The sequence below is a fragment of the Acinetobacter pengchengensis genome (assembly GCF_982235305.1).
The window spans coordinates 461374-692059 of record NZ_CEVATJ010000001.1; the positions used below are offsets into that span (position 1 = coordinate 461374).

The 230686-nt window shown below is 42.2% G+C and carries 211 protein-coding genes, 11 tRNA genes, 6 rRNA genes and 7 pseudogenes (2 of these 235 running past the window's edge); 127 read left to right on the plus strand and 108 right to left on the minus strand.

Features of this window, described 5'->3' with window-relative positions:
- On the minus strand, positions 1 to 36 hold the 5' portion of the coding sequence (locus AC0T5Z_RS02195) for a hypothetical protein (RefSeq protein ID WP_291335091.1). It extends 123 nt beyond the left edge of the window; 36 of the gene's 159 nt are visible here — the first part of the coding sequence; the start codon lies at positions 34 to 36; its stop codon lies off the left edge, out of view.
- 241 nt (positions 37 to 277) lie between these two features.
- A complete protein-coding gene (locus AC0T5Z_RS02200; RefSeq protein WP_291335089.1) occupies positions 278 to 451 on the minus strand; it encodes a DNA gyrase inhibitor YacG in 174 nt (57 codons plus the stop codon).
- A gap of 85 nt (positions 452 to 536) precedes the next feature.
- Between AC0T5Z_RS02200 and AC0T5Z_RS02205 the strand changes: the two genes are divergently transcribed.
- Positions 537 to 1226, plus strand: a complete 690-nt coding sequence (locus tag AC0T5Z_RS02205) for a class I SAM-dependent methyltransferase (RefSeq protein WP_291335165.1) — start codon at positions 537 to 539, stop codon at positions 1224 to 1226.
- Positions 1227 to 1232: 6 nt separating this feature from the next.
- A complete protein-coding gene (locus tag AC0T5Z_RS02210) occupies positions 1233 to 2435 on the plus strand; it encodes a TIGR03862 family flavoprotein (RefSeq protein WP_435336704.1) in 1203 nt (400 codons plus the stop codon).
- A 7-nt stretch (positions 2436 to 2442) separates the two neighbouring features.
- Here the strand turns inward: AC0T5Z_RS02210 and AC0T5Z_RS02215 are convergent, their stop codons facing one another.
- Positions 2443 to 2997: a hypothetical protein gene (locus AC0T5Z_RS02215; protein ID WP_291335085.1), complete on the minus strand. Its 555-nt coding sequence runs from the start codon at positions 2995 to 2997 to the stop codon at positions 2443 to 2445.
- A 19-nt stretch (positions 2998 to 3016) separates the two neighbouring features.
- Positions 3017 to 3790, minus strand: coding sequence for a class I SAM-dependent methyltransferase (locus tag AC0T5Z_RS02220; RefSeq protein ID WP_291335083.1), 774 nt, complete (start codon positions 3788 to 3790; stop codon positions 3017 to 3019).
- A gap of 124 nt (positions 3791 to 3914) precedes the next feature.
- Here AC0T5Z_RS02220 and AC0T5Z_RS02225 point away from each other — a divergent pair, with 124 nt between their 5' ends.
- Entirely contained in the window at positions 3915 to 5183 is a 1269-nt protein-coding gene (locus tag AC0T5Z_RS02225) for a hypothetical protein (RefSeq protein WP_291335081.1), read from the plus strand.
- A 118-nt stretch (positions 5184 to 5301) separates the two neighbouring features.
- Positions 5302 to 5502, plus strand: a complete 201-nt coding sequence (locus AC0T5Z_RS02230) for a hypothetical protein (RefSeq protein WP_291335079.1) — start codon at positions 5302 to 5304, stop codon at positions 5500 to 5502.
- 66 nt (positions 5503 to 5568) lie between these two features.
- On the opposite strand, the gene AC0T5Z_RS02235 is transcribed toward AC0T5Z_RS02230, so the two are convergent.
- From AC0T5Z_RS02235 to glyQ, 5 genes are all read right to left on the minus strand, one after another.
- Positions 5569 to 6084, minus strand: coding sequence for a hypothetical protein (locus AC0T5Z_RS02235; protein ID WP_435336703.1), 516 nt, complete (start codon positions 6082 to 6084; stop codon positions 5569 to 5571).
- A 342-nt stretch (positions 6085 to 6426) separates the two neighbouring features.
- Entirely contained in the window at positions 6427 to 6816 is a 390-nt protein-coding gene (locus AC0T5Z_RS02240; RefSeq protein ID WP_291335075.1) for a hypothetical protein, read from the minus strand.
- Positions 6817 to 6889: 73 nt separating this feature from the next.
- The gene (locus AC0T5Z_RS02245; RefSeq protein WP_291335073.1) at positions 6890 to 7831 is read right to left on the minus strand and encodes a COG2958 family protein; all 942 of its coding nucleotides are present in this window, start codon (positions 7829 to 7831) and stop codon (positions 6890 to 6892) included.
- A gap of 70 nt (positions 7832 to 7901) precedes the next feature.
- On the minus strand, positions 7902 to 9971 hold the full coding sequence (gene glyS, locus AC0T5Z_RS02250; RefSeq protein WP_291335071.1) for a glycine--tRNA ligase subunit beta: 2070 nt from the start codon (positions 9969 to 9971) through the stop codon (positions 7902 to 7904).
- Entirely contained in the window at positions 9971 to 10954 is a 984-nt protein-coding gene (gene glyQ / locus AC0T5Z_RS02255) for a glycine--tRNA ligase subunit alpha (protein WP_291335069.1), read from the minus strand. The genes glyS and glyQ overlap by 1 nt, the downstream gene beginning before the upstream one ends.
- Positions 10955 to 11155: 201 nt before the next feature.
- Between glyQ and AC0T5Z_RS02260 the strand changes: the two genes are divergently transcribed.
- Positions 11156 to 12259 carry an HPP family protein gene (locus AC0T5Z_RS02260; protein ID WP_291335067.1) on the plus strand — a complete coding sequence of 368 codons (1104 nt, stop codon included), beginning with the start codon at positions 11156 to 11158 and terminating at the stop codon, positions 12257 to 12259.
- A gap of 200 nt (positions 12260 to 12459) precedes the next feature.
- On the opposite strand, the gene AC0T5Z_RS02265 is transcribed toward AC0T5Z_RS02260, so the two are convergent.
- Entirely contained in the window at positions 12460 to 12726 is a 267-nt protein-coding gene (locus tag AC0T5Z_RS02265; RefSeq protein ID WP_291335065.1) for a PspC domain-containing protein, read from the minus strand.
- A 312-nt stretch (positions 12727 to 13038) separates the two neighbouring features.
- Here AC0T5Z_RS02265 and AC0T5Z_RS02270 point away from each other — a divergent pair, with 312 nt between their 5' ends.
- Positions 13039 to 13608, plus strand: coding sequence for a hypothetical protein (locus tag AC0T5Z_RS02270; protein WP_435336702.1), 570 nt, complete (start codon positions 13039 to 13041; stop codon positions 13606 to 13608).
- 259 nt (positions 13609 to 13867) lie between these two features.
- On the opposite strand, the gene AC0T5Z_RS02275 is transcribed toward AC0T5Z_RS02270, so the two are convergent.
- The 5 genes from AC0T5Z_RS02275 to AC0T5Z_RS02295 all read right to left on the minus strand — a co-directional run bounded on the left by AC0T5Z_RS02275 (position 13868) and on the right by AC0T5Z_RS02295 (position 19875).
- Positions 13868 to 13943, minus strand: a tRNA-Lys gene (locus AC0T5Z_RS02275).
- Between the two features lie 75 nt (positions 13944 to 14018).
- A tRNA-Lys gene (locus tag AC0T5Z_RS02280) sits at positions 14019 to 14094 on the minus strand.
- Between the two features lie 20 nt (positions 14095 to 14114).
- Positions 14115 to 14190: transfer RNA gene (locus tag AC0T5Z_RS02285), tRNA-Lys, on the minus strand.
- A 195-nt stretch (positions 14191 to 14385) separates the two neighbouring features.
- Positions 14386 to 16227: a long-chain-acyl-CoA synthetase gene (locus tag AC0T5Z_RS02290; RefSeq protein WP_435336701.1), complete on the minus strand. Its 1842-nt coding sequence runs from the start codon at positions 16225 to 16227 to the stop codon at positions 14386 to 14388.
- A gap of 243 nt (positions 16228 to 16470) precedes the next feature.
- A complete protein-coding gene (locus AC0T5Z_RS02295; protein WP_435336700.1) occupies positions 16471 to 19875 on the minus strand; it encodes an Rne/Rng family ribonuclease in 3405 nt (1134 codons plus the stop codon).
- A 770-nt stretch (positions 19876 to 20645) separates the two neighbouring features.
- Here AC0T5Z_RS02295 and AC0T5Z_RS02300 point away from each other — a divergent pair.
- Positions 20646 to 21608 (plus strand): RluA family pseudouridine synthase, encoded by a 963-nt coding sequence (locus AC0T5Z_RS02300; RefSeq protein WP_435336699.1) that lies wholly within the window; start codon positions 20646 to 20648, stop codon positions 21606 to 21608.
- Positions 21609 to 21976: 368 nt separating this feature from the next.
- Positions 21977 to 22645: an HAD-IA family hydrolase gene (locus AC0T5Z_RS02305; RefSeq protein WP_291335056.1), complete on the plus strand. Its 669-nt coding sequence runs from the start codon at positions 21977 to 21979 to the stop codon at positions 22643 to 22645.
- 223 nt (positions 22646 to 22868) lie between these two features.
- Here AC0T5Z_RS02305 and AC0T5Z_RS02310 read toward each other — a convergent pair whose 3' ends face one another.
- Entirely contained in the window at positions 22869 to 23546 is a 678-nt protein-coding gene (locus tag AC0T5Z_RS02310) for a DUF1345 domain-containing protein (RefSeq protein ID WP_291335054.1), read from the minus strand.
- 343 nt (positions 23547 to 23889) lie between these two features.
- Positions 23890 to 24792 carry a DNA-binding transcriptional regulator HcaR gene (hcaR, locus tag AC0T5Z_RS02315; protein WP_435336698.1) on the minus strand — a complete coding sequence of 301 codons (903 nt, stop codon included), beginning with the start codon at positions 24790 to 24792 and terminating at the stop codon, positions 23890 to 23892.
- Between the two features lie 345 nt (positions 24793 to 25137).
- On the opposite strand from hcaR, the pseudogene AC0T5Z_RS02320 reads away from it, so the two are divergent.
- Both AC0T5Z_RS02320 and AC0T5Z_RS02325 read left to right on the plus strand, forming a co-directional pair.
- Positions 25138 to 25385, plus strand: a pseudogene (locus AC0T5Z_RS02320) (DMT family transporter); the annotation flags it as partial.
- A 291-nt stretch (positions 25386 to 25676) separates the two neighbouring features.
- Positions 25677 to 26729, plus strand: coding sequence for an MBL fold metallo-hydrolase (locus AC0T5Z_RS02325; RefSeq protein ID WP_435336697.1), 1053 nt, complete (start codon positions 25677 to 25679; stop codon positions 26727 to 26729).
- A gap of 162 nt (positions 26730 to 26891) precedes the next feature.
- Here AC0T5Z_RS02325 and AC0T5Z_RS02330 read toward each other — a convergent pair whose 3' ends face one another.
- Positions 26892 to 28412 carry a catalase gene (locus AC0T5Z_RS02330; RefSeq protein WP_435336696.1) on the minus strand — a complete coding sequence of 507 codons (1521 nt, stop codon included), beginning with the start codon at positions 28410 to 28412 and terminating at the stop codon, positions 26892 to 26894.
- A 269-nt stretch (positions 28413 to 28681) separates the two neighbouring features.
- Positions 28682 to 29314 carry a TetR/AcrR family transcriptional regulator gene (locus AC0T5Z_RS02335; protein ID WP_435336695.1) on the minus strand — a complete coding sequence of 211 codons (633 nt, stop codon included), beginning with the start codon at positions 29312 to 29314 and terminating at the stop codon, positions 28682 to 28684.
- 81 nt (positions 29315 to 29395) lie between these two features.
- Here AC0T5Z_RS02335 and AC0T5Z_RS02340 point away from each other — a divergent pair, with 81 nt between their 5' ends.
- The gene (locus AC0T5Z_RS02340) at positions 29396 to 31048 is read left to right on the plus strand and encodes an acyl-CoA dehydrogenase family protein (protein WP_435336694.1); all 1653 of its coding nucleotides are present in this window, start codon (positions 29396 to 29398) and stop codon (positions 31046 to 31048) included.
- Between the two features lie 134 nt (positions 31049 to 31182).
- Here the strand turns inward: AC0T5Z_RS02340 and AC0T5Z_RS02345 are convergent, their stop codons facing one another.
- The gene (locus tag AC0T5Z_RS02345; RefSeq protein WP_291335046.1) at positions 31183 to 31674 is read right to left on the minus strand and encodes a macro domain-containing protein; all 492 of its coding nucleotides are present in this window, start codon (positions 31672 to 31674) and stop codon (positions 31183 to 31185) included.
- 440 nt (positions 31675 to 32114) lie between these two features.
- Here AC0T5Z_RS02345 and AC0T5Z_RS02350 point away from each other — a divergent pair, with 440 nt between their 5' ends.
- Positions 32115 to 32306, plus strand: coding sequence for a DUF7230 family protein (locus AC0T5Z_RS02350; RefSeq protein ID WP_291335045.1), 192 nt, complete (start codon positions 32115 to 32117; stop codon positions 32304 to 32306).
- A 16-nt stretch (positions 32307 to 32322) separates the two neighbouring features.
- Here AC0T5Z_RS02350 and ptsP read toward each other — a convergent pair whose 3' ends face one another.
- Together ptsP and AC0T5Z_RS02360 are read right to left on the minus strand one after the other, a co-directional pair.
- Entirely contained in the window at positions 32323 to 34620 is a 2298-nt protein-coding gene (gene ptsP, locus AC0T5Z_RS02355) for a phosphoenolpyruvate--protein phosphotransferase (RefSeq protein ID WP_435336693.1), read from the minus strand.
- 99 nt (positions 34621 to 34719) lie between these two features.
- The gene (locus AC0T5Z_RS02360; protein WP_019836012.1) at positions 34720 to 35202 is read right to left on the minus strand and encodes an RNA pyrophosphohydrolase; all 483 of its coding nucleotides are present in this window, start codon (positions 35200 to 35202) and stop codon (positions 34720 to 34722) included.
- 183 nt (positions 35203 to 35385) lie between these two features.
- Between AC0T5Z_RS02360 and AC0T5Z_RS02365 the strand changes: the two genes are divergently transcribed.
- Together AC0T5Z_RS02365 and AC0T5Z_RS02370 are read left to right on the plus strand one after the other, a co-directional pair.
- Positions 35386 to 36036: an HAD family hydrolase gene (locus AC0T5Z_RS02365; protein WP_291335043.1), complete on the plus strand. Its 651-nt coding sequence runs from the start codon at positions 35386 to 35388 to the stop codon at positions 36034 to 36036.
- Between the two features lie 152 nt (positions 36037 to 36188).
- On the plus strand, positions 36189 to 36434 hold the full coding sequence (locus AC0T5Z_RS02370) for a DUF2789 domain-containing protein (protein ID WP_291335042.1): 246 nt from the start codon (positions 36189 to 36191) through the stop codon (positions 36432 to 36434).
- A gap of 90 nt (positions 36435 to 36524) precedes the next feature.
- On the opposite strand, the gene AC0T5Z_RS02375 is transcribed toward AC0T5Z_RS02370, so the two are convergent.
- Together AC0T5Z_RS02375 and AC0T5Z_RS02380 are read right to left on the minus strand one after the other, a co-directional pair.
- Positions 36525 to 37385 (minus strand): LysR family transcriptional regulator, encoded by an 861-nt coding sequence (locus AC0T5Z_RS02375; protein WP_136144730.1) that lies wholly within the window; start codon positions 37383 to 37385, stop codon positions 36525 to 36527.
- A gap of 207 nt (positions 37386 to 37592) precedes the next feature.
- Positions 37593 to 37829: a DUF2061 domain-containing protein gene (locus AC0T5Z_RS02380; RefSeq protein WP_435336692.1), complete on the minus strand. Its 237-nt coding sequence runs from the start codon at positions 37827 to 37829 to the stop codon at positions 37593 to 37595.
- Between the two features lie 319 nt (positions 37830 to 38148).
- Here AC0T5Z_RS02380 and leuC point away from each other — a divergent pair, with 319 nt between their 5' ends.
- From leuC to leuB, 4 genes are all read left to right on the plus strand, one after another.
- Positions 38149 to 39597, plus strand: coding sequence for a 3-isopropylmalate dehydratase large subunit (gene leuC, locus AC0T5Z_RS02385; protein ID WP_435336691.1), 1449 nt, complete (start codon positions 38149 to 38151; stop codon positions 39595 to 39597).
- Positions 39598 to 39694: 97 nt separating this feature from the next.
- Positions 39695 to 40345, plus strand: a complete 651-nt coding sequence (leuD, locus tag AC0T5Z_RS02390; protein ID WP_004976094.1) for a 3-isopropylmalate dehydratase small subunit — start codon at positions 39695 to 39697, stop codon at positions 40343 to 40345.
- Between the two features lie 102 nt (positions 40346 to 40447).
- Entirely contained in the window at positions 40448 to 41011 is a 564-nt protein-coding gene (locus tag AC0T5Z_RS02395; RefSeq protein WP_435336690.1) for a hypothetical protein, read from the plus strand.
- 39 nt (positions 41012 to 41050) lie between these two features.
- Positions 41051 to 42130 carry a 3-isopropylmalate dehydrogenase gene (gene leuB / locus AC0T5Z_RS02400; protein ID WP_435336689.1) on the plus strand — a complete coding sequence of 360 codons (1080 nt, stop codon included), beginning with the start codon at positions 41051 to 41053 and terminating at the stop codon, positions 42128 to 42130.
- A gap of 127 nt (positions 42131 to 42257) precedes the next feature.
- Here the strand turns inward: leuB and AC0T5Z_RS02405 are convergent, their stop codons facing one another.
- Together AC0T5Z_RS02405 and infA are read right to left on the minus strand one after the other, a co-directional pair.
- The gene (locus AC0T5Z_RS02405) at positions 42258 to 42668 is read right to left on the minus strand and encodes a hypothetical protein (protein ID WP_435336688.1); all 411 of its coding nucleotides are present in this window, start codon (positions 42666 to 42668) and stop codon (positions 42258 to 42260) included.
- Between the two features lie 156 nt (positions 42669 to 42824).
- Positions 42825 to 43046: a translation initiation factor IF-1 gene (gene infA, locus AC0T5Z_RS02410; protein WP_001284370.1), complete on the minus strand. Its 222-nt coding sequence runs from the start codon at positions 43044 to 43046 to the stop codon at positions 42825 to 42827.
- Positions 43047 to 43276: 230 nt separating this feature from the next.
- Here infA and AC0T5Z_RS02415 point away from each other — a divergent pair, with 230 nt between their 5' ends.
- A complete protein-coding gene (locus tag AC0T5Z_RS02415; protein WP_435336687.1) occupies positions 43277 to 44284 on the plus strand; it encodes an AraC family transcriptional regulator in 1008 nt (335 codons plus the stop codon).
- 62 nt (positions 44285 to 44346) lie between these two features.
- Here the strand turns inward: AC0T5Z_RS02415 and truA are convergent, their stop codons facing one another.
- The 5 genes from truA to asd form a co-directional block, all read right to left on the minus strand.
- A complete protein-coding gene (truA, locus tag AC0T5Z_RS02420; RefSeq protein ID WP_435336686.1) occupies positions 44347 to 45144 on the minus strand; it encodes a tRNA pseudouridine(38-40) synthase TruA in 798 nt (265 codons plus the stop codon).
- Positions 45145 to 45156: 12 nt separating this feature from the next.
- The gene (locus AC0T5Z_RS02425; protein ID WP_435336685.1) at positions 45157 to 46137 is read right to left on the minus strand and encodes an asparaginase; all 981 of its coding nucleotides are present in this window, start codon (positions 46135 to 46137) and stop codon (positions 45157 to 45159) included.
- Positions 46138 to 46182: 45 nt separating this feature from the next.
- On the minus strand, positions 46183 to 47505 hold the full coding sequence (locus AC0T5Z_RS02430) for a fimbrial protein FimV (RefSeq protein ID WP_435336684.1): 1323 nt from the start codon (positions 47503 to 47505) through the stop codon (positions 46183 to 46185).
- 66 nt (positions 47506 to 47571) lie between these two features.
- Positions 47572 to 48990: a type IV pilus assembly protein FimV gene (locus AC0T5Z_RS02435; protein WP_435336683.1), complete on the minus strand. Its 1419-nt coding sequence runs from the start codon at positions 48988 to 48990 to the stop codon at positions 47572 to 47574.
- A 170-nt stretch (positions 48991 to 49160) separates the two neighbouring features.
- A complete protein-coding gene (gene asd, locus AC0T5Z_RS02440) occupies positions 49161 to 50279 on the minus strand; it encodes an aspartate-semialdehyde dehydrogenase (RefSeq protein ID WP_435336682.1) in 1119 nt (372 codons plus the stop codon).
- Between the two features lie 187 nt (positions 50280 to 50466).
- Here asd and AC0T5Z_RS02445 point away from each other — a divergent pair, with 187 nt between their 5' ends.
- Positions 50467 to 51594, plus strand: a complete 1128-nt coding sequence (locus AC0T5Z_RS02445; RefSeq protein ID WP_291331413.1) for an endonuclease/exonuclease/phosphatase family protein — start codon at positions 50467 to 50469, stop codon at positions 51592 to 51594.
- A 336-nt stretch (positions 51595 to 51930) separates the two neighbouring features.
- Here AC0T5Z_RS02445 and AC0T5Z_RS02450 read toward each other — a convergent pair whose 3' ends face one another.
- The 3 genes from AC0T5Z_RS02450 to AC0T5Z_RS02460 all read right to left on the minus strand — a co-directional run bounded on the left by AC0T5Z_RS02450 (position 51931) and on the right by AC0T5Z_RS02460 (position 56052).
- Positions 51931 to 53043, minus strand: coding sequence for a glycosyltransferase (locus AC0T5Z_RS02450; protein ID WP_435336681.1), 1113 nt, complete (start codon positions 53041 to 53043; stop codon positions 51931 to 51933).
- Between the two features lie 24 nt (positions 53044 to 53067).
- Positions 53068 to 54003 carry an LpxL/LpxP family acyltransferase gene (locus AC0T5Z_RS02455; RefSeq protein WP_104853025.1) on the minus strand — a complete coding sequence of 312 codons (936 nt, stop codon included), beginning with the start codon at positions 54001 to 54003 and terminating at the stop codon, positions 53068 to 53070.
- Positions 54004 to 54144: 141 nt separating this feature from the next.
- Entirely contained in the window at positions 54145 to 56052 is a 1908-nt protein-coding gene (locus AC0T5Z_RS02460) for an ATP-binding cassette domain-containing protein (RefSeq protein WP_435336680.1), read from the minus strand.
- Between the two features lie 35 nt (positions 56053 to 56087).
- On the opposite strand from AC0T5Z_RS02460, the gene AC0T5Z_RS02465 reads away from it, so the two are divergent.
- The 11 genes and pseudogenes from AC0T5Z_RS02465 (at position 56088) to AC0T5Z_RS02515 (ending at position 66140) form a co-directional block, all read left to right on the plus strand.
- Complete coding sequence (locus AC0T5Z_RS02465; RefSeq protein WP_291334400.1) at positions 56088 to 56330, plus strand: SlyX family protein; 243 nt, start codon at positions 56088 to 56090, stop codon at positions 56328 to 56330.
- A gap of 127 nt (positions 56331 to 56457) precedes the next feature.
- The gene (locus AC0T5Z_RS02470; RefSeq protein WP_435336679.1) at positions 56458 to 57423 is read left to right on the plus strand and encodes a hypothetical protein; all 966 of its coding nucleotides are present in this window, start codon (positions 56458 to 56460) and stop codon (positions 57421 to 57423) included.
- Between the two features lie 260 nt (positions 57424 to 57683).
- Positions 57684 to 58133, plus strand: coding sequence for an ammonium transporter (locus tag AC0T5Z_RS02475; RefSeq protein ID WP_435336678.1), 450 nt, complete (start codon positions 57684 to 57686; stop codon positions 58131 to 58133).
- 33 nt (positions 58134 to 58166) lie between these two features.
- A complete protein-coding gene (gene topA, locus AC0T5Z_RS02480; RefSeq protein ID WP_291334402.1) occupies positions 58167 to 60806 on the plus strand; it encodes a type I DNA topoisomerase in 2640 nt (879 codons plus the stop codon).
- A gap of 88 nt (positions 60807 to 60894) precedes the next feature.
- Positions 60895 to 61608: pseudogene (locus AC0T5Z_RS02485) on the plus strand (NYN domain-containing protein); the annotation flags it as partial.
- Positions 61609 to 61632: 24 nt separating this feature from the next.
- Positions 61633 to 61839: an OST-HTH/LOTUS domain-containing protein gene (locus AC0T5Z_RS02490; RefSeq protein ID WP_349677183.1), complete on the plus strand. Its 207-nt coding sequence runs from the start codon at positions 61633 to 61635 to the stop codon at positions 61837 to 61839.
- A 13-nt stretch (positions 61840 to 61852) separates the two neighbouring features.
- Complete coding sequence (locus AC0T5Z_RS02495) at positions 61853 to 62608, plus strand: hypothetical protein (protein WP_435336677.1); 756 nt, start codon at positions 61853 to 61855, stop codon at positions 62606 to 62608.
- A 147-nt stretch (positions 62609 to 62755) separates the two neighbouring features.
- The gene (locus tag AC0T5Z_RS02500) at positions 62756 to 64744 is read left to right on the plus strand and encodes an ATP-dependent helicase (RefSeq protein WP_435336676.1); all 1989 of its coding nucleotides are present in this window, start codon (positions 62756 to 62758) and stop codon (positions 64742 to 64744) included.
- Positions 64745 to 64823: 79 nt separating this feature from the next.
- Complete coding sequence (locus AC0T5Z_RS02505) at positions 64824 to 65078, plus strand: RNA recognition motif domain-containing protein (RefSeq protein ID WP_004976139.1); 255 nt, start codon at positions 64824 to 64826, stop codon at positions 65076 to 65078.
- Positions 65079 to 65254: 176 nt separating this feature from the next.
- A complete protein-coding gene (locus AC0T5Z_RS02510) occupies positions 65255 to 65758 on the plus strand; it encodes a DUF6586 family protein (RefSeq protein ID WP_291334405.1) in 504 nt (167 codons plus the stop codon).
- A 103-nt stretch (positions 65759 to 65861) separates the two neighbouring features.
- The gene (locus tag AC0T5Z_RS02515) at positions 65862 to 66140 is read left to right on the plus strand and encodes a hypothetical protein (RefSeq protein ID WP_291334406.1); all 279 of its coding nucleotides are present in this window, start codon (positions 65862 to 65864) and stop codon (positions 66138 to 66140) included.
- 190 nt (positions 66141 to 66330) lie between these two features.
- On the opposite strand, the gene AC0T5Z_RS02520 is transcribed toward AC0T5Z_RS02515, so the two are convergent.
- From AC0T5Z_RS02520 to AC0T5Z_RS02535, 4 genes are all read right to left on the minus strand, one after another.
- Positions 66331 to 68046: a cation:proton antiporter gene (locus AC0T5Z_RS02520; protein WP_291334407.1), complete on the minus strand. Its 1716-nt coding sequence runs from the start codon at positions 68044 to 68046 to the stop codon at positions 66331 to 66333.
- Positions 68047 to 68201: 155 nt separating this feature from the next.
- Positions 68202 to 68357, minus strand: a complete 156-nt coding sequence (gene rpmG / locus AC0T5Z_RS02525) for a 50S ribosomal protein L33 (protein WP_004976146.1) — start codon at positions 68355 to 68357, stop codon at positions 68202 to 68204.
- A 16-nt stretch (positions 68358 to 68373) separates the two neighbouring features.
- On the minus strand, positions 68374 to 68610 hold the full coding sequence (rpmB, locus tag AC0T5Z_RS02530; RefSeq protein WP_000048256.1) for a 50S ribosomal protein L28: 237 nt from the start codon (positions 68608 to 68610) through the stop codon (positions 68374 to 68376).
- 163 nt (positions 68611 to 68773) lie between these two features.
- A complete protein-coding gene (locus tag AC0T5Z_RS02535) occupies positions 68774 to 70222 on the minus strand; it encodes a coniferyl aldehyde dehydrogenase (RefSeq protein WP_291334661.1) in 1449 nt (482 codons plus the stop codon).
- 117 nt (positions 70223 to 70339) lie between these two features.
- Between AC0T5Z_RS02535 and AC0T5Z_RS02540 the strand changes: the two genes are divergently transcribed.
- The 6 genes and pseudogenes from AC0T5Z_RS02540 to AC0T5Z_RS02565 form a co-directional block, all read left to right on the plus strand.
- Positions 70340 to 71041 carry a TetR/AcrR family transcriptional regulator gene (locus AC0T5Z_RS02540; protein ID WP_291334663.1) on the plus strand — a complete coding sequence of 234 codons (702 nt, stop codon included), beginning with the start codon at positions 70340 to 70342 and terminating at the stop codon, positions 71039 to 71041.
- 91 nt (positions 71042 to 71132) lie between these two features.
- The gene (purU, locus tag AC0T5Z_RS02545) at positions 71133 to 71999 is read left to right on the plus strand and encodes a formyltetrahydrofolate deformylase (RefSeq protein ID WP_026438081.1); all 867 of its coding nucleotides are present in this window, start codon (positions 71133 to 71135) and stop codon (positions 71997 to 71999) included.
- Positions 72000 to 72253: 254 nt separating this feature from the next.
- Entirely contained in the window at positions 72254 to 73039 is a 786-nt protein-coding gene (locus AC0T5Z_RS02550) for an energy transducer TonB (protein WP_435336675.1), read from the plus strand.
- A gap of 20 nt (positions 73040 to 73059) precedes the next feature.
- Positions 73060 to 73683: a MotA/TolQ/ExbB proton channel family protein gene (locus tag AC0T5Z_RS02555; protein ID WP_291334668.1), complete on the plus strand. Its 624-nt coding sequence runs from the start codon at positions 73060 to 73062 to the stop codon at positions 73681 to 73683.
- Positions 73683 to 74087: an ExbD/TolR family protein gene (locus AC0T5Z_RS02560; protein WP_435336674.1), complete on the plus strand. Its 405-nt coding sequence runs from the start codon at positions 73683 to 73685 to the stop codon at positions 74085 to 74087. The genes AC0T5Z_RS02555 and AC0T5Z_RS02560 overlap by 1 nt, the downstream gene beginning before the upstream one ends.
- Before the next feature lie 159 nt (positions 74088 to 74246).
- Positions 74247 to 74504, plus strand: a pseudogene (locus AC0T5Z_RS02565) (EamA/RhaT family transporter); the annotation flags it as partial.
- Positions 74505 to 74597: 93 nt separating this feature from the next.
- Here the strand turns inward: AC0T5Z_RS02565 and AC0T5Z_RS02570 are convergent.
- Entirely contained in the window at positions 74598 to 75845 is a 1248-nt protein-coding gene (locus AC0T5Z_RS02570; RefSeq protein ID WP_291334672.1) for a YihY family inner membrane protein, read from the minus strand.
- Positions 75846 to 75957: 112 nt separating this feature from the next.
- Here AC0T5Z_RS02570 and wrbA point away from each other — a divergent pair, with 112 nt between their 5' ends.
- Both wrbA and AC0T5Z_RS02580 read left to right on the plus strand, forming a co-directional pair.
- Positions 75958 to 76554 carry an NAD(P)H:quinone oxidoreductase gene (gene wrbA / locus AC0T5Z_RS02575; RefSeq protein WP_178318656.1) on the plus strand — a complete coding sequence of 199 codons (597 nt, stop codon included), beginning with the start codon at positions 75958 to 75960 and terminating at the stop codon, positions 76552 to 76554.
- 537 nt (positions 76555 to 77091) lie between these two features.
- Positions 77092 to 77283 carry a hypothetical protein gene (locus AC0T5Z_RS02580; RefSeq protein WP_291334674.1) on the plus strand — a complete coding sequence of 64 codons (192 nt, stop codon included), beginning with the start codon at positions 77092 to 77094 and terminating at the stop codon, positions 77281 to 77283.
- Between the two features lie 63 nt (positions 77284 to 77346).
- On the opposite strand, the gene AC0T5Z_RS02585 is transcribed toward AC0T5Z_RS02580, so the two are convergent.
- The 4 genes from AC0T5Z_RS02585 to AC0T5Z_RS02600 form a co-directional block, all read right to left on the minus strand.
- A complete protein-coding gene (locus AC0T5Z_RS02585; RefSeq protein ID WP_291334676.1) occupies positions 77347 to 77745 on the minus strand; it encodes a hypothetical protein in 399 nt (132 codons plus the stop codon).
- 261 nt (positions 77746 to 78006) lie between these two features.
- Positions 78007 to 78582 carry a xanthine phosphoribosyltransferase gene (locus AC0T5Z_RS02590; protein WP_291334678.1) on the minus strand — a complete coding sequence of 192 codons (576 nt, stop codon included), beginning with the start codon at positions 78580 to 78582 and terminating at the stop codon, positions 78007 to 78009.
- Positions 78583 to 78709: 127 nt separating this feature from the next.
- Positions 78710 to 79423 carry a DUF3108 domain-containing protein gene (locus tag AC0T5Z_RS02595; protein ID WP_291334680.1) on the minus strand — a complete coding sequence of 238 codons (714 nt, stop codon included), beginning with the start codon at positions 79421 to 79423 and terminating at the stop codon, positions 78710 to 78712.
- A 138-nt stretch (positions 79424 to 79561) separates the two neighbouring features.
- Positions 79562 to 80242, minus strand: coding sequence for a hypothetical protein (locus AC0T5Z_RS02600; RefSeq protein ID WP_291334687.1), 681 nt, complete (start codon positions 80240 to 80242; stop codon positions 79562 to 79564).
- 274 nt (positions 80243 to 80516) lie between these two features.
- On the opposite strand from AC0T5Z_RS02600, the gene AC0T5Z_RS02605 reads away from it, so the two are divergent.
- A complete protein-coding gene (locus tag AC0T5Z_RS02605) occupies positions 80517 to 81374 on the plus strand; it encodes an energy transducer TonB (protein ID WP_435336740.1) in 858 nt (285 codons plus the stop codon).
- Positions 81375 to 81670: 296 nt separating this feature from the next.
- On the opposite strand, the gene ybeY is transcribed toward AC0T5Z_RS02605, so the two are convergent.
- From ybeY to miaB, 3 genes are read right to left on the minus strand one after another with little or no spacing between them, the layout of a single operon-like run.
- Positions 81671 to 82153 carry an rRNA maturation RNase YbeY gene (gene ybeY, locus AC0T5Z_RS02610; protein WP_315279772.1) on the minus strand — a complete coding sequence of 161 codons (483 nt, stop codon included), beginning with the start codon at positions 82151 to 82153 and terminating at the stop codon, positions 81671 to 81673.
- 44 nt (positions 82154 to 82197) lie between these two features.
- Complete coding sequence (locus AC0T5Z_RS02615) at positions 82198 to 83271, minus strand: PhoH family protein (RefSeq protein WP_435336673.1); 1074 nt, start codon at positions 83269 to 83271, stop codon at positions 82198 to 82200.
- A 39-nt stretch (positions 83272 to 83310) separates the two neighbouring features.
- Positions 83311 to 84765, minus strand: coding sequence for a tRNA (N6-isopentenyl adenosine(37)-C2)-methylthiotransferase MiaB (gene miaB / locus AC0T5Z_RS02620; protein WP_435336672.1), 1455 nt, complete (start codon positions 84763 to 84765; stop codon positions 83311 to 83313).
- Between the two features lie 358 nt (positions 84766 to 85123).
- Here miaB and AC0T5Z_RS02625 point away from each other — a divergent pair, with 358 nt between their 5' ends.
- The 4 genes and pseudogenes from AC0T5Z_RS02625 (at position 85124) to AC0T5Z_RS02640 (ending at position 89860) form a co-directional block, all read left to right on the plus strand.
- Entirely contained in the window at positions 85124 to 87010 is a 1887-nt protein-coding gene (locus AC0T5Z_RS02625) for a lytic transglycosylase domain-containing protein (protein ID WP_435336739.1), read from the plus strand.
- A 102-nt stretch (positions 87011 to 87112) separates the two neighbouring features.
- The gene (locus AC0T5Z_RS02630; protein ID WP_435336671.1) at positions 87113 to 87760 is read left to right on the plus strand and encodes a ribonuclease T2 family protein; all 648 of its coding nucleotides are present in this window, start codon (positions 87113 to 87115) and stop codon (positions 87758 to 87760) included.
- A 201-nt stretch (positions 87761 to 87961) separates the two neighbouring features.
- Positions 87962 to 88948: a malate dehydrogenase gene (locus AC0T5Z_RS02635; protein ID WP_291340618.1), complete on the plus strand. Its 987-nt coding sequence runs from the start codon at positions 87962 to 87964 to the stop codon at positions 88946 to 88948.
- Between the two features lie 238 nt (positions 88949 to 89186).
- Positions 89187 to 89860, plus strand: a pseudogene (locus AC0T5Z_RS02640) (YeeE/YedE thiosulfate transporter family protein).
- Positions 89861 to 90034: 174 nt separating this feature from the next.
- On the opposite strand, the pseudogene AC0T5Z_RS02645 reads toward AC0T5Z_RS02640, so the two are convergent.
- From AC0T5Z_RS02645 to AC0T5Z_RS02660, 4 genes and pseudogenes are all read right to left on the minus strand, one after another.
- Positions 90035 to 91467 (minus strand): annotated as a pseudogene (locus AC0T5Z_RS02645) (amino acid permease).
- 123 nt (positions 91468 to 91590) lie between these two features.
- Positions 91591 to 91947: a RidA family protein gene (locus AC0T5Z_RS02650; RefSeq protein WP_291340620.1), complete on the minus strand. Its 357-nt coding sequence runs from the start codon at positions 91945 to 91947 to the stop codon at positions 91591 to 91593.
- 72 nt (positions 91948 to 92019) lie between these two features.
- Positions 92020 to 93138: an alanine racemase gene (gene alr / locus AC0T5Z_RS02655; RefSeq protein ID WP_291340622.1), complete on the minus strand. Its 1119-nt coding sequence runs from the start codon at positions 93136 to 93138 to the stop codon at positions 92020 to 92022.
- A 59-nt stretch (positions 93139 to 93197) separates the two neighbouring features.
- A complete protein-coding gene (locus tag AC0T5Z_RS02660) occupies positions 93198 to 94463 on the minus strand; it encodes a D-amino acid dehydrogenase (protein ID WP_435336670.1) in 1266 nt (421 codons plus the stop codon).
- A 138-nt stretch (positions 94464 to 94601) separates the two neighbouring features.
- Here AC0T5Z_RS02660 and AC0T5Z_RS02665 point away from each other — a divergent pair, with 138 nt between their 5' ends.
- The 3 genes from AC0T5Z_RS02665 (at position 94602) to AC0T5Z_RS02675 (ending at position 95855) form a co-directional block, all read left to right on the plus strand.
- Positions 94602 to 95069, plus strand: coding sequence for an Lrp/AsnC ligand binding domain-containing protein (locus AC0T5Z_RS02665; RefSeq protein ID WP_435336669.1), 468 nt, complete (start codon positions 94602 to 94604; stop codon positions 95067 to 95069).
- Between the two features lie 100 nt (positions 95070 to 95169).
- Positions 95170 to 95418 carry a DUF2789 family protein gene (locus tag AC0T5Z_RS02670; RefSeq protein ID WP_096901745.1) on the plus strand — a complete coding sequence of 83 codons (249 nt, stop codon included), beginning with the start codon at positions 95170 to 95172 and terminating at the stop codon, positions 95416 to 95418.
- 179 nt (positions 95419 to 95597) lie between these two features.
- Positions 95598 to 95855: a DUF2789 family protein gene (locus AC0T5Z_RS02675; protein ID WP_026438086.1), complete on the plus strand. Its 258-nt coding sequence runs from the start codon at positions 95598 to 95600 to the stop codon at positions 95853 to 95855.
- Between the two features lie 49 nt (positions 95856 to 95904).
- On the opposite strand, the gene AC0T5Z_RS02680 is transcribed toward AC0T5Z_RS02675, so the two are convergent.
- Together AC0T5Z_RS02680 and AC0T5Z_RS02685 are read right to left on the minus strand one after the other, a co-directional pair.
- Positions 95905 to 96432, minus strand: coding sequence for a hypothetical protein (locus tag AC0T5Z_RS02680; RefSeq protein ID WP_154321050.1), 528 nt, complete (start codon positions 96430 to 96432; stop codon positions 95905 to 95907).
- An 85-nt stretch (positions 96433 to 96517) separates the two neighbouring features.
- Positions 96518 to 97120, minus strand: coding sequence for a 2OG-Fe(II) oxygenase (locus tag AC0T5Z_RS02685; protein WP_435336668.1), 603 nt, complete (start codon positions 97118 to 97120; stop codon positions 96518 to 96520).
- A gap of 116 nt (positions 97121 to 97236) precedes the next feature.
- On the opposite strand from AC0T5Z_RS02685, the gene AC0T5Z_RS02690 reads away from it, so the two are divergent.
- The 8 genes from AC0T5Z_RS02690 (at position 97237) to rrf (AC0T5Z_RS02725) (ending at position 106203) form a co-directional block, all read left to right on the plus strand.
- The gene (locus AC0T5Z_RS02690) at positions 97237 to 98094 is read left to right on the plus strand and encodes a 23S rRNA (adenine(2030)-N(6))-methyltransferase RlmJ (protein WP_291340629.1); all 858 of its coding nucleotides are present in this window, start codon (positions 97237 to 97239) and stop codon (positions 98092 to 98094) included.
- Positions 98095 to 98135: 41 nt separating this feature from the next.
- On the plus strand, positions 98136 to 98960 hold the full coding sequence (gene pssA, locus AC0T5Z_RS02695) for a CDP-diacylglycerol--serine O-phosphatidyltransferase (protein WP_004976213.1): 825 nt from the start codon (positions 98136 to 98138) through the stop codon (positions 98958 to 98960).
- A gap of 40 nt (positions 98961 to 99000) precedes the next feature.
- Complete coding sequence (locus AC0T5Z_RS02700; RefSeq protein WP_291340633.1) at positions 99001 to 100083, plus strand: DUF6670 family protein; 1083 nt, start codon at positions 99001 to 99003, stop codon at positions 100081 to 100083.
- 459 nt (positions 100084 to 100542) lie between these two features.
- Positions 100543 to 102079 (plus strand): 16S ribosomal RNA (locus AC0T5Z_RS02705).
- Between the two features lie 158 nt (positions 102080 to 102237).
- Positions 102238 to 102314: transfer RNA gene (locus AC0T5Z_RS02710), tRNA-Ile, on the plus strand.
- Between the two features lie 103 nt (positions 102315 to 102417).
- Positions 102418 to 102493 (plus strand) — tRNA-Ala (locus tag AC0T5Z_RS02715).
- A 474-nt stretch (positions 102494 to 102967) separates the two neighbouring features.
- Positions 102968 to 105860, plus strand: a 23S ribosomal RNA gene (locus AC0T5Z_RS02720).
- Positions 105861 to 106088: 228 nt separating this feature from the next.
- Positions 106089 to 106203: ribosomal RNA gene (gene rrf / locus AC0T5Z_RS02725) — 5S ribosomal RNA — on the plus strand.
- Together the 16S, 23S and 5S rRNA genes with 2 tRNA genes alongside form the textbook arrangement of a ribosomal RNA operon.
- 138 nt (positions 106204 to 106341) lie before the next feature.
- Here the strand turns inward: rrf (AC0T5Z_RS02725) and AC0T5Z_RS02730 are convergent.
- The 4 genes from AC0T5Z_RS02730 to AC0T5Z_RS02745 form a co-directional block, all read right to left on the minus strand.
- The gene (locus tag AC0T5Z_RS02730) at positions 106342 to 107724 is read right to left on the minus strand and encodes a dihydrolipoyl dehydrogenase (protein ID WP_435337255.1); all 1383 of its coding nucleotides are present in this window, start codon (positions 107722 to 107724) and stop codon (positions 106342 to 106344) included.
- A gap of 87 nt (positions 107725 to 107811) precedes the next feature.
- Complete coding sequence (locus AC0T5Z_RS02735; protein ID WP_435337254.1) at positions 107812 to 108999, minus strand: hypothetical protein; 1188 nt, start codon at positions 108997 to 108999, stop codon at positions 107812 to 107814.
- 200 nt (positions 109000 to 109199) lie between these two features.
- Complete coding sequence (locus AC0T5Z_RS02740; RefSeq protein ID WP_435337253.1) at positions 109200 to 109622, minus strand: protein tyrosine phosphatase family protein; 423 nt, start codon at positions 109620 to 109622, stop codon at positions 109200 to 109202.
- Positions 109615 to 109950 (minus strand): protein tyrosine phosphatase family protein, encoded by a 336-nt coding sequence (locus AC0T5Z_RS02745; RefSeq protein ID WP_019838040.1) that lies wholly within the window; start codon positions 109948 to 109950, stop codon positions 109615 to 109617. Before AC0T5Z_RS02745 ends, AC0T5Z_RS02740 begins: the two co-directional genes overlap by 8 nt.
- Before the next feature lie 124 nt (positions 109951 to 110074).
- Here AC0T5Z_RS02745 and AC0T5Z_RS02750 point away from each other — a divergent pair, with 124 nt between their 5' ends.
- The 3 genes from AC0T5Z_RS02750 (at position 110075) to AC0T5Z_RS02760 (ending at position 111873) form a co-directional block, all read left to right on the plus strand.
- The gene (locus AC0T5Z_RS02750) at positions 110075 to 110974 is read left to right on the plus strand and encodes an alpha/beta hydrolase (RefSeq protein ID WP_291338777.1); all 900 of its coding nucleotides are present in this window, start codon (positions 110075 to 110077) and stop codon (positions 110972 to 110974) included.
- Positions 110971 to 111402, plus strand: a complete 432-nt coding sequence (gene trxC, locus AC0T5Z_RS02755; RefSeq protein WP_104853053.1) for a thioredoxin TrxC — start codon at positions 110971 to 110973, stop codon at positions 111400 to 111402. The genes AC0T5Z_RS02750 and trxC overlap by 4 nt, the downstream gene beginning before the upstream one ends.
- A 96-nt stretch (positions 111403 to 111498) precedes the next feature.
- Positions 111499 to 111873 (plus strand): acyl-CoA thioesterase, encoded by a 375-nt coding sequence (locus AC0T5Z_RS02760; protein ID WP_414630593.1) that lies wholly within the window; start codon positions 111499 to 111501, stop codon positions 111871 to 111873.
- A 319-nt stretch (positions 111874 to 112192) separates the two neighbouring features.
- Here AC0T5Z_RS02760 and AC0T5Z_RS02765 read toward each other — a convergent pair whose 3' ends face one another.
- The gene (locus AC0T5Z_RS02765) at positions 112193 to 112702 is read right to left on the minus strand and encodes a DUF4442 domain-containing protein (protein ID WP_291338779.1); all 510 of its coding nucleotides are present in this window, start codon (positions 112700 to 112702) and stop codon (positions 112193 to 112195) included.
- 12 nt (positions 112703 to 112714) lie between these two features.
- A complete protein-coding gene (locus AC0T5Z_RS02770) occupies positions 112715 to 113203 on the minus strand; it encodes a YajQ family cyclic di-GMP-binding protein (protein WP_004976234.1) in 489 nt (162 codons plus the stop codon).
- A gap of 92 nt (positions 113204 to 113295) precedes the next feature.
- Between AC0T5Z_RS02770 and AC0T5Z_RS02775 the strand changes: the two genes are divergently transcribed.
- The gene (locus tag AC0T5Z_RS02775; RefSeq protein WP_004976235.1) at positions 113296 to 113610 is read left to right on the plus strand and encodes a rhodanese-like domain-containing protein; all 315 of its coding nucleotides are present in this window, start codon (positions 113296 to 113298) and stop codon (positions 113608 to 113610) included.
- A gap of 79 nt (positions 113611 to 113689) precedes the next feature.
- Here the strand turns inward: AC0T5Z_RS02775 and mnmC are convergent, their stop codons facing one another.
- The 4 genes from mnmC to AC0T5Z_RS02795 are packed head-to-tail and all read right to left on the minus strand — an operon-like array spanning position 113690 to position 117033.
- Positions 113690 to 115591 (minus strand): bifunctional tRNA (5-methylaminomethyl-2-thiouridine)(34)-methyltransferase MnmC2/FAD-dependent 5-carboxymethylaminomethyl-2-thiouridine(34) oxidoreductase MnmC1, encoded by a 1902-nt coding sequence (gene mnmC, locus AC0T5Z_RS02780; protein ID WP_291338780.1) that lies wholly within the window; start codon positions 115589 to 115591, stop codon positions 113690 to 113692.
- A 37-nt stretch (positions 115592 to 115628) separates the two neighbouring features.
- Positions 115629 to 116084: an SH3 domain-containing protein gene (locus tag AC0T5Z_RS02785; RefSeq protein WP_291338781.1), complete on the minus strand. Its 456-nt coding sequence runs from the start codon at positions 116082 to 116084 to the stop codon at positions 115629 to 115631.
- 5 nt (positions 116085 to 116089) lie between these two features.
- On the minus strand, positions 116090 to 116392 hold the full coding sequence (locus tag AC0T5Z_RS02790; RefSeq protein ID WP_004976238.1) for a YciI family protein: 303 nt from the start codon (positions 116390 to 116392) through the stop codon (positions 116090 to 116092).
- A 29-nt stretch (positions 116393 to 116421) separates the two neighbouring features.
- Positions 116422 to 117033, minus strand: a complete 612-nt coding sequence (locus AC0T5Z_RS02795; RefSeq protein ID WP_291338782.1) for an inner membrane-spanning protein YciB — start codon at positions 117031 to 117033, stop codon at positions 116422 to 116424.
- A gap of 45 nt (positions 117034 to 117078) precedes the next feature.
- Between AC0T5Z_RS02795 and AC0T5Z_RS02800 the strand changes: the two genes are divergently transcribed.
- The gene (locus AC0T5Z_RS02800; RefSeq protein ID WP_019838029.1) at positions 117079 to 117930 is read left to right on the plus strand and encodes a PHP domain-containing protein; all 852 of its coding nucleotides are present in this window, start codon (positions 117079 to 117081) and stop codon (positions 117928 to 117930) included.
- A 90-nt stretch (positions 117931 to 118020) separates the two neighbouring features.
- Here the strand turns inward: AC0T5Z_RS02800 and AC0T5Z_RS02805 are convergent, their stop codons facing one another.
- Both AC0T5Z_RS02805 and radC read right to left on the minus strand, forming a co-directional pair.
- Positions 118021 to 118929: a bestrophin family protein gene (locus tag AC0T5Z_RS02805; RefSeq protein WP_019838028.1), complete on the minus strand. Its 909-nt coding sequence runs from the start codon at positions 118927 to 118929 to the stop codon at positions 118021 to 118023.
- Positions 118930 to 118997: 68 nt separating this feature from the next.
- On the minus strand, positions 118998 to 119696 hold the full coding sequence (radC, locus tag AC0T5Z_RS02810) for a RadC family protein (RefSeq protein ID WP_019838027.1): 699 nt from the start codon (positions 119694 to 119696) through the stop codon (positions 118998 to 119000).
- Between the two features lie 113 nt (positions 119697 to 119809).
- Between radC and coaBC the strand changes: the two genes are divergently transcribed.
- A complete protein-coding gene (gene coaBC, locus AC0T5Z_RS02815; RefSeq protein ID WP_019838026.1) occupies positions 119810 to 121084 on the plus strand; it encodes a bifunctional phosphopantothenoylcysteine decarboxylase/phosphopantothenate--cysteine ligase CoaBC in 1275 nt (424 codons plus the stop codon).
- An 82-nt stretch (positions 121085 to 121166) separates the two neighbouring features.
- On the opposite strand, the gene secB is transcribed toward coaBC, so the two are convergent.
- The 3 genes from secB to AC0T5Z_RS02830 are packed head-to-tail and all read right to left on the minus strand — an operon-like array spanning position 121167 to position 122355.
- Entirely contained in the window at positions 121167 to 121625 is a 459-nt protein-coding gene (secB, locus tag AC0T5Z_RS02820) for a protein-export chaperone SecB (RefSeq protein WP_004976246.1), read from the minus strand.
- Between the two features lie 34 nt (positions 121626 to 121659).
- Entirely contained in the window at positions 121660 to 121914 is a 255-nt protein-coding gene (gene grxC / locus AC0T5Z_RS02825; RefSeq protein ID WP_004976247.1) for a glutaredoxin 3, read from the minus strand.
- 33 nt (positions 121915 to 121947) lie between these two features.
- The gene (locus AC0T5Z_RS02830) at positions 121948 to 122355 is read right to left on the minus strand and encodes a rhodanese-like domain-containing protein (RefSeq protein WP_004976250.1); all 408 of its coding nucleotides are present in this window, start codon (positions 122353 to 122355) and stop codon (positions 121948 to 121950) included.
- 269 nt (positions 122356 to 122624) lie between these two features.
- On the opposite strand from AC0T5Z_RS02830, the gene AC0T5Z_RS02835 reads away from it, so the two are divergent.
- The 10 genes from AC0T5Z_RS02835 to AC0T5Z_RS02880 all read left to right on the plus strand — a co-directional run bounded on the left by AC0T5Z_RS02835 (position 122625) and on the right by AC0T5Z_RS02880 (position 130664).
- Positions 122625 to 123815: a tyrosine-type recombinase/integrase gene (locus AC0T5Z_RS02835; protein WP_435337252.1), complete on the plus strand. Its 1191-nt coding sequence runs from the start codon at positions 122625 to 122627 to the stop codon at positions 123813 to 123815.
- Between the two features lie 143 nt (positions 123816 to 123958).
- The gene (locus AC0T5Z_RS02840; RefSeq protein WP_435337251.1) at positions 123959 to 124957 is read left to right on the plus strand and encodes a hypothetical protein; all 999 of its coding nucleotides are present in this window, start codon (positions 123959 to 123961) and stop codon (positions 124955 to 124957) included.
- A gap of 102 nt (positions 124958 to 125059) precedes the next feature.
- Positions 125060 to 125353, plus strand: a complete 294-nt coding sequence (locus tag AC0T5Z_RS02845; RefSeq protein ID WP_435337250.1) for a helix-turn-helix transcriptional regulator — start codon at positions 125060 to 125062, stop codon at positions 125351 to 125353.
- 1 nt (position 125354) lies between these two features.
- Complete coding sequence (locus AC0T5Z_RS02850; RefSeq protein WP_435337249.1) at positions 125355 to 125573, plus strand: helix-turn-helix domain-containing protein; 219 nt, start codon at positions 125355 to 125357, stop codon at positions 125571 to 125573.
- A complete protein-coding gene (locus AC0T5Z_RS02855; protein WP_435337248.1) occupies positions 125570 to 125809 on the plus strand; it encodes a hypothetical protein in 240 nt (79 codons plus the stop codon). The genes AC0T5Z_RS02850 and AC0T5Z_RS02855 overlap by 4 nt, the downstream gene beginning before the upstream one ends.
- On the plus strand, positions 125806 to 126192 hold the full coding sequence (locus AC0T5Z_RS02860) for a hypothetical protein (protein WP_435337247.1): 387 nt from the start codon (positions 125806 to 125808) through the stop codon (positions 126190 to 126192). Before AC0T5Z_RS02855 ends, AC0T5Z_RS02860 begins: the two co-directional genes overlap by 4 nt.
- The gene (locus tag AC0T5Z_RS02865) at positions 126185 to 126490 is read left to right on the plus strand and encodes a hypothetical protein (protein ID WP_435337246.1); all 306 of its coding nucleotides are present in this window, start codon (positions 126185 to 126187) and stop codon (positions 126488 to 126490) included. The genes AC0T5Z_RS02860 and AC0T5Z_RS02865 overlap by 8 nt, the downstream gene beginning before the upstream one ends.
- Positions 126487 to 128871 carry a DUF3987 domain-containing protein gene (locus AC0T5Z_RS02870; protein WP_435337245.1) on the plus strand — a complete coding sequence of 795 codons (2385 nt, stop codon included), beginning with the start codon at positions 126487 to 126489 and terminating at the stop codon, positions 128869 to 128871. Before AC0T5Z_RS02865 ends, AC0T5Z_RS02870 begins: the two co-directional genes overlap by 4 nt.
- A 261-nt stretch (positions 128872 to 129132) precedes the next feature.
- Positions 129133 to 129459, plus strand: coding sequence for a single-stranded DNA-binding protein (gene ssb / locus AC0T5Z_RS02875; RefSeq protein WP_019837965.1), 327 nt, complete (start codon positions 129133 to 129135; stop codon positions 129457 to 129459).
- A gap of 605 nt (positions 129460 to 130064) precedes the next feature.
- Positions 130065 to 130664: a hypothetical protein gene (locus tag AC0T5Z_RS02880; protein WP_435337244.1), complete on the plus strand. Its 600-nt coding sequence runs from the start codon at positions 130065 to 130067 to the stop codon at positions 130662 to 130664.
- Between the two features lie 804 nt (positions 130665 to 131468).
- Here AC0T5Z_RS02880 and rsgA read toward each other — a convergent pair.
- Positions 131469 to 132527 carry a small ribosomal subunit biogenesis GTPase RsgA gene (rsgA, locus tag AC0T5Z_RS02885; protein WP_291338793.1) on the minus strand — a complete coding sequence of 353 codons (1059 nt, stop codon included), beginning with the start codon at positions 132525 to 132527 and terminating at the stop codon, positions 131469 to 131471.
- A 123-nt stretch (positions 132528 to 132650) separates the two neighbouring features.
- Between rsgA and orn the strand changes: the two genes are divergently transcribed.
- Complete coding sequence (orn, locus tag AC0T5Z_RS02890) at positions 132651 to 133208, plus strand: oligoribonuclease (protein WP_291338794.1); 558 nt, start codon at positions 132651 to 132653, stop codon at positions 133206 to 133208.
- Between the two features lie 308 nt (positions 133209 to 133516).
- Here the strand turns inward: orn and AC0T5Z_RS02895 are convergent, their stop codons facing one another.
- Positions 133517 to 134392: a metal-dependent hydrolase gene (locus tag AC0T5Z_RS02895; protein ID WP_435337243.1), complete on the minus strand. Its 876-nt coding sequence runs from the start codon at positions 134390 to 134392 to the stop codon at positions 133517 to 133519.
- 132 nt (positions 134393 to 134524) lie between these two features.
- On the opposite strand from AC0T5Z_RS02895, the gene AC0T5Z_RS02900 reads away from it, so the two are divergent.
- The 5 genes from AC0T5Z_RS02900 (at position 134525) to AC0T5Z_RS02920 (ending at position 140012) form a co-directional block, all read left to right on the plus strand.
- The gene (locus AC0T5Z_RS02900; protein WP_435337242.1) at positions 134525 to 135592 is read left to right on the plus strand and encodes an AraC family transcriptional regulator; all 1068 of its coding nucleotides are present in this window, start codon (positions 134525 to 134527) and stop codon (positions 135590 to 135592) included.
- A gap of 406 nt (positions 135593 to 135998) precedes the next feature.
- Entirely contained in the window at positions 135999 to 136802 is an 804-nt protein-coding gene (gene trpA / locus AC0T5Z_RS02905; protein WP_435337241.1) for a tryptophan synthase subunit alpha, read from the plus strand.
- The gene (gene accD / locus AC0T5Z_RS02910) at positions 136799 to 137695 is read left to right on the plus strand and encodes an acetyl-CoA carboxylase, carboxyltransferase subunit beta (RefSeq protein WP_291338798.1); all 897 of its coding nucleotides are present in this window, start codon (positions 136799 to 136801) and stop codon (positions 137693 to 137695) included. The genes trpA and accD overlap by 4 nt, the downstream gene beginning before the upstream one ends.
- The gene (folC, locus tag AC0T5Z_RS02915; RefSeq protein WP_435337240.1) at positions 137692 to 138975 is read left to right on the plus strand and encodes a bifunctional tetrahydrofolate synthase/dihydrofolate synthase; all 1284 of its coding nucleotides are present in this window, start codon (positions 137692 to 137694) and stop codon (positions 138973 to 138975) included. The genes accD and folC overlap by 4 nt, the downstream gene beginning before the upstream one ends.
- Positions 138966 to 140012, plus strand: a complete 1047-nt coding sequence (locus AC0T5Z_RS02920) for an SPOR domain-containing protein (protein ID WP_414630592.1) — start codon at positions 138966 to 138968, stop codon at positions 140010 to 140012. Before folC ends, AC0T5Z_RS02920 begins: the two co-directional genes overlap by 10 nt.
- 149 nt (positions 140013 to 140161) lie before the next feature.
- Here the strand turns inward: AC0T5Z_RS02920 and AC0T5Z_RS02925 are convergent, their stop codons facing one another.
- Positions 140162 to 140803 carry a peroxiredoxin gene (locus AC0T5Z_RS02925; RefSeq protein ID WP_291338801.1) on the minus strand — a complete coding sequence of 214 codons (642 nt, stop codon included), beginning with the start codon at positions 140801 to 140803 and terminating at the stop codon, positions 140162 to 140164.
- Between the two features lie 338 nt (positions 140804 to 141141).
- Here AC0T5Z_RS02925 and secA point away from each other — a divergent pair, with 338 nt between their 5' ends.
- From secA to AC0T5Z_RS02965, 8 genes are all read left to right on the plus strand, one after another.
- The gene (gene secA, locus AC0T5Z_RS02930; RefSeq protein ID WP_291338802.1) at positions 141142 to 143856 is read left to right on the plus strand and encodes a preprotein translocase subunit SecA; all 2715 of its coding nucleotides are present in this window, start codon (positions 141142 to 141144) and stop codon (positions 143854 to 143856) included.
- Between the two features lie 163 nt (positions 143857 to 144019).
- Entirely contained in the window at positions 144020 to 144379 is a 360-nt protein-coding gene (locus tag AC0T5Z_RS02935; protein ID WP_435337239.1) for a hypothetical protein, read from the plus strand.
- 193 nt (positions 144380 to 144572) lie between these two features.
- Positions 144573 to 145793 carry a bifunctional glutamate N-acetyltransferase/amino-acid acetyltransferase ArgJ gene (argJ, locus tag AC0T5Z_RS02940; protein ID WP_435337238.1) on the plus strand — a complete coding sequence of 407 codons (1221 nt, stop codon included), beginning with the start codon at positions 144573 to 144575 and terminating at the stop codon, positions 145791 to 145793.
- A gap of 150 nt (positions 145794 to 145943) precedes the next feature.
- Complete coding sequence (nadA, locus tag AC0T5Z_RS02945) at positions 145944 to 147011, plus strand: quinolinate synthase NadA (RefSeq protein WP_435337237.1); 1068 nt, start codon at positions 145944 to 145946, stop codon at positions 147009 to 147011.
- 154 nt (positions 147012 to 147165) lie between these two features.
- Positions 147166 to 147242: transfer RNA gene (locus AC0T5Z_RS02950), tRNA-Pro, on the plus strand.
- A 46-nt stretch (positions 147243 to 147288) separates the two neighbouring features.
- A tRNA-Arg gene (locus AC0T5Z_RS02955) sits at positions 147289 to 147365 on the plus strand.
- A gap of 37 nt (positions 147366 to 147402) precedes the next feature.
- Positions 147403 to 147478, plus strand: a tRNA-His gene (locus AC0T5Z_RS02960).
- A gap of 18 nt (positions 147479 to 147496) precedes the next feature.
- Positions 147497 to 147573: transfer RNA gene (locus tag AC0T5Z_RS02965), tRNA-Pro, on the plus strand.
- 180 nt (positions 147574 to 147753) lie between these two features.
- Here AC0T5Z_RS02965 and yfiB read toward each other — a convergent pair.
- Genes yfiB through yfiR form a run of 3 tightly spaced genes read right to left on the minus strand, consistent with a single transcriptional unit; the run spans position 147754 to position 150078 of the window.
- Positions 147754 to 148230 (minus strand): outer membrane lipoprotein YfiB, encoded by a 477-nt coding sequence (yfiB, locus tag AC0T5Z_RS02970; protein ID WP_435337236.1) that lies wholly within the window; start codon positions 148228 to 148230, stop codon positions 147754 to 147756.
- A complete protein-coding gene (dgcN, locus tag AC0T5Z_RS02975; protein WP_435337235.1) occupies positions 148223 to 149458 on the minus strand; it encodes a diguanylate cyclase DgcN/YfiN in 1236 nt (411 codons plus the stop codon). Before dgcN ends, yfiB begins: the two co-directional genes overlap by 8 nt.
- Positions 149455 to 150078 carry a regulatory sequestration protein YfiR gene (gene yfiR, locus AC0T5Z_RS02980; RefSeq protein ID WP_473786259.1) on the minus strand — a complete coding sequence of 208 codons (624 nt, stop codon included), beginning with the start codon at positions 150076 to 150078 and terminating at the stop codon, positions 149455 to 149457. The genes dgcN and yfiR overlap by 4 nt, the downstream gene beginning before the upstream one ends.
- 412 nt (positions 150079 to 150490) lie before the next feature.
- Here yfiR and AC0T5Z_RS02985 point away from each other — a divergent pair.
- The 5 genes from AC0T5Z_RS02985 to rrf (AC0T5Z_RS03005) all read left to right on the plus strand — a co-directional run bounded on the left by AC0T5Z_RS02985 (position 150491) and on the right by rrf (AC0T5Z_RS03005) (position 156169).
- Positions 150491 to 152027: ribosomal RNA gene (locus tag AC0T5Z_RS02985) — 16S ribosomal RNA — on the plus strand.
- Between the two features lie 158 nt (positions 152028 to 152185).
- Positions 152186 to 152262, plus strand: a tRNA-Ile gene (locus AC0T5Z_RS02990).
- 103 nt (positions 152263 to 152365) lie between these two features.
- A tRNA-Ala gene (locus AC0T5Z_RS02995) sits at positions 152366 to 152441 on the plus strand.
- 492 nt (positions 152442 to 152933) lie between these two features.
- A 23S ribosomal RNA gene (locus AC0T5Z_RS03000) occupies positions 152934 to 155826 on the plus strand.
- A 228-nt stretch (positions 155827 to 156054) separates the two neighbouring features.
- Positions 156055 to 156169, plus strand: a 5S ribosomal RNA gene (gene rrf, locus AC0T5Z_RS03005).
- Between the two features lie 152 nt (positions 156170 to 156321).
- Here the strand turns inward: rrf (AC0T5Z_RS03005) and AC0T5Z_RS03010 are convergent.
- The 5 genes from AC0T5Z_RS03010 to rplM all read right to left on the minus strand — a co-directional run bounded on the left by AC0T5Z_RS03010 (position 156322) and on the right by rplM (position 159155).
- Complete coding sequence (locus tag AC0T5Z_RS03010) at positions 156322 to 156972, minus strand: hypothetical protein (protein ID WP_291341142.1); 651 nt, start codon at positions 156970 to 156972, stop codon at positions 156322 to 156324.
- Between the two features lie 16 nt (positions 156973 to 156988).
- On the minus strand, positions 156989 to 157417 hold the full coding sequence (locus AC0T5Z_RS03015; RefSeq protein ID WP_291341144.1) for a ClpXP protease specificity-enhancing factor: 429 nt from the start codon (positions 157415 to 157417) through the stop codon (positions 156989 to 156991).
- 10 nt (positions 157418 to 157427) lie between these two features.
- The gene (locus AC0T5Z_RS03020) at positions 157428 to 158081 is read right to left on the minus strand and encodes a glutathione S-transferase N-terminal domain-containing protein (protein ID WP_291341146.1); all 654 of its coding nucleotides are present in this window, start codon (positions 158079 to 158081) and stop codon (positions 157428 to 157430) included.
- Between the two features lie 246 nt (positions 158082 to 158327).
- Positions 158328 to 158714 (minus strand): 30S ribosomal protein S9, encoded by a 387-nt coding sequence (gene rpsI, locus AC0T5Z_RS03025; protein ID WP_004972483.1) that lies wholly within the window; start codon positions 158712 to 158714, stop codon positions 158328 to 158330.
- Positions 158715 to 158726: 12 nt separating this feature from the next.
- Positions 158727 to 159155: a 50S ribosomal protein L13 gene (gene rplM, locus AC0T5Z_RS03030; protein WP_004909012.1), complete on the minus strand. Its 429-nt coding sequence runs from the start codon at positions 159153 to 159155 to the stop codon at positions 158727 to 158729.
- Between the two features lie 714 nt (positions 159156 to 159869).
- Here rplM and pdxA point away from each other — a divergent pair.
- The 3 genes from pdxA to AC0T5Z_RS03045 are packed head-to-tail and all read left to right on the plus strand — an operon-like array spanning position 159870 to position 162518.
- Positions 159870 to 160838 (plus strand): 4-hydroxythreonine-4-phosphate dehydrogenase PdxA, encoded by a 969-nt coding sequence (gene pdxA / locus AC0T5Z_RS03035; protein WP_435337164.1) that lies wholly within the window; start codon positions 159870 to 159872, stop codon positions 160836 to 160838.
- Between the two features lie 19 nt (positions 160839 to 160857).
- The gene (gene rsmA / locus AC0T5Z_RS03040; RefSeq protein ID WP_435337163.1) at positions 160858 to 161670 is read left to right on the plus strand and encodes a 16S rRNA (adenine(1518)-N(6)/adenine(1519)-N(6))-dimethyltransferase RsmA; all 813 of its coding nucleotides are present in this window, start codon (positions 160858 to 160860) and stop codon (positions 161668 to 161670) included.
- A complete protein-coding gene (locus AC0T5Z_RS03045; protein WP_435337162.1) occupies positions 161670 to 162518 on the plus strand; it encodes a symmetrical bis(5'-nucleosyl)-tetraphosphatase in 849 nt (282 codons plus the stop codon). The genes rsmA and AC0T5Z_RS03045 overlap by 1 nt, the downstream gene beginning before the upstream one ends.
- Before the next feature lie 83 nt (positions 162519 to 162601).
- On the opposite strand, the gene AC0T5Z_RS03050 is transcribed toward AC0T5Z_RS03045, so the two are convergent.
- From AC0T5Z_RS03050 to hflX, 6 genes are all read right to left on the minus strand, one after another.
- Positions 162602 to 163054 carry a DUF2147 domain-containing protein gene (locus AC0T5Z_RS03050; RefSeq protein ID WP_168418863.1) on the minus strand — a complete coding sequence of 151 codons (453 nt, stop codon included), beginning with the start codon at positions 163052 to 163054 and terminating at the stop codon, positions 162602 to 162604.
- A gap of 103 nt (positions 163055 to 163157) precedes the next feature.
- Complete coding sequence (locus tag AC0T5Z_RS03055; RefSeq protein ID WP_315278795.1) at positions 163158 to 163604, minus strand: DUF2147 domain-containing protein; 447 nt, start codon at positions 163602 to 163604, stop codon at positions 163158 to 163160.
- 179 nt (positions 163605 to 163783) lie between these two features.
- Positions 163784 to 164230: a DUF2147 domain-containing protein gene (locus AC0T5Z_RS03060; RefSeq protein ID WP_291341164.1), complete on the minus strand. Its 447-nt coding sequence runs from the start codon at positions 164228 to 164230 to the stop codon at positions 163784 to 163786.
- Positions 164231 to 164316: 86 nt separating this feature from the next.
- Positions 164317 to 164991, minus strand: a complete 675-nt coding sequence (locus AC0T5Z_RS03065; RefSeq protein ID WP_291341165.1) for an LrgB family protein — start codon at positions 164989 to 164991, stop codon at positions 164317 to 164319.
- Positions 164992 to 165001: 10 nt separating this feature from the next.
- Positions 165002 to 165373 carry a hypothetical protein gene (locus tag AC0T5Z_RS03070; protein ID WP_291341166.1) on the minus strand — a complete coding sequence of 124 codons (372 nt, stop codon included), beginning with the start codon at positions 165371 to 165373 and terminating at the stop codon, positions 165002 to 165004.
- Between the two features lie 34 nt (positions 165374 to 165407).
- Positions 165408 to 166748: a ribosome rescue GTPase HflX gene (hflX, locus tag AC0T5Z_RS03075; RefSeq protein ID WP_291341169.1), complete on the minus strand. Its 1341-nt coding sequence runs from the start codon at positions 166746 to 166748 to the stop codon at positions 165408 to 165410.
- A gap of 442 nt (positions 166749 to 167190) precedes the next feature.
- On the opposite strand from hflX, the gene AC0T5Z_RS03080 reads away from it, so the two are divergent.
- Positions 167191 to 168009, plus strand: coding sequence for a lysophospholipid acyltransferase family protein (locus AC0T5Z_RS03080; protein ID WP_070153822.1), 819 nt, complete (start codon positions 167191 to 167193; stop codon positions 168007 to 168009).
- A 97-nt stretch (positions 168010 to 168106) separates the two neighbouring features.
- Here the strand turns inward: AC0T5Z_RS03080 and AC0T5Z_RS03085 are convergent, their stop codons facing one another.
- Positions 168107 to 169717, minus strand: a complete 1611-nt coding sequence (locus AC0T5Z_RS03085; protein ID WP_291341173.1) for a phospholipase D family protein — start codon at positions 169715 to 169717, stop codon at positions 168107 to 168109.
- 176 nt (positions 169718 to 169893) lie between these two features.
- On the opposite strand from AC0T5Z_RS03085, the gene AC0T5Z_RS03090 reads away from it, so the two are divergent.
- On the plus strand, positions 169894 to 170904 hold the full coding sequence (locus AC0T5Z_RS03090; RefSeq protein WP_291341174.1) for a metallophosphoesterase: 1011 nt from the start codon (positions 169894 to 169896) through the stop codon (positions 170902 to 170904).
- A 66-nt stretch (positions 170905 to 170970) separates the two neighbouring features.
- Here AC0T5Z_RS03090 and AC0T5Z_RS03095 read toward each other — a convergent pair whose 3' ends face one another.
- Both AC0T5Z_RS03095 and trhA read right to left on the minus strand, forming a co-directional pair.
- Entirely contained in the window at positions 170971 to 172284 is a 1314-nt protein-coding gene (locus tag AC0T5Z_RS03095; protein WP_291341176.1) for an MFS transporter, read from the minus strand.
- A 188-nt stretch (positions 172285 to 172472) separates the two neighbouring features.
- Complete coding sequence (gene trhA / locus AC0T5Z_RS03100; RefSeq protein ID WP_291341178.1) at positions 172473 to 173120, minus strand: PAQR family membrane homeostasis protein TrhA; 648 nt, start codon at positions 173118 to 173120, stop codon at positions 172473 to 172475.
- A 107-nt stretch (positions 173121 to 173227) separates the two neighbouring features.
- Between trhA and AC0T5Z_RS03105 the strand changes: the two genes are divergently transcribed.
- From AC0T5Z_RS03105 to AC0T5Z_RS03120, 4 genes are all read left to right on the plus strand, one after another.
- Positions 173228 to 174448, plus strand: coding sequence for a class I SAM-dependent methyltransferase (locus tag AC0T5Z_RS03105; protein ID WP_435337161.1), 1221 nt, complete (start codon positions 173228 to 173230; stop codon positions 174446 to 174448).
- A 23-nt stretch (positions 174449 to 174471) separates the two neighbouring features.
- Entirely contained in the window at positions 174472 to 174900 is a 429-nt protein-coding gene (locus tag AC0T5Z_RS03110; protein WP_291341182.1) for a GNAT family N-acetyltransferase, read from the plus strand.
- Between the two features lie 5 nt (positions 174901 to 174905).
- Entirely contained in the window at positions 174906 to 175100 is a 195-nt protein-coding gene (locus tag AC0T5Z_RS03115; protein ID WP_291341184.1) for an exonuclease/endonuclease/phosphatase family protein, read from the plus strand.
- Positions 175101 to 175274: 174 nt separating this feature from the next.
- Positions 175275 to 175622, plus strand: coding sequence for an exonuclease/endonuclease/phosphatase family protein (locus AC0T5Z_RS03120; RefSeq protein ID WP_435337160.1), 348 nt, complete (start codon positions 175275 to 175277; stop codon positions 175620 to 175622).
- A 37-nt stretch (positions 175623 to 175659) separates the two neighbouring features.
- On the opposite strand, the gene AC0T5Z_RS03125 is transcribed toward AC0T5Z_RS03120, so the two are convergent.
- The 4 genes from AC0T5Z_RS03125 to AC0T5Z_RS03140 form a co-directional block, all read right to left on the minus strand.
- Positions 175660 to 175995 carry a hypothetical protein gene (locus tag AC0T5Z_RS03125; RefSeq protein WP_435337159.1) on the minus strand — a complete coding sequence of 112 codons (336 nt, stop codon included), beginning with the start codon at positions 175993 to 175995 and terminating at the stop codon, positions 175660 to 175662.
- Positions 175996 to 176156: 161 nt separating this feature from the next.
- Positions 176157 to 178292 (minus strand): 3-hydroxyacyl-CoA dehydrogenase NAD-binding domain-containing protein, encoded by a 2136-nt coding sequence (locus AC0T5Z_RS03130; protein ID WP_435337158.1) that lies wholly within the window; start codon positions 178290 to 178292, stop codon positions 176157 to 176159.
- 10 nt (positions 178293 to 178302) lie between these two features.
- A complete protein-coding gene (locus AC0T5Z_RS03135) occupies positions 178303 to 179508 on the minus strand; it encodes an acetyl-CoA C-acetyltransferase (RefSeq protein WP_435337157.1) in 1206 nt (401 codons plus the stop codon).
- Between the two features lie 221 nt (positions 179509 to 179729).
- Positions 179730 to 180740: an AraC family transcriptional regulator gene (locus AC0T5Z_RS03140; RefSeq protein WP_435337156.1), complete on the minus strand. Its 1011-nt coding sequence runs from the start codon at positions 180738 to 180740 to the stop codon at positions 179730 to 179732.
- Positions 180741 to 180950: 210 nt separating this feature from the next.
- Here AC0T5Z_RS03140 and AC0T5Z_RS03145 point away from each other — a divergent pair, with 210 nt between their 5' ends.
- The 4 genes and pseudogenes from AC0T5Z_RS03145 (at position 180951) to AC0T5Z_RS03160 (ending at position 185764) form a co-directional block, all read left to right on the plus strand.
- Positions 180951 to 182105, plus strand: a complete 1155-nt coding sequence (locus AC0T5Z_RS03145) for a CaiB/BaiF CoA transferase family protein (protein ID WP_435337155.1) — start codon at positions 180951 to 180953, stop codon at positions 182103 to 182105.
- Between the two features lie 243 nt (positions 182106 to 182348).
- On the plus strand, positions 182349 to 183992 hold the full coding sequence (locus AC0T5Z_RS03150; RefSeq protein ID WP_004972445.1) for a nitrite/sulfite reductase: 1644 nt from the start codon (positions 182349 to 182351) through the stop codon (positions 183990 to 183992).
- Positions 183985 to 184470, plus strand: coding sequence for a DUF934 domain-containing protein (locus AC0T5Z_RS03155; protein ID WP_435337154.1), 486 nt, complete (start codon positions 183985 to 183987; stop codon positions 184468 to 184470). The genes AC0T5Z_RS03150 and AC0T5Z_RS03155 overlap by 8 nt, the downstream gene beginning before the upstream one ends.
- Positions 184471 to 184777: 307 nt before the next feature.
- Positions 184778 to 185764 (plus strand): annotated as a pseudogene (locus AC0T5Z_RS03160) (diaminopimelate dehydrogenase).
- 129 nt (positions 185765 to 185893) lie between these two features.
- Here the strand turns inward: AC0T5Z_RS03160 and AC0T5Z_RS03165 are convergent.
- Positions 185894 to 187069, minus strand: coding sequence for a thiolase family protein (locus AC0T5Z_RS03165; protein WP_435337153.1), 1176 nt, complete (start codon positions 187067 to 187069; stop codon positions 185894 to 185896).
- 127 nt (positions 187070 to 187196) lie between these two features.
- Positions 187197 to 187715, minus strand: a complete 519-nt coding sequence (locus AC0T5Z_RS03170) for a GspH/FimT family pseudopilin (RefSeq protein ID WP_151836340.1) — start codon at positions 187713 to 187715, stop codon at positions 187197 to 187199.
- Positions 187716 to 188092: 377 nt separating this feature from the next.
- On the opposite strand from AC0T5Z_RS03170, the gene omp38 reads away from it, so the two are divergent.
- Positions 188093 to 189157 (plus strand): outer membrane protein Omp38, encoded by a 1065-nt coding sequence (omp38, locus tag AC0T5Z_RS03175; RefSeq protein WP_435337152.1) that lies wholly within the window; start codon positions 188093 to 188095, stop codon positions 189155 to 189157.
- Positions 189158 to 189654: 497 nt separating this feature from the next.
- On the opposite strand, the gene AC0T5Z_RS03180 is transcribed toward omp38, so the two are convergent.
- The 3 genes from AC0T5Z_RS03180 to AC0T5Z_RS03190 form a co-directional block, all read right to left on the minus strand.
- Positions 189655 to 191118 (minus strand): amino acid permease, encoded by a 1464-nt coding sequence (locus AC0T5Z_RS03180; protein ID WP_435337151.1) that lies wholly within the window; start codon positions 191116 to 191118, stop codon positions 189655 to 189657.
- On the minus strand, positions 191118 to 192152 hold the full coding sequence (locus AC0T5Z_RS03185) for a methyltransferase (RefSeq protein ID WP_291341212.1): 1035 nt from the start codon (positions 192150 to 192152) through the stop codon (positions 191118 to 191120). Before AC0T5Z_RS03185 ends, AC0T5Z_RS03180 begins: the two co-directional genes overlap by 1 nt.
- 63 nt (positions 192153 to 192215) lie before the next feature.
- Positions 192216 to 193586 carry a uracil-xanthine permease family protein gene (locus tag AC0T5Z_RS03190; RefSeq protein WP_435337150.1) on the minus strand — a complete coding sequence of 457 codons (1371 nt, stop codon included), beginning with the start codon at positions 193584 to 193586 and terminating at the stop codon, positions 192216 to 192218.
- Between the two features lie 173 nt (positions 193587 to 193759).
- Here AC0T5Z_RS03190 and typA point away from each other — a divergent pair, with 173 nt between their 5' ends.
- Both typA and mscL read left to right on the plus strand, forming a co-directional pair.
- On the plus strand, positions 193760 to 195598 hold the full coding sequence (gene typA, locus AC0T5Z_RS03195) for a translational GTPase TypA (protein WP_435337149.1): 1839 nt from the start codon (positions 193760 to 193762) through the stop codon (positions 195596 to 195598).
- Between the two features lie 199 nt (positions 195599 to 195797).
- Positions 195798 to 196232 (plus strand): large conductance mechanosensitive channel protein MscL, encoded by a 435-nt coding sequence (mscL, locus tag AC0T5Z_RS03200; protein WP_004972423.1) that lies wholly within the window; start codon positions 195798 to 195800, stop codon positions 196230 to 196232.
- A 95-nt stretch (positions 196233 to 196327) separates the two neighbouring features.
- On the opposite strand, the gene AC0T5Z_RS03205 is transcribed toward mscL, so the two are convergent.
- A complete protein-coding gene (locus tag AC0T5Z_RS03205) occupies positions 196328 to 196606 on the minus strand; it encodes a peptidylprolyl isomerase (protein ID WP_004972420.1) in 279 nt (92 codons plus the stop codon).
- Positions 196603 to 197463, minus strand: coding sequence for a bifunctional DNA-formamidopyrimidine glycosylase/DNA-(apurinic or apyrimidinic site) lyase (gene mutM, locus AC0T5Z_RS03210; RefSeq protein WP_315279816.1), 861 nt, complete (start codon positions 197461 to 197463; stop codon positions 196603 to 196605). Before mutM ends, AC0T5Z_RS03205 begins: the two co-directional genes overlap by 4 nt.
- 303 nt (positions 197464 to 197766) lie before the next feature.
- On the opposite strand from mutM, the gene AC0T5Z_RS03215 reads away from it, so the two are divergent.
- Together AC0T5Z_RS03215 and AC0T5Z_RS03220 are read left to right on the plus strand one after the other, a co-directional pair.
- Positions 197767 to 198897 (plus strand): NADH:flavin oxidoreductase/NADH oxidase, encoded by a 1131-nt coding sequence (locus AC0T5Z_RS03215; RefSeq protein WP_435337148.1) that lies wholly within the window; start codon positions 197767 to 197769, stop codon positions 198895 to 198897.
- A gap of 128 nt (positions 198898 to 199025) precedes the next feature.
- Positions 199026 to 199958: an AEC family transporter gene (locus tag AC0T5Z_RS03220; protein WP_435337147.1), complete on the plus strand. Its 933-nt coding sequence runs from the start codon at positions 199026 to 199028 to the stop codon at positions 199956 to 199958.
- A 99-nt stretch (positions 199959 to 200057) separates the two neighbouring features.
- On the opposite strand, the gene AC0T5Z_RS03225 is transcribed toward AC0T5Z_RS03220, so the two are convergent.
- Together AC0T5Z_RS03225 and ygfZ are read right to left on the minus strand one after the other, a co-directional pair.
- Entirely contained in the window at positions 200058 to 200864 is an 807-nt protein-coding gene (locus AC0T5Z_RS03225) for a tetratricopeptide repeat protein (RefSeq protein WP_435337165.1), read from the minus strand.
- A 184-nt stretch (positions 200865 to 201048) separates the two neighbouring features.
- Complete coding sequence (gene ygfZ / locus AC0T5Z_RS03230; protein ID WP_435337146.1) at positions 201049 to 201771, minus strand: CAF17-like 4Fe-4S cluster assembly/insertion protein YgfZ; 723 nt, start codon at positions 201769 to 201771, stop codon at positions 201049 to 201051.
- A 256-nt stretch (positions 201772 to 202027) separates the two neighbouring features.
- Between ygfZ and acnD the strand changes: the two genes are divergently transcribed.
- Positions 202028 to 204634 carry a Fe/S-dependent 2-methylisocitrate dehydratase AcnD gene (gene acnD / locus AC0T5Z_RS03235; protein WP_291341229.1) on the plus strand — a complete coding sequence of 869 codons (2607 nt, stop codon included), beginning with the start codon at positions 202028 to 202030 and terminating at the stop codon, positions 204632 to 204634.
- A 64-nt stretch (positions 204635 to 204698) separates the two neighbouring features.
- Here acnD and tnpC read toward each other — a convergent pair whose 3' ends face one another.
- The 3 genes and pseudogenes from tnpC to AC0T5Z_RS03250 form a co-directional block, all read right to left on the minus strand.
- Positions 204699 to 206324, minus strand: a complete 1626-nt coding sequence (tnpC, locus tag AC0T5Z_RS03240) for an IS66 family transposase (protein ID WP_473786260.1) — start codon at positions 206322 to 206324, stop codon at positions 204699 to 204701.
- Positions 206325 to 206398: 74 nt separating this feature from the next.
- The gene (gene tnpB, locus AC0T5Z_RS03245) at positions 206399 to 206734 is read right to left on the minus strand and encodes an IS66 family insertion sequence element accessory protein TnpB (protein WP_000618087.1); all 336 of its coding nucleotides are present in this window, start codon (positions 206732 to 206734) and stop codon (positions 206399 to 206401) included.
- Positions 206731 to 207113 (minus strand): annotated as a pseudogene (locus AC0T5Z_RS03250) (transposase). The gene tnpB and the pseudogene AC0T5Z_RS03250 overlap by 4 nt, the downstream one beginning before the upstream one ends.
- Positions 207114 to 207422: 309 nt before the next feature.
- Between AC0T5Z_RS03250 and AC0T5Z_RS03255 the strand changes: the two are divergent.
- The 12 genes from AC0T5Z_RS03255 (at position 207423) to AC0T5Z_RS03310 (ending at position 215906) form a co-directional block, all read left to right on the plus strand.
- Positions 207423 to 207566 (plus strand): zinc ribbon-containing protein, encoded by a 144-nt coding sequence (locus AC0T5Z_RS03255; protein WP_004972403.1) that lies wholly within the window; start codon positions 207423 to 207425, stop codon positions 207564 to 207566.
- Positions 207567 to 207672: 106 nt separating this feature from the next.
- A complete protein-coding gene (locus tag AC0T5Z_RS03260) occupies positions 207673 to 208245 on the plus strand; it encodes a DUF4126 domain-containing protein (RefSeq protein ID WP_435337383.1) in 573 nt (190 codons plus the stop codon).
- Positions 208246 to 208808: 563 nt separating this feature from the next.
- On the plus strand, positions 208809 to 209060 hold the full coding sequence (locus tag AC0T5Z_RS03265; RefSeq protein WP_435337382.1) for a DUF6868 family protein: 252 nt from the start codon (positions 208809 to 208811) through the stop codon (positions 209058 to 209060).
- A 118-nt stretch (positions 209061 to 209178) separates the two neighbouring features.
- Positions 209179 to 209892, plus strand: coding sequence for an SIMPL domain-containing protein (locus AC0T5Z_RS03270; RefSeq protein WP_435337381.1), 714 nt, complete (start codon positions 209179 to 209181; stop codon positions 209890 to 209892).
- A gap of 130 nt (positions 209893 to 210022) precedes the next feature.
- Entirely contained in the window at positions 210023 to 210688 is a 666-nt protein-coding gene (locus AC0T5Z_RS03275; RefSeq protein ID WP_435337380.1) for an RluA family pseudouridine synthase, read from the plus strand.
- A gap of 258 nt (positions 210689 to 210946) precedes the next feature.
- Positions 210947 to 211897: an SNIPE associated domain-containing protein gene (locus AC0T5Z_RS03280; protein ID WP_291339585.1), complete on the plus strand. Its 951-nt coding sequence runs from the start codon at positions 210947 to 210949 to the stop codon at positions 211895 to 211897.
- A gap of 165 nt (positions 211898 to 212062) precedes the next feature.
- On the plus strand, positions 212063 to 212440 hold the full coding sequence (locus tag AC0T5Z_RS03285; protein WP_291339583.1) for a ribonuclease E inhibitor RraB: 378 nt from the start codon (positions 212063 to 212065) through the stop codon (positions 212438 to 212440).
- 116 nt (positions 212441 to 212556) lie between these two features.
- Entirely contained in the window at positions 212557 to 212922 is a 366-nt protein-coding gene (locus AC0T5Z_RS03290) for a DUF488 domain-containing protein (RefSeq protein WP_291339581.1), read from the plus strand.
- A gap of 102 nt (positions 212923 to 213024) precedes the next feature.
- Entirely contained in the window at positions 213025 to 213366 is a 342-nt protein-coding gene (locus tag AC0T5Z_RS03295; RefSeq protein WP_291339580.1) for a zinc ribbon domain-containing protein YjdM, read from the plus strand.
- Between the two features lie 260 nt (positions 213367 to 213626).
- Positions 213627 to 213968, plus strand: coding sequence for a YegP family protein (locus AC0T5Z_RS03300; RefSeq protein ID WP_168418131.1), 342 nt, complete (start codon positions 213627 to 213629; stop codon positions 213966 to 213968).
- A 143-nt stretch (positions 213969 to 214111) separates the two neighbouring features.
- Positions 214112 to 214735, plus strand: a complete 624-nt coding sequence (locus tag AC0T5Z_RS03305; protein WP_291339577.1) for a DUF2939 domain-containing protein — start codon at positions 214112 to 214114, stop codon at positions 214733 to 214735.
- A 106-nt stretch (positions 214736 to 214841) separates the two neighbouring features.
- Positions 214842 to 215906 carry a DUF1176 domain-containing protein gene (locus AC0T5Z_RS03310; protein ID WP_435337379.1) on the plus strand — a complete coding sequence of 355 codons (1065 nt, stop codon included), beginning with the start codon at positions 214842 to 214844 and terminating at the stop codon, positions 215904 to 215906.
- 62 nt (positions 215907 to 215968) lie between these two features.
- Here the strand turns inward: AC0T5Z_RS03310 and AC0T5Z_RS03315 are convergent, their stop codons facing one another.
- Together AC0T5Z_RS03315 and AC0T5Z_RS03320 are read right to left on the minus strand one after the other, a co-directional pair.
- Positions 215969 to 216904 carry a tRNA dihydrouridine synthase gene (locus AC0T5Z_RS03315; protein ID WP_291339573.1) on the minus strand — a complete coding sequence of 312 codons (936 nt, stop codon included), beginning with the start codon at positions 216902 to 216904 and terminating at the stop codon, positions 215969 to 215971.
- Between the two features lie 315 nt (positions 216905 to 217219).
- Complete coding sequence (locus AC0T5Z_RS03320) at positions 217220 to 218029, minus strand: cytochrome C assembly family protein (protein WP_291339571.1); 810 nt, start codon at positions 218027 to 218029, stop codon at positions 217220 to 217222.
- Between the two features lie 139 nt (positions 218030 to 218168).
- Between AC0T5Z_RS03320 and ffh the strand changes: the two genes are divergently transcribed.
- Positions 218169 to 219578: a signal recognition particle protein gene (gene ffh, locus AC0T5Z_RS03325; RefSeq protein WP_291339569.1), complete on the plus strand. Its 1410-nt coding sequence runs from the start codon at positions 218169 to 218171 to the stop codon at positions 219576 to 219578.
- A 138-nt stretch (positions 219579 to 219716) separates the two neighbouring features.
- Here ffh and AC0T5Z_RS03330 read toward each other — a convergent pair whose 3' ends face one another.
- Complete coding sequence (locus AC0T5Z_RS03330) at positions 219717 to 220457, minus strand: type III pantothenate kinase (RefSeq protein ID WP_291339567.1); 741 nt, start codon at positions 220455 to 220457, stop codon at positions 219717 to 219719.
- Positions 220454 to 221221 carry a biotin--[acetyl-CoA-carboxylase] ligase gene (locus AC0T5Z_RS03335; protein WP_435337378.1) on the minus strand — a complete coding sequence of 256 codons (768 nt, stop codon included), beginning with the start codon at positions 221219 to 221221 and terminating at the stop codon, positions 220454 to 220456. Before AC0T5Z_RS03335 ends, AC0T5Z_RS03330 begins: the two co-directional genes overlap by 4 nt.
- A gap of 28 nt (positions 221222 to 221249) precedes the next feature.
- Between AC0T5Z_RS03335 and AC0T5Z_RS03340 the strand changes: the two genes are divergently transcribed.
- The 5 genes from AC0T5Z_RS03340 to ligA all read left to right on the plus strand — a co-directional run bounded on the left by AC0T5Z_RS03340 (position 221250) and on the right by ligA (position 229737).
- Positions 221250 to 222059, plus strand: a complete 810-nt coding sequence (locus AC0T5Z_RS03340) for a sulfite exporter TauE/SafE family protein (RefSeq protein ID WP_435337377.1) — start codon at positions 221250 to 221252, stop codon at positions 222057 to 222059.
- Between the two features lie 235 nt (positions 222060 to 222294).
- Positions 222295 to 222990, plus strand: a complete 696-nt coding sequence (locus AC0T5Z_RS03345) for a GntR family transcriptional regulator (RefSeq protein WP_208011924.1) — start codon at positions 222295 to 222297, stop codon at positions 222988 to 222990.
- A gap of 10 nt (positions 222991 to 223000) precedes the next feature.
- Entirely contained in the window at positions 223001 to 226465 is a 3465-nt protein-coding gene (gene smc, locus AC0T5Z_RS03350; protein WP_291339559.1) for a chromosome segregation protein SMC, read from the plus strand.
- A gap of 1 nt (position 226466) precedes the next feature.
- Positions 226467 to 227516 carry a cell division protein ZipA C-terminal FtsZ-binding domain-containing protein gene (locus AC0T5Z_RS03355; RefSeq protein ID WP_291339558.1) on the plus strand — a complete coding sequence of 350 codons (1050 nt, stop codon included), beginning with the start codon at positions 226467 to 226469 and terminating at the stop codon, positions 227514 to 227516.
- 184 nt (positions 227517 to 227700) lie between these two features.
- Complete coding sequence (ligA, locus tag AC0T5Z_RS03360) at positions 227701 to 229737, plus strand: NAD-dependent DNA ligase LigA (protein ID WP_291339557.1); 2037 nt, start codon at positions 227701 to 227703, stop codon at positions 229735 to 229737.
- A gap of 85 nt (positions 229738 to 229822) precedes the next feature.
- Here ligA and AC0T5Z_RS03365 read toward each other — a convergent pair whose 3' ends face one another.
- Positions 229823 to 230686: the 3' portion of an SDR family oxidoreductase gene (locus tag AC0T5Z_RS03365; protein WP_435337376.1), read on the minus strand. The gene runs 198 nt beyond the window's last position; the window shows 864 of its 1062 coding nt (coding positions 199–1062); the start codon falls outside the window, past its right edge; its stop codon occupies positions 229823 to 229825.

Sequence of the window (230686 nt, forward strand, 5' to 3'; positions counted from 1 at the left end):
ACTCAGCATTAAAATTCCTTTAAGGAATGCTTCCATGGTGTTGTGTTCCTAAAATTTTTGTTTTTGCTTAATTTTTTATTCAATGGCGTGTGTTCTACACGCGTCACGATTATAGTGTGTAACTCGTCTTTTTTAAGCCATGATTAAGCAATAAAATTTTGAACAATTGATTAACAAAAATATGAAATTTTTCATGAAAGTAGTTGTATTTCCCAACGGAATTTTGAGCTGAAATTTAGGTGTACTTTTACTCTTTAAGCAGAGTAATTGTTTGATTCTATTCCTCAGAATTTTCTGCTTGTGGAGCATCTTGGGTGGGTAAACGATATTCATCACTTGCCCATGCGCCTAAATCAATCAGTTTGCAACGCTCGGAACAAAATGGACGAAAAGGATTGTCTTCCCATTGTGTAGCTTCGCCACAACGTGGGCAAGGGAAAGTACGAGGCATGCTGAACTCCTATGAAAAATGCAGGATTGGATTAGGCAAATAGCACCTGACTTGGTAGACTTGTGCCGAATTTTATAAGTTTGATCTGATTATGCCAATTCGTCAATTTCAAGCCCAGCGTATGCATGCCCCTCGTGATTTTCAAGCCATTGCCAATGAATCGGTTTGTGTTGAAATTGGTGCGGGAAAAGGCAAGCATGCTTTATTATTTAGTGGACAATATCCCGATAAAAAATTAATTGCGATTGAGCGTACCCGTGAAAAATTTGTGGCGATGCAAAAACAGCATCAACTTGAAGGTCAGCGTAACTTGCAAATAGTACATGCCGATGCAATTCCATGGATTGTACATGCTTTATTTCCTGCTCAAGTTGAGCAATTCTTTATTTTATATCCGAACCCAGAACCGCATAATGCCACCCAGCGTTGGTTGAATATGCCATTTTTTGAGTTTTTATTGTCACGCTTAAAAGCAGGCGGCAGTATTACCTTAGTAAGTAATATTCCTGAATATATTGCAGAAGCCCAGCAACAGCTGATCGAAGTGTGGAAATTGCCATTTATTCAGCAGGATGTTCCAGTAGATTCAGCACGCACTCACTTTGAAATCAAATATTTAGCACGTGGCGAGCGTTGTCAGGAACTGCAGATCAGCAAGCCAGCCGCTTATACAACCCGTTTTGATGATTTTCAGCCTTTGCAAGGACAGCAGCCAACTTTAACACCTCCTGCAGTTGAGGCGAAAGTGCCTGAAGACTCACTTGAAACTGAGTAAACAGGCATGAAACAGCGCATTGCAATTATAGGAGCAGGGCCAGCAGGTTTAATGGCTGCCGAAGTGCTGAGTCAGTTTGACTATGATGTGCATGTTTATGAGCAGAAACCTTCGGCGGCGCGCAAGTTTTTGATGGCAGGTAAAACGGGTCTGAATATTTCACATGCCGAACCAATTGCACAATTTATTCAACGTTATGATCAGGCGGAATGGTTGGCGCCGTGGATTCGACAATGGGATGCCGCTTGGATTCAAAACTGGATGCAGGGTTTAGGTATTCAGTCTTATGTAGGTTCATCGGGGCGGATTTTTCCACAAGAAATGAAAGCTGCACCTTTGCTGCGCGCATGGTTAAAACGCTTAGTGGATGCAGGTGTGCAGTTTCATTATCGGCATCAGGTATCTGATTTAAATAATAATCAACTCAGTATTCAAAATCTAAGTACAGGGCAAGTGGAACAACAGCAGTTTGTCGCCATTGTGATGGCATGTGGGGCAGTGTCGTGGTCGAAATTAGGCAGCGATGGTGCATGGCAGCGTTGGTTATCTGCCAATGAAATTCGGCCTTTTCAAGCCAGTAATGCAGGGGTGGAGCGTGATTGGTCTAACTATATGCAGCCAGTTTTTGGGCAACCGTTAAAACGTGTGCAAGCATGGGTGAAAGGTACTGAACCAAGCATGGGCGATATTGTGATTAGCCATTATGGTTTGGAAAGTGGCTTAATTTATAAGCAAGGGCGAGCGTTGCGACAGTTGCAGCTTGCACATCAACCGATGCAGCTACACCTAGATTTATTGCCCGATTTAAGCATTGAGCAACTTTGTCAAAAGTTACAACCTTCCAAAAAACAGTCTTTAAGCAATATTTGGCGCAAGGCGGGTTTGGATGCCGTGAAGTCTGCAGTCGTGCGTGAGTTGGTGGATAAAGCTCTTTGGCAGCAGCCTATGCAATTGGCGCAGCAGATTAAAAACTTAATGGTGCCTTTGAAGGGGTTTCGCCCTATTGAAGAAGCTATTAGCTGTGCGGGTGGGGTCAAGCGCGAGGTTTTGTCTGCACAATTACAATTAAATTCTAATCCTCACGTTTTTCTTTGTGGTGAGATGCTGGATTGGGATGCACCAACGGGCGGCTATTTGCTGACAGCCTGTTTTGCGACAGGTCGTGCTGCCGCGGAAGGGGTGCATCAATATTTACAGCAGCGTCCCTAAAAATACGTTATTGATCCAGTTGTGGATATTGCCCGCGCCAATGTTCCAGTTGTTGCTGCGCCTGTAACAAGTCTGCTAAACCTTGTTGACGTTGTGCTTTACTGACAGGATAAGGTGCAGAAGTAGTGTTTTGAGCTGCCAGATATTGTGCTTGCTGTTCCCAATAATGACTCATTAAGCCTTGAATATAACGCCCTTGTGGTGTCTTTAAATCTAGTTCCTTGAGCATGCTTAAGGCAGATTGAATGTTGTCCTGTAGGCGATTTTTAGCAAATGCAGCATCGAGTTGTTTGTTTTCATGCAAGCGTGCTAACTCATCTTCCAAATCATTGCTCATTTGCTCATGGCGTTGTTCATAATCCATTAGCAATTGAATGTCATGTGGGTCATCCGCAGTCATCTCAAAGGGCTGAAGCGCGGCTTGCTCGACCTGAGTTTGCATGATTTGATCTTCAGGACTGAGTTTGTCTGCATTTTCTATCTTGCTGCGCTCACAGGCGCTGAGGGTGAAAGCCAAACAAATTGTTAAGGGAGCAATCATGTGTTTAAAGGTTATTTGCATTTATTCGCTCCAGTCATATTCAACTTTTTTGATAGACATACAAATGCGTGCAATAGGGAAATTCAATTTCATCTTGCGCATACTTATTTGTATATTCTAATACTAATTGCTCAAATTGTGTTTTGAGTTGTTGTTGCTGTTCGGTTGGCATCGCAGCAATGAAACTGGTCGAAAGCAAACGCTTGGATACTACTTGTTCGACTGTACCGACATGCGTGTGATGAAATTGCTGTTCGTGGGTGAGTTGGAATAAATCTGTATCGGCAAATACCTGACGCCAGTCTTGGTTGTGAAAACGCGGGGTATCGCCCTCAAAAGGCAAAATCATCTGTGCCAGTGCATTAACCCAATTAACCGAAATATCACGTTGATTCCAAATTAACAGCAAATAACCTTGAGGTTTTAAGATTCGGTGTATTTCCTTTAAACTTTGTAGATTAGCAAACCAATGAAAAGATTGCGCACAGCTCACCAAATCTGCACACTGGTCGGGGAGCGGTAATTGCTCACTTCGTGCCTGAATTGTCGCAACTCGCGGGTAAAGTTGCTTTAATTCGGCTAACATGCTGGCAATCGGATCTACCGCTATAAGCTGGGTTGTCAGTTTGAGCAAATGTGGCAGGAACTTTCCTGTACCAGAACCTAGGTCTACCATATTGCTATTCAGTGGAACTTGGAGCTGATCTTGTAGGAAAATATCAATTTCTTGCGGGTAACTGGGGCGAACTTGTTGATATAGGTTTGCCCCTAAAGCAAAGCCTTGTTGTGCGGCAGGGTGTAGAGATTGTGTCATATTTTGCGATTTTTAATCTGCTGTGCATCTATAAAATAACATATTCACTTTTGAACTTGTGTACAGTGTATTCAAGGTTAAATAAAGTAACAGTTTAATTCAGCGCCTTGGCGCCGGTGTGGGAATGGACAAACACATAATTTTTGAAGACGGACATATCCGCGCTATTTTCATGAAAGGCTCATCTCAGGAGCTGATTTTTTCTTTTGGCGATTTAATTACACGAGCCAAAGGAACGTCTATTAATGCTGAAAAATCACTGGAAAAGTTTCATTTTAATGTGATTGGGGTCATGCCTAAGGAAAAATCATGGTTTCCTGAAGCATCTATGCGTGCCATGTTGGCAGCCATTCAAGACCTGATTGCCCCGTTTAAAATTCGCGTGGGCTATGGCGGCTCAATGGGCGGCTATGCGGCAATTAAATATTCCAATTTGCTGGATTTAAACCGCATTGTGGCTCTAGTACCGCAGTATTCAATTGACCCTGAAGATATTCACGACCCACGTTATAACATGTTTTATCAGGCAGACTTAAATGCCAATATGCGCATTCAAGCGCAAGATGTATCGGCACAGCGTGAATATATTGTGGTTTATGACCAATATTATCCTGAAGATCGTGGGCATTATTTAAAAATTCAGCCTTTAATTCCGCATTTACATACTTTGCATTTACCATTTACAGGTCATGATGCGATTGCGATTTTAGCCAACTCTGAATTGCTGAATGACTTTTTAACGCATCCTTTTGATGCGCCGTTCTTTTACCAAAAAATTCGCAAGGTGAAAAAGAATAGCAAGTTTTACTATCGTAAAGTGATTGAAAATGTCTTGCCGAACCATCGTTGGTCTTTAGGTCGTATTTTAAAATACAATAATTTACAGCTAGACAGTAACTTCTTTGATGCCAAGTTGAAACAAAACCTGATCCGCTCCTTGCTGAGTAATAAACAGGTCGATCAGCACGATTTAAACAAACTTGGCTTACAAATTCAGCTGCCGTATGAAAATCGTAATGTCTTGCTCGACCATTTTGGTCATGGTTTGGTGTTTAACATCATCAGCCAAAAAATTGAGAGCTATGCTGCAAATGCGATTGCCTTAAATCATAAATTCCTGATTCCGATTTACGCAAAGGGTAGTGGATTGGTGCAAATTTATCTGAATGATGAGCGCTATTTGATTAGTATGAATGATCGTCATGTTATGAAACTATGCAAGGAACAAGATGCACTTACTGCAGGCATGCACCCCTTGATATTGAAAAAATATAGCGACTATTTTGTGTTGAGCTATAAAGATTTGAACTTGAGCAGCGATGAGTTCGGTGGCAATGATTTTGTAGAAAATTTGCCAGATACTGCCAAATTTACCTTAGAACTGGAACAGTAAGCTGCAAAATTTGATCCATGATTTAGATGGTCTAAATTTTAGACACTTGTATTGTTTTGCCATTGGGCTAAGATGATCTTAAAACATGCTTTTGCTGATCATTCCAAGGGTAGTATGTATGACCAAGTTGTTGATGCCTGCTGTACTTGTTTTGCTGTCTAGTTTAATTTTATCTGCGACTTTATTTGCAGATGCGCCTGAGCCGAAGGCTTATCTATTTTTCGCTTTGGGTTTGTTGGTATTGTTAGGATTAGGCACATATGTATTCCGACAAATTCAAAAATCGATACGCTATCATATGAATAAGCCTGCAGATTAAATGCAGGCTTTTTTATTTGCGCTGAGTTGTTTTTGTGCTTTTCTAGTAACCAATAAATCAAAAAAATTATAGCTTGATCACTTTAATTTCTTCTTCAGACTCTGTACTTGGCGCAGCCTGCGTCTGTGCTTCCTGAGTAGGTGCGGCAGTGGTCGCTGCAGGGGCTACATGCTGCGAAGGGGCGCTTAATGGTGCTTGATAGATAGGCACGGCATGATCACTTTGACCTGTAATCACTTCTTTGGTTTCCTGAATTTTAGTATTTACATTGTCAGCTAATCGCTGCCCTGTATGCTTGGCTTGCGCCGCACCCTGACTGCTCAATTGCTTGGCGTTGTCTAAAGCTTGATGTGCGGATGGACGAATTTTTTCAATGCCTTTTTCGGTTACTTCACCAACTTTTTGTGCAGTTTGAATCAAACCTTCCTGAGTTTTGTATGCCCAAACATGCAAAAGGTTTGGATTGTCTGCATAAGGCTGAATGGGTTTATTGCTTTGAGTTTGCGCATCACTATTTTGTGCCCACACCGAAGCACTACTGATTAATAGTCCAATACAAATGCTGCCATTGATCTTTTTCATTGTGCTGTGCCTCTTAGGATGCCGAATTCTGGTCGTTGAAAGGTTTTTGAATTGAATGTACTGCATTGTATAAAGCTTAGATGATCTGCAGTGTTTTTTTTCGCAAGTATGATCTATTTTTAGGTGTAATTTACAGTGTTTAAAACGATGGTAGCATTTTAGGCTTAAAGAAGAAGACCCACATAAAATTGTGGGTCTTGTTACTCTGGAGAGTTTTTAAAGCAGGGCAACAATGGCTACACTGCTTGTATCATCTTAGTTTGAAATATCAAGAGATGCTGCATATATATTGAAAGTCCAACAATCTTGCTACATCAAGATACATTCTAGGATGTTTTTAGTTTAGTTGCATTGTGCAAGCGCATCTTTATGGAAGTGACTGCGCAAGGTAATGAAGTTTTTTTGCACGGTTGCATCGTGTAAGTCAAAATTCTCTGCAGTGCTGGTTCCATTTTGTGCAAAGGTTGCAGAACCTGCTGAGATTAAGCTATTGCCTTTAAATGCCCATTGTTCAATAGAGCGACCTGCTTGCAGTGTGCCTGTAAATTCGATCACGCATTTATCAATAAATTTTGTGAGTTTGGCACTGTTGTTGACAGTATCTGGGTAAACTTCAATGTTTTTCACTTCTTGTAAAACACCTGCTGTGAGCTGTGGAATGACAGGTGCAGAAGTACACGCACTAAGAGAAAGGCAAGTTAAACCCGATAAAATGAGTGTTTTAAGTTTCATAAGCTCGTTTTCTTGTTGAGTGTTGTTAGGTTGAGTATAGGGAATCAGTTGGAAAATGACTATAGCTCAGTGATTAACGATTCCAATCTTGTATGCGAATACGGCCAGTTTGGTAATAAATTGAGACCAATTCGATAAAATTTTTAAAGTCTGAATTTTCATTTAAAATTCGATTTATTGATTGCCAATCCACTTCGAGTCTTCGGCGAGCAGGAAGTAAGATTTCACTTTCAGTGGGATTTTCTGGATTGAGTAAAATTACACCTATACCATGTAAAGCTGAAAGCATACGCAGTTCTTCTTCAATTTCATTGGTAGAAATTGAGGTCGCAACTAAATATCCTTCATTTGCCCAACTTGAATTACTAACAGCTTGGAAAAAGCTACTTCTAATATTTGAGTTATTTAGTTCTTTTTTTACCTCGAATGACCAAAGGCGAACATTCTGACCTGAACCATGTTTAACGCAGGTCTTCACTAGTTCATGCCACTTTTTATCAATTGGCTGTATAGCAACAATATCAGGGTGTAACCATTGATTACCATTTTGTCCTCGATTATTTGAAGACTTTTTTTCATCAATTCTCAGGCTATAGAGGTTTAGCTCTTTAGACAAATATTCGATGAGAACAGGATATAAATCATGTTCTGAGAGTACTTTATACGTTGGAGTAGATACTACTTCTTGCTCATCATCGAGAGGAATATTTTCTGAATTATCTATATCAGGTAAGGGGATGTTATTTTGTTCAAACCAATACAAGCGCGGTCTAGGCTTGTCTTGCATTTGAATTTTTGGCTCGATTTTCAGGATTGCTTTTTTATGTGCACCTATTTCAGCAATAACTTGATTTAAAAAATCTTCTTCATTCGAAAATCGTGAGTTGCTTCTTTTTTCTAGGTAGTCATTTGGATAAAGCTTTGTTATCCCTAGAGCAATTTCTCTAGCAGTGAATTTTTGAGTTGGATGTGCTTTTAAAAATTCCGCGACTTTTTGTGGTTGTGATAATTTCATTTCATCAATATGTAAAAAACCCCACTATCAAAATAGCGGGGTTTCTTTTAACTTACAAGCAATTAAGACTTTAGTGCTGCAACACACTTACATCTGCAACACGTGTAAACAAATCACGTAACTGTGCCAGTAAACGTAAACGGTTGGCTTTCAACTCTGCATCATCAGCCATCACCATGACACTGTCAAAGAAAGCATCAATAGGCGCACGTAATGCAGCCAATTGAGAAAGTGCAGTGGTGTAGTCTTTTGCTGCCAATAATGGTTCAACCACAGGTGTGATTTTTGCAAGTTCAGCGAATAATGCTTTTTCTGCATCTTCCACCAAGTTTGCTTCAACCACAGCACCTTCAGGCGCGGTTTCTTTGGCTAAAATGTTGGCAACACGTTTGTTCGCAGCAGCCAATGCAGCCGCTTCAGGCAATGCACGGAAGTGATTTACCGCATTTACACGCTTATCAAAATCTAGTGGAGATTTTGGTGATAACGCTTGAACGGCTTGAATCACATCTACCGCAACGCCTTGATCTTCGTATTTGGCACGGTAACGACCTTCAAGGAATGCAACAGCATCTGCCAAAGTCTTGTCGTGATCTTTCAATACATTGCCATAAGCAGCCAATGCCAGCTTGATCAGCTCTTCAATTGATACATCAAGCTCGTTTTCAGTCACTAGACGTAAAATACCAATTGCGGAACGACGCAGCGCAAACGGGTCTTTAGAACCTGTCGGCGCCTGACCAATACCGAAAATACCCGTGAGTGTGTCTAAACGGTCTGCAAGAGCAATGGTTGTTCCTGTTTTAGTTTGTGGAAGCACATCACCCGCAAACTTAGGTAAATACTGCTCACCTAAAGCTTCGGCAACTTCGTCATTTTCACCTTCAAGACGCGCGTAGTAAGTTCCCGCGATTCCTTGAAGTTCTGGGAATTCGCCCACCAATTCAGAGGTTAAGTCACATTTTGCAAGTAAAGCAGCTTTTTCTGCATCTTGCGGATTTGCACCCGTAATTGGCGCCAAGGCAACAGCCAGTTTAGCAATACGTTCAGACTTGTTCCACAAAGTACCCAGTTGTGCCTGGAATACCATGTTGGCCAGTTTCTCTTTACGAGAAGCTAATGGCTGTTTCTGATCTTGCAGGAAGAAGAACTCAGCATCTGACAGACGTGGACGAACCACTTTCTCATTACCTTCAATAATTTGAGTCGGATCTTTAGACTCAATGTTTGAAACGGTAATGAAGTAAGGCTGTAATTTGTTTTCAGCATTCACCAAACAGAAATACTTCTGGTTATCCTGCATGGTAGTGATCAGGGCTTCTTGAGGAACGGCAAGGAAGCGTTCTTCAAAGCTGGCACGTAAAGCTACCGGCCATTCTACCAGTGCAGTGACTTCGTCACGTAGGTCGCTTGGTACAATCGCAATTGCATTAACCTCATCTGCCAACGCTTTTACTTGTTGGTCGATAATAGCCTGACGTTCTTCAAAAGAAGCAATGACTTTAGCAGCACGTAACGCATCTAAATAGTCATTGGCGTGTTGTAGTGTGATTGCTTCAGGGGCATGGAAGCGGTGACCATAGGTTACATTCGCTGCCTGATGATCTTGAATCGTTGCTTCAATCACTTGATCATCTTTCAGCAACACCACCCATTTCACAGGACGCACGAATTCAGTACGGCTTGCCGCAGAACGCATACGTTTTGCAATTGGAAGGTTATCTAATGCTGTCTGTAAAATTTGTGGCAGTAAAGCATCAAGGCTTTGACCTTTGACATCTTTCAAGAAGCATACTTTCTCAACTTTACCTGCTTGAAATGTAGATACTTGATCTACAGTAATGCCTTGACCGCGCATAAAGCCTTCAAGTGCTTTGGTTGGCTTACCTTCAGCATCATAAGCAGCTTGAACAGCAGGGCCGTCAAAACGTTTTTGAGTATCTGCTTGAGCACCATCTACATTGATAATTTTCAATGCCAGACGACGTGGTGCTGCATACGCTTCGATTGAGTCGAAAGCCAGACCAGCATCATTTAAACCTTTTACGGTTTCTGCTTGTAGCGCATCACGCAATTTTTTTAAGCTTTTTGGTGGAAGTTCTTCACAACCCAATTCGAACAAAACGGTATGTTTAGACATTATTTGCTCTCCTTGTTGGCTTCTTTTGCTTCCGCTTCAACCTGTGCTTTTAATTGTGCCAAGACTTCATCCCGTAAATGCGGTTCAGCCATTGGGAAGCCTAATTTTGCACGTGCAGCCACATAACTTTGTGCAATAGAACGTGCCAAAGTACGAACACGTAAAATATAACGCTGACGCTCAGTCACAGAAATTGCACCGCGTGCATCGAGCAAGTTAAAGCAGTGAGATGCTTTAATCACTTGCTCATAAGCTGGTAATGGTAATTCTGCAGCAATTAAACGAGATGCTTCAGCTTCATAGAAGTCAAATAATTCAAACATTTTGTCGACTGGTGCGTATTCGAAGTTATAGGTTGATTGCTCAACTTCGTTTTGATGGAATACATCACCATAAGTGACTGTACCAAATTGACCTTTGGTCCAAACAAGATCGTAAACTGAATCGACACCTTGTAGGTACATTGCCAAACGTTCAAGACCGTATGTGATTTCACCTGTTACAGGGTAGCACTCAACACCACCCACTTGTTGGAAGTAAGTGAATTGTGTCACTTCCATGCCATTTAGCCATACTTCCCAACCTAAGCCCCACGCGCCAAGTGTTGGAGATTCCCAGTTATCTTCTACAAAGCGAATATCGTGAACTAAAGGATCAATTCCGATCGCTTTAAGTGAGTCAAGATACAACTGTTGGATGTTGTCAGGGTTTGGCTTAAGCACTACTTGGAATTGGTAGTAGTGTTGTAGGCGGTTCGGGTTTTCTCCATAACGACCATCTTTAGGACGACGAGATGGTTGTACATACGCCGCGTTCCATGTTTCTGGACCTAAAGCACGTAGGAAAGTTGCAGTGTGGAATGTACCTGCTCCCATTTCCATATCGTAAGGTTGTAAAACGACGCAGCCTTGCTCCGCCCAGTAGTTTTGTAAGGCAAGAATTAAGCCTTGAAAGGTATCAATATGCGATATGGCGCGACTCATGGTCATCCACTTAAAATTAGAGAAAAATTGTGTTCAATTATAAGGATTTTGCGGGGTGCTGGCAAAGGTTAAAGCATAACTAGCTGCTGGTTGTTTGGGGTTTTACAAATTCACTGATAAATAAAAGATATAAAACAAATACATCTTATTCCTTGATTGTCTTATAATCTTGCTCAATTGTCACCACAGGATTGTCTGCCCGTGTTTCATTCGCAACTAGACTGGCTAAATACGCTTAAACCAAATTTCAAAGTTTTGCCTTTGAAAGAAAGGTTGTTGTGTGGGTTGGGAGCGTTGCTAGGTTTAGCACTATCTTCACTGATCAGTTGGTGGGTATTGGGCGATATTAATGCATGGTATATCGCGCCAATGGGCGCATCTTCGGTATTATTGTTTGCTGTGCCTGCCAGTCCTTTGGCGCAGCCGTGGAATATTGTAGTTGGGAACAGCATTGCAGCAATTATGGGCGTGAGCTGTGCTTTATATATTCCAAATTTAACCGAAGCCTTTAGTGTGGCGGTGGCTTTATCTATTTTCTTGATGATGACGACCGATTCGCTGCATCCACCGAGTGGGGCAGTCGCAATTACTGCAGTACTGGGCGGAGAGGCTGTACGTGAATTAGGTTATCATTTTGTTTTTTATCCTGTTTTACTCAATTCTGTGCTACTGATGCTCATTGCAATTGCATTTAACCGCATGATTGGCAAACCGTACCCACAAAAATCACAATTGAATACACGTTCTCAAGACCCGACACCGACCCAAAAAGCCACCATTCAGCCGAAAGATATTCAGGATGTGTTAGATGAACAAACTCAGCTTTTGGATATTAGTGAATACGATCTGCAAAAAATCATTTTAGAAGCGCAGCACAAAGCCAGTGAACGACAAACTCAAACACTGACTTGTGCCGATATTATGAGTAAAGATGTGGTCAGTTTGCATCAAGATGATGATATTCACAGTGCTTTAGAAAAATTCAAACACATGAATTTAATGAGTTTGCCTGTGGTGGATGATGCACATCATTTGGTCGGAACTTTGGCGCTGTATGAAGTGGTGGAATGGTTTAAACACGTGACCGATTTACCTTATCGCTGGCAGCATCAAGTTAAACATATTATGTTACGACAGGTCGTTACGGTACAACCGCAACAAAGTATTCAGGATTTAGTGCCTTATTTTGTTGAGCGTTCTTTTAATTATATTCCTGTGGTCGAGCAACAGCGTTTAGTGGGGATCATTAGCCGTGCCGATATGATTGCAGTATTGAATCAGCAACTTGTTGTAAAGACGAATTGATGGACTCAGATTTTCGATGTGTATTCAAAACACGTCAATTCTGAAAACACCGAAATGCTGTGACATTCTAAAATACATAGCAGGCTGAAAGGCAAAAAAAGCTACGATGCTTGGGGGGAGCAATCGTAGCGAAAAAGAAATTCAAATGTATTTCAATCTGATGATATAAATGCGGTCAGTCAGTAAAATTTCAAGACCGTTTATCGGTCTTGATGAGGATTGATTGTGCGCACAGGTCTTGTGTAGCCCTGAGTATAGTTTGCTTTACTCGACTGGTTTTGTTTAGGAATCACCAACCACAACACTAAATACACCAAAATGCCAGGAAAGGCAGCGCTCATCACTGAAACAATCACAAAAATTAAGCGCAGTAAATTTGCGTTCCAACCAAAACGTTCAGCAATACCACCCATGACCCCAGCAATCATATTTGAGCGGTTTGAGCGATATAAACCAACATTGGTCATTCAACTCTCCTTAAGAGATCTAAAATTCAATATGAATACAGGCTGATGTTAGGCTTGTCGCACATCATTTGTATATAAAATAAAGATGGTGTTGTTGTTAAATTTTTAAAGTATCTAGCCGCAAGCAATTGGTAAAGTTATGTAACTTAAGGTGTTGATTAAAGCAGCATCCCCCTAAAATATTCACTAGAAGTCGGTGGTGGTTTTAGATGATATTTCAACATCAAGGAATGAGTTGAACATAGATTCAACGTTACCTGTAGCTGATTTGAGTACGACTAAAAGCTTCAATTTTTAAGGGAAAGTGTGTCATTGGCTAAACCATATATTTGTGTAGTCTCTGTGCTGAGCGGTATGCTATTACTTGGATGTGATGGATCACAACTTGAGCAAGCTGCAGGGCAAAAATATACAGAACAGGCAGAAACTAAAAGACTAACGGAAGTGGCAGGGCAGGCCACTGCACCCATGCAAACGGTTGCAACAGAATATCATATTCCCGAGAATCATCTGTCTTATGTGGGACGCTATACCACTCAGATCAGCTGTGAAGATAAGTTTGTTATGTGTGAACGCGGAACAGTCGATTATATTCTGACCTTATTGCCTGATGGGACAGCGCATCGTATTTTTGTCAATGCGGGGCAAATCAGTTACGACAATGAAAAAAAATACCGCAAAGATTTATGGTTCTATGATGAAGAAGCGCATCAAATTGTGGTGGCACGCGCTTCTGGGGTGATCTTTTACTATAATATTGATCAAGACCATAATTTAATTATGGATAAAAACAAAATTTCGATTGCGACAGAAAACAACCGTGAATACTTTAAAACCAATCCCTTACCTTCGCAAAATTATCATTTAATCAGAGCAAGTTAATTATTGATTCAACTCAATTCTTAGCCCATTAGTGAGAAACTTTTGGGCTTTTTTTGCATCAAGTTTTTATTCGGGATGTGTGTAAAGCATGATTTATTAATGATGGCAGATCTTCCACAACTGAATTGAGCAAAGTATGGTGGATAAGAGTGTTAGTCAAATAGCGCGAAATGCGGGAATTTTATAATAAAATGAGAAACAGCATGATCCACAGAACAGTACTGTGATGACCGATAATTTAAAGATTTCTTTGAAGGAATGGTGGGTCGTCCGCGATTCGAACGCGGGACCAACGGATTAAAAGTCCGCTGCTCTACCGACTGAGCTAACGACCCAAATGAGTAAAAATGATGATGACCATTTTTATGACGCAAGAGTGTAGTGTACTTTTACGTGATCCTTTCGGAAAATGGTGGGTCGTCCGCGATTCGAACGCGGGACCAACGGATTAAAAGTCCGCTGCTCTACCAGCTGAGCTAACGACCCATCAAGGAATATCAAATAAGTGGTGGGTCGTCCGCGATTCGAACGCGGGACCAACGGATTAAAAGTCCGCTGCTCTACCAGCTGAGCTAACGACCCTGAACCATCATTCAAACTTGGTTTGAATGTGCAGTGCAAGTCAAGCTAAATAGCTTAAAGCACCACTTCGTTTGATGGAGCGTATTGTAGCAAGATATGAAGCGAGCGCAAGTAAAAAATAAAAAAGTTGCCTATGTTTGATTATAAATACAACAAATTTATCGTATCTAATCAAAAAATAGGCAACGTGTTGGCTTAGAAGCGATATTGATACTGTTGAATATTGTTGTAAATTTCTTGGGTTAGCTCGCAATAAGCGGATTGGTTTGGCAATAACACCAGAATTTTTTCATCACACTGTTTTAAATCAAAACCTTGAGTTTTTAGGGTGTTCTTCTGGTATTTAAATGTGCCTGTGGTTTGCATTTGCTTTTGAATGCGTAAAAAAACGGGTACTGCATAAGCTGGCATTGCTTTTTTAAACTGTATTAGCATTTGACGCAAGTCGTGTTCGTCTAACTGGCAGCCTTCGTTTAGGGTTATCGCAGCCATACCTGCGCGGCCATTGGTGTGTGGAATTTCAACCCCATACACGACAGCTTCAGCAATTTTTTCATAGTCACTGACAATATTTTCTACTTCTGTCGTGGATACGTTTTCACCTTTCCAGCGGAAGGTATCACCTAAACGATCAACAAACTGGGCGTGACGGAAGCCAATATTGCGGACTAAATCGCCTGTATTAAAATAGGTATCACCTTGTTTAAACACATTTTGCATCATCACCGCCTTGTTTTTTTCGGGGTCGGTGTAGCCATCAAATGGTGAGCGACGGGTGATTTTTCCAATCAATAAGCCGACTTCGCCTTTTTTGACTTTAATGCAGTTGCCTTTGGCGTCGCGTACAGGCTCATTTTTTTCTTTATCAAATTGAATGACCGCATAAGGTGTAGGCGAAAAACCAACGGTATTGTCAAAATTAAACACGTTGCTAAAACCAACGTTGCCTTCGCTAGACGCATACAGTTCTAGAATTTCTTGAATGCCAAAGCGTGTTTTGAATTTGCTCCAAATATTAGGGCGCATGCCATTGCCAATCATTTTAGTTACGCGATGTCCCTGCTCTAAATCAGAAGCAGGTGCATCTATTAAATATCGGCACAATTCGCCTACATAGCCAATAGCTGAGGCATTAAATTTGTGTACATCTTGCCAGAAACATGAAGTGGAATATTTTCTGCGGATGGCAAAGGTGGCACTGCCTGCAATTACGCCACACCAACACACCACAATACCAGTGGCATGGTACAGCGGCAGGGTACAGTACATCACATCATCTTGGTTTAAACCTAAGACATGACCATAGGTGCCATAAGCCAGCGTCCAGCGGCTATTGGTGAAAATCACTGCTTTAGGCAAGCCTGTGGTACCTGAGGTATAGATATAAAACAGCCCATCTTTGCCCTGTACTGACTGTGTGGTGGCAGGGTTAAAGCTTGGGAATGATGCTATACATTGCGCTAAATTTTGAAAACCTTCGGGAGCAGTGCCAGTATCGGTACGGGTATTTTGATCTGCAAACCAGTACAGACGGTTTTCTGCAAGCTCAAGTTCTTGGCGAATATCGGCAACGGCTTGGCGACATTCTTCACCTACAATGACGGCAATTGGTTTGACTAAATTAATGCTGTGCGCCAAAACTTTGGCGACTTGTGCGGTATTGACCAAAGCCGCGATAACGCCAATTTTTGCCAAGCCAATGACACTGGCAATTAATTCAGGGCGATTTTCCAACATCACCGCAATGACATCACCTTTGCGTGCGCCAATGCTTAAATAGTAATGTGCAATTTGGTTAGCCCATGCGTTTAGCTGCAAATAGCTGTACTGCTGATCTTCAAACATTAATGCACAGCCATGAGGGTTGCGATGCACAGCTTTTTCAAACGCTAGACCTAAGCCTGCAGGCGTGTTGGGTGTGCGTAAATAGGCTTGTTTTAACCCTGTGGTCAGGTGGGGCACTTTAGTCATAAACTGCGGAATTTTTGCCGCAACATCCGTTAAGCCAATTAAATCGCTTTTTGTCATCTGGTTCATAAGAATCCTGTTTTTGTCATCATCCGTTGCATCTGCACTGCATCGCGTCTTATTGTTTTGTAATCCCTTAGCCCTAGTGCAATCAACCTAATTTTTCAGCGTTATACTGGATTTTATAAAATCATGGAGTAAATCTAAATCGCAGCATGACTAAAATTCAGGTCGATGCGCTAAGTTTTACGTTACAAAAAAATCCAGTCATCGAAATGACTGGATTTTTTTATTCCGCTGAAAAAGTCCGAATTACGACTCAGTTGGCGGCGTAGCTTTCTTTGGTGGACGACCACGTGGACGACGTGGGCGTACCACTTTTTCTTTGTCTGCTTTTTCTTGTTCAGATTCAGCTGTTTCGGCTGGATTATCTACAGCCAATTCTGCTTGTACTGGTTCCGCAGCGACTGACCTAGATGCTTCAGCAGTTTCTGCTTCGGTAGGGGCAGTCTGTTGTTCTACTTGCTCAGTTTGAACTGTTACAGCAGGTGCTTCTTCTGGAGTCGTACTGACTTCTGTAGAAGTAGAAACAGCTTCTGCTTCAGCATTTGCAGCAGCAGGCTGTTCAACTTCGGTTGCAGAATTTGCTGCTACAGGGGCTGCTTTGGTTTCAGCTTCTGCATCAGTTTTTTCAACTGCTTGAGCCTGCTTAGCTTGCTCTAACGCTTGTTCAGCGGCCTGCTTTGCTAAACGACGACGCTCACGTGGGTCATTGGCCACCCGTTTGTCTGACACAGGTTTAGGTGGTGTCAGGTCTAGCACAGGTGCAGGCTCAGCTTCAGGAGCAGCTTTGGCAACTTCTACATCACGAGTGACAGGTTTTTTCTCTGCCACAGGTGCAGTGCTAACGAGGCTCGCAGCATACTCGTCAGTGAACTTCTGCAAAGCACGGTTGAACGTTGGAATTAAGCCAAACTGTTCAATCAGAACTGAACAATCTTCACCATAGACGTGGCGAATCAGACTACCAATGCTGTATTGCGCTAAAGTTGGCACCTGTGAAGGTTTTAACTTTGGTGCGGCTGCTTGCTGTGCTTGAGTTTGACGTTGCTGACGACGATGCTGACGCGGGTCATTGCTGGCACGTTTTGCAGGCGCAGTCGGTTGTGCTTGTACTTCCGCAGGTGTAGCTGTTTCTTCTGCAATAACAGGAGTAGCTTCTACCGCAGCAACAGCTTGAGTTGGTTCAGCAACAGTTTCAAGCACAGTTGCTTCTACTGCTGTCACTGGTACAGCCGCAACTGGTGCAGCATTCAATGCCACAATTTCAGTTTGAGCCTGATCGATATTCACCACCAAAGCCGTAGTATTGAACTCTTGACGTGGTGCATCAATTAAGTCCACTTTCGGCTGATTAGAAGCAACTGCGGTAGGTGTTTGCTCATTCAATACGCTTGGGTCGCGGTGACGAATTGGGCGTTCTGGACGAGGCTGGTTACGACGGTCACGACGTGGCACAGCATTTTGCTGCTGCTCATTGTTGTTTTGAGCATCTTGCTGCTGCGGTGCTTGGTCATTGCTATGCTGACGACGAGAGCTGCGTTTATTTTCACGCGCTTCTTGACGTTGCTCCTGACGCGACATCTGAACCACTTCTTCATGCACTGGATGTTGTTGATTGTCGTGCTGAGTTTGCGGCTCACGTTGCTCTTTGTGTTTGTTATTATTGTTGCTGTGACGCGGCTTTTTGTTGTTGTGACGCGGAGCAGGTTTGTCTTCACGTTCAGCAGATTTATCTGCAGAGTCACGCTCAGTTTTTTGTGCTACTGTCGATGGTGCAAGGTACACATTTTGACTGCTTGCAGCAGGGGTCGCAGACGCAGTTGCAATTTGACCAAACTGACCACGACTCACAGCACCGCTATTCACCATTTGCTCAATGGCTGCTGCAGCATTGTTGGCACTACGTGCTTGATCAATGGTGCTGGCTTGCTTTTGAACAAATAGGTTTTCTAACCATGCACAAGGACTTGCAGCAGTTGTTGCTGCCGCAGGCGCAGACTGCTGTTGTGCAGATGTTTTATGTTGCTGTGCTGCTTGTGGTTTTCTTGCAGAGGTTTTTTCTGCCGCAGGTGCAGCAGCGTGGCTGTGCGATTGATCGGCTTCTTCTAAATGCCATTCAGAAGATTCATAACCCAACTCTTTTTCGCTTGAACGAGTTGCTTCAGTACGTTCATAGCTTGTTGGTGCAAAACCTTCAGGATTATACGAAATTTCGTAATGTGGGGTTTCTAAGTGTGGGTGTGGTAATACAGTTACTCGCACATTTGAAGTTTGCTCAAGGTAAACTAGGCTGTGACGTTTTTCATTCAGTAAGAATGCCGCAATTTCAACGGGTACTTCGACTTGAACTTCGCCATGACGTTCACGCAGGGCAATCTCTTCCACTTTACGCATAATAGAAAGTGAAAGAGAGCGTAGGTCACGCACCATGCCTGTGCCATGACAGCGTGGGCAAACGTAGCCAGTCGCTTCTTCAAGCGATGGACGTAAGCGTTGACGGCTCATTTCCATTAAACCAAAACGCGATAATTGACCAAATTGAATACGCGCGCGGTCACTTTGCGTCGCTTCACGAAGTTTGGCTTCAACCATACGTTGGTTGCGGTCTTTGGTCATGTCGATAAAGTCGATGACCACCAAACCACCGATGTCGCGTAAACGTAATTGACGTGCAATTTCTTCGGCAGCTTCAAGGTTGGTATTAAGCGCAGTATCTTCAACATCTTGACCACGGGTAGATTTTGCCGAGTTGATGTCAATTGAAACTAATGCTTCAGTTTGGTCAATAACAATAGAACCGCCTGAAGGCAATTTAACTTCACGCTCATAAGCTGTTTGAATTTGGCTTTCGATACCAAAATGTGCGAATAGCGGCTCATTTAAAGTATAGGTTTTTAGCTTGTCTAACTGACGTGGCATCACGGCTTTTACGAAGTTATAGGCTTCGTTATAAGCTTGTTCTGAGTCAATTAAAATTTCGGCAACATCATCACGCAAGTAGTCACGAATTGCACGTGTGACTACACCTGCTTCTTGGTGTACCAACATTGGCGATGGGCCAGAACTTGCGGTATTTTGAATTTGAGCCCAAAGGTCAAGCAAGTGTTGTAAATCAAGCTGTAATTCTTCTTGTGAACGACCAATACCTGCAGTACGTACAATCACGCTCATGCCGCGTGGTATGTTTAAAGATGCCAGCATTTCTTTGAGTTCTTCACGTACAGAACCTGAAATTTGACGACTGATACCGCCACCTTTCGGGTTGTTTGGCATAAGTACTAAATAACGACCTGCCAAGGAAATGAAGGTAGAGAGCGCAGCACCTTTGTTGCCACGTTCTTCTTTTTCTACCTGCACTAAAAGCTCAGTGCCCTCAGTAATCAATTCACGAATATTGGAAGTTTGGCGAGGATCGGCTTTGAAATAAGAGTTTGCGATTTCACGCATAGACAGGAAGCCTTGGCGACCTGCACCGTATTCAACAAATACGGCTTCTAAAGAAGGCTCTACACGGGTCACATGACCTTTGTAGATATTCGATTTTTTTTGTTCACGGGTACGATTTTCTAAATCAAAATCGTAAAGACGCTGACCAGTGACAAGTGCAACGCGAATTTCTTCGGCATGTGTTGCATTAATCAACATACGTTTCATGGGTGTAACACCTTATAGTGATACACAGCAAAAAATCGCTAGACACGTAGCGAACATCAAGCATCACGGATCAATGGCTCAAATCTGCAATGAATTTCATTGTGCTTTGAGTCTTTTATTCCCAGCGTCTATTTTGATATAGATCAGCTTTGGTTTTGATTCACGTATTGATGATGGCAATACGGCTTTAACCTTTAAACGGATAAAGTCACCTGATCGCTTCACTGGCGGACGAGCGGTGTATTGGATGTGTGTAACTTTCACTGTCACATTGCTCGAAGACTATCTCTTCTTTCATAGATAGAGTGTCTTGATACGGAATTATCATCGTATCTTTACAAATTGTGCAGATCCAATACATCAAACGCTTTAGCCTGAAGTGGTTCTCAGGGTGCGACTAATCTGATGTGTATCAGTTTACGTTTAAAAACCAACTAGAGTTGGCGACATATTTTTTCAGTCAAACTGATTTATGTACCTAAGGTACAATTAAACGCAACAGTTTGCTTTTTTGCCGATATAATAAGCCTTCGGCGTCGGCATAATTCTTTTGGGACCTGCTCGTATGTCGTGGGATGTTGGTTGATTGCTCTATTTCAGAAAAGCCTGAAAAGATTCAACGTTAACCCACTGACGATGGTTTCCGTGCGCTGACTATATCAAACCTTGCATCATCTGCCTATGGGCTAAGCTTATGTTTCTTGTGTAAAGCATAGCCTAAATGATCATTTTTTAATCAATTTTAGTATTTTATTAGGTCTCTTAACTGTATGAATTCTACCCAACAATGGCAAAGTGTCACTTGGTTTGAAGTGGATGAGCATCAAGCGGGTCAACGCATCGATAATTTTTTGTTTAGTCGTTTAAAAGGGGTGCCTAAAAGTCGCATCTATCGTTTGATTCGTGAAGGGCAAGTGCGGGTCAATAAAAAGCGCATTAAAGCAGAAACTAAACTGAATATTGGTGATCAAATTCGTGTGGCGCCTATTCGTTATGAGCAAAAAGATGAATCTGCTGTACCAGTATCTGACAAGGTTACGCAAGGCCTACTGGCACGTGTGATTTATGAAGATGAAGGCTTGATGGTCGTCAATAAGCCATCTGGAATTGCCGTGCATGGGGGCAGTGGTGTAGCTTATGGCCTGATTGAAGGTTTGCGTGCTGCGACAGGAAAAAAATATTTGGAATTAATTCACCGTATTGACCGTGATACTTCAGGCTTGGTGATGATTTCTAAAAAACGCAGTACCTTAAAAACCCTGCAAGATTTATTGCGCGAACATAAAATCCAAAAAACTTATGCTGCCATTGTCAAAGGGCAGGTGAGTTTGGATAAGCAATTGATTGATGCGCCGTTACATCGTTATGAATTGGCGAATGGCGAACGTCGTGTACGTGTATCTAAAGAAGGCAAAGCGTCTAAAACCCAGTGGAATGTGGCAGAGCGTTTTATGCATGCTAGCTTGGTATATGCTTCTCCGTTGTCAGGACGTACCCATCAAATTCGTGTGCATGGTTTAAGTATTGGGCATCCGTTAGTAGGTGATGATAAATACGGCCATCAAACTGAATATCGTGGCCCTGCGCCACGTCGTTTGTGCTTACATGCCATGCGTTTGGAAATTCCAGGCTATCCTGTGATTGAAGCGCCTTTACCTGAAGATATGCAGAGTTTGGTGGCGCAGCTTCGAGCGCAAAAGGCGGATAAGCAGACAGCGACACCTGAATTTTGATTTTTGTAACTCTCTATTGTGTGGTAATAGTTCCCTTCTTTTTAAAGATGAGGAATATTGTTTTGCAAGAAAGAAATTAGGTTTTCAGGGGTAATTGACAGCCATAGTTTAACGTTTTTAATTTAAATTTTGGGTGTGTAGGCTATCCCTTCCTTTTCAAAGATGATGGGAAGCACCGCTTCGCAAGACAAAAATCTTTTGTTTTGCTGATGGAACATCCTTGTGCCTCAGAGAAACGGCGACATTCATGTCGCCCTTCGCGTATCGAATATTTGTTGTGATATATGTGCTGATTCTTGGTCGTTTATCCTTTTGAGTTAAGGTCAAGCGAAGGAATTTTAAAGCCGAATCAAATTTAGGAACTTGATATGAACAAACCTATAGAACTCATCATTTTTGATTGGGATGGCACTTTATTTAATTCCGTCGGTCAAATTGTGGCAAGTTTGCAGTTCGCAGCACAACAATTTCAGCAACCCCTGACCGATGCCGCGGCCAAAAGTATTATTGGTTTGGGTCTGCCTGAAGTGGCACAGCGTTTATTTCCTGAAGTGCCAGAGCTGCATCAAGCGATTTTGCAGTGCTATTCAGAACACTATGTAGAACACTCAAAAACCGATGCTTGGTTTGAGGGTGTGGCAGATATGCTAGATGAGTTGTCAGATTTGGGATTGAAACTGGCAGTGGCAACAGGCAAAAGCCGTAAAGGTTTAGATCGTGTGTTGGCACAAACCCAAAGTCAGGATTTGTTTGTAGCGACACGTGCTGCGAGTGAAACCAAATCTAAACCTGATCCTTTAATGCTGCAGGAAATTTTGAATAGTACCAATGTGCCAGTCGGGCAAGCGATTATGGTAGGCGACACTTCCTTCGATTTAGAAATGGCACAAAACATTTCCATGCCGCGTGTGGGCGTGAGTTATGGTGTGCACAGTGTAGAAGTCTTGCAACGTTATCAGCCTTTAACCATTGCGCCTGATGTACCGAGTTTGCATGATTTTTTAGTGCAGCAATATCGTTTACGTCAGGCGGGTTAAATCCAGTAAAAACAATTTAGAAGAATTTTAACTTCCTAAGCCCCTTAAAATATTGTGTCACACGCCGATGCACACAGTTTCAGCCAATGTAGTCACTAGTTACAGGTTGAAAAAGCGGAAGAATTTAACACTGTGATTAAAAAAAACTTAACTGCACGTGGTGTAAACTAAGCGCAGTGAGGTAAAAAGGATGGCAAATTGCCATCCTTTTTATGTATCTCATTTAGTGCTGAATAAAGCTCGCGACCAAGTTAATGCAAATCGCCAAAATAGTGGTATTAAAGCTATAAGCCAAAATAATATGTAGCGTGTTAAGTACCCGCATGGGTTGTGAGCTAATCGAAACATCGGCAGTTTGTGCTGATGTACCAATGACATAGCTGAAATATAAAAAGTCAGGGTAGGTCGGGTGTGACGTCTTGGGAAAATCCAACCCGCCTTCTTGATGTTGTTGCAGTGCTAAATAATAGTCATGCGCATAGTGAATCGCAAAAATGGTATGCATAAAAAACCAAGCACATAAAATGGTGGTAATGGATAAAATAAAATGTCCCATGCGCACAAACTCACTTTGTGCAAACAAATTCATCTCGACAATAATCGCAATAAAACACATCACTAAGGTTAAAAATACCAAGAATAAAATCAGCCATTTGCTGGCATCTTGTTGTTGGGCCCGTTGTAAAATATGCACATGATCGCTGTGCCACAAATTCCGCATGATTAAAACCAAATAGCAGGAAATTGCGATATTCCAGCTAATCAATAAACAGCTAGACCATGTCCATGCAGTGAGGGTCTGAAAAATAGCATACAGCACAATGGTAATCACAAAACTGATAAAGAAATAAGGACGATATTGAATCCCTGTTTTCATTCTGCTGAAGGGTGTTTTTATCATTCTTGATCCTTTTTGGATGGCCAATCTAAAGGTGTTATTTCTAAAGGTGTTATTGGCTGTTATCATCAGCCTAATTTTAGAAAATAGCGATGTTGTGGCTATTTTAACTAATTAGACTTAAGTTATAGTTTGCAGCAAATGTGGTAGCGAAGCGAAGAAAAATAAGACTGCAAAAGGGGAATGTTTGAGTGCAAGAATCGGCACTAGCTCAGAAAAAGATTAAAAAATAAGTTTAGACTTAAGTCTAAAGATGTGTTTTCGCATCTAGAATGCACAAAAAGTGCTCGCTACATCAAGCAGCAAGCACTTTTGAAAGATTGAATCAATGGGATTGGTTTTAGAATTATTGTTCGCGGTTGATGTCCAAATAGAACATACGCGTAAGCAGTTCCATAAATTTATGTACTGCAGCGGAATGGCTGTTTTTGCAGTAGCTGATGTATAAATCTAAGTGTGGAAGTTCTACATCAAGTGGGCGGATCACGGTATTCTCCATGGTCAGCGAGGCAACATAGCTCGGTAAAATGGTGCAGCCTAAGCCTATACTAATCGAGTTGATATTAAATAAAATGTTGTCAGCTTTTTGCACAATGTTTAGTTCAATGTTGTGCTGTTTGGCAAAATCGACAATCAGGTGATGCAAGTTATATGAAGCTTCTGCCGAAGGAATAATAAAATCAATGCCATTCAAAGCTTTGATAGGAATGCGTTCGTATTTTGCCAATGGATGATCTTTGGGCAAAATAAAAATCAGCGGTTCACGCAGCACAAATTGGCTTTCAATTTCATCACTGTTGATATTGTGGCGGCTAAAGGTGATGTCGAGTTCACCTTTTTTAATCATTTTCATTTGCTCAGTGTTGTTTAAACTCAACAATTCAATTTTTAAATCAGGGTTTTGCACGCGCAGATGCGGCAGGATATACGGGAAGATTTTCATCTCCGCGACAGGAACAAAGCCAATACGCAGCCTATGCTGTTTGGCTTGCGACACCTGACGTGCCATAGCAACGGCTTTGTCGGCTTGCGCCAAAGTCAGTCGCGCCTGTTCTAAAAATACAGCACCTTCTTCGGTTAGCTCGACTTTACGTTTGGTACGGTTGAGTAGCTTAACACCTACATCTTCTTCTAAATCTTTAATTTGCTGACTCAGCGAAGGTTGAGCGGTATAAAGCTTAAGCGCCGCTTTACTGAAGTTGAGCTCTTCAGCCACAGTAATGAAGTAGCGAAGGTGACGTAATTCCATACAGTCATTCCAAGGATTAATTCAAAATATGTCTTACTATAGAATAATAAAAGTATAATCTATAAACAACTATTTGATAAAAATTATTGTTTTATACGCTAATTAAATATGACTTTATCATTATGCAACGATTTGAGTGCAAAATATAATATTGGATTAATCTATAAAAACTATTAATTGAAGGAAAGATATTTCACTAAACGTGCCTAAAGAACCATTATCCATCAAAAGTTGAGTCTATTTACTTTGTGCCGTTGTTGGTTACAGGAGAGATTTTCATGAGTGGAAAATTAATGTGCGCGAAATCGATGCTTTGGTCGATGCACAAAATGGACGTATCACGCCATCTATGGCGCACAGCTATTTATTTACTTGGCCGTCAATTATCTAAGCTTAGGTTTAATGGCGCTGATTTTGGTGTTTCTCCTTTAATTGCGGGCTTAATTGGTCATGTGATTTTACGCACGCAAAAATTGATAGTCTTGCAATGGATGGTATGGCAATTGCGATTGCAGAACTCAATTTTTGTCTTTGCCTACTCTGCTGACAGTAAAGTGAACTCTTGGGGTGTGGTGATGTTTGGGATTGTGATGTATTTCTGAAAAGAATGGTGCGAACAATATTTTGCTAAATGCGAAGCCCGCATTGCTATAGCCGCATTTAGGTTTTCTAAAGCTTCGCTGGGATGAGATGTAAATTTCCGATGTTTAGTCTGCTGTGGATACGACATTTTTCTCAAAACAACAAAAACATAAAGGAAATTGCCTGCTTGATTTCGCTACTATGCGTGATAGAGTCAACACATGAACCAAAGCTGTGTTTTTTTCTGAACAGATCAGGATAAAAAGCATCATGGCAGATGCGCTATATATGATTGGGCTTACATGAACAACGTGGAACAAAAGCATTTTCAACTGCCAACGGAAGCCTGTTGGTCGCATACTTGGCGTAAACCCAAGCTAAAATTTTTGCCTTCAAATCATTATGATGGAGCGCAGTTTTTTAATCCGATTGAGTGTCCCGAGGGGCGTAGCCAAATTGATTTATTAAAATGGTTGCTAAAACGCAAATCGAACAGTTGGAATGTCAATCCGCAACAAGAAGCGCAGCAATTTTTTACAGCGTCACGCGCTTTACCACAATTGCGTCCGCAGGCCAGTTTAGACGATTGGCAAGTTTGGTTTGTAGGGCATGCAACTGTACTCATTCAAATTGGCCCGTATAACTTTTTAACCGATCCAGTCTGGGCAGAGCATGCCAGTCCAAAGCAGGGGCGAGGACCTAAACGTGCTTGTCCTGCAGGGATTGCGCTGGAAGATTTACCGACCATTCATGCTGTATTGTTAAGCCATAACCATTATGACCACATGGATTTAACCACCTTAAAATGGCTGAATCATCAATTTGCCATGCCTATTTACACAGGTTTGGGTAATGGTTGCTATTTGCCGCCTGACTTGCATGTGATTGAAATGGACTGGTGGCAATCGGCTTTGTTTAAAGAAATGAAAATAATCTACACTCCTGCTCAACATGGTTCGGGACGTGGCGCACGTGATCAGAACATGGCGTTATGGGGCGGGTTTTCTATTTTGCATGGGCAAGATCATTGCTTCTTTGCGGGTGATACGGGTTATTCGCCACACTTTAAAGAAATTCAAACCCGCATTGGCGCACCGCGCGTGGCACTTTTGCCGATAGGTGCTTATGAACCACGCAATTTAATGCGTTATATGCACATGAATCCTGAAGATGCTTTTCAGGCACATAAAGACTTACATTCCAAATGTTCATTGGCCATTCACTATCGAACTTTTGAATTGACCGATGAAGGACGTGATCAGCCTGAGGCAGATTTGCATCAAGCCATGAAGCGTTCATCTAAACTGATGAATCCATTTTATTGTATTCGTGAAGGTAAAAAATTAATTGTTTAATCTTTTAAAAACTTGACCATAAATAAAAATGACACGCTACTTTTTACGCTCTGAAAAGTAGCAACGACAGATATAGAACACAAAGCCCCTATCGAAATAGGGGCTTTGTTTTGGTATTTAAAATCTTTGTGTTTAGGTTAACTTGATCTTGGAGTACAAAGATTACAGTACACCTGGCTGACCAAGTGCAGGGTCGCTGGCACGAGCTGCTTGTGCATCGGCAACAGTCATGCCTAAAGCTGCTGCAACGCCTTCACCATAAGCAGGGTCACATGCGTAACAGTTGCGAATATGTCGATACTTAATAAAGTCTAAAGCATCGCCCATCGCACGTGCCGTGTTATCAAACAGTGCCTGTTTTTGCTCAGGATTCATTAAATTAAACAATGCACGCGGCTGGCTGAAGTAGTTGCTATCGTCTTCACGATAATCCCAGAAATCTGCATCGCCACGAATTTTGAGTGGTGGTTCGCGGTATTGCGGTTGCTCTTGCCATTGGTGGAAGCTGTTTGGCTCATAGTGCGGCAAGCTACCATAGTTACCATCCATGCGACCTTGACCATCACGACGGTTGGAGTGTACAGGGCAGCGTGCAGCATTCACTGGAATTTGTGAATGGTTTACACCAACACGGTAACGCGCAGCATCAGCATAGTTGACCAAACGCGCTTGTAACATGCGGTCTGGCGAGTAGCTAATTCCTGGTACAAGGTTGCTTGGTGCAAAGGCAGCCTGTTCAACATCTTGGAAGTAGTTTTCAGGGTTGCGGTTCAGTTCAAACTCACCTACTTCAATCAGTGGATAATCACCTTTCGGCCAAACTTTGGTGAGGTCAAATGGGTGATATGGTACTTGTTCTGCATCTAGTTCAGGCATGATTTGCACGAACAGCGTCCATTTCGGGAAATCACCACGTTCAATGGCATTGTAAAGGTCGGTCTGGCTGCTTTCACGGTCACGACCAATCAATTCTGCTGCTTCTGCATCGGTTAGGTTTTGAATGCCTTGTTGAGTGCGGAAGTGGAATTTTACCCAGAAACGCTCATTATCTGCATTAATAAAGCTATAGGTATGACTACCAAAACCATGCATGTGACGATACCCGACTGGAATACCACGGTCCGACATGACAATAGTCACTTGGTGGAGTGCTTCTGGCAGTAACGTCCAGAAATCCCAGTTGTTGGTCGCATTACGTAGGTTGGTGCGTGGGTCACGCTTTACAGCTTTATTTAGGTCTGGGAATTGACGCGGATCGCGGAAAAAGAACACAGGTGTGTTGTTGCCGACTAAGTCCCAGTTGCCTTCTTCGGTATAGAACTTTAAAGCAAAACCACGAATGTCACGTTCTGCATCGGCAGCACCACGCTCACCTGCAACCGTAGAGAAGCGGGCAAACATTTCAGTTTTTTTACCCACTTCAGAGAAAATTTTGGCACGGGTATATTGGCTGATGTCGTGAGTAACTGTAAACGTACCAAACGCTCCTGAACCTTTGGCATGCATACGACGCTCAGGAATCACTTCACGTACAAAGTTTGCTAACTTTTCATTGAGCCATAAATCTTGGGCAAGCAGTGGGCCACGTGGGCCCGCAGTCATACTGTTTTGGTTATCTACAACAGGTGCGCCTGCATCGGTGGTTAAATGCGTTACAGGGCATTTTTTTATCTCTTGGCTCATCGTTGTTCTCCATTATTGTGATCATCATGTGGTGGGCTGCATTAGAAATTGAGCTTCTAAAACAAGCGGCCATGAACCGTTTTGGTTGTTAAAAAAATCAACTACAACACCACAATATCATGCAGATCGGGCTTTGTAGATGAAAGCTTTTCAAATCCCACCATTTTAATGTAAAACGATTTTTATAATTTTACAAATAGATAAATTTATTGTTTATGATTGGTATATTCGATTATTCTTTGTAAACTAAATCATCATTTTTTGCAGCACTAAATATCTGAAACTGAGGCTAAAAATGGTTGAGTTGCTAGTGAAATATCGGTGTGTAAGGCATCCCAATCTTGAAAATGCGGATTGATTAATAAACTTTGTGAAATAAAGCCATAGCTGATGCGATGCAGATTCAAAGCAGGGTGCAGTTGTTGTTCGGCATTATGTATGACAGGTGCGAATATCTGTTGCCACATTTGCAGCATCATGCTGTAACTTTTTTGGTAAGTTTCAATGTGCGAAACTTGTCGTTCCAGTAAAAAAGTCTGTGCCCAAAGCCATTGTTGTGCCTGAATTTGCTGAAGCTGAAACTGAATGATGGTTGCGATATAGCGGTTTATTTCAACAACTGTGGATAACTTAAGTTGCTGTTGGGCATAACTTTTTAAGTCTTCTGCATGCTTTTTGACTTGCAGGTGAATCGTCAATGCCAGTAAATCTTCTTTCTTGGCAAAGTATTCATAAAAAGTGCCTAAACCGACACCTGCCAAATCGGTAATTTCTCGAATGGTGATTTGATCTGCAGGAAGTTCATGCAAAAGCCGAACAAAACTTTCTTGCAAAGCCTCTTGAGTCAGTTTAGCCCTTGATTGGCGTGGCTTACGGCGCACTTGAACCTCAGAATTTTTCATAAATAAAGCCGAACACCTGAGCGCATATTTTTCTCTATACTGAATGCAATGATAGCACCGCGTTTGTCTAGGAGTGACACAATGCAGACATGGATGACCCATAAAATTCAAAATCAGTTTGATGAATTACAAGACTATAACTTATTTGAAACCGATACGATTTTACAAGAAATTTTAACCCGTTATGGCAGTCAAGATCAGACCCGACTGAGCGAATTGGGGCACATTGCAGCATCGGCAGAATATTATCACTATGCCGATTTAGCCAATCGGCATACGCCTATTTTACATGCCTTCGATGCACGTGGACACCGTAAAGATGTGGTGGAATTTCATCCCGCATGGCATCACTGGATGGCGCTGAATCGTCAATTTGACACGCACGCGCATCCATTTAAACAGCTGCAATCTACGGCAAAATGGGTCGATTGGGCCAGCCGTTTTTATTTGGCAGGACAAGTTGAATGTGGCAATTTATGTCCAAATTCCATGACTTTAGGCAGTATTCCGCTGATTCAGCGTGAACCTGAGTTGTGGGCAAACATGGGTGAAAAACTGTTATCGCATGAATATGACCCGCGTGATGTGCCGATTTCACAAAAGAAATCTATTTGGCTGGGCATGGGCATGACCGAAAAGCAGGGCGGTTCAGATGTACGTGCCAACCAAACGCTCGCCGTTCCAGTCGCAGCAACAGGGCGTGCACAAGCCTATTTACTGACAGGTCATAAATGGTTTTTCTCTGCATCAATGTGTGATGCGCATTTGGTGGTCGCCAATACTGAACAAGACGGCTTGGCTTGTTTCTTTGTACCGCGTTGGCTAGACAATGGCAGAAAAAATAATATTCAGGTGCAGCGCTTAAAAGACAAAGTTGGAAATCGGAGTAACTCGAGTTCTGAAGTTGAATTTCAGCAGGCGTGGGGCATCATGATTGGCGAAGCAGGGCGCGGTATCCCCACCATTATTGAAATGGCGAATTACACCCGTTTAACTTGTGCTGTGGGCAGCAGTGCCATGCTGCGTCAAGCTTTGGTGCAATGCCTTGCTTATACTCGACAACGTCAGGCATTTGGGCAGAGCTTGGCGAATCAGCCATTAATGCAGGCAGTCTTGGCAGATTTGGCTTTGGAAACTGAAGCTGCGGTACAGCTCAGCTTTCATTTGGCACATTGTTATGAAAGTGATGATGCTGTGTCTTTGGCATGGAAGCGTTTAATGACGCCTGCAGCAAAGTTCTGGATTTGCAAACGCGCGGTGGAGCTTACAGGCGAGATGATGGAAGTCTTTGGTGGCAATGGGTATGTCGACAACGGCATCATGGCACGTATTTTCAAAGAAGCACCTGTAAATACCATTTGGGAGGGTTCAGGCAATGTCATGTGCCTAGATGTACTACGCGCCATGCAGCGAGAACCTGAGCTGATTCAGGTATTATTGCAGGATTTTGCTCGTACAGCTGTTACTCATCCTATTTTGAGCAGTGAATTAGATGGCTTGCAGCAATTATTGCAGCGCGAGAACAGCAGCGATTTACAATTTATGGCACGTGCTTTGGTCAGCCGTTTGGTCATTTTGGCACAAGCAGTTTTATTATTGCGTTATGCACCAGACTTTGTCGCGCAAGGTTTTATTCAGTCGCGTTATAGTGCATTACATGGGCAAGTGGTGGGTATGTTGAAACCTGAACAGGTGGATGTTGCAGCCATCTTGCAGCGTGCATTTGCGGCATAACATCCAATGCTACTTGCTACTGCATAAAAAATTCACCCGCTTGGCAAAACCGAACGGGTGAATTGAACCGTATGTTGCGTCGAGTCGTGATCAATCACGCTCGCTTGCATTAAAGCTGATCGCTTCAGCGAAACTTATTTCGCAGGTTCTTCAGCTTTTACACCTTTTTGATAAAGTGTGTAAATGTAGATAGGAATATCCAAATCTTCTAAATGTTTGTAGATCAGTGGACGTACATCTTCCCAATCTAAACCGCCTACGCCTGTTGCAAGACGCGGTAACGCCAAGCTTTCAATTTTCTCTTCTTCAATCAACTGTTTTAAGTTTTTCAAAGTACGGTTGACGGATTCAGTCGATGCCTTACCTGGTTTTGAACCGTTGTCATAAGCCGCTTCCTGAGTCATCAGGTTGACGATGCGTTGACCTTCGGCATTGACCCAAGTCCATTGCTCACCCGCTTTAGGATGGTAAATATGGCAATAGTTGCGGAAGTCTTTATATAGCGCAGGCCAGTGCTCACGCAGACTTAAAGCTAGACCTGTTGCAAAGTTATCGTTAGGGGCAACACCGTGAGCAATCGCTCGTGCTTCGCTCAGTAAAATATCTCCAGATACTTCATAAATCATGAATTTGACTCCTGTTTTTAATGGTCTTGTTTAACTGATCTTCTATATTCATATTAGCCAATCATTGTCGTTTTTCTAGTGGATTTTAAAACCACTAAGTCTTTGCAAATTAATAAAAATTTTTTGAATTTCGTGTTATAATTGTATGGGTAAAGCCGCTGAATATTTTTAAAATAGCTTTCAAAAATAATCGTCAGAAAACTCCAATTAAACGGCTGAAAAAGCTTTTCACCCTTCTTTTTATCTTAGCACTATTGAGTGAAAACGCTTGTAAAATGTACAAGAAAGCGTATGATCGGCTTCCCAATTTAATATGGAATATGAGCGAGAGAATAGTCAGGTGATGCAGAAGCAACTGGCTTGAATTTTCCCGTAACATCTCCATCTATAAAGAATACCGACCCTGCTCATTTCAATGATCAACCGAAAGGAACAGCGCAATGGCAAAGAAAAAACAGCCTGAGTTTATTCAGCATAACTTTGTGGCCAAGCACATGCACGAGGTTAACAAAAGTCAGGTTTTTGTTGACCGCAAGAAAAATTCCAAACGAGGCTATAGCAAACACAAACAAGGGCGATATTCCGATGATTATCGCCCTTGTTGTTTTTGGAGTGAATGGTGTGTTGCTTAAGGCTTAAACCGATGTTTTATGGAGATACGATACGTGTTGCAAGTTTCACCATATCGCCCAAGCCATGGGTTTTAAAATAATGCTCTATCAGACTTTTCACCATCAGCGGATTATTCAATTTTAACGCCTGATCTAACAAATGTTGTGCATCAGTCATCGGTATATGACAAATTGCTTTACGCACCCGCAAGATATTACTGGAACTCATCGACAGGGTATTAAAGCCCATTGCCATTAGAATTACCGCCGACAGCGGATCTCCCGCCATTTCACCACAAATACTCACAGGCTTGTCATATTTATGACATTCTTTCACCAAGCAGGTTAAGGCGCGCAGCACTGCAGGATGAAAGTGTGAATAGACGTTGGCCACGCGCGGATTGTTACGATCCACTGCCAATAAATACTGGGTTAAATCGTTTGATCCTACCGAGAAAAAATCCACCAACGGGGCAAATTCATCAATTTGCAGCAGCACACTCGGTACTTCCACCATAATACCAATTTTCGGCTTGGTGATTTTGACCTGTTCTTCTTCCTGCACCGCTTGCAAGTCACGATCTAGCAAATACAAGGCTTCTTCAACCTCGCTAACACTGGTGATCATTGGCAGTAAAATATGTAAATTATTCAAACCAATACTGGCTTTAAGCATGGCACGAATTTGCGCAGAAAAAATTTCAGGATGATCTAGCGTGAAGCGAATCCCGCGCCAACCCAAGGCTGAGTTTTCTTCTTCAATCGAAAAGTACGGCAAGTCCTTGTCTGCGCCAATATCCAATGTACGCATCACCACAGGTTTGTTGGCAAAGTGACTGAGCTGTTGGCGGTAAATGGCACGCTGTTCTTCTTCACCCGGGAAACGGTCACGCAGCATAAATGGAATTTCAGAACGATATAAACCAACGCCTTTGGCACCACGTTGTACGCCACGGACGACGTCAATCATCAAGCCCGTATTGACATACAATTTTACCGCTACGCCGTCAGGGGTAATGGCATCTTTGGTTTCATATTGCTTGAGGTCTTTGGCAATCTGTTCTTCTTCTTTTTGAATTTCTTTATAGCGCGTTCGCATGCGACGTGGCGGGTTGATAAACACCCGGCCTTGGTGGGCATCTACAATCATCTCCACATCGTCTAGGCTGTTGACGGGCAACTCAGTTACGCCAACTACGGTTGGAATACCTAAAGCACGTGCCACAATGACCATGTGAGAATTCATCGCGCCTTCGGTGGTGACAATTGCAGCAATTTTATCCACAGGCAGTTCTACCAAAGCTGCTGTGGAAATTTCTTCGCCAATTAAAATACTTTCATCGGTCAGTTCGCGGTGGCTGGAGTCGGCTTCTTGCAAATAGGCCAAAATCCGTCGCCCGAGATCTTTTAAGTCCGCGGCACGTTCACGGAGATAGTCATCTTCCATCTGTTCAAACAGATCGATATGATTTTCAATCACAATACGAACTGCACCTTGTGCCCAGTTACCTTCACGTATCAGTTCTTTAATTTCTGCAGGCAGGGCATTTTCATCTAGCATACGCAGGAACACACTGAATAAAGCGCGTTCTTCCGCCATGAGGGCATCTTGCATTTTGTCATCAAGCGATTTGATTTCATCACGCACAGAGGTGACAGCACGATCCAGCAGCTCTAACTCTTCACTGATGTCATCGGCTTCACGGTCAGGGACAGCCGCCAAATCTGCAGGGGGATAGAGAATGACGGCACGACCTAAGGCGATCCCACCTGAACCTGAGACACCTTGGAAAGTTTTGTAAGCGGGTAAATTACTCGGTTTACGAAATACATCGATATTGCCCACCGCATGCGCATGCGCAATAACCCCTGAAAGCTGAGCACAGAGCGTGACGAGGAAAGATTCCGCAGCTTCACTAAAGTCTTGCGACTCTTTGTTTTGCACCACGAGCACGCCCATGACTTTACGGCGGTACATGACTGGTACACCGAGGAACGAGTTATAAATTTCCTCACCTGTTTCAGGTAAGTACATAAAACGTTCATGTTTCGGTGCATTGTCGAGATTGACAATTTCTTCACGTTGTCCGACTAAACCGACCAAACCTTCACTGGTGTGTAACGACACATGTCCCACGGCCTCAGGATTTAAACCCTTTGATGCCATGAGCAAGTAGCGTTGATTGCGCTCATCTAACAGATAAATAGAGCAGACATCCACATGCATGGCTTCTGCGACCTGATTGACCATAATATCGAGTGATTCATGCAAACTGGTGGACGCATTGATTTCTTGTACAATGCGTCTAAGGGTATCCAGTTGCATGTTCGACATACGCGCTACTCCATATTCTAATCAATGAATTGAGGTCAGTTTTACACCACAGGTGACCCTATAACAATAAGCTAAAAAATCTACATATTCATGCAAATTTTAAGGTTTTTTCAGGGGTAATTGATTGCACAATTCCACCATCGCTTTACGGTAGACGTCACGTTTGAAATTGACGACCTGACCAAGCGGATACCAGTAACTGACCCATTGCCATTGATCAAATTCGGGTGGGTCTGACAAATTCAGCCGAATGTGATGCGCTGACGCTGTCAGTTGCAATAAAAACCACTTCTGTTTTTGACCAATACATACGGGATCTGAATCCGTGCGTATATACCGATGTGGCAAACGATAACGCAGCCAACCTTTAGTTTGCGCGATAATTTGGACGTGTTCGGGCAGTAAGCCAACTTCTTCTCTCAGCTCACGATAAAGTGCCTGTTCAGGGGTTTCTCCATACTGGATACCTCCTTGCGGAAATTGCCATGCATTGTGACCAATGCGTTTTGCCCATAAAACTTGTCCAAACTCGTTTGCCAAAATGATCCCGACATTGGGTCGGAAACCTTCTGAGTCGATCATTTGGCTACCTAAATATTGTTTAATTTATGACTTTGCACTCGGGGATGATGATTTCTTTTCTCCAACTCGAAAATGCAAAGTGTAAATAATGTTAAAATTGCTATGATCTTAACTAATTTCTATCGACTAGCGGAGATAGATTTACAATTTTTTTCTTAAATTTCATTTTTTACGAGTATTTTCATGAAATTGGCGCTATTTGATCTCGATCACACCTTGTTAAATACTGATTCAGATCATTCTTGGGGTGAGTTTTTGGTAAGTGAAGGCTTGGTCGATCCTGTTCGCCATCGTGCCATGAACGACAAGTTTTATGAAGACTATAAAGCAGGGCAACTTGACCCAATTGCATATAACGAATTTGTATTTGAGTTTTTAACCCAGCACGACAATCAGTACCTCACAGATTTGCATGAATTATTTATGCAAAAGGTGATTCGTCCACAAATGCGTCCTGAAGGGTTTAAAGCTATTCAGCGTCATCAAGAATTAGGGCATGAGCTGGTGGGGATTACGGCAACATCTGACTTTATTACTGCACCTATTTTTCGTGAGTTTGGTATTACTGAAATTATTGCCACCAATGCCGAAGTGGTCGATGGTAAATATACAGGCAAAGTCATCAATACCGCATGCTATCAGCAAGGCAAGTTGGTGCGCTTGGAACAATGGCTTGCAGGACGTGAAGTGTTAGAGTCTTGGGCATATTCAGACTCGATTAATGATCGTTTCTTACTGGAATATGCAGATCACGCGATTGCCGTGAATCCTGATGCACGTTTACTAGCTTTGGCCGAAGAACAAGGTTGGGATGTGCAGGACTGGTCAATTTAAAGCTTAGACTAGTGCAATTGTCGTTATATTAGGTGTAACTAGTCGCTTGTTTCTGTTTTGTTTTTATTTGCTGCAATGTTGGATTATGTCATTTATTTTTAGAGTAGGTATGCTAAATTAAGGCAAGAATTAAAAAACAGCAGGAGTGAAAAATGAGCGGTGTACGCCCAAGAATGACACATTTATTTGAACAATTAGGGTTAGATGCCAGTGAAGAAGCGATTCAGCAATTTATTGAGACACATCAACTGAGCGCAGAAACCAATATTGCCGATGCTGATTTTTGGACAGACGCACAACGTCAGTTTATTGTTGAAAAAATAAAATCGGATGGTTCATGGGCAATTGTGGTAGATCAATTGAATGAATCTTTACATGAAGATTCGGTGAATCGTTAAGATTTTGCTTGCGCCTAAATTGAACCAATAAAAAGCACCCTCAATACAATCGTGTCTGAGGGTGCTTTTTATTCAACAGACCCTAATCTTTTAGTGTTTCATCATCTCAATCAATTCTAATACAGCGCGTGATTGTGTCCGCCCAGGATGCCATACCATGCCTAATTGACGGTTCATTTCTAAGTCAATATCTAACTGTTGTAAGTCCTGATTGACCAAAGTTTTAGGTAAAACAGACCATCCCAAACCAATTGACACTAACATCCGAATAGATTCTAGCGGATTGTTGCTCATGGTGACTTTGGGTTTGACGCCTTGCTTTTCAAATTCTGCCAAAGTGATTTGGCTGGTATAGGTTTGCGCGGCAGGCAATAAACTTGGGTAGGCGAGTAAATCGGTTAATTGCAGGTTTTTCTGATGTGCAAGTGGATGAAAAGGTGCGACCACAAACACCAAGGGATCATTCCAAATGGTGACATAAGATAGACGTTCATCTAATTTAGGCGGTAACGTCAGAAAAGCCAGTTCTAAATCGCCTGCCAAAACTTGTTCATGTGCCTGTTCTGAATCGACAAAATGTACATCTAACGTGACGTTAGGAAATTCCTGCACATATTCACGCAAATGATTGGGTAAGTGGTGTAAACCAATATGATGACTGGTGCCAATTTTCAGTTTGCCTTGAACCTGACCCTGCTCATGGCTGAGGGTGTGGTGAATATCGCCGAGTTCATTCAGCCAGTTTTTGACTTTGGGCAATAATGAATGTGCTGCATGCGTGGCTTGTACCCCACGACCTGCCGATTCAAACAGTTTCACACCAAAATAGTCCTCTAGGCTGTGAATGCGTTTGGTCACCGCAGGCTGGGTAATAAACAACTGATCTGCTGCCAAAGAAATAGAACCTGTTTCCATGACTTTTACAAAGGCTTCAAAGGCTGCAAGATTCATTTGCACCATCCATAAAGATTTTTTATTACTGTGTTTATTATTTAGAAAAAATTTGAATTAATCAAAACAAATTCTACTTATTTTGAAACTATGCCTTTGGGATGATCTTATAGATATAAAGTAGAGATAAAAAAAGATCATCGTAGGCTGCAACCACGATGATCTCAAACTGAAACGGAATATTCACAAGCAGAATCTTTAAAGCCGTTAAGCGATAATTTTAGAATTTTGCGTTTGTGCTTTCTTTTCCCAAACTCGCTCGTGAATGAAATAAGCCACAGCTTGTACTGTCGGTTCGACCAAACTTAAGGTAATCGCCATCCAAATATTACCAGTGACTACATAACCGACCACCATCGCTACAGTGATGTGCATGATGTAGTAGCTTAAAGTTTTTTTGAACATGCGTTGATTGTTGGCGACAAATTTTTGAATATGGCTCATGTGAATACTCCTTCTGCTGCTTTGACCGTTTTCTGTGTGGATAGCTAAAGGATAATTATTCTTATTTAATTTGTAAAAACGAATAATTTTGTAATTTTGATTGGAAAATTAGATTTTAATAGAAAGATTATAAGGTCAAAATTTTAAGCATCTATTTGTTTTTGCTTATAGGCAGGTCGTGATGAATCAATAAAAATTATTTTGCTAGAAATTCCTAAAAGTTTTTAAATTAATAAAAATGATAAATTAGATTTATACAAATTCGCGGTTATAATCAAATTAATGAAAAAATTACCCAGTCCAGTGGAGTAGATCTGACATGGCAGGCGAAAACCAACCAGCACAAAATCCAGCTGCAAAAACTTTGTACGACAAATTGTGGGATGATCACTTGGTCACTCAACGTGATGATGGCTCGGCTTTATTGTATATCGACCGTCATTTATTGCATGAAGTGACTTCTCCACAAGCCTTTGAAGGTTTGCAACTTGCAGGACGTAAGCCGTGGCGTTTAAGTGCCAACGTGGCAACGCCTGACCATAACGTACCAACGTCTAAGAAAGAACGTGCAGACGGTATTGCAGGTATTGAAGATGATACCTCACGTATTCAGGTACAAACTTTAGATGACAACTGTAAAACCTTTAACGTGGTGCAGTTTGACATCAACGACATCCGTCAGGGGATTGCGCACGTGGTTGGGCCTGAGCAGGGCTTAACTTTGCCAGGTATGACCGTAGTTTGTGGTGACTCACATACAGCGACTCACGGTGCATTTGGGTGTTTAGCGCATGGTATTGGGACGTCTGAAGTTGAACACGTATTAGCAACCCAATGCTTAGTTCAAAAGAAAATGAAAAACATGCTAGTGCGTGTAGATGGCAAATTAGGTCAAGGTGTTACACCGAAAGATGTCGTTTTAGCGATCATTGGTAAAATTGGTACTGCAGGCGGTACAGGTCACGCGATTGAGTTTGGTGGTCAAGTATTCCGTGATATGTCGATTGAAGGACGTATGACAGTGTGTAATATGGCGATTGAAGCAGGCGCGCGCGTAGGTATGGTCGCTGTGGATGACAAAACCATTGAATACGTGAAAGGTCGTAACTATGCACCAAAAGGCGAGCAATGGGATGCAGCAGTTGCTTACTGGAATACTTTACATTCAGATGAAGGCGCGCACTTTGACACCGTAGTGGTATTACAAGGCGAAGAAATTGAGCCGCAAGTGTCTTGGGGAACTTCACCTGAAATGGTCATTCCAGTATCACAAGCCGTACCAACTTTAGAGCAGGCGAAAGATGATGTACAGCGCAATGACTGGACGCGTGCTTATCAATATATGGGCTTAACTGCAGGTCAGTCTTTGGCAAATATTCAATTAGACCGCGTATTTATTGGCTCATGCACCAACTCGCGTATTGAAGATATTCGTGCTGCTGCTGAAGTGATTAAAGGTCGTAAAGTTGCAGCAAGTATTAAACAGGCGATGGTGGTTCCAGGTTCTGGCTTAGTGAAGCAACAAGCGGAACAAGAAGGCTTAGACAAAGTGTTTGTAGAAGCAGGCTTTGAATGGCGTGAACCAGGTTGTTCAATGTGCTTGGCAATGAACGCAGACAAATTGCAACCGGGTGAACACTGTGCATCGACTTCAAACCGTAACTTTGAAGGTCGTCAAGGTAACGGTGGTCGTACCCATTTGGTGAGTCCAGCAATGGCAGCTGCGGCAGCAATCGCAGGTCATTTTGTAGACGTACGTTCATTCTAAGTTATGCCTTCATCCCAGCCTTCTCTCAGAGAGATGGCGTTCCCTCTCGCTATAGCAGAGGGCAAGGGAGAGGTTACGGATTCAGTGAGAATTAAACATGAAAAAATATACCGTTGAACAAGGTATCGTTGCACCATTAGACCGTGCCAATGTCGATACAGACTTAATCATTCCAAAACAGTTTTTGAAATCTATCAAACGTACAGGTTTTGGCGATAACTTATTTGATGAATTGCGTTATTTAGATGAAGGTTATCCGGGTCAGGACAACTCAAAACGTCCGATTAATACTGAGTTTGTATTGAATCAGCCGCGTTATCAGGGTGCTTCAATCTTAATTTCACGTGCCAACTTTGGTTGTGGTTCAAGCCGTGAGCACGCACCTTGGGCATTGAATGAATATGGTTTCCGTACCGTTATTGCACCAAGCTTTGCCGATATTTTCTTCAATAACTGCTTTAAAAACGGCATGTTGCCTGTGATCTTGTCTGAAGAGCAGGTCGAGCAATTATTTAAAGAGTGTGCGGCGACTGAAGGCTATCAATTAACCATCGACTTAGACGCACAAGAAGTACGTACACCAAGCGGTACGGCATTTAAATTTGAAGTAGATCCATTCCGTAAACACTGTTTATTGAATGGTTTGGATGATATTGGCTTAACATTACAAGCAGCCGATGACATTCGTGCTTATGAAGAGAAAACCAAGCAGTCGCGTCCGTGGGTTTTTGCCGAAATTCAGGCATAAATTCGCTGAAATTTGTCATAGCATCGCTGCCTAACTCTTGCTAACATCGGCACATAATAATTTTTATATTTTGTATCTAACAGGTGAGGTTGGGCGCGAACAATGACTAAAAATTTCGGTCGGCTTGCTGTCATTGGATTATGTATCACCACGCTAAGCGCATGCCAAACGTGGAATACAGCACGCATTAAACAGGTAAAAGAAACTGAACAAAGCAAATCCAATGCACTGATTTACTGTGCGGGTACAGATGATTGTGAGTTTGAGCGTTTAAATACCGTCACCATTGTCGATGCAGAAAAACACCGTGTTACACATGCTGCTATTCAAGAGGGTTTGGTGCGTTTACAGGAATCATCCTTAAATAAATCCAATGCCTTGTATTTGTCTGTACCGCCTAAACAACATGAATTGGTGATTCGCTTTTATCCCATTTCTAAAGATCGTGCAGAAAAATTGCATGTGATTCACAAGTTTAATGCCAAGCAAAAATATACCTTTAGAATGTATCGTGATCGCAGTCGTACTAAAGGCAGCTTATTAAATGTGTCTGCGCCAGATCCTTTATGTGTAGATTTGGTGCAAAACAACACAACTATTCGACGTTTTTGCAAACCCTACAATGTCTTGAATGGCTTGGGTGAGTTTGTGGAACAGAAAATTTAATCCTACAGTCTTTGACTGTCATGAACAATGGAAACTCTCATGTCAAAACATATTTTGATTTTAGCTGGTGACGGCATTGGTCCAGAAATTGTGAAAGTTGCTGAACAAGTGCTGACACGTGTCAATGAAAAATTCAATTTGGGTTTGACTTGGGAGCAAGGTTTATTGGGTGGTTCTGCAATTGATGCACATGGCGAACCGTACCCAGAAGTGACATCTGAGCAAGCGAAAAAAGCCGATGCAATTTTATTGGGTGCAGTCGGTGGTCCAAAATGGGACAGCATTGAGCGTTCAATTCGTCCAGAGCGTGGCTTGTTAAAATTGCGTTCAGAACTCAATTTATTTGCTAACTTACGTCCTGCAATTTTGTATCCACAATTGGCGGATGCTTCAAGCTTAAAACCTGAAATCGTATCGGGCTTAGATATCTTAATCGTACGTGAATTGACGGGTGGTATCTATTTCGGTCAGCCACGTGGTATCCGTGAATTAGAAAATGGTGAAAAACAAGGGTTTAACACCGATGTGTATGCTGAGTCAGAAATCAAGCGTATTGCAAAAGTAGCGTTTGAAATGGCGAAATTGCGTGGTGGTAAAGTATGTTCTGTGGATAAAGCCAACGTACTAGAAGTGACTGAATTGTGGAAGCAAACCGTGACTCAGTTACATGCAGAACAGTATCCAGAAATCAACTTGTCGCACATGTATGTCGATAACGCAGCGATGCAACTGGTACGTGCTCCAAAACAATTTGACGTCTTGGTGACAGGTAACTTGTTTGGCGACATCTTGTCTGATGAAGCAGCAATGTTGACTGGTTCTATTGGTATGTTGCCATCTGCGTCTTTAGACGAAAACGGTAAAGGTATGTATGAGCCTTGTCATGGTTCAGCGCCAGATATCGCTGGTCAGAACTTGGCAAACCCATTGGCAACCATTCTTTCTGTGGCAATGATGTTGCGTTACACCTTCCGTGAAGAAGCGGCAGCCAAAGCCATTGAAGATGCGGTAGGTAATGTATTGGATCAAAACTTGCGTACTGCCGATATTATGTCTGAAGGCATGAACAGAGTCGGGACAGTGGAAATGGGTCAGGCTGTGGTTGCGGCATTGAACTAATTTCAATATCTTTGATATTTAAGCCAAATCGGATATTTAAACGTTATTGGCTTAAAGCAAACGCAGTCTACGGGCTGCGTTTTTTGTGCAGAGAATTTAGTGCTGATTTTACTAGAGCGGTGTCTGTTTAGCAGTATCGCCCACTATAAGACACAGATGTTGCAATGTTGTGTTCTAAATGAAAAATAATATAACAGGACAGCGGCAGATCATAACTTTCATGACTGGGGATGCCCATGTTCAGCGGAACTGCACCAATTCTTGTGGTTGGATGCTGTGCTGTTGGAATAGGAATCCGTACAGGACGAATGACCTGATAACGCAAGGCTTGTTTGGTTTGTTCGACTCTACCCACTTGTTGATAGCCTATTTGGCTTAACTGCAAGTGTGACAAAACATAAGCGCTAGATTGACCAACAAACTGTTGTAAATAGACGTCACGGCTTATGACGGATTGAGGTGGATGGCTACTACAGGCAACTAAAGTAATGCCTAGAAACGAAGCAATAACCAAAGCAACGCAGGATCGAAATAACATGCTTTTTCTCCCTTGCTCAAAAGTTCATTGTAGAAGGTAAGGCAAGAAAAGAATGTGGTGATTCGATAAGTGGCGGGAAAAAGAAAAGCTAAACATAATTTTTTTAAGTGAACGTAAAAAAGCCACTCCGAAAGTGGCTTTTGCTTACTCTAAAACTTAGCGTGCGCGGTAAGTGATGCGACCCTTTGTTAAGTCGTAAGGTGTCATTTCAACTTTCACACTGTCGCCCGTTAAAATGCGAATATAGTGTTTACGCATTTTACCAGAAATGTGAGCAATCACTTCATGACCGTTTTCTAAACGTACACGAAACATAGTATTAGGAAGCGTTTCGGTGACAACGCCTTCGAACTCGATGAGTTCCTCTTTATTGGCCATAGCCTACCTGAGTATCAAATTGGAAAGGCGCAAATTATAGGCAATTTTTCTGAAAAAATCAAGATGCTTTACCCTATACGCCGCGCATCTGTTAGTAAAATAAGCGAATCATCGGTTTATACTTTTTCTGTAAAAATGGGCTCGGGTAGGTTGTCAGTTCGGTCAATCACAGTTAATCTAATTTCAATCTTTTTAAGTATAAATGAAGTACATACAAGGAAGGTTTTTGCGTGGGTCAGCTAACTGATGCATCGGTTGTATTGCGATTAGGCTACCAAGCGATTCGTCGTGCGGGGTTGCCAACCGAAGAAATTTTAACAAAAGCAGGCGTGGCTTTAAATCAGGTCGAAGCTAATGAACGTACGCCTTTAAATGCACAATATGCGTTTTGGGTTGCAGCTGAGGAAGTCAGTAAAGACCCTGATATTGGTTTACATTTAGGGGAACATTTGCCACTTTATCGTGGACAAGTGATTGAACATTTGTTTATTTCTTCAGAAAACTTTGGTGAAGGCCTAAAACGCGCTTTGGCTTATCAACGCCTGATTAGTGATGCTTTTGATGCCAAATTGGTAGTAGAAGATGGACGCTGTTATTTAACCAATGGTGTGCATCCGTGGTCAGAAAATATCGTCAATCGTCATTTTTCTGAATGCGCTATGTCGGGTGTTTTACGCTTCTTTAAATTTATTACTGAAGGTCGTTTTCAGCCCATTTATATCGACTTTAACTTTAGTGATGGTGCTGCAGATGATGAATATTTCCGTGTCTTTGAATGTCCTGTGAGTTTGGGGCAGAAAGAAACGCGTTTGTATTTTGATCCGAGTATTTTGGATTATCCACTGTGGCAGGCAGAGCCAGAGTTGTTGCAGTTACATGAACAGTTGGCATTGGAAAAGCTACAGGAACTGGCGCGGTATGACTTGGTTGGTGAAGTGCGCCGTGCCATTGGTTCGACCTTAGAAAGCGGTGAAACCACACTGGAAACAGTCGCGGCGCAATTGAATATTACGCCACGTCGTTTGCGTACACAATTGAGCGAAGCCAATACCAGTTTTCAGCAAATTCTGTCTGATTACCGTTGTCGTTTGGCTAAACGACTATTATCGAATACCAATGAAAGTGTGGAGCGGATTGTGTATTTAACGGGTTTTTCAGAGCCTAGCACTTTTTATCGTGCCTTTAAACGCTGGACCAATGAAACCCCAGTGGAATATAGAAAACGTAAACAGCGTTAAATTACCTCCCTCAGTCCCTCCTAAAAGGAGGGATTAGAGGGAGTTAAAATTTTGAAAAGAGATTATTCTGGCATGTTTAACCAATGTGGCCCTAAAGGGACTTTCGGTAAATCAAACTGTTCAGGATAATGTGCCTGAATAAAATATAAGCCATCGGGTGGGGCGGTAATCCCTGCGGCTTTACGGTCTTGGGCTGCAAAAATTTGGTCAATATGCGCAATGTCATACAAACCTTGCCCAATCTCCAAAAGGCAACCCATGATATTGCGTACCATGTGATGCAAAAAACCATCAGCTTGAATATCTAATACCAAATAATTGCCGTGACGAATTAAGCGGCAATGGCTGACATGACGAACAGGCTGATTGGATTGACACGCTGCGGCACGAAAGCTTTCAAAATTATGTGTCCCTTCAAATTTCTGCGCAGCCGCAATCATTTTATCGACATCTAAGGGATAATAAGCGTGGGTGACTTGTTTGTGCAGCAAGGCAGGGCGTTGTGGATTGTTATATACCACATAGCGATAACGCCGTGCCTGAGCCTTAAAACGGGCATGGAAGTCCATATCCATCGTTTTAATCCATTGAATTGCAATGTCTTTGGGTAGTTGGCTGTTGGCTCCCATCAACCAACCACGTTCGGGACGAATGGCATGCGTATCAAAATGTGCCACCATATTGGTTGCATGCACGCCTGCATCGGTACGTCCTGCACCATGTAAAATAATGGCTTCATCGGCAATTTTGCTCAGAACTTTTTCAATGGTTTCCTGCACACTAGGTACGCCTGCTTGCTGGGTTTGCCAACCCCGATACCGAATGCCACAAAACTCAATTCCGATTGCAAAACGCTGCATAATCACCTCAAATCACACTGAAGACTGCCAATGCGCATACCACTGTGCAAGGCTGTCGTATTGTAAATACATTTTTAAGACTTTGGCATAAAGATCTGCATGACTTTGGCAATCGCTGATTAAAATTTTACTGTCCTGTAACCATTGGCTGATCGCATAGCATTGCTGCATACCACCGAAAGTGACTTGTGTGGTGAGAATTACGGCACATTGTTGAGCTTGTAAAGCCTGAATTAACGCAATCACTTCGGCATTGACTGCCATATTGCCTGTGCCATAACTTTGTAAAATCAGACAGTGTGGTGGATGCTGCTGTAAGGCCTTTAAATTATCGACCAAAGCGGAAATGGCAATTGGCTGTAACATCCAGTTCAGACAATTAAAGTGTCGGGCTTTTCCAATATGTTGACTGCTAATGTTGAATGCTGGTTTATTCTGCGATTTGCTCTCCGTGCAAACCAAAGCGGACTGACCTGTAAATGCATTTAACTCGGTGGTGTGTTGTTTCTGTGCTGTCGCGGCATGAATCAGTTGATGATGGAAAGCAAGATATACTCCCTGAGTCACTTGATGAATCTGTTGTAAAGCAAAATTCAGGTTGTCCAATGCATCACTAAATTCACGGGTATCTGTACCTTGTGCATTGAGTAAGGGATATTGGCTACCCGTGAGAATGACATGGGTGCTTTGAGCTAAAAAACGTGCCAAGACTGCGCTGGCATAGCTGAGCGTGTCTGTGCCATGTAAAATGACGAAATGTTGAAAATTATCTTGTTGTAATTTTTGAATATATTGAATGAGCTGTAACCAGTCTGCTGCTGTACAGGCGCTACTGTCTTTAATGACAGGGGCAACAAAGCATTCAATCTCTAAATTTAGTGGCAAAACCTGTGCCAAACGTGGCAAGAATTGCTCGGCAGGCATTGGGCTTAGTGGTTCACCGACACAGCCAAAAGTGCCGCCCATGTAGATTAACGCAATTTTTTTCATCATAAAAAAGCAGCCAAGAATGACTGCTTAATCTTAATCTGATTTGAATTAAGAAGCGATTCGATTCAGTAACTGATCGGCACGTTGGCGTTGTTCAGCAGAATAATTTGCGCCTTGTTCGCTAAGTAAAGCTTTCGCAGCATCATAAGCGCCCAACTCTACATATTGGCTCGCTAAGTCTAAGTTCAACTGAATTTCATCCACTTGAGATAAGTCTGGGAATGATTTCACCAATGGATCATTCAGATCAACATCTGTACCGACAAAGGTTGCAGCAGGTTCAAGTGAAATACTTGGTGCAGCAATGATTTCTGGTTCAGTTGTAGGTTGAAGCTTGGTTTCCGCAGCAGGCGTACTGTCAAATGTGAAATTAAAATCAGGTGCAGGTTCAGCTTTTGCTTCAACTGCAGGTGCACTTTCTGGTGTCGAAAAATTGAAGTCCAGACTAGGGGGTTCGACTGCAGCAGCTTCACTGATTGTTGATTCAGGGGTTGTTGTTTCAGGTGCTGCTGTGGTTTCAGCTGGGCTTGGTGTTAAATCAAACGTGAAATCGAGCGGTTTAACTTCCTCAGCAGGGCTTGCACTTGGTTCAGCTGTAATTGCAGGCGCTTCAGTTTTTGCTTCTGCTGCTGTGGAATCGAGTGAGAAATTAAAATCCAGTGCAGCAGGTTCTGCTTTGACTTCAGGTTCTACCGTTTTTTCTACCGCAGGTGTAGCTGCAGGGCTGAAATTTAACGATGAGGTGTCAAATTCTAAAGCTGCTTCAGGTTCTGCAGTTTTATTTGAGGTCAGTTCGTGCTGTAACTGGTCAAAAGAAGCCGTTTGATTTGGCGTACTCACAGGTGCAGTAAAATCTAAGCTGCTTGGAGCTGCTGTCAGCGCTTCATTTGCTGATTTTTCAGCAATATCTTCATGTGCATGACTGGCTTTTTTCGCTTCAGCCTGTGACAGAATATCGTCAAGCTCTAAAGAACGTAAATGATTCAGCAATTGATCAATTGCAAATTCATCTTTTTGTTGTAAATGAATATCAAGCAATAACAAATACAAACCATGCAATGAGTTATCACGTTTTAATGCTTGGTTAATTTGTGCTTCTGCAGCAAAGAAATTACGTTCTTTGATCAGGTTTTCAATGTTGGTTTGGATTTTTACAGGAACAGGGGTAGCATGTTGTGGTGTTGGAACAACCTCTTCAACCACCACCGATTTCTGGGCAACTTTTTTGGTAGTTGTGGTTTTCTTGGCACTGGTTTTGGCTGGTGTTGCTGTTTTCTTGTTGCTTAGTTCGGCTTCTTTACTTGCTTCACGCTTTTTCAAGAAAATTGCGATCACCAGTAGCAAAATAAACGGAATCACATAAATCAGCATGTTTATACCCCTTGAGGATGTGGTCCCTGTTTGACCTTATCCCAAAAAAATCATTGTGTGTAACATTTAGTGTTTTGGCTTATTTGCGGCTTGTTGTTTTTGCAATTGTTGTTGCAGTTCGGCAAGGCGCGCGTTGAGTAATTGAATTCTGTGATCCTTCTGACGTAATGCCAATTCTAATTCTGTTACGTTTCTCTGTAATTTAACGGTTTTCTCACGGGATGTCATAACTTTTAATGATAAGTCACCCGAAGTTTGTGTGGATTGTGTGTTCTTCTTGGCAGAACCGTGGCTAGAGTCCTGTTGATTCTCTGCTACAAGGCTCATTTCTGCTTGATTTAAACGATATTTGGCTTTGCCTGATTGTGGTGCGCTAGCCGTTTCTGGTTTTGGAATTACGGCTTTATTCTCTGGCTTGGTTCCAGTTTGTGCGTGTAAATTTAAGGTCGCCCCACGACGTAAACGATTGGCATCACCTTGAATAAAAGCATGTTCATTATTGGCTTTAATTTGTTGCATCACTTCAGCAACAGGGCGATTGTTTTCTACCGCAATGCGTGACGCAATGGTCCATAATGATTCATTCGATTGAACTACATGTTGGTTATTGAGTACAGGCTTGGCTGTGACAGGGTTTGGTTTAGCCTGTGCAGCGGCTGTTTGTGTAGGCTTTTTCGCGGCAGCAGCAGGCTGAGTTTGTGTCAGTTGATTCGTGCGTTGCTGTTCAGCAAATTTTTGCACTAGTGGATCAGCCGATTGATGAGCGGTGGCTGAGGTGGTGGCTGTAGATGTTGTCGGTGTTGGGTTGTTATTTGTTTTTGCTGGCGCTGCTTTTGAAGCAACCACATTCGTATTTTCACTCGCTGCGCTACGGCTAGGCGTAGTTTGAATCACTGTTACTGCTTGATGGTTTAACGCAGGCGGTGTATTGCGTTTAATGGTTAGCGGTGCTTCAAAAGCCTGTTGTTCAATTGCTTTGGGGGTTTCAGCCTGATAGGTTGCACTTACAGGTAAATTTAAAGCAATATCTTGCTCATTGACAATCATGATAGGCGTTAAAGCTTGTTCATTGCTGCGTTGCATAGCGGCCAATGGAGCAGGTGAACTGCGTTTTAATGGTGTGCGAATATGTTGCAGGCGGGTTGCATTGCCTTCTTTAATTTTAACTACAATATTCAACTCAGACTCAGTTAACGGTCGAGATGAAGTAATGGTGATGACTCCTGTGCCGTTGCTATTACGGCGTGTAAAAAAGTTAAGATGACCTGGTGGACGGTGACTCGCACCAATTGACATCAGATCTTCTGGCGTAGCTAAACTGACATCAATCGCTTCATTAACATTCGATTGACGAAAGTTGATTTCCGCATAGAGCAACTCCCCAGTTGTTGACTGAATTTGAATCGGGTCAACATTCATTGCATACATTTGCTGTGAAGCCAGAATAGATAAAATAGCGATCTTTAATTTGTTATATACAGTCATCTTAATTGTTAGCTCGGTCATTTATCGCAAGGCGAAAAGGATAGAGTAGCGAGTTGTAGGTAGATTGTAAAATATTAACACACCGATTACATAAAAAAGCCAGTCAAAATTTGACTGGCTTTTTAGTGCTAGATCACAATATCAAAATGATTGAGTGATCAAGCGAGTATTTAGGCGTTTTTGTAATCAATTAAGATGCGAAGCATACGGCGTAATGGCTCAGCAGCACCCCAAAGTAATTGGTCACCTACAGTGAATGCACCTAAGTACTCTTTGCCCATGTTCATTTTACGCAAACGACCCACAGGAACAGTTAAAGTACCAGTCACAGCTACAGGTGTCAGATCAGTCATAGATGCTTCACGTGTATTTGGCACAACTTTAGCCCATTGGCTTGATTGACGAATCATATCTTCAATTTCATTCAATGGTACGTCTTTTTTCAGCTTCAAGGTGATTGCCTGAGAGTGACAACGCATTGCACCAATACGCACACAGTGACCATCAATTGGAACGATCTGCTGATTGCCTAAAATCTTGTTGGTTTCAACCAAGCCTTTCCACTCTTCTTTTGACTGACCGCTTTCAAGCTGTTTGTCGATATATGGGATGAGAGAACCTGCTAAAGGCACACCAAAGTTTGCCGATGGGAAACCTTCACCACGTTGTAATTCGGCAATTTTAGAGTCGATGTCTAAAATTGGTGAACGTGGATCATCCAACAATTCTTTGGTGTTGTTATACAAGTAGCCCATACCTGTGATCAGCTCACGCATATTTTGCGCACCTGCACCAGAAGCTGCCTGATAGGTCATTGAAGTTGCCCATTCCACCAAATTGTTTTGGAATAATGAACCTAAGCCCATCAACATAAGAGAAACAGTACAGTTGCCGCCCACAAATGTTTTGGTGCCATTCACCAAACCATCTTTAATGACATTCATGTTAACTGGATCAAGTACGATAATCGCTTCATCATCCATACGTAGGGTAGATGCAGCATCAATCCAGTAACCATTCCAACCTTCTGCTTTAAGCTTCGGGAAAACGGCAGAAGTGTAATCACCACCTTGACAGGTAATAATGACATCCATTTGCTTCAGACTTTCAATATCTGTTGCATCCATAAGTGCTGGGGCAGTCTTACCACCAAACGCTGGTGCTTCACCGCCAGCATTACTGGTAGAGAAATAGAATGGCTCAAAATGAGCAAAATCATTTTCTTCAACCATACGTTGCATAAGGACGGAACCGACCATCCCGCGCCAACCGACCAGACCTACTTTCATGTCACTTTGCCTCGGTGCGTTAAAAACAATAAAGGAATGTAAGTCTATCAAAAGGGGACGCAACTGCAAGCATTACATGAACAAAACATGAGTATTATTGAGTGAAATCTCTTGTTTGTGTTACATACAAAATTGATAACTTTGGTTTTCATGTAAAACGACAAAAAATACAAAAGAGTAAAGCAAGATGATTTGGGTAGAAGGGCTTGCAATATTAGTCATTTGGTTAAGTTTTTGGTCACTGATTCCACGTGATGAATGGTGGATTCGGGGCGCAGACTTTCCACGGTTACAAATTTTGTTTTTAGGCATCATTGCCTTTGTTTTGCTGCTGATTTGGGAGCAGGCATGGGATGTGTCTAGCCTAGTGATTTTGATTGGACTAATTGCAGCTTTGGCTTATCAGCTCAAAATGGTCTTGCCCTACACCCTGCTATGGAAAAAACAAGTCAAACAAGTCCGCCCAGAACAGCTAAATCCTGAAAAACAGATTTCCTTAATCGTATCCAATGTTTTGACACCGAATCAGAAATATCATCTTTTAATTGAACATATTCAAGCCTTAAAACCAGACTTGGTGTTGACTTTAGAATCTGATTTGGCATGGCAGCAAGCCTTGTCTGTGATTGAAGCTGACTATCCTTATCGAGTCGCTGTGCCTTTAGATAATTTATATGGCATGCATTTGTATAGCCGTTTGCCGTTACAAAACAGTGAAATCAAATTTATTCTGAGTGATGAAATTCCATCTATTCATACCAGTGTGATTTTGCCTTCGGGGCAACCTGTACAGTTGTATTGTTTGCATCCCAAACCCCCGAGTCCGACTGAAGCCAAAGATTCAGTTTTAAGAGATGCAGAATTGTTGATTGTAGGCGATCAAATCAAAGATTTAGATGAAAGCTGTATCGTGATGGGGGATTTAAACGATGTGGCATGGTCGCGGACGACGCGCTTGTTTCAGCGGATCAGTGGTTTGCTCGACCCGCGCGTTGGGCGGCACTATATCAATACCTTTCATGCCGATTATCCTTTATTACGTTGGTCATTAGACCATGTTTTTCATAGTACCGACTTTGCTTTGGTCAAAATGAAACGCTTAGCACATATCGGTTCAGACCATTTTCCTGTGTATGTGGTATTACAAACTGGGCGGGTGTTTGATCGAATTCAAGATGAATTGCCGCAAACTGATGCCGATGAGCAAGAAGCACAGGACGCGATTCAGGAGGGGATTGAAAAAGCAGAGCGAGAAGAAAAGATTGTGACAGATGAAATTGCACAGCGGTATAAAGAGCAGGGTAAATCGGTTTAGAAATCAATCGAAAATTGTACGAAATAGCTTACACGGATTTAGGCGCATGACGCATATTTTATTCTGATTGATCTAGTTAAGATTAATTCATCAGCACAAGGACTCGGGAACGGAATATCCCATTAAGGAAGACGACGCTGATGGATGAACATCAAGGATATGATGTAGGTAAGGAACGCCACACAATAAAATAACAATAAGTTTTGAAAGCACAACCTCATGAGCCCGAGTTTTACAGGATGTAGAACTCGGGCGATGATTTTTTAGGGATTGGTTTTTTATTTTCATTGTTTTAAATGAATTAAATTTCAATCAGCTTGATTCAGTTCTAAGGCTTTAGGTGCGTTTTGACTGCAAAACCTGCTGATATAAATCTAAGGTTTGATGGCACATATCTGCCAAACTGAATACCTCTACAGGTGCTACGCTTTGCTTTTGCTGTATGTGTAATTCTACAGTTTTCAATAAAGCAGACTGATCATCGACCTCTATTAGCCCTTGCGGATACAATTGCGATAAAATTTCTGCTACGCCACCACGCTTCCAGCCAATTACAGGTGTTCCTACCGATAAAGCCTCAAGCGCAGTGCGCCCAAAGGTTTCCGCTTGATTGGAAAGTGAAAGTACAATATCACTAAACGCAAGCCACTCGCGCATGTCAGAACGGTGCCCAACAAAGGTTATCGCTTCGGTCAGATGTTTATCCTGAATATTGCGTTCTAGTTCCTGTAAATACGCCGCTTTTTTAACATCTGCACCACCTACTACAACAGCATGAACCTGGGGATATTGGGTTTTTAATTTCGCAATCAGATCAATCAATGTTTCATGACCTTTTAAGCGTGTAATACGTCCCGGCAAACAAATCAAAAACTTATGTTCAAGTTCTGGGAAATCTTGATAGGTTTGTTGAATCCATTGTGCCGAAGGTTGATACCCATGCGGAAATGCAGCAGGGTCAATCCCACGATAAATGCGGACAATATCTTCTGGTGGGCAGTTTTGATAATGATCACGAATGTATTTGACCACACTGTCAGAAACTGCAATCACTTTTTCCGCTTGAGTCATAATTTGACTGTAACGGTTAATCGAATAAAAACCATGTACCGTTGAAATTAAGTGTGGGCGTTTTTCGGCTGGAATACCTTTTAGGGCAAAATGAGTCAGCCATGCAGGTACGCGGGAACGTACATGCACAATATCAGGTTGATGTTGCACAATCAGTTGGCGTAAAGGACGGATTTGCCACAAGCTTGATAATGATTTTTTGTGGATAGCTAACTTTAAATGTGTGGAACCTTCAGCTTCGAGTTGGTTGACCATCCGTCCGCCATTCGACACCACCAATGACGTATGTCCTTGAGCGACCAAGGCTCGGGCGATTTCGAGCGTACCGCGTTCTACACCGCCACTGTTTAATTCGGGTAATAACTGCATGACTTTCATGAATCTTTCCTTCTGCCGTACAGATTAGTAAATACTGTCATAACCTTCGGGGCGGCTCTTAAACCGACGATGAAACCACATATATTGGGTAGGAGCGATCCGTAATTGCTGCTCAATAATGAAATTGGTGCGCGTTGCATCTGCAACTTCATCTGCGCTTGGGAAATCCAGCAGTTCAGGTTCAATCAAGACTTTATATTGAGGGTTGGAAAGCTCACCTGTACGGTAAAAATATAACGGAATTGCTGCGGCTTTGGTCATTTTAAGTAAACGACGATGCGCTGTAACTGTCGCAGCAGGCACGCCAAAAAATGGCGCCATAACACCTTGTTTTAAACCAAAGTCCTGATCTGGGCTATACCAAATGGCACGACCATTTTTTAAGTGGCGGATTAAACCACGCATGTCATCGTGGTCAATTTGATGACCGTAAATGGTGGCGCGACAACGGTAAATCAGCATGTCCAGTAAGGGATTGTTTTGTGGACGATAGACCACATCGGGGTCAAAATATTGTGCACAGACATAGCCACCTGCATCTAGCAGAGTAGAATGTGTGCCTAACAATAAAACCCCGCGACCATCTGCTTGGGCTTGCTGAATATGTTCCAAACCTTCAACCTGAGTGCGTCCTTTAAACCACTGTGGACAGTACCATGCATTTAAGGTTTCAAATACGCCCAGCATTTGATCAACAAAGACTTGGCGAGCATTTTCATGTACTTCAGCCTCGCTCCATTCAGGAAAACACACTTCCAAATTGCGTAACGTAGTTACGCGACGTGACTTCATGCTGTTAAAGGCAAGATTGCCTAAAAGCTGCGCCAAACGATACTGAATCGCCCACGGCAAAATGGCTAAAATCATCAGGCAGACAATGCCAATCCAGATGCCCCAATATTTTGGCAACAGGAAAGACCATTGAAATTCGCCTGGTTGATATTCAGTGTGTTGACTCATAATGACCGTGTAAAGTGTTGTATCGTTGCAGTTTAGCACGAACCGATTTTAAAATTTAAAAGCATCCGTCCAATGGGAAAGATGCTTAAAACGGTTTTGCGAAGTCTTTCAGGACAAGCGTAGACGAAGTGTCAATAGACCCTAGTTACCATTCGCCAAGTTTTCCAGTTCGTCCCAACGCTCCAGTTTTTCCAGCAGTTCTTCATCAATTTCAGCCAAACGCTGTGAGGCTTTGGTGGCTGCATTGGCATCTGTTACAAACCAAGAACCATCCGCCAGTTTTTCAGCCAATTCGGTTTGTTCCTGTTCCAGTGCTTCAATTTCACCAGGCAGCTGTTCTAATGCACGTTGATCTTTATAGCTCAATTTTACTTTTTTAGCCGTTGGTGCTGCTGCAGCCGCTTCGGCTTTGGCAACGGCTTTTTTAACATCACTTTTTTGATCAACCACAGTTTGGTCTAGGCGTTGCTGCAAATAGTCCTGATAGCCGCCAATATATTCATCAATATTGCCTTTGCCATCAAATACCCAAGTTGAAGTCACCACGTTGTCCATAAAGGCACGGTCGTGTGAAATCAGCAATAAGGTGCCTTTATAGTCGCTGAGCATTTCCTCAAGCAATTCTAAAGTGACCATATCCAAGTCGTTGGTCGGCTCATCCATCACTATCAGGTTAGATGGTTTGAGTAATAATTTTGCCAGTAAAATACGGTTGCGTTCACCGCCAGACAAGGCTTTAACAGGCGTGCGCGCACGTTCTGGTGAGAATAAAAAGTCTTGTAAATAACTATAGATATGACGACGTTGTCCGTTCACATCAACAAAATCTGAACCTTCAGACACGTTATCTTTGACCGACTTTTCCAAATCCAAGACGTTACGCAATTGGTCAAAATAGGCAATTTCCAGTTGTGTTCCTGTTTTGACAGAGCCGCCATGCTCAATTTCACCTAAAATGGCTTTAATCAGAGTGGTTTTACCGACACCGTTATCGCCCACTAAACCAATACGGTCGCCACGTAATACCAATGTTGAAAAGTCTTTGATAATTGGAGCTTGATTGCCAAAGGCCACTTGTAAATGTTCAATATCAAAGACCAGTTTACCTGAGCGATTGGCTTCCTGCGCTGCCATATTGACTTTGCCTTGTTGGAAGCGACGTGCTTTGGATTCTTCACGTAAGGCTTTTAAAGCACGCACACGTCCTTCGTTGCGGGTACGACGTGCTTTAATGCCTTGACGAATCCATGCTTCTTCTTCGGCCAGTTTTTTATCAAACAGCGCATTTTGTTTTTCTTCAGCTTCAAGTTGCTGCGCTTTTAAATCTAAATAACGCGAATAGTTGCCTTCGTAGCTGCGTAATACCCCACGATCTAACTCGACAATGCGGGTGGCGATACTATCGACAAAAGCACGGTCATGCGAAATAAACAGCAGGGTTAAATTATTTTGATCGAGTAGGAATTTTTCTAGCCATTCAATACTTTCCACATCTAAGTGGTTGGTCGGCTCATCCAGCAACAATACGTCAGGTTGTGTAAGCAGGGCGCGTGCCAACAACACGCGACGCTTACGTCCACCCGATAAATCGGCCAAGTCTGCATTTGGATCTAGTCCCATTTTGCTTAAAATGGCATTGACCTTATTTTCCAGTGCCCAGCCATCTAGCTGATCTAACTTGTGTTGCAGGTTCCCCATACGGTCACAGGCATCCATATCGCCCAATACACAGGCATCACTGGCTTCGTGGTAGGCTTTTAATACTGTAGCAGCTTCACCTGCACCATCGGCCACAATATCGGCGACTTTGCCTGAATCCATGGGTACATCCTGAGCCAACATGGCAATGGTGATGCCATTTTGAATGGACACTTCACCTGCATCGGGTAGTAAACTTCCTTCAATCAGTTTAAGTAGAGTAGACTTACCTTCTCCGTTACGGCCAATCAAACACACTCGTTCGCCACGTTCTAGGTTAAAATTCGCGCCGTCGAGCAAGGCAGGTCCACCAAATGCAAGTTGGACATCCCTTAAAGTAATATAGGCCATAGTGTTTCCTAAAAAATCTCAAATGAGGATTTGAAATGACTAAACAAAGTATAAATGATCAGGCGTCATTTTCCGCACCCATTGAAGATTTGCAAGTGCGAATTGCATTTTTGGACGATTTAGTTGAGCAATTGAATGAACAAGTGGTTCATCAAAGTCTGGAAATTGCCGATTTAAAGAAACAAATGCAGTTGTTATATCAGCGGGTAGATTCGGCAGATTTGTCGGATGGGATTGCACCGTTTGACCCAGTGACCAATCGCCCGCCACACTATTAATCAACAACACTTAATCAACGGTATTGGTTTTAGTGCTGATTTTAATTTGACCTTTGCTGTACTTCCCGCTGTAATGCTCGGCTGCTGTGCCTAAATCTTTTAAACCCTATTGTGTCTACTAAAATTTATGTCCTCTAAAGTTGTATTACTTGACCTTGAAAACAACCTGCCTACCGCGACTTTGTTGCGAGAAATTATTGAGCATCATCCGAGTGTGTATCTGTTTAATTGTGCAGGAAAATTTGAATATAACTTGCAGGATTTAACTGAGCTGGCTGGCTGGATCAGTACAGGTCAGCTTATGATTTTAGACAGTCCGCGCGCAGAGTTTAAAGAGTTTGAGTATGCGGTGGTGGTGGGGCAACTGATGGCATTGCTAGACCCAGAAACTCACGTTGAAGTGATTTCTGCGGCTGATAGTATTCAGATTTTAATTGAAATGTTGCAGGCTTCTGAAATTGCCTGTCACCTGATTCATATTCAGCCTGAAGCGCAGTCTGGGAAAATTAAACATCGTTTACCAAGCCCAATGGCAATTCGCAGTAAGCCTGAATTGCTGTTGGTGAAAAAGTACTGTGATGCGTTGGCAAAAATGTCAGGTAAACCGACGACTCAAGACGCTTTAAAAAACTCGATTGCCAATATTTTGCAACTTGAGGTTGATAAAGTGCAGCATGTGGTTGGCATGTTGATAAGTCTGAAAATTGTAAAGCGGGTGGATGAGCAAATTAGCTTTCGTAAAAAAGTGCTGAAACAATGGGTTCAACTTGACCTAAATGCCGCGGTAGAAACTGTACAAGAGACGACAGTCACTTCTACAAGCGTTGCGCAGACTGAAGCTGAAGATTTGCATCCTCAGCATGCGTTATTTAAAAACTTTAGCCAAATTGACCCTGTGCAATGGGAAGTCGCCAAAAAGTTACGTGAGCTAAAAGGTGAAAAACCAAAAGATATTTATGAGTTGCGTGATTTGCTGGAACGATTATTTCCAAAGTCTGATATTCGTTTATTACTCAAAGAACTGATTGAAAAAGGCTATATTTATTGGAATGGACATGAAGTGCTTTATAGTCATGAAATGTTTTTAAGCTAAGTTTTAGAATTTTTTCGATTAATGGCATGAGTCGATTTAAAACCCATCTGCAAGATATTTTTTTCGATACGACTGATTTAAATCATCATTTATCAACCATTTAAAGTTTTGAAAATGATACCTTTCCACGTAAGACGATTTTAAGCTGTTTATAGGCAGATGCACTAAAATACTTGAAATAAATAAATCACAGCTTATTTTAATCTTGCGTTTTATATTGTGCTTATGCAACTCTAATATAAGAATAGAAAGGTTGTACTATGGAAAATACTGGAATTTGGGTTGCCGTTGCCATCATCATATTTGTGATGGGCTCTATTTTTGGTCTGCGTGTAAGCCCAAGAGAAAAAGCTTTGGGACTAATGCGCGAGAAAGCTCGAAAAATGGGACTCCATCCACGTTTGGTGGTTGCACCCGACTGGACCAAAATCCCGAAAGCAACGGAATCACGTGCCAGTATGGTGGCGTATTATAGCGTCTTAATCGCCGATGCTCGTTTACCATTGATGCGTGCTTTAGTGACAGATCAAAAGCTTAATGTGCTGCATGGCGATGAGAAATTTCAGGGCTTACCCATTGCATTAAAGGGCATTTATGCTATTGATATGCAGGCAAACTGTGTAGGAATCTATTGGGATGAAGAAGCCGATCTTCGCGCAACTCAATTAGATGAGATGAAAGCCTTTTTACATAGCTTGGCTGAACGTTAATTTTAAACCATTAAATAGGAAATACGGTTACTTATGGCGAACGCTCCTCGGTCCACATCCAAAAGCACTGCAGCCAAATCTGAAGCTGGTCACAAACGTGCCTTAGTGATTGTGGAGTCGCCTGCAAAAGCGAAAACAATCAATAAATATCTTGGTTCGGACTACATTGTGAAGTCTTCGGTTGGTCACGTGCGTGATTTACCAACCAGTGGCGGCGCAAAAACCACAGAAAAGAAAACCACCACCCGAACCAAACTGACCGAGGCTCAGAAAGCTGAAAAAGCTCAACAAGCATTAGTCAACCGTATGGGGGTTGATCCTGAACATGACTGGAAAGCACATTATGAAGTGCTGCCAGGCAAAGAAAATGTTGTCGCGGAATTAAAAAAACTGGCATCGCAGGTCGATGAAGTCTATCTCGCAACGGACTTGGACCGTGAAGGTGAGGCGATTGCGTGGCATTTAAAAGAAGTCATTGGTGGAGATGAATCACGTTATCAGCGTGTCGTGTTTAACGAAATTACCAAAAATGCTATTCAAGAAGCCTTTAAGCATCCTGCGCGTTTAGATACCAACAAAGTCAATGCCCAACAGGCGCGTCGTTTCTTAGACCGTGTGGTGGGTTTTATGATTTCGCCACTGCTTTGGGAAAAAATTGCCCGTGGTTTATCGGCAGGACGGGTGCAGTCAGTTGCAGTTAAGCTAGTAGTAGAACGTGAACGTGAAATTCGCGCCTTTGTACCTGAAGAATACTGGCAAGTCTTTGCTGATACTAAAGCAGCAAAAGACAATATTCGTCTAGAAGCAGTTAAGCAAGCGGGTAAAACCCTCAAGTTACGCAACAAAGCCGAAACTGATGCTTTACTGAACTTGATTAAAGATGCGCAATACACCGTATCTGCACGTGAAGATAAGCCGACCAAGGTCAACCCAAGTGCGCCGTATATCACGTCAACACTTCAACAGGCAGCGAGTACTCGTCTTGGTTTTTCAGTCAAAAAAACCATGATGTTGGCGCAGCGTTTGTATGAAGCGGGTTTTATCACCTATATGCGTACTGACTCGACCTTTCTGAGTGATGACGCGGTCAATATGGTGCGTACGCATATTGAAGTGGAGTTTGGTCAAAAATATCTGCCTGCTAAACCAAATCGTTATGGCAATAAAGCAGGCGCACAAGAAGCGCACGAAGCGATTCGTCCATCTAATGTTGCGCTTAAAGGCGACAGTTTAGTGGGTGTAGAACGCGATGCACAGCGTTTGTATGATTTGATTTGGCGTCAGTTCGTGGCTTGCCAAATGACACCAGCCGAATATTTATCATCGACCATTTTAGTGGATGCCAACGGTGTCGAGTTAAAAGCCAAAGGTCGTACGCTGGTTTTTGATGGTTTCACCAAAGTGCGTGGGCAAAACAAATCGGATGATGATGTGTTACTGCCTGCAGTTAAAGTCGGTGAAATTCTTAAATTAGAAAAGCTTGTTCCATCGCAACACTTTACCAAACCACCTGCGCGTTTTACTGAAGCTTCTTTAGTTAAAGAGCTTGAGAAAAAAGGCATTGGACGTCCATCGACCTATGCTGCGATTATTTCGACCATTCAAGACCGTGGTTATGTCAAACTAGAAAACCGTCGTCTTTTTGCCGAAAAAATGGGTGAGATTGTTACAGACCGTTTAGATGAAAGTTTTAATAACCTGATGAACTACGACTTTACAGCAGACTTGGAAGGTCAGCTAGATAAGGTTGCAGATGGTGAACGTGACTGGAAAGATTTGCTCAACAGTTTTTACGGTGACTTCAAACAGCGTTTGACCAATGCTCAGGGTGAACAAGGCATGCGCCGTAATTTACCTGTAGAAGTTGATGCAGTACATTGTAAAGAATGTTCACGCCCAATGCAGATTCGTACAGGTACAACTGGGGTATTTTTGGGATGTTCAGGCTATAACTTGCCACCGAAAGAACGTTGCAAGGGAACACTGAACCTGACACCTGTAGAATCGCTTGCAGCATTGTCGGATGATGATGCCGCTGAAACTGCGGATTTGATGTCTAAAAAGCGCTGCCCAATTTGCGAAACGGCCATGGACAGTTATGTGATTGATGGTGGTCGTAAACTGCACATTTGCGGGAATAACCCAGACTGTGCAGGTTTTGAGCTAGAAGAAGGCGAGTTCAAAATTAAAGGTTATGATGGCCCAACCATTCCGTGTGACAAGTGTGATGGCGAAATGCAGCTGAAAACAGGTCGTTTTGGCCCTTATTTTGCCTGCACCAGTTGTGAAAACACACGTAAAGTACTCAAGAATGGTCAGCCTGCGCCACCGCGTGTTGATCCAATTAAAATGGAACATTTACGCTCGACGAAGCATGATGATTTCTTTGTGCTGCGCGATGGTGCTGCGGGTTTATTCTTGGCAGCTAGCAAATTCCCGAAAGTGCGCGAAACCCGTGCTCCGAAAGTGGCAGAGTTGCGTACGGTGGCAGATCAGCTCGATCCGAAATATCAGTTTATTTTGCAAGCACCTGATGCAGACCCAGAGGGTAATCCAACATTGGTGAAATTCAGCCGTAAGAATCAAGCGCAATATATTGGTTCAGAAACGCCTGAAGGCAAACAAACCAAATGGTCATTGGTTTACCAAAATGGTAAATGGGTTGAGGCTTAATTATCCAAAATAGAAAATGCTGGCTTCGGTCAGCATTTTTTTAAATCATATAATTTGAAATGTGAAAAATAAAAAACAGAGAGGTTTTGTGAATCTTAATCCAAAGAAAATAGCAGTATTAATTGATGCTGATAATACATCCATGGTGAATGTTGAGGTTGTATTAGAAGAGATAGCTAAATCAGGTATAGCAAGTGTCAAACGAGTTTATGGTGATTGGAGCAATCCAACACTAAAGGGCTGGTACGAAATATCACTTAAATGTGGCATGACACCTGTACAACAATATGCTTACACGGTTTCAAAAAATGCGACTGATATTGCAATGGTTATTGACGCTATGGAGCTATTGTATTCGGGAATATTTGATGGTTTCTGTTTAGTTTCTAGTGATAGTGACTTCACGCCCCTTGCTTTGAAAATTAGAGAAAAAGGGCTTTTTGTTCATGGTTTTGGTAAGGGTACAACACCAATATCTTTTGTAAACGCTTGTGATCGTTTTATTGATGTGAAAAACCTCACCAATGGTGAAACTATAGATTTAAAAGAAAATACAAATGAGCAGGTGACGCAAGGTCAGATTACAATCGATAAAGATGTACTTGCACTAATTTTAAAAACAATACGTGATAAAGCTGATGATCATGGTTGGGCAAATCTCTTGGTTGTTCATCAATATATTAATGTTGTTAAGCCTGATTTTGATTCGAGAAACTATAAAAGAGCTAAATTTTCAGGCTTAATTAAATCGTTAGAATTATTTGAGATTAAAGAAGTTAGAAGTCAATTGTTGGTAAGAAAAAGAACTTTTAAGACCATTATCAAATTGACGCAAGAAGCTTTGAAACAGGTATCACATGCAAATAACTGGGTAAGTATAGCTTCAGTGGCAGATGCCATCAAGCGCTTAGACCCAGAGCTTGATATTGTTCCTTACGGATTCTCTTCTCTTGAGGAAGCAGTTTTAGCAATTGCGGGTGGCTGGGTCGAGTTTAAAGATAATAAGATTAAACTCGGTAAAGTGATTGCCTAAAGATATTTAACATATGTGGAAAAAAATCCGAATTTTAAGCTTATTGCTGGTTTTACTGGTCGTTGCAGTCAATGCTTGGCGTGATCAGAACCAAGACTGGAATAAGCCCATTATCGTATTGTTACATCCAATTAATGCCGATGGACGATCAAACACCCAAAACCATATAAATACATTAAATATCAATAATTTAAGTTCTGCTCAGGACTATTTAAAACAAGCTTCTTTACAGTATCGTGGGCAACCTATTGCGCTCTATTTCAAACAGGGGCGAGAATTAAAGCAGTTGCCACCGAAAGTGCCTGAGCAGGCATCGCTACTTAGCACCGTACTTTGGAGTTTAAAGTTCCGTTTTTACGCTTGGCAGCAACGACAAGGTAGTGATGGTCCGGCAACAGTGACGCTATACCTAAATTATTATGATCCGAGTCAAACTCAAATTTTGAAGCATTCCACCGCTTTACAAAAAGGCAAAATTGGCTCGGTGAATTTATTTGCTTCCGCTGCACACAGTGAGCGTAATACGGTGGTGATGGTGCATGAATTACTGCATACCTTTGGTGCCACAGATAAATATGATTTGAGCACAGGTCAGCCGATTTATCCGATTGGTTATGCAGACCCAAATCAGCAACCGTTATATCCACAACGAGAGGCTGAACTAATGGCGGGTTATGTGCCACTTTCACAAAGCAAAACTACAATGCCTGAATCGCTTCAACAGACACGTATTAACGAAATCACCGCCATAGAGTTGGGCTGGAAATAATGTGGATAAGCATGTACTTATCCACATCTCTACAATAAAGATTGTGTAAAAGTATGTGTTTAGGCATGAACCGAGCTATTTATATTCATGGGTTTATTCCTAAACCGATCTGTTAAACTATTCATCCACCCTGTACGATGAGTCACTATGAGTTTAGCCAGCCTAATTGATGAATTGAATCCTCAGCAAAAACAAGCAGCCACGACAGCACATCAACATAGTCTGGTCTTGGCTGGTGCAGGCTGTGGCAAAACTAAAACCATTGTGGCACGTGCAGCGTACTTGATAGATCAAGGGATTCCAGCCAATCAAATTCAAATTTTGACCTTTACTCGTCGTGCGGCGAGTGAAATTGTCGCACGAGTGGAGTTAGCTTTGGGCGAGCAAGCCAAAGGCTTACGCGCTTCGACCTTTCATACTTTTTGTATGTACTTGTTACGACGTATTCCTAAAGCTTTTGGCTTAGAGCAGTTTTCAATTATTGATCGTGATGATCAGTTGATGATGTTCCGCCTCATTCGCGGAAAAGATGATAAGAAAAATCCAAGTCAGTTGCCCAAGCCTCAAGAATTATGTGATTTATATTCTTTTGCGCGGAATACACGTCAAAAACTGAGTGTGGCTTTAGAAAAACAACAGCCTGAATATTTGGCGTTTAAAGATCAAATTGCTGAAATTATGCAGGAATATGAAAGCCGCAAACGTGCACGTGGCTTTCTCGATTATGACGATATTTTGGCTGTGGTGGCATCGGCATTGGCGCAGTCTGAAGGACTAGTCGATTATGTCGCGTCAATATGTCAGCATCTTTTGGTCGATGAAATGCAGGACACCAATCCTTTGCAATGGGCTTTGCTTGAACCATTAAAAGATCGGGTCAGTCTGTTTTGTGTGGGTGATGATGCACAATCGATTTATGGTTTTCGCGGTGCAGATTTTGAAAATATTCATCATTTTACTGAACGTGTACCCAATGCTCAAATTTTTAAATTAGAGCAAAATTACCGATCTACGCAGGAAATTTTAGACCTATCAAACTGGCTGCTAGGTCAAAGTGAAATTCGCTATAACAAGCATTTGCAGGCGTATCGTGGCGATGGCATCAAGCCCAAAATGCATATTTTCCCGAATGAGTTTGACGAAGCCAAATGGATTGCCATTGATATTAAAGAGCGACATTTCTTGGAAGGTGCGCCGTGGTCAGATCACATGGTGTTGGTACGCTCGAGTTTTGCCGCACGGCATATTGAAGCGGCATGTATTGCGGCAAGTGTGCCGTATCGTTTTATTGGCGGCATGAAGTTATTGGAAACCGCGCATGTCAAAGACTTACTCAGTTTATTGCGGGTCATTGCCAATCCTTTAGATGATATTGCCTGGATGCGTTTTTTAACTTTATGGAATGGTGTGGGTGATGTCGGTGCGAGTAAGTTGGCGCAGCAATTGTTACTTGAACCTACAATGGATAAGGTGATTGAAAAGCTGGAAAAATTTGGACGCTTGCCAGAAAAAATGTTATTAATTATGAAACAAATGGATGTGTTACGACATGAAGTTGCGGCTTGTGTCGGTTTAGGCATAGAAGCGATTCAGGAACAATTGGCAGAGAACTATAAAAAAGATTGGAACCGTCGTCAGAGTGATTTTCAGTTGGTGCAACAATTGGCGGGCAAGCATGCACAGTTAAGTGAGTTTTTAGAAGAATACGTGCTCGATCCTGTGTCTATTTCTGAAATAGAACGTCAGTCTGATACAGATGTGGTCACTTTGATCACCATCCATTCTGCCAAAGGGACTGAGCAAAAAGTCTGTTATGTGGCGAATGTGACCGCAGGACAGTATCCACATGCGCGGGCGCAGGGCAGTTTTGATGATATTGAAGAAGAACGTCGAGTGTTGTATGTGGCTTTAACCCGTGCCCAAAATGAACTGATTTTAACCAAGCAAAATTTTAATTTATGGGCGCGTGATACGGTAGATGAACAAGGACGCAAACTGGACAGCTATTTTTTGAATGATCTGACACGACAATTGTGTACGATGGAAACTCATCACCATACCCGACAGCAAACTGTGAAAAGTGCCTTGGTAGAACGCCAAGCGATTAATTTAGATTTTGGAATTGATCTCGATTAAACTATGCCACATGGTTTCCTGCAAAAAGTAGAGTAGGCGAGTGCTTTTTGATGTTTTTTGCCTATTTTAAGGTTGTAAGATGAAAATTTTAGTTCGTAGTCTAGAGCGTACGGTCACTGAAGAAGAATTGTTAAAACTTTTTCAGGAATACGGCACAGTAGAGTCTTGTAATTTGGTGTTGGATGCTGCAACAGGAAAATCCAAAGGTTTTGCATTTGTAGAAATGCCACATGCACGTGAGGCAGTAAAAGCCATTAAAGCGCTAAACACTTTGCGTCTGCATGGACATGGAATACGTGTTAAAGCAGCAGAAGATAAACCTGCATCAAAATAGTTCAAAGGGAGCAAAAATTGCTCCTTTTTTATGCGTGATCTTTAGTAGAAAATGACGGGTGGGCACCGCTTTGGTGCGCAATTTTATCGCAGTAAAAATAGTGTATTTTTTATTGGGCGTTGTAGGAAAATCGGTTTAATCTAAGCTTCTTAGAACGCTAAATTGAGGAAATACTCATGTCCCGTGTTGCTCGTTTTCATGCGGATCGTACCAATCAGAAATTATATTTCGCCCGTCTTTCATGTCAGCAGGCAGAGCAAACCGAGCATGTACAGCAAGCGCAGGCACATCGTGAAGCTGCGGTGTTTCATTTAAATGGTGCCGTGCTGGCTTTTTTGCAGGAATTAGTACGGTATTATCGTTTAAATGACAATAATCCAACCCTTAAATCAATTGAAGAATTGATGGCAGCCAAAGGACAGATTTCCCCTGAAGTAGCTATTTTGCAGCAACTGAGCAAATCGGGCTTTATTGCAGAGTTAAAACGCGCGTATCGTTTATGTCAGTACACGCCTGAGCCGAGTGCGCCAGAGCCTGAACAGGAAACGTCATCTAATTTAATTATTAAAGTCACACAATCTCCGCAAGCATGGCTACCAGACACGAAAATTTTGCGCGAATGGCATCGTGATTTAACCCAGTTGATTGATGGTTTTCGTAATGAAATGGTGGAGTTTTAAGCCGACCAAACGCCCTTGAAAAAAATCTGATCAGCCCGATATAGATATTCTGAACGATGCAAAGAGCAAGCGCCTTTGCCACCATGTCGAGCATGGAGGATATATGTCTATAGAGCAATTGAAAGAATTATTTGGTAATCATGAAGCAATTTTAGAGCTGGTTCAGCTTGAAGGTGGTGAGTTGGCATTGCGTAATGCAGGCTCTGAGAAAGAGCCATTGGTCAAAATCCAGTTCAATGACGAAGTCAAAGCCATATTGGGTGATCAGACAGCGGTTGTCGCACAGCACATGATTCAGGCGGCATTATTTGGCTTATTGGAAAAACAGGTCAATCAATGGCATGCCGAAATTGTAGATGAACAGCCACAATTTATGAGTTAATCCGAGATAGTCTTTTAGTGATGGACTCATCTTTGATGAACAGGTTATCTATCTGCTTTGGGTAAAATCACAGACAATATAGGTGGTTTCTCATGAATGCAGTGAAAGCCAATCTATACATCAACAAAAAAGCGCAGCTTAAACAGTGCGCTTTTTGTGATTTTGTCTATGGGTTTTAGATGAATTGCCTTCAATGCGTCGGTGGTTGATGATGGGCAATTTCAATTTGATTTAAAATATAATTGCTCATATTTTTCGCCATTTCTTCTTTGGCGAAATACACTTCACCAATATTGTCTTTACGAATTGCTTCCGCTTCGGCTTTGCTTTCTGCACATACCAAAACCTGAATTTCAGGGTTTAGGGTTTTGGCAATATCCACAATTTTATGAATATCCAGAATGTCCATAGGAGAAAGAACGAGCAGTCGAGCATGTTGAATATGTGCCTGAATCAGTACACCTGCTTCTGTAGCAATCCCGCTGACCGCAGCAATGCCTTTTTCACGTAGGTCTTCGACAATTTCACGGTTTTCTTCTGCAATCACAACTTTAATATTTTCAGCCATGAGATTTTGGGTAATACGACGTCCGACTTCACCATGTCCAACAATCACCACCTGATCTCGTAAATAATCTTGAGAAACTTCATCGGGCAACATCGCCAGCGGATCGCTACTACGTTCAAGTAAGCGTGCCAAATAAGAGCGTTCCCGGATCCAGTTTTGCACAGGCTCAATTGCAGAAAAAACAAACGAATTGAGAGTAATTGAAATGAGTGCACCTGCTAAAATCAGATTTTGACCTTCTAGTGACAGCAGTTGTAAAGATACGCCTAGTGTTGCCAAAATGAAGGAAAACTCACCTATTTGTGCCAAGCTTGCACCTACGGTCAAGGCTGTATTGAGTGGATAGCGGAAGAACAAGACCAATGCCATGGCTGCAATGGTTTTACCCACCATGATGATGCCGACGACCGCTAAAACGTGCAGTGGTTCTTCAATTAGAATCCGAGGGTCAAACAGCATGCCTACAGCAACGAAAAACAGGATGGAAAAAATTTCACGTAAGGGTAGAGTTTCTTCTTCGGCACGATGACTGAAGTCGGATTCTTTGACCACCATCCCCGCAAAGAAGGCTCCGAGTGCCATCGACACGCCAAAGATTTTATAAGCACCGAAGGCAATTGATACCGCAGCAGCGACTACTGTTAGAGTAAACAGTTCCCGCGAGCCTAAGCGTGCCACAATTTGCATAATGAAGGGCACAAGGCGCTTACCAACAATCAGCATAAAGGCAATAAAGCCTGAAACCTTCAGTAAAGTCAGTCCGAGTGTTAGCCAAATATTTTCATCATTGGTACTTTCTAAGGCTTGCCCCCCCAGTAACACGGCAGTAGCAGGCAAAAGCACCAATGCCAAGACCATCACCAAGTCTTCAACCAACAACCAGCCTACGGCAATTTTACCGTTAACGGAGTCGAGCAGACCACGATCCCCCAATGCTTTTAAAAGCACAACGGTACTGGCACAAGATAAACTCAAGCCAAAAATTAAGGCAGAACCAAAACTCCAGCCCCACATCATCGACACACCTACACCCAGCAAGGTGGCCACGGCAATTTGCAAAACTGCACCAGGCAAAGCAATGCGTCGTACCTGCATTAAATCATTTAGCGAGAAATGCATGCCGACTCCGAACATGAGGAACATGACTCCAAGTTCTGCTAATTGGTTGGCAAGATGAATATCTGCCACAATGCCCGGTGTGTTGGGACTAATGATGACACCTGCAATCAGGTAGCCCATAAGCGGTGGAAGACGTAAGCGCGCAGCAATATAGCCAAATACCAGTGCTAAGCTAAAACCAACGGCAAGTAAGATGATGAGTTCTACATCATGAGGCACGAGAAACTCCTAAGCCATGGTGAGGGTGCGGTCATAAGACTGAAGTAAGCAAGCACAAACAGTGCCAAAAAGAAAACGAGGAAATTTTAACAAGTGAGGCAAAAAAAGTGCAAAAAAAACGACCTAAATAAGGTCGTTTTTTAAAAAAGCTAAAATTATTTGATTTTAGCTTCTTTGAAAACTACGTGTTGACGGATTTTTGGATCAAATTTTTTGATTTCCATTTTTTCCGGCATAGTACGTTTGTTTTTAGTCGTGGTATAGAAATAACCTGTACCAGCTGTAGAAACTAAGCGAATCTTATCACGCATTGTCCTGACTCCTTACTTAGATCTTTTGACCTTGAGCACGTAGGTCAGCAACAACCTTTTCAATGCCCAATTTGTCGATAATACGCATACCTTTAGTGGTTAAACGAAGACGTACGAAACGTTTTTCGCTTTCTAACCAGAAGCGGTGGTGGTGCAGGTTCGGCTCGAACCGGCGCTTAGTTTTGTTGTTGGCGTGTGAGACGTTGTTACCAACGACTGGACGCTTGCCGGTAACTTGGCAAACCTTAGACATGGTGTAACTCCATTGATTTAGCCAACAGCAAATCTGTATGGCCAGTCAAAAATAAACGGATGAATTCATTCAAGGGGCGTTTTATATCAAAAATACGCTTAAAAGACAAGCGATTTTCTTCAAAAACAGCATGAGCCTGTTTGATAGCTCATGCCTTGATCAGTTAACGAAGAAGCGTCTTCGAAATCAATCGATGAATCGGCTTATCAAATGGGGGGAGAATGAACTTTAAGCTGTATAGCTTTGGATTAGACATTACCGACCGTTCATGTGACAAGCTGAAAAAACCTTCTGGACCATGATATTTCCCCATACCTGATGCACCAACACCACCAAACGGTAAGTCATCTTGTGCAACGTGGGTCAATACAGTGTTGAGTCCGAAATGCCCTGAATGGGTTCGCTGTGCGACATAGTCGGCACGCGCCTGATCAAAGTCGAAATAGTATAAAGCAAGAGGGCGCGGACGGCTATTAATAAACTCGATTACATCATCAATTTGTTCATACTCTAAGATTGGCAGGACTGGCCCAAAGATCTCATTTTGCATAATTTGCATGTCTGGACTGACATTAGTCAGTACCGTTGGTGCCATTTTGCGAGTTGCAGCCACATTTTCACTTTGTGGATTAATTTCAATAATATTTGCACCGCGCTCACGTGCATCTTCTAAATAGCCCTGTAAGCGACGATATTGTTTGTCATTAATGATAGAAGTGTAGTCTTGGTTATCACGGATATGTGGATACATTTCCGTCACAAATTGCTCGAAATGTTCCATGAATTCGGTAGTTTTGCCTTTAGGCAAGAACATATAGTCGGGTGCAACACAGGTTTGTCCTGCATTCCAAAGTTTACCTACCGCAATACGCTGTGCAACATCGACCATATCGCTAGATGGATGCACCAAAACAGGGGATTTTCCACCTAATTCTAAAATGACAGGCACGAGGTTTTGTGATGCAGCGGCCATCACGGTTTTGCCGACTTGGGTAGAGCCTGTGAAAATAATTTTGTCAAAAGGCAAATGACAGAACGCATCTGAAATAATGCCACCGCCATTGATTACCGCTACCAATTCTTGCGGAAACGCTTCACTCATGGCATTTTCCAGGACCTTGCCAAAATGCGCAGAAGCACTGGAAATTTTGATCATGGCATGGTTGCCCGCAGCCAAAGCACAGATCAGAGGGCCTAAAGACAACAGTAGAGGGTAGTTCCACGGTGCAATAATGCCAATCACCCCTAAAGGTTGATACTGTACCCAAGCTTTTGCAGGTTGGTGAATGATTCCAACCTGACGTTTAGAGGGTTTCATCCAGTCGGTCAGGTTTTTGCTGTAATATTTGATATGTTCCAAGCAGGTAAGTACTTCGCCAATTTGGGTTTCGGCAATGGCACGGTTGCCATAGTCACGGTTAATGGCTTCAGCAAATTGATCCTGATATTTTACAATCACACGTTTTAAGCGAGCTAAGCGTTCAATGCGTTCTTTGGCACTAGGTACAGGATTGCGCTGATAGGCATATTTCTGCAATGCCAAAATATCATCCAGACGTTGTAAATCGGGTGAATGTAGGGTCATTGAAGTTGTTTTTGTTTGACTGTTCATGACATGTTACCATTCAATAAAAGCAATATAAGTTAGTTTTTAGAGTATTTACTCTAATTAGTCAAGTGACTTTATGTTTACATGCCCCTCAAATTTTAAAGAATGGTTGTTTTTAGGATGTCTCAAACCAAAACCTTGAAAACCAAAGAACGTATTTTGCAATTGAGTTTGCAATTGTTTAACGAGCGTGGTGAGCGTTCAGTTACAACCAATCATATTGCGGCTGAATTGGGTATGAGCCCAGGAAATTTGTATTACCATTTTCGCAATAAGAACGAAATCATTAAAGAGTTGATGGAACAATATCAGCAGGAAACCTTGGAAATGCTGGCCCTACCTGAAAGCCGTGCTTTGGATGCTAATGATAAAATTCGTTATTTTCAGGTGCTCAGCAGTCAGTTATGGGCCTATCGGTTTTTGCATCGTGATGTCTATCATTTGGTCGAAACCAATGAAGATTTTCGCAAAATGTATCCTCGTTTTGCAGGACAAGTTATGCAGCAGGGACAGAAAATTTATCAGGCTTTTGTGGATGCGGGTCTGATGCAAATGACTGAGTCCGAAATTGAAGCCTTGATTATCAATATTTGGATTGTGCTGACCAACTGGACTAACTTCTTATATATGTCGGGACACATTACCGATTCAAACCATTTGGAAGAAAAATGGATTTGGCAAGCTTTGCGTCAAATGTTGTTCCTTGAAGGGGCGTATTTACGTGGTGAAAGTCGTGCAACTTATGAGCGTTTACTAGAAACGTTAGGTACATCTGAACTGTTTGAGAGTTTATCATCCAGTAAAAATACTCAAGCCGACTAAGCGACTGAGAATAGCTATTTAGAATGTCTGAGAAACGCGCTAGAATACTCGGCTTGTTTTTCAATTTAACCAAGTAGTGACTAAAAACAACATGAATATGACGACTGCGAATACTGCACGTTTGCTGATTACCTGTGAAGATAAGCCTGGTATTGTGCAGGCTGTATCGAGCTTTTTGTATCATCAAGGAGCCAACATTACCGCGCTTGATCAATATGCAACAGAAGCTCAGGGCGGGCGTTATTTCATGCGGGTTGAGTTTGAACTGGATCACTTGCAAAGTCGTAAAGAAAGCTTATTGCAAACCTTTGCTTCCAACGTGGCAGAGCGTTACGAAATGCAATGGCGTTTGGCTTTGGTCAGCGATGTGAAAAAAGTTGGCATTTTGGTGTCTAAAGTTGATCATGCTTTGCTTGAGCTGTTATGGCGTCATGCACGTGGTGGTTTACCATGCGAAATTACCAAAGTAGTGTCCAATCATGACACCTTGCGTGAAGCGGTAGAAAACTTTGGTATTCCGTTTGAAGTAGTGCCTGTAAATAAAGAGAATAAACGTGAAGCTTACGCTAAAATTGATGAATTGATGCAAGGCAATGATTTATTGGTACTGGCGCGTTATATGCAAATTCTAGATGAAGAGTTTGTATCTAAATGGGAAATGAAAGTGATCAATATTCACCATTCATTCCTGCCTGCTTTCGTGGGCGCAAACCCATATAAACAAGCTTATGAAAAAGGCGTAAAACTGATTGGTGCAACTGCGCACTATGTAACGGCAGACCTAGATCAGGGTCCGATTATTGAACAAGATGTTGAACGTGTAAACCACGACTTTACAGTAGATCAACTGCGTGAATTAGGGCAGGATGTGGAACGTAATGTACTGGCACGTGCAGTTAAATGGCATTTGGAAGACCGTATAATTGTAGATGGCAATAAAACTGTTGTATTTCAATAATTTAAAAGATATGTAAAACTAAAACATGCCGTCAGGGCATGTTTTTTTATGCTATAATTGTAATGTTATAACATTTATTTTAACTGTTTCTTAATCGTAAATTTAATGGATGATTCACGGTTGTCATTAAAAAAGTAGTTGCAAATGAAAACACTTCTCATTTATTATTGCGTTACTTTAATTGTTCTAACCGATCAGTTTGATCGTATAAGCTGTGATGGTTTGGCAATTGCTTCCCACGGTCGCTGACTTTAATGAACCAATCTCCCAACGCTATGATGCATATGTCCCACACTATGAAAAAGAATGTTGTAACAGCTTTAGCCGTGGTTGCATTGGGACACGTAGGTATATTGTGGGCATTGGGGCAGATGCAAACCCCAAGCTTAAAGCCAATAGAAAAAGAACCTTTAAAAGTCCGCTTTGTAAAAATTCAAGAACAGCCTAAACCGTTACCGCCACAGCCAAAAGCTGAACCACAACCTGAAAAAAATAAGCCACAGCCTGTAAAAGAAGTGCCTATGGTAGAAAAACCGTTGCCACCGCCACCGAAAAAAGTAGAAAAAGTACAGCAAGTTAAAAAAGCAGAAGCCCCTAAACCCGTGGCGAAGCCCGTAGAAAAACCAGTCGAACGTGTGGTGCAACCTGCACCTGTAGCAACGGTGACTGAATCTAAAGTGGTACAGCCTGCACCGAAACCGACAGTTACACCTGTTGCACCTGCTCCTGTCGCACCTTCTGCTCCAAAAACAGTGTCGATTGGCGGCTCAGGCGTGCAATGGAGTCGTTCACCAAAACCAACTTATAGTAACCGTGATTTACAGGGAGAAACCCGTAACGTGGTGGTTCGGATTGAGGCCAATGAAAAAGGCGTAATTACCGATGCACAAATTACGCGTTCTAGTGATATACCTGCTTTAGATCAAAAGATTTTACGCGCAGTGCGTAGTGCAAAATTCAAACCGTACAAAGAAAATGGCGTGGCTTATCCAATTCGTGCTGAGCAGCCTTTTGAATTGACATTGAACCCTAACGGCTAACCTTCAACAGGAGTTCGAGTATGAACTTTTCCGTCTATTGGCAACATGCAGATGCAGTCAGCAAAACGCTGTATTTCGTGTTATTGGCGATGTCGATTGCGACATGGACCATCTTTGCATTACGTTTGATGGGCACGCATCAATTGAAGCAACAAGCTTATGCTCAACTGTCTCAGGCATTAAATCAGCTGAAAGCAAAACTGGCACCCCTAAGTTTTGAACAGCGCAAAGCGGTTGCGGAACAAGCCTTATTGCGTCAAATTTCTGTAGAAAAAGCATCGGCAGAAAAAGGGGTGTCGGTATTGGGTACGATTGCCTCACTTGCACCGTTTGTCGGTTTATTCGGTACGGTTTGGGGTATTTTCCATGCATTGGTTGCCGTGGGTAAAAGTGGGCAGGCAGGACTGGCACAAGTCGCAACCCCAGTGGGTGAAGCGTTGATTATGACAGGCTTTGGTTTGGCAGTCGCAATTCCAGCGGTGATTGCCTACAACATTTGCTCGCGCGTGAACCGTACCTTATCGAACAATCTGCAAGATCATGCACACAGCTTGTTGATTGATACCATGTTGCAGCAAGATTCATCTGTGCAAAAAACAGAAGTGAAAGCAACACAACAAAGTTTGGTGGGAGGTCAGGTTTAATGGCTTTTCAATTGGGTGAAGACAACGACTCAGGCATGAATGAGATGAACCTCATACCCCTGATCGACATTATGTTGGTATTGATGATCATCTTTTTGGTGACAGCGACCGTTGCCAACCCATCTATACCATTAACCTTACCGCAAACCAGCGCAGAGATTGTCGATTTACCCCCTGAGCAAATTCAGGTCAGTATTAATGCCAATGGTGAAGTGGCGTGGGATGATCAAATTATTAGCTTAGATGAATTGCAAACCCGCTTTAACAACGCTGGTCAGCAAGCACAGCAACCCACTGTGGTATTAAGAGCCGACAAAGAATCGCGTTATGATACTGTGGCGCAAGTGATGTCACGTGCGAGTGAAGCCGGACTCAGTGATATTGCTTTTGCAACAGACGATTAAGCCCATATCTTATTTAAAATTAGCGATCTTTTAAGGTCGCTTTTTTTATGCAAACTCACGCATAATACCAAAATATTTCACCTACTCAAGCGTATTTAATCAACCAAGCTATTTGGGTTGAGTTAGCAGCTTATTTGAAAGTCTGTTTTTTGTAGCTTTTTAGCGCTGCACTGGAAACTCCCTGCAGAGCGTTTATCTCGCTTGCAATGGGGCGGGATTCTGCTGTCTTTTGCTGGTATAACAGTGACTTTTTTATGGCGTGATACTGTACAACACGAGACTCACCAAAACTTTAGCCCTATGTATTTTGGCGATTTACTCGCGCTGAGTGCAGGCATACTTTGAGCAGCCACAACGGTCGCGGTACGTTTAAGTCCTTTATCGGAAGCGCCTGTAACACAAACTTTGTTTTATCAATCAAGCACAAACCATCTTCAAGCGACTGAGCGGATTGCATACCTAAACTAGAAGATGGTTTGTGCCAAAAATTGAAATGCTCTGGATGAACAGTTACTTCGCTTCAAAAATCTTAGAAAGCGGAATCGACAACTTGGCAGCTAAATAGTCATCGGTTTCATTGAGTATGGGGCCGAGTCTTTGCATCCATTCATCATCAGAATAAACATTGGTCAAGTCCTGACGACGTGGCAATGAATACGGTAAATGTGTATAAAAGCTCCAAAAATCTACCTGAGAAAGATTACGCACCAATACAAATTCATCATTTTCAGTACGTTTAATTAAGTTTTGTTGTTCTAGCATTCGCACATAAGACGGCCAACGGCCAATTTCATTACGTCCTAATACATCCAGTGCTTCAGCTTCAGTGACACTTTCTCCACGCATTTGTTTTTTATAAAACAATTCCAGCAAGTCCAGTAACATGAGCAGCGGGTGGCATTTTTTCGCTCGGCTGGCTTCAAAAGCGGTCAGGGCAAAACTAATTTCAACACCCAAGAGCACAATATTCCAAGACAGAAAAATCCACAGTAAGAAAATAGGTACGGCAGCAAATGCACCATAAATAATTTCATAACTGGTGAAGTTGGACATAATAAAACCAAACAGGTTTTTCAAACATTCGAATACAACAGCACTGAATACCCCCGCAATTAATGCGGCTTTAATGGGTACACTGCGGTTGGGAATGGTCCAGTTCAGAATAAAAAAACCCAAAATGGTCAGGGCAAATGAAATCAGCCATAAAATAAATGCGCCATTGAGCTCATAACCTGCAAAGTTATTACTCAGCACATTCATAGAGGCCAAAGTTGAGGAAATGACAAAAGCACTGCCCAATAAAATAGGGCCTAATGAAATGATGGTCCAGTAACGCATAAAACCCACAATGCCGCCACGGGTTTCCTTCACCCGCCATATTCGGTTAAACACAGTTTCAATACTGGTCAGCATCATTACTGTGGTCACGAATAAAAACAAAACCCCGATGACGGTTAAGTTGCTGGATTTTTCGGTAAAGGCATTTAAGGCTTTATCAAAGGCAATAGTGGTTTTAGGTAAAAAGTTGCTGTAAATCAGTTGTTGTAATTGTTGCCGTGCGGGTTCGAGAGCCTTAATAGATGAGATGATCACCAAAAATACGGTAAGCATCGGCACAACAGCAAAAAGGGTAGTGTAGGTTAAAGAGCCCGCTTGTTCACGGCAGCGATCTGCTTCAAAGCGACGCAGCACAAATAAAACAAATTGAAACCATTGTTTGTCATAAAAAGGTAGTTTCTTTAAATATTCAACGATCATACAGTGGCTGTCTCAACTTTTTAATCATCATTATCTGTTTTCATGGTTAAGCTTAACCAAAAAAGTAGCAAAATACCGTATAGTTTTCATTTGAGTCTGATTTCTTAGCATGATGCAAGCATATATTCTGGTTTTGTACTTTAGTAAATATGGTTCTACCAAAGAAATGGCACATTTAATTGCCAATGGGGTAGAAGCCAGTGGCATGCCCGTTAAAATTAGAACTGTGCCCAATATCTCTACAGTGGTGCAACAAGCCGAGCCAAGTATTCCTGCCGAAGGTGATATTTATTGCACTTTAGATGACTTAGCCAATTGTGCAGGTTTGGCTTTGGGTTCTCCTACACGCTTTGGCAATATGGCATCTGAAATGAAATATTTCTGGGATCAAACCACCAGTCTCTGGCTGAATGGCGCATTGCACAATAAACCTGCCTGTGTTTTTACCTCATCGGGTTCGATGCATGGTGGACAGGAAAGTACCTTATTGACCATGTTGCCGCCATTGTTTCACCACGGGATGATGATTATGGGACTGCATAATGCGCATCCTGCTCTATCGAATACCAAAACGGGCGGCACACCGTATGGTGCAACGCATGTGAGCGGTCCACGCCACGATCAGGCTTTGAGCCAGGATGAAAAAATCCTTTGTGAAGTACAAGGACAACGTTTAGGCGAAATGGTAAAAAAATTACAGGGGATGTGAACTCTTTCTTCAATCAAGATGAAGCGTAAAATGGAGATATCATTTTACGCTTTCATTTTTTTACTTGAATTCGATTTTGAGTTAAAAATAAGTGCACTTTTCACCTAAAATCACCATTTGCAGTGATATTCAGTTTTTCTTTTTTCAAGTCTAATCACCGCTTTAAAAGCAGAGTTTTCTGTCACGGTTCACGCAGCATTTTTTTGTGCAGACTAGGGTCTGTTGACATTTCATAAATGGCTTGCGCTGTAGGCTAAAACTGAGCAGATCAGGCATGAAACGCAAGGAATAGCGAGATTATTGCTAAGTTTCATAACGCAATCTGAGAAAGTTTTAGCCACAGCCTTTCAGGGCGAGCATATTTTTTGCTGCTATTGCGTTATGTGCCAGTCATTTAGAATGACTAAATTTCCTGTCCCATGCCTTATATCAGCTAAAAAATATGCGTTGCCGCAAACATAGACGAATTGTCAACAGACCCTGATGTATTGAGCACAATGGACTGCTGTAAAAATGAGAGATTGAGGAAAAGTGAAAATGAATAAGTGGATGCTGATTGGGTTAAGTCTATTGAGTTTGGGGTGTTCATGGTCAAGTATTGCAGCGACTGAAATTGTGCATAGTCTGAGCTTTGCAGAACCAAAGCAGATTGAGAAACAACCTGCGGAAGCCGAATATTTAGCGGTACAAGAGCCTGTGATGACTTCTGCAAGCAGCATTGCAAAATAAAAAGATGTAATCAAAAAAGTGCTGCTATGTGCAGCATTTTTTTTGAAATTGATTTAGGGTTACTTAGAGTTGTTTGGTTCTTTCGACTTTTTCTTTAAAGCGGTGTTTGCATTTGAGGCATTGAAAATCTAGAAAAATATTCTGATCGACAATTACACCTGCTTTTTTACCAAAGCGATGCCCAAGAAAACCGCCTGTGATTCCCACACTAATTGCCCCGACAAACGTGCCAATCGTGCCGCCCATAATTACGCCCAATGGCCCTGCGGCTGTACCAATTGCTGCACCAATAGAAGCTCCTGAAGCTGCACCGCCCACTGTACCTGCTGCTGTACCTGCAGAGCCTAATAACACGCCACCAATTTTTTGCAAGTTTTGTTCATGGTTGCGTTTTTCAACTTGAGTTGAACCACATTTCGGACAGACGATACTGTGTTCCATCAACGGATTGTCTTGTGTCATGACTGTAAAATGCCTTGTGCTCATGCCGCATGCATTAATGCACGCAGACGATCTAAAAAGTGCTGTGTAGAGCTGCAATCTGAAAAACCAGACTGCTTAAACACTGTTATTTGAAGTGCAGCATGGCGTAGCGCAACTATTTTGTAAATTAAATATATGTAAATGAGCCGTTTAAGTTTGAAAATAAGAATAAAAAAAGAGCGCCTAAGCACTCTTTGATCACAGGGCTAAATGATGAAACAACATCAGTTTTAATCGACCTTAATCTCGTACAAATTCAACAGTACCGTTTGCCAAAGATTTTACTCGTGCCAATGATTCAACACGATAACCTCTTTCAAGCAATAATTCACGACCTGGTTGGAATGATTTCTCAATCACAATTCCAATACCCACGACTTCTGCATTGGCTTGATGGATTAAATCTGCTAAACCGAGTGCAGCTTGACCATTTGCCAAAAAGTCATCAATCACCAAGACTTTGTCGCTAGCGCTGATATGTTTGTTTGAAATGGCAATCGTACTTTCAGTTTGCTTGGTAAATGAAAATACTTTAGAGCGGTATAAATCATCTTTTAAGGTTAAAGATTGATATTTACGTGCAAAAATGACAGGAACGCCAAGTTCTAAACCTGCCATCACAGCTGGTGCAATGCCAGAAGCTTCAATGGTAATAATTTTGGTGATGCCTGCATCTTTAAACAAACGCGCAAATTCTTGACCAATTTGCTGCATCATCATAGGGTCAATTTGATGGTTTAAGAAAGAGTCGACTTTTAGAACCGCTTCAGATAAAACGATACCTTCAGCTAAAATTTTCTGTTCTAGTGCATGCACGGGAGAATCCTCAAGAGCAGGTGCTTTTCAAAGCAAAAGCGTATTTTAAAAAGCACCTGAAAAAATGCAAGAACAATTTACCAAATGGTGAATAGCTGCTGAGTTTGCTCAGCAGCTATGATTGGAATTAGTTGGTTGGGCCTTTATAACCTGTGAGTAATAAGCCATAAGACTTGTCTTTGTCTTGGTGGGTGACTTTTACAGGCAAGTAGTCAAGTTTTGGTGCCAACCAGAAAATCGTATCACGGTTCGGTTTGCTATGTTTTAGCACCACTTTAATAGTGTCGAAGGTACCGTAATTGGTTTTGATCTTTTCTGCACCTTGTTTAATAAAGCGACGTGATTCAACCTCGTTGTGGTCGGCAATATAGTAGCTCGATTTTAAACCGCCACTTTTTAAATCTTCACGGATTTGCAGCTCTGCATTCAACTCATCCAACACGCCCGCTTTCCAGGCAAAAGAACGGGTTTCGCTGTCCTTTTTAGTGTTAATGGTTTTCGCCGAAGGATTGAAGTTAATACTCATGGTGTTGTTATGCACTAAAATCTTACTGCTGCGGCTGAAGCTAGATGAGCCAATTTTGCCATCATTAAAAGTAAAACGGCTAGTTTCTGTGGCAGAGGCGATTACGCCAGCTTTAGCCGAAAACACATAACTCCATTGGTTACCTGTTTTGCTTAAAGTTCGTGTTGCAGAACCTAAGTTCTTACCATTGTAGTTAAACTGATAACTGGCTTGAAAAGGACTCATGGCAAATATTTGGCTAGAGAAACCAGCCAAGAACAGTGCTGTTGAAACACTGGCTGCCATACCGATTTTTTTCACTACATAATTTGCCATTGCTGAGATATTTCCTTTTTAGGTAGGGAGATGCAATTTACTTGCTTATCGCCATTATAGGCGTTGAATATGAAGAGAAAATTAGGAATTATGCGGCTTGTGTCGTTTTCCTGTACGAATTCTCTTGCAAAGTTTAGCCTAGCCTTGTTTTTGTTTCAGTGGTGTGACTTGAGTATCTGCAAGAAAGTCTTCCGCATTATCCAGTTTTTCTTCAGACATTTTACGGAACAATGCGGTCAAATTGACGTTGCCAGTGAGTACCAATTCCGCTTCGCGTAATACCGCATGATTCACATGAACTTTACTGAGTGTATCAATGATAGAGCGGCTTTTACCTAACCAGCGATTTAAGTCTAAATGCAGCAAATCATCTTTGACTTTAATGACTTTGAGTTTTTCTAAAATCATGCCCAAAGGGTCATCATTGCGTATTTTTTGATAGTAAAATAAAGCACACTTAACCGCGATTTTATGTAAAAAGCTTGGATAACTCGCCTCAATGACCTGTGTGTCACTAATTTGTTCAAACACAATGAGCTGAGTATCTTTATTCAATTCCATCTGCACCAATTTTAAATCGACAGATAGAGTAATGTTCAAGCCGTTGTAATCTAGGGTTGCATAAAGACGTAACCAGTCGTCGTGTAAGTCTGCATGCAGATCTTGCAACATTTTCACATTATCGGTCACAAAGCGCTGAAAAGTCGCATTTAAAAAGACCTGAGATAATGGAAATTCACGTTCATCCTCAATAAATCCTTCGGCTTTTTGGTACACTTGACGGATACGTTGAGAGATATTGGTGATCAGGGTTTGCATACGGCCGTCCAAGTCGTTCATTCATTCTTTACAGATACAAATATTTTGTCGAATTGTATTAAAAATACAGGCATAGAAGCTTGCAGTTTAGCAAAATAAGTTGCACCATTTTAAGCTTTTAAGGCTCACTAGTCAGCTTTTTGATGAAATTCGCAGTTTTGCAGAAAAGTAAAAACTGAGCAAAGTAATATACTCTTTAGTTTATACCGCATTTTGCGGTTTGGGGAATCAGACGTTTTGTCGGATTAATGTGATGCTAAAAAAAATTCAATTAATGCCTTCTACCCAAGATTGGTGGAAAGATCCTATTTTTGCTGCTGCTTTGCTGGTGGCTGCTGTGTTGCACGCATTAATTTTGGAAGTGCAGTTTGCTGCACCGCAACAAAGTGATGTTGCGGTCAAGGAAATTGCGATATCGGTTCGCATGAGCGATACAAAAGTTGAAGATGCAGATTTCTTAGCCCAAGTCGATCAGCAAGGTTCAGGGACATTCCGTGAACAACATCGCATGTCGAGTGACATGCCTGCACCCATGACTGAACAAAGTGCGGGGGAGCAAGAACTGGAAAGTTTAGAACGTATGCAGCAACAGCGCGAATTAAACTTTGAAGAAAAAGTGTTGATGACCACGCTCAGTTGGCAGAAACAGGCGGCAGAAAATCAGCGCAAAAAAGCCATGCAGGAGTTGAATAGTCAATTTCAAGCTAAGGCGGCCATGGTTGCCAGTATTGAAGCGCAATATTTACAACGCCAACAAAACTTTAGCCGTCAGCAAAAAATTAAAACCATTGATGGAATTCAGGCCAAGCAAGACAACACTGCGGGCTATATTGAGAAATTCCGTCAAAAAGTCGAGTTTTATGGCAACCGCTATTACCCAGAACAGGCCAAAGCACAGAATTTAGCGGGTGAGGTGCGTTTAATGGTAATTTTAAACAGCAATGGCGGGATTCGTGCCATTCGTTTAATTGAAAGTTCAGGTCATGCTATGTTGGATGAAGCAGCCAAAGCTTCGGTACGTAAAGCTGCACCTTTTGGCGCATTTGATGCGAAAATGAAGGATATTTCGGAATTGCGGATTGTGCGAACGTGGCGTTTTGACCCTGCCGAAGCTGAGTTTGAGGTGCGCTAGTTTTTTCCTCTCTGTAACTCTCTCCCAAAGGGAGAGAAGATTTTGTGTAGCGTCTAACCATTATAGATTCTAGCTTATGTTCTCCTTTCCACTGGGTATTACAGGAAGAACTTACAAAAGCCTAGAAAACCAATATCTTATCTTTATTTACGCAGCAATATCCTTCTACTAATTAGCAATCATGGGATTCTAATAAATGTTCTCCCTCACCAATCGAGGAAGTTAGAGGGAGGGCAGTTTTAAACAAAAAAGCGAGCCTTGGCCCGCTAATTTTATGTTTTTCAATAACTTAAAATTCAATCTTTTTGAATGTACGGATTATCCAAACCAAATTTGGCAAGAATCTCGATTTCCAAAGCTTCCATTTCTTCAGCATCTGCATCTGAGGTTTCATGATCATAGCCCATAAGATGCAGCGTGCCATGTACCAACATGTGAGTGAAATGCGCCAATGGTGTTTTGGCTTGTTCTGCAGCTTCCTGCAAAACTACAGGAATACAAATCACCAAATCTCCAATTGGAAAGCTTGGCAACACTTGTGCCATTTCATCGGGTAAATCACTTGGGAAAGACAAGACGTTGGTAGATTTGTCCTTGTTACGATATTCCAAATTGAGCTTGTGGCTTTCGGCATGATCGACACAAGCAATTCCGATTTCACAATCACTTTGGGTGTCTATATGTCTTAAAGTGGTTTCTACTACTTTTTTCAGATAGGCACGTTTTAACACCAACTCAGGCGCTTCAATATCCTGTTGCAGGCTCAGACTTAATTTCAAAATGAATCCTTAATTCTTAAGTTGCGTTGCAGAACACACAGCAATTAATGCTGTGCATCTGCTGCGGCGTCATTTTCCGCAATTAATGCTTCCTGACGCGCTTTACGTTCTGCGCGTGCTTCGGCACCTAAACGCTGTTGCTCACTGTCCCAGCCTTCGTAGGCTTCAACAATTTTTTGCACCAACTGGTGACGTACTACATCGCGTGAGTGGAAGCGGGTAATGTGAATTTCATGCACATTTTCCAGTACCCGCAAAGCATGTGATAAGCCAGATTGCTGACCACGTGGTAAATCGACCTGAGTCACGTCACCTGTAATGACTGCACGTGAACCGAAGCCCAGACGGGTCAGGAACATTTTCATTTGTTCAGGGGTGGTGTTCTGCGCTTCATCCAAAATCACAAAAGAGTGGTTGAGGGTGCGACCACGCATATACGCCAGTGGTGCAACTTCAATGACTTGGCGTTCAATGAGTTTGGCAACTTTTTCAAAACCCAACATTTCATACAAGGCATCGTAAAGTGGGCGCAGATAAGGGTCAATTTTCTGGGTTAAATCACCTGGTAAGAAGCCCAGTTTTTCACCCGCTTCAACCGCAGGGCGCACCAATAGAATCCGCTGGATTTCATTACGCTCCAGCATATCTACGGCAGCGGCAACAGCCAAGTAGGTTTTACCTGTACCTGCAGGGCCAATACCAAATGAAATATCGCTTTGCAAAATACGCTGCACATAACGCTTTTGGTTGGCGCCGCGTGGGTTAATACGCCCTTTGCGGGTTTGCAACCAGACAGCATCCAATCCAGTATGCTCTTGCCCATCATCCGATTGTAATTCACGGTCAGTTTGACTGCCCTGAATCATCATGTGGAGCGTGTCTGCACTAATTTGTGCAGAACTTTCCGCTTCCTCATGCAGGCGTTGCAAGAGCGTTTCGGCTCGCTCAACTGCATCAATTTCCCCATCTATAAAAAAGGCGTCACCACGATGGGAAATTTGCACGTCTAGACGTTGTTCGATTTGTTTCAAATGTCCGTTATAGGCACCGAGCATGCTTTTTAGACGTTCCATTGAAATGCCAGGAAAAGTTACTGTACGTCGAATCGCTGCAGTCAAGAGAATTCCTTAATCTGTTATTGGACTTTAGCTCCTACATTACGCCACGTCAGGCTCAAGATTCAAGAGTTCACCGTAAACTAAATTCAAAGTTTTAATCTCGGTAATCTCAATCTCCGCAAAGCGTCCGACCCAAGCTGGGTCACCAATAAATGTTACTAAACGTGTATTGTCGGCCGTACCCACTAAAATGTTCGGGTCTTTGTCAGAAACATTTTCAATCAGGACACGTTGTACTGTTCCGAGCATGGCATCAGTCTTATCTATACTCGATTGTTTGATCCATTGCTGAACTTTGGCCAAACGCTCTTTTTTAACATCTTCAGGGGTAGTGTCCTCAAGTTCAGATGCAGGTGTTCCTGGACGTTTTGAGTAAATAAAACTGTAGGAGTGGTCAAAATCCATGTCTTGAATAAACTGATAAGTTTCTTCAAAGTTTTGATCAGTTTCACCTGGGAAGCCAATAATAAAGTCGCTAGATAAGTGCATGTCTGGGCGTACTTTACGTAATTTGGCAATCTTGTCGATATACACATCGATGGTGTGATTACGTTTCATCGCCTGTAAGACATCATTCGAGCCACTTTGCACAGGCAAGTGTAAATGCGACACCATTTGCGGTAAATCACGGTAGCATTGAATCAAATCATCATTAAATTCTAACGGGTGTGATGTGGTGTAGCGAATTCGCCCAATACCAGGTACTTCGGCAACCAAACGCAGTAAATCGGCAAAAGTACAAATTTTGCCGTCATAAGTTTCACCACGGTAGCCATTCACGTTTTGACCGAGCAAGCTAATTTCACGCACGCCTTTTTCGGCCAAAGTCGCAATTTCAGCCAAGACATCATCTAAAGGACGTGAAACTTCTTCACCGCGTGTATAAGGCACTACGCAGAAAGAACAGTATTTTGAACAGCCTTCCATAATCGACACAAAGGCTTTAAACCCTTCAACACGAGGCTCAGGTAGGAAGTCGAATTTTTCGATGTCTGGGAAAGAAATATCCACCAGTTTGATTTTTTCTTTCTTTGGTTTTTCAACTTGATCGTGGTGCTGATCAAGCATTTGGGGCAAGCGGTGCAAGGTTTGTGGACCAAAAATCATATCCACATACGGCGCGCGTTTTTGAATGTTGTCGCCTTCCTGAGAAGCCACGCAACCGCCTACGCCAATCACTAAATCAGGATTTTTTTCTTTAAGCTTGCGCCAGCGTCCTAATTCAGAAAATACTTTTTCTTGGGCTTTTTCACGAATTGAACAGGTGTTCATGAGCAAAATATCGGCGTCGGCAGGGTTGCTGGTCAGCACATAGCCGTGCGAGTCGCCCAAAAGGTCTGCCATACGGTGACTGTCATACTCATTCATCTGACACCCTTGCGTTTCGATATACAGTTTCTTAACTGAACCGTCGGCTAGGGTGTGCTGTGGCTGGGTAACAGTGTTTTCTGAGGCAGCTTGGGCACCATTCGGGATGAAGGTTTGAACCGTCATGTAGGCTCCTAAGAGATAATTCACGAGTTCGTTTATAAAAATAAACGCAATAGATAAAACAAAGGGGCGTATTTTAGCAGGAATTCAAGATAAACTGACAGACTTTAATCCATGCATCACATGCTTGAAATGTGAAGTAAAATTGTTGGAAGATTGATTTCAAGATTAATAGTGTCTAATCAGAAGGTTACATAACAGAACACAACTAGGGTTCTAGAGTAATTAAACTAAGTTAAATGATTGGATGCGGACCTCGAGGCAGAAGTAAATGACTGAAGGCAAGCGAATGCTGCAAATGATGAAACAAAATAATAAATTAACGAAAAAGCTTGTATTAAGTCTGGTTTCGCTTGCCGTGATGACGGGTACGCATGCCGCAAATGAACAATTTAATGATGCACTGCGTGCAGCCAATTCAGGTGATGTCGATTTATTGCAGCAGTATCAATATGCCATGCAAAATGATGTCTTGGGCTACTATCCTGAATACTGGGCATTGAACACCAATTTGGGTATGCAACCTCCCAGTGCTATTGTGCAGTTTGCACAGCGTCATCCACAATCGGCGATGGCAGAAAAACTCGCAGCAGATTACATCGAAGAAAAAGTTAAACAGGCCGATTTTAGTAGTGCGCAACCCGTGCTTGCCTATGTGAGTAATGCCGATCAAGCCGAAAGCTGTGCTATGGCACAAGTCCGCACCCGTTCGGGTGATCCTTTGGTGGTCGCTGAGTTTAAAGATGTATGGCTGAATACCAGTACACAACCTGAATCTTGTACAGGTTTGGGGCGGATGATGCTGTCAAGTCCTTTAATGACTCAGCAAGATAAGCAGCAACGCTTATGGGCACAATTGCGTGCAGGGCAGTCTGGACTTGCTTTAGCGACTGCACAAAGTTTAGGTATGAATATCAGTTTGGCACAATTGAACAGCATTCAGGCCAATCCACTGAATTATTTGTGGTCTGCACCTAAAGCAAGCAATGAAGATCATGCCTATCTTATTTATGCGATGGGGCGTCTAGCCGATAGCGATTTAGACTCGGCACTTTCTTCACTAAAACGCAGTTCAGAAGGTACGCCAGAAGCAATACAAAAAGCCCTATATCGTGCTGTGGGATATATTGGTGGCACCACGGTTATGAAAAACAATTTTAAGCGTGAAGTGTTAAGTGCCTTAGATGCCAGTTATGGCTTGCCATTTAGCCCCGAAGAAGCAGAAATCTATGCCCGTCAGGCGATTCGTTTTGGCGCATGGGAAAGTGTGATTCGTGCGGTGGATAGCATGAGCGTGACTCAAAAACAGGAAGATCGTTGGCAATATTGGTTGGCACGTGCTTTAGAACAACGCAATGATGCAGCATCGAAACGTAGCGCGCAAAATATTTATAAAAAACTGGCGCAGGGTGATGATTATCACAACTTGTTGGCGAAAGATCGTCTTGGGCAAACTTACAATACAATTCCTGCGAATACACAACCAAGTACTCATGACTTACAGCGTTTGAATCAGGATATTCACTTTAACCGCGCCTTTGCCTTGCGTGAAGTTAATGCACCTGCCAATTATGTCAACCGTGAATGGAATTGGGCGGTACGTCAGGCGTATTTAAGACAGGATGATGGTTTGATTTTAGCAGCGGCTAAGCGTGCGACCGATATGGGTTGGTATGATCGTGCCATTTATGCAGCAGATCGTACTGTGAATAAGCACAACTATAGTTATCGTTATGCCATGCCACACCGTAATTATGTGGTAAGTCACAGTCAAAATGTAGGTATTGACCCAGCTTGGGCTTATGGACTGATGCGTCAGGAAAGCCGTTTTAATACCACTGCGCGTTCGCATGTCGGCGCAGGTGGACTGATGCAAATCATGCCCGATACGGCACGTCTGGTTGCACGACAAATGGGTGAAACTTATAATCCTGCCGCGCTGAGTGATATGAATACCAATATTCGTTATGGCACATTTTATTTGTCGACGATTCACAGACAATTAAGCAATAGTCCAGTGCTTGCTACAGCGGGATATAACGCAGGGCCGAACCGTGCACGTCGTTGGCAGCCCGAGTTTCAAGCGATTGCTGCAGACCAATATACCGAGAGTATTCCATTGTTAGAAACACGTGACTATGTCAAGCATGTCATGACCAATGCCACACATTATGGTGTGTTGTTGGGGCAGGGTGGACAATCGATGAGTAGTCGTATGCAACATATTCCATCGCGGAATACACCTTAAGGCAAATATATAAGTGATACAGCTTGATGATCGTGTTGGTAGTTAGATCTGAAGATTATTGGGCGCGTAAATAACAAGGGGGCTCAAGCATTGAAAGTGTGGATGAGTGCAACTTCACAGCCAATTCAAGTGACATTGCTCAGTTTGAGCGGTGCAGCTTTGGTTTTGTGTACGCAAAATGCATTTTCTGCTCCTGTACAAGGTTATGTGATGTCTGTGCAAATGACGCCTGCCGTGTGTTTAATTGATTCGAGTAAAAGCAAAAAGCGTAAATGTTTAGAAGGTTATTCGCTGAATATTGAAGGCTTATATCCTGAAGTTGCTGCCCGTGAATGTAGCTCTCAGTCATCGGCAAAGTTGCCACCTTTGCAAGCCAAAGTGGTGGCGCGGGTTATGCCTGATGAAGCAGCACGGGTACAATTGTGGCAAGGCATTGGTGGCTGTGTGCCCATGAATGCCAGTCAGTATTTCCGCATGATTATTAACAATGCAGATCGGATTAACGTGCCTTCGGTATTGACCGGGCAAGGCACGCAGAGCGTGCAATTGTCACAACTGCGAAGTTTGTTTCTTAAGTCCAATTCCGGTATGTCATCGAAAAGCGTGCATTTTCAGTGCTCTAACCATCAAGGCAAAAGTTATTTAACTGAAATCAAAATTTGTTATGACACTGCAGGGCGCTATAAGCAGTGTGGTGCAGGGGTTGAATCTAATTGCCCGAATCAGTTTTTTATTAAAGGTTCTTACTAGCTTGCTAGGTGACTGTAATTTTTGACTTTTAAGCTTTTTGAGAAATTTTATTCATATTTTCTATCAGACTTTTGTGGAATTTGATGCGCTTTTGCATGCATCCGCTGAATGATTGGAGTACAATCTTTCGCGTTTATGATTATTAGATTAAATGGACTGACTATTTAATCGCATTGACTATCCTCAACTGGAGATAATTACATGAAGCAACCCGTTCGTGTTGCCGTGACTGGCGCTGCAGGTCAAATTGGTTACAGCTTATTATTCCGTATCGCTAGCGGTGAAATGTTGGGTAAAGACCAACCAGTTATTCTTCAATTGTTAGAAATTCCTGTTGAGAAAGCTCAACAAGCGCTTAAAGGCGTAATGATGGAACTTGACGACTGTGCTTTCCCATTATTGGCAGGCATGATCGGTACTGATGATCCTAAAGTTGCATTTAAAGATGCTGATTACGCGTTATTGGTTGGTTCTCGTCCACGTGGTCCTGGTATGGAACGTGCTGACCTTCTTAAAGTCAACGGTGAAATCTTTATTGGTCAAGGTCAAGCGCTGAACGAAGTTGCGAGCCGTGACGTTAAAGTTCTTGTTGTGGGTAACCCAGCGAACACGAATGCTTATATCGCAATGAAATCTGCTCCAGATCTTCCAGCGAAAAACTTCACAGCAATGTTACGTCTTGACCACAACCGTGCGTTAACTCAACTTGCTCAAAAAGCTGGCGTTGCTGTTTCTGATATCAAAAACATGACAGTTTGGGGTAACCATTCTCCAACAATGTATGCTGACTACCGTTTTGCAACTGCAAATGGCGAAAGCTTAAAAGACAAAATCAACGATGATGCATGGAACAAAGACGTGTTCCTTCCTACAGTGGGTAAGCGTGGCGCTGCGATCATCGAAGCACGTGGTTTATCTTCTGCTGCATCTGCTGCAAACGCTGCAATTGACCACATGCGTGATTGGGCGCTTGGCACAAACGGCGAATGGGTAACTATGGGTATTCCTTCTGACGGTTCTTACGGTATCCCTGAAGGCGTAATGTTCGGTTTCCCTGTAACTTGCGAAAATGGCGAATACAAAATCGTTCAAGGTCTTGAAATCGACGAGTTCAGCCGTGAGCGTATCAACTTCACGTTAAACGAACTTGAAGAAGAACGTGCAGCAATTGCTGACATGATTAAATAATTTAATCTGCTAGATTAAGTTAAAACTTCTTTGGAAGTGATGCCAGTCAATTAAAAGTTGACTGGCATTTTTTTACACTTGATTTTTTCTTTGAACTTAAATGCTTGTCATCATTTTAGTTTTTATGGTTTATCAGATATAAGAACGGATGGCGGGTTGTAAAATAGGTCGATTCCCTTACATGATGGGGAAATTGCGTAGAATACGCGCGTTTCCTTTTTCAAATCTTCTCTCTGTTATATCTGTTATTGTTGCAAGTGCCCAATGATCGGATGTTTCGTTTTTGGGGCTTTTATCTTGCTTGTTGTCGGTACCATTGGCGCATTTCAAATTGTGGATCTAAATCAAGCATTGTAAGTTTTTGATGGGTGGTTTAGGGATGACGTTGGATCACGCTTTTTTGGGTTTTACTTCTAGCAGGCGTGTTTATTAAATATCGTCGTGGTCTTTGCAGGCTCAAATGATCATGTTGGGCTTGGCGGTGTTGTTATTCTTTCCTGCTTTGAGTGCAGGTGAGTTATTAGCAATCCAGTCAAGTACAACGTCAATCCTATGTCGATGTCAGTCATGATGGGAGCCTTAATTTTTGGTATCAGCATGCAGTTAGGCGGCGGCTGTGCATCGGGTATGCTATACACTTGTTGCGCTGGTAAGGCGTGAATGTGGGTTACGCTGTTTTTTTGCTTAGGTTTACGGGTTGCGGCTGTAGTAGGTGGCTTAACACTGGGTTAAGGTGCAAGTTTGGTCTATGGTTATAACAATGGTACATACTTTAGCGGAATTGCTTCGGGCAGTGTGCATGGCGGGTTATAGCTGTTATTTATTTTTTTGGAGAATATCATTGGTGTGAAATTGCGCCCAATCTTTTTTCCAAATGAAAAGCCACAGCCAGAAAAACTAACAGGTTGCTAACTTTTAATTTGCGTAGAAAAAGCCAGTCGGTGTGCATTGACTGGCTTTTTTCATGTTCTAGGAGAGTTTTGAAAATTGAATGGTGTAGATATTCAAGATTGATTCAAATGTTTTTCGTCATATGAAAACCCTTGCTGAGTGGTATGGTTTTTTCAGTTTTTCGCAAATAACAGCTCAAGCTTGTTCTAAAGCTGCACTTTTTCTGATTCTTGGTAAATACAATAATCGGTAGGTAATGGTAAGAAGGATCACCCACAATGGGCTGACAATAAGTGCTTTAAGCGTATCTGGCTCTAAACTTAAAATAATTAAGGCGAAAAACAAGAAGACAAGTACAACATAACTCATCCACACACCCCCTGGCATATTAAAGGTTGAGCGTTCATGCAATTCTGGTTGTAATTTACGATAACGCAAATAGCACACCATAATTAGTCCCCAAATGCTAATGAATAAAATCACACACAGAGAGCTGGCTAAGGTGAAGGCTTCAATGGTATTCGGTACAAAATATTGCAAACCTGCACCCGCCATAATAAAGAAGCATGAAAAAATCACTCCTTGTGCAGGAACAGCACGTTTAGATAAGCGTGCTAATGCTTGTGGTGCTTGCTTGGTTCTGGCTAGACCAAATACATGCGACTGGTCGAAAACACACCACTGTTCATCGATGACATCACTGAAGATAGCACCACTAAATTCATGATAATCGCAGAGGTTGGAATTCCTGCATGTAGAAATAGGGAAACAAATGGACTTTGATCGGCAGGAATTTGGTTCCAAGGCGTTACAGACATCACCACCAATAAAGAAAGGACGTAAAACAGAATAATGCGGGTTGGAATCGCATTGACCGCTTTAGGCAGATTTTTTTCAGGGTCTTTGGTTTCTGCTGCCATTGTGCCTAAAAGTTCAACTCCGACAAAAGCAAATAAGGCAATTTGGAAACCTGCTAAAAAGCCATTGCCACCTTGTGGAAACATGCCGCCATGTGCCCAAATATTACTGAAGCTTGACGCCGTACCATTGAGGGATTGAAAGTGGTTGAGCACCATAAAACCACCAATAAAAATTAAACCTAGAATGGCTAAAATTTTAATCAGGGCAAACCAGAACTCAATTTCTCCAAAGAGTTTAACCGTAAGCAAGTTGAGTCCGAGTACAAATAAAACACATCCCGCACTAATTAAAGCTTGTCCTGTGGGGGTAAAACTGACCCCAGCGGGTAGCCAAAAGTTGAGATAATTAATGATGGCTGCTAAGTCTGCAATCCCCACCAAAACCCAACCGAGCCAATATGACCAGCCTATATAATAGGCAGCTCCCGGGCCAATTAAGTCATATGCCATATCAATAAAAGATTTGTAATGCAGATTGGATAATAAAATTTCGCCCAAAGCGCGCATTAGAAAGAAAAACATCAGACCAATAATCATGTAAATAAACAGAATAGAAGGTCCTGCCAGTGAGATGGTTTTGCCTGAGCCCATAAACAGCCCTGTACCAATCGCACCGCCAATGGCAATTAACTGTAAGTGTCGGTTGGACAATTTGCGCTGCAGTTGATCTGGAGGAGACTGCAAAGAATTTTGCGAAGTTTGTGTCATTTCAATGTCCTTATTGAGTTTTTTAACGGTAGCCATTGGCGTACGTAGTTCACTTTAGCGAGCTGAAAATCCTATTCAGCGCAATTACCGTTAAATATGAGAAAGATTTAAAAATGCTACGGTTTATAACTGCGTTGCCGTCACTGCAATTTCAATACGCCAGTTTGGATTGACCAATTCTGCTTGAATGGTTGCACGAGCAGGTTTAGGGCAGTCTTTTAACCACTCTGCCCATAAGGCATTGACTACTGGAAAATCGGCAAGGTCTTTTAAAAAGAGCTGTGCAGAAAGCAAGTGTGATTTATCACTATTGACCTGAGCCAAAAGCTGTTCAATGGTGTTGAACACGTTTCGTGTCTGTGCGTCTATGTCGGCTTCAGGATTGCTTGGGACTTGTCCTGAAAGATAAACCACATGATTAAATACAGTCACAGCACTCATAAAATCATTGCTGTGTAGATGTTGAATTGAATTGGGCATCACTATTTCCTTGTGTAGTGGGGGTGCATAAATGCAACTGGGTCAAACGAATAATCAAAGTACGGAAAACATTTATTCCGTGGCTGCAATAGAAAAAGGCACGCGCTGTGTGACGGCACACATCAGCTCATAGCCGACTGTGCCTGAGGCATGCGCAACTTCATCAATACTTAGCAGAGTCCCTGCAGAAGACTTGCCCCATAACACCACTTCGGCACCAATATCGGCATCGGTCACATGGGTGAGATCAACGGCCAACATATCCATGCTGACCCGACCAATCAGACATGTTTTACAGTCATTGACCAACACAGGTGTGCCTGTTGGAGAAGTCCGCTGATAGCCATCGGCATAACCGCAGGCTGCAATGCCAATGCGCATGGGATATTCCGCTACAAAGTTGGAGCCATAACCGACACTTTGACCTGCCACCAAAGTCTGTATGGAGATAATTTCTGTACGCAAACTCATGGCAGGTTGTAATTGCCAGCTTTGACTAGAATGTTTTGGATAGTCAGGAGAGCTGCCATAAAGCATGATGCCGCCACGGACAATGTCAGAGTGGAGCTCATGGCTGTGACGTAAAATTGCTGCACTGTTGCTGACGGTCACCGCTGCAGGAAATGCTTGAATGATGTGTTGGAATTGCGAATATTGTTGCTGAATTCCCGAAATACCAAAACGCTCACCATCTGCATCTGAAAAATGCATCATGTGCGTCAGACTCGCCACAATCTCTAATTCAAGCAAACGCTTCCAAGCCTGAGCATAGTTTTCGGGTGCAAAACCCAACCGATTCATGCCTGCATTCATTTTGACGAAAATATGAAATCGCGCTGTGGGGTGGTTAGACTGAAATTGCTGTAACCATTCAATTTGTGCAGTGTTGTGTACGGTGAAACTAAAATTAAAGTCGTGACAATCCTGTAAGTCTTGTGCAGAGAAAATGCCTTCCAACAATAAAATATCGCCTTGCCAGCCCAAAGCACGTAAGCGTTTTGCTTCGGCGAGATCAAGTAGGGCAAAACCATCTGCTTGTTGTAAAGCAGGGTAGACCCGTTCGATCCCATGTCCATAAGCATTGGCTTTTACCACGGCATACACTTTTGAGTTTTTTGCATGACGTCGAGCAATGCCTAAGTTATGACTTAAGGCATCTAAATGAATCCATGCCCGTATTGGTCGTGACATAAAGTTCTTCCTTGAACAAAGTGGTTTAGCGTTTAATCCGTTTGCTGTATGTCTAGAAACTAAGCTGCTAAGGTGGTGTGATAACGCTGTAGAGATAAACCTTCGGTGCAAATTTCTGTACTGCGTCCCATCACCAAATCACTGATTAACTTTCCTGAACCACACGCCATCGTCCAGCCTAAAGTGCCGTGTCCTGTGTTAATAAATAAATTTGGATACTGCGTTGTACCAATAATTGGGGTGCTGTCTGGTGTCATTGGGCGTAACCCTGTCCAAAATGCAGCTTGTTTCAGATCGCCGCCAGGAAATAAATCGTGCGTCACCATTTCCAAGGTTGCTCGTCGGTCTAAATTTAAACCCAAATTAAAGCCACTCAATTCAGCCATGCCGCCCACGCGAATACGTTGATCAAAACGTGTGATCGCAATTTTGTAGGTTTCATCCAAAACGGTAGATTGAGGGGCTAAATCTGGCTGAATAATTGGAATGGTGAGGGAATATCCTTTTACAGGATAAACAGGTAAATCGAGATGCAAAGGCTTTAAAAAATCACGTGAATAACTGCCAAATGCCAGTACATAGCGGTCTGCTGTCAGTACCTGACCATTGACCAAGACACCTTTAATGGTGTTACCTTCAACAATAATTCGTTCAACTTTTTGATTAAATTGGAAATTAACCCCTAAATTTTTGGCATGTTGAGCTAAAGCTTTACTAAATAAATAACAATCACCGGTTTCATCATTAGGTAAATGTAAGCCGCCGACTAATTTGTCTTGAGCATTGACTAAGGCGGGTTCAACCTGTGCCAAACCTGCAGCATCGAGTAGTTTAAAGTCGACCCCCGTTTCTTGTAGGACTTGAATATCACGTTGTACAGCTTCAAGTTGTGCTTCTTTACGGAAAATTTGCAGTGTGCCTTTGGCGCGGTTTTCGTACTGAATGCCTGTTTCTTGACGCAAACTGCGTAAACAATCGCGGCTATATTCTGCAATACGAAGCATGCGTTCTTTATTAATCGCATACTGATTGGCGCTACAGTTTTTCAGCATTTGTAACATCCATTGCAATTGCCACATGCTGCCATCTAGCTGTACCGCCAATGGTGCATGATGCTGAAACATCCATTTCACAGCTTTAAATGGAATACCGGGTGCTGCCCACGGTGTTGAGTAACCTGGTGAAATTTGTCCTGCATTAGCAAAACTTGTTTCTTCTGCAGGGCCAGCCTGACGGTCTAATACCGTGACTTCAGCCCCTTGTTTTGCTAAATAATAAGCACTGGTCACTCCAATGACGCCACTACCTAAAACAATTACACGCATGTGCTTGTCCTAACGCTATCCCTAGTTTATTTAACTAGTATATTTTTAGTTTAATAGTGAAATTTGCTATTTTTAGGGTAGTATTTTAGTGAATTCGTAGGATTATTCGCGGAAATTATAAAATAACAGGGATTTTAGATGCGTAAATTAGACCGTATAGATCGGATGATTTTAGAGATATTGCAAAAGCAGGGCAGAATCGCAATTAGTGAGTTGGCAGCGATGGTCAATTTATCGACCACGCCTTGCTCAGAGCGGGTAAAGCGCTTGGAACGTGATGGCATTATTATGGGTTACCATGCCCGTTTAAGCCCAGAGTTACTCGATAAACGCTTATTGGTATTTTTAGAAATTAAGCTTTCTGCAAAATCAGGCGATGTGTTCGAACAAGTTGCACGAGATTTGGCAGATATTCCTGAAGTTTTAGAATGTCATTTAATTTCTGGAGAATTTGATTATTTGGTCAAGGCACGTTTAAAGGAAATGAGTGCCTATCGTAAATTGCTGGGCAATATTCTAAAAAAACTACCTGCCTCGGCATCATCGCATAGCTATGTGGTGATGGAGGAAGTTAAAGAAAGTTCGTACTTAGATTTGAATGTATAGTTGTACAAAAAATAACATGCTGCAACTTGGCTGCTGCTGAATTGTGGCTCAAAGCAGGTTAAGGTCATTAAAAGTACAAGACGAACCAAAGGAGGATGGCATGTTTGACCAACAACCGACCTTAGAACTGTTATTTCAACAATTGGGTTTAGATGCAGACGATGCAGCAATTGATCAATTTATTCGTGAGCATCAATTACCTGCAGAAACCAAACTACACTGTGCCGAGTTTTGGACTGAAGGACAGCGCCAATTTTTGCAAAGTCACTGGAAAAAAGATGATGATTGGGCCATTGTGATTGAAACTCTAAATGAGCAATTACATAGCGATCAGCATCCGAGTGTCTAATTGTTATTTAAGTAAAAAGAATTTTAAGTTAAATCAAATACCTTTCATCTCAAAGAGCCAGTAAACTGCGTTCTCACAAAAAGATACAACAAACCCAGTCAAAAGTCTGGGTTTTTTATACAAAGTGTTATAAGTTGGTTGAATAAGGAATTACAACGAAACTAATAAAAGGGGGCAAGGTGCTCATGCAAAATACTCCATCATTAGCCATGTTATTCAGCCAACTCGGTTTAGCCAGTAGCCCTGCAGCCATTGAATTGTATGTACGTACGCATCAATTGCCTGCACATATTAATTTACATGAAGCGCCGTTTTGGAATAAATCACAACGTGAATTTTTAATCAGTCATTTGGTACAAGACGATGATTGGGCCATTTGGATTGATGAACTCAATCAACAATTACATTTAGATGCTTATCGTTTACAAGCTGTTTAAGTTCAAGTCATTGCCATCTTATAAAAAACGCCTCCGAACGAGGCGTTTTTTAATGCATTCTGCTTTTGAGAATTTGTTTAAACCAGACTTCGGTTTGATAGGCGTTAAAAGCAGGGTGAATTTGTAAGAGTTCCAAATCAAATTCGGCAGTTTTACTATACTTGCCTAACCAGTGACGACACAGTGCGCTTTCATTTTTACTGGCGCTGGCATAGGCCAAGAAAAAGAAAATATCCCCATGCGCATAATGGGTCATGGCTTTTAAAATTTGTTGGGTAATTAAGGCGTATTTTGCATCGCGGGTCAGTTCAAAATACATCATATAGGCTTTGGCTAAATGCAAAGACAAGTTGATATACAGCGTTAACGGTATTTCTTCAAATTCAATCCGGCCCTGTTCCAACAGCACAATGGCTTCTTGCAAAAAGTAAATCTGTTCTTGGCGTAACTCGCTTAAACTTACCAATTGTAAGCGTAAATCGGCACGTTCTAATGCCAATTCAGGCGTATTGCCTTGTAAAAAAAGTTGGTCGGTTTCCCCAATACGTTGAATAAGCTGTTGAGTCGAGTTGCGCATGGGTGAATTCCTGATAGCAATATTTGCTATACATCGGGGCAAATTTACAGTTTTAAAGCCAATAATTTGAAAATGCGGTCTATCTTTACCAAAGTTGATTGCCGCTGCGTAGCCATGCGGTAATGGAAAGACGTTGCTGTGTCGCAGGCAAAACTTCATGCAATAAATCACTTTGGAAAATTGCAATCCGATTTGGGCGTGGTTCTATAATTTGCCATGCTCCATGTTTGTCTTGTAAGCGTAGTTGTCCACCCCAATCTGCCTGCCACTCAGGATGTAAATAATAGACTGCAGAAATCACCCGATCATTTTTTTGTTGTGGATTATCGCGGTGCAAAGCATAAAAAGAACCTGCTTGGTAGCTGGCAAAATGTGCTTCGACCTCACGAATCCCTAAATAAAATGTCTGATTGAATTGTTCAGCCAAAGCCAAAAGAGTTTGGGTGTGTTGTTGCGCAATGCTTAAATCTTCGTGAATCCATAAAATATGATCGCTGCGAATTTTGCTGACCACACCATTTTGAATGGCTGCTTCACGAAATTGATCTAAATTTTGACTACACTCTGCTAGCACTTGTTGTTGATATTCAGGTGAATAGGCATCATCTAACATGGCAAAACCATGCAAATCTAAATCTTCAAGAATTTGATCAATATTCCAAGATTTTGGAAGCAGTGTGGCGTCCATAAAATAGATACTCAGACAAAATGCAAGACAAGCTGATTATTTTAGAGGAATACAAGCTCCTGAATGAAACTTTTTTTCATGCTAAAATGTCAGTTGATTTTAGGAATGAACCAAACATGAATTATCGTCACCATTTCCATGCGGGCAACTTTGCCGATGTCATGAAGCATGTTTTATTGCTGCAAATTTTGACACGTTTAAATGCCAAAGATAAACCTTATCGCTATATCGATACACATGGCGGTGCGGGTAAATACGACTTATCTTTAGCACCTGCACAAAAATCGGGTGAATTTTTAAATGGTATTCATCGTTTAGTGAAACTAGATGATTCAATCAAACGTCAAGCTCCAGAAGGCGTACAGCAGTATTTAAAACTGGTTGAAGCAATGCGTGAGGTGGATGGTCAAGGTGCATATCCAGGTTCGCCGTGGTTTGCTTTACAGGGCATGCGTGACATCGACAAAGCGACTATTTTTGAAATGCAGCGCGATGTATTTCAGCAATTACGTCATAACATTCGTGACAAACGTGCAGGTTTACATGAGCGTGATGCTTACGAAGGTTTATTAGGCGTCATACCACCGAAAGAAAAGCGCGGTTTGGTGATGATTGATCCACCGTATGAGTTAGAACGTAAAGATTTCCCACAGTTGGTTGAATTATTGGCAGCTGCACATAAAAAATGGCCAACAGGCGTATTTGCGGTGTGGTATCCAATTAAAGACCGCGCCATGATTGAGCGTTTTGAAAAGAAAATGTTTAAAACAGGGATTCGCCGTCAACTCATTTGTGAAATTTGTGTATGGCCTGATGATACTCCTGTGGGCTTAAACGGTTGTGGTTTATTGGTGATTAATCCGCCATGGAAATTTTCTGAAGATGCGGATGAAGCCCTGCAATGGTTGTTCCCGCATTTGCGTATGCAAGAACACGGTGGACACGCTGCAGTGCGCTGGTTAGTTGGCGAATAAAATTTAAATAAACGTTCAGGTTACAGTTAGGACACAAAATAATGACAAACACATCTAAGCCCGAAGGAGAATATAGTTCCCGTGATCTTGAGCATGACGGAATTACATTTGAAGTGGTGGAAGAAGAACATACCCGTGAAGGCCAAAAGGTGAAACGTCGTGGTATCTATCTGTGGCCAAACCTGATTACCACGGCAGCCTTGCTGTCTGGTTTTTACTCCATTATTGCGAGTATGAATGGCGAATTTAGCCAAGCCATCTATGCCATATTTCTAGCGGCATTGTTTGATGGCTTAGATGGTCGTGTGGCACGTGCAATTGGAGCGCAAAGCCCATTTGGCGAACAGTTTGATTCATTATCCGATATGCTCGCTTTTGGTGTTGCACCTGCGATTTTGATGTATAGCTGGAGTTTGCACGATTTAGGTCGTATCGGCTTGGCGGCCTGCTTTGTGTATACCGCGTGTGCTGCATTCCGTTTGGCGCGTTTTAATGTGCAAATTGGTGTGGTCGATAAACGCTACTTTATTGGTGTTGCCAGTCCTTTGGCTGCACTGATTATTGTGTCTTTGGTTTGGGTGGGGCGGGACTTTCCTGAACTGTATGATATTCGTGAAATTGGACTACAAATCCTCAATGCTGTGATCATTATTGCAGTAGGATTATTGATGATTTCCAATATTAAATATTATTCATTTAAAACCTTTGACCGTAAACGTGTGCCATTTTTTGTATTGCCAATCGCAGTATTTATCCTTGCAGCCATGACTTATAATATTCCTGTGGGAATTTTGGTGATTTCAATTATTTATGCGCTTTCAGGTTTTGTGACCACTTTTATGGCAAGAAAAAATGCAGTGAGTTAATTAAGCTTTCATAAAAGCATCAACTCACAAGGAGTTTGATATGCAGCTGTTTCAAGATTTTCTCGATCGCTCCAAACAACTCAATCAAACTCCTGCGACAACCGCCAAACTGCCTTATCACGCCCCGAACAGTCATTATAAATTTATCTATCAGGGCTTAATTCTTCCTAACTTGCCTGCACCTTTACATTATCTCAACTTTATCGGCTTATTGGGCAGTCTGAATACCGCAATGCTGCGCCCTGAAAATGTGATTACAACCACAGCTCTAGATACAGCCAGTATTCTTTGTAGTAGCAGCCCTCACATGGTGGGACAGTCTAATCATTATTCAATTCAACACGATTGCGTATTTACTGCACAGTATTTTCAGTTTGCCAATAAAGAGCGCATTACAGGACACTTTCCGCAATTTCACATTCAACGTGAAGATAGTGAACTTAGCTTTGATTTAAAGATCACAACAAGTACTACAATTTCATATTTTACCAAATTACGCATGAATTTGGCAGAACATTGGTCTTTGTTGTGTCAGTGTCAGGGAAGTGTGTGCTATAAAAATCAGCATTTTCAGATTGAGCAATTAGGTAGTTTTGAGTTCGCTCGTTCAATCCAGTTTCCTTATTTCGCAGTGGCATTTTTTTGCTATCAAGTGATTAATCTGAATCATCAGCAACAAATGATATTGCTACAAAGCCGTGATGTGCTGAATCGAATTTTGCAATCTCGAATCTATCTGCGAGATGCGAACACGGGGCAAACTCGGGTATTTGATGGACAGGTACAATTTAATATTCAACGGGTTTATCCAAAAGTAAAAACGCCAACAGGTCAGTGCATGTATTTGCCACGTGAATTTGAATGGCGTTATCAAGATCAAGATGGCACCTCAATTCATTTGCTGGCACAGAGTCGTGGTGATTTTAAATTTGGGGTTGCGGCAGGCTATGTCGGAAGTTTTCAATATCAGTTGGCTATAAATGGTGATCAACAACAAGGTGAGGGTGGCTATTGTGAATATATCGACTGCCGTGCACTGAAGTGGCAAGAACATGATCAACCAGAACAAATGCCAGATACAGTCCTGAATCCTGAACCTTTTATAATCAAAAAAAGAAAATAAACAATATTTTGTGGAAAAGTGATGCATTTTGCCGAATAAATAACCATTTGGAGTTAAAAACGGATAAAACTTAAAAAGAGGGGTTGCATGGCGAAATATTTCACCTATAATGCACATCCATCGGCGGTGATGCAGATTAAAACTTCTGATAAAACAATGACTTGGTTGAAAATGATTGAGTTGGGTTTTAGAAAGTTGGTTTAAAATAATTTAAATTACCAGTTGACACTTTAGAAATAAAGCGTAATATAGCCGACCTAGCTTGCTGCTGACGAAGTGGCAAGAAGATCATTAAGAGATTATGAAGAACAACTTGTGTGGATTTTTACTGGTTGATTGATCGAAATTATTTTCATTGATTGATTGGTTTAAATTACTCGAAGTTTATTTGAGCGAAATTTAAGTCAGAAAATTGATGAGCCAGATTTGGTCACTTCGAATAAAGTGACAAAATGATTTTAACTGAAGAGTTTGATCATGGCTCAGATTGAACGCTGGCGGCAGGCTTAACACATGCAAGTCGAGCGGGCGAGGTTGCTTCGGTAACTGAGCTAGCGGCGGACGGGTGAGTAAAGCTTAGGAATCTGCCTATTAGTGGGGGACAACATTTCGAAAGGGATGCTAATACCGCATACGTCCTACGGGAGAAAGCAGGGGACCTTCGGGCCTTGCGCTAATAGATGAGCCTAAGTCGGATTAGCTAGTTGGTGGGGTAAAGGCCTACCAAGGCGACGATCTGTAGCGGGTCTGAGAGGATGATCCGCCACACTGGGACTGAGACACGGCCCAGACTCCTACGGGAGGCAGCAGTGGGGAATATTGGACAATGGGGGGAACCCTGATCCAGCCATGCCGCGTGTGTGAAGAAGGCCTTTTGGTTGTAAAGCACTTTAAGTGGGGAGGAGGCTCTCTTGGTTAATACCTAAGAAGAGTGGACGTTACCCACAGAATAAGCACCGGCTAACTCTGTGCCAGCAGCCGCGGTAATACAGAGGGTGCGAGCGTTAATCGGATTTACTGGGCGTAAAGCGCGCGTAGGTGGTTAATTAAGTCAAATGTGAAATCCCCGAGCTTAACTTGGGAATTGCATTCGATACTGGTTAGCTAGAGTATGGGAGAGGATGGTAGAATTCCAGGTGTAGCGGTGAAATGCGTAGAGATCTGGAGGAATACCGATGGCGAAGGCAGCCATCTGGCCTAATACTGACACTGAGGTGCGAAAGCATGGGGAGCAAACAGGATTAGATACCCTGGTAGTCCATGCCGTAAACGATGTCTACTAGCCGTTGGGGGATTTGATCCTTTAGTGGCGCAGCTAACGCGATAAGTAGACCGCCTGGGGAGTACGGTCGCAAGACTAAAACTCAAATGAATTGACGGGGGCCCGCACAAGCGGTGGAGCATGTGGTTTAATTCGATGCAACGCGAAGAACCTTACCTGGCCTTGACATAGTAGAGACTTTCCAGAGATGGATTGGTGCCTTCGGGAATCTACATACAGGTGCTGCATGGCTGTCGTCAGCTCGTGTCGTGAGATGTTGGGTTAAGTCCCGCAACGAGCGCAACCCTTTTCCTTACTTGCCAGCATTTCGGATGGGAACTTTAAGGATACTGCCAGTGACAAACTGGAGGAAGGCGGGGACGACGTCAAGTCATCATGGCCCTTACGGCCAGGGCTACACACGTGCTACAATGGTCGGTACAAAGGGTTGCTACACAGCGATGTGATGCTAATCTCAAAAAGCCGATCGTAGTCCGGATCGCAGTCTGCAACTCGACTGCGTGAAGTCGGAATCGCTAGTAATCGCGGATCAGAATGCCGCGGTGAATACGTTCCCGGGCCTTGTACACACCGCCCGTCACACCATGGGAGTTTGTTGCACCAGAAGTAGGTAGTCTAACCGTAAGGAGGACGCTTACCACGGTGTGGCCGATGACTGGGGTGAAGTCGTAACAAGGTAGCCGTAGGGGAACCTGCGGCTGGATCACCTCCTTAACGAAAGATTGACGATTGGTAAGAATCCACAACAAGTTGTTCTTCATGACGATGTGTCTTAAAAGATAATTCGAGGTTTTCGAATTGGATTGAGTAGCAGATACTACGCACTGCGTTTGTCTTGCGAAAAATACAAAGCGATGCTTTGATTTTTCTCAGGGTCTGTAGCTCAGTTGGTTAGAGCACACGCTTGATAAGCGTGGGGTCACAAGTTCAAGTCTTGTCAGACCCACCATGAGCAAGACTTAAAGCACTGCTTTAAGGCGAAGCGCAAGGCAAACGAACGTGAGTGAGTGCGCAGGCTATAATCTGATACATCGAATCAAAAATGATAAGCTGGGGACTTAGCTTAGTTGGTAGAGCGCCTGCTTTGCACGCAGGAGGTCAGGAGTTCGACTCTCCTAGTCTCCACCAGAGCTTCGATCAGCAAAGCAACGCTTTGCCGAAGCGCAAGACAAGCAGCTATGCTGCGCGTAGTATCTGATCTAATATGGTAGTGAAAGATATTTTTAAATTATAGAACTTAATAAATAAGGTGAATCAAGAGATTGATTTAGATTTATTAAGTTCTGTGATTTATCACAGTTGACTGCAGTCCGACGAGGATGCAGTGAATCATTAACAGATTGGCAAAAATTGAGTCTGAAATAAATTGTTCATACTCATGACTAACATAACACTAACAGTGATTTATTGCTGTGACGTGAAGTGAAAGAAATGAGTTACTAGCGATTAACTGAATCAAGCGTTTTGGTATATGAATTTAGATTGAAGCTGTACGGTGCTTAAGAGCACGGGACTTCAAACTGTAGATTAAATAGATCATTGATTATTTATTTAATTGTCTTAATCCTACTTGTAGGGATTAACGACTGTTTGGGGTTGTATAGTCAAGTAATTAAGTGCATGTGGTGGATGCCTTGGCAGTCAGAGGCGAAGAAAGACGTGATAGCCTGCGAAAAGCTCCGGGGAGGCGGCAAATATCCTTTGATCCGGAGATGTCTGAATGGGGAAACCCACCTACCTTAAGGTAGGTATCGTATGATGAATACATAGTCATACGAAGCGAACGAGGGGAAGTGAAACATCTCAGTACCCTTAGGAAAAGAAATCAATTGAGATTCCCTCAGTAGCGGCGAGCGAAAGGGGAAAAGCCCATTAAGTTATGTGTGTTTTAGTGGAATGCTCTGGGAAGTGCAACCATAGTGGGTGATAGTCCTGTACACGAAAGGGCACACATAATGATGACGAGTAGGGCGAGGCACGTGAAACCTTGTCTGAATATGGGGGGACCATCCTCCAAGGCTAAATACTCCTGACTGACCGATAGTGAACCAGTACCGTGAGGGAAAGGCGAAAAGAACCCCTGTGAGGGGAGTGAAATAGATCCTGAAACCGCATGCATACAAGCAGTGGGAGCCAACTTGTTTGGTGACTGCGTACCTTTTGTATAATGGGTCAGCGACTTATATTCAGTAGCGAGGTTAACCGCATAGGGGAGCCGTAGAGAAATCGAGTCTTAATAGGGCGTATAGTTGCTGGGTATAGACCCGAAACCGGGTGATCTATCCATGAGCAGGTTGAAGGTTGGGTAACACTAACTGGAGGACCGAACCCACTGTCGTTGAAAAGCCAGGGGATGACTTGTGGATAGGGGTGAAAGGCTAATCAAACTCGGTGATAGCTGGTTCTCCCCGAAAGCTATTTAGGTAGCGCCTCGGACGAATACCATTGGGGGTAGAGCACTGTTTCGGCTAGGGGGTCATCCCGACTTACCAAACCGATGCAAACTCCGAATACCAATGAGTACTATCCGGGAGACAGACTGCGGGTGCTAACGTCCGTAGTCAAGAGGAAAACAATCCAGACCGCCAGCTAAGGCCCCAAAATCATAGTTAAGTGGGAAACGATGTGGGAAGGCATAGACAGCTAGGAGGTTGGCTTAGAAGCAGCCACCCTTTAAAGAAAGCGTAATAGCTCACTAGTCGAGTCGGCCTGCGCGGAAGATGTAACGGGGCTAAAACTATGTGCCGAAGCTGCGGATGTATACATTGTATACGTGGTAGGGGAGCGTTCTGTAAGCCGACGAAGGTGGATTGAGAAGTCTGCTGGAGGTATCAGAAGTGCGAATGCTGACGTGAGTAACGACAAAACGGGTGAAAAACCCGTTCGCTGAAAGACCAAGGGTTCCAGTCCAACGTTAATCGGGGCTGGGTGAGTCGACCCCTAAGGCGAGGCCGAGAGGCGTAGTCGATGGGAAATTGGTTAATATTCCAATACTTCAGTGTAATGCGATGAGAGGACGGAGAAGGTTAAGTCAGCCTGGCGTTGGTAGTCCAGGTGAAAGGAAGTAGGCATGCATCTTAGGCAAATCCGGGGTGCTCTATGCTGAGATCTGATATCAAGCTGTACTTGTACAGTGAAGTGGCTGATACCCTGCTTCCAGGAAAAGTCTCTAAGCTTCAGTTACACTGGAATCGTACCCGAAACCGACACAGGTGGTCAGGTCGAGTAGACCAAAGCGCTTGAGAGAACTCTGCTGAAGGAACTAGGCAAAATGGTACCGTAACTTCGGGAGAAGGTACGCTGTTGATGGTGATAGGACTTGCTCCTTGAGCTGTCGACAGCCTCAGAAACCAGGCCGCTGCAACTGTTTATTAAAAACATAGCACTCTGCAAACACGAAAGTGGACGTATAGGGTGTGATGCCTGCCCGGTGCTGGAAGGTTAATTGATGGGGTTAGCGTAAGCGAAGCTCTTGATCGAAGCCCCAGTAAACGGCGGCCGTAACTATAACGGTCCTAAGGTAGCGAAATTCCTTGTCGGGTAAGTTCCGACCTGCACGAATGGCATAATGATGGCGGCGCTGTCTCCAGCAGAGGCTCAGTGAAATCGAATTCGCCGTGAAGATGCGGTGTACCCGCGGCTAGACGGAAAGACCCCGTGAACCTTTACTGCAGCTTGACATTGAACTTTGACCTTACTTGTGTAGGATAGGTGGGAGGCTTTGAAACTTGGACGCTAGTCCGAGTGGAGCCGTCCTTGAAATACCACCCTGGTAATGTTGAGGTTCTAACTCTGTCCCGTTATCCGGGACGAGGACCATGTCTGGTGGGTAGTTTGACTGGGGCGGTCTCCTCCTAAAGAGTAACGGAGGAGTACGAAGGTGCGCTCAGCGTGGTCGGAAATCACGCGTAGAGTATAAAGGCAAAAGCGCGCTTAACTGCGAGACCCACAAGTCGAGCAGGTACGAAAGTAGGTCTTAGTGATCCGGTGGTTCTGTATGGAAGGGCCATCGCTCAACGGATAAAAGGTACTCTGGGGATAACAGGCTGATACCGCCCAAGAGTTCATATCGACGGCGGTGTTTGGCACCTCGATGTCGGCTCATCTCATCCTGGGGCTGAAGCAGGTCCCAAGGGTATGGCTGTTCGCCATTTAAAGAGGTACGCGAGCTGGGTTTAGAACGTCGTGAGACAGTTCGGTCCCTATCTACCGTGGGCGCTGGAAATTTGAGAGGATCTGCTCCTAGTACGAGAGGACCAGAGTGGACGAACCTCTGGTGTACCGGTTGTGACGCCAGTCGCATCGCCGGGTAGCTATGTTCGGAAGGGATAACCGCTGAAAGCATCTAAGCGGGAAGCCTACCTCAAGATAAGATTTCCCCGAGGCTTTATGCCTCCTAAAGAGCCGTTGAAGACTACGACGTTGATAGGTTGGATGTGGAAGCATAGCGATATGTGAAGCTGACCAATACTAATTGCTCGTGAGGCTTGACTATACAACACCCAAACAGTTGTTGTACGAACTTCGAAAGAAGTGAGGATCAATCGATTTCATATTGATCTAACGATCAAACAAAAACTTGATTTAGTGAACGCTAAACAATAAACTTCAGACCCAATAGCCAACCTGTTAATAACTCATTTGGAACCAAGTAAGGCATTACATGCAAAAGCATCAAGCAAAAGCAATGTAACTAAGACCCGAACAAGTCCATAACAGTTGTGCTGGCGACCATAGCAAGAGTGAACCACCTGATCCCTTCCCGAACTCAGAAGTGAAACCTCTTCGCGCTGATGGTAGTGTGGGATTACCCATGTGAGAGTAAGTCATCGCCAGCTCATTATTCAAACACCCCCAACTAACGTTGGGGGTGTTTTTTTATGCAGATAAAAAAAGATAGAGACTACTAAAAATAAAGAACACCAAAAAAAACCATCAATGGATGGTTTTTTAGATAAGCATTTTATTTTGTAATTTTAGCCAGCTTCCCGCAGTTGTCTGCGTGCATGTTTAAATGCAGTTCTTAGGCCTTCCTCTAGGGTTGGATGGTAGAAGGGCTTATCTAAAATATCTTCAAGTGTAAGTTCCCCATCAATCATCCATGCAAGTAAATGCGCCATGTGTTCTGCTGCTTTGACAAACAGTTCTGCACCTAAGAGTTTATGGTTACTTGAATCAATATAGACTTCAATACCACCTTTATTTTTACCTAAAACTAAAGCACGACCTTGTTTTTCATAAGAAACAAAACCTGTTGTGAATGCAATATTCTGATCTTTTAGCTGTTTGTAGCTTTGTCCTACAGTTGCCATTTCAGGTGAGCTAAACACAATTCCGATTGGTGTTAGTGTTTTTAAATTTTTTAGGTTTGGATAATTCAGACAATTGTGCACAGCTTCACGGCCTTCATGTGCAGCTTCGTGCTGAATTGGTGTATTTGTATGGGCATCACCGACTACAAAAATAGCATGTTGCCCAAGTTGTTTGGTGTAGGCATCAATCGGGAGGTGTTTTGAATTATTAAAGCTTTGATCTATATTTTCGAGTTGAAGTTGATCTAAATAGCTACGTCTACCTGTAGCAACCAGAACGTAATCTGCAGTTAAGTTTTGCGTTTGTCCATCTTCTTGATACTCAAGTTGTACACCTTGCGCTGTTTTTTTAAGTTGTGTTGGCAAGGTTTCAAATTTAATGTTCAGTTCTTTGCTGAGTGTGTCTTGGGCAATTTTTTGTAGTTCAGGACTACTGAGAGAGCCTACTTTGCGACTACGTGCAAAAATAGTGGTATTTACTCCTAAGCGCTGCATGGCTTGAGCTAATTCGATTGCAATCACACCGCTACCAATAACTGCTAAAGTCTGAGGTATTTTTTCCAATTCAAAAATTTGGTCTGATGTTATTAAGCGCTCCCCCAAAGCTTGTTTCCATGATTGGTCATAAGCAGGGGTAGAACCCACAGCTATAATAAAGGATTTCGCTTGATATCGTTGTCCATTGACTTGAATGGTACGGGCATCTACGAATGTCGCAAAGCCTGAAATTTTGTGGGATGTCTCCCAGCGATCTACATCTTTTTGTGTTGCTGCAGTAAAGCGATCACGTAATTTACGTACGTGTGACATGATTTTGGATGTATCAATTTTTGTATCTACATTAAGTGCAACCTCTTGTGCATGTTGAATGTCATGCATGCGATTGGCACTGGAGATGAGAACTTTACTCGGCATACAACCCACACGGGCACAGGTGGTATTCCATGGGCCGTGATTGATGATGAGTAGGTTTTTGGTGTATTTAATTGCTTCTTTATAGGCGCTAATGTCTGCGGTGCCTGCACCAATGATAATGAGGTCGTACACTATAAACCTGGTTAGAAGAATAAAAGTGATACTTTTATAATGCTAAAAAAATACCCTCTTTAGAGAGGGTATTTTCAATTTCTTACATTAAAATTTTAGACCTGCAGGTTCAGTCAATGTAGTGGTGATAGTTCCATTATTGTTTGTTGATGTCCCTTTAAGTTTGATTCCGTTAATCAGGTGCTCGAAGCTTAAAGTTCCACTAGTTTCATTTTTGAAGGTAAAAATATTTTGACCAGTTAGTGATATATTACCAGTGAAAGATTGAGTGTTGCGATTAGGTGTTTCATTTTCTACGCGAGTACCATCAATGGTAGTGACATTAACAAGTTTAAGTTCTTTTTCCCCCGAGCTTTTAATACGGTAGCTAGATGAGCTACTTAAATCACCCGGTGTCGAATTGATAATAAAAGAGATAGGTTCAGCAAATGAAACATTGGTATTGTCGTTAATTAAAACATTGAAGCCAGAACCTTTTTCAAACATAAATAGTTCACCATCTAAAGATGTTAAATCTTTATATGTACTAAAAGCTCCTGTTGTAACCTCTTTTTCAACAGGTTGGTTTGTTTCTGGATCAATTATTTGAGTGGTTACAGTGATTTTGTAGTCACTAGTTGATTCATTAATTAGTACAAAGCGTTTTTGGTCTATTTGCTCGACCCATTTTTGTTTAAATGGATATGCGAAAGCACCTGTAATTGTCACATCATGTAAATTTTTATCTTTGTTCTCATTTTCAAAAATAAAAATACGTGTTGTTGCTTGATATGCTTCTAGGTTCGGAGTAATGCTGTCATCTTCTAAGCGAATATTTTTTAAATCATCACTAGTAATTTCAAAGTCCCAGTCACTATAAGCAGGTAATAAGGTTTTTATCTGATCACCTGTAAAAGAATAACAAGCACGATAATCACTTGTGCTTTTTTCAAAACATTTATCACGGTAATATGCAGAAAAATTAGTCAAATCAACCTTTCTAATATCTAGTGTAAGCTGTAATGGTCCATGTGCAAAAGTATCCAATGAATGATCAATATAGCCTTTAGCTGTATCTAAATCATTTGAATCGTAATTACCAAATAGAAACTGGCCTTCGCGCTTTAAAATTTCAAGTTGTTTGGCTGCGAGTTCAGTGGGGGTATTTGATTGTGGAGGAGGAGTAGTACCACCTGTCGCTCCCGTATCACCATAATAGCCATCACTACCACCACCGCCACAAGCAGTAAGTAAGCCAGTTAATGCAACTGCAAGTGTTCCTTTTAAAAAATTCATTGTGTAATACCCCAAATTATATTGTTATTAAAAAAAAATAATTTTGCAAAGATAGCATATATTAAAAATGGCGCATATAGCGCCATAGGTTGAACAATAAAAATTATAAACTGGTTCCCACACTCACACCCACAGTCGGGCGTACTTGCATCGAACTACACGCACTGAGAACCAAGACACAGATCACCACCAATACAACTTTATTCATGCAACAAACCTTGAGATTTTGCCTGATGAAATAACGCACTAGAACGAGCGCCACTACGACAAATCATCAGAATGGGTTTTGGAAGCTCATTATAATATTTGGCAAATTCAAGAATATCTGTTTGAGAAATTTTACCGCTACTAACGGGTTGATAAATCACACTGATCTGGGATTTTTCAGCAATATTGCGTAATTCGCTGACTTTGACCGCATTGCCAATCTCTTGATCAGGGCGGTTCACAATCACAGATTTAAAACCTTGTCGCATCAACTGTGAAAATTTGGCAGCATTCATCTGACCTGCAACACTGACTTGAGTATTTAAAGCCTGAGCATCGTTTTGAGCGTGACTCAACGAGATACTGCTGCAGATCAGAATACAGCAAAACACATGTTTGAGGATGTGTTTAGTCATCCAACAAATCCATTTGTTTAGCTAACTGAAATAAGTTGTTTGAGCGGTTACCTGTACGGCAGAACATCAACACAGGTTTTGGCAATTCATTATAGTGATTGGCAAATGCACGAACATCTAACTCGGTAATTTGACCAGATACTACAGGCTGATAAACATAATCCAAACCTGCAGCACGTGCTGCTTCTTCAATTTGTGCACTAGTGGGCTGTTCAGGACCACCTTCCATATCTGGGCGGTTATTAATAATTGACTTAAAACCTTTCTCAAGTACCTGAGTTACATGCTCAGGACCAATTTGACCTGCAAAACCGACTTGTTCAGACATGGGGAACACTCCATCATTTTATTCATGACAATATGCTTTATGATAGCATTAAGCAGATTCATGAGCTGAATGTTCTGAAATATTTATAACGACGATAACGATAAAATAACGCAATGGAGCGCTTATGCATTCCTATATGGTTGAGCCTTTATATGTCAAAAGTGATCATGAGGTGATTGCTGCAGACTTTTATCGCCCTAAATCTATAGAAAAACCCGCGGTGATTCTGATGGCGCATGGTCTGGCGGCCTTGCGTCATTTTAAATTGGTGCAATATGCACAACACTTTGCTCAGGCAGGCTATGCCGTGGTGCTATTTGATTATCGCTATTGGGGTGGAAGTACAGGGCGTCCACGTGAGTTGGTGTCCATAGAGGCGCAGTTAGATGACTGGCGCAGCATGATTTCACACATTGCAGAACGTAAATCCATTGATGCCAAACGTATGATTCTGTGGGGGACATCGCTCAGCGGTGGATATGTACTGAGTTTGGCCTCGCGCTTACACAATATTGCCGCAGTCATGGTACAAGTGCCTTTTGTAGATGGTGCGGAAAGTGCCAAGTTGTATCCTTTACAGCAACTTCCGAAAGCTTTAAAAATTTCCAGTCAGGACTATATGGGAGCAAAGGTGGGCATGTCACCCAAAACACTGGCAGTGGTGGCGCAAAAAGAACTGTGTTTTTTTCCGACTACAGACAGTTATGCAGGTTATATGTCGATTGTGAACCCCGACCATTACTGGAGTGGGGAAATTCCTGCGCGGGTATTTTTTAATTTGATTCGTTATCGTCCCATTCAAGAAGTGCGGCAAATCAACATTCCTGTGTTATTTATTGCCGCACTGCGTGACAGCCTGATTCCAATTGAATCGAGTCGTGAAACGGCCACCAATATTGCGCCTTATGTGCAATATGAGGAGTGGGATATGCATCATTTCGATATTTATCATGGCGAATGGTTTAAAAAAGCCATTCAGACCCAATTAGAGTTTTTACAGCAACTGTTTGGAGTTAGTAAATGATAATTGTATGCCCTGAATGCGGTGCAAAAAACCGTGTACCTGAAGATAAATTATCTGCCAATCCTGCATGTGGGCAGTGTCATCAAGCGCTGATCCCACTTGCACCCATTGAATTAAATGAGCAAAATTTCAGTAATTTTATTCAAAATAGTGATTTACCTATTTTGATTGACCTTTGGGCGGACTGGTGTGGTCCTTGTAAAATGATGGCACCACATTTTGCAACAGTCGCTAAGCAAAATCCGCAGGTGGTGTTTGCCAAAATTGATACCGAAGCCAATCCACGTTTAAGCAGCGCGTTTCATGTGCGCAGTATTCCAACACTGGTATTGATGAATAAAAGCAATGAAATTGCTAGAATAAGCGGCGCGCTACGAGCGACTGAATTACAACAGTGGTTGGATCAGCAACTCAACGCCCAGTCTTAATGCACTGTTCGTGCTAATTTAATGCAAATGTCCGGAGTGAACGTGTCAGATTCTCATGCAAAACCAGAGGGAGTGCTTTCCCTACAAACAATTGCCATGCCAGCAGATACCAACTGGAGTGGAGATGTCTTTGGAGGCTGGATCGTTTCACAGATGGATTTGGCAGGTGCGATTCATGCTGAGCGTTTTAGTAAAGGACGTTGTGCTACGATTTCCATTAACCAAATGACTTTTTTGGTGCCTGTAAAAGTGGGCGATGTGATCAGTTGCTACACCAAAATTCTAAAAGTGGGCAATACCTCCATTCAAATGCAAATTGAAGTGTGGGATAGCCATGACGATTCACGTGAAGCTGTGCGCGTCACCGAAGGGGTATTTACCTTTGTTGCGGTTGACGTCAAAGGCTCAAAACGTCAGATACCTGAAGAAGCCAAACAGAAGTTTTTAGAAGCTCAGGCTAGGGGCTGTTGACATTTCATAAATGGCTTGCGCTGTAGGCTAAAACTGAGCAGATCAGGCATGAAACGCAGGGAATAGCGAGACTATTGCCAAGTTTCATAACGTAATCTGAGAAAGTTTTAGCCACAGCCTTTCAGGACAAGCATATTTTTTGCTGCTATTGCGTTATGTGCCAGTCATTTAGAATGACTAAATTTCCTGTCCCATGCCTTATATCAGCTAAAAATATGCGTCGTCGCAAACATAGACGAATTGTCAACAGACCCTAATCATCATAATTAAAAAATCCCAGCTCAGTAGCTGGGATTTTTTTATTGGAGAGAAACAAGTATCAATCTTGTTTTTGCTTTAAATGTGCTTTCGACACCCATGCCCACAACATTTCACACTGAATCGGGGCTTCCCCTGATTCATCAATCACACTGACATTGACCAGCGTTTCGCCTTTGTCGGTGCTGTGCATGCGTTGTTGCTGTTCTGGGCTTAATGTAGCAATCGCTGTCATTGCACCTTGAGTCGGACGTTTAAAGTCCACTTTCAGGCTTTTAATCAGCACAATGGCACTATCTGGTACATTCATAGCCGTTACAAAACCTGTGGCAGTTTCGGCCAACAGTGTCATAGCACAGGCATGCACCTGTCCAATATGGTTCTGCATGGCTTTATGATTGGCAAGACTGACCACCACTTGTGATGGAGTTACTTCGTGATAGCGAATTTTCGCAGTGCCCACCATTGGTACGACACGACCAAAGGCTTGACTCAAAAGGCGGCTTTGAATGCCTTTCGGCAATTTTGATGTTGCTTTGACCAGTTTGTTTAAGCGATTGGTTGGTGTCATGACATCCTCAAATTAATCTTTAAAGTTGTTAAATTGCAGCGGCAGACCAAATTGTTGCTCTTTCAAGAACGCCATGACTTGTTGCAATGTATCGCGTTTCTTGTCGGTTACACGAATTTTGTCACCCTGAATAGAAGATTGCACTTTAATGCCACTGTCTTTAATGGCTTTGTTAATTTTTTTTGCGGTATCTGAGTCAAGACCATCTTTAAGTTTGATCACTTGAATCACATTTTTACCTGATGCGGTCATTTTTTGAGGGTCAAGTGCTTGAATGTCGACTTTACGCTTATAGAAGTGATTTTCGAGCATGGTATACACTTGCTCACATTGGAAATCACTTTCAGTGGAGATTTTAATCTCTTTGTTTTTTTCATTGAGGTCGATAGAAACGTCCTGACCACGAAAATCGAAACGAGTACCGATTTCTTTTTGTGTGTTTTGAACCGCATGATTCACTTCAAAAAGTTCTAATTCAGAAACAATATCGAAAGAAGGCATAATGAAGACCTTTGCAAATGGAAACAATATCTGAGATGCTAGGGATGTTTTCTTCATTTGCCAAGTGTTGTTTTACATCAAAGGAGTGCGCAATGATCCGTAAACAAGAAATTACAACATTTGAGTTCCCAGCTGACGCGATTATCTGGGATGTACGTGATGCAAGTGCTTATGCCGAAGCTCATGTTAAAGGTGCTGTGAATCAGCCAATTAACGATCTATCAGCAGAGAGCCTCACTCAGGTGTCGGCGGATCAACCCATTTACATTTTATGTGGTGGCGGAAGTAAAGCCCCACGTGCAGCGGAAAAACTAGAAGGTTTGGACAGCTCACGTGAGTATGTGGTTTTAATGGGTGGTACACGTGCTGCGCGTGATGCAGGCATGCCTTTGGAACAAGGTCACTAAGTATCATCAATATGAAGAAAGCGCCGCAAGGCGCTTTTTTGTTGGGTATCTTTTTATTGTAGTCCGCTATAAGTAAGCGTCAGGTTGAAGGTGGAAGCGCTTTAAAATAAGGTTTTTTGGTTTTCCTCTTTTTCTGAAAGCGTGTAGCTGCCAGTTTTTGTAGTAAATTTTTAGGTACAGGGCATGCTTCTGCTAAAACTTGTGCTGCCAGTATTTCACTGCACAACGGAGCAAATAAAAAGCCTTTAGAACCAAGTCCTGCAAAGCTGTAAATTTCCTGATCATCACGCATTTTGCCAAGCAAGGGAAAATAGTCCTGACTTTGGGCGCGTAGCGAAGCACGACCTTGCCAAGTATCTATAGGTGCTAAGTTTTCCGCATACGCAGGAAAGACATTGTGGATAAGTTCGTAGTTATGCACATGGTCTTCTGCCAAGACGTCACAATCTTCCCGATTTGGATAAAACGATGCACCTAAAATCAGTTGATCGGCATTGAGCTGCATGCAATAGCCGCCATAACTATAGGCTTGTGATAATGGCAAAGCCTGATCGGCATTATTTACCCAGCTGACTTGCCCACGAATAGGTTTAAGCACAGGGTAATACTCAAAAAAAGCACCACTTTGCAGTGCAGCACAGACGATGACATGATCAAATGTTCCAAGTTCAGCATCTACGCTGTGTAAGATCAGTTGCTGTGCTGTCGGGGTGATTTGTTTAATTTGTGCTTGTTGAAACTGAATGTGCGGATGCGTAAGAATTTCATCACGCAGTTGATGCGGAGAAACTGCACCTGCTTGTAATAAATTCAAACTGGCAAAGTCACTTTGTGGCGTGAGTTCGGTTGCATGCTGTGCTGCTAAAATACCTTTTGGATATTGTGCGGCTAAATCCAACAATTCATCGGCATGTTTCAGTGCCAGTTGGTGAATCTGCAACGGACGAAATGCCTTGAATGTGGCATAGTGATTTAAAGCATATTGCCATGCCAAGGTCATTAAATGGTCGGCACTTTGATGAATTGGGCAAAGTTTGGGATTTAAGAGCGCCAAAGGATTGCCAGAACCGCCTGCAAGTGGTGCTGTTTGATCGTATAGCGTGACTTGATGCCCTCGTTGAGCAAATGCCCAAGCGCAGCTTAAACCCGCAATGCCTGCGCCTATGATCGCAATATGGCGCTGTTGGTTGCTTGTTGTGGTATTTGTTGCAGTTTGAGTTTTGTTCTGATCGGAGATTGACGCTATTTCAGGTACTTGCCAGATAGCTTTCAGCATTTCCCGTTTGTGTCCAAAACCGCGTGGGCGGGTGATGTGAATACCGTGTTGTTTTAAGCCACGTTTGAGTACGCCTGCCACACTAAAAGAGGCAAAGGTCGTGCCGTAATCGGACAGCGCTACAATCGGGTTGAGTACGGTTTCCTGCCACATATCTGGGTTACAGGAGGGGGCAAAGCCATCTAAAAACCAAGCATTGACAGGAGCAGTTTTGGGAATGACAGGAAAAACCTCCTGAGCATCGCCTAGCCATAAATCGAGGCTAAAGCGTTCATCTGGAAAGTTTAAACGATGACAGCCTGCAATAGCGGCAGGGTATTGCTGAATCAGCTGTTCAGACAGATGACTGAGTTCGGGCCAAGCGGCTAAGGCACGAATTAGATCGGCTTTGCGGAGTGGAAATTTTTCTACAGAAATGGCCTGCAAGTGACTGTGATTATTAGGACGTACCTGTTGCCACAATTGCCACAGCGCTAAAATATTTAAGCCTGTTCCAAAGCCTGTTTCACCTACGCAAAAATATTCAAAATCGTTGAGTGCTGCCAAGCGGGTGGGTAAGTCGTTGCCCTGTAAAAACACATGCCGCGTTTCGAGCAGGCCATTGTCTTTAGAGAAATACACATCACCAAACTGTTTGGAAATGGGCACATCAATGCCATCGACCAGTTGCCAATCCAGCTCGGCAGTTTGAATAGGCTGAAACAAATCCAGAGTACCTTAAATTAAGAGGTGAGGGCTCACCTTACCATTGGCGGCGACGTTTGGTATAGACGTAGCTGGCAATTAAGAAGCCGAGCAATACGCCAACCGCGAGTGTTGCAGCACCGTATAAAAACATTTGCGCACTGCGTTCACTTTGCAGTACTTGAACTTGCACGCCTAAATTATCGTTTTTAAGTTGCAGTTCCTGATTCTGTGCCAAAGCATCGAGGTTCGCTTGTTCAAGTTGTTGCAAACGTGTGCTTTGGTCTTTAATTAATGCTTTGGTTTTGGCTTCCTGAAGAGTTTTATTTTTGGCAATTTGCTCTGCAGTTAGGGGTTTATCCTGTGCGGGAGTAACCCCATTGGCTGTTGCTGCCGCTGCCGTGTTGGTCACAGCAGCAGGAGCAGGTGCAGTAGGTGTGGTTGTGGCTGGCTCAACTGCATAAACAGGTGAACTGAGTAGAACAGCAACAACACTGGCAACAACGAAACGCATAGCGCTTATCCTTGAGGGAATGCTTTATTGAATGGCTTAACGTCAATGTGGCTATATACGCCTTCTTTTAAGAAAGGTTCATCTTGTAGCCAAGCATCGAGTGCTTCACGACTGTCAAAATCGACAATCATGGTGCTGCCATAAAAGCCTGCTTGTGGATTGCTTGGGTCTTTTGGCATTGCCCCCGCCACAATTAAGCGACCTTCGGCATCGAGTTGTTGCAAACGTGCAAGATGTGCAGGACGGGTCGCAAGACGTTTTTCCAGTGTACCTTCACGGTCAGTACAACTCAGAACAAATAAAGGCATAGTTACTCTCGAATATCGCAGATCAGAAATTATTCAGATGTTTTAAAGTATTTGCGCAATACAATAAACTGCACAATGATAAAGGAAAACATCACAATCATGTCACCAAAAGCGGTGAATTCACCCCAATATTTTCCATCCATAAATAAAAATGCAAAAAATACGTGTAGGAAAGACATGACTGCAAACATGGCTGCCCAAGCATAATTCAAGTTTTTCCAGCCAGCTTCGGTTAAGTTGAACACAGGGCCAAATAAGCGTTGAATCAGTGGTTTACGGTCTTTGCTAAACCATGGTGACAGCAAAAAAGCACCTGCAAATACAATGTTTAAAATGGCAGCTTTCAGGCGAATATAAAAATCATCGCTTAACATTAAGGTAACGCCACCAAAAATTACAGTCATAAACAACACAATCCACTGTTGTTTATCTAAACGGAATTTTTGCATGATGAACAATGCGCCGTACACCACCAGCATTGAGATGATCAGCCCTGTGGTGGCTACCAAAATATGGTTATTATCGACACCGCCTGCAGAGCCGATGAGTTGTAGTAATTGATGATTAGTGTCTTTTGGATCTACAGTTTTGTATAAATAAAAGAAAATAATGAGGGGCACAAAGTCTAAAAGTGCTTTCATGTTAGAGTATCTAAATCTGATCAAATAAATGACATAGTATAAGTGATGCACGGCGTAGATTTACATACACACAGTAATATTTCTGATGGAACTTTGTCACCCGCAGAACTGGTGGCGGCAGCCATTCAACAGGGCATTCATACCTTGGCATTGACTGATCATGACAGCATGGATGGTGTGGCGTTGGCACGACAAGCCGCACAGGGGCAGGCTTTAGAGATTATTTCGGGTGTGGAAATTTCCAGCCAATGGTCACGTCCTGCCACTCAAAAAAGCTACAGCGTGCATGTGGTGGCGTTAAATATGCAAAATCCTGCACCTTTACAGGCGCTGCTTGAACAGCAAAAACAAATTCGTGCAGAACGTGCCAAACAAATTTGTGATTTACTCACTCCGCTGATTGGGCAAGATATTTATAACGATGTGCTGCTTAAAGTCGAAGGCGTGGCAGATCGGATTACCCGTACCCACATTGCCAAAACTTTACAGGAAAAAGGTATTGTAACGCGAGTGCAGCAAGCATTTGATAAATACATCAAAGAAGGCAAAAAGGCTTATGTGAAATTTGATGGTCTGAGTTTGGAAGATACGATTCGGGTAATACATGACAGTCAGGGTTTTGCTGTGTTGGCGCATCCCACCCGTTATGATTTATCTGCGACTAATATTCGTTATTTGATTGAAATTTTTGCCAAATATGGGGGCGATGCAGTGGAGTTGCCACCTAATATTGACCCTGCATCGACCCGTCAAATGGTGGATCGCTTGATTGCTGGACATGGTCTAAAAGTATCTGTTGGCAGTGATTTTCATGGTGAAAATATGCCGTGGATTAAATTAGGCAATATTCCGCGGGTAAAAGAAGGTCAAATCGGGATTTGGGAGAGTTTTGTTTGACCTCTCCTGGAAGGAGAGGCGATATCCATTTTTAAAATTTAGAAAAGATAAAAACGCCTTCTCCCTCTGAGAGAAGGTTGGGAAAAGGGTCTAAAGTAAATTATTGTCCTGTGCCTGAATCGGTGGTGGCGTTGGTTTGCCCAGCGTGCCCAATAATTCAATTTCAATGGTACGCACCATCGCATCTAAAGGTAAGTCATTGCTTTGTGTGCCAAAAGGTTCTTCAATTTCTGAACTGAGCGCATCCAGACCTAAAAAAGTATAAGCTAAAATACCAACCAAAAGCGGAGTTGCCAATCCAAGCGTAGACCCTAAACTAAATGGTAGCATAAAACAGAAAAAGTACACGGTACGATTTAGTAATACCGAATAAGCAAATGGCAGTGGGGTGGTGGCAATACGGTCACAACCCGTGAGAACCAAACTCAGCTCTGTGACGTATTGATTCATTTGTGTGTAAATAATATCGGAAATTTCGCCCTCTTTGAGTGCTTGCATCAACTCCCATTGAATCAAGCTCAGCGTGTATTGCGGTGCGTTCGCTTGTTGATACAGTTGGGTAATCGCTTGCTGACTCATGCCACTGGTTTGAATTAACTCGGTTGGATTGGCGGTTTGATGACGAAGTCGGTCACGCAAGACATTGGCGAATACAATCACGTGTTGAATGACGCGTTCACGTCGTGCCTGACTGAGGATACGACAGTCGCGGTCAAAGTGGCGCGCGGTGGCAATCAGCAAGCCCCAAAGTTTACGTGCTTCCCACCAACGGTCATAACAGGCAGAGTTTTTAAAGCCTAAAAAAATCGACAACACCACCCCAATTAAAGTAAAGCCAACCAAAGGCAATTCTGGAAAATGAAAATAGCCAATATAAGACAAACCACCAATAATTGTGGAGATGAGCATCACCACGCCCAAAGGCGGCAAGATCTTCGGTAAAATCGTGCCCCGCCAAGAAAATAGTAAGTTAAATACACTGGGTTGATCGACTATCATTTTATTAGAATCATCACAATTTTTTGATGATCTTCTGTGCTTGTGCGGGCTTTGTCAATATACAAATTTTAAGTGTGCTCAAATTTAAGCAGTTGTTGTTCGGCAAAGGAAAAATTACCTTCACTTGAGATGATGCAGTGATCAATCAAACGCAGCTCTAGCAACTGACAGGCTTGCTGAATCTGCTGCGTCAGGACTAAATCTGCAGGGGAAGGATGTGGCAATCCGAAAGGATGATTGTGTGCAATCACAATCGCCGTTGCATGTTGGCTAATCGCAAAACGTAGCAATTGATTAATAGAAATTTCACACGAATTTACTGCACCATAAAATAACTTTTTAAAGCTGATTTTGCGTAAACAGGCATCAAGGCAAAGTACTGCAAATACCTCACGTGTTTCACCCAAAAGTTCAAAACGCAAATACTCCATCAGACGTTTGGAATTGCTAAGCTCAAGCGCATCTTGTTTTAAATGTTCGGCTACATAGCGCCGTCCAAGTTCTTTGACTGCCATGAGTTGCGAGTATTTACTGCTGCCCATGCCGTGAAACTGACATAGTTCTGCGATTGGAGCATCCAACAAGGTGGTTAAGTTGCCAAAATGTTGAATCAGCAGTCGTGCTAACTCTACTGCAGAATGTTGCTGTGAGCCTGAGCGCAAGAAAATAGCCAACAGTTCGGCATCTGATAAACTGCCAGCACCATTTTGAATCAGACGTTCACGTGGCCGTTCTTGTTCAGGCCAATGTTTAATAGATAAATGCATTGTTATTTGACTTTTTTATTCTAAATTGGAAACTTTAATCCAAGCAGATCTCTTGGGAATGACATTATTTAATGCTATTGTGAGCGCCACTGCAACAAAAAGGTGGCTTATTTGTGAGCTTCGATTTAAGCGTCATCCCTCATAAAAACATTATTTTAGCTGTGACAGGCGGCATTGCGGCCTATAAAAGTGCGATTTTAGTGCGTCGTTTAAAGGACGCAGGGTTTAGTGTTCGCGTGGTCATGACCAAGGGGGCACAAGCTTTTATTACACCGCTGACTTTTCAAGCACTGTCGGGCAATCCAGTACATACCGAATTATTAGATACCGAAGCCGAAGCAGGTATGGGGCATATTGAATTGGCACGTTGGGCCGATTTAATTTTGGTTGCGCCCGCCAGTTGCGACACCTTAGCCAAATTTGCTGCAGGTCTGGCCGATGATTTGCTCAGTACTTTATATTTAGCCACCAATGCACCAGTTTGGGTTGCACCTGCCATGAATCAGCAAATGTGGGCAGCCAAAGCCACACAGCGTAACTTAACCACTTTGGTGGAAGATGGCGTGCACGTAATTATGCCCGATGCGGGCGAACAAGCCTGTGGAGATGTTGGTTTAGGGCGTATGCCAGAACCTGAAGATTTGGCGCTTCAGGTGACGCAGTATTTTCATCAGGCGCAGCGTGCTTTGGTGGAAAAATTTGGTATGTTGGCCGGTAAAAATGTCACCATTACGGCAGGTCCAACCCGCGAAGCTTTAGACCCTGTGCGTTATATTTCTAACCACAGTACAGGCAAAATGGGTTTTTCTTTGGCTGCAGCTTGTTATGCGGCAGGGGCAAAAGTAACGCTTATTGCAGGTCCAGTCAGTTTAGATACACCTAATGGGGTACAGCGAATTAATGTGTCTTCTGCAATTCAAATGCTAGATACCAGTTTGCAAATGCTAGAACAAGGTTGTGATATTTTCATCGCGACAGCCGCAGTGGCGGATTACCGTGTGGCAGAAATTGCGGAACACAAAATTAAAAAATCAGGCGATGAGCTGAATGTGGCCTTGGTCAAAAACCCAGATATTGTTGCGACTATTGCTCAGCAGAAAAAACGTCCGTTTATGGTCGGCTTTGCCGCAGAAACTCGCAATGTAGAACAATATGCAGCAGGCAAATTGGTGGCGAAAAAATTGGATATGATCGCTTGCAATGACGTTTCTCGTGCCGATATTGGTTTTGCTTCCGATGAAAATGCCATGACCGTATTTTTTGCCGAAAGTTACCGTATGGAAAAACGCGATTTGGAAAAAGCCTCGAAACAGGAAATTGCGCAGCAATTGGTCGAAGCAATTCATGATGCCTTGTATCGTGACCCATCACAGGATGATGAGTTTTAACCTTTATCGTATATCCATAAGTTAGTGACATAAAAAAAACCGCTGAAATTTCAGCGGTTTTTTAGCTTAAATACAGCGTAAATTAAGCTTGGCCTTCGGCTGCAGCAGCTTGAGCACGTTGCATATTGGCTTCAAACTCTGCATCGAAGTTGATTGGGGTGAGCAATAATTGCGGGAAGCTGCCTTTGGTAACCATATCATTTACAGCTTCACGCAAGAATGGGAACAAAATGTTCGGGCAGTATGCGCCAAGAATGTATGGTAAACGCTCCTCTTCAACGCCATCAATTAAGAAAATACCAGCTTGGGTCACATCAACAATAAATGCCGTATCGCCCGCGTTGTTGGCTTGAACTACAACTTTTAATGCCACTTCAAAGTGGGTTGGATCAATTTTTTCTGCTGAAGATGACAGGTTGATGTTCAATTCAGGCTGCCATTCTTTGGTAAATACTTGTGCCCCAGGAACTTCAAAAGAAATGTCTTTAGTATAAATACGCTCTAAAGCCAATTGTGGTTGAGCTTGTTGTTCTTCACTCATATTAAATCCTTAAGAGTTGGTTATCGTGTTATGTTTATGCCAATAATTGATCAAGCTTGCCTTCGCGATCTAACGCATATAATTGGTCAAAGCCGCCAATAAATTGGTCATTGATGAAAATTTGTGGAACGGTACGATGATTGGTACGTTGCATTAATTCAACACGTACTTCAGGCGCTTCATTCGACAAATTAATTTCTTTATAGGCAACGCCTTTACGCTCAAGGAGTTGTTTTGCACGAATGCAGTATGGACATACAGTCGTTGAATAAATAGTGACTTCAGCCATGATTGTTCTCCTTGCGAAAAATATTGGGTAAAACTATTTGCTTTTTACTAAAGGTAAACCTTGTGCTTTCCAGTTGCTAATACCGCCATCTAAACGATAGGCATCGGTATGTGCGACCTGTTGTAAAGCACTGCCTGCAACCTGACCCAAGTTACAGATAAAGACCAATGGACGATCTGAGGTTTTTAACTCTTCAACATGCTTGGTAATTTGGCTATAGGGAATATTGCGGCTACCACTGATATGGCCTTCACGGAAATCTTTGGCATCACGTAAATCAATCAACATTGCATTTTTAGCTTTGACTAAAATACCTAAAGATTGTGGGGAAATTTTGCGACCATTGCGTTGACCTTCTAACACAAAAAACAACACCACCAATACTGCCAGCGTCCCAAATAAGAAGGGATGATTTCCCATAAATTCGAACCAACGTTCCACAAGTCACCTAATTACAATGTCAAAATTGTTCAAGAGTATAGCGTATAAATATAGCAGTATTCTAACAAAAACCAACTATCACATGCCACAACTCTAAGCCTTTATCTTAAAAGGTTTTAGGTAACTTTGTTGTGAACGTCAACAACATGCAATAGACTAACAAAACCACCCAAGCGGAGGTTAAATTGGAGGTTAAAAAAAATTGATTGCCATAAAATATTAAACCTCTCTAATGCTATGAAAATTAAAGAAATGTCGTGAGGTCGCCCATGCTGTCTAAATTGCAGATTGATGCTATCAAGCCAACGTCAAAAACACAGAAAATACATGACAGTGAGTTATTGTATTTATTTGTATCTCCGACAGGTCGCAAGACTTGGAAAGTGCTTTACACGCTTGATGGAAAGAAAAGCACAATCACACTGGGCGAATATCCAAAGGTGCTGAATGCTAAAGATGCTCGTTTAAGACGTGATGAGATAAAAAAACAAATATCTGAGGGCATTAATCCGACTGAGCAAAAACGACAGGAAAAAATTAAAGATTTATCTGAGATGAGTTTTGCAGACCTGATACGGCTTTATATGGAAAAGGTCACACCACACAAAAGGGGTGGAGCTGTAGAGGTCACTGTATTAAATGGTTATATAAAATCATTTCCCCGATTGATGAAAAAACCAGTAAACCAACTGGGGCAGCTAGATATGATTCAATTTAGGGATGAACGGTTGAAAAAGGTTAAGGGCGCAACAGTAGCTCGTGACTTAGGCTTACTGGGTGCTGTGTTCAAATACGCACGTCAGGAACTAAGGATTATGACCGAATCCCCATTGCACGATGTAGCAAAGCCGAAGCAGTCACCTAGTAGAAACAGACGCATATCCCAAGATGAGATTGATAGAATCCTAGACGCATTCAAATATGATGGTATCTCTCAACCAGTCACCAAAAAACAGCAGACCGCATGGGTATTTCTCTTTGCAATTGAAACGGCGATGCGAGCAAGCGAGATAACTAACCTAAAGTGGGCGGACGTTTACGACAGGCATGTTGAACTAGAAATCACAAAGAACGGTACAGCTAGAAAAGTCCCTTTATCTAAGCGAGCTATTGAGCTTCTAAGCTATATGCGAGGGATACATGAAACCGATGTTTGTACTGTGAAAAACCTAGTCGCAAAGGGCGAAGTGGGCGGAAACGGCTTATCTACAATTTTTAATCAGGTCGTGAAGCGTGAATTAAAAATTAATGACTTAACTTTCCACGACACCCGACATGAAGCCATTTCACGGATGGTTAAAAATGCAAAACTCTCAGTAGAGGTACTGGCAAAAATCACAGGTCATAAAACCATTGGTATTTTAATTAATACCTATTACAACCCCGACATTGAAGAACTGGCAGACCACCTACACAAAGAGGATGACCCCGACATTATTTTATTTAAAAAGACAGTGTAAGCGACAAGCTAGGACGTTCAATAACTTTCTATTACATGATTATTTGATATATTTAGATTGCTAGGTATAGGAGGCATCCGACAAGCAAGTACCCAACTTGTTTACCTAGCTACTTTTGGGGGGTGCTGTGGGAGGCATTGATTTTGAATTTAGAATTTCTGAATAAACAGCAGGCTATATCTTATTTTAATAAACAAACCAATTTAGATATAGATAGAAGAACTTTCTTAATTTACTGTCTGGAAAATGAAATCCCTATTAAATATAAAGCGATTACCGAATTTAACGCCATCAAGGGCTTTTTTATAAGTGCTGATGAGTACAATCAACTTAAAGAGCACCATAGGCTTCAAAATAAATTTAAAAAATTAGAGGATAATACCATTTTTGCCCAAAAGAGCTTTAGTGAGCAGCAAAAAACACTAGCTTATAACTTTTGCGTAAATAATCTTTCTGATGAATACAGTAGTGATTTACCTTTAACTTGGGCAAATGCCTTTATTAAAGCCTCAGAACTTGTTAAGGAAACGCAAGAATATAAAGAGTTACTGGATAAAAAAGAGGCTATAGACAGACTAACTCAAATTAAAGAAGCAGCTAGAATAATATATTTAGATGATGTTAGTGGTGGATTGGCATTTCATGAAGAAAATATGCTTTCTATTAAAAGTGGTATTTATGATTTTTTAGATAGTTCGCTTAGCATCAAAGGGCTTGTTCAAGCAGAAATAAAAAACTACCAAGATGGTTTTTATGATAGTTGTGTACCAACCGAAAGCAGATTTTTTATTAGTGATAATTTGTTTTATTACAAGGCTGATAAAGAAAAAGACTTATTTGGCAGGGTTTATAATGATGAGATTTTCCAGCAGGGATTTTTGAAATCTGACATTGATAGTCTAATCAAAAAACTATTCCAAAAAGAAAAAAATACAAAAGAAGTGGATGTTTTACATCCTAGAACAGCGAATAATGCCTCAAAAATTATTAGTGCTTTATGTGAATTAAATAAACTGGATATTACTCAACCATATGGAGATTCTAATAAAGAAATCATGGCTACGCTTGAACGACTAGGTACACCACTTAGCAAGGATGTTATAGGTGACTGGCTAAAACTAGCTCATGAAAACACAAAGTAAATTCTAACTAGAGTGCTAGTAATTCTAATTAGAACAAAACAATAAAAAACAAAAACATACTTCACCCAAGCAATAACGCTTTACAACTTGCAAGGGTGCAATATGTCAGCACATGAAAAATACGCTCGTATTAAGCAATTAGCGAGCGCACCATCTACCCCCGAAAAAATCTACACCATCAAGACAGGCGAAAATGCAGGCATGAAGCGCAAAGTTAATGCCAAGCCTGAGCGCATCGGACTGTTACCAGTGACCGAAAAAACAATATGGACTTGGGTGCGTGAGGGGAAATTTCCGAAGCCTTTAAAACTCTCAAGCAACGTCACTGTGTGGCGCATGTCAGAGGTCGAGGCGTGGATTGAAGAACAAGCCGACATTGCTGTATTGGAGGCTTAACATGAACAAAACTACTCAAGATCAAACCATCCTAAACCACCTCAAAAGCGGTAGAAGCATTACCGCCGCCGAAGCTGTACGTTTGTATAACTACTACCGCCTAAGCGCGAATATCGAGCGTTTACGCAAAGCAGGCTACGACATTGTGACCCACCACGAAAGGAACAGCCGAACTACTGGCAGCCATGCACGTTATGAACTTCGGGAGGTGGAAGCATGAAAGATTTTGTACTGGCTTCATACCGACCAATGAATGACACAGAAACCGAAGCGCATTTAATCGTGAATGATGATGCGATGGTATTTGTGGAACTTGATGCGGTGGATGGTGCAGAGCTAGAGATTTTGGCGGCTCATGAAAAACTGATGAAAAACCCCGATGCGGTGGACGTTGTTGCATTTCACTACGGCAGCTTAAAGACGTTGTTTGACAAGTTGGCAGAGGTAGCAGCATGAAAGAGCTATTTTTTGAAATGTTTAAAGGACTACTTTTAGGCATGTGCTTTGTTTTGTTTTGCTTTGTTATTGCAAGTCTAAGCCGTTCCGCATATGCTGTAGACCTCTCAAATAGTCTTAGCGATTCCTCACATCGTAAAAGTGATTTTTTTGTGCCCAAGTTTTGCAAAGCCTCTCAAGCTGTGCAGAAAACAAGCGCAAGCGTTTCAGCTACGCCAACAAGGCTGCAATCCATCTATGATGGGATGACATCACAAAATAAGTCAGCAATGGCGAATATGTGGGGCGAGTCTAAGACCTCGAGAGTGAATCCCATCACCAGTTTTATATTGGTGAAACTTCTCAAAACTCAAACTGTCTTAGGAGGCAATTCTCATGCCTAATCAAATCAATTCTACAAATACACCTAAAAAATACGATGCAGGCGACATGCACGACATTCAGTCGTTGGCTGCGTATGACATGAACTGGATGCAAAGCGCACTAAACCGAGTGCGCCGTGACTTCATCAAGTTAAGTGTGGACTTACAGCAGCAAGGCATACACTCATGTCACTTCGATGAACTAAAAACCGCACTGGAGATGTACAGCTACCTAGCAGAGGAGCGTCATAGCTACCATGTAGAAATGTCAGAACAATATAAAAAAGAGTGGGAGAACTTAAAAGGGGGTGAAGTATGAATGCAAAACCCAACCTATTCACCCCAAGCATGAAAGAAGCAGAGCGCATGTTAAACATGCTGGATGCTGGCGGTGAATTTACCTTTCAAACCTTTGCTGATGCAGAGAAAACCAAAAGCCTTGCCCATATCTGTCATGGCTCGCTAGAGGCTCATTTTGACACCTTAGCGCGGCTGAATGGTCAAGGTGCAGGCGTATTCGTTACGGTCAATCAAACCGACCTACAAGGGCGTACAAGCGACAATGTAACGCGTGTTCGTGCGCTATGGGTGGATTTTGACACAGTAGACCATGCGCGATTAGATCGGCTGATGAATATGGATGGCATTCCACCCAACTTGATTATTGAGAGTTCCGCAGGCAAGCACCATGCTTACTGGATTATTGCCGAAAATAACGAGATTCCACTTAATCAATTTACTGAACTACAAAAGCGATTGATTTATCACTTTGCTGATGATGGTGCAGATAAAGCTATTCACGATTTACCGCGAGTTATGCGGCTAACTGGCTTCTATCACCGCAAGGGTGAGGCATTTATGACGCAAGTGGTACATTCTGATGAATGGCGAGATGCTGCGGACTTGATTGCATGGATTGAATCGCTACCCATGCCTGAGGTGGCAAAACCAAAGGCACAGGCAGAAAAACCACAAGCAAGACAAACACAACAAACACATTATAACCTAGATTTTAAACAGGCTAAATTATTAGCGCGTGGGCGTTGGGAGGAGATTCTAAACCGTATTGGCTACCCATTTACAGCAACAGCACCGCATGAGCATGTTACATGCCCTATGTGTGGCGGTGTAGATCGGTTTAGATTCGATAATCAGAACGGTGACGGCTCGTTTATCTGCTCACAGGGTACAGGCGAAGCGATTGCTGGCGATGGTTTTGCACTATTAGAACATGGTGGAAAATCAGCAGCAGAGGCATTGCAGGCAGTCAATCATGCGCTATCTGCAATGGGCTTGGTTAGTGAGTATGACAACAGCAAATCAGATCGTGAATGGAAAGAGCCGCAACTTTTACACATTGCGAACCAATATGTTGAGGGTGAATATCCTATTCATGCTTTCCCTGATGTTATTGCAAAAGCTATTAAGAAATCCGCTCATTTCCACAATGTACCGTTAGCAGTAGCAGCACAAACATATTTAGGTGAACAAGCATATATAGCGCAAAGACACATCAAAGCACCCAGCGACAAGTCAGAAAAAGGGCAGCCATGCAGCCTATTCATGCTTACTATTTTTCCATCGGGAGAGGGTAAAGACGTTTGCAAAAGTGATGCTTCAAAAATCAGCGAGAAAATCGAATCTGAAAATATGAATCGGTTTTACGCAGATTATAAAAGCTGGAGTAAAAAGAAGTCAGATGAACGTGGGGACGCTCCAGTGAACCCCATGTCGAGATTCAAGAAAACCACGACACAAGCCATTATCAGAATGATGGCAGACGGCGCTGGCAATAGTTATATATGGGCAACTGGCGAGGGTGGCTATCTCTTTAGTGGCTACTCATTAAAAAGCGACACTGTAGGCGAATCAATTAGCGTTTTAAATGACCTAGTTGATACTGGCAAGGGAAATGCACTTTTAAGAAATGCGGAGGATAGCCATTTTTTTGAGAATAAATATTTTTCCCTAGATATTGCTGTACAGGATGTTGTCGCAAGACCAGCCCTAACCAACTCCCTACTACGTGAGCAAGGTTTTTTAGCTAGAGTTTTATTTGCAGCACCTACCCCACTCCAGCACCGTCAAGTGACATTGGAGCAGCAGAGCATCAAACCATACGATGATGAGGATTTAAAAGCATACTGGAAGTTCTGCGAGAAGATGCTAACCACTCCGTATTTTGGCAATAAACTTTTTGTTGGTGACGATGGCAGAGTGATAATTACAAAATGCCAAGATGCTGAGAGGTTACACATTCAGTATCAGAACCATATCGGTCAAGAAGTTGGCAAGGGTGGAAAGTATGAATTTATCAGAGCCTATGCTTTACGCACTAATCAGTATGTTTTGCGAGTAGCTGCAATTTTAGCGTATTGCTCGGAGGTTGATTATATTGACGCTCGCATCATGCAAAACGCTATAGACCTTTGCAAATACTCTTTAGATGAGTGGCTGCGCTACTACGGCAAGGCGGAAAAGTCAGACAGCGAACTGATGCTGGAATGGTTGAAAAAGCAAGATTCATCAAAGATATTGAAATCAGCCATTTCAACTACTGTTTATCCAAAGCACCTACGCAGTAAAAACAACCGTGATGCTGCACTCAGTCACTTAATTGATGCTGAGTATATCCATATTGAGCAAATCGGGAAAAAGGAATATGTGGTTTTAAATCCCCTTTTCTCAAAAGTGGGCTAAAAAGGCTAAAATGCCTGAAACCCTTATGCACTAACACTTTCACTCTAGCCAACCCAAAGGCTAAGAAAGGCTAAAAAGGCTAAAATGATGCAGATAGATATTAAATCTTAGCCTTTTTAGCCAACTTTAGCCAAGCCATAGGCTAAGATAAAAGCTATACGTGGCAAGGCTTACAGCGACTTTAGCCAAAATAGCCTGATTCCTAGACTAGAAAAACTTATTTTTAAATTTATGACAAATTAGATATTTGAGAATTGAACAATGCCAAACGTGAACAAAGCAATCGTGATGGGTGTGTTAGGTCGTGACCCTGAAACTAAGAATTTTCCTAACGGCGGTAGCGTTACCAATTTTAGCGTGGCGACTACTGACCACTGGAAAGACAAGACCACTGGAGAGCGCAAAGAGGCTACAGAATGGCACAGAATCAGCACCAACAACCGATTAGCCGAGATTGCTAGTAAGTACCTCAAGAAAGGCAGCAAGGTTTATATTGAGGGCAGCTTGCGTACAAGGAAGTGGAAAGACCAAAGCGGTGCAGATCGGGAAGTCACAGAGATAAAAGCCGATGTTCTGCAATTGCTGTGATGCACTTCACTTTCCGACCAACGGTAAAGCAAGTGAGCAGTAAACTGTTTTATAATTGATGTAGAAAAATCGCTGTAGTTTTTAGTTTTGCCCATACTCCCCAGTATGGGTTTTTTTTGGCTGTAATTCAGTATTCAAGTATTACTTGATAACTGGGCATCTTAGACCGCATTAGATCGGCAAAGACTAATTAGACAAAATATCTCTTTCAAAGGGTTTGTTTCTTAAATCGCATTCAAAGCAAAAATATTCAAAAAAACGCTTCTTTCATAGGGTGAGTTTTGCAAAAAGTATCTCTTTCATAGGATTGTTTCGCAAATACTGCTTTTATACCAAAAACGAGCTTTAGATCGGTGCAGTCTAATTAGACAAAAAACGCTTCTTTCATAGGGTTTGTTTCTCAAAAGCATAAATGGAGTGATTACACCCCCTTATGGTTTACCTCTATTTTGAGAGAAACCCATCCCATCAAAACCTAGACCATGATTGCCAACCTAAATCATTAGTGAAATTTCATATTGAGAAACACTGTAAAATGACTAAAACACAGAGTACATAAGGCATTGAGCCTGATTTAATACCTATCAATTAAAGCGAGGTTATCAATGGAAAAAACACACGGTCAAATTGAAGATTGTTTAAACTTGGACAGCCGAGTCATGGCTCGATATAAGGTATTTGATGGTGGAGGAAGTAACTCATGGGCATGGCGAAAAGGCGACTCTCAAGAAGTATTTTCATCTATAACATATCACTACGATAACGGCGGTTTAGAATTAAGCTACACATGCAACGAGCAGCAGCACCGCTATTTAGTGGATGTTGTCACCACACCATGCAACTACGGTGGAAAGCGATATTGGTTTAATTGCCCTAAGTGTTTTAAGCGAGTTGCAAAGCTATACCTACGCAATTCAATGTTTTTCTGTAGAACTTGCCACAAACTGAACTACAGCACACAGCAGAGTTGCAAACTAGAAAGCACCCGAGTCGGCATGTATAAAATCAGGAATAAACTTAACTGGCAGTACGACACCGCATTCATGAAGTCGTGGCATAAGTTGAAGCCTAAAGGGATGCACCATTCAACCTATAACAGATTGGTGCAGAGGCATGACGAACTAGAACGAAAGTCAGAGCAATATTGCATTGCAAACTTTCATGCCTTTATGAATAGACATGGTTTAAAACCATCATGGGATTAAACAGGACTTGCACAGTGCTTCACCCTTACAGATACGATAGCAGCAGGCTTGCATCTCTTTTTATAGAGTGCAAGTGTTGATTGTTCTATCAATAAATTATTGTTTTCTAAGGTGAGCGCAAAATTGCGTTGGCTAACCAGTGGGGGGATGGTGAATAGCTGTACCATGATTCAAAACCTAGACCGCAGCCAATCGCACGTATAAAAAAAATTCTGTTTTTGTTAAAAAGTTAACTTCTTGTTAACTGCTACGGCGTTCCAAATGTGAGGTTTTGTGAGGTTTTGAACTTAGGATTACTTAGGATTTACGCCGTTCTGAATCTCATGTTTTATCAGGTTTTCTCTTTTAAAGCAGTCCGCAAAACTAACATTTACTAACAGTATGACGGCGCAAAATTGCGTTGTGTTTCGCAACAACTACGCGCGCGCACGCGAGGGATGGATGCAACTGTGGTTTTAAGGCTTAAAATCCCAATAGAACTACAATGCAATTATTCGGGCGGTTTACTGCTACAAATAGCCTGAACATAGGATTACCCCCCCATTGGTCAAGATGACCATACCTGAGCCACTAAATAGAGGAGCAGCTTTAAATACTCTATTCCGCTTCAATCAAATGATGGGAGCGAAAAAAATAATTTATTGCTCAAAAATAGGGGGTACAGAACACGAATGGAGGTTAAATTGGAGGTTAAAATTTTAACTCATGTAAATAAACCCAACAAAAACAATAATCTACAGATTTAATTGATTGCATAAATATGGCGATCAAAAACACCGCTTCAAGGGCGGCGCCATAATAAAATTAATTTTTTTGTTGCGCTTCGGCAATTTCATCACAGAGTCTTAAATAACTGTCTAAACGACGCGGCAAAATTTCACCCTGTGCGGCTGCCTGTCGCAACGCACATTGCTTTTCGTGTTTATGGGTACAGTTACGGAATTGGCAATGTCCCAGCAAATTTTCAATTTCAGGAAAACCGTGCTGAATTTTATCTGCACTTAAATGCCACAAACCAAATTCACGAATCCCCGGTGAGTCAATTAAGGCAGCACCATTTCCAAAGCCAATCAAGCGGGTAGAGGTCGTTGTGTGTTGCCCAAGTGCCGAGTTTTCCGAAATGATATTGGTCTTTTGTGCCGCTTCAGGCACGATAGCATTAATCAGCGAGCTTTTACCCACGCCCGATTGCCCGACAAAAGCTACCGTTTCACCTGCTAAACGTGCCGCTAAATGCTCTAAATTCGCATCGGACTGGGTTTGCATGACTTCATAGCCCAAGTCTTGATATTCCTTGAGTAAGTCTAAAATCGGGTCGTTTTCTTTGAGTAAATCAGATTTGTTTAAGACCAATAAGGCTGGAATATCAGCATCTGCACAGGCAACTAAATAGCGGTCAATCAAGCCTGGTGCAGGTTCAGGTAGAGGCGAAAAAACTATCACAATCAAACTGATATTAGCGGCAACAGGTTTAACCTTATGATAGCGATCTGGTCGGGTCAGTAACGATTGACGTGGATGAATCGCGGTAATAATTCCCAAACCTGTATTTGGATCGGCCTGCCATTTGACCCGATCTCCTGTGACCAATAATTCTAAATTGGTACGGGTGTGACAGCGCCAAACACTGCCCATTTCAATAGGTTTCCAAAAAGGCTCTGGATCGCCTGCTAGGACTATCGGCTTTTCAGGATGAATTTCAGGGACAGATAAAGCCTGTACTTCTAATTGACGGCCATAGTGTTGTACCACCAAGCCTTCTAAATCATGTGAAGTGTCAATGTCTGTCTGACGTGACTTGTGTTGTTTTTCAATTCGACGTTGCTGTTGTTCAGTCAATCGACGCTTACGAATTAAAGCCATTCATATCCTAAAAAACCATGAACTCAGGATGGCAAAAATAGCATGAAGCGGGGGCACAGTTACAGCCAAGAAGCAAGAAATTTGCTACTATGTTGTTTTTAAGCCGAATAAGATTGCACATTTATGAGCAGCACGCCTGATACTCGCCTCATTTGGATTGATTTGGAAATGACAGGTTTGGATACCGACAACGACCAAATTATTGAAGTGGCTACCATTGTGACCGATGATCATTTAAATATTTTGGCAGAAGGTCCTGTGCTGGCTGTGCATCAACCCGATCGTATTTTAAATGCTATGGATGAGTGGAATACACGTCAGCATAGACAATCGGGCTTAATTGAGCGTGTGCGTCGCAGCAAACTCACTGCGCAGGATGCAGAACAGCAAACTATCGAGTTTCTGAAAAAATGGGTCAATCCGAAAACATCGCCAATGTGTGGCAACTCGATTTGCCAAGACCGCCGTTTTTTACACCGTTTAATGCCTGAAATGGAACAATATTTCCATTATCGTAATTTGGATGTTTCATCAGTGAAAGAGTTAGCAAAGCGCTGGCGTCCAGAAATTATGAGCGGTTTGAAAAAGAATGCGTCACATTTGGCGATGGATGATATTCGTGATTCGATTGCCGAGCTGAAATATTATCGCCAATACTTTTTTATTATGAATCAGGACTAAAACCTTTTTCTGCGTAAGAGGTGGCGCTATCACAGTAATAGCGATCTCTTGCGCCAAAACGGTATTGATCATTTATAAATAAAAAATAAATGAGAAATGACTCAGCATTGCTTCGCACTACCTCCTGCGGTATATATCTGATCCTCAACCATATATGGCGCAAGAGAAGAAAGTTTTATTATTCATTTAAATATGAATATAACGATCATTTCTTGATTTATGAAAGATATCTAATAGCTCTATATAAAGTAGGGCATAAGGCAATGCTGAGGTATTTATTAATTAAAAACCAAGCAAAATAAAAAGCTTTATTTTCCTGCCTGCCAAAATGCTTCTCCCGCCTGAATTGGGTCGCCTGTTTGCGCTAAAGTGTCAAGCCAGACATCATATTGTGCAATAATTGGATGTTGGCTAGGGTGAAAGTCAGGTTTAAACCAATCACGATATTGTGATTGCATTTTGCGTAATTTTCCTTGTTTGCCAAATAGCCATTGCAAGCCACGTACATTCATTTTGAGGCGTTGGGTGCGATTAAAGCCATCGCATTTCAGCATGACATTGGCGCGGTAAAGGGTAAACCCAAACATTAAGCCTGTGGTAAATACCAATGCCATTTTTCGGGTCACTTCAGGCACATTACCTACCTGCTGCATCACATCAAACGCCACATCACGATGTTCCATTTCTTCAATCGCATGCCATGCAAATAAGGCGCGGACATACGGATGTGCATCTTGTAGCGTTTCTTTTTCGCCATAAAAAGTTTCTGCCATGAGTGCAGTTAAATGTTCCGCAGCCGCTGTCATGGCGATATTGTATTGGGGTGAGCGATATTTCAGTTCAAACTTAAACACTTTGTTTAGACGCTGAATAAACTGATCTACAGGCATGCCTTGATCTTTCATGATCTGATTCATTTTGTCGTGTGCAATGCCGTGCTGGGCTTCTTGTCGAATAAAATCGGCAACACGCTGTTTTAAGTCAGGGTCTTGAATTTGATCGCGGAACAAACGTACCGATTGAATGAAATAACGCTCACCATCAGGAAAAGTCAGGCTTAAAGCGTCAAACATGCGGGTCAGAAACGGATCACCTGCAAACCAGTAACGCGGCACATCGGCTAATTTAAAATCGAGATTGGTGCGTACTATGGGCGTAGCATGATATTGGACAAGTGCATTCATTTTATTTTATTTCACTCTGGTCAATCCTGTTTGCAGTATGTCGGGCTTTTGCAGATTTGTTTTGACAGTATTTGCCAGTTTTTATACATTAAACGACAAAAGAAAATGATGCATGTCAAGATGAGCAAGCACATGAGCGAAATTCAAATTCCAAATGGCTATTATCAACTTTATTTACGCTATTTATCAGCACGGGGCAGAGTTCCTGAGCAGCTTGGATTTTCGCCTGCACAATTGCAGCAGTTACAACATGTGTTGGCATTGCCTATGGATACCCAATCGTCTTATCAGTTTTTTAACGAGATCATCCAACACAGTATTCAGTTTTTAGATTGTCCAACGCTCGTTTTTGAATTGGCACGTTATATTCAGCCTGAACATTTTGGCGTGCTTGGCTATATGGCATCGCGTAGTAATAGTGTTGCAGAAGCCATTCAATATATGATGCGTTTTAGTCGTTTGGTGGTAGATGGTACGGCAGCAGTACCGATGCGGCTGGAACAACAACTAGATGCCTTATATTTATCATGGCCATTGGTGGATGAAAAATACAGCTTGGTTCATGAAATGACGTTTGCCTGTATGACTCAATTGGCGATGCAAATTTTTAATTTTCAACACTCTCCGATACGGGAAATTCATTTTGCCCACGCACCGCGTATGGCGATGATGCATTATGAAAAATTCTATGCTTGTAAGGTTTTATTTAAACAACCGGAATATCAAATTGTTTTAAATTTAGAAAGTCTTGGTTTAAAACCACAGCAGGCCGATCCCTCTTTAATTCATTTACTCACCAAACAGGCCGAAGATGCGATTGCGCTCAAACCTCAATTAGAAACCGTGCGGCAACAAGTCCAAGAGCTGGTGGCACATTATTTACGTTATGAACAGCAAGTACCGAATATTGAATGGGTGGCACAGCGTTTATTTCGTTCAGATCGTACGTTACAGCGTCAGCTTAAACAGGAAGGTACGGGTTTTAAACAGATTCTGGAAATAGAACGGATGCAGCGCTGTGAAAACTTACTACAACAAAATGTGAGTCTAAGCGACATTGCACAGTTGTTGGGGTATTCAGACCAGTCGGCTTTGGCACGTGCTTATAAAGCCTGCACAGGACAGACGCTGCTAAAACGTAAACAGCAATTGCAGCAAGCAGAGAATGATGCATTTTCTATACAGCAAGGTGCGCCATAAATCGGATCAATTGGCTCATGATCAACAGGTCATTTTGCGTTAACAGATTGAAGATAAGCGGTTTGCAGCCACAACTGAAACAGCTTTTGCAAGGTTGATACAGCTTATGATAAATCCTGAAGTTGTTTATTTTTATCAAAATTTTTAAATTTAAAAGCACGATTGAGCAAGTTTCAAAAACCGATAAGCAGGCAAAATTAGGCATCTTTGATCATTGAGAAAAAAGTGCAAATATCAGTAAATGTAGCCTCGCGGTTGTTCTGAATAAATCGTTTTGCAAATAGAAATGCAGTAACCCACGCCTGTACGCTATTCATTGAGTAAAAAATAGCGTTACAATGGGTTAATTTGTATTTCTACAATAGCAAATGTTTCAGTTTTAATCATTCAAGGAAAATACAACCCTATGTCACGTTTAGCCACACGATTTGCACAGCTTGAATCTCAACAACGTAAGGCTTTAGTTTCTTATGTTATGGCAGGTGACCCTCATCCAGAAGTCACAGTTCCGTTGTTACATCAAATGGTCGAGGCAGGGGTAGACATCGTTGAATTAGGTTTGCCGTTTTCAGACCCAATGGCCGATGGTCCAGTGATTGCCCTTGCCGCAGAGCGTGCTTTGGCAGGTGGAACCAATACGCTAGATGCTTTAAACATGGTCAAAGAATTCCGTCAAAAAGATCAGGAAACTCCTGTGGTGTTGATGGGATATTTAAACCCTGTAGAAGTCATTGGTTATGAAAAGTTTGTTGAATATGCACATAACTGTGGTGTCGATGGTGTGCTTTTGGTGGATTTACCGCCTGAAGAAGCCCGAGAGTTTGATGAAGTCCTGAATAAATACGGGATGAATCAAATTTTCTTGTTGGCACCAACCTCTACACCAGAGCGTATTCAATTTGTGGCAAACCAAGCCAGTGGCTTTATTTACTATGTTTCTTTGAAAGGCGTGACGGGTGCAGCAACACTTGATGTTGCAGAAGCAGCGGCCCGCATCCAACAGATTAAAGCGGTAACCAACGTGCCTGTAGGTGTGGGTTTTGGCATCAGTGATGCTGCATCTGCCAAAGCAATGGGCGCGGCTGCCGATGCAGTTATTGTCGGAAGTGCTTTTGTAAAACAATTTGCGAGCTTAGCACCAGAACAAGCCGTCATTGCAACGGTTAATAAAGTGAAGGAGCTTCGAGCTGCGCTCGATGAGTTAGTATGAGTCAAGAAGTGAAAACAGGGAAAATTCTAAGCCCATCGACGCCGTGGACTGCACGAGGTGTACCTGGTATTCAAACACCAGATGAGCAACAATCATTAAAAGCGATCTTTACTGAACCAACGATTGAATGTCCAGAATGTCATGCCTTGGTGACACGTACGGCAATGTCGTTCAACGCTTATGTATGCCCACAATGTGATGAACATTTACGCATGAAAGCGCGTGAGCGTTTAACTTGGTTCTTTGACCAAGTACAAAATGAATTAGGTCAAGAATTCTCTGCCAAAGACCCACTTAAATTTGTAGATAGTAAACCTTATCCTGAGCGTATGACTGAAGCGCAAAATAAAACAGGTGAAACCGAAGCTTTAGTGGTGATGCAGGGCTTATTAAAAAATATGCCAGTCATTGCTTGCGCATTTGAGTTTGATTTTATGGGTGGCTCAATGGGTACCGTAGTTGGTGACCGTTTTGTCCAAGCCGCTGAACGTGCGATTCAGCAAAAACAACCATTAATTTGCTTCGCAGCATCGGGCGGTGCGCGTATGCAAGAAGGCATGTTGTCTTTAATGCAAATGGCGCGTACTTCTGCTGCAATTCAACGCATGAAAGAAGCAGGCTTGCCGTACATCGTGGTATTAACTCATCCTGTATATGGGGGCGTAACTGCATCATTGGCGATGTTGGGTGATGTACACATTGCAGAACCTAAAGCAATGATTGGTTTTGCAGGTAAACGTGTGATTGAGCAAACTGTACGAGAAAAACTCGAAGAGCCGTTCCAACGTGCAGAATACTTACTTGATCATGGTGTGGTCGATCAAATTGTCCATCGTCATGCATTACGTGATACAGTTTATCGTATTCTTGCGAAACTGATGAACTTGCCTTGAACACAGCACCTCTTGCAACCGATGATCTAAACACATGGCTCAATTATTGGAGCCATGTTCACGTTACGGGTATTGATTTAGGTTTGGAGCGGGTCATTCCCGTTGCAGAAAAACTTGGGGTAACTCATCCTAAAGCCAAAGTTATTACGGTTGCGGGAACCAATGGCAAAGGCTCTACCACAACCACTTTAGCGGCCATTTTAAATGCGCAGGGCTATCGGGTTGGGTTGTACCAATCGCCTCATATTTACCGTTTTAATGAACGGGTCAAATTAGCAGGCGTTGAGGTTGATGACCAAAGTTTGATTGATGCTTTTGTACAAGTCGATCAAGCACGACGTGATTCCGATCTGAGTTTATCTTTCTTTGAAGCTACGACTTTGGCGGCCTTTATGATTTTTAAAGCACGTGACTGCGATGTGTGGGTGCTTGAAGTTGGTTTAGGTGGGCGCTTAGATGTGGTCAATGTTGTCAATCCAGATGTCGCGGTTATTACCAATATTGGTTTAGACCATGTCGATTGGTTGGGCGATAGCATCGAAAAAATTGCCTATGAAAAAGCAGGTATTATTCGTCCTCACATTCCTGTTATTTTTGCAGGTCAGCAAGATTTGCCTCAAGCTATTCAAGATAAGGCAGTAGCCTGCAATGCCTCCTTATTTGTTTTGAATCGTGATTATTTTTATCGGGACATGCAAGATGGTGAGTCGTGGATGTTTGCTGCATCGGGCTGCACCTTAAAACTTCCAACAGGCAGCTTGGCACTCGATAATATTTCAACTGCGGTGGCAGCAGTCTTGCGTAGCGGTTTAGAAATCACCCAAGATGCGATTGCACAAGGTATTCAAACAGCTAAATTGTCAGGGCGTTTTGAAATTCGTCAAATTCAGGGCAAAACTGTGATTTTTGATGCAGGACATAACCCGCATGGCGTTGAATTTTTGTTAAAGCAATTGCGCAATTTCTTAAATTACAATAAACAGTACACTGAAGTAATCAGTGTTTTTTCAATGCTTGCAGATAAAGATATAAATTCTGTGGTTGAGTTATTGAAAGATAGTGTCGTAATGTGGAAAATTGCCACATTAAATGTGCCTCGTGCGGCAGAGATCACGGTTTTGGATCAGGCTTTGCAAGGCGAAACAATACAACACTTCGACAGTATACAATTGGCTTTTAAATCAGCACTGGATGAAACTAAAAATAATCAGCTGATTTTGGTATGTGGATCATTTCATACCTTAGAAGCGGTATGGGAGTATTTGGAAGAATGTCAATGAATAACAAACAACGCTGGATGGGTGGCGTTGTTTTATTAGGTGGTGGTGTTTTATTGGCAGCATTGCTTTTAAAAGGGCAAGAAGAAATACATCAAAATAATGTGAAAACCCCAAGCCAAGCCGAACAAGTTCAACATAAGAATGCCAATCAGGCAGAAATGGTGCAATTGCAACCTTTAACTGTCGATGTGCAAACCGAGCAGCGTCTGCTTGAAGAACAACGTCGTGCGCGTGAAAAAGCAGTGGCAGAGCAAGAAGCGCGTGCAGCTGAGTTTTTAGCGATGCAGCAACAGGCAGAAGCAGAAGCAGCGCGTAAAGCTGCAGAAGAATATGCTGCCTTAAATGCATTACGTTCTGGTCAGCAGCAAAGTTCTGACAATATTCCGCCTGAATTGGTCGAAGATGAACAAGTCAAGCAAAAGCGCTTAGCTGAAGAAAAAGCTGCTCAACAAAAGAAGTTAGAGCAGCAAAAGGCAGTAGATGCCAAGAAAGCTGCTGAGTTAAAAGCTGCGCAAGAGCGTAGTGCTGCAGAGAAAAAAGCAGCAGATGAAAAACGTTTAGCGCAAGAACAACGCATTGCAGAAGAGAAGCGCAAAGCGGAAGAACAACGCCAAGCCGATGCGAAACGTAAAGCAGAGCAAGAGCGTAAAGCAGTTGAAGCGAAAAAAGAAGCAGAACGTAAGGCTGCCGAAGAAAAGCGTAAAGCTGAGGAAAAACGCAAAGCTGAAGAAGCTGCCAAGAAAAAGGCTGAGGCTGAAAAAGCACGTAAGTTATTGGAAGAAGATGATAAGCAGTGGATGGTACAGGTGGCTTTGGCGGCTAATCAAGCCAATGCAGATGCTTTGGCGGCAAAATTGAAAGCCAAAGGTTATAAAGTCACCCAAAGTCCAACCTCTAAAGGAGTTCGAATTATGGTTGGACCATCTAAAGACCGTGATGCTGCAGATGCAACCCGCAAGAAAATTACTGCAGACCAAAGTTTGAATATGAAATCGGCATGGGTGATTGACTGGGTGCCATTAGATAAACGTGACTAGATCATCCGACTAAGATGTGTATTAACAAAGGATTTAATCTTTCGGGTTAAATCCGTTGTTCATGCTGATTGAATGAATTTAGGTGTGGTTTCAAATGCTTTGATTGTAAAAAGCCTATCCAAAGATAGGCTTGCTCACGCAATATTCAATTAAGTGCGATTCGGCTGTTTGGTTAAACGTAAATAAGGCTTGATGGCTTGATATCCATTTGGGAAGCGTTGTTTAAGCTCTGCTTCGTCTTGAATGGACGGTACAATTACCACATCTTCACCATCTTGCCAGTTGGCAGGTGTTGCAACTTTGTAATTGTCAGTCAGTTGCAATGAGTCAATCACACGTAAAATTTCATGGAAATTACGCCCTGTAGATGCAGGATATGTGATGATCAAGCGTACTTTTTTATTCGGATCAATAATGATCAGTGAGCGAACAGTTAGTGTTTCGCTGGCATTCGGGTGAATAAAATCGTACAGGGTAGATACTTTACGATCTTTGTCAGCAAGAATTGGAAAATTAACTGTTGTATTTTGAGTTTCGTTAATATCTTGAATCCAGCCTTTGTGAGATTCAGCATCATCTACAGAAAGAGCAATTGCTTTAACATTACGTTTACTGAATTCATCTTTCAGTTTTGCAGTATAGCCTAGCTCGGTGGTGCAGACAGGAGTGTAGTCGGCAGGATGCGAAAATAAAATGCCCCAGCTGTCGCCTAAAAATTCATAAAAATCAATTGGGCCTTCATTTGAGTCTTGCGTGAAGTTGGGTGCGATGTCACCTAAGTGAATAGTCATTGTGTACCTCTGTCTTGTTTTGTTGTTTGATGTATGTGTACTACTATGTGTCATTTCTTTTGCAAAATTAAATGGTGTTTTTGCATGTTCTTATGAGTAAATTGAATATGGTGTGTCATTTTTATTGCATTTTCAAAATAGATTCATGTGTGATTGCTATATATCGTCCGCTCGAAATTTGTTACATTAACTGCCACTTAGCAGCGAGAAATGGCAAGTAGAGATTGGAATTTTTAATAGGTTTTTGTGCAAAACCCTTGTACTTCAAATTTCTAGCACCATAATAACCCCTAAGAAAAACCTATTTATTTGACAAGCAAGATTTAGAGAGTTTATTCATGTTGGCAAGTCTGATCGGAGGAATCTTCGGTACTAAAAATGAGCGTGAACTCAAACGCATGCGTAAAATCGTAGACAAGATTAATGCGCTCGAGCCGACGATATCTGCCTTAAGCGATGCAGACTTATCTGCTAAAACCGAAGAATTCAAACAACGTTATAACAAAGGCGAAAGTTTAGATAAATTATTACCAGAAGCATTTGCAGTATGTCGTGAAGCCGCCAAACGTGTCATGAGCATGCGTCACTACGACGTGCAGTTGATTGGTGGTATTACCTTGCACGAAGGTAAAATTGCAGAAATGCGTACAGGTGAAGGTAAAACCCTCATGGGGACTTTGGCCTGTTATTTAAATGCTTTAAGCGGTCAGGGCGTGCACGTCATTACTGTGAACGACTACTTGGCGCAGCGTGATGCTGAACTTAACCGCCCTTTATTTGAGTTTTTAGGTTTAAGCATTGGCATTATCTATTCCATGCAAGACCCGACTGAAAAAGCACAAGCTTATCGCGCAGACATCACTTACGGTACCAATAACGAATTTGGCTTCGACTACTTGCGTGACAACATGGTGTTTTCGTTAAGCGAAAAAAAACAGCGTGGTCTGACTTATGCCATTATTGATGAAGTCGACTCGATCTTAATTGATGAAGCACGTACACCATTAATCATTTCTGGTCAAAGCGATGACTCATCCCAGTTATATGCAGCGATCAACACTATTCCGCCAAAATTGCATCCGCAAAAAGAAGAAAAAGTAGCTGATGGCGGACATTTCTGGATTGATGAAAAACAACGTACTGTAGAAATGACCGAAATTGGTTATGAAACGGTAGAAAATGAATTAATTCAAATGGGCTTGTTGGCAGAAGGCGAAAGTCTGTATTCTGCATCCAACCTGAATTTGGTGCATCACGTATCTGCAGCTATTCGTGCGCACTTCCTGTATCAACGTAACGTGCACTACATCATCCATGATGGTGAAGTGATTATTGTTGATGAAAACACTGGTCGTACCATGCCTGGTCGTCGTTGGTCTGAAGGTTTACACCAAGCGGTAGAAGCCAAAGAAGGTTTGGAAATTCAGCCTGAAAACCAGACTTTAGCGACTACAACCTTCCAGAACTATTTCCGCTTATACAAAAAACTATCGGGAATGACGGGTACTGCAGACACTGAAGCTGCAGAAATGAAAGAAATTTATGGTCTAGATGTCGTCATTATTCCAACCCACCGCCCAATGATTCGTAATGATCAAAACGATTTAATTTATTTAAACCGTACTGGCAAATACAACGCGATTATTCAAGAAATTAAGCGTGTGCATGAAGCAGGTGTCGCACCCATTCTAATTGGTACAGCGACCATTGAGGCTTCAGAAATTTTATCGGATAAATTACGTGAAGCGGGTATTCAGCACGAAGTATTGAACGCGAAGCAACACGAACGCGAAGCTGACATTATTGCGCAAGCAGGTGCCCCACGTGCGGTGACCATTGCCACGAACATGGCAGGTCGTGGTACAGATATTTTGCTAGGTGGTAACTGGAAAGCACTGCTAGCTAAAATTGAAAATCCAACCCCTGAAGATGAAGCACGCTTAAAAGCGGAGTGGGAGCAAAACCATGACATGGTGTTAAGTTCAGGTGGCTTACACATTATTGGTTCAGAACGTCATGAATCACGCCGTATTGATAACCAGTTGCGTGGTCGTGCAGGTCGTCAGGGTGACCCAGGCGTGTCGCGTTTCTATTTGTCACTTGAAGATGACTTAATGCGTATTTTCGCAGGTGATCGTGTTGTGGCAATGATGCGTGCCATGGGCTTGCAGGAAGATGAAGCAATTGAACACAAAATGGTGTCGCGCTCTATCGAAAATGCACAGCGCAAAGTTGAGGCGCGTAACTTCGACATCCGTAAAAACTTGTTGAAATACGATGATGTAAATAACGAACAGCGTAAGATTATTTATTCACAGCGTGATGATATTCTGGCAGAAAGCACGTTGCAAGACTATATTGAAGAAATGCACCGTGAAGTGGTTACAGGCATGATCGCCAATTATATTCCACCAGAATCAATTCATGACCAGTGGGATATTGATGGTTTAGAGCGCGCCTTGCGTGATGATTTAGGGATTGACCTACCCATTAACCAATGGCTTGAAGATGATCGTCGCCTAGATGAAGAAGCTTTGGTTGAGCGTATTGCCGATGAAATTGTGGCGCGTTACCGTGCGCGTCGTGAGCAAATGGGTGATGAATCTGCCGCGATGTTAGAACGTCACTTTATGCTCAGTTCACTCGATCGTCACTGGAAAGATCACTTGGCGGCCATGGATTATTTGCGTCAAGGGATTCATTTACGTGGCTATGCGCAAAAAAACCCTGAGCAAGAGTACAAAAAAGAAGCCTTTAACTTATTCGTGAATATGTTGGCCGTGATTAAAGCCGATGTCGTTACTGATCTTTCGCGTGTGCATGTACCAACACCTGAAGAATTGGCTGCGATGGAAGCGCAACAGCAAGCGCAAGCAGAAGCGATGCAGCTTAATCTTTCACATGCTGATGTAGATGGTTTAACGGGTGAAACCTTTGAATCAGAATCACAGTATAGTGCAGCTGAGCAAACTGTTATTCCGCCTGCGAGTCGTAACTCGCCATGCCCATGCGGTTCAGGACTAAAATATAAACAGTGTCACGGTAAAATCTAAAACTGACTTGTTGCAACTTAAGCAGAACTTCGGTTCTGCTTTTTTGTGTTTTAGTGCAAAGAATCTTTGTGATAATAGCTTTGCAAGATGTATATAGCATTTGCAGATTTTGGAATTAAATGCTATTTAATTGCACATGCAATATCCACGTGTGGAACAAAAAATGAAAAAAGTATTACGACCTTTAATGATTGTTGCCTTGAGCCTGCCTAGCTTCGCATTTGCTAATACGGCAACCACGACAACGCCTGCAAAAGTACAAGCTGCTGTCGGGCCGACTACAGCACAGGTACAGGTGGATAATGGGCATGTGACTGTGGCAAGCCCACGCACAGGTATTCGTTATACCTTTGCCAATCCAGATCAGCGTCCAATCGTGTTGCATACCGCAGCGATTGCACCTGCAAATGCTGCAAATGTAAATCGTATTGTGGCTGCCAATCCTGCTTTATCTGCAGCAAGTCAAGAACGTGCAAAACAGGCTTTATTGGGCGAAGCAGTTGTGGCAACTAATCCACAATAAATTTTAAAACAGATTGGCAAGTGATGATGCTTGCTCAGCTGTACGTTTAAATATAAAAACCAGTCTAAACGGCTGGTTTTTATATTTCAGTGCCTACATAAACAAAAAGCGAAACGACACAGGCGGATGCTCGATTTTTTCTTCAATTTCCACTAAGCTGTGACATTCTCAAATTTGTACTGGAAATTTCAAAATGGCAGTTGGTGACGTCTCTATGCCACACATGCATGTGGTCAAAGGTGTAAAAATTGGTTCAGCAGAGGCTTATGTGCGTTATCAGAACCGACGTGACCTGGTTATTTTTGAATTTGCAACAGGCTCAAATGTGGTGGGTGTATTTACTCAAAATGCATTCTGCGCCGCGCCTGTGCATGTATCCAAAGCACATTTGGCTCAAGGCAATCCACGTTATTTGGTCATTAACACAGGCAATGCCAATGCGGGTACAGGCAAATTGGGGATGCAAAATGCAGAAATTACTTGTGCCAAATTGGCTGAGTTGACAGGTGTCTCTACCCAAGAAGTTTTGCCATTTTCTACAGGTGTGATTGGCGAACAATTACCCATTGAGCGTTTGGTTGCAGGCTTAGCGCCTGCATTGGCATCGTTACGTGAGGATGCTTGGCATGATGCTGCGACAGGTATTATGACCACAGATACCACACCAAAAGGTGCATCTGAGCAGTTTGAGTTAGATGGCATTACTTATAGCATGACAGGCATTTCTAAAGGTGCAGGTATGATTCGCCCGAATATGGCAACCATGCTTAGTTATGTTGCAACCGATGCACCAATTCAACGTGACATCTTACAGCAATTGCTCAAGCACAGCGTAGAACAATCGTTTAACCGTATTACTGTAGATGGCGATACCTCGACCAATGATTCATGTATTTTGGTGGCGACAGGTCAGGCGGGTGGCACTGAAATTTGTAGTGAAAATGATCCGCGTTATGCTTTAGTGTTAGATGTTTTGAATCGTGTGATGTTGCGTTTGGCGCAATTGATTATTCGTGATGGTGAAGGTGCAACGAAATTCATCACGGTTCGTGTTGAAGGTGGTGCCAATACCCAAGAATGTTGTGATATTGCTTACAGCATTTCGCATTCGCCATTGGTAAAAACTGCTATTTTTGCCTCAGATCCAAACTGGGGACGTATTCTTGCTGCGATTGGTTATGCAGGCGTGCCAAATTTAGATGTTGAAAAAATTCAGGTTTGGTTAGATGATGTGCAAATTTGCAAAGATGGCGGTGCTGCTGCCGACTATACCGAAGCAGCGGGCGCACGTGTCATGGCGCAAACTGAAATGACCATTCGTGTAAATTTAGGACGTGGTCAAGCGACAGATACAGTCTATACTTGTGACTTATCTTACGATTATGTCAAGATTAACGCGGATTACCGTTCGTAAAAATTCAAATTGAGTGATAAAGCCTCCGTTGTGAGGCTTTTTTAGCATTGAATCGGCAAAGGTCTGGTGAATGAGCAAATTGCCTCCATATCATCAGTGACTTGGGTAAGCTTGTGTTCGGGCAAGCATGAAGATAGAGAAGACGTTGTTATGAATGATGCGACCAATTTAATTGCCAATGAAGCCAAATCAATTGTGCAGGCGCATTTAGATCGCTTGGGCGAAACCAAAGAACATCATTTGAGTGAGCAAGCCAAGCAAGAAAAATTTGCGCAAATTCAAGCAGAACTCGAAAAGCGGAATGCTGTCTTGGTCGCCCATTACTATTGCGATCCTGAAGTACAGGAACTGGCTGAATTAACAGGTGGCTGTGTTTCAGATTCATTGGAAATGGCACGTTTTGGTCGTGATCATGCGGCAATCACATTAGTCGTGGCTGGGGTAAAGTTTATGGGCGAAACTGCCAAAATTTTATCGCCAGAAAAAACAATTCTTATGCCAACTTTAGAAGCGACTTGTTCACTAGACTTAGGTTGCCCTGTCGATGAGTTTAGCCGCTTCTGTGATGCGCATCCTGATCATATAGTCGTTGTTTATGCCAACACATCAGCTGCGGTAAAAGCACGTGCGGATTGGGTCGTTACCTCAAGCTGTGCGGTTGAAATTATTGAACACCTCGATAGTTTAGGTGAAAAAATTATTTGGGCGCCAGATCAGCACTTGGGACGCTATATTCAAAAGAAAACTGGCGCAGATATGCTGCTTTGGGAGGGCTCGTGTATTGTGCATGAAGAATTCCGTTCACGCGGTATTGCCAATATGAAAGCCTTGTATCCTGATGCAGCAGTTTTGGTTCATCCAGAATCACCAGAATCAGTTGTTGATGTGGCTGATGCAGTCGGCAGTACCTCGCAACTTATTCAGGCGGCAAAAACTTTGCCACACGAGCGTTTAATTGTGGCAACTGACCGCGGTATTTTCTACAAGATGCAACAAGCTGTACCGAATAAAATTCTAATTGAAGCGCCCACTGCAGGTGAGGGTGCAACCTGTCGTTCATGCGCGCATTGCCCGTGGATGGCGATGAATGAATTAGATGGAATTTTGCATGTATTGCAAACGGGGGATCAAGAAGTATTCGTCGAACCTGCTTTGGCAGAACGCGCTAAATTACCACTAGATCGTATGTTGAATTTCAATGCGAGCTTAAAACGCTAAAATTGATTGAAAAATATCAAAAATGTTTGATAAATATACGGTTGAAGCTTTTTTTTAATTTTTTTTAAATATAGGTGTTGACGTCTCCGGGCGTCACGCCTAGAATGCACACCGTACCGCACGATAGTGCGTTACATAAAAAGCTGAGATGAATCGGAGCATAGCACAGCCTGGTAGTGCACCTGGTTTGGGACCAGGGGGTCGTAGGTTCGAATCCTACTGCTCCGACCAATTCTTCAAGGCAACGTATCGCATGATATTACGTATCATCGGTCATGCGCCTGTAGCTCAGTTGGATAGAGCATCCGCCTTCTAAGCGGATGGTCACAGGTTCGAATCCTGTCAGGCGCGCCATTTTCGGTAGCTTGGTATAAAAGAACCGAACATGATGGTGGATGTAGCTCAGTTGGTAGAGCCCTGGATTGTGATTCCAGTTGTCGCGGGTTCGAATCCCGTCATTCACCCCAATCTCTTTAAGAGATAAACGGAGCATAGCACAGCCTGGTAGTGCACCTGGTTTGGGACCAGGGGGTCGTAGGTTCGAATCCTACTGCTCCGACCACTTTCTAAGATGCTAAATAGAAATGGTCAAGTCAATAAAGATACCGCGTTAAGCGGTTTTTTTATGTCTGAAATGTATGAAAACCTTATGAGTTTCAAAATATTTCATATTCGTGATTGGACAGCATAAAAAAGCCTCAAAAATGAGGCTAAAATAAGGAAAGTTTTTGTGCTTTGTGTATTAAGGCACAATCGTCACATTGACGCGTCGGTTAGTGGCACGATTTGCAGGTGTGTCATTGCTCACCATCGGTTGTGTTGCACCGCGCCCAATCACCAGAATATTTTTTCTTTCATAACCTTGATCTAAAAAGATCTGAGCCACACTTTGGGCTCGTTTTTCTGAAAGGGTTTGATTGTAGCTAGCTAAACCTACGTTATCAGTATGACCAATAAATTTAAGTTTATCCAAGTCATATTTATGCAGCTGTTGCGCCAATTGGTTCAAGCGTTCTTTTTGGTTATTTTGAATAGCATATTCATCAAAACCAAATAATAAGCGTTCAGGCAGAGCTAATGTCCAACCCTCATCACTTAAAATAAAGCCTTCTTGTTTTAGCATGCGTGCTTGCTTATAGCTGACATTCCCCAAACTCATGCAAGCACTGAGTGAAACCATAACAAGAATAAGTGTACTGATCAGAACTTTTTTAAGCATAAGGAACCTGTTTATTGTTTGATTGAGTTGAAATATACCATTTTGATTGATCACGTTTGGCTTTGAGCATCGCGCGATCGACATCGGCAATTAAATTTTCAGGAGTTTTGGCATATTTAATCAAGGCTACGCCAATACTGACATTTAGGGAAACTTGTTGTTGTTCATACCTAAATGTAGAGGCATAACACCCATGAATCTTTTCACAATAATCCTCTAATTCTGCGGTGGAATATGAGCCTGTTAAGATCACTGCAAATTCATCTCCACCTAAACGCGCAACAAACGCATGTGAGGGCAAAAGCTGAATCAGACAGTGTGATGAATCACGTAAAATATTATCGCCAGTTAAATGTCCAAATTGATTATTAATTTGATTAAAATTATTAATATCTAAAAAAAATACAGCAGCTTTAGCGGAAGGCTGGGTGAACAGTTTAAACAGTGTTTCATAAAAATAATTACGATTTGGTAACTGCGTCAAGTTGTCATATTGCGACTGAAATCGCAGTTTATGATTTTCAAACAATAAATTTTTATGGGATTGTTCAATCTCATTGAGTAAGGCATTAAAAGCACAACTCAGTTGATGAAGTTCTTGAATATCTGAACTCGAAACGCGCAGTTTGTAATTCTTGTTTGCGCTGATCTCACGTGCTGAGCTGACAATGGAAGTTAAAGATTGCATGAGATATTGATAAATTGAGTTGATTGACCAAAACACAGCAATTAAAAGCAAAATAAAACTAAAAATTAATCCTAAAATGATTTTATAAAAGAAACTGACCAAGTCACTAGAGTTTCCATACACTATCAATTTGCCATAGTTTTGCTGATCATGGTCAATACTCAGCCGAACAGGATGATTAAAAAACAAATAGTCCAATAGGGCTTGGATTGAGAAATGATCTAAGTCTTGCTGCTCAATAAAAGCTATACGCGTTTGTTTCGGTGAGAGTACTTCAATCGAACGAATAGAATAACGCTGCGTATGTTCTGAGAGAATATTGTTGAGCGTCATTTGATCGTTAAAAACCACTGCAGGCTGAATACGTTCATTTAACGCAGCAGACAAGTTTTTTAGGCTGCTTTTGGCATAAGTATTCATGGTGTAGGTTGAAATCACCAAAAAAATACCAGAGCAAATCGTAAAAGTTAAAACAAAAATAGTGAGTTGAGAACGGGTGAATAATTGATGTAAGGTAATTGGAGAGTATAACTGCTTCATGAGTTAGACTCCGTGGTTTTAGCAAGCAACAACACACGCGGATCAATATGCACTTTAGACTGGGTTAAGCTTTCCATATTGACTTTAAAGGCATAATTTTGATTTTTCTTATAGATGCAGAATGCGCTACCTGTTTCACACTCTAGATTGTTCATACTAATAGATAAAGCAGGAAATTGTACTTGAGTATTTAGAGTATGTTGTTCTTGTACTAAAGAAAGCGTCGAAAAAATTAAAATTTGGCAGTTGCTCTGTGCAATATTTCTAAGGGAAATAGATTGAATGTCATAGTTGTGATGTGAATGCTTGGCATTTTTAAATTGTTGTGCCATCACATTATTGTCTATGATGCAAAGCTTGGGCGTGTCATGTTCCCATTTTGCGTAAGATAAAATAGAAAATGTAGTGTTATAAAGATTTGATGTGGGTGCAGCATACAAAAAAGTAGGCGTTAGTATTGCTACAAATGACAGCAAGGTTATTATTTTAAAAATTTGAGTCATTTCGACACAACACGAATAAACATAAAAATAGTGTAGCCAAAATTTGAAAATAAGCCTACTGCTAATTTTGAGCAAGAATGATACAGATTTAAAATATTTTGCCGAATAAATAACCATTTGGAGTTAAAAACGGATAAAACTTAAAAAGAGGGGTTGCATGGCGAAATATTTCACCTATAATGCACATCCATCGGCGGTGATGTGGATTAAAACTTCTGATAAAACAATGACTTGGTTGAAAATGATTGAGTTGGGTTTTAGAAAGTTGGTTTAAAATAATTTAAATTACCAGTTGACACTTTAGAAATAAAGCGTAATATAGCCGACCTAGCTTGCTGCTGACGAAGTGGCAAGAAGATCATTAAGAGATTATGAAGAACAACTTGTGTGGATTTTTACTGGTTGATTGATCGAAATTATTTTCATTGATTGATTGGTTTAAATTACTCGAAGTTTATTTGAGCGAAATTTAAGTCAGAAAATTGATGAGCCAGATTTGGTCACTTCGAATAAAGTGACAAAATGATTTTAACTGAAGAGTTTGATCATGGCTCAGATTGAACGCTGGCGGCAGGCTTAACACATGCAAGTCGAGCGGGCGAGGTTGCTTCGGTAACTGAGCTAGCGGCGGACGGGTGAGTAAAGCTTAGGAATCTGCCTATTAGTGGGGGACAACATTTCGAAAGGGATGCTAATACCGCATACGTCCTACGGGAGAAAGCAGGGGACCTTCGGGCCTTGCGCTAATAGATGAGCCTAAGTCGGATTAGCTAGTTGGTGGGGTAAAGGCCTACCAAGGCGACGATCTGTAGCGGGTCTGAGAGGATGATCCGCCACACTGGGACTGAGACACGGCCCAGACTCCTACGGGAGGCAGCAGTGGGGAATATTGGACAATGGGGGGAACCCTGATCCAGCCATGCCGCGTGTGTGAAGAAGGCCTTTTGGTTGTAAAGCACTTTAAGTGGGGAGGAGGCTCTCTTGGTTAATACCTAAGAAGAGTGGACGTTACCCACAGAATAAGCACCGGCTAACTCTGTGCCAGCAGCCGCGGTAATACAGAGGGTGCGAGCGTTAATCGGATTTACTGGGCGTAAAGCGCGCGTAGGTGGTTAATTAAGTCAAATGTGAAATCCCCGAGCTTAACTTGGGAATTGCATTCGATACTGGTTAGCTAGAGTATGGGAGAGGATGGTAGAATTCCAGGTGTAGCGGTGAAATGCGTAGAGATCTGGAGGAATACCGATGGCGAAGGCAGCCATCTGGCCTAATACTGACACTGAGGTGCGAAAGCATGGGGAGCAAACAGGATTAGATACCCTGGTAGTCCATGCCGTAAACGATGTCTACTAGCCGTTGGGGGATTTGATCCTTTAGTGGCGCAGCTAACGCGATAAGTAGACCGCCTGGGGAGTACGGTCGCAAGACTAAAACTCAAATGAATTGACGGGGGCCCGCACAAGCGGTGGAGCATGTGGTTTAATTCGATGCAACGCGAAGAACCTTACCTGGCCTTGACATAGTAGAGACTTTCCAGAGATGGATTGGTGCCTTCGGGAATCTACATACAGGTGCTGCATGGCTGTCGTCAGCTCGTGTCGTGAGATGTTGGGTTAAGTCCCGCAACGAGCGCAACCCTTTTCCTTACTTGCCAGCATTTCGGATGGGAACTTTAAGGATACTGCCAGTGACAAACTGGAGGAAGGCGGGGACGACGTCAAGTCATCATGGCCCTTACGGCCAGGGCTACACACGTGCTACAATGGTCGGTACAAAGGGTTGCTACACAGCGATGTGATGCTAATCTCAAAAAGCCGATCGTAGTCCGGATCGCAGTCTGCAACTCGACTGCGTGAAGTCGGAATCGCTAGTAATCGCGGATCAGAATGCCGCGGTGAATACGTTCCCGGGCCTTGTACACACCGCCCGTCACACCATGGGAGTTTGTTGCACCAGAAGTAGGTAGTCTAACCGTAAGGAGGACGCTTACCACGGTGTGGCCGATGACTGGGGTGAAGTCGTAACAAGGTAGCCGTAGGGGAACCTGCGGCTGGATCACCTCCTTAACGAAAGATTGACGATTGGTAAGAATCCACAACAAGTTGTTCTTCATGACGATGTGTCTTAAAAGATAATTCGAGGTTTTCGAATTGGATTGAGTAGCAGATACTACGCACTGCGTTTGTCTTGCGAAAAATACAAAGCGATGCTTTGATTTTTCTCAGGGTCTGTAGCTCAGTTGGTTAGAGCACACGCTTGATAAGCGTGGGGTCACAAGTTCAAGTCTTGTCAGACCCACCATGAGCAAGACTTAAAGCACTGCTTTAAGGCGAAGCGCAAGGCAAACGAACGTGAGTGAGTGCGCAGGCTATAATCTGATACATCGAATCAAAAATGATAAGCTGGGGACTTAGCTTAGTTGGTAGAGCGCCTGCTTTGCACGCAGGAGGTCAGGAGTTCGACTCTCCTAGTCTCCACCAAATTTCAAGATTAGAAAACTTAAAGCACTGCTTTAAGGCTTTTCCTTGAAATTTAAGCAAACAGCTATGCTGTGCGCAGGCACACATATACTGGAGCTTTAAGCTAAAGATTGCAGAACTTAATAAAAGATCGAAAGAATCGAGAGATTAAATTTGATGGTTTATTAAGTTCTGTGATTTATCACAGTTGACTGCAGTCCGACGAGGATGCAGTGAATCATTAACAGATTGGCAAAAATTGAGTCTGAAATAAATTGTTCAACTCATTTTATTCAAGATTGACAGTAATGCTTCGGTGTTACGGTTTAATTACGAATTGAAATGAGCACTAGCAAATTAACTGAATCAAGCGTTTTGGTATATGAATTTAGATTGAAGCTGTACGGTGCTTAAGAGCACGGGACTTCAAACTGTAGATTAAATAGATCATTGATTATTTATTTAATTGTCTTAATCCTACTTGTAGGGATTAACGACTGTTTGGGGTTGTATAGTCAAGTAATTAAGTGCATGTGGTGGATGCCTTGGCAGTCAGAGGCGAAGAAAGACGTGATAGCCTGCGAAAAGCTCCGGGGAGGCGGCAAATATCCTTTGATCCGGAGATGTCTGAATGGGGAAACCCACCTACCTTAAGGTAGGTATCGTATGATGAATACATAGTCATACGAAGCGAACGAGGGGAAGTGAAACATCTCAGTACCCTTAGGAAAAGAAATCAATTGAGATTCCCTCAGTAGCGGCGAGCGAAAGGGGAAAAGCCCATTAAGTTATGTGTGTTTTAGTGGAATGCTCTGGGAAGTGCAACCATAGTGGGTGATAGTCCTGTACACGAAAGGGCACACATAATGATGACGAGTAGGGCGAGGCACGTGAAACCTTGTCTGAATATGGGGGGACCATCCTCCAAGGCTAAATACTCCTGACTGACCGATAGTGAACCAGTACCGTGAGGGAAAGGCGAAAAGAACCCCTGTGAGGGGAGTGAAATAGATCCTGAAACCGCATGCATACAAGCAGTGGGAGCCAACTTGTTTGGTGACTGCGTACCTTTTGTATAATGGGTCAGCGACTTATATTCAGTAGCGAGGTTAACCGCATAGGGGAGCCGTAGAGAAATCGAGTCTTAATAGGGCGTATAGTTGCTGGGTATAGACCCGAAACCGGGTGATCTATCCATGAGCAGGTTGAAGGTTGGGTAACACTAACTGGAGGACCGAACCCACTGTCGTTGAAAAGCCAGGGGATGACTTGTGGATAGGGGTGAAAGGCTAATCAAACTCGGTGATAGCTGGTTCTCCCCGAAAGCTATTTAGGTAGCGCCTCGGACGAATACCATTGGGGGTAGAGCACTGTTTCGGCTAGGGGGTCATCCCGACTTACCAAACCGATGCAAACTCCGAATACCAATGAGTACTATCCGGGAGACAGACTGCGGGTGCTAACGTCCGTAGTCAAGAGGAAAACAATCCAGACCGCCAGCTAAGGCCCCAAAATCATAGTTAAGTGGGAAACGATGTGGGAAGGCATAGACAGCTAGGAGGTTGGCTTAGAAGCAGCCACCCTTTAAAGAAAGCGTAATAGCTCACTAGTCGAGTCGGCCTGCGCGGAAGATGTAACGGGGCTAAAACTATGTGCCGAAGCTGCGGATGTATACATTGTATACGTGGTAGGGGAGCGTTCTGTAAGCCGACGAAGGTGGATTGAGAAGTCTGCTGGAGGTATCAGAAGTGCGAATGCTGACGTGAGTAACGACAAAACGGGTGAAAAACCCGTTCGCTGAAAGACCAAGGGTTCCAGTCCAACGTTAATCGGGGCTGGGTGAGTCGACCCCTAAGGCGAGGCCGAGAGGCGTAGTCGATGGGAAATTGGTTAATATTCCAATACTTCAGTGTAATGCGATGAGAGGACGGAGAAGGTTAAGTCAGCCTGGCGTTGGTAGTCCAGGTGAAAGGAAGTAGGCATGCATCTTAGGCAAATCCGGGGTGCTCTATGCTGAGATCTGATATCAAGCTGTACTTGTACAGTGAAGTGGCTGATACCCTGCTTCCAGGAAAAGTCTCTAAGCTTCAGTTACACTGGAATCGTACCCGAAACCGACACAGGTGGTCAGGTCGAGTAGACCAAAGCGCTTGAGAGAACTCTGCTGAAGGAACTAGGCAAAATGGTACCGTAACTTCGGGAGAAGGTACGCTGTTGATGGTGATAGGACTTGCTCCTTGAGCTGTCGACAGCCTCAGAAACCAGGCCGCTGCAACTGTTTATTAAAAACATAGCACTCTGCAAACACGAAAGTGGACGTATAGGGTGTGATGCCTGCCCGGTGCTGGAAGGTTAATTGATGGGGTTAGCGTAAGCGAAGCTCTTGATCGAAGCCCCAGTAAACGGCGGCCGTAACTATAACGGTCCTAAGGTAGCGAAATTCCTTGTCGGGTAAGTTCCGACCTGCACGAATGGCATAATGATGGCGGCGCTGTCTCCAGCAGAGGCTCAGTGAAATCGAATTCGCCGTGAAGATGCGGTGTACCCGCGGCTAGACGGAAAGACCCCGTGAACCTTTACTGCAGCTTGACATTGAACTTTGACCTTACTTGTGTAGGATAGGTGGGAGGCTTTGAAACTTGGACGCTAGTCCGAGTGGAGCCGTCCTTGAAATACCACCCTGGTAATGTTGAGGTTCTAACTCTGTCCCGTTATCCGGGACGAGGACCATGTCTGGTGGGTAGTTTGACTGGGGCGGTCTCCTCCTAAAGAGTAACGGAGGAGTACGAAGGTGCGCTCAGCGTGGTCGGAAATCACGCGTAGAGTATAAAGGCAAAAGCGCGCTTAACTGCGAGACCCACAAGTCGAGCAGGTACGAAAGTAGGTCTTAGTGATCCGGTGGTTCTGTATGGAAGGGCCATCGCTCAACGGATAAAAGGTACTCTGGGGATAACAGGCTGATACCGCCCAAGAGTTCATATCGACGGCGGTGTTTGGCACCTCGATGTCGGCTCATCTCATCCTGGGGCTGAAGCAGGTCCCAAGGGTATGGCTGTTCGCCATTTAAAGAGGTACGCGAGCTGGGTTTAGAACGTCGTGAGACAGTTCGGTCCCTATCTACCGTGGGCGCTGGAAATTTGAGAGGATCTGCTCCTAGTACGAGAGGACCAGAGTGGACGAACCTCTGGTGTACCGGTTGTGACGCCAGTCGCATCGCCGGGTAGCTATGTTCGGAAGGGATAACCGCTGAAAGCATCTAAGCGGGAAGCCTACCTCAAGATAAGATTTCCCCGAGGCTTTATGCCTCCTAAAGAGCCGTTGAAGACTACGACGTTGATAGGTTGGATGTGGAAGCATAGCGATATGTGAAGCTGACCAATACTAATTGCTCGTGAGGCTTGACTATACAACACCCAAACAGTTGTTGTACGAACTTCGAAAGAAGTGAGGATCAATCGATTTCATATTGATCTAACGATCAAACAAAAACTTGATTTAGTGAACGCTAAACAATAAACTTCAGACCCAATAGCCAACCTGTTAATAACTCATTTGGAACCAAGTAAGGCATTACATGCAAAAGCATCAAGCAAAAGCAATGTAACTAAGACCCGAACAAGTCCATAACAGTTGTGCTGGCGACCATAGCAAGAGTGAACCACCTGATCCCTTCCCGAACTCAGAAGTGAAACCTCTTCGCGCTGATGGTAGTGTGGGATTACCCATGTGAGAGTAAGTCATCGCCAGCTCATTATTCAAACACCCTCAACAATCGTTGAGGGTGTTTTTTTATGCTTGAATTAAAATAAAAATATGAAATAAAAGAATATTAAAAATAAAGAACACCAAAAAATAAAACCATCAGAAAATGGTTTTATTGGGGCATAGATAGAAGATTTATTTAAGCGAATAATTGTGTAACGGAACACCATAGAATTGCCAAAATTGCAATTGCAACGATAGGTTCTAGTACTTTAGACCAAGTGGGTACAATTGCTTCTGCAGGCTCAATATTTTGATGATCATCGTGGGTATGTTGTTGAACCATTTGATTAAACTCCTTCATTGATGCCTCTAATGATAGCTCTTCTTGAGGAATTGGTTTAGAACCTTTTAACTCTATTAGATCGTTTGTTGACCAAACCCAATCATCTGCCTGACCAGATAAATGTTCAATTTGACCTAGCAATAATTCACCTAAACCTTTATTACCAAAATTACCCGTTTGATCTAACTGTTTGAGTTCAGTAAGTTGTAAGGCTAAAACTTCGCTAATATTCTGTTCAAGCTCAGTTTTGGAGAGAGGCGACTGATTGTGTGGAGATGTGGTGAGTCGACGTGCAATTTCCTGAATATATAATTCATCTTGATGATCAATTTCTTGATAAAGTTTTTGGTTGTCTTCTCGCCACAAACTGACCAGTTTACCTAAGCTCAGCGCATTGATTTCTTGAATATATTGGTCGCGATCAACAGCATTATATCGTTTCAAAAGCGAGGGCCTTTGAAGTTTAATCTGCGCTGCAAAATATTGTACTAAATCAAAAGCCATTCACTACTCCATTGTTTTAATCTAATAATCTAAGGCTTGGTTTTTTCTTAGTTTGTTCGGTTTTATCTTCAGTCTTTGATTCTAAAGTATCTTGATCATTTTGGATATGTGCATACTCACTTGGATCAAAGAATAAGCCTTGTCCATTCTCTCTTGCATAGATACCCAAAACGGCATTCATAGGTACATATAAGTCGCGTGATACGCCACCAAAGCGTGCAGAGAAGGTGATAGCATCATTGCTCATGTGTAAGGCATGTACTGCATGTGGAACGATATTTAGGACAATTTGACCATCTTGAATAAATTGTTCAGGAACAAGCGTATTCGGCTGTGTGGCATCGACCAATAAATGTGGTGTGAGTTGGTTATCACAAATCCATTCATAAATTGCGCGGGCTAAATAAGGACGGGTTGGACTTAAATTGATTTCAGATTCAGACATAATATGCTCTTTAGGTATGAATTAAAAATTCTTGATAGTGATTTTTTTCTTGTAAAGTCATTGCTTGTGTAAAAGTGGGGCGTGAAAAAACCCGCTGACAATACAGGAAAAACGGACGACAGTGTTGTTTGGGTAATTCTATACCCATGGCTTTTAGCCGTATAAATAAGGGTGCCAGCATGCAATCTAAAATGCTGAAATTTTCCGACATGAAATAAGGATAATGCTGAAATAATGGCGTTAGTGAAATGAGTGTATCACGTAATTTTTTTTGTGCTGCGCGCTGTGCTGTATGATCTAAGCTGTCAGGATGACGTAGCATCTGATCGGCAAGTTTGAACCAGTCTTGCTCAAAACGCCAAATATATTGACGTTGTTCTGCTCGTGGCATAGGTGCGTCGGCATAGAGTTTATTTTGTCGATAACGATCATCCAGATATTCTGAAATAATCGCAGTATTAAAGAGTTTTAAATCATTTTCTAGCAGCATTGGAAGTTGATTATACGGATTTAGGCTTGCAAAGTCTTCATCTTCATAATCGACTAAAATCAGTTGATATTTGATTTGTTTTTCGGCAAGAACGTAACGAATCCAATGAGAGCGAAAGTCGTCCGCATGACTATAGAGGGTAATGCCTTGTAAGGGTGCGTTCTCGACTGACATAATCCGAAATAAAACCAAATGAATAGAATAGGATACTAAACTTAGTCACTAAAATCACCCAGCAAAGCTGATAAAAGTGTATGAGATATTTGTTGATCGATTTTTCAGTTTTTGTGCTGTAATTAATTTCGGTTTTGGGATGTGTGAATCTGAATTGTCTATGAGGCTTAAAATGCTCAGCTAGTCGATTTGCATAAAAAAGCCTTGGAAAATCCAAGGCTTTTTGTGTCCGATTCGGTAAACGAATTAACGTTTAGAGAATTGTGGACGTTTACGAGCTTTACGTAAACCAAGTTTCTTACGTTCAACTTCACGAGCGTCACGAGTAACGAAACCAGCTTGACGAAGAGCAGGTTTTAAAGTGTCGTCAGATGCGATCAATGCACGAGTAATACCGTGACGGATTGCACCAGCTTGACCACCAATACCACCACCAGCAACAGTGATGTAAAGGTCATATTTTTCAGTAGCTTCAAGAAGCTCTAATGGTTGACGTACGATCATACGAGCAGTTTCACGGCCGAAATATTGCTCAAGAGTACGGTTGTTAATTACGAGTTTACCTGTACCAGCTGATAAGAAAACACGTGCAGTTGCGGTCTTACGGCGACCTGTACCATAGTTAGTAGCCATGTGCTGTATCCCTTAGATGTCCAAAACTTGTGGCTGTTGAGCTGTGTGAGGATGCTCAGCACCAGCGTACACTTTCATTTTCTTGATCATAGCATAACCAAGAGGACCTTTTGGCAACATGCCTTTTACTGCACGTTGGAAGATTTCTTCTGGTTTGTGAGCAACTAATTTCTCAAAATTAGTTTCACGGATACCACCAGGGAAACCAGTGTGGCGATAGTATTTCTTGTCAAGTGATTTGTTACCCGTCACTTGAACTTGCTCAGCATTGATGACAACGATGTAGTCGCCAGTGTCAACGTGAGGAGTATAAGAAGTCTTGTGCTTACCGCGTAAACGACGTGCGATTTCTGTCGCAAGGCGACCTAGAGTTTTGCCAGAAGCATCAACAACGTACCAGTCGTGTTGAACTTCAGCTGGCTTAGCGCTGAGAGTTTTCATTAAACCACTACCTATTATAGTTGGTTTGGACTATGGAAGCTGTCCAAACAAAAAGGAGTCCGAATTCTACCTGAGAATGGGTGGAACTACAATGGAGAATTCACATTTTAAGCGCTATATTTTACCAATCTTGGCTGTAAAAGAAAAGTTGAATTAATTTTGCAGATTCAAGATTAAAAAGCCCAGATTTATGCGGTTTTAAATCACCTTGTACAGGCTTCAAACTAAAATTTCTAGCATTCAATATTAAAACAAGAATGGGAGAAAGGATGTCACCAGATTCGCACTCAGAAATACATCAATGAGTTGATTTAACTATTTCTAAACGCATTAAAATTATTGCGGGATGTTTTATTGCATTGCTCAGTGTCTACACGTTGATTTTACTACGATTAGGTGCTGTATATGGTGTGGATGTGTTTAGCATACAATAGCTGTATTCAATGTCATCCATTTAACATTCTTCCCATTTTTATGTTATAGCGGAGACGGAATCATATTGTTGTGCTTAGCAGACACCCAATATCGGATGGTGTTAATAATCACAAAAAAATTGATGATGGGTTGCTATTCGCTGTTGCTGTGATCGCTATTTCTGAATGGGCGTATGTGCAAGGGATTTCACTCTCGATTTATCTTGGACTGGAATAAAACAATCATCTAAGTTGGCGTTATACTTTAAGCATCCTTAGATAAATTTGGATTGAGCATTTTATGCGACCTTTATATGTCACCAGTGGTGAACCTGCAGGTATTGGACCTGATATTTGCCTGAGTTTGGCAGATCGACAAGATGAACGTCCAATTGTGGTATTGGCTGATCATCAATTATTAGAACAACGTGCCGAAATTCTAAACCAAAAAGTCGAATTGATTCAATATTCAGGTCAGCAGCACGCAGCTGCAGTGGGACAGTTGTATGTTGAACATGTGCCATTGGCCGCAGAGGTACAACTCGGTCATTTAAATGCTCAAAATGCGGCTTATGTGTTAGAGCAATTACGTCGTTCTGCATCGTATGCCATGACGGGTAAAAGTTTCGGTGTTGCGACAGCGCCAGTACAAAAATCGATTATTAATGAAGCGGGCATTTCGTTTAGTGGACATACTGAATATTATCAGGAGTTTGCAGGTGTAGAACGTGTGGTGATGATGTTGGCGACTAAAACGCTACGTGTTGCCCTCGTAACAACGCATTTACCGTTACGTGCAGTCGCAGATGCAATTACCAAAACACGTTTAGAACAAGTGATTGATATTTTGCTGCATGATTTAAAAAGTAAATTTAAGATCGAGCATCCTAAGGTATTAGTGTGTGGTTTGAATCCACATGCGGGTGAAGATGGTTATTTAGGCATGGAAGAAATTGAAGTCATTAATCCTGTGCTGCAAAATTACCGTAGCCGTGGGGAAAATCTAAGTCTGAGTTTGCCTGCAGATACGTTGTTTACCCCAGAAAATTTAAAAGATGCAGATGCGGTATTGGCGATGTATCACGATCAGGGTTTACCTGTGTTAAAATCTCAGGGCTTTGGTGAAGCAATTAATATTACTTTAGGCTTACCGTTTATTCGCACTTCAGTCGATCACGGCACAGCGCTCTCCCTCGCAGGTACAGGACTTGCGAAAAGTTCTAGCTTGCATGTTGCTGTCGATTTAGCGTTGGATTTAGCACGTTCATAATTTCAGCTTGGAAATCTTTATGTATCAAATTAATGCCCTAAACCCAAAGGAAGAAGGGCATCAGGCTCGTAAACGCTTTGGTCAAAACTTTTTACATGACCAACGTGTGATTGCCAAAATTGTACGCTCTGTTAACCCACGTCCGGGCGATAATATTGTCGAGATTGGGCCGGGTTTGGCGGCATTGACCTCGCCTTTAATTGGTGAGTGTGATGCCTTGACAGTAGTGGAGCTAGACCGTGATTTGGCTGCAGGCTTACCAGGACGCGTGCCACATCCTGAGCGTTTAACCATTGTAGAAAGTGATGCTCTAAAATACGATTTTAGTGAATTATTTACTGAAGGCCGTCCTTTACGTGTGGTTGGGAACTTGCCGTATAACATTTCGACGCCGCTTTTGTTTCATCTCTTAGAGTTTGGTGACAAAGTTAAAGACATGCACTTTATGCTGCAAAAAGAAGTGGTGGATCGTATTACCGCATCGCCAAACACCAAAGAATATGGGCGTTTATCGGTGATGATGCAATATTACTGCAAGCCAACCTTTTTGTTTGAAGTGCCACCTGGTGCATTTAACCCACCGCCTAAAGTGACTTCTGCGGTATTTCGCTTAGAACCCTATGCAACCAAACCAATTATTGCCAAAGATGAAAAAGCATTGGCACGTTTGGTGTCGCATGTCTTTACCCAGCGTCGTAAAACTTTACGCAATAGCTTAAAAGGCATGTTGGCTGAAGATGCGTTTGAGCGTGCAGGGGTAGACCCAATGGCACGTCCTGAAACTTTAAGCTTGAGTGCATTTGTCGCATTGGCAGATCAGATAGTGAATTAATGGCAGCAATTCGATACAACTATGTCATTGGTGATGTGCAGGGCTGCTTTGAAGCCTTAAAACTGTTATTAAAAGAAATACAGTTTGATCCAGATCAAGATTTTATCTGGTTTGCTGGCGACTTGGTGGCGCGGGGTGAAAACTCGGTAGGTGCTTTGCGTTTTATTAAAAAACTGGTGGATCGTGGCGTTGCGGCAACGGTGTTAGGCAATCACGATTTAACCTTGTTGGCAGGCGCACGTGGCTTAAAGAAAATCAAAGCGCAAGACAACACGCGTGATGTGATTGATGCAATTGACAGTGATGATTTGATTGACTGGTTACGAAAACAACCTTTGTGTCTTTTCCCGAATGCAAACACCATTTTAACTCATGCAGGCATTCCACATATTTGGGATGCGGAACAAACCGCAGCTATGGCAAAAGAGGTTGAGGCGGTGATTGGGCATGAGGACTTTGAGGTGGTGGATGCATTTTTAAAGGAAATGTATGGGGCAGAACCTACAGTTTGGTCAGATGATTTGACGGGACATGCGCGTTTACGTTGTATTACCAATTATTTGACCCGTATGCGTTTAGCCAATTTGCAGGGTGGTTTGGAGTTCAGCTTTAAAGATGCCTTAGATGACCCGATGCCAGAAGGTTTTAAACCGTGGTTTGAATATCCGTCTTTAGCTGCGCAAACACATCAAATCGTATTTGGTCATTGGGCGGCATTGCAAGGGAAAAGGGTAGCCGACAATATTCAAAATGTGGATGGCGGTTGTGTGTGGGGCAATCAGCTCATGGCGTATCGTTTGGAAGATCAGCAATTGTTTGCAGTGGATAATCCGCTGGCAGAATGGTAACAATACTTTATCTTTATAATTTGAAAATGTGATGTCGAAATGAAAACAGCCACCTATTAAAGTGGCTATTTTTATCTTGAATTTTATTGAATCCGAATCCAAGTTTGGCTGCGACCTAGTGTAGATACCCCCATATAAGCGCGCAAAGTCAAGCGCTTACCTGTCGAGTTGAGGCGAATTTTTGCATCGTAAATACGACCTGCCAATGGATCAATTACGCGTCCTTTTTCGTAATTATTGCTGTCTTTGACTTGTTGTAATCCTTTTAAAATGTCCATCCCTAAAATAGGTTGGTTAGTATAGGGCGCAGGGCATTTATTACAGAGTTCACGTGGGGTATAACCTGGACGTGGAGTTACTTTAATAATTTTACCCGTATAGGTTTGATTGGCTTCTTTACGAATTTCGATGACAGCTTTGGGTGAGCCTGTTTTATCATCAATTTGTTGCCAAGTGCCCGCTAAATCTTGTGCCATCGCCAAAGTGCTTAGACTGCCGAAGATGACGGCTATTCCTAAAGCCAATTTCTGAATCATTTTATTTCCCTTACTCGGTCTTTGCTCTAGTCTAATCTGTGAATTGACTGACACAAAGTCCCGAGTATCTAGAAAAAATGACCGATGCGACACAATTACTCGCTTATTGTTGGCGAATCCACGTTTGTGTCCGACCAATGGCTGAAATTCCGACGTAACCACGTAAAGTTAGACGTTTATTATTAGACGCTAAACGGCCTTTTAGGCTATACATTTTGCCTGTAAGTGGATCTAAAATACGTCCATCGGCATAGTTGTTATTTTCCACATGCTTTAAGCCATGAATAACTTCCAAACCCACCAAAGGTTTGTTGGTATAAGGTGCAGGACAATTCACACACATGGTTTTTGGGGTATAGCCTGGTCTTGGTGTGACTTTAATAATTTTACCTGTAAAGCTGCCATTTTCAGCTTTGGTAATTTCAATAAGTGCTTTAGGTGAGCCTGTTTTGTCATCAATACTTTGCCAGATACCCGTTAGGTCTGATGCAAACGCTGAGCCACTGAAGATGAAGCTTGCAAATACGCCCATCCATACATTTTTCTTCATATCAGTTCCTTTGATTGTCGAAAGTTATCACTGAGGTTAATTCAAGATATAAAGCGAGTTGTGGAAGGAGTCAAGCGATTTGAGAGGTAATGAATCTTAAAGTTGCAACTAAGATGTAGGAAAACCAAAAAAAAATGCCACGAACGTGTGGCAATTTATGTGAAAACAGAAGTGATTTATTATTCGCTTTTAATCCAAGTTTGGCTGCGTCCTAAGGCCGATACACCGACATAACCGCGCATGGTCAAACGCTTACCGTTGCTGCTTAATTTGGCTTTGGTGCTGTAAATATTACCGCTTAATGGGTCAATGATTTTTCCACCAGAGTAGTTCGTGCCACCTGTATGTTTTAAGCCTTTGAGTACATCCATGCCTAAAATAGGTTGGTTAGTATAAGGTGCAGGACAGTTGATACAGGTATCTTTAGGAGTATAGCCAGGACGAGGGGTAACTTTGACAATTTTAGCTGTATAGGTGCCATTGGCTTCCTGACGAATTTCTAAAATTGCTTTAGATGAACCCGTCTTATCGTCAATGTTTTTCCAAGTTCCTGTAATATCTTGGGCCAGCGCAAAACTACCTAACGCTGAGCAGATTAAAGCAACGGTGAGTTTCATCTTGACCATGTTCAATGTTCCTTCATTTCGCAAACTGGATATTTCATAATAAATAGAAAGTGAAATTGTCACAATGTGAAAAAGTGATTGCTCAGTCACATTCTTTGCAAATACAGTATAAATGTTGGCAGCCAAACTGCGGTAAACACCGCGTTGACTGCCATTCCAAAGGCAGCATAGCGTCCTGCAACACTACCTCGTTGCCACGCTTGGGCAGTACCGATGGCATGTGCAGCTAAGCCAAGTGCTAAGCCAGATGCACGTTCATCATTGATATGTTTTAAAATAAGCGGTGACAGAGCAGCACCAACGACACCCGATAAAATTACAATTAATATTACCAATTGAATCGGTGCTTCTAATAAGGTTGCGATATTAATCGCAATCGGCGTGGTCACTGCACGGGTGGCAAATGCCATAATATCGGCATTGGACATGTGTAGCGCATAAGCAAGCCCCATTGGTAGTGCCACAGCACTAAAACTGGCAAAGAGCAAAATACCTAAAATTGCTTTGAGGGGTAAATCATCATAACGCATCGCTGCTAGAGGAATGGCGAGTGCAACTGTCACATAACCCAATAATTGATTAAACAAAGGATTAGTTTGTGCGACGTAAGTTTCGTATGGAATCCCGAAAAAATACAACAGTAGCAACACAAAACACATGCCAAAGACAATGACGGGGATTTGCGGGACTTTTTGGTTACAAGGTTTTGCCAATAAATACGCAACAAGGGTGATTAAAAAACCATATAGAATAGACAGCATTTTTAATCTCCTAAAGCCAGCGTTTTGCCATTTTGGCATACAGCCAAAGTGGGATTAGTGTACTGATGCACAATACAATCAAGAAGATTGGAATTTGTTTGCCCATGTGCGTGAGCATAATTAATGAACCCGCACTGATGGGTAAAAAGGCAAAGGCACTTTCTTTCATAATTTTGTTATTGGTGTCGACTAGACGAGCGGGAATTTTACTGAGTTTGCGCCATGTAAATAATACTGCTAGCAGACTGAGCAAACCGACTAAATTGCCTAATTCTGGGTGATTAAATTGAGTCATGATCCACACAGAGGCTTCACGAAACACAATAATCAAAAGGAGTGTGCCGATCCATGCTGGCCAATCGATATGTTTTATCCTGCTCATTTTGATCTTTCGTTAAAATTTTACTTATCACGTTTTAACCGATTTGATCATCAATTTCAAATGCTTTAAGTAGACGTTTAAATTGTTCTGCCTGCGCACCTAAAATTTCGTCTATTGGTAAATGCGCCTGTTTGATCAGTTGTTCCAGTTTATGTGGTGCCATTCTGACTTGTAGATGTAATTGACCATCATCATCGTAATGTTCTGCCTGAATGACATTGAGCGCATACAGTTGATTGCGCAGTTTGCCATAAGCAGGTTGTAATTTTAGATCAAACTTTTGAATTTGTCCCATTAAACATTCATGTACGGCTTGCTTTAACAAGTCTAAACCTTGCCCTGAATGTGCTGACACATAGACACGGTCGGGTTGATGTGGTTTGTCATAGATAATTTTGGCTGTTTCGCCTGAAACATCAATTTTATTGTAAACCCGCAAAATGGGTACATCTGCACCAATTTCTTTCAGCACACCTTCGACTGCTTCAATTTGTTCCAACACATCTGGGCTGCTTGAATCAATCACATGCAGCAATAAACTGGCTTCTAAAGTTTCTTCCAAAGTTGCTTTAAATGATTCAACCAAAGCGTGGGACAGGTTTCTTACAAAGCCGACTGTATCTGCCAATACCAGACGTCCAATACCATCCCATTCTAAACGCCGCAAAGTGGGGTCAAGCGTAGCAAACAGTTGGTCTGCAGCATAAACATTGCTTTGCGCCAGAATGTTAAATAAGGTCGATTTACCAGCGTTGGTATAACCGACTAATGAAACGGTAGGAATGGCGGCTTTTTGTCGTGCCACACGACCTTGCGCACGCGTTTGACGAACTTTATCGAGTTTGGTTTTGAGTTGTCCCATGCGAATACGCAATAAGCGTCGGTCGGTTTCCAGCAAGGTTTCCCCAGGGCCACGTAAGCCAATACCACCTTTTTGACTGTCTAAGTTGCTACGACTACGCACCAAACGTGAAGATAAATGCTGTAATTGTGCCAATTCGACTTGTAATTTACCTTCGTAAGTGCGGGCGCGTTGAGCAAAAATATCTAAAATAAGTTCGGTACGATCCACCACGCGGCATTGCATCACTTTTTCTAAATTACGTGCCTGTGCAGGACTGAGCGCATGATCAAAAATGACCAAATTGGCTGCGTGTTCTTTGACCAATGTAGCAATTTCATCGGCTTTGCCTGAGCCAATAAAGAGTTTGGCATCGGGTTTGCTACGTTGAGTGTGGACGTGTTGTAAAACTTCTGCACCTGCAGATTCCGCCAAGAGCTGAAACTCTTCGGCATCGAGGTCTTCTAAAATTTGGACAGCGACACTGACCAGTACAACACGCTCGCCATTTTGATGTGGCACAAAATTTTCCACTCAGCGCAATCTCCATGCTAAAGCTTTATTCTAGTAGAAAAAATGCCTGTGCAGGGAATTAGATGATTGGAGTTTTCCTGCACCTTGATTTATTGCCATTTCAGTGTGTATAAACTCAAATGTGAGGATGATCCAAATATAGAATTTGTTTATTCAGATTAGAATTCTTAAAGACCGCTTTAAATCCATAATTCAGCCCTTCATCTTTACCATCTCCCACAGGAAGAAAGGACTTTTAATATCCACTTAACTTATTTCTCATGATTATTTTTTGATTTCTGAAAGAGCGCTAATTTTCGAAAAGTCGCATGTTTGCATGCGGGTTTCGGTTTTTCTTATCAATGCAAGTTATTATCAATGCAAGTTCAGATTGAACAGTATAGAATGAGCAAAATTTAGACCTTTATACGTTGTTTTGCGTTTAACAATTAGTGATGACCCTATGAACCCAGCTGTTGAAACTCACACATCTCCAATTCATGGTTTGGCAAAGCTTGCTTTGTATAGTAAAAAAGTTCTGGCAACGGCTGGCGCGATTGGTGAAGGGTTTTATTTGGTCTATCGTCATCAATTGTATAAAGACACCAACAACCCGAATAATACGCGCTATGTACAATATTTTTGCCGTCAATTGTGCAAAGTTTTTAATATTGAAGTGCAAATTCATGGTGAAATTCCGCATGACCCCGCACTATGGGTCAGTAATCATATTTCATGGTTAGATGTGGCAGTATTGGGTTCTAGTGCGCGGGTATTTTTTCTGGCCAAAGCTGAAATTGAAAAATGGCCGTTATTGGGTAAGTTAGCCAAAGGCGGTGGGACGCTATTTATTAAGCGTGGCTCTGGCGATTCAGTCAAAATTCGTGAACAAATCACGCAATTTCTAAAACAAGATATTCCCGTATTGTTTTTTCCTGAAGCGACTACGTCAGATGGAAGCAAAATTAAAAAAGTGCATGGTCGTATTTTAGGGGCGGCGATTGAAGCGAAACGACCTGTGCAAATTTGTCTGATTTGCTATGTGAATCAGCAAGGTGAGTTAGATACCGTTGCGCCGTTTATTAATGACATGACTTTTGTTGATCATGTGAAAGATGTTTTGGAAATGCCGAAAGTGACAGCGCATTTAATGGCTTTGCCTGCAATTGCGGTTGAAGGGCACGATATTGAATCTTTAACTGCTGTGGTACAGGAACGCATGACAGAAGGTTTGGCTGAATTGCATCGTCAGGTATTAAAACCACAAACGCTGACATCATAAAACAAGCTTAGGCGTGTTTTATTTGCTAAACATAGCCTAAGCAAATCATGTTGCTCTAAAAAAATGGTCATCATCCAACAGCTTAAATATTTCGTTACTACATAAAACCTTCGATTGGCAGCCATGAAGTAATTTTCATAGCTGCACGTTGATACCATCTCATCCCTGGTTCTTTTTTCAGAATTTGAGTTTCACCTTGTGGATTTTTCATGTGCCATTGAATGTTTTGCTGCGCATCCAAAACCAGTTTATAAGCATATTTAGACAAATTGACATCCATGGTCTGGTGAACTGCACGAGCCAATGGCGGACTATTTAAAATTACTCCAATTTCAGTGTTTAAATATGCCGAGCGCGGATCAAAATTAAATGAACCAATAAACACCTGTTTTTCATCCAGCGCCATGAGCTTGGCATGTAAACTAGAACGGCTTAAACCTTTCATACTGACTTTGGCTTTTTTGGAAATTTCTTGCGTATGTGTATTTAGGTTTTCCATTTCAGGTTGTGCCAAAAACTCATAGAGCTGCACGTTATTTGCCAATAAATCTTCCCGATATTTTGCATAAAAAGCATGTACTACTGGGACATCGTTGGCTTTAAAGGAGTTGGTCAGTACGCGTACCTGGATGCCATCATTCGCTAAGTTTTTTAGTTTTTCTGCCCCTGATTGTTCAGGGACAAAATAAGCAGAAATAATATCGACACTACTACTTGGCTTTTCTAAATGCGTCAGCAGTTGAAAGTTGAGATGTTCCTCTTTTGAGGCGCGGTCTTTAATTTTACTCGGCGCATCTTTGACCACTTCAGCACTGACCCAATCGAACTTAATACTATGCGTCATCCACTGTTCAATCGCTTTAGAACGAGTCACCAAATCTAAATAATTTTGTACGGTGGCTTCTTGATCGTGCTGTTCTAATTGCTGTTTTAAGCTTTCATAACGCAAGGTGTAATGTCGTGGATTGACCAGTTGCTTGACTGAATAAGCATAGTCATCATTCCAGTATTCATCAAAAGAGTGAATGATTTCATCCGAAGCTGAGCCGACTAACATCACATCGACATCAGAAAATTGATAATTGTCGCTGACGTTATAGTATTGATTGCTCATATTGCGCCCACCAATCAGAGAAATTTGGTTATCGGCAATAAAGCTTTTGTTGTGCATACGACGATTAATACGTTTCAAATCCAAAATCATGTCCATGGCACGATAATGTCGAAAGCGATATGGATTATATAGTTTGATGTCGATATTGACATGTTGATCGAGCGCGAGATAAATGCCTTCCATTTTTTTGGCATTGTTATCATCTACCAATAAGCGGACTTTCACGCCACGATCAGCCGCACGAATAATGGCATGTAGCGCAAGCGCGCCAATTTTATCGTTATCCCAAATATAATATTGTAAATCTAAAGATTTTTCTGCTTTATTAATCAGATAGATACGTGCTGCTAGGGCTTCGAGCGGATCATATAGGACATGATAACCCGTAAGCTGCGGATATTTTTCGCGGAGCGGCAGTACGATTTTAGCCAAACTGGTTTGATCGGTTGGGGTTTCAAACGCCATTTGAATCGGATGTTCAATCTGTTTGGGCAGCGTGCTACAGCCTGAGAGTGTCAAAACGAAGGCGCAACTCAGCCATAAAAGGTTGTGCCGAATATTTTGAAATGGGGCGGATGAGCTGCGATTTGCCAAATTAAATTCCTTTTTAGCACGGGGAGCAAATAAGTTAAAAATAGGGTTTGAGTATAATTGTCAGCTATGAAAAGATAAATATGACAATACAGATATATGACGTGCAGGGGCTAAATGGGACATTTGGGTTTAGCGCAGCATTGAATGGCAGAAGTGTGAAGTAATAGAGAATAAATATGTGGAATAACGATTCAGTCGTGTTGTATTTCTATATTGGTATGGCGATTTTGGCGTTGTGGGCAGTTTCGCAAGCATGGCGCAGTCAGGCCAATACAGAAACCATTCACCCGTTTAAGGCCTTTGTGCATTTACTGGCATTTTATTTGTCTTACCTGTTGCCGCCTTTAGTTTTTTTTAGTGTTTATGCGGGTGTTCAGGGCTATTATTCCATCCACGAAGCAATTTTTGTATTTTTAGTCAGCGCAGTGTTGAGTTATGCACGTTTTATTGAGCCGCATTTGATTCAAGTTAAAACTACTCAATATCAAATTCATCCAGATCGCCGTTTATCCAAGCCCGTCAAAATTGCTTTAATTGCAGATTTACATATTGGTTTATTTTCTGGACATGAGCGTCAATTAAAGCAAATTGTGAAGAAACTCAATTTGCAAAACCCTGATATTGTGGTTGTGGCAGGCGACTGGACTTATGAGCCTGAAAATAAATTGGTCGAAGAATTGACAGTTTTAAAAGAAATTTGTGCGCCTGTATATTCGGTAAATGGCAATCATGATGAACAGTATCCAGGCCCGCCCATTCAGGAGCTGTTAAAAACGGCTTTAGAACAAAATAATGTAATTGATATTGAAGGCAGAATTGTCGAATTTGATGAGTTTCGTTTGCTCGGTATTGGCGATTTATGGGCAGGTAAAACCGATATGCGCTATATGCCTGATTTACCTCAGGACAAGCCGTGGGTGTTGTTATCACACAACCCCGATACAGTCGATATGGTGCCAAAATTGCCAACACGCCCGTTGATGTTGGCAGGACATACTCATGGTGGGCAGGTTGAGCTGCCATGGTTGACCGATTATGTGATGAAAAAAGTATCCATTTTAGGGCATAAAAAAGGCTTATATCGCCATGATCATGCCGACGTGTTTGTGACTGTGGGCACAGGAATGGTGGGTGTTCCTTTTCGTTTTGGTGTGCCACCCACGATTGATATGATTGAATTATTGTAAGTATTGTGATTATCATTCATTTGAAAAAACCAGCCTCGGCTGGTTTTTTTGATGCAATATTTACGCTTAAATTTGGTTATTCACATCATCATGCTTGGTTTCTCGAATCATTAAGAATGCGATTAAAGACAAGATGGATGCGGCACTTAAATAATAGCCAACTGCAGCCAAGCCATAAGTGGTGGCGAGTTTGGTAGCAATCAGTGGGGCAAACGATGCGCCAAAAATACCCGCCAAGTTAAATGTAAGTGCCGAGCCTGTATAGCGTACAGATGTTGGAAAAATTTCAGACAAGACTGTACCAATTGGCCCGTAAGTAAGCCCCATAATCGCCAAGCCAATACACAGGAACATAAAAACAATCCACGTGCTGCCTGAAGCAAGCATATCTGCAAAGAATAAGCCAAAAATTGCAGAGATGATACACACCGCAATAGACGTGGTTTTACGTCCAAATTTTTCGGCTAAAACGGCTGAGAGGGGAATAAAAGCGGCAAAACACAATGTGGCTAAAAGTTGAAGTTTTAAAAACTCTTCACGTGAATAGCCCAGTTGTTTGGTGCCCCATTGCAAGGCAAATACCGTGGTCAGATAAAACACCACAAAGGTACAAATTGCAGCAATTGTACCTAGCACTAACATTTTAGCGTGTTTTTTAAAGACTTGAATAAATGGCACATTGACTTCTTTTTGCTTATTCAACACTTTTTGAAAGGCCGGGGTTTCATGCAGTTTTAAGCGAATCCATAAACCGACAATCACCAATAAGGCACTGGAAATAAACGGGATGCGCCAGCCCCATGTCATAAAGTCCTGCTCAGACATCAGCGCACCTAAAATGAGGAATGAACCTGTGGCAAGAATAAAACCAATCGGTGCGCCCAATTGTGGGAACATGCCATACCAAGCACGTTTACCTTCAGGGGCATTTTCTGTGGCTAACAGTACCGCACCTGACCATTCGCCGCCTAAGCCTAAACCTTGTCCTAAACGACACAGTGCCAATAATATGGGTGCGACAATGCCAATTTGTGCATACGTTGGCAGTAAACCAATACAGACTGTAGAAATCCCCATGGTCAATAATGCCGCGACCAAAGTGGCTTTGCGCCCAATCCGATCTCCCAAATGTCCAAACAGGGCTGCACCAATAGGACGGGCGATAAAGGCAATTGCAAAGGTGGCCAGTGACTGAATGGTTGCCGTCATTGGGTCAGTACTGGTCGGAAAGAACAGATACGGAAAAATAATGACTGCCGCAGTGGCGTAGATATAAAAGTCAAAAAACTCGATGGTGGTACCGACCAAGCTTGCAGTCAGTACTCGAAATTTAGAATTTTGAGTCGGCTGTTCAGCGGCAGCAGTAGATGAAGATGCCATACAGGACCTTATGTAAAGTGAATTTTAAATGAAAGTGCAATTTGGCACAGACTGCACGGGCAGAAAAATAGTCAATACTTCTTGTGGTTATGCTTTTTTGGACAAGAAGTTGGTCACAAAACTATATCCATGAATATCGTCAAAGTCTAACCGTTTCATGTGTAAGGCATGAACGAGATTCAGCATGATTAAATCACATACAGATAAATTGCCAGAAAGTGTGCGCCTGCACCAATGAGGACAAATACATGCCAAATTGCGTGGGTATATCTTACGCGTTTTAAGGCATAAAACAATGCACCCACGGTGTAGGCAATCCCGCCAATCAGCAAAAAGGTCAGGGCTTGGCTGCTTAAATAGGATTGCATATCGTCTATGACCAGAACGGCTAACCAACCCATCACCAAGTAGGCAATTAACGAAATTTTATGAAAACGGTTGATGAATACCAGTTTAAAGAGGGTGCCAATCAAGGCAATTATCCATAAGGCAATTAACAAATATTGTGCTTTTTGCGTAGGAATCGCGATGGATAGAAACGGGGTATAAGTACCTGCTATTAAATAATAAATTGCGGTGTGATCTAGCTTTTTATAAAAATAACGACGGTCTGCTGCCGTTGCCATGTGGTACAGCATTGAAGCAGAAAAAAGCAGTACCATGCTTAATGCATAGGCCCACAAACCTAGCCATTGCCCTGTGCTTAAATACGCACCTTTAATGATTAAAAGAATACCTGCAATAAATGCCAAAACCGCACCAACGCCATGACTCAGATAGTTAATCCGTTCTTCTTGCAGGTCATAATCAGACACTAAAGGGGCGTTTAATTTCATGGCGAATCTGCTTTAACTTCTTTAATTATACAACTGTATCGTAATTCAATTTTGCTTTTAGGGTAATAACAATTAAACTTGAATTGTAATTTTTCCAGGTTTTTATTATGTCGACTTTGGCTTCTCCCTCTGTGCAGGAACAACAATTCTTAGAGGCTTTTCAGCAAGCCATTGATACACAAAAGCTTGATCGTGTGGTGCTGAGTCAATATAAAGGTGAACTAGAACACTTAGAAAAAATCACTTTGCGGGTGATTCAGCTGAATCAAGATGCCGTTTTAAATTGTTTGTATCGCCATAAAACGCAGGATATCACCAAAAACTATCCTTTGGCAGAAGCGCAGATGCAATTGAGTCACTTATTGGCAGATTGTAAACAGGCCAATCTATTTACGAATGATCAGGAAATTCAGCTAAAAAAGAACAAGAAGAAAGCCATGCTCAGCATCAGTAAAACTGTACCGACTAGCGCGAAATCGAAAGAACCGCAAGGACATGACCGAGAAAAGCAGCGTTATGTTGATCACTCCAGCCCATTTTTACAACACTTGGGTATTAGCGATGCCAAAGCGCAAATTATTCCGAGCATGGCGCGTAAATGGAAACAGATTAATAAATTCATTGAAATTTTTTCGGGGGCTTTGGCGCAAATCAAAAGTTCGGAAAATACGTTACGCGTGGTGGATTTTGGCTCAGGCAAAGGCTATTTAACTTTTGCGTTATATGACTATTTGCAAAAGCAGCAATTTCTTCCTTTTGTGACTGGGGTGGAACTGAACCCGAAAATGGTTGAGTTTTGTCAGTCGGTGGCCAGTGCTTCAGACTTTCAGCAGTTAGACTTTTTTCAGGGCGATGTACGCACCTATCAGCCTGAACATTTAGATGTGATGATTGCTTTGCATGCCTGTGATGTCGCCACTGATTTTGCAATTCATACGGGTATTCGCCTGAATGCACAAATGATTATGTGCGCGCCGTGTTGTCATAAAGAGTTACGTCCGCAATTACAAAGCCCAAGCGTGTTGCAACCGATGCTACAATTTGGCATTCATGCAGGACAGCAGGCGGAAATGTTAACCGATACCATCCGCGCTTTATTGCTCAAAGCCTATGGTTATGACACCAAAGTTTTTGAGTTTGTCGCTTTAGAACACACCAGTAAAAACAAAATGATTTTGGCAACCAAACGTCAAAATTGGAGTGAACCTGATCAGACCGTTTTGGCGCAAATTCGTGATTTAAAAACCATGTACGGTATTCAAAAACACTCTTTGGAGTTATTGTTGAATGATCAGTGGGATCAGCAGGGCATTGGTTCTAAGTGCTAAGCAAGATGGAACAGGATAAAAAGATGCAAGATTATGAAATTCAATCGGGCACTTGGGCGCAGTTTGCCGCAGAGGCTAAATCTATTCGTGAGCAAGTCTTTATTCTGGAACAGCGAATTGCGCCTGAAGATGAGTGGGATGCACAAGATGCAGTTGCCCTGCATTTTGTGGTTTATATAGGAAAGCAGGCGATTGCAACAGCACGCTTATTGGAAAATCACAGTATTGGGCGGGTCGCGGTACTGAAGTCACAGCGTGGTTTAGGTGTGGGACGTGTTCTAATGCAGCATATTATTCAGATGGCAAAGCAGCAGCAACGTCCGTGGGTCAAGTTGTCTGCGCAGGAACACGCGATTCCGTTTTATCAAAGCTTGGGTTTTCAGGTGGAGGGTGAATCGTATTTAGATTGTGGTATTGCGCATGTAGACATGCGTTTAGTGTTTGAAAGTTGAATACAATGAAGATTGTGACATGGAATTGTAATGGTGCTTTTAGAAATAAAATTGAGCCTATTCTTCAATTTGATGCCGATATTTATATTATTCAGGAATGTGAGCATACGGAACAAGCAAAGAAAATTTATCGACAATATTTTTCTAATTTTGTTTGGAAAGGAAATAATAAGAATAAAGGCATAGGTATTTTTACATAAGATGTTTTATCACTAGAAGTATTAGATTGGCAAGACAACAAACTAGAACTATTTTTACCTATTCAAGTTAATCAATCCTTTACGCTCCTTGCTGTATGGGCAAAACATGCAAACTCTCCAACTTTTGCATATATTGGTCAAATTTGGAAATATTTACAGTTACATCAACTAAAAATGCAAAATATTCCGCTCATTATTGGTGGAGATTTTAACAGCAACTCACAGTGGGATGTTTGGGATCGGTGGTGGAATCACTCCGATGTCATACGTATATTTAATGATCTAAAAATAAAGAGTCTTTACCATCACATTTCTAATGAGAAACAAGGGCAGGAAAGTCAAGCAACATTCTTTTTACAGCGAAATTTAGCGAAGGCATATCATATTGATTATATGTTTGCTTCTGAGCAATTTTGGAAAATAGATCAAGCTAGCATGCAGGTGGGAGATCAGCCACCTTTGCTAAGTTTGAGTGATCATTTACCACTATATTTTGATCTAGCATCCAAGTTTGAAAAATAGACCCTAAGAGTAGAGTCTATTTTCAAATGGTATTTAATTAGTGCCCATGTGCAGGTGCTTGCTCATGGCTTTCAGGCATAGCAGCATGTTCAGTTTCAGTCATAGCATGTGCGTCTGCTGTAGGTGCAGCTTTTAATACTTCTCGAGCTTCACGGTCAGCTTGTGCCTTTGCAATCGCTTCTTGTGACATGGCTGGTGCATTTTTAAACGCATGTTGTTGGGTATTTTGCTTTTGTTGCTGGCTAGGCATGTAGTCAGGTTCATTTGTAACCGCTAACCAGAAAATAAACATGAAAATACCACCCAAAATACAGAAAATAAAGAGTGCTTTCCAACCCCAAGGTGATTTTTCAGGAGTAAGGCGTTCGGTCATGTGCTTCTACCCAATTTGAATCTAAATCTTAAAATTATGTAACTTTATAACATAAAATCCATAAAAAACGGATTAAATTCTATTCATGCAGGGATATTTATTATAATTTTAAGCAAATAAAAAGAGGGATGATGTATCCCTCTTTAAATTAAAAGTTAGATTTAAATACTTGCTGCACCTGCGGCAACACGGTCTTGCAAGATTTTAGGTGGGGTAAAGCGCTCGCCATATTCTGCTGCAAGTTGCTGTGCCCGTGCTAAAGCCTGTGTTAAACCATATTGATTTAGAAACTGCAAAGCACCGCCTGTCCATGCAGGAAAACCAATGCCAAAAATTGAACCCACATTGGCATCAATGACAGATTCTAAAACACCTTCTTCCAAGCATCGTAAGCTGTCCAGTGCTTGCACAAATAAGAAACGGTCAATCATCTCTTGTTCAGCGATTTCGGTATTTTGATACCAGTGGCTTAACCCCGACCAAAGCTGTTTTTTACCCTGTTCAGGATAGTCATAAAAGCCTGCACCAGCAGCTTTGCCTTTACGCGAGAATTGATGAATCATGGTTTGAATGACTTCATCTGCACTCGACATTGGTCGGTCTTTCCCTTCGGCTTGTAACGCCTTGCGCGCTTCTTGTGCTACGTGTTCAGATAAGGTTAAAGATACTTCATCCTGAATGGCAAGTGGGCCAACAGGCATGCCTGCTTTTAAAGCAGCCATTTCAATTTTGGCAGGATGTACGCCTTCTGCTAGTATGCGCAAGCCTTCCTGTACAAAAGTGCCAAACACCCGACTGGTAAAAAAGCCGCGGCTGTCATTGACCACAATCGGTGTTTTACCAATGTATTGCACAAAATCATAAGCTTTTGCCAAAGTATCGGCAGAGGTATTTTTTCCTTTAATGATTTCGACCAACGGCATTTTATCGACAGGACTAAAGAAATGCAGTCCAATAAAACGCTGTTGATCTTGCGCAGCTTGGGCAAGCCCGCTTATTGGCAAAGTTGAGGTATTGGATGCCATCACACCTTGTTCTGCCAGAAAAACTTCGGCTTCTTGTGTGACTTGCGCCTTGAGTTGAGGATTTTCAAATACCGCCTCAATAATCAAATCACAGCCTTGTAAATCGGCAGCCTGTGCAGTTGGATGAATATTGGCTAAGACTTGTGCTGCTCGCTCTGCACTTATACGACCTTGCGATACTTGTTTATCTAGTATTTTTTGACTGTAAGCTTTGCCTTTTTCAGCGTGTTCGATGGATACATCTTTAAGAACAACCGTAATCCCTTTGCTTGCTGTGGCATAAGCAATACCTGCACCCATCATGCCTGCACCTAAAATGCCAACTTTTTGGGTTTGATTCGTTGCAATGCCTTGCGGACGGCTAGAGCCCGATTTAATCGCATTCAGCCCATGCCAAAAGGTGCCAATCATATTTTTAGAAATTTGACCTGTTGCGAGCTGGGTAAAATAGCGGGATTCAATGCGTAAGGCTGTATCGACATCAACCTGCGCACCTTCTACTGCTGCGCTCAAAATTGCTTCTGGCGCAGGGTAACAGCCTTTGGTTTTGTCGCGTAGCATGGCAGGAGCAATCGAAAGCATTTGTGCGACAGCAGGCGTGGATGGTGATCCCCCAGGGATTTTATAGCCTTTGACATCAAATACTTGTTGTGATTGCGGGTGAGCAAGAATCCAGTCTTGGGCTTTGCTAAGTAATTCTGCTTCATTTTCAGCAAGATCATGTATTAAACCTAAACGTTGTGCTTTTTCCACATTCAACTGTTTACCTTCCATCAACAGCGGTAGGGCAGTTTGCAAACCCAATAACCTTACCATCCGTACAATACCCCCACCACCAGGCAATAAGCCTAGCGTTACTTCGGGTAAACCAAACTTGGTTTTTGCATCACGAATCGCAATACGATGATGACAGCACAGCGCAAGTTCCCATCCGCCACCAAGTGCCGTCCCATTTAAGGTAGCTACTACAGGAATGCCACGAGTTTCAATATAACGCAGCTGTGCTTTTAGCTGTTCAATCATCTGAAAAAATGAGCTGGCATGTTCAGGCTGTACTTGAATTAACTCATCTAAGTCACCGCCTGCAAAAAAAGTTTTTTTTGCAGAGGCAAAAATAATCCCCGCCACCTGTTCGTCTGCTTGTAACTTTTGCACCACTTGCGCTAATGCATCTCTAAAGTCAGCATTCATGGTGTTGGCAGATTGATTTGGCGAGTCAAAGGTTAGAATTACAATGTTATCGGCATTTTTTTGATAGTGAATGGCGCTCATTTTATACTCCCTATATTCGCTCAATAATGGTGGCAATTCCCATTCCACCGCCTACACATAACGTAGCCATGCCGCGTTTTTTATCTTGTCGCTCTAGTTCGTCCAGTAAAGTACCTAAAATCATGGCACCTGTCGCGCCAAGTGGATGACCTAAGGCAATCGCACCACCATTCACATTAACTTTGGCAGGGTCAACCTGAAGCTCGCTAATAAACCGCAGAACCACGGCTGCAAAAGCTTCATTGACTTCAAACAGATCAATATCTTCAATCCTTAATCCTGCTTTGGCTAAGGCTTTACGCGCTGCAGGTGCGGGCCCTGTGAGCATAATCGTAGGGTCTGTGCCAACCAGTGCGGTAGCAAGCACTTTGGCACGTGGTTTTAGATTGTGTTGTTGTACGGCTTGTTCAGATGCAATCAAGACCAACGCCGCACCATCAACAATACCCGATGAATTGCCTGCATGATGCACATGATTGACTTGTCCTGCTTCAGGATATTTTTGCAAGGCGATGGCATCGAATCCCATTTGTCCCATCATTGCGAAACTTGGTTTAAGCTGTGCCAAACTTTCAGCCGTGGTTTGTGGTTTGATAAATTCATCTTGTGCCAAAATCACGACACCTGCCTGATCTTTGACAGGTACAATCGAGCGCTCGAAATATCCCTGTGCTTGTGCTGCTGCTGCTTTTTGTTGAGATGCAGCTGCAAATTGATCGACCTCGGTGCGGCTATAACTCTCGAGTGTGGCAATTAAGTCGGCACCAATACCTTGTGGAATAAAGTCACAGGCCATGTTGGTTTCAGGGTCAAATGCCCAAGCACCACCATCGGAACCCATTGCCACGCGTGACATAGATTCCACACCACCTGCAACGATTAAATCTTCCCAACCCGAACGAACTTTTTGCGCTGCGAGGTTCACGGCTTCTAAACCTGAGGCACAAAAGCGGTTGATTTGTACCCCAGCAACATCATTGTCCCAACCTGCGGCAATCGCTGCGGTTTTGGCAATATCTGCACCCTGATCGCCAATTGGTGTGACACAACCCAAAACAATATCGTCTACTTGTGAGGTGTCTAGGTTGTGTCGTTGTTGCAATTCATTCAATAAGGTTGTGAGTAGGCGAATGGGTTTAACTTCGTGTAATGCGCCATCTTTTTTTCCTTTGCCGCGCGGAGTGCGAATAGCATCAATGATGTAGGCCTCGCTCATAATCAATCCTTTGTCGATAGTTTTCTTAGTGATTGCTTTTGAGTGTAAACAGAAAATAGTGAAGTGCAATGACAAGAACGGTACAGGTCAGTGAGGTTTTTTGCTAATCGTGATGACCTAGCAATTCCAAGAAAGATAAAATTTAGCGATAAAAAAAGCCCTTGTAGTGTACAAGGGCGATTAACTGGAATTACGAGTTATTGTGAATTTTTAGCTGTGAATTAATGATAACCATGCAACTGACGGTATAAACCAGGGGTGACACCAGTCCACTTTTTGAATGCACGGTGGAAGGTACTGGTTTCACTAAAGCCAACTTGTTGCGCTACATCTTCAAGGGTTAGCTCAGGATTGAGTAGCAAATGAATCGCGGCATCACGACGCAAGGCATCTTTCACCCCTTGGTAGCTTTTTCCTTCTGCTGCCAAACGACGACGCAAGGTTTGTGGCGATAAGTACAGCATAGAGGCAACATCGTTCAGGGTTGGCATCTCTTCGCCAATCTGGCTCTTTAAGACATCACGAATACGTGAAGTTAAAGAATTGGTGTTTTTAAATTTCACCAACAATTGTGCAGGCGCTGTTTTTAAGAATTCGTCTAAGGTTTCTTGGGTTTGACGAATTGGTAAATCCAGATAGTCGGCAGCAAAGGTAATTTCGGTGCGTGGCATTTCGAACTGCATCACAGGTGCAAAGAATAGCGCATCGTATTCATCTGCATGTGCAGGACGAGTATAGCCAAAATGCACACGCTCTAAAGGCAGGCGACGTTCAATTAGCCAAGAGGCCAAGCCGTGCCAAATCATCAACATACTTTCAGTAATAAAGTGATCAGGATCCATGGCTTGTGGAATAGATGGCACCAAACGCGCTTCGTGTTTATCACGTTCTAAGGTAACTGACCAATCATCACCAAACAGCTTATAGAATTGCGAAGAAAGTTCTAAGGCATCGCCCAATGTTTTTGCGTGTATCACCAATTGGCACATGATTGCGAATGTACCCAAACGACGTGGCTGAGAATCAAAACCGACGTGTTCGTCTTGGGTTACCATCCACAACATTTTAATAAAGCGGGTATATTGTTCAGGTGAAATACGTGCTTTCGGTTGGCGCAACAGTTCCGCCTCAATACCGACATGAGATAATAAGGTTTCGACATCCATGCCGAGTCGCTTAACACCCGTGAGCGCTGCATTTACAAAATGGATACTAATGGTATCTCTGCTCATGTTAAATCCTTCAGTCTCTTTTGTATTCACGTAAGCTTGACCTAAATGACGCTAAAAAATTGAAATTGGCAATTTACAATACCAATTTTACTTGTTTTACATAATAAATTGCCGAAATGATCAAGGTAAATGGCTGAACATGACATTGTGTTACAGTTTTGCTGTTTATAAGATGAACGGAAAATCAGTAAAAATAGAGTAATCACCATAATGACACATGCACTGAGCGGTTTAAAAGTTTTAGATTTTTCCACCTTATTGCCCGGCCCTTTTGCCAGTTTGTATTTGGCGGATATGGGCGCAGAGGTGATTCATATTGAATCGGCAACCCGACCTGACTTAATTCGTTTATTTCCGCCCTATGCCAATGGACAGGCGACTTCGCATAGTTATTTGAATCGGAATAAACAGTCAATTACTTTGGATTTAAAATCCCTCGAAAGTATTCAACTCATTCACGAGAAAATTGCCGAATTCGATATTATACTCGAACAGTTTAGACCAGGCGTGATGCAGCGTTTTGGACTGGATTATGCCAACTTGGCAAAAATTAATCCAAGACTGATCTATTGTTCCATCACTGGCTATGGGCAAACAGGTGATTATCAACAACGGGCAGGACATGACATCAACTATTTAGCTTTGTCTGGCATTGCTGGACATAGTGGGCGGCAAGCGGGTGGGCCACCACCGCTTGGGATTCAGGTGGCCGATGTTGCAGGTGGTTCATTGCATGCCTTAGTGGCCATTTTAAGTGCAGTGATTGAACGTCAGCGCAGTGGTTTAGGGCAATATATTGATATTTCGATGACCGATTGCGCTGCGACTTTAAACAATATGGCAGCTTCTGCCGTCTTGGCGGCACAGGTGCCTCAATATGCCGAGCAATCTTACTTAAATGGCGGCACCTATTATGACTATTATGAAACAGCAGATGGTCGTTATCTTTCAGTCGGTAGTTTAGAACCGCAGTTTATGCAGGGTTTGGCACAGATTTTAAATTTGCCAATACTTTTGGAAAAAGGTGCATCTTTAGATCCGCAAGTTTGCTTGCAAGTTAAACACGCTATTCAAGATAAAATCAAAACACAAAGTTTTGCCACATGGCAGCAGGTATTTGCGCAACATGATGTCTGCGTTGAACCTGTATTCACTTTAGATGAAGCTTTACATTCACCTTTGGCACAGCAACGCGGTTGGACAGTAGAAGTTCCTATTCAGCAGAATGCTACAAAAACTGAAACTCAGTTGGCGTGTCCAATTAAATTTTCACGTTCTCAAATGCGTTACGATTATATCGGGCAGGCTTTGGGTGCAGGGCAGTGGTCATCTCAGACTAAAAATCAGGATAAAGCTGGAGGCTAGTCTAAGATACAAGTCATAAATAAAAGTTCGAATAGATGCTTTAGCAGAAAAAGTGCTAAAGGATGCATTATTTTGTGATAGCTTTATAAAAAAGCTGAAAATTTTGGCAAAGGCTTACAGGTTGTGATGTTGCAATGTCTTATCAATAAAATCGCTAATAAATATGTAAAAAACACATTTTGTTGATAGGTTGAATCTCGCTATGCTGTAAGCCGTGATAATAGAAATGACTAGCTGTACGCCATGTATTTATATACTGATTTCGATCAGCAACTGATTAATGAACGTGTTGCACAGTTCCGCGACCAAACGGAACGTTATTTAGCAGGCAAATTGACTGAGGATGAATATCGTCCATTGCGTCTGCAAAATGGTTTGTATGTACAACGCTATGCGCCAATGTTGCGTATTGCGGTGCCTTACGGTCTGATGAACTCTAAGCAATTGCGCAAAGTGGCGCAGCTTGCCAAAGACTATGACCGTGGCTATGCGCACGTATCAACACGTCAAAATATTCAGTTTAACTGGCCTGCACTGGAAAATGTGCCTGACATGCTGGCAGAGCTTGCAACCGTACAAATGCACGCAATTCAGACTTCGGGTAACTGTATTCGTAATACCACCACAGACCAGTATGCAGGTGTCGTGGCGGGCGAAATTGCTGACCCACGTCCAACCTGTGAATTAATTCGTCAGTGGTCGACTTTCCACCCTGAATTTGCCTTCTTGCCACGTAAATTCAAAATTGCGGTGTCTGCACTGGAAGAAATTGACCGTGCTGCGACTGCATTTCATGACATTGGCGTCTATATTGTTAAAAATGAAGCAGGCGAAATTGGCTATAAAATTAAAGTTGGTGGCGGCTTAGGTCGTACTCCAATTATCGGTAGCTTTATTCGTGAGTTCTTGCCACGTGAAGATTTGATTGCTTACTTAGAAGCTATTTTACGTGTTTATAACTTGCATGGTCGTCGCGACAATAAATATAAAGCACGTATCAAAATTTTGGTAAAAGCCTTAACTCCAGCAGTATTTGCAGAAAAAGTTGAAGCTGAATTTGCACATACGGTGAAAACCTTAAAAATTGATGCAGAAACTTTGCAAAAAATGGATGAAAACTTCACGCCATTTGCTTATCAAAACTATGCTGATGAAGATTTTAGTGAGCTGTTTGCACAGTATCCAAAATTCAAACAATGGTTCAACATCAACACCAATGCGCACAAAGTTCAAGGCTACCGTATTGTCACTATTTCATTGAAACGTGCAGGTGTTGCACCGGGTGACATGACGACCGAAGAAATGAATCTAATTGCAGATTTAGCAGATCAATATACCTTTGGTGAATTGCGTACCACGCATGAACAAAATATTGCCTTGGTAGATGTGCCACAAAAAGACTTATTTGCATTGTGGCAAGTGCTAGATGCTAACAACTTGGCGCGTGCACATATTGGCTTTATTACCGATATTATTTGCTGTCCGGGGGGTGATTTCTGTTCACTTGCCAACGCTAAATCTATTCCAATTTCAGAAGCTATTTCACGCCGTTTTGATGATTTGGATACCATCTACAACCTTGGTAAATTGGATTTGAATATTTCGGGCTGTATGAATGCATGTGGTCACCACCACGTTGGTAATATCGGGATTTTAGGTGTCGATAAAAAAGGCGCAGAATTTTACCAAATCACTTTAGGTGGGCATGCAGACCATGATGCTTCAATTGGTGATATTTTAGGACCATCTTTTGCTGCCGAAGTGATTCCAGATGTCGTGGAAGAAATTTTAAATACCTACTTAGATTTGCGTAGTGAAGGTGAAGACTTCATCGATACTTATCGCCGTGTCGGCATTCAACCATTTAAGGAGCGCGCTTATGCTTAATACTGCACTCCCTGTGCTCGCGAAAGATGGCACGATTTCAGACAATACTTATCAAGTGATTGCTGAAGATGCAGCATTACCGCAAGGTGATGTGGTGCTTAGCGTTGAACAGCTTGATCTGTTGGCACAAATTTCAGGTAAAAAAGCTTTGTATCTAACGGTAGATACTTCGCCTGAAAACCATGAATTTCCATTGGCAGAACTAGATGCGATTTTCATTGAATTCGCAGGTTTTAACGATGGCCGTGGTTATTCATTTGCGGCATTGTTACGCCGTCAAGGCTTTCAGGGCGAACTTCGTGCAGTCGGTGATGTATTTAAAGATGTCTTGAACTATATGATGCGTGCAGGTTTCGATACTTTCGTGATCAAAGAAGGTAAAGACGTACAAGAAGCTGCGGCAGGTTTGGCGGATTTTACCCATCCTTATCAAGCGTCTACCGCTGTGCCAAAACCAAATTATCAAACTGGTGCATAAGATATTGATGCTGGGTTTTATCTAAATATAGATAGATTTCATTGAAATATCGCGGTTCACAGATTTACAAACAGCCTGCCATGCGCAGGCTTTTTGTTTGCCTTAAAATGATCAAACGGTTTGTTTTATCGCACCTTTTAATGATTTAATTTGCGACAAAGTGCTGTAGTATAAGCGCACTGACGAAGCATCGTAGTCTTATGTAGGCATTATTTTTACAGTATCAAAAATCAATCAAGACGATAATTTGATGTGATTATCCTCTAATTTATTTTTCAATTTTTTCATAATGAAGTGATTTGTCTTTATGCAAAATTCTATCCGTATTGGTATTGCTGGTTATGGCAATTTAGGTCGTGGCGTTGAAACGGCGATTCAGAAAAACCCAGATTTACAATTGGTGGGTATTTTTACCCGTCGTGCGCCTGAAAGTATTTCACCCTGTTTTGCTGAAACAGCAGTTTTTCACATGGATTCACTGTCAGATTTTTAAGACAAAATTGACGTACTGATTTTATGTGGTGGTTCAAAAGACGATTTGCCACAACAAGGCCCTGTATTGGCGAGCCAATTTAATATTGTCGATAGTTTCGATACGCATGCACGTATTCGTGAATATTATGCATCTGTAGATGCACCAGCGACTGCGAACAAGAAAACTGCACTCATCTCAATTGGTTGGGATCCAGGCATGTTCTCTATCAATCGTTTATTTGGTGAAGCGTTATTACCCGATGGCGAAACTTATACATTTTGGGGTAAAGGTTTAAGTCAGGGACACTCAGATGCCATTCGTCGTGTAGAGGGTGTAAAAGCAGGTGTGCAATATACCATTCCATCTAACGATGCCATCGAACAAGTGCGTAGTGGTGCGCGTCCTGTGCTAAGCACCAAAGATAAACATGCTCGTGAATGTTATGTCGTACTTGCAGAAGGTGCCGATGCTGCTGCGGTAGAGCAAGCGATTGTGACCATGCCAGATTATTTTGCTGACTACAACACAACCGTAAATTTCATTGATGAAGCGACTTTGGCCAAAGATCACCAACGTATGCCACATGGCGGTTTTGTCATTCGTAGTGGCAATACCAGCGATGCCCATAATCAAGTCATGGAATTCTCTTTAAAATTGGAGAGTAACCCTGAGTTTACCGCGAGTATTTTGGTGGCTTATGCACGTGCTTGTTATCGTTTAAACCAAATGCAGCAATATGGTGCAAAAACTGCTTACGATGTTGCGCCAGGATTATTGTCAATGAAATCGCCTGAACAGTTGCGCGCTGAATTGCTCTAAACTTTTTCAAGCTATAAGCAAAAAGACGAATCAATAATTCGTCTTTTTGCTTTTTGAATAAAGAAGGGTTGGGAATGACTGTATCCCATCTGCCCTAATTCTGCTTTACGAAATAGGGGTTGCAATGCATTAAAGCAATTCAATCGCGACTGCAGTTGCTTCACCACCGCCAATACAGAGAGCGGCCACGCCACGTTTGCCACCTGTACGTTTAAGCGCATGAATTAAAGTCAGGATAATACGTGAACCTGTAGAACCCACAGGATGTCCAAGCGCACATGCACCACCATTGATATTCACTTTTTCAGGATCAAGCTTGAATTCATCTATTGGGCACATGGTGACCATAGCAAAAGCTTCATTGATTTCCCATAAATCTACATCTGCAACTTGCCAACCCGCTTTATCCAATACTTTTTGAATTGCAGCAACAGGGGCAATAGTGAATTCTGATGGATGTTGTGAATTGGTGGCATAAGCCACAATTTTCGCCAATGGCTGTAAACCTTTGTTTGCTGCATTTTCTGCAGACGTCAGGACTAAAGCCGAAGCGCCATCTGAAATTGAGCTGGCATTGGCCGCGGTAATCGTACCATCTTTGGCAAAAGCAGGACGAAGAGTTGGAATTTTTTCAATATTGGCATTAAATGGTTGTTCATCTTTATCGACAACCACGTCCCCTTTACGTGTTGAAATATTTACAGGCACAATTTCATCGGCAAAATAGCCTTCATTTACGGCAGTTTGCGCGCGTTTGAGAGAGCGAATCGCAAAATCATCCATTTGTTGACGCGTGTAACCTTTACTATTGGCCATATCCTGCGCGAATGAACCCATTAAACGTCCTGTTTCTGCATCTTCTAAGCCATCTAAGAACATGTGATCTTTCACTTCACCGTGTCCCATGCGGTAACCCGCACGTGCTTTGGGCAGAATATATGGTGCATTGCTCATCGACTCCATCCCACCTGCAACAATGATGGAAGCAGAACCTGCTTTAATTGCATCAGCAGCTTGCATGACGGCTTTCATGCCCGAACCACACAGTTTGTTGATGGTCACTGCGCCTGTTGAATCTGGCAAACCAGCTTGACGCATGGCTTGACGTGCAGGACCTTGTTTTAAGCCCGCAGGTAAAACACAGCCCATAATGACTTCTTCGATATCTGTGGGTTGCAGACCTGCACGTTGAATAGCGGCTTGAATACTTGCTGCACCCAGTTCAGGTGCGCTTAGTGTGGCTAAACTGCCCTGAAAACCACCCATAGCAGTACGAGCGCCATTCACAATCACGATATCCGTCATTTTATTCTCCCAATTTATATGTGCTTTTGTCTAGATTGAATTCCAAGCAGGAATAGATCACTTCTGCAGTATAGGCAAAAAAAGATAAGAATAAAGTGACAATGTAAAGATCGTTTAGACTGCTGAGTTAACATATATTGATGTCTTCAGCTCGGGTTTGCCCCATTTTACTGAGTACTAAGCGCTTGCTTGTAAGGTGAGTGGAACAGTAAAAGAAGCTACCATTTGAGCCGATCGGCAAACCTTGTTGTGCATTAAAAGTCACACTAGGAATGTTTAAAGTTCCACGCCAATCCAAGGTTCCGTATTTAAGTGCAGTTTTTTCTGTATAAAGAATGTATTCACTGTCGTCAATTTGGCGGTTTCGATTACGATCCATAAAAATCAAAAAACCAGTATTCCAGTTTTGCTTGCTACATTGAACAAAGTTTTGTGTAGGACAAATCACCACATTGCTGTGATGGGTGAAGGCATGAGAGCGTGCTATTTTCAGGCTGGACTGTAATGAATACTGAATTCGTTTGAGTTCTTGTTCTGCCATCAGCTGATGAAAATGGGGCAGGGCAATCATGACTAAAATCGCACTAATCGCTAACGTGACGATCAATTCAAACAGCGTGAAGCCGTTTTTTCTTACATTCGACATAAGTCTTTACCTGTTATTGTTATGTTTTTTTATGATTAATCTGAGTAATTTGTTGTTTTATAGTGCTTTATCTGCTGTGTATAATAATTACTAAACAACTTCTCTAGAAAGTGTTAAAATAAACAGCAAGAAAGATAGGCTATTCGCCACAAATAATTGAGTAGAAAGTTACCGAATTACAACGGAAATTGTAAGTAATTTTGTCAATAATTTACTTGATTAAAATTATCAAGCACTTGGAAAAGTAATAAAGTGTTTGTATGATTCAAAGTGACTAGCTTAAAAATAATACTGGGGTATAAGAAAGCCTATCTCAGGGTAGTCGAAAATTTAAGCTTGAGCTTGAACAACAATTGTTATCTCTGGAGGATAAATCCATGAAAATGAGTCGTATTGCATTAGCAATGCTCGTAGCTGCTCCTTTAGCTGCTGCAAACGCGGGCGTAACTGTTACCCCATTAATGCTTGGTTACAACTTTGTTGATACTAAACACAACAATAACAAGCTAACTGAAAGTGATGTCGAGCTTCAAGACGATTTGTTCGTAGGTGCTGCTCTTGGTGTTGAACTAACTCCTTGGTTAGGTTTTGAAGCTGAATATTCTCAAGTAAAAGGTGATATCGAAGCAACTGGTCTTGCAGACTCTTTGGGGAACATAGCAGGTGCAGCTGGTGAAAATCTTGGTGAATATAAGAAACAGCAGCTTGCCGGTAACTTCTATGTAACTTCTGATTTGATCACTAAAAACTACGACAGCAAAATCAAGCCATACGTACTTTTAGGAGCTGGTCACTTTAAATACTCTGCAGAGGGTGGTGATGAAGATATCGAAGGTACAATCGGTAATGCTGGTGTGGGTGCATTCTGGCGCTTAAACGATGCCTTATCTCTTCGTACAGAAGCACGTTCAACATATAACTTCGATGAGAAATTTTGGGACTACACAGCTTTAGCTGGTCTTAACGTCGTTCTTGGCGGTCACTTGAAGCCAGCTGCTCCTGTAGTAGAAGTTGCTCCAGTTGAAACCGTTGCTCCAGTTCAACCAGCTCCACAAGAGTTGACTGAAGACCTGAACATGGAACTTCGTGTGTTCTTTGATACGAACAAATCAAACATCAAAGATCAGTACAAGCCAGAAATCGCTAAAGTTGCAGAGAAGTTAGTTGAATATCCAAACGCTACTGCTCGCATCGAAGGTCACACTGACAACACTGGTCCACGTGCATTGAACGAACGTTTATCTTTAGCGCGTGCGAACTCTGTTAAATCTTCACTTGTAAATGAATACAATGTAGATCCAGCTCGTTTGTCTACTCAAGGTTTCGCTTGGGATCAACCGATTGCTGACAACAACACTAAAGAAGGTCGTGCTATGAACCGTCGTGTATTCGCGACGATCACTGGCAGCCGTACAGTGACTGTTGAACAACAAGCTCAATAATTTGAGTTAAGTTGAAAAAAACGACTCTTCGGAGTCGTTTTTTTATGCTTCTTTATATGGAATGTATGGATTAGATATTACCTAAAATTATTTGCACTTAATACGATTAAAAATATTGTAAAACTATGATTTTTTGAATAAAGAGCAAATATGATGGAGTTTGATTGTGCTTAATATTTCGGCTTGTTAAATCGTAAACTAAGTCGAATTTTTATATCAAGTTTATCGTCAATTCATTTAAAAACTCCAAAGCGGTGCCCCAGATCAAATTTTGAAACAAGATATATGTACTGAATGTCTATCAGTCGATCAAGTCGTTGTTTAGCGATTATAAAATCAACATTGAGCAGTTTGTGGCGTGATCTCTCACCGTAATATTGATAACAAAATATGTTGTAAATCGAATTTGGTTTAAATTTACCCTAAAAAACAGCCAAATGTTGGCTGTTTTTTTGAACCTTAGCTTCTTAAATGAAGTGAATAGAAGAAGAAATTTTTTAGTCATGATCAGGGTGTAGTGGTTTCACATCCATATCCTGATATGCAATCAGTTTGGTTTTGTGTTTCCATTTATAGCCTAACCAAATGACCAAGAACAAAAGAATACCAATATAAGTCGATAAAACAGAGAGCCATTTACCTTCAAGCACTGCTTGGTAGTTTTGCCCTAATACGACAATTGCACACAAAATAAAGGCAAACCATGGTGCAAAAGGAAAGAATTTAGCACGATAGGCTAAATCATGCAGTTGGTAGCCTTGTGCCAGATAGCCTTTACGGAAGCGGTAATGTGATACAGCAATCCCGAGCCAAACGATAAATCCACACATGCCTGACATATTCAGGAGCCAGTTAAATACTTGTTTCTCACCAATAAATGTTGTTAAAAAGCATAGTGCAGCGATTGCTGTTGTGGCATACAGTGCATTCATAGGGACACCACGAGCATCCAAGCGGGCAAAAGCTTTTGGTGCACTGCCTTTACGTGCCATATCAAATAGCATACGGGTCGATGAATACATGCCTGAATTCCCTGCAGAAAGAATCGCAGTTAAAATTACTGCATTCATGACGCTTGCGGCAAAAGCAAAGCCTGCCTGCTCATACAGTAAAGTAAACGGAGAGAGTGCAATGTTATCGGTGGCGGCTGCTTGAAGTAAACGTGGGTCATCATAGGCGATTAAGGTACCAATAATAAAAATACACACGATATAAAACAATAAAATACGCCAGAAGATTTGTTTAATTGCAATCGGAATTGTTTTCTTCGGATTTTTAGATTCACCCGCTGCAACCCCCACCATTTCTGTACCCTGAAATGAGAATCCTGCAATCATTGCCACACCAATTAAGGCAGATAATCCACCTACAAATGGCGCTTCGCCTTTGCTCCAATTGGCGAAAGTAGCAACATTTGGAGTCAGCATGATTTTTACAATCATGAATATACCAATGATGATGAAGGCGACAATCGCAAGGACTTTGACCAGCGAGAAGAAAAATTCTGATTCACCAAAACCTTTAACGGTTAATGCATTAATACCAAATACAACCGCTAGAAATAAGGCACTCCAATAGAAACCAGGAATCTCGGGAAACCAGAATTTCATAATGAATTGTACAGCCACCAATTCAAATGCAACCGTAATGGCCCAGTTGTACCAATAGTTCCAGCCGAGTGCAAAACCAAAACCACCTTCGACATATTTAGTGCCATAGGTAAAGAAAGCCCCAGACGTTGGATTGTGGGTGGCAAGTTCCCCTAAACTGGTCATCAAGAAATAAATCATTACACCAATGAGGGCATACGCAAGCAAGGCGCCACCAGGACCTGCGTTGGCAATGGTAGCCCCTGAAGCAAGGAATAAACCTGTACCAATTGAGCCACCAATGGCGATCATGTTTAAATGACGCGCACCGAGCTTACGCTGTAACTGTCGATTGTTTTGAGTTTCGCTCATCATGCGTCCTTCGTATTTTTTTGTGTACTGGCAAACAGTACTTTAAAGCCTTGTTGATCTGCCTTGATTGTGCATTGACCGAAACTTTGTTCAATTAAGAGTGGATAATTCAAAAAACGGTTGGCTACAATCCAAAGTTCACCACCCGATTTCAGGTGACGACGTGAAGTTTTACACAGATTTTCACTAGCATCGTAATGTGTTTGAATGCCTTGGTGGAACGGGGGATTACTCACTATGGCATGCAAAAATAGCGGTGCATCTTCAATGCCTGTCACGGCTTTAATTTCAAGTTGTTGTGGGTTGAGCTGATTTTTTTCAAACGTCATTTGCGTTGACGCTAAAGCAAAGGCATCGACATCTAAAGCAAAAATACGATTTTCTGGGTTGAGTTTGGCTAGGTAAGCACTGATCACACCCGCACCACAGCCAAAATCTGCAATTTTTCCAGCAGTCACCTGATTTAAATAAGGTAATAACACGGCAGTGCCAACATCCAAGTGTTTTTGGCTAAATACACCCGGCAATGCACAAATCTGTAAATCACCTTTAGGTGTAGCAACGGTATAGTTTTGCGCCCAATCTGCTAAGGCCTTATTTTGAACCTTGCAGTCTAAAATCAGTTGCCAAAGTTGGCAGTGGCGTGCGCTATCTAGCTTGAGTGTTTTGCCATAAGGTTGTAATTGCTTTGCAGCTCGCTCAATTCCAGCTTTCTTTTCGCCCACCAAAAATATGCTACTGCCCACTTTGAGTTGGGCCGCAACATTATGAATTAAATAATTCAGTAATTCTTTGGATTTGGGTACGAAAATAACTGCTTGATCAAACTCGGCAGCAGGAAACTCTGCACCAAAATGCACTTGCGCTTGTTGATTTTGAAAGTATTGATAGTCGTTGAAATTCCATGTCCAGACAGAGGCTTGGATTGAGTCACCCAATTCTGCGAGGAGTTGATCGGTTGGGGCATTGATCAGTAGAACACGACCAGACAAATAGTCATATTGTCTGAGTAAAACTTCGCTTTGGGGGGTCATGGTTCTCTCCAATAGAAAAACACTGTCTAAGTTCATTTCAGACAGTGTTTTTTGGACATGTAATTACTTTTTAGTTTCAGGAAGCACAATGTTTAAAATAAGTGCTGCAATACCGCCTGTTGCAACGCCTGAACTGAAAATATTACGGAATAATTCAGGTAAGTGTTCCAGAATTTGTGGCACTTGTGCAACACCTAAGCCTAAGCCCAAGGAAATTGCGATAATCAGCAAGGCACGACGATCTAAAACGACACCTGAAAGAATATTGATCCCTGAAGCGGCAACGGCACCAAACATCACCATCACAGCACCACCTAGTACGGCTTGAGGCACAGCCTGAATCACACCTGCGACCGCAGGGAATAGACCTAAAATGATGAGGAGGGCTGCAATCCAGATGCCAACATAACGGCTAGCAACACCTGTGAGTTGAATCACGCCATTGTTTTGGGCAAATACCGAACTTGGGAAAGTATTGAAAATACCTGCCAAGAATGAGTTGGCACCATTCACCAATACACCACCTTTAATACGTTGCATCCACTGTGGGCCATCGACAGGTTGATTGGAAAGTTTGGATGTCGCGGTAATATCACCAATTGCTTCCAGTGACGTTACCAAATAAATAAATGCCAAAGGAATGAATAAACTCCAAGAGAAATCTAGTCCAAAATGCATCGGTGTCGGAACTTGTACCAGTGGAGCATCTTTCAGACCTGAAAAATCGAGATAACCCATGATGCCTGCCATTGCATAACCAATCACCAAGGCAATTAAAATGGCAGAGCTTTTAATCCAGGTAATATTGATACGGTTTAAAATAATAATAATTGCCAAGACTGTGCACGACATAATCAGGTTGTCAGTATTGGCAAAGGTATTATTGCTCATGGCTTGATAGCCACCGCCCATACTAATTAAGCCTTCTTTAATTAAGGTCAAGCCAATGAGAAGAACCACAATGCCTGTGACTAGTGGGGTAATCAGTTTTTTGACCCACGGCAAAATTTGGGACACGCCCATTTCAATAAATGAACCAGCAATCACAACACCAAAAATTGCCGCCATGACCGATTCAACCGGTGTGCCTGCGGCGACCATGGCAGAGCCAATACCAATAATCGGACCAATAAAGTTAAAACTGGTGCCTTGCACAATGAGCAAACCAGCACCAAAAGGGCCGACTTTTTTACATTGTAAAAAAGTTGCAAAACCTGAAATGACCAAAGACATTGATAAGATCATGTTGGTATCTTGTTTGGAAACACCTAAAGCCAAGCAAATCAATAAGCCAGGGGTCACAATTGGAACAATAATTGCCAGTAAATGCTGAAAAGCGGCTAAAAAAGCGATAAGTGGTTTTGGACGCTCATTCAGACCATAGACCAGATCAAGTTGGTCTTTTGGGGAGGGAGATTGGTTAAAATCAGACATGTGTCGTAAAGAAATTGCAAAAGTGGCGCTATTCTAATCGAGTTACACAGCATTACAAAACCCAAAGCACGCCACTCATCAAAAAAAAATGTGTGTGTCAATAAAGTGTCACTATAAAACTTTAGTATTTTTCTGTATAATTTGCCCTCAAATTTATAGCGTATTGAATTTAAATGTCAGATATTAAAACTCTCCGCAACATCGCAATTATTGCGCACGTTGACCACGGTAAAACAACTCTTGTGGATAAACTTTTACAACAATCGGGCGCACTCGGTGAACGAGCGGGCGAGATTGAGCGTGTCATGGATTCAGGCGCTATTGAAAGTGAACGTGGTATTACCATTCTTGCAAAAAACACTGCAATCAAATGGTTAGACAAACGTACTGATACTGAATACCGCATTAACATTGTGGACACCCCGGGACACGCCGACTTCGGTGGTGAAGTTGAACGTGTAATGTCGATGGTTGACTGCGTACTTCTTCTTGTAGACTCACAAGAAGGCCCAATGCCACAAACTCGTTTCGTAACGCAAAAAGCGTTCGCACGTGGTTTGAAACCAATCGTGATTATTAACAAAGTCGACAAGCCAAGCGCGCGTCCAGACTGGGTAATTGACCAAGTATTTGATTTGTTCGATAACTTGGGTGCTTCTGACGAACAGTTAGACTTCCCAGTTGTTTATGCTTCAGGCCTTCGTGGTGTTGCTGGTCCTTCTCCAGAAGAACTTGCTGAAGATATGACTCCGTTGTTCCAAACGATTGTAGATATCGTGGAACCACCAGCGGTTGACGTTGATGGCCCATTCCAAATGCAAGTATCTTCACTTGACTATAACAGCTTCGTAGGCGTTATCGGTATTGGTCGTATCCAGCGCGGTTCGGTGAAATTAAATACACAAGTAACTGTAATCGATAAAGATGGCAAAACACGTAACGGTCGTATCTTAAAAATCATGGGTTATCATGGTCTAGATCGCGTTGACGTTGAAGAAGCTTCTGCAGGCGATATCGTTTGTGTAACGGGTATCGATGCACTCAACATTTCTGACACCATCTGTGATCCGAAAAATGTTGAAGCTTTACCGCCATTGTCTGTAGATGAACCTACAGTATCGATGACATTCCAGGTAAACAACTCACCGTTTGCGGGTAAAGAAGGTAAGTTCGTAACTTCACGTAATATCCGTGAACGTCTAGACCGCGAATTGATTCACAACGTAGCATTACGTGTTGAAGATACTGACAGTCCAGACCGTTTCAAAGTATCTGGTCGTGGTGAGCTTCACCTTTCAGTTCTGATTGAAAACATGCGTCGCGAAGGCTTCGAAATGGGCGTATCTCGTCCACAAGTAATCATCAAAGAAATTGATGGTGAAAAACAAGAGCCATACGAAAACGTTACTTTTGACGTTGAAGAACAGCATCAAGGCGCTGTAATGGAACAAATGGGTCACCGTAAAGGCGAAATGACCAATATGGAAGTCGACGGTAAAGGCCGTATCCGTATTGAAGCCACTGTTCCTTCACGCGGTCTGATTGGTTTCCGTTCTGAATTCCTGACCATGACTTCTGGTACAGGGATCATGACGTCTAGCTTCTCGCACTACGGTCCAATGAAGCAAGGTACTGTTGCAAAACGTCAAAACGGTGTATTGATTTCTATGGTTCAAGGTACTTGCTTGGGCTATGCACTGTTCACACTTCAAGACCGTGGTCGTCTATTCGCGAAACCACAGTTAGAAGTTTATGAAGGTATGATCATCGGTATTAACTCTCGTTCAGACGACATGACAGTTAACCCGACTAAAGCAAAGCAGTTAACGAACGTACGTGCTTCTGGTACTGATGATGCGTTAACGCTGGTTCCTGCGATTGAATATACACTTGAGCAAGCGCTTGAGTTTATTGAAGATGATGAATTAGTTGAAGTAACTCCTAAGTCTATTCGTATCCGTAAGCGTTACTTGACTGAAAACGAACGTAAACGTAACCGTTCTGGTAAATAAGTTTTAAAAATAAGGTTACCCCATACGGGGCAGCGCCATTTAAAATGTCATCAATCATTTGATGACATTTTTTTTGTTTAAAATTAGCAAGCCTATGTATAAAAACAGATGATTTCCGAGTAAATTACGTGGAAATGAAGTTATAAAATTAATGTATACTTCGTCACATAAATTAAAGTCAAAAAAACTGGAGATTTAAATGAGTATTATTCAAGAGTTCCGCGAGTTTGCGGTAAAAGGTAATATGATCGACTTGGCTGTCGGTGTGATTATTGGTGGGGCATTTGGTAAAATTGTTGACTCATTAGTGAAAGATATCATCATGCCATTGATTACTGTGATCACCGGTGGCGGTGTAGATTTCACACAAAAGTTCTTTGTTTTGGGCGATAATCCAAACAATTTACAGTCTTTAGATGAGTTAACCAAAGCAGGTGTAAACGTCCTGACCTATGGTAACTTCCTTACGATTTTAATTAACTTCATCATTTTGGCATGGGTAGTGTTCTTAATGGTGAAAATGATCAATCGTATGCGCCGTAAACAAGAAGAAGCTGCGCCAGAACCAGCAGCAACGCCAGAAGATATCGCGTTGCTACGTGAAATTCGTGATGAATTGAAAAAACGTCAATAAGTTTTAATACTCAATCAAAATCAAAAAACGGCGCTTTTTACGCCGTTTTTTTGCACCCTATTCCCTAGGAGGGGGGAACGCTGAAGGCATAAAAATTACATCCGAAACTTTACTTCTACCAAATGAAAACCAAACTGACTTTTTACAGGGCCATGCAATACCCGTTCTGCTGCGGTAAACACTAACTTATCAATCACGGGTACCAATTGTCCTTTTTTGACCTCACCCAATTCCCCACCTTTTTTGCCTGAAGGGCAGGTCGAAAATTGTTTGGCAATTTTGGCAAAATCAGCGCCTGATTGAATCCGCTTTTTCAATTGCTCACAGGTTTCTTTATCTTTCACTAAGATATGACGCACAATAGCGGTTCTCATACTTTCTTACCTCGTTTGCTTGTTGCAGCTTTGGTCGCAGTGAGTACTTTTTTCAAAGGCTGACATTCAGGACAAAATACCGAGGCACGTTGGCCCAGTTTTAAATTTTCTAGAGTGGTTTCACAATTCACGCACATTTCACCTGCACGTCCATACGCCAACAAGGTTTGCTGGAAATAGCCATTTTCGCCCATCGCATTGCTGTAATCACGCAAGGTCGAACCCCCTAAATCAATCGCTTGTTTTAAAATGCGCTTGATTTCAAGCACCAGTTTTTCAATCTGTTCCAAACTGAGAGATGATGCAGGTTGTGCAGGGTGAATACCTAAATTAAACAGACTTTCCGTGGCATAAATATTGCCCACACCCACCACGACATGGTTATCCATAATTGCAACTTTGATGCCAACATTTTTATTTTTGAGCTTCTGTGCAAGATAGTCGGGGTTAAAGGCATCACTCAATGGCTCAGGGCCAAGTGGATCAATCAGTTTGTGTTGCGAGCTTTCATTGAGCCATAAAATACAGCCAAAACGACGTGGGTCGTGGTAGCGCAATTGCATATCTTCAAACTGAATAATCAGATGGTCGTGTTTGCGTAAATCTTCGTGCGCATCGCAAAGACGAAAACTGCCGGACATGCCTAAATGCCACAACATGCTGTCCTGTTCAAATTGCGCGAGAATGTATTTGGATCTGCGGGTCAATTGCAGTAGTTTTTGTCCTGTTAGTTTATGTAGGTTTTCTGGAATTGGCCAGCGTAAACTGGCTTGACGTACTTCTACATTCAGGACTTTTTGATCTAGCAGCGGCAATAAACTGGTTTTGGTAGTTTCAACTTCTGGTAATTCAGGCATGGTACAAATTCAATCCGCTTGTAGAAATTAAGCAGTCAAGGGCAAAAAGCAATGCGCTTAATATTGGGCATTATCCATAGAATGCAAGCCATAGAATACAAGCCATAGTGTGCGATCGCAAAATTATTCTGTGAAAAGTAAAAGCAGGCTTTGCAAAAACCATACAACACGTTATAAATAAATCATTTTTGAACATTTATTATAGAAAAAACCATCTAAAACAGATGGCAGATTCCGAGTGATTACTTCTTTTTTATTTAATGATTCGCTTTTGGTGAATCGCACAGTATGAGGGCATGCAGCGTGACATTACTTTTTCAGCCGATTCAATTTGGATCACTGCAACTTGCCAACAAAATTGTTATCGCCCCGATGTGTCAATATTCTGCCAACGAACAAGGTGAGTTGAGTTATTGGCATGAGCAGCAATGGGCAAATTATGCCTTGTCCGGCGCAGGGATGTGTATAGTAGAAGCCACGGCAGTGCAGGCAGAAGGACGTATTAGTTATGCAGATTTAGGCTTATGGAATGACATGCAGCGTGCGCAGATGAAAGCGCTATTGCATAAAGTTAAAAGTTTATCGCCTATGCCATTTGCTGTGCAGTTGGCACATGCGGGTCGTAAAGCTTCAACCGATAAACCGTGGCAGGGCAAAGGACAGTTTGCACCGAATGAAGAATATGGCTGGCAGACGGTATCGGCCAGTGAGTTGCCATTTCAATCGCACGAACATCCACCGCATGCTTTAACGCAAGATGAAATTCAACAGGTGATTGCAGACTTTGCCAGCGCCGCAGTAAGAGCGGTGGATGCAGGTTTTGACTTAATCGAAATTCATGCCGCACATGGCTATTTATTGCATCAATTTATGTCGCCATTGTCTAATCACCGCCAAGATGAATATGGCGGCAGTTTGGAAAATCGTATTCGCCTTACATTGGAAGTATTTCAAGCCATTCAAAATGCTGTACCAAAAGGTTATCCCATTGGGGTGCGAATTTCTGCAACAGACTGGATGGATGATGCAGATGGCTGGAATCTCGAATCTGCAGTGGGTTTGGCAAAGGCACTAGAGCATTTAGGTGCGGTTTATATTCACGTGTCGAGCGGCGGTTTGCATGTCGATCAAAAAATTGATGTGCATGCGGGTTATCAAACGCCATTTGCTCATGCAATTAAGCAAGCTGTAAAAATTCCTGTAATTGCGGTGGGTTTGATTACTGAACCGATGCAGGCAGAAGGTATTTTGCAATATCAACAAGCCGATGCAATTGCGATAGCACGTGCCATTTTATATGACCCACGTTGGCCATGGCATGCTGCGGCAGAATTGGGCGAAAAAATTGAAATTGCCCCGCAATATTTACGATGTCAGCCGCATGGGTTCCGTAGTTTATTTGCGCCGTTTAAATCCGCAGATATGAATGTATAATCCTGATATTTTTCTTTTAAAATAAGTGAAACTTACACTATTTTTCCGTGCTTTGTCGGGAGCTTCGGTGTAAGCTAAATCAGTAAAAACCATGTCGATTATGGGCAACACTGAAAAAGGATGTCAGGGTGTTACTGAGTATTTTATTTCCCATTTGTGCAGTGGTGCTGTTGGGATATTTTGCCGTCAGAAGCCAGTTTATAGACGCAAACGCAATTCAGGTTCTAGGACAGTTTGTTATGAAAGTCGCCTTGCCTGCATTTTTATTGCAGGCCTTGGCCAGTAAGAGCTTGGCAGAAATTTGGAGTCCTGCTTACTTTTTAGGCTACGGCGGCGGTTCTATTTTGCTGTTTATTTGTGCTTTTTTAGTGTATCGGCATTATTTTAATTCAAGTTTGACTCATGCTAGTGTTCTGGCGATGGGTGCATCAATGTCAAATACAGGATTTATTGGCACTGCTATTTTAACTTTGTTGATTGGCAGTCAATCGGCAATTTATTTGTCTTTAACTTTAATTGTCGAAAATTTAATTATTGTGGCATTGATGCTAATTTTGGCAGAACGTGGACTGCAATCTTCAGCGAAATCAGGTTGGCAAGTGTATGCAGAAACTGTGCAGCGCTTACTGAAAAATCCAGTCATTTTATCTATTTTATTGGGCATGTTGTGTGTGTTCATCAACTTAAAACTGCCACAATCTATCTCACAAATTCTAGAAATGTTGGGAAAAACTGCTTCACCTTTGGCTTTATTTGTTATTGGTGGAAGTTTGGTCGGTATGCAAATCAAGTCGGTCAATTTGCAAAGTATTGTTTTGGTCGTATTCAAAGTATTGCTGATGCCACTCACGATCTTTGGGATTTTATGGGCATTAGATGTGAACCGAGAAATGTTGTTTGTCGGGACTTTACTGGCAGCTTTACCCATGCCAATTGCTTTTGGTATTTTCGGGCAGCACTACGGTTTGGATGAAAAAGCATTAGTCCCCTTAGTGTTGAGTACAATATTGGGTTTTGTGATGGTGGCGATTTTATTGACACAATCGGGTAAATATTTATAATTTTGGTTTGAAGTGCTCAAATCACAAAAAGTCTGTATTACGCTGATACAGACTTTTTTTAAAATTTCTCTGATTAATAGCTTTTATAAAGAAACTATCTTAACTTTTCTTAGCGGTTGCCTTGTTGGAAGCTTTGGCTTGATCTGCCATCATTTTTTCAACCATAGCTAATGATTCTTGGGCTTGGGGTACATTTTCCTGTGCCAGTGAAGCAAAAATCTTTTTCGCTTCAGGCAAGTTTTGCGGCACGATATTACCATTCACAAACATATTGCCTACTGCCATTAGTGCAGGAATATAGCCCTTTTGGGCCAAGTTTTGAATGCTTTGCAACCCTTGCTTAATGGGTGCTTCGTCTTTGTTTTTAAAGCCTATGCTAATATCATACAAGGCTTTGGCATGTATGGCTTGATAATAATCTTTGGCAATTAAGGGTTGTAATAGCTTTAAACCTTTTTGGTCAGATGCCGCCGTATTTTCTGAGAAATATAAAACTGCTAAATCTACTGTAGCATCATTAAAACCCTGATTGGATGCAGTCTGTAAATATTGTTTGGCTTTGGCAGCATCCTGTTTTAAACCCAGTGCGCCAGTAAGATAGTTTTTACCTAAAACATAACTTGCAACAGGGTAGCCTTTTTTGGCAGATTGCTCATACAGCTGAATGGCTTTCTTTTCATTTTTTGCTGTGCCTTGTCCTGTTTGCGTCAAATAGCCTAAGTTATACATGGCTTGTGCATTGTCTGCTTTGGCAAGTTTTTCTAATTCCAGAAAGGCATCTTTAATCTTGTTGGCTTGCATTAATTGTTCAATCTTGGCAAAAGCAGGATCGGTTGGAATGTTGCTATTTGCCATGCTGATGCTGCTAGATAGGACGATTGCGCCCGCAATGAGTAGTTTTTTCATCATTTGAGTTTTACCTTGTTCTCTTTTGCACATCACTCCATTGATGTACTTTTGTTTTGCAGTGGTGCATTCATCATAAGTTGAAAAGTGTGAATGTAAATATAAAAACTGTGAATTATTCAAATCACAGAAAAGAACGAGGGAATCTTGTGATTCCCTCGTGATATAACCAATTTTTTTAAGTCTATTGCGGGCGGGCGACATCGCCATTTAAATGTTCAGGTAAATCTAACACTTGTACAGATAATTCTTGCAAAGCACTTGGTTTAGCAACCACTAACGCTTTAAAACCATCTGCAGTTGCTATGCTATTTACCACTTCTACATCATTATTCAGTTTGGCAGCAGGTGCAGGGACTTCGCCTGAACCTTGAATTAAATGCAACCAGCGTTTCGGTTTGGCTTTAAACCATAAACGTGCCACCACTTCCTGACCCAAATAACAGCCTTTGTCGTAATGCACGCCGTCTCGTTGATGCAAACGCAATTCCTGTGGCTGAAACACTTCTGCTGTTGAGGCTTGAATCCACGCTTGACCTGTGTCAATCGCTTGTAGCTGCCATGCGTTTAAATCGGTGACTTCAGTTGAAAACTCAGTTTGATTGCCCTGAATGGTTGGGTAAACCGTACCGATGGTTTCAAGCTGCATTTTTGAAAATGCGCCAAACTTTTTAATGTGTTTGGCTAAATCTTCGGCTTGGTCGGCAGTGCTGATTATTTCAAAACTTTCAGACGAGTTTTTTTTAAGCCATAAACCAAACTGAACGCGTCCTTTTAAACTGCAAATTGCAGTATAACACGTTGTATTTTCAGCTAAGGTTTCGACATTGACGGTCACCTGACCTTGCAGGAATTTTTGTGTATCAACACCGTTTAAACTTAAAGCACAGAAAGCTAAATCGCGCATGAATAACCTTTCACAATAAAATCTAAGACTAAAGAATGAGGTCAATTTTGCGCTATTTTTCAAAAAAAAGCATTTTTAGGGCAATAATTTTACTCAAAATGTAATTAAATGTTTCAAAAACCCCTGTTTTTGTATTTAAGTATATGAAATATATAAGATTTGGGAAATGGGTTTTTGGCGGCGTACAATGCTTTCGACCAGGGAAAATAATCATCCCATAAGATGTTGAGAACAATAGAGTAAGGGCGAACACCAGATGAATAACAACTACCGCAAACCACTGCAAGGCACTCAGCTCGATTTTTATGACGTGCGACAAGCCGTTGAAGAGATCCAGCCAGGCGCTTATGCCAAACTTCCTTATACCTCAAAAGTACTTGCAGAACAGTTAGTGCGCCGTTGTGATCCCGCAATTTTAGAACAATCTTTAAAACAATTGATTGAGCGTAAACAAGAGCATGATTTTCCGTGGTATCCAGCGCGTGTAGTGTGTCACGACATTTTAGGTCAAACTGCATTGGTGGATTTGGCAGGCTTGCGTGATGCGATTGCCGAACAGGGTGGCGACCCTTCTAAAGTGAATCCTGTTGTACCTACCCAGTTAATTGTCGATCACTCTTTAGCGGTGGAATATGGCGGTTTTGACCCAGATGCTTTCCGTAAAAACCGTGAAGTGGAAGATCGTCGTAATGAAGACCGTTTCCACTTTATTGAATGGACGAAAACTGCGTTTGAAAATGTTGATGTGATTCCTGCGGGCAACGGCATCATGCACCAGATCAATCTAGAAAAAATGTCCCCAGTGATTCAAAACCGTGAAGGCATTGCATTCCCAGATACTTGTGTTGGTACAGACTCACATACACCACATACCGATGCTTTGGGTGTCATTTCTGTGGGGGTAGGCGGTCTTGAAGCTGAAAATGTGATGTTGGGTCGTGCTTCTTGGATGCGTCTGCCCGATATTATTGGTGTTGAGTTGGTTGGTCAGCGTCAAGCAGGGATTACTGCAACAGACATCGTGTTGGCTTTAACCGAGTTTTTGCGTAAAGAGCGTGTCGTCGGTGCTTATTTAGAATTCTTTGGTGAAGGCGCAGATAGCATGTCGGTGGGTGATCGTGCCACGATTTCCAACATGACACCTGAATATGGTGCAACCGCTGCCATGTTCTATATCGATCAAAACACCATCGACTATTTAACCTTAACAGGTCGTGAAGCAGATCAGGTAAAACTGGTTGAAACTTATGCTAAAGAAATTGGTCTTTGGGCATCTGAAATGACTCAGGCAGAGTATCCACGTGTGTTACGTTTTGACCTTTCAACAGTAACGCGTAACATTGCAGGCCCATCGAATCCGCATGCACGTGTTTCAACATCTGACCTGAAAGAAAAAGGCATTGCGGGTGTGGTAGAACAACGTAGCGATGGTTTAATGCCAGATGGCGCCATCATCATCGCGGCAATTACTTCTTGTACCAATACCTCAAACCCGCGTAATACTGTAGCAGCAGGTTTGTTGGCACGTAAAGCCAATGAATTGGGTTTGCTGCGTAAACCTTGGGTGAAATCATCATTTGCACCAGGTTCTAAAGCGGCTGCATTGTATTTGGAAGAAGCAGGCGTACTGAAAGACTTAGAAAAACTTGGTTTTGGTATTGTGGCTTATGCATGTACCACCTGTAACGGTATGTCTGGTGCATTAGATCCAGCCATTCAGCAAGAAATTATTGATCGTGACTTATATGCGACTGCGGTACTTTCGGGTAACCGTAACTTTGATGGTCGTATCCATCCGTATGCAAAACAAGCTTTCTTGGCATCTCCACCATTGGTTGTGGCTTATGCGATTGCGGGCACTATTCGGTTTGACATCGAAAAGGATGCTTTGGGTACAGATCAAAATGGTAACCCAATTTACTTAAAAGATATTTGGCCATCTGATGCAGAAATTGATGCTTTGGTGAAAGCATCGGTTAAACCTGAACAATTCCGCCAAGTGTATATTCCAATGTTTGACTTGGGTGAGTCAGAAAAATCTGAAAGTCCACTCTACGACTGGCGTCCACAAAGTACTTATATCCGCCGTCCGCCATACTGGGAAGGTGCATTGGCGGCTCCACGTACATTGGCCAATATGCGTCCGTTGGCAATTTTGGGCGATAACATCACCACAGACCATTTATCTCCATCGAATGCGATTATTTTAGATTCGGCAGCAGGGGAATATTTGGCAAAAATGGGCTTGCCAGAAGAAGATTTCAACTCTTATGCAACGCACCGAGGTGATCATCTCACTGCACAACGTGCAACTTTGGCGAATCCGAAATTGTTTAATGAAATGGTGGTACGTTCAGACGGCACAATTAAGCAAGGTTCTAAAGCGCGTGTTGAGCCAGAAGGCGAAGTAATGCGTATGTGGGAAGCGATTGAAACTTATATGAACCGCAAGCAGCCGTTAATTATTATTGCGGGTGCGGATTATGGTCAGGGTTCAAGCCGTGACTGGGCTGCAAAAGGTGTGCGTCTTGCGGGTGTGGAAGCAATTGTGGCTGAAGGTTTTGAGCGTATTCACCGTACCAACTTGGTGGGTATGGGCGTATTGCCTCTTGAGTTTAAAGCGGGTGTAAACCGTAAAACTTTAGGTTTGGATGGTACGGAACTTTATAGCGTGATTGGTAACATTGCACCACGTTCAACTTTGACTTTGGTGATTGAGCGTTCAACGGATGATGGTAAAAACCAAACGATTGAAGTGCCTGTAACCTGTCGTTTAGATACTGAAGAGGAAGTGTCTGTGTATGAAGCGGGCGGTGTATTGCAACGCTTTGCGCAGGACTTCTTGGAAGGGAATGTGGCTTGATGCTTTGATCTAAAATGATCTAGTTAATTATTTTGTAAGCGTCCGCTGAATCCCATACCAATTTTTAATTCAATTTAGGTTTCCAGCAGTGTGGCAGTAACTCTTCAATCTGGGTCACTTTATGTGTCGGTAACCTTTTCAGCACATCACTTAAATAGGCATACGGATCCAAGCCATTCAGTTTTGCTGACTGGATTAAAGTCATGATATTGGCAGCTCGTTGGCCGCTGCGCAGCGAGCCAGCAAACAGCCAGTTCTTGCGCCCCAACGCCCAGGGACGCATCTGATTCTCGACCCAATTATTGCAAATAGGTAGATTGCCATCATCCAGATAGCGGCTTAAAGCTGGCCAACGCTTCAGAGTGTAATTGATGGCCTTGGCGGTTGGAGAACTCGATGGCACTGTCAGATGATGTTGGTTGAGCCATTCATATAGTTGTTGCATCACCGGTTGGCTGTGCTGTTGTCGGTATTCGCGGCGGTGTTCTGCTGTACTATCGGTCTTTTTCCTGAGTTCTGCTTCTATCGCATACAGTTTCTGAATCATCAGTAATGCCTGTTCAGCGATCTGACTTTTCCCAGTTACATGCAGTTCATGGAATTTACGACGTGCATGGGCCATGCACCCTACCTCAATCACCTGGCCTGATTTAAAACGTGCTTTATAACCACTGTAATCATCACAGACTAGATAGCCCTGCCAGCCTTTCAAGAACTCTTCAGCATGCTGGCCTGAACGACTATCCTGAAAGTCATAGATCACCGCCTGAACTGGATTATACTGTGTGGTGGCATAGGCCCAGACATAACCTTTCTTCGGTTTTTTATTATTCTCACCCATCCGCATGATGGTGACCGGTGTTTCATCTGCATGCAGCACCCGCTGTTGCAGCACCACCTCTTTTAAGGCATTGGCCAGAGGTTCCAGTTCTACACCGCAGCGACCTATCCAGTCAGATAAAGTGGATCTGGACAGATCAATGCCAGCCCGCTGATAGATCAGGCGCTGACGGTACAGCGGCAAATGATCGGCATACTTCGATACCAGCACATGGCTGAGCAATTCAGGTGAAGCAATGCCTTTATCAATCACATAGGCGGGCATCGCTTGCTGAGTCAGAGTGTCACACTGATCACAGACCCATTTACCACGCACATGCTGTTCCTTATAGAACTGTGCCGGTCTGAAATGCAGTTTTTCACTGACATCTTCGCCGATACGACGGAGTTGGCAGCCACAAGCACATTGGGTTGATGCAGGTTCATGCTCAATACGGATGGTGTGTAGATGATCTGGCAGTGGTCGACGTTTAGGTTTATTGGTTTTGGCTTTCTGTGTCGCTGCATTGGTTTTATCTGCATTTAGCCGTTCCAGTTCTAGATCAACCGCGGCAATATCTTCTTCAACCGCTTCATCCCACAGATGGATTTGTTTTGCAGTGAGATGTTCGTTTTTACTGCCGAATTTGTGCTGTTTAAATAGTGCGAGTTCATGCTCGTATTTTTGATTGAGAATAGAAAGATGTTGAACTTTAGAATCTAATTGCTGATTGGTGACTTCAAGATGTTGAACTCTGGCATCTAATTGCTGGTTTGATTGTGCTAGAGACTGATGCTGCAGCGCCAACTGTCTGGTAAATTCCAGCAGTTGTTCATGGGTCAGTTGGCTTAAGTCAGGCAGCGTATTCATGACCGCAGTATGCCTGAGGTCATGAGAAGAATGAAATAGAACGTTTGGAGAATAGCAGAATGGAGCAGCCTGGTTTAAAGCATCGTCACCACCTGCTGTCGTCCAATGCGCTGCCAGGGCAAACCCTGGATCAGTGCCTGTAACTGTTCCGGGCTGAGGGCCACGGTTTCACCTTGGTGAACTTGAGCCCAGTGAAATTTGCCCTGTTCCAGCCGCCGGGCACACAGCCAGATGCCCAATCCATCATGTACCAGTACTTTCATGCGATGGCCACGTTTATTACAGAACAGGTAAGCACAATGCGGTTTGATGTAGCCAAAGGCTCTCACCACCTGAGCCATGACAGTATCCATCCCTGCTCGCATATCCAGAGGTTGGGTAGAAAGCCAGATTTCATCAATGCGGATCATGTTGCAAGTGCCTTGAGTAATTCTGCTAAAGCAGATATTTCTGATGTCTGCCATTTTAGCTGAATATCATTATTCGTATGAGGCACGGTGATACACAACGTGATCCTCTCATCAATAGGTTGGCTGATTGCAGCAGTGTAAGGCAAAGCATAAATGCTGGATTCACATGAGTAGGATCCTGCACGGCACCCTCATGATGGCTGAAGATCCTGATCCAACGACTGACAAGGTTGGCATTAATACTATGTTGCAGTGCGACCGAAGCGATCGAGGTATTAGGATTTTTACAGGCATTGACAATACTGAGTTTGAATTCTTTGCTGTATGTTCTGCGTTTTTTAGCAACAGGAGGTGTTGCTGAATATATATCCATGTTCATGGATTAAGTCCCCACTTGTTTTTAGGTGGGAACTAAATTAAGGCTTATAGGATCGCTTGGTAAGGCTGTGTTAGCCGGATGCTTACATTATTTTTACAAAAAGACCTTATCTAAATGATGGGGTCTTTTTTTATTGAGATAGGGATTGTCTTAGATTGCATAGGCAAACTCCTTGTAAACCCGACTTAATTTTCTGCCTAAATCATCCTTTGCCCAACTGCCCTCATCATCTGTCAAAATGGACAGTAGACAATCATCACAGAATAGATATACTGGATTGACCATTTCTAAACCACACGGAGAACAAAGATGGTAACTGCAGGTGATAAACCAGGAACAGGCTTCTATTTTTGTGTCCAATGCGGGCATCGCGTTTACTTAGAAATTGGTACAGACCGTCTACCACCGTGTACCAAATGCCATGGCACCCAATATAACAACAAGGTTGCCTAAGCTACACGACATAAAACAGCAGATCCTGTTTTAATCTAAAGCCCTATCACCCGATGGGGCTTTTTGCTATTTTAGCCATAGAAAACCCAAGGTAATGAGGTACAACATGGAAACAATACTGGGTTTATGTGTCGGCATTGGGCTAAGTGCTGCCAGTGGTTTTCGGGTTTTCGTGCCTTTGCTGGTCATGAGTGTCGCCGCGCTCATGGGTTGGTTTGAACCCTTAAAAGGTTTTGAATGGTTGGCAATGCCTGCTGTTTGTCTGGCTTTGACCGTGGCAACAATCAGTGAAATAGCCGCATATTATGTGCCGTGGGTCGATAATATGCTCGACACCGTTGCCACACCTGCTGCCATGATTGCAGGCACACTGACCACTATGGCTGTAAGCAGTGGTGAAATGTCACAATTTGTCAGTTGGGCTTCGGCCATTATTGTCGGTGGCGGTACAGCGGGTGTTGTGCAAATGAGCACGGTGGCGGTACGTGGTGTATCTACCGCAACGACAGGCGGTATTGCAAATCCTGTGATTTCTACAGGAGAGTGGATTGGGGCTGTCGTACTTTCAGTGTTGTCCTTCATTGTGCCTGTATTGGTAGTATTTGTAGTACTGCTGACCTTAATTTGGGCAATTCGTTGGATTCGAGGCCAAAACAAAGGTGTTGAATCCTCAACATAGATTTTTGGTCAGTTTGAAAATTTTTTTAAAAATAAGTGTGGTAATAAATTCAATATTTAAACTTTATTTGATGATTTGAGTGCGAAAAAAATTTAGAATTGGGAAATTTTCTAAAATATGACTTAAAAAGTGATAAAAATTTTAAAAATAAATCAAAATAAAATCATTTCGGGGAAACAATTCCAACCCCAAATCACTACTATATATCTCAAGGGTGTGATGGGGATCGAAAAGAGTAGATTGCTACCAGTTGCGTACAACGTGCGTGTAGTACTTACCCAAAAGGTCTCGATTCGGCTTAGGACGCTATAAACCAAAAGTTTATAGGCTATAAGATTATGACTTATCCAGCATGATAGTTGAAGTAAACCACAGTTGTTTTCCCTAACACCCTAAAGAATATTGTTGAAAATATAAAAAATAAAACAAGATCAAGAAAATAAAATCGAAATAAAATAAAAGTTTAAATGAATATTATTCCGTATTTCTGCTACAAAACTCCCATCAAGTTGTTCGTTTAATTCTGTTAATTTGCAATGATTATCTACATCTAATTAGGTGTGATGAGTGTTGATTACGATTTTTGGTGTCGTTTGTTACTTGCCTGCGCATTGATCAACTATGCCATTTTAATGTTGTGGTTTTTGGTAGTAGTTTTCGTGCATGACTGGCTGCGACAGTTACATGGTAGATGGTTCAAATTGTCAGACGCAAGTTTTGATGCCATTCATTATGGCGGCATGGCGGTCTATAAAATTGGGGTATTGCTATTGAATATCGCGCCACTCATCGCGCTAAATATGATGCGACATTAATTTAAAACGATATAAACACGCATCAAAATCATAGAAACAACGGGTTGAAACAGTACATTAAAAACACGCGTCCATTGAAATAGAGGCGAAAAGCCCGCAATTTAAGGAGTTTACAAACATGAATCATTTTAAACCTGCACTAATTTTAGGCGGTCTAATTTGTTTGGGGATGGTGCTCGCGGGTTGGATTTTGGGCAACAGCGCACTTAAAATTAAACAATATGAGCGTGTGGTTTCAGTCAAAGGTTTGTCTGAACGAGAAGTAAAAGCCAATGTAGCGGTGTGGCCCATTCGTTTTAGCGCAGCCAGTCAAGATTTAGCTGCTTTATATGACACCATGCAAAGTCAGACTGCACAAATTCAAAACTTTTTAAAAAATGAAGGTTTTGCTGCAGAAGAAATTACCATTGCTGCACCTGTGATTACCGATAAATATGCCCAACAATATGGTGGAGATGGTAATGTCGCCTTGCGTTATACCGCGCATCAAACCATTACGGTCTATACCAAAAATATTGATACAGTGCGCAGCGCACAAAGCCGTTTGGTCGATTTAGGTAAAAATGGAATAGCCTTTGGTGGTGAAGATTATGGGCAACGCACCGAATATTTATATACGCAACTCAATGACATTAAACCTGCCATGATTGAGCAAGCCACACAAAATGCCCGTAGTGTTGCAGAAAAATTTGCCGCAGATTCTGACAGCCGTTTAGGCAAAATTAAATCAGCCAATCAGGGCGTATTTAGTATTGAAGATCGTGACAGCAATACACCCTATTTGAAAAAAGTTCGTGTGGTGTCTACCGTAGAATATTATTTGGCAGACTGATGTCGCAAATCACTCAGTCAGGAAATAGACTTCATTAATTGCTTAAGCAAAACAAGGACTTTGCCCGACTGAATTGACAGCTCGGGCTGTGCTTGATATTTTGCCCGCACCACTTTGCGTGCTGTAGTTCATGGCTTTAAACGACAACTTTATTTACGCACCCCCACAAGAACCTTTAGAAATTGTCTATGAAGATGATGATTTGCTGGTTATTGATAAGCCCGCAGGTTTGTTGTCTGTGCCAGGACGTTTGCCTGAACATCAGGACAGTGCCTATTTAAGAGTTTTAGCTCAGCATCCCAATGCAAAAATTGCCCATCGTTTAGATATGGCGACATCGGGTATTTTAATGTTTGCCAAGCATCGTGATGCAGAAGTCGCATTGAGTAAAATGTTTCAGGCACGAACAGTAGAAAAAAACTACATTGCTTTAATTCAAGGCAAACTTGAAGGTGAGGGCAGTGTCGATGTGCCTTTAATTACTGACTGGGAAAACCGCCCACGGCAAATTGTGCATTTCGATTTAGGCAAGCCTGCAGAAACGTTGTATCAGGCTTTGGAATATCGGGCCGATGAAGATATTACCCGTGTATTGCTGACGCCAATTACAGGGCGTTCGCATCAGTTGCGGGTACACATGCAATATATTGGTCACCCAATCACAGGCGATAAGTTATATCATCCTCAGCCGCAACAAAGTCCTTTAAAACGAATGGCGTTGCATGCCAGCTATTTGGCGTTTACTCAGCCGTTGAGTCATGAAGCTGTAGAAATTCGGGCACAGCTTCCTTTTTAATCACTTCTTTCTAACAGTCACATTTTTTTCAAATTATTGTGAAAATACTCAAAATTTGGGATAGCCATCATCCCAAGAACTAGTTAATTTAACGCTATAACCGTAGATTTTCATTTTCCTTGCACAAAAAGGAGGTTGATTGGTTATTTTAAAATTTTTGTGTTGAGTGTTTGGGGCTGCAACTTGAGGTTGAAGTGATTTTTGCGTGAAAAACGCATCACTTGAACGGGGCAGGCCGATGGGGTGGGAGGCAAAGTTATGTTGTATATATTGGGCGCAATAATTGTAGTTCTTGTGGTGATTGTTTTTTGGCAAATCCAGCGTCGCGGTGAGTTGTCTGCTAGCATTAAATCTTTACAAAACAATTTAGACCGCACTCGCTCCAATTTGGCAACTGATGAGCTGGAAAGTAACGAGTTAGAACATCAGCTCACGCTGCTTCGGGTAGAAGTAGGGAGTTTGAAAAACCGTGTGGAAAGTTTGCAGCATTATCAAGATATTTTAGATGTTGAACAATATGTGTTGGAACGTCGCCAACAAGTTGAAATGTTTGTAGAAATGGTCAAGTCTGAAGCAGAAAACATGCGTGATCAATGCAAACAAAAAATTGAAAAAGTCAGTAATTTTTTAGTCGAACACGAACAAAAAGCCAAAGCTAAAACCCTAAAAGCAGCTCAAGAACAATTGGGTGCTTTTTATCATTTAGCAGAAGAACGTCAAAAGTTAGAGCAGGTGACTGCCGCGCTTTATCACAAAATTGAAGAAAATACCCCTGCGTTTCAATTGCCAGCACAGCAGTTACTCGATCATTTAATTGAAGACTATAGCCAGTCTGATGCAGCACAGCATTTATTACAGGTGCGTCAAAAAATTATGCAAGCGATTCAAAATAATGAAATGGCCTATTGTGCATTTGTAGATGAGCAGCGTCGTCTTTCTGCAGTAACATTGCTTAGTCATGCATTAAACAGCAGAGCAGACTTATATTTAGCCCAGTTGAACCAACATAATTTAGGGGAATCTCTACAAGCGTTGCAGGATGATTTCACCTTGCTTAATCACTATGCGGCATCTTTTGGACATAGCAAAATTTTAGAATCTTACTTGGCACTTCGCCTTGAAGAGTTAAAATTTGCATCTTTAGTGATTGGCCTTAAGCAACAGGGCACTGACACCACACAGCAAGTAAAACTGGCAGCGAATGTTTAAGGATAAGCTGCATCTATAAGATGCAGACTCTGTAGGGCTGTCCGACTAAAGTCAGCGCAAAATACAGAAAACTTGATCAAGTACGGCAAAATTGTGCTATGTTGAATTCACTATTTTGTCACTTGCCAGATATATATTGGCTAAAAAGATAACAAGGATATTCGCATGACACGTGACTATGAGCAATTCCCAGATGATGATAATGGTAATGTACTTTGGCAAATGCATGAAGATGGGGATGACCTGACAGAGCCACATGAAATTGAGTACTCCATTGCTTTTACCACACAAGAACAAGCCGAAAAATGTGCGCTGTATTTGTTGGCAGAAGAGCAAAAAATTTCATTATTTCAAGATGAAGAATCTGATGCTGTTGAATGGATTATCACCATTTATGTGTATATGGAACCAGAGTATTCAGACATTGTAGATTTAGAACAATGGTTCACTAAAATTGCCGAAGAGCATGGCGGTGAATATGACGGTTGGGGCTGTATGGCCTACGTCTACGATGATGAAGATGGGTACGAAGACGAAGAATAAATTTGATTTCCCGAAAGCATGTGTTGATCACATGCTTTTTTAATTCTGCATGACACATAAGGATTGGTTTTTAGTATCAAGCCTTGCAGCGTTCTTGTAGAACAGAAAGAGGCAATATGGATATTGCAATTAAGCGAGCCTATCTAGATGCTGTACCTACAGATGGTACACGGGTTTTAGTCGATCGTTTGTGGCCACGTGGTGTGACTAAAGCGCGTGCTCAGATTGATTGTTGGCCTAAAGAAATTACCCCCTCAACTGAATTACGCAAGTGGTATCACCAAAACCCTGAACAAAACTGGGATGAATTTCAACAGCGTTATCTGCTTGAACTGACTCAGCAAGAAGCGACCTTACAGGAACTGCTTAAACTGGCACAGCAGCAAAAAGTGACCTTAATTACTGCTGCAAAAGATGAACAGCATAATCATGTGGTGGTGTTAAAGCATGTTTTAGAGCAATCTTTAACATCGTTAGAGTAAAAATCCATCGTATTATTCAACTATTATCCTTATGCTTTATAAGGTTTTTAAGTTTATGAATAATCAGTAAAAAATGTTATAATAAAGTTTTTGAGGTTTTTTATGTCTTTGCCAAATTGCCCAAAATGCCAGTCAGAATATACTTATGAAGATGGTGACTTGCTCATTTGCCCAGAATGCTCACACGAGTGGAAAGAAGGTGATGTAGCTGAAGAAGCGGCTGCTGTAATCAAAGATGCAAATTGTAATGTGTTAGCAGATGGCGACACGGTAACTGTGATTAAAGACCTTAAAATTAAAGGTTCATCTGCTGCTGTAAAAGTGGGGACCAAAGTGAAAAATATTCGTTTAATTCCAGACGCTGCCGATGGTCACGACATTGATTGTAAAATTGATGGTATGGGCGCAATGAAATTAAAATCTGAGTATGTGAAAAAAGCATAATCTGTATTAGAAATACCAAGCGCAGGCAACTTTGTAGAAGTCGCCTGCGCTTTTTTTATGCAGGGTACAAAGAAAAAGATCATTAAGTTTTTTGATATGTGACAATAAAAATGACACAGCATCACTTTTAATGTTTGTACAAAAATACTTTTTTATTTTGCCTAAGTCCTTTATATTTTAGATGAAAAGAACAAGTTTTAATCAGGTTTAACGTAGTCATTACTTAACAACACCACTCACAAAAACAGTTGGGGGACACTATGTCAGGATGGTTCGAAGTTTCACAAGCAAGCAATGCACAATATCGTTTTGTACTTAAAGCGGGGAATGGCGAAATAATTTTAACCAGTGAGTACTATAAAGCTAAAGCTTCGGCTTTAAATGGTATCGCTTCGGTACAAAAAAACAGTCAGGAAGATGGTCGTTATGACCGTCTGACTTCTAAAAATGATAAGCCGTATTTTAATTTAAAAGCCGCCAATCATCAGGTGATTGGTACAAGCCAGCTCTATACAACTGAGCAATCACGTGAAAAAGGCATTGAATCGGTTAAAACCAATGGCAGTAGCAGTACTATTAAAGATTTAACAGTAAGTGCTTAACCTAAAGGTTATCCTTAATTTTAAGCCTTGTATAAAAAGCATGCTGCGGCATGCTTTTTTATTTGAGGGGGGTGGTGGATAGTTCCCCAATTGATTGTATTGGGTGAAGTACTTTGAGCATTTTTGGGTAGAGAAGAAGATTAATGAAAAAACTGGCGATGCGGATATTTTTGGTACTTATAGCGGTGGTGGCGGTATGGTGCGCAGGGCCATATTGGAGCCTGTATCAAATCAATCAGGCTGTGGAGCAACATCAGGCAGATCAACTTTCAAGCTATATAGATTATCCGCAAGTTAAAGCCAGTTTAAAACCACGAGTGCAGCAGCGTTTACAGCAGTTAATGGGTTTTGAGGCATCCTCTTCAGCACCAAATGTTTTGGGGCAGCTATTGACTGATCAGCTGAGCGATAAAATGCTAGACGTTTTGCTGACACCAGAAAGTATTGCTTTATTGATGCAGGGCAAAGCTTGGCAGGAATCCATTTCTTTACCAGATTTATCCTCACAATTGCCGCAAGCCTCTACAGAGCAATGGACTGTGCAGCATCGGAAAACAGGATTTAGTATTTTGCCACGTGCGCATGCACAACAAGTTGAACTTGCCGAGGCTTTTAAACCGAGTCCAGATATTCGCAGTGGTTTTCATCGTTGGAACCGTTTTGTGGTTAAAGTACCTACCCAATATGCGGGACTTACCGAATTTGAGTTACAGCCACGCAACTGGCGCTGGAAAATTGTTGCAATCCGTTTAGATGTGCGCGAGTAGGTGGATTAGGTGAATATTGATGGGGTACGAGGTATTGATTCCTCGAACTTTCCCCCGGTTTGTTGAATGTCATGTGGTGAAAAAAATAGTTAGCAGGAAAAATAAGATGAAAAAATTATCAGGTGGTTTGAGTGCGGGTTTGTTACTTGGTGGAGCATTGTTTAGCCCTTTGTTGATTGCAGCACCAGTAGCAAGTACAACAGCGACATCTAAAACTACACCGATTGAAGGCTTATATTTTCAGCATCAAGACTGGGAGTTGGCTTGTGATAATACAGGCACCTGCCGTGCTGCGGGTTACCAAACTGATGACAATTTTGAGCAACCGATTAGCGTATTGCTAACGCGTAAAGCAGGTCAAAATCAGGCCATACAAGGTCAATTACAAATTCAAAATGATGTTCCTCAAGCAACACTATTTTTAAATGGTCGTGCTTTGCAACAGTTACGCTTTAATGAAAATATTGCAAACTTGTCTGCTACCAGTGTGCAAAAGCTGTTGTCGCAGGCGCATCAGCATACCGTTATTGAATTAAGACAAGCTAAGCAACGCTGGCAATTGTCTGATGCAGGCTTAAGTGCGGTATTGTTAAAAATGGATGAATTTCAAAAACGTGTGGGTACAGATTCCGCAATATTTGCAAAAGGCAATAAGGCATCTACGCAGGTTTTAAAAGCGCAAGCGATGCCTAAAATCAATATTCGCATGCAGCCTCAATACCGAATTGCCAAAGCCCAGATGCTTACTGCAGCCAGTGCAGAAAAGTTATATCCAATTTTACAAAAAACTGTAGATCGTGAAAATTGTTATATGCTGTTTGAACCTGAACAAGCAGAACAGCAAATTCATACTTATCCTTTAAATCAGGATAGGGTGTTGGTTGAGGCAAATTGTTGGCGAGGGGCTTATAATTGGGGTGTGGCTTATTGGGTCATGGATAAAAAATTGCAAAAGATACAGCAATTTGTAACCGATTCTGCTTCAGAATTTAGCAACGGACAGATTTTTTCCTATCAAAAAGGACGTGGAATTGGTGATTGTTTCAGTCAAACTGAATGGGCGTGGATTGGTCAGCACTTTGTCAAAAGCTATCAGTTTGATGCAGGACAATGTAAAGGTTTTGCAGGTAGTGCATGGGAAATGCCAAGCTTTGTCAGCAAGGTTGAATAGATGACACTCACCAATAAAAGCTGAAATTTTTAGATAAAATTTGAGCTTGATGGATTCACTGTTTAAGTCGTGTGCGCGACTAATTTTTCAATGATTTCATCCAGTTTTTTCAGACGTTTGATTTCATCCCATAAAGTTTTGGCTTCGGGGTAATGCTTCGACATCATGCCAAGCCATTGTTTATAACGTCCTAGCATGCCAATTTCTGTTTTGGCAGGGCCGCGAATAAAGCGAATTTGCAGTTGCAGCAAATCTTGCCAACTCAGTAAAGGCAGGTCTGAATTTTGACGAATACACTGAGTCAAATCGGGTGTGGTCACGGCACCACGTCCAATCATCAAATCTTCACAGCCAGACTCTAAGCGACACTGTTTCGCGTCTGCATTGTTCCAAATTTCGCCGTTGGCAATCACATTTATTTTCAATGCTTCACGAATCGGGCGCAGTTGATCCCAAAACGCAGGAGGTGTATAGCCATCGGCTTTGGTACGTGCGTGTACTGTGACCCATGCTGCGCCTGCATCTTCAATGGCGTGCGCATTTTCTAGCATGAAGTTCCGATCCATATAACCTAAACGCATTTTGGCAGAAACTGGAATATGAGCAGGAACGGCATCACGCACCGCTTTAACCAGTTCATATACCACTTCGGGTTCATCGAGTAAGACTGAACCACCCCGATGCCGATTGACCGTTTTGGCAGGGCAGCCAAAGTTCATATCAATGGCAGGAGCGCCCATCGCCGCAGCTTTGGCTGCATTGGCTGCTAACATTTCAGGATTATTTCCTAAAAATTGAACATGCACAGGTGTACCTGCAGCAGTTTTGCCGTTGGTGAGTAATTCTGGGCAAAAGGTGTGGTAGATATGATCTGGCAGAATGCTGTCTGTGACTCGAATAAACTCTGTCACACACCAATCAAAACTACCGACAGACGTGAGTACATCACGCATGATGGGGTCGGTTAAGCCTTCCATGGGTGCAAGAATCAGTTTCACAAGATGCTGCCAGTTCAAACAAAAGTGGAGTTATACGTTTTTTTATGGAGGATGTCTAGAAAAAGGGTTTTGAATTGAAGTGGTTGTAGCTAAGGTTTTAATATTCAATGTATTTATTTAACACAGTGATCTGTATCTCAAGTTTTATTTAGTCCATGCATTTGATGTGCATCATTGGCTAGATATTTCAATGAAGTACTTACATCGTTAGAAATCATTTAGATGATTGGCTTCATTTAAAAAGCTCATTCCTCTTGGTTAGGCTCTTCAATAATTGATCATCCAACACGTTGAATAAGTCAAACAAAAAATATCTCACTTGCCTAAAATCATTTCCAACACAAATTTAGAACCAATAAAACCGAGTGCCAATAAAAAGAAACCAATAATGGTAAAGCGAATCGCTTTTTGTCCACGCCAGCCAAACTTGTAGCGTCCAAGTAGTAATGCACCATAGACAAACCAAGAAATAATACTAAAGGCAGTTTTATGCGCTAAATGCTGTGCAAAGAAATGTTCTATCGTAAAGAAACCAAAGCCTAATGCGACTGTGAGTAAAGCAAAGCCTGCAATCAACATGTCAAATAGCAAAGATTCCATATCTTGCAAAGACGGCAGCAAATTTACCCAAACTCGACGCTTTTGTTTGTTTTTGAGTTCGCGGTTTTGAAACCACATTAACACGGCATGAATAGTTGCCATCAACAATACGGCATAGGCAGATAGCGATAAAATAATATGAATATCTAAACCAATCGAGTTTTGGTTAATAAATAAATTATGCTGGCTGAATGAAAAGCCTGTAATTAAACCCACTGCGGCTACAGGAATACCAATCAAATTTAAAGCAATAACAGGGCGGTAACTGCTAAACAGCAAGCTCAATAACAACATTAAACCTGAAGTAAATGACATCAGGTTAAACACGTTGTAATTGACACCCATCGGCGTCCACATATCGTTATACAACACGGCCGCATGCAGTAATAAGCCCAAACTGAGCAGAGAACGAATAAACCAGTGATTTGGCGCACGTTTAGACATTAAATGGGAAAATAAATACCAAAAAGAACTGGTATAAGCGATTAATGCTAAAATCGTATAAACCAAGGGGAGACTGATCATGTCAAACCTTTTTCAGGATGATGAATATTCATTTATATAAATTCGATGCGAACTACAGTATCCTATAGCATCTTGTGCATAAATTTTCTATTTTAAAGAAACATTTTTTTGCTAATGGCTATTTTAAGCGGAATTTGCAATGTTTGATACCTTAACAGAACGACTCACGCAGAGTTTAAGAAATGTTACTGGCTCAGGGCAGCTAACCGAAGACAATATTAAAGATACGTTACGTGAAGTACGTATGGCACTTCTTGAAGCCGATGTGGCGTTACCTGTAACTCGTGAATTCATCGCGAAAGTTAAGGAAGAGGCATTGGGTCAGGAAGTGATGACTCAGTTATCGCCTGGTCAGGCGTTCGTCAAAATTGTCTATGACGAACTCACAAAAATGATGGGCGAGGCCAATGAAAGCCTTGACCTTGCTGCCAAGCCACCAGTTGTGGTGTTGTTGGCAGGTTTGCAGGGTGCGGGTAAAACCACCACAGCTGCAAAATTGGCACGTTTTTTACAAGAACGTCAAAAGAAAAAAGTGGCGATGGTGTCTGCCGACGTTTACCGTCCTGCAGCGATTAAACAGTTACAAACAGTTGCTGGTGAAGTGGGTGCGATTTTCTTTGACTCAAATGCCAATGAAAACCCTGTCGATATTGCCAATCGTGCTATCGAGCAGGCAAAAATTCAGTTTGCTGATGTTTTGATTGTCGATACCGCAGGTCGTCTGCATGTCGATGATGACATGATGGACGAAATTAAAGCATTACACTCAGCGATTAAACCGACTGAAACTTTGTTCGTGGTTGATGCCATGACGGGGCAGGATGCGGCAAATACCGCTAAAGCCTTTAATGATGCTTTGCCATTAACGGGTGTAATCCTGACTAAAACTGATGGTGATGCGCGTGGTGGTGCTGCACTTTCAGTTCGTGCGATTACAGGTAAACCAATTAAATTCTTGGGGATGGGTGAAAAACTCGATGCCCTAGAGCCATTCCACCCTGAACGTGTTGCACAACGTATTTTGGGCATGGGTGACGTGCTGTCTTTGGTCGAAGAAGTTGAACGTAAAATCGACAAAGAAAAAGCCGAAAAAATGGCGAAAAAACTGCAAAAAGGCGGTAGCTTCAACTTTGAAGATATGCTGATGCAGTTTGAGCAAATGAACAAAATGGGCGGCATGATGGGCTTCTTGGACAAGTTGCCTGGCATGAGCAATTCAGGTATTCAAGATGCGATTGCCCAAGCCAATCCTGAAAAGCAAGTGAAAAAGATGGAAGCGATTATCCAGTCGATGACCATCAAAGAGCGTCGTAACCCAGACCTGATGAATCCAAGCCGTAAAAAACGTATTGCTGCGGGTTGTGGTATGGATGTGTCAGAAGTGAATAAGCTGATCAAGCAACATGCACAAATGGCAAAAATGATGAAAAAATTTGCCAATCCATCGGGCATGGCAAAAATGATGCGTTCACTGGGTGGTTTACAAAAGCAATTCAGTGGTGGCGGTATGGGGCCATTGTTTGGTAGTAACGACCCAACTAAGAAATAATTGTTTTAAAAACACCTTAGAAGTTAAGTGTTAAAAAAGCAGGTGTATAAAAATGTGCCTGCTTTTTTGTTGTTCTTTATTCGTAGATTACAGCTACACAGCAAGACTGATCAGCACAGATGCGAGCAATGTTTAGCATTATTGCACTTCATGTGTTGCATATTGAATATAACGCTGCAGACCTTTGAGCAATAAATCTTGCTCAACCTGCGGTTGATATTGCTGCAAGAATTTGGCAAACAACGGGGCATCGCCACCTGTTAAAATCAGTTTGCGTGGTGACTGTCGAATCACATGCTCGATGGTGCTTAGCAAGCCGAGTAAAATACCATGATGGACGGCATCAATGGTGCTGCGTCCTGGTGTGAGCTCATCAAAAGCAGCATCGGGAATTTTAATGCCTTTAGTATTTTGAATCAGTGCATCACGTTGCAAATATAAATTGGGTAAAATATAACCGCCAAAATGCGTCAGTCCATCCGCTAAATCAATAGTGAGTGCGGTACCACAACTAATGACACAATAATTTTCTTGTGGATCATTTGCCACAGCAAGCACTTGTAGCCAGCGGTCTATCCCCAGTTGTTGAATATCATATTCACAATGCAAACCTGCATAATCTGCATGTACTTTGGCATAAATCACAGGCACATTCAGGGTTTTTAAAATCAATTGAATGCGTTGATTATTCTTTTGATCTTGTACTGACGACACGCCAACTTTATGCACATTCAGACTTTTAAAGTGTTGAATCAAACCCAGCAACAAATCGGCAGGAGATTGTAAATGCAATTCTGCTTCATGTTCGATGATGCGGTCTTGTTCTGTAACCCAGTATTTCAGGCGCGTATTGCCAATATCTAGCCATAAATTTTTCATGAAGATGACTCGGCAAGATCGACAGGGCGTAAACGTCCCTGATAAAAAATTTCAAGTCCTTGTACCGTTTCAATTTGCACCGCGCCATCATCCTGAATGCCTAAAAAAGTACCCTGACAGCTGCCTTTAAAATGTTCAAACTCAACTGTTTGTCGCATAAATGCGGCATGATGATTGAAGCGGGAGGCCAAATTGTAACAATCGTGATTAAACCAGTCGCAGGCTTGTTGAATGGCAAGATAAAGCTCTGCAATCAGGCGCACCCGGTCAAGAGATACCAAACCTAGTTCAGTCAGGGACGTGGTTTTTTGATCAATAACGGGTGAGTTGACAGGAGCAAGATTAAGCCCAACCCCAACAATGATTTGCTGTGCAGAAATTGGCTCAATTAAGATGCCGCCCCATTTGCCTTGTGGGCTGTATAAGTCATTTGGCCATTTTACTTGTAGATTCAGCGCCAGTAGACTCGGCATTTGCAAGATATTTAACGCAATTTCTAAAGCCAAACGCCCATTTACAGGTGTTCGTAAATTTAGCAATGTGCTTAAATAGATGTTCCCTTCGGGTGATACCCATTGCCGTTGACGTTGTCCTCGACCATGCGTTTGTCTAGTACTACACACCAAGACACTCTGCACACCTTTTTGTGCAATTTCCCGTACATCATCATTGGTGGAAGTGGTAATCGGCTTCAGAATGAGTACTTCTGGAAGCTGTCCTGCTTCAGTGAGTTGTTGTTGCAGTTCTCGGGTTTCTACATCCATACGAATTTACAAATAGTGGAATATATTTATGGAGTTAATCATATATTTATTGATTGGTGCAATTGCTGGATTTGCAGCAGGGCTGTTTGGTGTCGGTGGTGGCTTAATTATTGTGCCAATTTTATACATTGTGTTCACTCAACTTAATTATGACCCATCGGTGTTAATGCACATGGCAGTGGGAACATCATTGGCAACCATTATTGTAACTTCGATCAGTTCGGTTACGGCACATCATAAAAAAGGTGCGGTGATGTGGTCTGTATTTCGTAATCTTGCACCTGGTTTAATTGTGGGTGCATTTGTTGGTGCAGGTATTGCCGATTTCCTTTCGGGGCAAGGCTTACAGTTATTGATTGGTGGTTTTGCACTGTGGGTGGCTTTTAAGATGTTTAGAGGCGCAAATATCGCGGTTGATCCTTCACATCATTTGCCTTCAACCGCCAAGCAAGTCATGGCGGGTGGTGGGATTGGCATTGCCTCTGCAATTTTTGGGATTGGCGGTGGCAGTTTAACAGTGCCGTACTTAAACCGTTACGGCGTGGTCATGCAAAAAGCGGTAGCCACATCAGCGGCTTGCGGTTTGCCAATTGCAGTGGCGGGTGCACTCGGCTTTATGTGGTTTGGTCAGCAAGCCGAAGTTGCAGTACCTAATACTATTGGTTATATCCACATATATGCGTTTATTGGCATTAGTGTGATGAGCTTTATTACCGCCAAACTCGGTGCAAAAGTGGCGCATTTGTTATCGCCAGCGATGTTAAAAAAATGTTTTGCCTGCTTGCTCACCACCGTTGGGTGTTATTTTGTATATCAGGGCATGCGGGTATTTTTCTAAGTTGAGTCGCTACTTTCTTTGTTTAAAGCCGTGTTTTGTTTTAAGTCGTGTAAAATTGGCTCTAGCGCCATGAAATTGTCGGACAATGTCATGGCGTTGTGATCTGTTTCGCAGTAAAAAGAAAGATGCTTGTATCGGAGCGATGCTTGCAGTCAAGGGATGACCTGAAATGACCTAAATGAGTGTGACTCCGAATTTTCATCACTGCATCTTATAAAAACAAGATAGGAACAGTATGCAACAACAAGAATCAGAAAGTTTATCGGAACAAATTGCCCGACACATCGCAGAACAGATTATTAGCGGTGATTTGGTTGAAGGTGAGCGTATTCAGGAATTGCGCATCGCCAAAGAACTAGACGTGAGTCGTGGTTCGGTACGTGAAGCCTTATTGTTATTGCAACGTACTCATCTGATAGAAATTTTTCCACGTCGTGGTGCAATTGTGTCGGAAATGTCGGCACAGCAAGTCCGTGCTTTGTTTGACAGCAGCAGTTTGTTATTAGGCTATATTGTGCAGCGTATAGCTGATACGTGGCGCATACACGAAGCCGAAGCCTTACAACAACTTTTGCTGCAACTGGCAGAGCAATGCCGTTTGGGAAATACCGAAAAATTTTATGATCTAATTTTTCAATATCTGGCGCAGCAGCCTGATATGGTGGGAAATTTATACTTAATGAAGTTCTATCAAGAGTTATTGCCATCGTTAAGACGCAGTTACTTTTTGACCTTAAATACTTCACGTCGGGAGTTACAAGAATCTTTTGAATTATTTAAACTGGTGAGTGATGCAATTTTAAGCAGAAAATCACAACAAGCCACTTTATTTATGGAAGATTTTTGCCGACACTTGCGCAACTTGGTGTTGGAATCTCTGACCCGTATGAAACAGATCGAGCTTGCATGGGCAAGACGTTCACGCCGTTAATTGGGACATTATGCGTTTAAGCAGTTTAAAACTTTCTGGCTTCAAATCTTTTGCCGACAGTACGACCTTACATTTTAAGGCCAACCGTACCGCTGTGGTGGGGCCGAATGGTTGTGGTAAATCCAATGTGATTGATGCCATTCGTTGGGTGATGGGCGAATCTAGCGCGCGCCAATTGCGCGGTGGCAGTATGCAGGACGTGATTTTTACAGGAACAGCCAAACGCAAACCTGTAGGCGTAGCCAGTGTTGAACTGCGTTTTGACAATACCTATGGCAAATTGGGCGGTGCTTATAATGCCTATAATGAACTGTCTGTACGTCGGCAGGTGAACCGTGATGGTAAGTCTGAATATTTTTTAAATGGAACCAAGTGTCGTCGTCGTGACATCACCGATATTTTTCTGGGTACAGGTTTAGGCCCACGTTCTTATGCAATTATTGAACAGGGTATGATCAACCGTTTGGTCGATGCAAAACCTGAAGAAATGCGGGTGTTTATTGAAGAAGCGGCAGGCGTGTCACGTTATCAGGCACGTCGTCGTGAAACCATGCTGCATTTGGATCACACCACGCAGAATTTGGCGCGTTTGGAAGATATTGCTTCGGAACTAAAATCGCAGCTGAAAACCTTAAAACGTCAGTCAGAAACAGCAATTCAATACAAAGCACTTGAGAGCGAAATTCGCACCGTTAAAGTCGAAGTGTTGTCTTTTCAGTGTGAACAAAGCGCGCGTTTACAGCAAGAATACACTCTGAGTATGAATGAGTTGGGGGAAAGCTTTAAATTGGTGCGCGCTGAGCTGACCACTTTGGAACATGACTTAACTGCAACCAGTGAGTTGTTTCAGCGTTTGATTCAGCAATCGACACCGCTACAGCAAGAGTGGCAACAGGCAGAAAAGAAACTGGCTGAACTGAAAATGACTTTGGAACAAAAACAAAGTTTGTTTCAGCAAAATACCGCGACTTTATCGCAGCTTGAACAACAAAAAGCACAAACCAAAGAGCGTTTACAACTGATTGAATTGCAGCTAGAGAGTCTGGTTGATCAGCAAGAAAACCAACAGGAAAATCTACAGCAGCAAGATCATTTGGCGCAGCAGCAGAGCCAGCAATTTCAAGATTTAAAAGCGCAGCAACACACTCAAACTGCACAATATGCGCAAGTCAAAGCACAAGTAGAACAGCAACAACAAAAGTATGTGCACATGCAGGCTCAAAGTGAGCAACTGGCGAAAAACATCAGCCGTATTGAGCAGCAAAAACAAATCTTGACACAGCAGTTTGCACAAATTCAGCCGCAAGATCAGCAAGAGGGAATGCAACAACTACAGGACGAAAAGACGCGCTTGCAGGCTGAAATACTGACACTACAACAGAATATTCAAGACAGTACTCAGCAACTCGCCACCTTGCAGACCAACTATAATGAGCACAAAGCACAGTGTGCGACCTTAAAATCTGAGATTCAGATTTTGCAGTCAGAACAGAAAAACCTCAATCAATTGCTCATTAAGCAAAGTCCAAAAGCCCAAGCCAATGTAGTGCAGTTGATGCAAGTATTACAACTTGCAGATGTGGCGAAACCACATGCCAATTTAATTGAAAAGTTCTTGGCTAAATGGTTATCTGCGCAGGTGGTAGAGGCAGATACAGAATTTCAGGACAGCTGCGCACGTCAGTTAAAAGTCCATGTAGGGGTAGACTCGAAAACATCAAAAATACAGCTTTCGGGGTGTGAGTCCCTCAGTGACTGGATTGCGTCACCGCAAAGTAGTTTGTGGCAAAGTGTCGCAATTACAGAAAGTTTATCGCAGGCTTTGGCTTTGCAAACGCAACTGCAGGCAGGGCAGTCTATCCTCAGTTTAGATGGTTATCATGTCGGACCAGATTGGGTAATCGGGCTGTTTTATGATGAAGCCGCACAGGCTGGGCAAGGGGCATTAAGTCATCGGATTCGCTTGGATGAAATTGAACAGACGTTGGCGCAGCAACTGCCACAATATGAGCAAGCAGAACAGCAACTGCCTGAATTGCAGCAACAAGTACAACAGTTGCAGCAGCAATTGCAGCAACAACAGCAACAACTCAAACAGCAGCAGCAAGCTCTGCAAACGCTAGATGTACAAATGGCGAAAGCTGAAAGTGCGGCACAGGCTTTTGCGGTGCAGCAACAGCAATTACAGCATCAATTGGCACAATTAGATGAGCAGCTCGAAGAAGATGCCATGCAAAAAGATGATCTAGAAATTGATTTGCATGCTTTGGCTTTTAAACTTGAGCAAGCTTTGCCGCAGTATAAAACCTTGCAATTTCAGGTCGAGCAGCTGAATGAACAACTCGATACTTCACAGCAGCAATTTCAGCAGCAACAACAAGAAGTGGAGCTGTTACGTCGTCAGGCGGTACAATCTCAGCAGCAAATTGAGCTGTTAGAAAAAGATGCCACTTTCTTAAAAGCACAATATCAACAAATTGTGGCGCAAATGGAACAAGCCAAAAAGTTTGTCGATCCTGTTCAGTTGGAATTGCCTGCTTTGGAAACTCAGTTTTCAGAGCAGCAGCAACAGACTGAAAAGCTGCAAAAATCTTGGCAGGAATGGCAAGTGGAATTGAACAGAGTGCAATCTAAGCAGCAGCAACTGACCGAACAGCGGCAGCAGCAACAGCAGCAAGACGAACAATTACGTGCCAAACTTGAAGAAAAACGCTTGGCATGGCAGTCGGCAAAGTCGGACTATCAGCATTATTCTGAACAATTAAAAGATTTAAACAGCGAGATCATCACAGGTTTGCAGATTGATGTTGCCGCGCATCAACAAAAACTGGCGAAAGCACAGCAACAGTTTGATAAATTGGGGGCGGTCAATTTGGCAGCTTCGGAAGAATATGAAGAGGTCACCGCTCGTTTTGCAGAATTAAGCCATCAAATTGAAGACTTGCAAAATACTGTTTCACAGTTGCAGGCGGCAATGAAAAGTATTGATCAGGAAACCCGTAAACTGTTTATGAACACCTTTGATCAGGTCAATACCGAATTGCAGGAGCTGTTTCCTAAAGTCTTTAATGGCGGTGAAGCCAGTCTGAGCTTGGAAGATGACTGGCAATCTGGGGTCAAATTGATGGCGCGTCCACCAGGTAAGCGCAACAGTTCTTTGGCCTTACTTTCAGGGGGCGAAAAAGCCCTGACAGCTTTGGCTTTGGTTTTTGCAATCTTCCGTTTAAACCCAGCGCCATTTTGCGTACTCGATGAAGTTGATGCGCCGCTGGATGATGCCAACGTTGGACGCTTTTGTAATTTAGTAAAAGAACTTTCTGAACAAGTGCAATTCATTTACATTACACATAATAAACTTGCTATGACGATGGCAACCGACCTCTTAGGTGTTACCATGCCTGAACCGGGAACCTCAAAATTAGTAACCGTAAATTTAGAAGAAGCCGCAGAATACGGCCTAGTCGCGGAGGCATAATATGGAAATCACCACAATCGTTGGAATTGTCATCGCTATTGTGATCATGGCGTTTGGTTTGAAAATGATTCTAAAAAAACCTACAGACTCAGCACCGTCTTTGGATTCTGAATTGCAGTTCAATGAAGATTGTCAACAACCGATTATTCCACGCCATGTACGTGACCAATTGCAAAGCGACGCTAAGCCACCACGTGTGGAGCCGACTTTAACAGCAGATGAAGTTGCACCAGAGACGCCTATCAAGTCTGAACCACAGGCTTTAACAGATGATATTGTAGCTTCTTCAAGTGCCGAAACCGACAAAGCTGAACCGAGTTTGCAGGCAGGTATAGAAACTTCTGAGCTTGAATCATCTACAAAAGCATTGCAGTCTGAAGTCGCACAAGACACATCAAGCCCGTCAGCGGAAACTCCAGAATATTCATTATCGGATGAAATTCAGCAAGTGATTGCAGAAACTGAACCGAATGCACAGACTGCTGAGCAAAACAAAGCTTCGACTGAATACAGCCTGAATCAACACATTGAAACTGCTAAAATTTCTGACTTTAATGAAGAAAGCAGCATTTTAGATTCACACTTACATGAACAAAAAATCATGGATGAAGAAAGTGCCTTGGCAACAGCTGAATCTTTTATCGCGCTGAATGTCTTTCCTGAACGTCGCATACTTTCGGGCGATAAAGCCTTAAAAGTTTTGATCAAATACGGTTTGCGTTTTGGTGAAATGTCATGCTTCCATCGTTATAACGAAGATGGCACAAAATTATTATTTTCAGTTTTGCAAATTAATGATGAAGGCGCAGATGGTTTTGATTTAGAAACTTTATCTACCGAACAAGTCAAAGGTTTAGCTTTTTTCCTCGCTTTGCCACACAGCGATGTGCAAAATGCCTTTGACACCATGGTCAGCATTTCAGGACTGATTGCACGTGAAATTGATGGAACGGTGTATGACCAAAATCATTTAGAATTTACCCCACAATTACGTGAGCACTGGCGGCATCAGGCAATCGATTATCGTGCTGGTCAGGCAAGTCATGCTTAAAATTGTGATATCGCGCTTGGTACAAGTTGTCTACAAGCGCTGTGTAATTGAACTGAGTGCAGCAAGATAAATTGCAACTTTACAGCCGCATTTTTATAATGTGTGCAGCAATACAAGCTGTAGCATGCGCTACATAGAAAAATTGAAGGGCGGAACAAGACCGCCCTTTTTTATGGTGGAAAATATGTCTGTAGATTTAACTGTCGTGGCGCAAATGCGTCAATTGATTCAACTGCTTGCCAAGCACAATCATGCCTATTATGTGATGGATCAACCGACAATTGCAGACAGTGAATATGATCAGCTTTTCCATCAACTAAAAGCGCTAGAGCAACAGCATCCAGATTTAGTACAACCAGATACACCGACCAATAAAGTCGGTGGCACGCCTTTGGCGAAGTTCACTACGGTTAGGCATGCCGTACCCATGTTGTCTTTAGGCAATGTATTTAATCAGGAAGAATTATTTGCTTTTGCAAGACGTGTCGAAGAGCGTTTACCTAATCAAAAGATTGAATACGATGTCGAACTTAAATTTGATGGTCTGGCGATTTCACTTTGGTATGAGCACGGTGTTTTAGTGCGTGGTGTGACCCGTGGTGATGGGGAAACAGGGGAAGACATTACCCACAACGTCAAAACCATCCGCAATTTACCTAAAGTCTTGAGTGCGTCAGAAACGGCCATTCCTGAATTTTTGGAAGTGCGCGGTGAAGTGGTTATGCCAAAACTTGGTTTTGAGAAACTCAATGCGGCAAATACAGCTAAAGGTGAAAAAGCCTTTGCCAATCCACGTAATGCAGCAGCAGGAAGTTTGCGTCAGTTAGATCCGAATATTGCGGCATCACGTCCTTTGGCATTCTATGCTTATGGCATTGCGCAATGTGTGCCACCTCATGGACAAAGTACCATGTCCGACAGTTTGGCATGGTTGGAGCAGTTTGGGTTTGAAATTGGTGAACGTCATTTTGTCTGTAAGCACATTCAAGAGGTTCAGGCGGCTTATGAGCAAATTAACCTTGAGCGTCCGAATTTAAGCGTTGAAATTGATGGCATGGTGGTTAAGGTCAATGATTTGAAACAGCAGCAGCAATTGGGTTTTTTAAGTCGTGAGCCGCGCTGGGCGACTGCCTATAAATTCCCTGCAGTTACAGCTTTAACCACCATTGAGAATATTGACTGGCAAGTAGGGCGTACGGGTACGCTGACGCCTGTGGCGCGTTTAAACCCTGTTGCCGTAGGTGGTGTGACCGTATCCAATGTCACTTTACATAATATTGGTGAAATTCACCGTTTGGATGTACGTATAGGCGACACCGTCAGTGTTTACCGTAGTGGTGATGTCATTCCCAAAGTTGAAAAAGTTTGGACGGAATTTCGCGTTGCTGATGCGCAAGAAGTGCATTTACCTGAAAAATGCCCTGTGTGTGACTCACCTGTGGTGATGCCTGAGGGTGAGGCATTGGCGCGTTGTTCAGGCGGTTTGTATTGTGCTGCACAGCGTATTGAAGCGATTCGTCATTTTGTGTCGCGTAAAGCCATGAATATTGAAGGTTTGGGTGATCGTTGGGTGGAGTCATTACTGCACTTGAACTTACTGCAAAATGTGGCCGATATTTATCATTTACACGAACACCGCGATACCTTGCTCGGCATTGAAAAAATGGGTGAAAAGTCGGTTCAAAACTTGATTGATTCGATTGAAAACAGCAAAAAAACCAATTTGGCAGCATTTATTTATGCCTTGGGAATTCGTGGTGTGGGAGAAACCACCGCACGGATGCTTGCCAATACTTTTCAGACTTTAGAGGCTTTGCGTGAAGCTGATTTAGAAGCATTAAAGAAAACTCCAGATGTGGGGGATATTACCGCAGAATGGATTTTGGACTTTTTCCAAGCACCGCATAATTTAGAGGTATTGGATCGCTTATTGGCGGCAGGCATTCATTGGGATGCTCCAATTGCACCAACACGTCAGCCTTTGAATGGCGAAAGCTGGGTGATTACAGGGACCTTGAGCCAAATGGGACGCGATGAAGCGACACAGTTGTTGCAGGCCTTGGGCGCACGGGTGAGTGGCAGTGTTTCGGCTAAAACCAAATGTGTGGTTGCAGGTGAGAAGGCAGGCTCAAAGCTAGAAAAAGCCGAAAAGTTGGGTGTACAAGTCATGAATGAAGCTGAGTTTATTCAGCTGATGCAAGAATATGGTGTACTTGAATAAGCATCACGCTACATTTTTATCCACTATAAGTACAAAGGCACTTCAACGATGAAATGCCTTTGTTTTATTTAGAGAGGTCGAGGGTTTAACGCTTTTTCACAATACCATCATCAATGAGTTGCTGAAAATGTTCGATTAAACTGGTTTCAATATTACGGTAGTGCATACCTAATTCACGCTGACTTTTTTCTGCATTAAAATAAATTGGGTAGCCCATATTCAGTTCCACAAATTTACGGGAAAAACCAAGTAGAGGGCCAAAGGCTTTAAAGGCAAATTTAGGTAACTGATTGCGTGGGAATGGATATTTACGTCCAAAATGCTGCGCTAAAGTTTTACCCATTTCCAATAAGCTGAGTGTACCACCGCTAATAATATAGCGCCCTTCAGCCGCTGGATTGAGTGCGGCCTGAATGTGAGCATCGGCCACGTCACGTACATCAACAATCCCATTCCACATGGCAGGGACGCCTGCCAAGGTCATACCATTGGCAAACTGCAATAACACTTCCACGCTACCCGATTGAGTGTTTTTGGTCAAAGATGGGCCAAGCACCAAAGCAGGGTTGATGCAGACCAAATCCCAGCGGGTTTGTGCCTGCGCCATTTCCCAAGCTTTGCGTTCTGCCGCCACTTTTGAATAAGGATAAGGCTGATGTTCTGGGCTGCTGGTGGTATTCCAGTGACTTTCATCAAAACAGTTATTGGTCGTCGTTAAAATATCAATCGCATCGCCATAGGTTGCAGCAATACTTGAAGTCACTACTACACGCTTTACCGAAGCAGTACGATTAACGCTGTTTAACACATTTTCGGTGCCAATCACGGCAGGTTCAATAATGTCTTTGATTGCATCTTTATAGTTAGTGACCACGAAAGGTGAAGCCATGTGCAGTACAATTTCACAGCCTTGCATGGCAACATCAAAAGCGCCTTCTTCAAGTAAGTT

Bases quoted from the DNA above. Each gene is read 5' to 3' on its own strand.
- AC0T5Z_RS02470 (WP_435336679.1), top strand. From the start codon at position 56,458: ATGTCCTCTAAAGTTGTATTACTTGACCTTGAAAACAACCTGCCTACC.
- AC0T5Z_RS02860 (WP_435337247.1), top strand. From the start codon at position 125,806: ATGAAAGAGCTATTTTTTGAAATGTTTAAAGGACTACTTTTAGGCATG.
- AC0T5Z_RS03275 (WP_435337380.1), top strand. From the start codon at position 210,023: ATGGCTTTAAACGACAACTTTATTTACGCACCCCCACAAGAACCTTTA.
- AC0T5Z_RS02925 (WP_291338801.1), bottom strand. From the start codon at position 140,803: ATGACTATTCACTTAGGTGACATCGCACCCAACTTCACGCAAGACTCA.
- AC0T5Z_RS02465 (WP_291334400.1), top strand. From the start codon at position 56,088: ATGACTAAACAAAGTATAAATGATCAGGCGTCATTTTCCGCACCCATT.
- AC0T5Z_RS02670 (WP_096901745.1), top strand. From the start codon at position 95,170: ATGTTTGACCAACAACCGACCTTAGAACTGTTATTTCAACAATTGGGT.
- AC0T5Z_RS02290 (WP_435336701.1), bottom strand. From the start codon at position 16,227: ATGAACCAGATGACAAAAAGCGATTTAATTGGCTTAACGGATGTTGCG.
- truA (WP_435336686.1), bottom strand. From the start codon at position 45,144: ATGCAGCGTTTTGCAATCGGAATTGAGTTTTGTGGCATTCGGTATCGG.
- ygfZ (WP_435337146.1), bottom strand. From the start codon at position 201,771: ATGCGCGATTTAGCTTTCTGTGCTTTAAGTTTAAACGGTGTTGATACA.
- AC0T5Z_RS03280 (WP_291339585.1), top strand. From the start codon at position 210,947: ATGTTGTATATATTGGGCGCAATAATTGTAGTTCTTGTGGTGATTGTT.
- AC0T5Z_RS03045 (WP_435337162.1), top strand. From the start codon at position 161,670: ATGGCAGCAATTCGATACAACTATGTCATTGGTGATGTGCAGGGCTGC.
- asd (WP_435336682.1), bottom strand. From the start codon at position 50,279: ATGAAAGTAGGTCTGGTCGGTTGGCGCGGGATGGTCGGTTCCGTCCTT.
- AC0T5Z_RS02475 (WP_435336678.1), top strand. From the start codon at position 57,684: ATGGAAAATACTGGAATTTGGGTTGCCGTTGCCATCATCATATTTGTG.
- leuB (WP_435336689.1), top strand. From the start codon at position 41,051: ATGTCAAAACATATTTTGATTTTAGCTGGTGACGGCATTGGTCCAGAA.
- AC0T5Z_RS02300 (WP_435336699.1), top strand. From the start codon at position 20,646: ATGAATTCTACCCAACAATGGCAAAGTGTCACTTGGTTTGAAGTGGAT.
- AC0T5Z_RS02510 (WP_291334405.1), top strand. From the start codon at position 65,255: ATGTCCCGTGTTGCTCGTTTTCATGCGGATCGTACCAATCAGAAATTA.
- trhA (WP_291341178.1), bottom strand. From the start codon at position 173,120: ATGAAATTAAACGCCCCTTTAGTGTCTGATTATGACCTGCAAGAAGAA.
- AC0T5Z_RS02345 (WP_291335046.1), bottom strand. From the start codon at position 31,674: ATGATTTATGAAGTATCTGGAGATATTTTACTGAGCGAAGCACGAGCG.
- AC0T5Z_RS03165 (WP_435337153.1), bottom strand. From the start codon at position 187,069: ATGACGGATATCGTGATTGTGAATGGCGCTCGTACTGCTATGGGTGGT.
- AC0T5Z_RS02460 (WP_435336680.1), bottom strand. From the start codon at position 56,052: ATGGCCTATATTACTTTAAGGGATGTCCAACTTGCATTTGGTGGACCT.
- AC0T5Z_RS03130 (WP_435337158.1), bottom strand. From the start codon at position 178,292: ATGAGCGCCATTCACTATCAAAAAAATGCCGATAACATTGTAATTCTA.
- rsmA (WP_435337163.1), top strand. From the start codon at position 160,858: ATGTATCAAATTAATGCCCTAAACCCAAAGGAAGAAGGGCATCAGGCT.
- rplM (WP_004909012.1), bottom strand. From the start codon at position 159,155: ATGAAAACTCTCAGCGCTAAGCCAGCTGAAGTTCAACACGACTGGTAC.
- AC0T5Z_RS03135 (WP_435337157.1), bottom strand. From the start codon at position 179,508: ATGAGCGAGGCCTACATCATTGATGCTATTCGCACTCCGCGCGGCAAA.
- AC0T5Z_RS03345 (WP_208011924.1), top strand. From the start codon at position 222,295: ATGCAACAACAAGAATCAGAAAGTTTATCGGAACAAATTGCCCGACAC.
- AC0T5Z_RS02340 (WP_435336694.1), top strand. From the start codon at position 29,396: ATGCAGACATGGATGACCCATAAAATTCAAAATCAGTTTGATGAATTA.
- AC0T5Z_RS03225 (WP_435337165.1), bottom strand. From the start codon at position 200,864: ATGAAAAAACTACTCATTGCGGGCGCAATCGTCCTATCTAGCAGCATC.
- topA (WP_291334402.1), top strand. From the start codon at position 58,167: ATGGCGAACGCTCCTCGGTCCACATCCAAAAGCACTGCAGCCAAATCT.
- AC0T5Z_RS03115 (WP_291341184.1), top strand. From the start codon at position 174,906: ATGAAGATTGTGACATGGAATTGTAATGGTGCTTTTAGAAATAAAATT.
- AC0T5Z_RS02845 (WP_435337250.1), top strand. From the start codon at position 125,060: ATGTCAGCACATGAAAAATACGCTCGTATTAAGCAATTAGCGAGCGCA.
- AC0T5Z_RS03260 (WP_435337383.1), top strand. From the start codon at position 207,673: ATGGAAACAATACTGGGTTTATGTGTCGGCATTGGGCTAAGTGCTGCC.
- AC0T5Z_RS03110 (WP_291341182.1), top strand. From the start codon at position 174,472: ATGCAAGATTATGAAATTCAATCGGGCACTTGGGCGCAGTTTGCCGCA.
- AC0T5Z_RS03070 (WP_291341166.1), bottom strand. From the start codon at position 165,373: ATGAGCAGGATAAAACATATCGATTGGCCAGCATGGATCGGCACACTC.
- AC0T5Z_RS02560 (WP_435336674.1), top strand. From the start codon at position 73,683: ATGGCTTTTCAATTGGGTGAAGACAACGACTCAGGCATGAATGAGATG.
- AC0T5Z_RS02210 (WP_435336704.1), top strand. From the start codon at position 1,233: ATGAAACAGCGCATTGCAATTATAGGAGCAGGGCCAGCAGGTTTAATG.
- AC0T5Z_RS03120 (WP_435337160.1), top strand. From the start codon at position 175,275: ATGCAAAATATTCCGCTCATTATTGGTGGAGATTTTAACAGCAACTCA.
- AC0T5Z_RS03155 (WP_435337154.1), top strand. From the start codon at position 183,985: ATGCTTAATACTGCACTCCCTGTGCTCGCGAAAGATGGCACGATTTCA.
- argJ (WP_435337238.1), top strand. From the start codon at position 144,573: ATGGCAGTTGGTGACGTCTCTATGCCACACATGCATGTGGTCAAAGGT.
- AC0T5Z_RS02365 (WP_291335043.1), top strand. From the start codon at position 35,386: ATGAAATTGGCGCTATTTGATCTCGATCACACCTTGTTAAATACTGAT.
- AC0T5Z_RS02360 (WP_019836012.1), bottom strand. From the start codon at position 35,202: ATGATCGACTCAGAAGGTTTCCGACCCAATGTCGGGATCATTTTGGCA.
- AC0T5Z_RS02635 (WP_291340618.1), top strand. From the start codon at position 87,962: ATGAAGCAACCCGTTCGTGTTGCCGTGACTGGCGCTGCAGGTCAAATT.
- AC0T5Z_RS03305 (WP_291339577.1), top strand. From the start codon at position 214,112: ATGAAAAAACTGGCGATGCGGATATTTTTGGTACTTATAGCGGTGGTG.
- rpmB (WP_000048256.1), bottom strand. From the start codon at position 68,610: ATGTCTAAGGTTTGCCAAGTTACCGGCAAGCGTCCAGTCGTTGGTAAC.
- AC0T5Z_RS02350 (WP_291335045.1), top strand. From the start codon at position 32,115: ATGGCAAAGAAAAAACAGCCTGAGTTTATTCAGCATAACTTTGTGGCC.
- AC0T5Z_RS02395 (WP_435336690.1), top strand. From the start codon at position 40,448: ATGACTAAAAATTTCGGTCGGCTTGCTGTCATTGGATTATGTATCACC.
- AC0T5Z_RS02230 (WP_291335079.1), top strand. From the start codon at position 5,302: ATGACCAAGTTGTTGATGCCTGCTGTACTTGTTTTGCTGTCTAGTTTA.
- AC0T5Z_RS03150 (WP_004972445.1), top strand. From the start codon at position 182,349: ATGTATTTATATACTGATTTCGATCAGCAACTGATTAATGAACGTGTT.
- AC0T5Z_RS02500 (WP_435336676.1), top strand. From the start codon at position 62,756: ATGAGTTTAGCCAGCCTAATTGATGAATTGAATCCTCAGCAAAAACAA.
- AC0T5Z_RS03015 (WP_291341144.1), bottom strand. From the start codon at position 157,417: ATGTCTGAATCTGAAATCAATTTAAGTCCAACCCGTCCTTATTTAGCC.
- AC0T5Z_RS02245 (WP_291335073.1), bottom strand. From the start codon at position 7,831: ATGAAATTATCACAACCACAAAAAGTCGCGGAATTTTTAAAAGCACAT.
- AC0T5Z_RS02835 (WP_435337252.1), top strand. From the start codon at position 122,625: ATGCTGTCTAAATTGCAGATTGATGCTATCAAGCCAACGTCAAAAACA.
- AC0T5Z_RS02600 (WP_291334687.1), bottom strand. From the start codon at position 80,242: ATGCAAACCCTGATCACCAATATCTCTCAACGTATCCGTCAAGTGTAC.
- AC0T5Z_RS03270 (WP_435337381.1), top strand. From the start codon at position 209,179: ATGAATCATTTTAAACCTGCACTAATTTTAGGCGGTCTAATTTGTTTG.
- AC0T5Z_RS02855 (WP_435337248.1), top strand. From the start codon at position 125,570: ATGAAAGATTTTGTACTGGCTTCATACCGACCAATGAATGACACAGAA.
- AC0T5Z_RS02650 (WP_291340620.1), bottom strand. From the start codon at position 91,947: ATGCCCAATTCAATTCAACATCTACACAGCAATGATTTTATGAGTGCT.
- miaB (WP_435336672.1), bottom strand. From the start codon at position 84,765: ATGACGGTTCAAACCTTCATCCCGAATGGTGCCCAAGCTGCCTCAGAA.
- AC0T5Z_RS03335 (WP_435337378.1), bottom strand. From the start codon at position 221,221: ATGGATGTAGAAACCCGAGAACTGCAACAACAACTCACTGAAGCAGGA.
- AC0T5Z_RS02880 (WP_435337244.1), top strand. From the start codon at position 130,065: ATGGAAAAAACACACGGTCAAATTGAAGATTGTTTAAACTTGGACAGC.
- AC0T5Z_RS02765 (WP_291338779.1), bottom strand. From the start codon at position 112,702: ATGACACCAACCAATCGCTTAAACAAACTGGTCAAAGCAACATCAAAA.
- AC0T5Z_RS02870 (WP_435337245.1), top strand. From the start codon at position 126,487: ATGAATGCAAAACCCAACCTATTCACCCCAAGCATGAAAGAAGCAGAG.
- AC0T5Z_RS02455 (WP_104853025.1), bottom strand. From the start codon at position 54,003: ATGAGTCAACACACTGAATATCAACCAGGCGAATTTCAATGGTCTTTC.
- ligA (WP_291339557.1), top strand. From the start codon at position 227,701: ATGTCTGTAGATTTAACTGTCGTGGCGCAAATGCGTCAATTGATTCAA.
- AC0T5Z_RS02325 (WP_435336697.1), top strand. From the start codon at position 25,677: ATGAACAACGTGGAACAAAAGCATTTTCAACTGCCAACGGAAGCCTGT.
- AC0T5Z_RS02405 (WP_435336688.1), bottom strand. From the start codon at position 42,668: ATGTTATTTCGATCCTGCGTTGCTTTGGTTATTGCTTCGTTTCTAGGC.
- AC0T5Z_RS02785 (WP_291338781.1), bottom strand. From the start codon at position 116,084: ATGCGTTTCGTTGTTGCCAGTGTTGTTGCTGTTCTACTCAGTTCACCT.
- AC0T5Z_RS02495 (WP_435336677.1), top strand. From the start codon at position 61,853: ATGTGGAAAAAAATCCGAATTTTAAGCTTATTGCTGGTTTTACTGGTC.
- AC0T5Z_RS02760 (WP_414630593.1), top strand. From the start codon at position 111,499: ATGCCAGCAGATACCAACTGGAGTGGAGATGTCTTTGGAGGCTGGATC.
- AC0T5Z_RS02895 (WP_435337243.1), bottom strand. From the start codon at position 134,392: ATGAATGCACTTGTCCAATATCATGCTACGCCCATAGTACGCACCAAT.
- AC0T5Z_RS02935 (WP_435337239.1), top strand. From the start codon at position 144,020: ATGAAAAAAGTATTACGACCTTTAATGATTGTTGCCTTGAGCCTGCCT.
- tnpB (WP_000618087.1), bottom strand. From the start codon at position 206,734: ATGATCCGCATTGATGAAATCTGGCTTTCTACCCAACCTCTGGATATG.
- AC0T5Z_RS03285 (WP_291339583.1), top strand. From the start codon at position 212,063: ATGACACGTGACTATGAGCAATTCCCAGATGATGATAATGGTAATGTA.
- AC0T5Z_RS02225 (WP_291335081.1), top strand. From the start codon at position 3,915: ATGGACAAACACATAATTTTTGAAGACGGACATATCCGCGCTATTTTC.
- AC0T5Z_RS02235 (WP_435336703.1), bottom strand. From the start codon at position 6,084: ATGAAAAAGATCAATGGCAGCATTTGTATTGGACTATTAATCAGTAGT.
- AC0T5Z_RS03255 (WP_004972403.1), top strand. From the start codon at position 207,423: ATGGTAACTGCAGGTGATAAACCAGGAACAGGCTTCTATTTTTGTGTC.
- AC0T5Z_RS03145 (WP_435337155.1), top strand. From the start codon at position 180,951: ATGACACATGCACTGAGCGGTTTAAAAGTTTTAGATTTTTCCACCTTA.
- AC0T5Z_RS02625 (WP_435336739.1), top strand. From the start codon at position 85,124: ATGACGGGTACGCATGCCGCAAATGAACAATTTAATGATGCACTGCGT.
- AC0T5Z_RS03310 (WP_435337379.1), top strand. From the start codon at position 214,842: ATGAAAAAATTATCAGGTGGTTTGAGTGCGGGTTTGTTACTTGGTGGA.
- AC0T5Z_RS02605 (WP_435336740.1), top strand. From the start codon at position 80,517: ATGCCTTCTACCCAAGATTGGTGGAAAGATCCTATTTTTGCTGCTGCT.
- AC0T5Z_RS02775 (WP_004976235.1), top strand. From the start codon at position 113,296: ATGATCCGTAAACAAGAAATTACAACATTTGAGTTCCCAGCTGACGCG.
- AC0T5Z_RS02745 (WP_019838040.1), bottom strand. From the start codon at position 109,950: ATGTCTGAACAAGTCGGTTTTGCAGGTCAAATTGGTCCTGAGCATGTA.
- AC0T5Z_RS02445 (WP_291331413.1), top strand. From the start codon at position 50,467: ATGATTTGGGTAGAAGGGCTTGCAATATTAGTCATTTGGTTAAGTTTT.
- AC0T5Z_RS02295 (WP_435336700.1), bottom strand. From the start codon at position 19,875: ATGAAACGTATGTTGATTAATGCAACACATGCCGAAGAAATTCGCGTT.
- AC0T5Z_RS02595 (WP_291334680.1), bottom strand. From the start codon at position 79,423: ATGGCAAATTATGTAGTGAAAAAAATCGGTATGGCAGCCAGTGTTTCA.
- AC0T5Z_RS03090 (WP_291341174.1), top strand. From the start codon at position 169,894: ATGTGGAATAACGATTCAGTCGTGTTGTATTTCTATATTGGTATGGCG.
- AC0T5Z_RS03125 (WP_435337159.1), bottom strand. From the start codon at position 175,995: ATGACCGAACGCCTTACTCCTGAAAAATCACCTTGGGGTTGGAAAGCA.
- rsgA (WP_291338793.1), bottom strand. From the start codon at position 132,527: ATGGCTTTAATTCGTAAGCGTCGATTGACTGAACAACAGCAACGTCGA.
- AC0T5Z_RS02425 (WP_435336685.1), bottom strand. From the start codon at position 46,137: ATGATGAAAAAAATTGCGTTAATCTACATGGGCGGCACTTTTGGCTGT.
- leuC (WP_435336691.1), top strand. From the start codon at position 38,149: ATGGCAGGCGAAAACCAACCAGCACAAAATCCAGCTGCAAAAACTTTG.
- AC0T5Z_RS03330 (WP_291339567.1), bottom strand. From the start codon at position 220,457: ATGAAAAATTTATGGCTAGATATTGGCAATACGCGCCTGAAATACTGG.
- tnpC (WP_473786260.1), bottom strand. From the start codon at position 206,324: ATGAATACGCTGCCTGACTTAAGCCAACTGACCCATGAACAACTGCTG.
- AC0T5Z_RS03060 (WP_291341164.1), bottom strand. From the start codon at position 164,230: ATGGTCAAGATGAAACTCACCGTTGCTTTAATCTGCTCAGCGTTAGGT.
- AC0T5Z_RS02690 (WP_291340629.1), top strand. From the start codon at position 97,237: ATGAATTATCGTCACCATTTCCATGCGGGCAACTTTGCCGATGTCATG.
- AC0T5Z_RS02680 (WP_154321050.1), bottom strand. From the start codon at position 96,432: ATGCGCAACTCGACTCAACAGCTTATTCAACGTATTGGGGAAACCGAC.
- hcaR (WP_435336698.1), bottom strand. From the start codon at position 24,792: ATGGAATTACGTCACCTTCGCTACTTCATTACTGTGGCTGAAGAGCTC.
- AC0T5Z_RS03055 (WP_315278795.1), bottom strand. From the start codon at position 163,604: ATGAAGAAAAATGTATGGATGGGCGTATTTGCAAGCTTCATCTTCAGT.
- AC0T5Z_RS02370 (WP_291335042.1), top strand. From the start codon at position 36,189: ATGAGCGGTGTACGCCCAAGAATGACACATTTATTTGAACAATTAGGG.
- AC0T5Z_RS02305 (WP_291335056.1), top strand. From the start codon at position 21,977: ATGAACAAACCTATAGAACTCATCATTTTTGATTGGGATGGCACTTTA.
- yfiR (WP_473786259.1), bottom strand. From the start codon at position 150,078: ATGGTTATTTATTCGGCAAAATATTTTAAATCTGTATCATTCTTGCTC.
- secB (WP_004976246.1), bottom strand. From the start codon at position 121,625: ATGAGTGAAGAACAACAAGCTCAACCACAATTGGCTTTAGAGCGTATT.
- AC0T5Z_RS03140 (WP_435337156.1), bottom strand. From the start codon at position 180,740: ATGAGCAGAGATACCATTAGTATCCATTTTGTAAATGCAGCGCTCACG.
- AC0T5Z_RS02220 (WP_291335083.1), bottom strand. From the start codon at position 3,790: ATGACACAATCTCTACACCCTGCCGCACAACAAGGCTTTGCTTTAGGG.
- nadA (WP_435337237.1), top strand. From the start codon at position 145,944: ATGAATGATGCGACCAATTTAATTGCCAATGAAGCCAAATCAATTGTG.
- AC0T5Z_RS02805 (WP_019838028.1), bottom strand. From the start codon at position 118,929: ATGATAGTCGATCAACCCAGTGTATTTAACTTACTATTTTCTTGGCGG.
- yfiB (WP_435337236.1), bottom strand. From the start codon at position 148,230: ATGCTTAAAAAAGTTCTGATCAGTACACTTATTCTTGTTATGGTTTCA.
- AC0T5Z_RS02795 (WP_291338782.1), bottom strand. From the start codon at position 117,033: ATGAAAGCACTTTTAGACTTTGTGCCCCTCATTATTTTCTTTTATTTA.
- AC0T5Z_RS02685 (WP_435336668.1), bottom strand. From the start codon at position 97,120: ATGGACGCCACACTGCTTCCAAAATCTTGGAATATTGATCAAATTCTT.
- smc (WP_291339559.1), top strand. From the start codon at position 223,001: ATGCGTTTAAGCAGTTTAAAACTTTCTGGCTTCAAATCTTTTGCCGAC.
- AC0T5Z_RS02630 (WP_435336671.1), top strand. From the start codon at position 87,113: ATGAGTGCAACTTCACAGCCAATTCAAGTGACATTGCTCAGTTTGAGC.
- AC0T5Z_RS03105 (WP_435337161.1), top strand. From the start codon at position 173,228: ATGTCGACTTTGGCTTCTCCCTCTGTGCAGGAACAACAATTCTTAGAG.
- AC0T5Z_RS03265 (WP_435337382.1), top strand. From the start codon at position 208,809: ATGAGTGTTGATTACGATTTTTGGTGTCGTTTGTTACTTGCCTGCGCA.
- AC0T5Z_RS03295 (WP_291339580.1), top strand. From the start codon at position 213,025: ATGTCTTTGCCAAATTGCCCAAAATGCCAGTCAGAATATACTTATGAA.
- AC0T5Z_RS02660 (WP_435336670.1), bottom strand. From the start codon at position 94,463: ATGCGTGTAATTGTTTTAGGTAGTGGCGTCATTGGAGTGACCAGTGCT.
- wrbA (WP_178318656.1), top strand. From the start codon at position 75,958: ATGCAAGCATATATTCTGGTTTTGTACTTTAGTAAATATGGTTCTACC.
- AC0T5Z_RS02330 (WP_435336696.1), bottom strand. From the start codon at position 28,412: ATGAGCCAAGAGATAAAAAAATGCCCTGTAACGCATTTAACCACCGAT.
- AC0T5Z_RS03190 (WP_435337150.1), bottom strand. From the start codon at position 193,586: ATGTCTGATTTTAACCAATCTCCCTCCCCAAAAGACCAACTTGATCTG.
- AC0T5Z_RS03185 (WP_291341212.1), bottom strand. From the start codon at position 192,152: ATGACCCCCCAAAGCGAAGTTTTACTCAGACAATATGACTATTTGTCT.
- AC0T5Z_RS02585 (WP_291334676.1), bottom strand. From the start codon at position 77,745: ATGACACAAGACAATCCGTTGATGGAACACAGTATCGTCTGTCCGAAA.
- ptsP (WP_435336693.1), bottom strand. From the start codon at position 34,620: ATGTCGAACATGCAACTGGATACCCTTAGACGCATTGTACAAGAAATC.
- AC0T5Z_RS02430 (WP_435336684.1), bottom strand. From the start codon at position 47,505: ATGCTGATTTATGTGATTCCGTTTATTTTGCTACTGGTGATCGCAATT.
- acnD (WP_291341229.1), top strand. From the start codon at position 202,028: ATGAATAACAACTACCGCAAACCACTGCAAGGCACTCAGCTCGATTTT.
- typA (WP_435337149.1), top strand. From the start codon at position 193,760: ATGTCAGATATTAAAACTCTCCGCAACATCGCAATTATTGCGCACGTT.
- ffh (WP_291339569.1), top strand. From the start codon at position 218,169: ATGTTTGATACCTTAACAGAACGACTCACGCAGAGTTTAAGAAATGTT.
- AC0T5Z_RS03050 (WP_168418863.1), bottom strand. From the start codon at position 163,054: ATGATTCAGAAATTGGCTTTAGGAATAGCCGTCATCTTCGGCAGTCTA.
- AC0T5Z_RS02735 (WP_435337254.1), bottom strand. From the start codon at position 108,999: ATGAATTTTTTAAAAGGAACACTTGCAGTTGCATTAACTGGCTTACTT.
- AC0T5Z_RS02790 (WP_004976238.1), bottom strand. From the start codon at position 116,392: ATGCCTTTATTTGTTCTGAGTTGTACTGACCGTGAAGGTACACTGGAA.
- AC0T5Z_RS03020 (WP_291341146.1), bottom strand. From the start codon at position 158,081: ATGTCAGTCGAGAACGCACCCTTACAAGGCATTACCCTCTATAGTCAT.
- AC0T5Z_RS02555 (WP_291334668.1), top strand. From the start codon at position 73,060: ATGAACTTTTCCGTCTATTGGCAACATGCAGATGCAGTCAGCAAAACG.
- AC0T5Z_RS03340 (WP_435337377.1), top strand. From the start codon at position 221,250: ATGGAGTTAATCATATATTTATTGATTGGTGCAATTGCTGGATTTGCA.
- grxC (WP_004976247.1), bottom strand. From the start codon at position 121,914: ATGGCTGAAGTCACTATTTATTCAACGACTGTATGTCCATACTGCATT.
- AC0T5Z_RS02570 (WP_291334672.1), bottom strand. From the start codon at position 75,845: ATGATCGTTGAATATTTAAAGAAACTACCTTTTTATGACAAACAATGG.
- AC0T5Z_RS02240 (WP_291335075.1), bottom strand. From the start codon at position 6,816: ATGAAACTTAAAACACTCATTTTATCGGGTTTAACTTGCCTTTCTCTT.
- AC0T5Z_RS02265 (WP_291335065.1), bottom strand. From the start codon at position 12,726: ATGACCAATGTTGGTTTATATCGCTCAAACCGCTCAAATATGATTGCT.
- pssA (WP_004976213.1), top strand. From the start codon at position 98,136: ATGACAAACACATCTAAGCCCGAAGGAGAATATAGTTCCCGTGATCTT.
- AC0T5Z_RS03180 (WP_435337151.1), bottom strand. From the start codon at position 191,118: ATGAGCGAAACTCAAAACAATCGACAGTTACAGCGTAAGCTCGGTGCG.
- glyS (WP_291335071.1), bottom strand. From the start codon at position 9,971: ATGTCTAAACATACCGTTTTGTTCGAATTGGGTTGTGAAGAACTTCCA.
- rpmG (WP_004976146.1), bottom strand. From the start codon at position 68,357: ATGCGTGATAAGATTCGCTTAGTTTCTACAGCTGGTACAGGTTATTTC.
- AC0T5Z_RS03300 (WP_168418131.1), top strand. From the start codon at position 213,627: ATGTCAGGATGGTTCGAAGTTTCACAAGCAAGCAATGCACAATATCGT.
- ssb (WP_019837965.1), top strand. From the start codon at position 129,133: ATGCCAAACGTGAACAAAGCAATCGTGATGGGTGTGTTAGGTCGTGAC.
- AC0T5Z_RS02665 (WP_435336669.1), top strand. From the start codon at position 94,602: ATGCGTAAATTAGACCGTATAGATCGGATGATTTTAGAGATATTGCAA.
- AC0T5Z_RS03080 (WP_070153822.1), top strand. From the start codon at position 167,191: ATGAACCCAGCTGTTGAAACTCACACATCTCCAATTCATGGTTTGGCA.
- trpA (WP_435337241.1), top strand. From the start codon at position 135,999: ATGTCACGTTTAGCCACACGATTTGCACAGCTTGAATCTCAACAACGT.
- AC0T5Z_RS02920 (WP_414630592.1), top strand. From the start codon at position 138,966: ATGTCAATGAATAACAAACAACGCTGGATGGGTGGCGTTGTTTTATTA.
- AC0T5Z_RS02550 (WP_435336675.1), top strand. From the start codon at position 72,254: ATGAACCAATCTCCCAACGCTATGATGCATATGTCCCACACTATGAAA.
- AC0T5Z_RS02770 (WP_004976234.1), bottom strand. From the start codon at position 113,203: ATGCCTTCTTTCGATATTGTTTCTGAATTAGAACTTTTTGAAGTGAAT.
- orn (WP_291338794.1), top strand. From the start codon at position 132,651: ATGAGCAGCACGCCTGATACTCGCCTCATTTGGATTGATTTGGAAATG.
- AC0T5Z_RS02535 (WP_291334661.1), bottom strand. From the start codon at position 70,222: ATGAACAGTCAAACAAAAACAACTTCAATGACCCTACATTCACCCGAT.
- AC0T5Z_RS02750 (WP_291338777.1), top strand. From the start codon at position 110,075: ATGCATTCCTATATGGTTGAGCCTTTATATGTCAAAAGTGATCATGAG.
- mscL (WP_004972423.1), top strand. From the start codon at position 195,798: ATGAGTATTATTCAAGAGTTCCGCGAGTTTGCGGTAAAAGGTAATATG.
- AC0T5Z_RS03355 (WP_291339558.1), top strand. From the start codon at position 226,467: ATGGAAATCACCACAATCGTTGGAATTGTCATCGCTATTGTGATCATG.
- AC0T5Z_RS02450 (WP_435336681.1), bottom strand. From the start codon at position 53,043: ATGAAAGTCATGCAGTTATTACCCGAATTAAACAGTGGCGGTGTAGAA.
- secA (WP_291338802.1), top strand. From the start codon at position 141,142: ATGTTGGCAAGTCTGATCGGAGGAATCTTCGGTACTAAAAATGAGCGT.
- AC0T5Z_RS02700 (WP_291340633.1), top strand. From the start codon at position 99,001: ATGCAGCTGTTTCAAGATTTTCTCGATCGCTCCAAACAACTCAATCAA.
- mutM (WP_315279816.1), bottom strand. From the start codon at position 197,463: ATGCCTGAATTACCAGAAGTTGAAACTACCAAAACCAGTTTATTGCCG.
- AC0T5Z_RS03170 (WP_151836340.1), bottom strand. From the start codon at position 187,715: ATGTCGAATGTAAGAAAAAACGGCTTCACGCTGTTTGAATTGATCGTC.
- AC0T5Z_RS02310 (WP_291335054.1), bottom strand. From the start codon at position 23,546: ATGATAAAAACACCCTTCAGCAGAATGAAAACAGGGATTCAATATCGT.
- AC0T5Z_RS02865 (WP_435337246.1), top strand. From the start codon at position 126,185: ATGCCTAATCAAATCAATTCTACAAATACACCTAAAAAATACGATGCA.
- AC0T5Z_RS02540 (WP_291334663.1), top strand. From the start codon at position 70,340: ATGTCTCAAACCAAAACCTTGAAAACCAAAGAACGTATTTTGCAATTG.
- AC0T5Z_RS02375 (WP_136144730.1), bottom strand. From the start codon at position 37,385: ATGAATCTTGCAGCCTTTGAAGCCTTTGTAAAAGTCATGGAAACAGGT.
- purU (WP_026438081.1), top strand. From the start codon at position 71,133: ATGAATATGACGACTGCGAATACTGCACGTTTGCTGATTACCTGTGAA.
- AC0T5Z_RS03320 (WP_291339571.1), bottom strand. From the start codon at position 218,029: ATGATCAGTCTCCCCTTGGTTTATACGATTTTAGCATTAATCGCTTAT.
- pdxA (WP_435337164.1), top strand. From the start codon at position 159,870: ATGCGACCTTTATATGTCACCAGTGGTGAACCTGCAGGTATTGGACCT.
- AC0T5Z_RS02435 (WP_435336683.1), bottom strand. From the start codon at position 48,990: ATGACTGTATATAACAAATTAAAGATCGCTATTTTATCTATTCTGGCT.
- AC0T5Z_RS03290 (WP_291339581.1), top strand. From the start codon at position 212,557: ATGGATATTGCAATTAAGCGAGCCTATCTAGATGCTGTACCTACAGAT.
- AC0T5Z_RS02200 (WP_291335089.1), bottom strand. From the start codon at position 451: ATGCCTCGTACTTTCCCTTGCCCACGTTGTGGCGAAGCTACACAATGG.
- AC0T5Z_RS03065 (WP_291341165.1), bottom strand. From the start codon at position 164,991: ATGCTGTCTATTCTATATGGTTTTTTAATCACCCTTGTTGCGTATTTA.
- radC (WP_019838027.1), bottom strand. From the start codon at position 119,696: ATGCATTTATCTATTAAACATTGGCCTGAACAAGAACGGCCACGTGAA.
- AC0T5Z_RS02335 (WP_435336695.1), bottom strand. From the start codon at position 29,314: ATGAAAAATTCTGAGGTTCAAGTGCGCCGTAAGCCACGCCAATCAAGG.
- AC0T5Z_RS02740 (WP_435337253.1), bottom strand. From the start codon at position 109,622: ATGACTAAACACATCCTCAAACATGTGTTTTGCTGTATTCTGATCTGC.
- AC0T5Z_RS02505 (WP_004976139.1), top strand. From the start codon at position 64,824: ATGAAAATTTTAGTTCGTAGTCTAGAGCGTACGGTCACTGAAGAAGAA.
- AC0T5Z_RS02580 (WP_291334674.1), top strand. From the start codon at position 77,092: ATGAATAAGTGGATGCTGATTGGGTTAAGTCTATTGAGTTTGGGGTGT.
- AC0T5Z_RS03095 (WP_291341176.1), bottom strand. From the start codon at position 172,284: ATGGCATCTTCATCTACTGCTGCCGCTGAACAGCCGACTCAAAATTCT.
- omp38 (WP_435337152.1), top strand. From the start codon at position 188,093: ATGAAAATGAGTCGTATTGCATTAGCAATGCTCGTAGCTGCTCCTTTA.
- leuD (WP_004976094.1), top strand. From the start codon at position 39,695: ATGAAAAAATATACCGTTGAACAAGGTATCGTTGCACCATTAGACCGT.
- rpsI (WP_004972483.1), bottom strand. From the start codon at position 158,714: ATGGCTACTAACTATGGTACAGGTCGCCGTAAGACCGCAACTGCACGT.
- AC0T5Z_RS02850 (WP_435337249.1), top strand. From the start codon at position 125,355: ATGAACAAAACTACTCAAGATCAAACCATCCTAAACCACCTCAAAAGC.
- AC0T5Z_RS02515 (WP_291334406.1), top strand. From the start codon at position 65,862: ATGTCTATAGAGCAATTGAAAGAATTATTTGGTAATCATGAAGCAATT.
- AC0T5Z_RS03010 (WP_291341142.1), bottom strand. From the start codon at position 156,972: ATGGCTTTTGATTTAGTACAATATTTTGCAGCGCAGATTAAACTTCAA.
- trxC (WP_104853053.1), top strand. From the start codon at position 110,971: ATGATAATTGTATGCCCTGAATGCGGTGCAAAAAACCGTGTACCTGAA.
- alr (WP_291340622.1), bottom strand. From the start codon at position 93,138: ATGTCACGACCAATACGGGCATGGATTCATTTAGATGCCTTAAGTCAT.
- dgcN (WP_435337235.1), bottom strand. From the start codon at position 149,458: ATGAAGCAGTTATACTCTCCAATTACCTTACATCAATTATTCACCCGT.
- glyQ (WP_291335069.1), bottom strand. From the start codon at position 10,954: ATGAGTCGCGCCATATCGCATATTGATACCTTTCAAGGCTTAATTCTT.
- AC0T5Z_RS03205 (WP_004972420.1), bottom strand. From the start codon at position 196,606: ATGAGAACCGCTATTGTGCGTCATATCTTAGTGAAAGATAAAGAAACC.
- infA (WP_001284370.1), bottom strand. From the start codon at position 43,046: ATGGCCAATAAAGAGGAACTCATCGAGTTCGAAGGCGTTGTCACCGAA.
- AC0T5Z_RS02215 (WP_291335085.1), bottom strand. From the start codon at position 2,997: ATGCAAATAACCTTTAAACACATGATTGCTCCCTTAACAATTTGTTTG.
- AC0T5Z_RS02900 (WP_435337242.1), top strand. From the start codon at position 134,525: ATGAGCGAAATTCAAATTCCAAATGGCTATTATCAACTTTATTTACGC.
- AC0T5Z_RS02800 (WP_019838029.1), top strand. From the start codon at position 117,079: ATGCACGGCGTAGATTTACATACACACAGTAATATTTCTGATGGAACT.
- accD (WP_291338798.1), top strand. From the start codon at position 136,799: ATGAGTCAAGAAGTGAAAACAGGGAAAATTCTAAGCCCATCGACGCCG.
- AC0T5Z_RS02380 (WP_435336692.1), bottom strand. From the start codon at position 37,829: ATGAGCCATATTCAAAAATTTGTCGCCAACAATCAACGCATGTTCAAA.